Origin of the sequence: Starkeya nomas (assembly GCF_902703545.1) — a bacterium.
GTDB classification, from domain to species: domain Bacteria; phylum Pseudomonadota; class Alphaproteobacteria; order Rhizobiales; family Xanthobacteraceae; genus Ancylobacter; species Ancylobacter moscoviensis.
Window position 1 is genome coordinate 166,504 of the sequence record NZ_CACSAS010000001.1, and the last position, 204,562, is coordinate 371,065.

A 204,562-nucleotide genomic window follows, 5' to 3' on the forward strand; every position below is an offset into this window, starting at 1 on the left:
CGGCACGAGATCGGCCAGCAGCGCCGCGGTGCGGGGCGTGGTGTTGGCGGGCTTGAGGACCACCGTGTTGCCGGCGGCGAGCGCGGCGATGGCCGGATCGAGCAGCAGGAGGATCGGCGCGTTGAAGGGGCCGATCACCAGCGTGACGCCGTAGGGTTCCTTGTAGATGACGCCGCGATTGCCGGTCGCTTCGAGGCCGTCCGGAATCTTCACCGTCTCCGGCGCCATCAGCGCCTTCAGGTTCTCGCGGTAATAGCGGATCACGCCCGTCGGCACGGTGATCTCGAACAGCTGCTCGAAGGGAGGCTTTCCGAAATCCTCATGAAGCGCCGCGCAGAGCGCCTCCCTGTTGTCGGCAAGCATCCGCTCCATGCGGTCGAGCTGATCGATGCGCCAGTCGTAGCCCTTGGTGGCGTCGGTCAGGAAATGTTCGCGCTGAGCGTCGAGAATGGACTGGAACGGATTGGTCACGCCGACCTCCCTTCATGCTGACGCGAAGAGAAACGCCCCGGCAGTCTCGCGATTGCCGGGGCGCAGGCCCTCACTTCGTGGTGTAGCCGCCGTTCACGAGGATGGTCTGGCCGGTCATCCACCAGCCCTCGGAGGCCAGCATGCGGATCCACGGCACGATGTCCTCGATGTCGGTGAGGCCGGTCTTGGAGTACTTGGACAGCGCCGCGGCGGTCTTGTGATAGGCGACCGCATCCGCGCCTTCGGCCGGGTAGAAGAAGCCGGTGTCCATCGGGCCGGGGCCGATCGCCGTCACCGAGATGCCGCGGTCGCCGAACTCCTTGGAAGCGGCGCGGGTGAAGTGCTCCACCGGCGCCTTGGTGCCGGCATAGGCGGCGTAGAAAGGCGTGTAGGCACCGAGCAGCGAGGTGACGACCGTCACGATCTTGCCGTTGTCGTTCAGGTGCTTGCCAGCTTCCTTGAGGAAGAAGAACGCCACCTTCGAGTTGACCGCGGTCATCTCGTCATATTCGGCCTCGGAAATCTCGACCATCGGCTTCTTCAGCACCTTGCCGACGGTGTTGATGGCGATGTCCGGGCGCCCCACGGCGGCGACGGTATCGGCGAAGAGCTTCTCCACCGCGCCGGCGGCGATCAGGTTCGCCTGCAGCGCCACGGCCTCGGCTCCCGCGGCCTTGACGGCGGCGACGGTGGCGTCGGCTTCCGCCTTGGTGGCCGCGGTGTTGTAGTGGATCACGATGGCCTTGGCGCCCTGCGCGGCGAAATCGCGGGCGACAAGCCCGCCGAGATTCTTGGCGCCGCCGGCGATGAGAACGGTTTTTCCCTTGATGGAATGATCGGTCATTTCGTCAGCCTCCTTGGAGTGCGGCCGCTCGATGCCGCCGCTCCTTTCGCGATGGCAATTTATCTCTTAGTGTTGCGCGAAAAATACGTTGCCTCTGGCTTCATTTGTCAGAATACGCGCACAATCGGAGTTGAAAGCGCCGTGGACCGGATCGACCTGTTCCGCATCTTCGCGCGCGTGGTCGAATGCTCCAGCTTCACGCGCGCCGCCGACACGCTCGGCCTGCCGCGCTCCTCGGTATCGGCGGCGGTGCTGGAGCTGGAGACACGGGTCGGCGCCCGCCTTCTCCACCGCACCACCCGCAAGGTCTCCCCGACGCAGGACGGCGTCTCGTTCTATGAGCGCTGCCTGCCGCTGGTCGCCGACGTCGAGGAGGTCGAGGGGCTGTTCCGCCAGTCGGCCACGCAGCTGACCGGCCGGCTGAGAGTGGACGTGCCCGGGCGGATCGGCCGCCTCGTCATCGCGCCGGCGCTGCCGGATTTCCTCGACCGCTATCCGCAGATCGACATCGAACTGGGCGTCACCGACCGTGCCGTCAATCTCGTCGAGGACGGCATCGACTGCGTGCTGCGGGTCGGGCCGCTGAGCGATTCCGGGCTGATCGCCCGCTCGATCGGCAGCCTGCCGCTGATCAACGTGGCGAGCCCGGCCTATCTTGCCCGCCACGGCATCCCCCGCGCGCCGGACGAGCTGACCGGACATTGGGCGGTGAATTACGCCTCTCCCTCGACCGGGCGCGTCGAGAACTGGGAGTGGGTCGAGAACGGCGCCACGCGGGAGACGCCGGTGCGCGGCCGCGTGACCGTGAACGGGGCGGAGGCCTACATCGCCTGCTGCCTCGCGGGGCTCGGGCTGATCCAGATCCCCGCCTACGACGTGCGCGCCCATCTGGCCTCCGGCGAGCTCGTCGAGGTGATGCCCGACTGCCGCGCGGCGCCCATGCCGATGACCCTGCTCTATTCGCACCGGCAGCATCTCTCGCGCCGGCTGCAGGCCTTCGCCGACTGGCTGGAGGCGCTGCTGAAGCGGACCATCTGCGGCGATCCCGGCCAGGTCTGAGCGCACGGACGGCCCGAGCCGGCGGACCCTCGCGAACGGCGTGGGAGCCGAAAGCTTCCCTATGGTGCGCAGATGCTGCATCGCACCTAAACGAAGGTTCGAGTCTTTCGAATTTATCGCCGTTGCGGCCAATATGAGTTTCGTATAGCGTCCATATGAAGATAAAAACGAAAGCGCTCCGATGTAACGGAAGCGCATCGTGGGAGACGCCAATTGGACGCTCGTACGCTGGACGAGACCTACGACCTCGCGATCATCGGCGGGGGCGTGAACGGCTGCGGCATCGCACGTGACGCGGCGGGGCGGGGCGTCTCGGTCGTCCTGTTCGAGCAGGGCGATTTCGCCGGCGCCACCTCCTCCGCCTCGACCAAGCTGATCCATGGCGGCCTGCGCTATCTCGAGCAGTACGAATTCCGCCTCGTGCACGAGGCGCTCGCCGAGCGCGAGGTGCTGTGGTCGATCGCCCCGCACATCATCCGCCCGCTGCGCTTCGTCCTGCCCCACCATGCCGGGCTGCGGCCGGCCTGGCTGCTGCGCCTCGGCCTGTTCCTCTACGACCATCTGGGCGGGCGCAAGCTGCTGCCGGCGACGCGCACGCTCGATCTCGCGCGCGATCCCGCCGGACGGCCGCTGCGCGACGATTTCCGCCGCGCCTTCGAATATTCCGACTGCTGGGTCGAGGACAGCCGCCTCGTCGTGCTGAACGCCCTCGACGCCGCCGAGCGCGGCGCCGACATCCGGCGCGGCGCGCGCGTCGTCTCGGCCCGGCGCGAGCCGGAATTCTGGCGCCTCGAGGTCGAGGAGGACGGCGTCCGCCACGCCGTGCACGCCCGCGCGCTGGTCAACGCCGCCGGCCCGTGGGTGCACGAGGTGCTGGCGCATGTGGTGAGCGCCAACTCGCCCGCCAATGTCCGCCTCGTGCAGGGTAGCCACATCGTGGTGCCCCGGCTCTACGAGCACGACCGCGCCTACATCTTCCAGAACGCCGATGGGCGCATCATCTTCGCCATCCCCTACGAGCACGACTTCACGCTGATCGGCACCACCGACCGCGACTTCGGCAGCACGCCCTCGAAGCCGGTCGCGAGCGCGGAGGAGATCGCCTATCTCTGCGCGGCGGCCAGCGAGTACTTCAAGGCGCCGGTGACGCCGGAGCAGGTGGTGTGGACCTATTCCGGCGTGCGCCCGCTCTATGACGACGGGGCCTCCAAAGCGCAGGAAGCCACGCGCGACTACGTGCTGGAACTCGACGACGCCGACGGGCGCGTGCCGGCGCTGTCGGTCTTCGGCGGCAAGATCACCACCTATCGGCGCCTCGCCGAACACGCGATGCAGAAGCTCGCGCCCTATCTGCCGGCCGCCGCCAAGGCCTCCTGGACCGGCACCGCGCCGCTGCCGGGCGGCGACTTCGGCGTGGCCGACCAGCCGCGCGTCGTCGCGCAGCTGCTGCGCGCCCATCCCTGGCTCGACGAGCGGCTCGCCCGCCGCCTCGTGGTCGCCTACGGCACGCGGGCGATGCGCATTCTCGACGGCGCGCGCGCCGCCGCCGATCTCGGCCGGGTGTTCGGCGCCGACCTCACCGAGGCGGAAGTGGGCTACCTCATGCGCGAGGAATGGGCGCGCACCGCCGAGGACGTGCTCTGGCGCCGCTCCAAGCTCGGCCTGCGCTTCACGCCCGAGCAGACCGCCGCGCTCGACGCCTTCATGCGCGAGGCGAGCCGCCTGCCCTCCCCGCCCGCCGCCGCGCAGGGAGGCGCCCGATGAGCCTCGAACTCGACCATGTCAGCCGCTCCGTCGCCGGCGTGCCCTACATCCGCGATGTCTCGCTGCGGCTGGAGCGCGGCAGCCTGAACGTGCTGCTCGGCGCCACGCTGGCCGGCAAGACCAGCCTGATGCGGCTGATGGCGGGCCTCGACGCGCCGACCTCCGGCCGCATCCTCGTCGATGGGCGCGACGTCACCGGCGTGACGGTGAAGAAGCGCAGCGTCGCCATGGTCTACCAGCAGTTCATCAACTACCCCGCGCTGACGGTCTACGAGAACATCGCTTCTCCCCTGCGCGTGCAGGGCCTGTCGCGGACGGAGATCGAGGCGCGCGTGACCGAGGCCGCCAGGCTGCTGAAGCTCGACCCCTATCTCCAGCGCACGCCGCTGGCGCTTTCCGGCGGCCAGCAGCAGCGCACCGCCATCGCCCGCGCGCTGGTGAAGCGCGCCGACCTCGTGCTGCTCGACGAGCCGCTGGCCAATCTCGACTACAAGCTGCGCGAGGAACTGCGCGAGGAGCTGCCGCGCATCTTCGCCTCCACCGGCGCCGTCTTCGTCTACGCCACGACCGAGCCGACCGAGGCGCTGCTGCTCGGCGGCAATACCGCGACGCTGATGGAAGGCGCGCTGACGCAGTTCGGCCCGACGGCGCAGGTCTATCGCCGCCCGGCCGATCTCGCCACGGCGAAGGTCTTCTCCGACCCGCCGCTCAACGCGCTGCGCATCACCAAGTCGAGCCACACGGTTCTGCTGAAGGGCGGCACGGTGCTGCCGGCCACCGGCATCTTCGCCAGCGTGCCGGACGGCGCCTACACCATGGGCGTGCGGGCTCATCATCTCGGGGTGGGCGAGATACCGCTCGCCGAGGAGGTTCCGGCGCATGACGGGCTCATCCGCCTCGGCGCGTCCGTCGCGGTGACGGAGGTCACGGGTTCGGAGAGCTTCCTGCACATGGACATGGGCGAGGAGCGCCTCACCGCGCTGGTCTCCGGCGTGCGACGGCTGGAGCCGGGCGCCGCGGTCGAGGTGATGATCGATCCCCGCCACATCCTGTTGTTCGACGCCGACGGCCAGCGGGCCGGGCGCGCGTTCGACGCGGCGGCCTGAGGAGGAGCGGACAATGGCCAGCATCACCCTCGACGGCCTCGCCCACGCCTACCGGCCCGACCCGCGCGGCCCGCAGGACTACGCGCTGAAGGAGATCAACCACGTCTGGCGGCAGGGTGGCGCCTACGCGCTGCTCGGCCCCTCCGGCTGCGGCAAGACCACCCTGCTCAACATCATCTCCGGCCTCGTCATCCCGACCAAGGGCCGCATCCTGTTCAACGACCGCGACGTGACCCACCTGCCGACCGAGGCCCGCAACATCGCGCAGGTGTTCCAGTTCCCGGTCGTCTACAACACGATGAGCGTGCGCGAGAACCTCGCCTTCCCGCTGAAGAACCGGCACCTGCCGCGCGAGGCCATCGCCCGGCGCGTCGAGGAGATCGCCCATCGGCTCGACCTGTCGGCGGTGCTCGACCGCAAGGCCTCGAACCTCACCGCCGACGCCAAGCAGAAGATCTCGCTCGGGCGCGGCCTCGTGCGCTCGGACGTCAACGCCATCCTGTTCGACGAGCCGCTGACCGTCATCGACCCGCACCTGAAATGGCAGCTGCGCTCCACGCTGAAGGAGCTGCACCGGGCGCTCGACCTCACCATGATCTACGTGACCCACGACCAGACCGAGGCGCTGACCTTCGCCGACACGGTCGTCGTCATGCATGACGGCGCGGTGGTGCAGACGGGCACGCCGGAGGAGCTGTTCGAGCGCCCGGCGCACACCTTCGTCGGCCATTTCATCGGCTCGCCGGGCATGAACGTGCTGCCGGCGAGGGTCGAGGGCCGCACGGCGCATATCGGCGACGTCGCCATCGAGCTGGTGCGCGCCTACCCCTCCCTGCCGGCGGGCGAGCGGATCGAACTCGGCGTGCGGCCGGAATTCGCCACGCTGGCGGGCGCCGGCACCGGACTGCCGGTGAAGGTGCGGCGCATCGACGACATCGGCCGCGCCCGCATCGCCCGCATCGAGATCGCCGGCCACCCGGCCGCCGCCATGGTGCCGGACGCGCTGGCGCTCGACGGCGACACCGCCGGGCTGCGGCTCGATCCCCGGCAGGTCCACATCTATGCCGGCGGCGTCCTCGTCGAAGGGGAAACGGCAAACCGCGAGGGAGGGGCGTGATGGAAAAGCCGCTCAACAACCGCGCCTGGCTGCTGGTCGCGCCGGTTTTCCTCATCGTCGCCTTCTCGGCCATCCTGCCGATCATGACGGTGGTGAACTATTCGGTGCAGGACACCTTCGGCAACAACCAGTTCTTCTGGAACGGGCTGGGCTGGTTCCAGGAACTGCTCGATCCCTCGACCGAGCTCGGCGGGCGCTTCTTCGACGCGCTGTGGCGCAACCTGCTGTTCTCCGCGATCATCCTCGCCATCGAGGTGCCGCTCGGCATCCTCGTCGCGCTGTCCATGCCGCGCGAGGGCTGGAAGGTCGCCGCCACGCTGGTGATCATGGCGCTGCCGCTGCTGATCCCGTGGAACGTCGTCGGCACCATCTGGCAGGTCTTCGCGCGCGCCGATATCGGCCTCGTCGGCTGGGGGCTGAACGCGCTCGGCATTCCCTACAACTACACGGGCGATCCCATCGCCGCCTGGATCACCATCGTGGTGATGGACGTGTGGCACTGGACCAGCCTGGTGGCGCTGCTGTGCTATGCCGGCCTCAAGTCGATCCCCGACGCCTATTATCAGGCGGCGCGCATCGACGGCGCCTCGCGCTGGGCGATCTTCACCACCATCCAGCTGCCGAAGATGAAGCGCGTGCTGCTGATCGCGGTGCTGCTGCGCTTCATGGACAGCTTCATGATCTACACCGAGCCCTTCGTGCTGACCGGCGGCGGCCCCGGCAACGCCACGACCTTCCTTTCCATCGACCTCGTGAAGCTCGCCCTCGGCCAGTTCGATCTCGGCAAGGCGGCGGCGATGTCTCTGGTCTATAATCTCATCGTGCTCGCCCTGTGCTGGGTCTTCTACACGGTGATGACCAATACCGGCACCGAGCGGCCCGACCAGGGGGGCGCGGCATGAGCATCTCCTCGTCGCCGCGATTCCATCGACCGTCATCCCCGGGCTTGACCCGGGGATCCATGACCGGGTTCGCCGCCTGCCAGGAAGGCGTGGATGGCCGGGACAAGCCCGGCCATGACGGCGGACTGAATTTCAGGCTCGACGCAATCGGCATCGGAGATCGGCGATGAACCCGAACACGCGCGGCGGCGCCTTCATCATGGCGCTGTACCTGCTCTTCCTGATCATGCCGATCTACTGGCTCGTGAACATGAGCCTGAAGACCAATTTCGAGATCAATTCCGGCGTCACGCTGTGGCCGCGGGATCTGACCTTCGAGCACTACATCAAGATCTTCACCGACTCGAGCTGGTATTCGGGCTACATCAACTCGCTCACCTATGTAGTGCTGAACACCATCATCTCGATCGCGCTGGCGCTGCCGGCGGCCTACGCCTTCTCGCGCTATCGCTTCGTCGGCGAGAAGCACCTGTTCTTCTGGCTGCTGTCGAACCGCATGGCGCCGCCGGCGGTGTTCGCCCTGCCCTTCTTCAACCTCTACTCAGCCATCGGCCTGTTCGACACGCCCTGGGCCGTGGCGCTGGCGCACTGCCTGTTCAACGTGCCGCTGGCGGTGTGGATCCTGGAAGGCTTCATGTCCGGCGTGCCGCGCGAGATCGACGAGACGGCGGCGATCGACGGCTATTCCTTCCCGCGCTTCTTCGTGAAGATCTTCATGCCGCTGATCGCCTCCGGCATCGGCGTCGCCGCCTTCTTCTGCTTCATGTTCTCCTGGGTCGAGCTCTTGCTGGCGCGCACGCTGACAGCCACCAACGCCAAGCCGATCGCGGTGACGATGACCCGCACCGTCTCGGCGGCCGGCATGGACTGGGGCCTGCTGGCGGCGGCGGGGGTGCTGACCATCATCCCCGGCGCGCTGGTGATCTGGTTCGTGCGCAACTACATCGCCAAGGGCTTCGCCCTCGGGCGGGTGTGAGGAGGAGGCCGCGATGGACGACGTCACCACCCGCCTCGCCGAGAACACCGCCTGGATGGCCTGGACCTGGCAGACCGGGCTGTTCTTCGCCGTCATCATCGGGCTGCTGCTCACCTTCACGCTGCTCGCGGTGTGGCGGCCGGAGCGCGCCCGCGTCGGCGTGCTCGGCATCCCGACCACGCGCGGCGACCGGCTGTTCATCACGCTGCTGGGCAGCGCCTTCATCAATCTCGCCTGGCTCGGCCTGGTGGGACCCGAACTCGGCTGGGCGCTCGCGCTCTGCCTTGTCTACGCACTGGCGGTGTTCCGCCTCGTGTGAACTTGCCTAAGCGGCAGCAAGCCGCGGGACTCTGGGAAGAAACGGGAGGAAAGACCCATGTTGCAGTCACCGAGCCGTGGCCGGCTTCTGCTGGCCGCCAGCGCCGCGGCGCTGATCGCCTTCGCCGCGCCGGCGCGCGCGGACGAGGCCGCCGCCAAGAAGTGGATCGACAGCGAGTTCCAGCCCTCGACGCTCTCCAAGGACGAGCAGCTGAAGGAGATGGAGTGGTTCATCAAGGCTGCCGAACCCTTCAAGGGCATGGAGATCAACGTCGTCTCCGAGACCATCACCACGCATGAATACGAGGCCAAGGTCCTCGCCAAGGCGTTCTCGGAGATCACCGGGATCAAGCTCACCCACGACCTCATCCAGGAGGGCGACGTGGTGGAGAAGATCCAGACGCAGATGCAGTCGGGCAAGAACATCTACGATGCGTGGGTGAACGATTCCGACCTCATCGGCACGCATTTCCGCTACAAGCAGGTGGTGCCGCTCACCGACTGGATGGCGGCCGAGGGCAAGGACGTCACGTCGCCGACGCTCGACCTCGCCGACTTCATCGGCATCTCCTTCACCACCGCGCCGGACGGGAAGGTCTACCAGCTTCCCGACCAGCAGTTCGCGAACCTCTACTGGTTCCGCTACGACTGGTTCACCAACCCGGACATCAAGGCCAAGTTCAAGGCCAAGTACGGCTACGAGCTGGGCGTGCCGGTGAACTGGTCCGCCTATGAGGACATTGCCGAGTTCTTCACCAACGACGTGAAGGAGGTCAACGGCGTCAAGGTCTATGGCAACATGGACTACGGCAAGAAGGACCCCTCGCTCGGCTGGCGCTTCACCGATGCGTGGCTCTCCATGGCCGGCAACGGCGACCGCGGCCTGCCGAACGGCAAGCCGGTCGACGAATGGGGCATCCGCATGGAAGGCTGCCGCCCGGTCGGCTCCTCGGTCGAGCGCGGCGGCGACACCAACGGCCCGGCGGCGGTCTATTCGATCACCAAGTACATCGAGTGGCTGAAGAAATACACGCCGCAGCAGGCGCTCGGCATGACCTTCTCGGAGGCCGGCCCGGTTCCCGCGCTGGGCAACATCGCCCAGCAGATGTTCTGGTACACCGCCTTCACCGCCGACATGGTGAAGCCCGGCCTGCCGGTGATGAACGCCGACGGCACGCCGAAGTGGCGCATGGCGCCTTCGCCGAAGGGCGCCTACTGGAAGGACGGCATGAAGCTCGGCTACCAGGACGTGGGTTCCTGGACGCTGCTGAAATCGACCCCGGTCGACCGCCGCAAGGCGGCCTGGCTCTACGCCCAGTTCGTCACCTCCAAGACCGTCTCGCTGAAGAAGAGCCATGTCGGCCTCACCTTCATCCGCGAGAGCGACATCTGGGACAAGAGCTTCACCGAGCGCGCGCCCCAGCTCGGCGGCCTGATCGAGTTCTACCGCTCGCCGGCCCGCGTGCAGTGGTCGCCGACCGGCGTGAACGTGCCGGACTACCCCAAGCTCGCCCAGCTCTGGTGGCAGAACATCGGTGACGCCTCCTCCGGCGCGAAGACGCCGCAGGCCGCCATGGATGCGCTCGCCGCCGCGCAGGACTCCGTCATGGAGCGCCTGGAACGCTCGGGCGTGCAGGGCGAATGCGGCCCGAAGCTGAACGCCAAGCACCCGATGGAGTACTGGGTCGACCTCGCCAAGAAGGAGGGCAACCTCGCGCCGCAGCCCAAGCTCGCCAACGAGAAGCCGCAGGGCGAGACGGTCGATTACGACGCCCTGATCAAGAGCTGGCCCGCGACCCCGCCGAAGAAGGCGTCCAACTGACGCCCTCTTCCAGGGCACATCGCTGAGGCGGCCGGCGGGCCCACCCGCCCGCCGGCCGCCGACACCTCGCTTCCCCACTCCGGGGTTTGGGGACTCCGCCCCGGCACCTCGTCCCGGGCGCGCACGCGCCGTCCGGGACGATCTTCTTCCGCCCGTCATCGGCCCGGCCGGCATGGGCCCGGCCGGCAGGGGCCCGGCCGGCAGGGGCCGCTTGCCACGGACGACCATTGCGGACAGGTATCCGGTACCTTTCCGGGATGACGCCTTTTGCGGAGTGCAACGTGACGACCTACCTCCTCGCGATCGATCAGGGCACGACGTCCTCCCGCGCGATCCTGTTCCGTCCGGACACCTCCGTCGCCGCGCAGGCGCAGCAGGAGTTTCCGCAGCATTTCCCCGCCTCCGGCTGGGTCGAGCACGAAGCCGAGGACCTCTGGCGGTCCACGCTCGTCACCTGCCACGCGGTGCTCGACCAGGCCGGCGCGCAGGCTTCCGACATCGCCGCCATCGGCATCACCAACCAGCGCGAGACCACCGTCGTCTGGGACCGCAAGACGGGCGCCGCCATCCATCGCGCCATCGTCTGGCAGGACCGGCGCACCGCCGACCTGTGCGCCCGCCTGCGCGCCGAGGGCCATGAGCCGCTGGTCACCGAGCGCACCGGGCTGATCCTCGACCCGTATTTCTCCGGCACCAAGATCGGCTGGATCCTCGACGAGGTGCCGGGCGCGCGGGCCCGCGCCGAGCGCGGCGAGCTCGCCTTCGGCACGGTCGACAGCTGGCTGCTGTGGAAGCTCACCGGCGGCAAGGTGCACGCCACCGACGCCACCAACGCCGCGCGCACCCTGCTGTTCAACATCCACACCGGCACCTGGGACGACGACCTGCTGGCGCTGCTGCGCGTGCCGCGCTCGCTGCTGCCGGAGGTGCGCGACTGCGCCGCCGATTTCGGCGCGACGCGGCCGGAGCTGTTCGGCGGCACCATTTCCATCGGCGGCATCGCCGGCGACCAGCAGGCCGCCACGGTCGGCCAGGCCTGCTTCCAGCCCGGCATGATCAAGTCGACCTACGGCACGGGCTGCTTCGCCCTGCTCAACACCGGGACCACCGCCGTCCGCTCGCGGAACCGGCTGCTGACCACCATCGCCTACCAGCTCGGCGGCAAGCGCACCTATGCGCTGGAAGGCTCGATCTTCGTCGCTGGGGCGGCGGTGCAGTGGCTGCGCGACGGGCTCGGCATCATCGCCAATTCCGCGCAGACCGAGCCGCTGGCCGAGGCCGCCGATCCGGCCCAGCAGGTCTATCTCGTGCCCGCCTTCGTCGGCCTCGGCGCGCCGCACTGGAACCCAGATGTGCGCGGGGCGATGTTCGGCCTGACCCGCAGCACCGGGCCGGCCGAGTTCGCCCTCGCCGCGCTGGAGAGCGTCTGCTACCAGACCGCCGATCTGATCGATGCGATGAACACCGACTGGGCGAGCTCCGGCATCGCGCACGGCGCCCCCGTGCTGCGCGTGGACGGCGGCATGGCCGCCTCGAACTTCGCCATGCAGCGTCTGGCAGACCTGATCGCCGCGCCGGTCGACCGGCCGGTGATCCGCGAGACGACCGCGCTCGGCGCCGCCTATCTCGCCGGCTACCATGCCGGCATCATGCCGGCGCCCGGCCGCTTCGCCGATTCCTGGCGTCTCGACCGCCGCTTCGATCCCTCGATGCCGGCGGAGACCCGCAACGCCAAGCTGGCCGGCTGGCGCGACGCGGTGCGGCGGCTGACAGCGCCCTAGACCGGCACGCTCAGAGAGCCCCGGCGTCCGGCTCGTCGCGCATATCGGCGGGTTCCGCCGGGAATTCCAGCACCTGCCGCAGGCCGAGAACCGCGTCGCCCCGCTCCATGTTCTGCAGGCTGAGCGTGCCGCCGTTGCGGGTGATGATCTGCTCCGCGATGGCGAGGCCCAGCCCCGCGCCCGGCGTCGGCGCGCCGCGGGCGGGATCGACCCGGAAGAACGGCTCGAACACGCGCGGCAGCAGGTTCTCGGGGATGCCGGGCCCGCTGTCCTCGATTTCCACGCGCGCCCGGCCCTCCCCGCCGGCAACCTGGACCGTACCCTGGCGGCCATGCGTCGCCGCGTTGATCAGGAGGTTGCGCAGCGCGCGGCGCAGCGCCTGCGGACGGCCGCGTATCGTCACCGGCGCCACATCCTCCAGCTCCACCGCGTAGCCGATGGCCTGCAGCTCGACGACGGTGTCGGCGACCAGCCGGTCGAGCCGGATGGGCTCGCCCTCGCCGTCCTCCACCTCCTCCCGCACCAGCCGGATGGCGCTGTCGGCGATGCGGTCGAGCTCGTCCAGATCCTCGATGAAGGCGCTGCGCTCCTCCTCCGGCAGGAATTCGGCGCGCAGGCGCATCCGCGTCATCGGCGTGCGCAGGTCGTGTCCCGCCGCCGCGACGAGGCGCATGCGACTCTCCATCGCCTGGCCGAGGCGGGTGGAGAGCAGGTTGATGGCCCGCGCCGCCGCCCGCACCTCGCGCGGCCCCTTCTCGGGAAGAAGCCGCAGCGCGCCGTTGGGGTCGATGGCGGCGGCGGTGCGCTGGAGCAGCGCTAGCGGCTCGGTGAGGCGCCGCACGGCGAACACCATGACGAGGGTGACGCCGAGCGCCACCAGCACCAGCCAGCCCACGAGCGCCCATTCGCCGCCCGGACCGGGCCTCGGCAGCGCCAGCGGCATGATGAGCCAGTGCCCGTCGGAAAGCCGTGCGGAGACGACCGGCCACGGCGCGTCCGGTCCGTCGGTCACGACCACGCGCTGGGTGCGCCCGCGGCGCTCCAGGGCGGCGTTGATGCCGTCGGTGGCGGGCCCGAAGAGCTGCCCGCCCGCCGGCGCATCGGCGATCCGGCCGTTCGGGTTGCCCACCAGCGCCTCGTGGTTGCGCTCGGCGAGATCGATGAGCAGTTCGAGCTGCACCGCCGTCGCGTCCTCCGCCTTGGCGAAGTCGGGCGGCGAGAGCATCAGGAAGGAGAGGCCCGTGGCGATGACCAGCACGCCCAGGACGGAAGCGACCAGCAGCGCGGTGAGCTTGGTGCGGATCGTGTTCACGGTGCCGGCGTCTCCGGGCCGGAGACCGGCTCCACCCGCGCCGCCATCTGGTAGCCGCCATTGCGCAGGGTCTTGATGATCTGGAACGTTCCGGCGTCGCCCAGCTTGCGGCGCAGGCGGCTGATCAGCACGTCGATGGAGCGGTCGAAGCCGCCCGTCGCCCGCCCATGCGTGATGTCGAGCAACTGCTCGCGCGACAGCATGCGGCCCGGCCTTTCCAGCAGCGCCAGCAGCAGGTCGAACTCCGCGCCGGTCAGCACGATCTCCTCCCCGTCATGATCCCAGAGCTGGCGGCTCGCGGGATCGGCGAGGAAACCGGCGAAGCGCATCTGCGCGGCCGGCTGGGCGACGGGAGCGTCGCGCGGCGCCAGCCGGCGCAGCACGGCACGGATGCGCGCCACCAGCTCGCGCGGGTTGAACGGCTTGCCGAGATAGTCGTCGGCGCCGATCTCCAGCCCGATGATGCGGTCGACATCCTCCTTGAGCGCGGTGAGCACGATGATCGGCACGCTGGAGCGCGTGCGGATCGCCCGGCACAGATCGAGGCCGGAAACGTCCGGCAGCATCAGGTCGAGCACGACCAGCTCGATGTCGCCCTCCGCCAGTCGCCGCTCCGCCTCGCGGCCGGTGGCGGCGAGGGAGACGCGGAAGTTCTGCTCGGCGAGATAGCGGCCGAGGAGCTTGCGGATCTGCTGATCGTCGTCGACGACAAGTATGTGGGTGCCGCTCGCGGCATCGGGGCTGCGCATGTCGTTCATGAGGCTCCTATAGCCACGACGCGCACCCCCTGCCGGGGAATTTTGCGAACGAGGGTTTCCACCGGCGCCCTGGCAATGTTGCGCAACAAATCTCCCGCTTTTTCAGCATAGCGCGAAACATACGAGCAATCCCAGCCGACTAGTTCTGCCCCCACGTCGAACCGGCCACCCGCGAACGGGACCGGGTGAAAACGGGACCGGGTGAAACGAGTGTGAGCATGATCAAGGGCAGGCTGTTCAGGTGGCTGCTGCCGGCAGTGGCCCTCCTGCTGCTGGCCGGCATCTATGGCGCGCGCAGCCAGTGGACGAAGGACGCGACCTCCACGCTGGTGACGGCGCCGGTGGCGCGCGGCGACGTGGAGGAGGCGGTGCTCGCCAGCGGGACGCTGAAACCGGCGAAGCTCGTCGCCGTCGGCGCGCAGGCGTCGGGGCGCATCACCCGCGTCGCCGTCTCCCTCGGCCAGACGGTCGCGGCGGGGGACCTGCTCGCCGAGATCGATTCCGTGCCGCAGGAGAACGCGCTGCGCACCGCCCGCGCCGCGCTCGACAATGTGCGCGCGCAGCTCGCGGAGAAGCAGGCCCTGCTCCATCGCGACAGGCTCATCCTCGAACGGCGCACCTCGATGGTGTCCCAGAAGGTCGTCTCGCAGGCCGATTTCGAGGCCGCCGAGGCGGATGTGAAGGTGACGCAGGCGCAGATCGAGCAGCTCAAGGCGCAGATCGTCGAGGCGGAGGTCGCGGTGGAGAACGCGACATCGAATCTCGGCTACACCCGCATCACCGCCCCGAGCGAGGGAACGGTGCTCGCCATCGTCAGCCAGGAAGGCCAGACGGTGAACGCCACGCAGTCCGCGCCGACCATCGTGGTGCTCGGCCAGCTCGACACGATGACGGTGCGGGCGGAGATCTCCGAGGCCGACGTGGTGCGCACCTCGCCCGGCCAGCGCGCCTATTTCACCATCCTCGGCGACGGCACACGCCGCTACGAGACCACGCTGGCGGCGATCGAGCCGGCGCCGGAATCGGTCAAGAGCGACGACAGCTTCTCGTCCTCCACGACGAGCGCGAGCAGCGCGTCGAGCACGACCAGCAGCAGTTCCGCCATCTACTACAACGGCATCCTCAACGTGCCGAACCCGGAGGGCCGGCTGCGCACCTACATGACCGCCGAGGTGCACATCCTCGTCGGCGAGGCGAATGACGTGCTGACCATTCCCGCCATGGCCCTCGGGGCGCGCGACGCCGCCGGCCGCTACGAGGTGCAGGTGCTGGACGCGAACGGAAGGCTCGAGAGCCGTGTGGTGGAGATCGGCCTCAACGACAAGACCGTCGCCGAAGTGCGCTCCGGCCTGCGGGAAGGAGAACGGGTGGTGACGGGCGACACGGCGAGCGTCTCGCCGTCCCGCTCCGGCATGCCCGGCCCGCCGCCGATGGGGCTGTGACCGTGGCCCGCGAGGACGCCCGCAAAGACACCCGTGAGGACAGGGCCGGCACGCCGCTCATCGCGCTGGAAGGCGTGACGCGGAACTACCTCTCCGGCGAGGAGACGGTGAGCGTGCTCAGGGGCATCGACCTCACCATCGAGGCCGGCGAGATGGTGGCCATCGTCGGCGCGTCCGGCTCCGGCAAGTCGACCCTGATGAACATCCTCGGCTGCCTCGACCGGCCGAGCGGCGGTTCCTACCGCATCGCCGGGCGCGACACCTCCCGCCTCGCGGCGGACGAGCTGGCGGCGCTGCGGCGGGAGCATTTCGGCTTCGTCTTCCAGCGCTACAACCTGCTGGCGGAGCTGACCGCGCTCGGCAATGTCGAGATGCCCGCCATCTATGCCGGCCACCCCGCCGCCGAGCGGCAGGCCCGCGCCGCCGCGCTGCTCGGCCGGCTCGGCATGGCGCCGCGCCTCGGCCACCTGCCGGGGCAGCTTTCCGGCGGCCAGCAGCAGCGCGTCTCCATCGCGCGCGCACTGATGAACGACGCCGACGTGATCCTCGCCGACGAGCCGACCGGCGCGCTCGACCGGCAGAGCGGCGAGGAGGTGCTGCGCATTCTCGGCGAGCTGCATGCCGAGGGGCGGACGGTGATCATCGTCACCCACGACATGAACGTCGCGGCGCGCGCCGAACGCATCATCGAGATCAGCGACGGCGCCATCGTCGCCGACCGCCGGGCCGAGCCCCCGGCGACGGGCGGCACGCCAAGGGCCGCTGCCGGCCGGAGCGTCTCTTCCAGCAATGGCGCCTCGTGGCGCGGCGCGTTCGGCCAGTTCCAAGAAGCCTTCCGCATGGCGCTGCGCTCGATGAACGCGCATCGCCTGCGCACGGCGCTCACCATGCTCGGCATCGTCATCGGCATCGCCTCCGTGGTCTGCGTGGTGGCGCTCGGGGAAGGCTCGCGGCAGAAGGTGCTCGCCAATATCAGCGGGCTCGGCACCAACACGCTGGAGATCTTCGCCGGCAAGGATTTCGGCGATACGCGCTCGGGCCGCATCACCACGCTGGTGGCGGCGGACGCCGACGAGCTCGCCCGCCAGCCCTATGTCGAGGCCGCGACCCCCACCGTCTCCACCCAGAGCACGGTGCGCTTCGGCGCCAAGGAGGCCAGCGCGCTGGTGAACGGGGTGAGCGACCGCTACTTCGCCGCCAAGGGCACGAAGCTCTCCGCCGGACGCCTGTTCGACGCGGAGAGCGTGGAAACGCGCGCGCTCGACGTCGTGATCGACGAGAACACCCGCAAGGCGCTGTTCGACGAACAGGGCGCCGATCCGCTCGGCGCGGTGATCTTCGTCGGCGCGGTGCCCGCGCGGGTGGTCGGCGTCGCCGGCACCCAGCAGGGCGGCTTCGGGTCCAGCCAGAATCTCTCGCTCTATCTGCCCTACACGACGGTGCAGACGCGGATTCTCGGCTCGACCTCGCTGCGTTCGATCACGCTGAAGATCCGCGACGGCATCGACAGCGCCTATGCCGAGCAGGCGGTGACGCGCTTCCTGACGCAGCGCCACGGCACCAAGGACTTCTTCATCATCAACACCGACGACATCCGCCGCACCATCACCAGCACCACGCAGACCATGACGGCGCTGATCGCCGCGATCGCCGTCATCTCGCTGGTGGTCGGCGGCATCGGGGTGATGAACATCATGCTGGTGTCGGTGTCCGAGCGCATCGGCGAGATCGGCGTGCGCATGGCGGTCGGCGCGCGCCGGAACAACATCCTCCAGCAATTCCTCACCGAGGCGGTGATGGTGTGCCTGTTCGGCGGCGCGATCGGCATCGCGCTGGCACTCGCCTTCGGGGTCGTCTTCGACTGGCTGGGCTCGAACTTCGCGCTGGTCTACTCGACGAACTCGATCATCCTCGCCTTCGTCTGTTCCAGCCTCATCGGCATCGCCTTCGGCTTCCTGCCGGCCCGCCGGGCCTCCCTGCTGGACCCGGTGGCCGCCCTCGCCAACGCGCGCCAGTAATATTCGGAAATACGATTACAAAACCGGGAAACGATATCACCATAGTCTAATCAATATATCCGCTCATGGTCGAACAATAGATTATTACCATGACAAAGTACGCTGATGCTGAAGATCATCCGGCATATATGGCACTGGCTGGCGGACCCGTATGTCTATACGTGCCCACACGGCGAGAACGGCGAGATGTGCGAGGAATGCCTGCACCATTGGGCGATCAAGTAACACCCCGCGCCGGAAGGCGACGGACAGCGGCGATGCGCCGCCCGCCCCTTTCCTGCGATCAGTCGGCGGCCGTGGCGGCGGGTTCGGCCAGCCGGTAGCGGAAGTCGCAATGGCCCGCGCCTTCCATGATCGTCTGCGTACGCTCCAGCTCGATGCGCGGATCGATGCCCTTGCAGAACACGGCGTCGCGCTGGCACGAGAGCAGATGGCCGATCTCGGCCAGCCCCATCTCCCGGTACATTTCGGCGTAGCGGCAGCGGTGGACCTTGTAGTCGAGCGCCGTGGCGGACTGCTCGGTCACCTCGATCTCCAGCGCCCCGTTCATGGTCCACAGGTGCAGGGTCGAATAGAACCCCTCGAGGCCGGAGTGCTCGCCCAGCTCGGCGCGAAACGAGGCCGCCTGCCGGATGGAGTTCTCCCGCACCGCCTTGCCGATCACCGCCTTGGCCTCGTCGGCGCCGAAGCGGGCGACGAGTTCCTCGTAGATCGGCTTGACGATCTCCGCCTCGATCCGGCGCCGCTCAAGAATGGAAAGGGTGGTCATCTCAACCTCACGCCGCCGTTGCCTGCCGGCGACCGGCGCGGGCGGCAGCCTCCGCCTTCAGCCGCGAACGGTCAACCTTGTTGGTCTGGGCGAGCGGGATCTCCGGCACGACGAAGATGTGGCGCGGGTGGAGATAGGGATCGGCCTGCGCGATGAACCACGCCTTCACCGCCGCCTCGTCGACCGGCGCGCCCCCGCGGGCGACGACGAAGGCCGCCGGCACCTCGTGCTTCAGCTCGTCGGGCACCGGCACGACGATGGCCTGCTCGATGGAGGGATGCTGCTCCAGCACCCGCTCGACCTCGGCGGGATAGATGTTGTGCCCGCCGGAGATGAACATGTCGTCGGCGCGGCCGATGAAATAATGGAACCCGTCGGCATCCTGCCGGATGATGTCGCGGCTGTCGTACCAGCCCTCCTTGAGAACAGCGGCGCTCGTCTCCGGGCGGTTGAGATAGCCCGTCATGGTGGCAGGGGTGCGCATGTGGAGCGTGCCCTCGCCCTCCCCGGTCACGAGCGAGCCGTCGGCCGCGACGAGGCGCACATTCTCCGCGATGAGCGGATAACCGCAGGACAGGGCCGGCGTCGGCCGGCCGTCGGGATGGCGGCCATAGACCGTCGGCCCGGCCTCGGTGGTGCCGTAGAAATTGGCGATCTCGGCATTGGGAAACAGGCGCCGGGCGCTGGCGACCAGATTGTCGCCATAGGGCGCCGAGCCGATGAAGAGGAAGCGCACGCGGGCGAAGGCGCGCGGCACCTCGTCGCCGAGATGGCGGGCGAGCATGGCGATCATGGTCGGCACGCCGGAGACCCAGTCGCAGCGGAACGTGTCCACCGCGCGGGCGAACCCCGCCGGCGTGAAGCCGGGCAGCACGACCACGCTGCCGCCGGTGTGGAAGGTGCGCTTGATGTTGAAGAGCGCGTTCATGTGGAACAGCGGGGCCGCGACAAGCACGCGGTAGGATGCGGGATCGGCGACCAGCTTCGCCCCCTCCTCCACCGCCCAGTACTGCCCCGCATGCGAAAGCGGGACGCCCTTGGGCGTGCCGGTCGAGCCCGAGGTGTAGAGGATCTGCGCGATGTCGTCCTCGCCGACCGGCGCCGGATCGAGCGGCCCCGCATCGTGCAGCGCCTCCCAGGCGGCGCTGCCGATCCGGACGGCGTTCGGCCGCCGTCCGTGGCGCGCCTCGTCGTCGGTGAGGATCAGGTCGATGGCCGCGTCGCTCAGCAGGAAGTCGATCGCCTCGTCGCGGGCCCGCCAGTTGAACGGCACCACGACGCCGCCGGCGCGCATGGCGGCGAAATAGATCACCACATAGTCGGCGCTGTTGCGCGCGAGCACGGCCACCCGGAAGGGCTTTCCGCCGAACCGTGAGCGAAAGCCGCGGCCGAGCGCGTTCACGCGGTCGTTGAGCTCGCCATAGGTGAAGCTGCGCACCCCGGCCTGCGTCGATTCGACGAGTGCCAGATCGCCCTCCCTGCCGCCGAAGAGCACATCGGAGAGGTTGTTCGCCATCGCTGTCTTATCCCGATTTCTTACGTTTCTGGGCCGTGGAGCCGGTGCGAGCGGAAATGATGCTGCGATGCACCACGGCGTCGATTGACAGAATAATGCGCTGTAAAATAATGTCTACAGACTTAGTAGACTACGGAGTTTGAAATGACATTCCGCCGCGCGACCGCCGGCATCGCCCTTGTCCTCGGCCTCGCCACCACTGGCGTGCCGGCGCAGGCGGCCGACCCGATCAAGATCGGCTTCTTCGCCCCGCTGACCGGCAATCTGGCCAATTTCGGCGAGCGTTTCCGCGAATCGGTGCAGCTCTTCGAGGAGCAGGTGAACACTGCCGGAGGCATCGAGGGCCGCAAGATCGAGGTCATCTACGAGGACGACCGCAACTCCCCCAAGGAGGCCGCGAGCATCGCCCAGAAGTTCGCCAACACGCCGGGCCTCGTCTTCGCCGTCGGCTCCTTCTCGACCACCGCCTCGCTCGCGGCGGCGCCGATCCTGACGGAAGCGAAGATCCCGCAGGTCAGCCCGTCCTCCTCGCACCCGGACTTCCCGAAGTTCAGCCCCTACCAGTTCCGCCAGAACACCCGGCAGGACAAGCTCGCCCCGCTCCACGCCGAGCTGGTGGTGGACAAGCTGAAGGGCAAGAAGATCGCCATCCCGTTCTTCCAGGACGACTGGGGCCAGACCACCGCCAACCTCACCAAGGCCGCCATCGAGCAGCGCGGCGGCGAGGTCGTGCTGATCGAGCCGATCGCACCGAACGCGCGCGACTTCCGCCCGCTGGTCAGCAAGATCAAGGCGCTGAACCCCGACGTGATCTTCCTGCCCGTGCACTATCAGGAAGCCTCCGCCTTCGTGCAGCAGCTGCGCCAGGCGGGCGTGACCACGCCCATCGGCTCGCCCGACCCGCTGAGCAACCCGAAGTTCCTCGAGCTCGCCGGCAAGGACGCCGAGGGCATCCTGCTCTACACCTCGTTCTTCGCCGACGACCCCAGGGTGAAGGCCTATGTCGACGCCTACAAGGCGAAGTACAACCGCCTTCCCGACCAGTACTCGGCCCTCGCCTACGACTCGATCGCGGTCGGCGTGAACGCCATCCGTACGGTGCTGCAGTCCGGGAAGCCGCTGACCGGCGAGAACGTGCGCGACGCCATCGCCTCGGCGCCCGCCTATGAGGGCCTGACCGGGACCACCAAGTACGATGACGAGCGCGAGGTGAACAAGAAGAGCACCTTCATCATCATCAAGAACGGCGCCTACGTCCTCTACTGACGGCCATTCCGACGCGGACGCCGCCCTCCGGAAGATGGAGGGCGGCGTTCTTTCCTTTCGCGCCCTTCAATTCGTGCCCACTCAAGGCTATCCCTCCCATGGAGCTGTTTCTCAGCCAGATCCTCAACGGTCTGGCCATCGGCCAGGTCTATGCGCTGATCGCCCTCGGCTTCAGCCTGGTCTTCGGCGTCGCCAACATCATCAACTTCGCGCAGGGCGCGCTGTTCATGCTGGGCGCCTTCATCGCCTATTCCGCCATCGCGTGGTTCGGGCTGCCCCTGGTGCCGGCGGCCGCCGTCTCCGTCGTCATCGTCGCGATCCTCGGCCTGCTGCTGGAGCGCATCGCCCTGCGGCCGCTGATCGGCGCGCCCTATGTGGCGCCGTTCCTCTCGACGCTGGCGATCAGCACCATCATCGACCAGTCGGCGGAGATCGTCTGGTCGCCGGAGAGCCAGCCCTTCCCGGCCTCGATCTCCAGCACGACCTTCTTCATCGGCAACGCCTACATCACCGTCACCGACCTCGTGATCTTCGGCTTCGGCGCGGCAGCCACGGTGGCGCTGACGCTGTTCGTCTCCTTCACCTGGACGGGCCGGGCCCTGCGCGCCACGGCACAGGACGCCTCGGCCGCCGCGCAGCTCGGCATCTGCACCGACGTGATGCGCCAGATCGCCTTCGGCCTCGCCGGCGCGCTCGGGGCGCTGAGCGGCATCCTGGTCGCGCTGTATTTCCAGAGCGTCTTCCCGCAGATGGGCATCCCCTTCGGGCTGAAGGGCTTCGCCGCCGCGCTGCTCGGCGGCCTCGCCAGCATCCCCGGCGCGGTGGTCGGCGGCCTGCTGCTCGGCATCGGCGAGACGCTGGCGAGCGCCTATGTCGGGGACAGCTATCGCGACGCCATCGCCTTCACCCTGCTCCTGCTGATGCTGCTGGTGCGCCCGAACGGCCTGCTCGGCGGCGGGCGGCTGGATGCGCTGGGCGGCGCAGGCGCGGCGGCCGGCGCGATGCCGACGACGAGCCTGCTCGCCTCCTCCTCCAGCCAGCAATCGGCGCTGCGGGCCTATTACCTGCCGCCCTGGGGTTTTCTCGCGGTCGGCGCGGCCTTCGCGCTGGTCCCGCTCGTCGTCTCCAGCACCTATGTGCTGCAGGCGCTGATCTACGGCTTCATCTTCGCCCTGCTCTCCGCGAGCACCAGCCTCGTGTCCGGCTCGGTCGGCATCCTGTCCATCGGGCAGGCGGCCTTCTTCGGCGTCGGCGCCTATGCGGTCGGCGTGTTCGCCCGACCCTACGGGCTGCCGGCGGATGCGACGCTCGCCATCGCCATCGGCCTCACCGCCCTCGTCGCGGTCGTCGCCGCCATACCGCTGCTCAAGCTCACCGGCCACACGGCGGCGCTGGGCACGCTCGCCATCGGCCAGATCGGCTTCCTCGTCTTCCTCAACTGGGTGTCGGTGACGCGCGGCCCGATGGGCATCCTCAACATCCCGCACCCCGTGCTGGAACTGCTCGGCGGCCTGCGCTTCGCCACGACGGAGCAGAAATACTGGCTGGTGCTCGGCTTCGCCGCCGTCGCCCTGGTGATCGCCGAGCGCTACGTCTCCTCGCCCATCGGGCGGGTCTGGCGGGCGATCCGCGAGGACCGGCTCGCCGCGCTGGCGGCCGGCCTGCCGGTGCGGCGCTACATCCTGCTGGCCTTCGCCGTCTCCGGCGCCCTGGCGGGCCTCGCCGGCGGGCTGTTCGCCTATGTCCAGCAGGTCGTCAGCCCGGAGAGCTTCACGGTCGAGACCTCGATCCTCGTCCTCACCATGGCGGTGCTGGGCGGGCTCGGCAATCTCACCGGCGCCGCCCTGGCCGGCTTCGCCCTCGCCATCCTGCCGGAGTTCCTGCGCGGCTTCGCGGAGTGGCGGATGATCGTCTACGGCCTGCTGCTGCTCGTCGCGCTGCGCGTGCGGCCGCAGGGCCTGCTGGGAGCACGCTGATGACCGGCGAAGCCATCGTCGTCGATAACGTCTCGCGTGTGTTCGGCGGCCTCAAGGCCGTCGACGGCGCGAGCCTGAAGCTGGCCCGCGGCGAGACCGTCGCCATCGTCGGCCCCAACGGCGCCGGCAAGTCGACGCTGATCCAGCTCATCAGCGGCGTGGACCGGGCCGACAGCGGCACGATCCATGTCGACGGGGTACGCACCGACCACCTGCCGCCGGACCGCATCGCGCGGCTCGGCGTCGGACGCAGCTTCCAGACCTCGCGCGTCTTCCCGGCGCTCACGGTCTGGGACAGCGTGCTCGTCGGGGTGCAGGCGGGGCTCATCGAGACCCGCTCCGGCCGGCTGATCGATCCGGTGACGGAAAGCGCCGGCGCCCTGCTCGGCCTGCCCTTCTGGCGGCGGCGCGTGGCGGCGCAGGAGGCGGCGGCGGAGGCCGCGCTGAAGCTGTTCGGCGACCGGCTCTGGCCGCGCCGGGACCAGCCCGCCCTCGGCCTCTCCTACGCCAATCGCCGCCGGCTCGAGATCGCCCGCCTGCTGGCGGCCGAGCCGCGCTACCTGCTGCTCGACGAGCCGAGCGCGGGCATGAACCCGACCGAGACCGAGGAACTCACCCACCTCATCCTCGACCTGCGCCGGACCCACCCGGACATGGGCATCCTGGTGATCGAGCACAAACTCTCCATGGTCCGGCGGATCGCCGACCGGGTGGTGGTGCTCAATCAGGGCCGCGTGCTGATCGAGGACAAGCCCGACCACGCCCTCGACCACCCGGAAGTCGTCGAGGCCTATCTCGGCCGCGCCCGGTCGGGCGCCAATTTCCAGGACGCGCACCATGGCTGAAACCGATCCCCGCATCGTCGTCGACGCCATCGACGTCCATTACGGCGCGGTGCAGGCCCTGTTCGGCGTCAGCCTGACGGTCGGTGCGCGGGAAGTGGTGGCGGTGCTCGGCGGCAACGCCTCGGGCAAGTCCACCACGATCAAGTCGGTGCTCGGGCTGGTCCGCCCCTCCAGGGGCACGATCACGCTCGACGGCGTTCCCGTGAACGGGCAGCGCCCCGACGCCATCATCGCCCGCGGCGTCGCCAGCGTCCCGGAAGGCCGGCGCGTCTTCCCGGAAATGTCGGTCTACGAGAACCTGCTGCTCGGCGCCTATCCGCGCCGGCACGAGGCACGCGAGATCGCCGGCGACCTCGAACGGGTCTACGAGGCGTTTCCGCGCCTGAAGGAGCGCCGCTCGCAGCTCGCCGGCACCATGTCCGGCGGCGAGCAGCAGATGCTGGCGCTGGCCCGCGCCTGGCTGCGCCGTCCGACCCTCGTGTGCATCGACGAGCCCTCCATGGGCCTGTCGCCGCGCTTCGTCGACCAGGTCTACGAGGTGCTTCAGGGCTGGAAGGCGCAGGGCATCACCATCCTGCTGGTGGAGCAGAACGCGCGCATGGCGCTGGAGCTGGCCGACCGCGCCTATGTGCTCCAGCACGGGCGGGTGGCGGTTTCCGGCACCGCCTCCGACCTCGCCTCCGACCCGCAGGTCCGCAAGGCCTATCTCGGCGCCGCCTGAGCGCCGCTCCACGACCGCCGGCCGGCGCCCTCGCGCGCTCCGGCCGGTCCTCCTGCCATCGAAGGGCCGATGAACAGAGCCCGAGCTTGGGAAACACGACGCATGAAAGCCGTCATCTTCGAAGAACACGGTCCCGTCTCGAACCTGAAGGTCGCGGACCTGCCGCGCCCCGAGCCCGCCCAGGGGCAGGCGCTGGTGCGCGTGCGCGCCGTGGCGCTCAACGGCTTCGACCCGATGATCCTCGCCCGGATTCCGGGCATCAACACCCCGCTGCCGATGATCCCGGGCGGCGACATCGCCGGCGAGGTCGTCGCCTACGGGCCGGACAGCGCCATCGCGGGTATTCCGATCGGCACCCGCGTGCTGGTCGATCCGCTGGTCGGCAATACCGGCGTCTTCGGCGAGACGGTGCGGGGCGGCGCCTGCGAATTCGTCGCCGTGCCGGCGATCAATCTGGTGCCGCTGCCGGACGTGGTGTCCTTCGAGGACGCCGCCGCCCTGCCCATCGCCTACGGCACCGCCTACCGGATGATCCGCGAGCGCGGGAAGATCGCGGCGGGCGAGAAGGTGCTGGTGCTCGGCGCCACCGGCGGCGTCGGCGTGTGCAGCGTGCAGCTCGCCAAGCTGGCGGGAGCGGAGGTCGCCGCCGCCACCTCATCCGCCGCCAAGGCCGAGCAGCTGCGCGCCATCGGCGTCGATCACGTCATCAACACCTCGGAAGCCGACTTCGTGAAGGCGACGCAGGCGCTCTGGGGCAAGCCGCGCGTCTTCGACGAGGGCGGCGGCGCGGATGTGGTGGTGAACTTCGTCGGCGGCGACGACTGGCCGCGCGCCCTGCGCTGCGTCCGCCGCGGCGGGCGCGTGCTCACCTGCGGCGCCACCAACGGCTATGACCCCAAGACCGACATCCGCTTCATCTGGTCGTTCGAGATCAGCATCGTCGGCTCCAACTGCTGGTCCCGCGGCGATCTCGTCGATCTGCTGGACCTGGTGGCGCAGGGGCGGCTGAAGCCGCAGATCTCCTCCGTGCGTCCGCTGGAGGAACTGCCGGTCTCGCTGCAGGAGCTGATCGACCGCAAGGTCTTCGGCAAGGTGGTCCTGCGCGTCGCGTGACGCACCTTCACATCCCATTCGACGGAAAATCCCCGATGAGCTCTGCTCCCTCTCCCGAAAAGCTGCTGAACGACGCGATCGACAGCTCCCCCTTCATCAAATTCTCCGGCCTCAAGGTCGTCTCCATCGACGTGGAGGCCGGCGAGGTCGTCGTCACCATGCCCTCCCGCCCGGAATTCCTCCGGGCGGGCGACGACGACATGTTCCATGGCGGCCCCATCGCCTCGCTGATCGACACGGCCGGCGACTTCGCCATCGCGATCGGCGTCGGCGGCGTGGTGCCGACCATCAACTTCCGCGTCGACTATCTGCGTCCCGCGCGCGGCGCCGAGCTGAAGGCGGTGGCGAAGGTGCGCAAGGCGGGCCGCACGGTCGGCCTCGCCGATGTCGACGTCTACGATGCGGCCGGCAGGCTCTGCGCGGTGGGACGCGGCTGCTACAGCGGCGTGAAGGGCTGACGCCCGCCGCCATGCACGGGGCGCATCGCTTCCGGGGAAGGAGGCGCCGCCGGGGTTGGATCGGCCGTCGGGCGCTGGTAACTGTGGCTTCCGGGGACAGGTGGGGGACATCGAAATGCGACGGCGACGCCCGCGAGGAGGCAATCCGGCCCGCCTTCGCGCAACCGGATGGATCGGTCTCGCCGCGTTCTCCCTTGGCGGCTGCGCGGAGCCGGCCAGCCCGTCCCTGCCGTTGTTCGGCGCCTATTTTCCCTCCTGGCTGATCTGCACGAGCATCGGCGTGGTCGGGGCCGTCGCCGTACGCGGCCTGTTCGTCCGGCTCGGCATCGACGACGTGCTGCCCTGGCGCCTGCTGGTCTATACCTGCCTCGCCGCGGCCATCGGCTTCATCGTCGCGCTCACTGCCTACGGGCGCTGATACATGGCGCCCTCCGCCTATTCCCATCGCCGGAGCCTCGCGGGCTCCACCGTCGCGGCGCTGATCATCGTCGGCGCCATCGCCGCCGGCTGGTTCTACTTCACCCGCGCTGAAAACAATCCGCTATCCGAGGACGCGGTCCTCACGGCCAGCATCGTCAACATCGCCTCGACCGTGCCCGGGCGGATCGTCACCCTCACGGTTTCGGAGAACCAGAAGGTGGCCAAGGGCGACCTGCTCTTCGCCATCGATGCGGAGCCCTATCGCCTCGCCGCCGACCAGGCCCGCGCCGATCTCCGCATCGCCGAGGCGACCCGCGACGCGCAGAAGCGCACCATCGCCGCCGAGCAGTCCAACGCCGCCATCGCCGGCCAGCAGATCACCCGCGCGCGCACCAATCTCGCTCTGGCCGAGCAGACGCTCGCCCGCCTCACGCCGCTGCTGCCCAAGGGCTACGTGACCGCGCAGCAGGTGGACGACGCCCGTACCGCCCGCGACGATGCCCGCACCAGTCTCGCCCAGGCGCTGAAGCAGGCCGAGGCGGCGGACAGCCTCGTCAGCACCATCGACGCGTCCGAAGCGCTGGTGGAGGCGCGGCGCGCGGCCCTCGCCATCGCCGAGCGCAGCCTCGCCAACACGGAAGTCCGTGCCCCCCATGACGGGCGAGTGGTCGGCCTTTCCATCACGACCGGCGAGATCGTGGCGCCGGGACAATCGATCTTCACCCTCATCGACACGAGCCACTGGTACGCCAGTGCCTCCTTCCGCGAGACCGAGCTGCCGGCGATCGCGGTGGGGGACTGCGCCCGCGTCTTTGCCCTTGCCAATCGGTCCGTGGCCATCGCCGGCACCGTCGAGGGCATCGGCTGGGGTGTCATCTCCACCGACATGCTGAGCGTGCCGCGCGGCCTGCCCTATGTGCCGAAGTCGCTCAACTGGGTGCGGATCGAGCAGCGCTTCCCGGTGCGCATCCGCCTGATCGATCCGCCGGAGGACCTGATGCGCATGGGCGGCTCGGCGGTGGCGATCGTCCACCACGGCGAGCGCTGCTGATGGCCGAGGTCATCGCGCCGGACGTCGCGGGGCACAAGAAGCCGCCGCTATTGGCCCAGCTCCGCGTCGACCTCGCGCCCTTTCCGTTCCGGGCGGCGCTGACCTGGCGCATCGCCCTGCTCTGCGCGCTCGTCGTCGGCACGGCGATGATGTACGGCACCTTCGAGGCGGCGATCAGCTGCTACCTGGTCATCTTCCTGTCCAAGCCCGACGCCGTGGTCAATATCGGCACCGGCATCGGGCTGATCGTGGTCGTGACCATCGTCGTGGCGCTGATGATCTGGGTGATCAACCTGGTGATCGTCTCGCCGCTGGTGCTGATGCTCGCCATGGCGCTGGCCTCCTTCGTCTTTCTCTATATCGGCGCGGCGAGCCAGCTCGGCGAGATGGGCGGGATCGTCGGCCTCGTCATCGCCTTCGTGCTCTCGCTGGTCTACATGGCCCCGCTCGGCGATGCGGTCAGCATCGCGCTGCGCTACGCCTGGTACATGGTCGCGATGCCGATGGCCTGGATGGTGGTGTTCAACCTCGCCGTCGGCCTGTCGCCCGTGCGGCTGCTGAAGGGCACGCTGCTGCGGCGGCTCGCCACCGCCGCCGACGCCATCTCCTCCGGCGCACCGGCCCGCCACGCCGAGCTCGCCGAGCTGATGCGCGCGGACAACGGCGCCCTGCTGCAGCAGGCGGCCTCGGTGAGGGTCCTCAATCTGGTGCCGCGCAACCCGGCCCAGCAGGTCGCCAGCGACGTCCGTGCCGGCTACCGTCTGATGCTCGCCGCCTCGGCGCTGCCGGAAGATACCCCACCGGCCCGACGCACGGCTTTGGCCGACGCCATCCGCGCCGCCGCCGCGGCGCTGGAAGCAGGGCATATGCCTGCCATGCCCACCATGGAGCCGGCGAACCCGGCCGAGCGTGAACTCATCGCGGCGCTCGCCGTGCTGGCCGGCGCGCCGGAGCCGGAGGTGGTGGCCGCGCCCAAGCCCCCCTTCTTCTTTCCCGACGCCCTTACCAACCCGGACTATCAGCGCTTCGCCCTGAAGACCACGGCGGCGGCGATGATCTGCTACCTGATCTATACCGGCCTCGACTGGCAAGGCATCCACACCGCGATGATCACCTGTTACGTCGCGGCGCTGGGCACGACCGGCGAGACCGTACACAAGCTCGGCCTGCGCATCGTCGGCTGCCTGATCGGCGCGACCCTCGGCATGGGATCGGTGCTGTTCGTCATACCGCAGCTCGAAAGCGTCGGCGGGCTGATGGCGCTGGTCTTCGTCTGCATGCTGATCGCCGCCTGGGTGTCCACCGGACCCGAACGCATCGCCTATGGCGGGGTCCAGATCGGCCTCGCCTTCCTGCTGACGGTGATCCAGGGCTTCAGCCCCGGCACAAGTCTCGATTCCGGATGGGATCGCATCGTCGGCATCCTGCTCGGCAACGTCGTGGTCTACCTCATCTTCACCCACCTCTGGCCGATGCCGATCGAGAAGGCAGCCCGCGCGCATCTGAAGGCGGCGCTCGACGGGCTCTCCCGCCTCGCCGCCCTGGCGCCGGAACGCCGGGCCGGCGCCGTTCCCGACGCGGCGCTGGTCGAGAACGAGGTCGGCAAGGCCGAGGAGGCGCTCGCGCTGCTGCCCTTCGAGCCGCGCACCATCCGCCCGACGCCGGAGACCACCGCCAAGCTGCGGGCGGCGGGCGAAGAGATCGCCGCGCTCGGCCGCGACATCTATCTCAGCCGCGAGGCGCTGCCCGGTGCCGCCGCGCGCCTTGCCTCCCTCGCTGCCCGGATCGACGGCGGCACCGGCGATGCCGGCGTCCCGCAGACGGACGCCCCCGGCACGATCGGCCGCCGCCTCGACCGGCTGCAACGGGCGGTGATGAGCTGATGCGGCCGCTCCTGCCCGTCCTTCTCCTCGGCCTGTCGCTCGCGCTCGGGGCCTGCGCCCCCAACGCCGTGCACATGGCCTCGCCGAGCGCCGACACGCCCTGGGCGCCGAACGGCAAGGAGAACGGCATCTGGAGCGCGCAGGGGGAGCCGTCCCCGGCGGCCGCGCCCACGACGCCCGGCGGCGCGCCCGACTTCCGGGTGCCGGCCAATCCCGAGCTGGCGATGATGCCGCAGACGCCGGACATCGATGCCGACCGCCCCTATCGCCTGCCCGAACTGATCGACATCGCCCAGCGCAACAACCCGGTCACCCGTGCCTCCTGGCAGCGGGCGCGGGAGGCGGCGCTGGCGGTCGGCATGGTGGAGGCGACCTATCTGCCGTTGATCACCGCCAATGTCATCGGCGGCCGCCAGACCACCGAGACTCCGGTGCGGGTGTCGGTCGGCGCGCAGCGCTACTTCGACACGACCGCCGAAGGCGTCTCACCCTCCATCGCCCTGCAATGGCTGGTGTTCGACTTCGGCCAGCGCGCGGCGGTGGCCGACGCGGCGAAGCAGGGCGCCATCGCCGCCAACGTGCTGTTCAACGGCGAGCATCAACGGCTGATCTTCGATGTCACGCGCTCCTACTACACCTATGGCGCCGCGGTAACGCGCACGCGCATCGCCCGGCAGACGCTGCGCAACAGCACGGCGATCCGCGCCGCCGCCGAGGACCGGCTCTCGAAGGGCCTCGCCACCACGGTGGAGGTGGCGCAGGCCCGCCAGCAGGTCGCGCAGTCCGAGCTGCGGCGCGTGCAGGCCGAAGGGCAGGAGCGCGACGCCTATCAGGCGCTGATCGCCGCCATGGGCGTCAACGCCACGCTGCGCCTCCATGTCGAGGATGCGGGCAACCGGCGCCTGCCCGCCGCCACCAACGTGCCGATCGATTCCATGATCAAGCTCGCCCTCGCCCAGCGGCCGGACGTGGCGGCCAGCTATTCGGCGCTGCTGGCGAGCCAAGCCGGCATCAAGGCGGCGGAAGCCGAGTTCATGCCCAAGGTCTTCGTCGCCGGCGGGGTGGCCACCGGCCAGGGCAGCTTCAACGCCAACGGCCTGCCCAATATCGGTCAGCAGGCGACGGGCTCGGGCGTGCTGATCGGCGCGACGGTGCCGCTCTACGATGCCGGCCTGCGCGCCGCCCAGCTCAAGCAGGCCCAGGCCCGCACGGACGCCGCGCAAAGCACCTTCCAGCGCACGCAGACGCTGGCGGTCACGGAGATCGTCGCCGCGAGCAACGCGCTGCGCACCGCGCTCGAATCCTACAAGGCGGCAAGCGCCCTGACCGCCGCCGCCTCGACCACCTACGACGCCGCGCTCGAAGCCTACCGGAACGGCGTCGGCACGGTGACCGCCGCGACGGCGGCCGACAGCGGGCTGCTCGACGCCCGGCAGGCGCAGGCGGATGCCCATGCCGCCGCGCTCATCGGCGCGGCCAACCTCGCCTTCGTCGTCGGCGCCATGACCTCGCGCGACGCGGTTCCCTGACGAGATCCGGCGACCGGCCTTCCGGCCGCCCCGGCGCGGCTTCCACCCCTGATAGGGCAGTGCTTCCGGCATCGCCCCCACCGCAATCGCCCCACCTTAATATAATACCTCGAAAAAGAGAGGCGATTCAGGGGACGATGGAGGTATCGGCAGAAATAACCCCAGTAGTACAATTTCGAAATTAATTCGAAGTCAGAACATATAAGACGGCAAATAAAACAATGAGGCAATTTTTAGCAAAAATCTTGACGCAGCGACTTGGCGGCCGCTACGAATATTGAAGCAGTCTGTCAAAAGCTTCCAATCTCGTTCCTCAGGGGGATGGCATGGGCACGATTACCATTATGCAGGACGGAGTGGAACGTAAGACCAGCGGGTCTTTTTTCCGCGGCTCGACGACGAACTTTTACCCCAACGACGGATCTCTTGAGAAAAACTATGTCATCGACCAGTATCTGGTTCATGGCTGGATGCCCAAGACCGGATTTGTGACGAAATCGACGCCGATCGTCGCCTTCGGTTCCTGCTTCGCCGCCAATATCAGCAATCATCTTCATGACCGCGGCTTCAATGTCCTGACCAAGAAGGACAACAAGGCTTACGTGACGAAGATGGGCGACGGCATGGTCCATACCTACGCCATCCGCCAGCAGTTCGAATGGGCGTGGCTCAACAAGACGCCGGCGCTCGACCTGTGGCACGGCTACAGCGCCGAGGAGTTCGGCTACAGCGAGGCGGCGCGGGCCGACACCCGGGAATTGTTCGACACCGCCGAGGTGTTCGTCATCACCCTGGGCCTCAGCGAGATCTGGTACGACGAGCCGACCGGCGAGGTGTTCTGGCGCGCCATTCCGAAGGACCGCTACGATCCCTCGCGCCACAAGTTCCGCGTGGCGACGCACGCCGAGACCCTGACCAACATCAGGGCCATCCATGAGCTGATCCGGCGCTTCCGGCCGGAAGCGACGATCGTCTTCACCGTCTCGCCGATCCCGCTCACCGCCACCTTCCGCCCGGTCAACTGCCTTTCGGCCAACGCCGTCTCCAAGGCGACGATCCGCTCGGCCATCGACGAGTTCATCCAGGAAGCGGGAGCGTCCGACGAGCGGCTGTTCTACTTCCCGAGCTACGACATCGTCATGTACGCCTTCAGCCATCAGTGGACGGAAGACCGGCGCCACGTCTATCGCCACGTGCTCGACTTCAACATGAAGATCTTCGAGCATTATTTCTGCGATCCTTCGCTGCCCAAGGCGGACCTCCAGTCCTCGCTGCGCAAGGCCCAGCGCCTCGACAAGCTCATCGGCACGCTCGGCCATTCCGCCGTGGCGACGCGGAAGAAGGGCGAGGCCGGCGACGAGGTGAGCGCGGCGTCGATCGCCGAGGCCAAGCGCGAAGAGCGCCGCCTGCAGCGCAAGCAGGCGCGCATTCGCGAGCGCGTCGCCCAGCGCCGCGCCGCCCAGGGCCTGGCCCCCGCGCACGCGGCCGCCTCGCACTGATCCGCGCCCGGGCCGTGCCCGCGACGAGGCGCCGGGCCGGGTGGCTGCCGGCGGCGGCGCTCGTCCTCTTCTGGGTCGCCGCGTTCGGCCGGAGCGCCCTCGCGGGCGACACGCGGCCGATCTGGCAGATCATGGGCTATGGCCAGAGCCTGTCGGTCGGCGTGCTCGGCACCCCGGCCGTGACGACCCGGCCGAGCTTCGGCAGCCTCATGTTCGCCGAGGGCATCCGGCGGCCGCTCCAGGGGCCCGCGCGTCTCGACGCGCTGGTCCCGCTGGTCGAGACGGACGACCGCAGCCGCGGCGAGACCGGCATCGCCGCCGCCGCCGACATGTTCGTGCGCACCTTGGCCGCGCTGCGCGGCCTTGAGCCCGACCGCCTCGACGTCGCCCTGCTCGGATCGAGCGCCGGCCGGGCCGGGGCCCGCCTCGCCGCGCTGCTGCCCGGAAAGGCCAATTATGACGGGCTGCTCCAGTTCATCAGCGCGGGAGACACGCTCGCCCGCGCCGAGGGCCGCGGCTATCGCTATCTCGCCACCCTCTGGTCGCACGGCGAGACCGACCAGCTCTACGGCACGCCGCGCGAGACCTATGTCGCCCGGCTGAAGCAGCTCGCGGCGGCGATCGCCGCCGACGCGGCGCGCCTCTCGGGCCAGGACTGGCAGCCCCCGCTGCTGACCTACCAGCCGGCCAGCCACCTCGCCTATCTCGCCCGCGGCCGCCCGGAGACGCCCCGGCGGCCGGAGATCGCCCTCGCCCTGCGCGAGGCCGCGCGGAAAAACCCGTCCATTTTCTGCGTGCTGCCGCTCTACATCGGCGATTTCCGCGACGATGTGCACGCGACCAACCTCACCTATCAGGAGATCGGCAAATATTACGGCCGCGCCCTCGCCCGGCTGGTCCATGCACGCGAGACCGGCGCGCCCGTGCCCCCGCTCGCCCTCGATCTCGCCGCGGCGGACTGGAACGGCCGCGAGGTTCGCCTGCGCTTCGCCGTACCGCGCGGCTCGCTCGCCTTCGACACCCACCGCGTCGCGGCGGCGCCCCATATGGGTTTCGACCTGTGGGACCCGAATGGCGAACTGCGTCCCGACGCCATCACCGGCGTGAGGATCACGGCGCCCGACGGCGTCGTCATCTCCTTCGCCGAGCCGCCGCCGAGCGGCAGCCACCTGACCTACGCCTTCGGCCGCCCCGGCGATCCCGAGAGGACCGGACGCCTGGAAGGCCCGCGCGGCAATCTGCGCGACAGCGACGGCGAGCAAGGTTCCTATGTCGACGCGATGGGCTGGACCCGGCGCCTCGACAACTGGGCGCTGATCTTCGAGACGGTCGCGCCCTGAATGCCGTCGGCTATCAGCATGGCGCCGTTCAGGCAGTTCATGCCCTCGAAAGCACCAGAGGCGCGGAAAGACAAAAGATCAGGGAAATGGTGCCCAGGGACGGAGTCGAACCGCCGACACTGCGATTTTCAGTCGCATGCTCTACCAACTGAGCTACCTGGGCGTAGCCGGCAGCGGCCTCAAGGCCGTGCGGAGCGGGCGGGTTATAGAGTCTCGACCGCGCCCTGTCCATATCCCGCCCTCGGGAAAATCCGTCTTTCCCCAATACCCGCCATTCCGCCGCCGGGGCCGGATCTCAGCGCCCTTCCGGCGGCTTCGGGGCGAGCGAGGGCTCCTCGCCATCCTCGTCGTCGTCTTCCGTCACCGGGATCGCATAGGCGCCGGTGAGCCAGCGATGCAGATCGACATCGGCGCAGCGGCTGGAGCAGAAGGGCTTGTACTGCTCCACCGCCGGCTTGCCGCAGATCGGGCACGGCGGGACGGTCTTGTTGCGGGTCGGCTTGTCGGCGCTCATGCCTGCCCTCCCCTCACTCGGGATTGCCCCAGCGCTGATGGACCGGGAAGCGCTCGCCGGCGAGCAGCGCCACGGTCTCGGCCAGAGGCAGGCCCACCACATTGGTGTAGGAGCCGACCAGCTTCACCACGAATACTCCGGCCAGCCCCTGAATGGCATAGCCGCCTGCCTTGCCCTGCCACTCGCGCGCGGCGACATAGGCGTCCATCTCCTCGCGCGACAGGCGCTTGAAGCGCACCCGCGTCTCCACGAGGCGCGTGCGCACGCCGCCCTTCGGCGTCATCAGCGCGAGACCGGTATAGACGCGGTGCGCGCGGCCCGAGAGCAGGCGCAGGCAGTCCGCCGCCTCCTCGGCCAGATCCGGCTTGGGCAGGATGCGCCGGCCGACCGCCACCACCGTGTCGGCGGCCAGCAGATAGGCGCCCTCATGCTCACCGCCGGCCTTGCGCCGGCCATCGGCCGCGGTCAGCTTCTCCTGCGCGAGGCGCAACGCGAGGCGGCGCGGCAATTCACCGCGCTCGGGGGTCTCGTCGATATCGGCCGGCAACAGGGCGTCGGGTTCGATTCCGGCCTGGGCGAGCAGCGCCAGCCGGCGCGGTGAACCCGAGGCCAGCACCAGTTTCGGGCGGGCGCTCACGCATCAACTCCTCTTCCGCCGGCAACTCCGACGGTTCAATCGGCCGGCAAGCTAGTCCATGTCCGGTAAAAAAAGAACGCCCTTGCTGCGCACACCGTCCTCAGGGTTGCCGGAAGCGCAGGCGGATGCGGTTCTCCAGCTCGTCGCGCACGGCGCGGTAGGCGTCGAGGCGCTGCTCGCGATTGCCGCTCGCCAGGGTCGGATCGGGGGTCGGCCAGTATTCGACATCAATGGCGTTGGTGCGGGTAAGCTCCAGCGCCCGGTGATGGGCGTCGGGGGACAGGGTGATGACGAGATCGAAGGCGAGCCCCTCGTTCTCCTCCAGCTCCTCCAGCGTCTGCGGCCGGTGGCGGGTGAGGTCGAGGCCGATCTCGTCGATGGCCGCGGTGACGAAAGGATCGATCTCCCCCTTCATGACACCGGCCGAGCCGACATAGAGCGAGCGGCCGAACAGATGCCGCGCCAGCACCGCCGCCATGGGCGAGCGCACGCTGTTCTGCCCGCACATGAACAGCACGGATTGCGGCCTCTCCCTGCGCCGGACCGGTGCCGGACCGGCCGCTACCCCGTCGACGCCGGCCGCCGACACGCTCAGCCTTTCCAGTGCAGAGCGCAGACCAGCGTGAACAGGCGCCGGGCCGTGCCGAAATCGAGGGTGATCTTGTCCTTCAGCCGCTCGCGCAGCAGCTCCGAGCCCTCGTTGTGCAGGCCCCGCCGGCCCATGTCGATCGCCTCGATCTGCGACGGCGTCGCGGTGCGGATCGCGGAGTAATAGCTCTCGCAGACCAGGAAATAGTCGCGCACCACCCGGCGCAGCGGGCTCAGCGAGAGATGGTGCTGCACCACGGGGACGCCGTCCCCGCGGGTAATGTCGAGCACCAGCCGGCCGTCGACCAGCGAGATGGCGAGGCAGTAGGGGCCGGGCTCGCCGTCGCCCAGCGGCGTGAAGCTGTTCTCTTCCAGCAGGTCGTAGATGGCGACGGCGCGCTCATGCTCCACATCGCTGCTGGAGCGGCCGATGGAATGGTTGTCCAGCGTCACCGCCACCAGGCGGCGGGAATCGGCGTGCGGATCGACGTGCGGATCGGCCTGCCCCATCGCGCGCCCGTCAGAGATTGAGCCGGATCGCCACCGAGCGGGCATGGGCGCCGAGCCCTTCCGCCTCGCCCAGCGCGATGGCCGCCGGCCCGAGCGCACGCAGCTGCTCCGGCCCGCATTTGAGGATCGAGGTGCGCTTCAGGAAGTCGAGCACGCCCAGGCCCGAGGAGAAGCGCGCCGAACGCGCCGTCGGCAGCACGTGGTTGGAGCCGCCGACATAATCGCCGATAGCCTCCGGCGTATGGGCGCCGATGAAGATCGCCCCGGCATGGTGGATACGCTCCACCAGCGCCTCGGCGTCCGCCGCCATGATCTCCAGATGCTCGGGCGCGATGCGGTCGGAGAGCGCCGGCGCCTCGTCGAGGCTGGCGAGCGTGATGACGGCGCCGAATTCCTCCCAACTCTTCGCCGCGATGTCGCGGCGCGGCAGGGTGGCGAGCTGCCGCTCCACCGCGGCGATCACCGCCTCGGCCAGCGCGGCATCGTCGGTCATCAGGATCGACTGGGCGGCCGTGTCGTGCTCGGCCTGCGCGAGCAGGTCGGCGGCGATCCAGTCCGGGTTCTGCTCGCCATCGGCGATCACCAGCACCTCGGAGGGCCCCGCCACCATGTCGATGCCGACCGTGCCGAAGACGTGCCGCTTGGCGGCCGCCACATAGGCGTTGCCGGGGCCGACGATCTTGGCCACCGGCGCGATGGTCTGCGTGCCGTAGGCGAGCGCGGCCACGGCCTGCGCCCCGCCGACGCGGTACACCTCGTCGACGCCGGCGAGATCGGCGGCGGCGAGCACCAGCGGGTTGAGCTTGCCGTCGGGCGCCGGCACCACCATGGCGAGGCGCTTCACCCCCGCCACCTTGGCCGGCACCGCGTTCATCAGCACGGAGGACGGATAGGCCGCCGTGCCGCCGGGCACGTAGAGCCCCACGGCGTCCACCGGCGTCCAGCGGTGCCCGAGCTCGACGCCGGCGGCATCGACATAGCGCCCGCTCGCGGGAAGCTGACGCTCGTGATGGGCGCGGATGCGCTGGTGCGCGAAGCGCAGAGCTTCCAGCGTCGCCGGATCGGCGGCCTTTACCGCCGCGCCGATCTCCTCCTGCGAGACCCGGATGCCCAGCGCGCCGAGATCGACACGGTCGAACTGGCGGGACAGCTCGACCAGCGCCGCGTCGCCGCGCGTGCGCACATCCTCGACGATGCGGGCCACCGCCTGCGCCACATCCTGCGAGACCTCCCGCTTGGTGCCGAGAAAGGCGCGGAAGCGCTCGGAGAAATCAGGGGAGCGTGTATCGAGGCGGAGCGGCATGTCGGGTCCTGCGGGTCGGGAAGCCTGCGGAACGGTTCGCGCGCAGGCTTGCGGGCGCGGATTCACGTCACGCCCGGCCATGCGGGCGATCGGTCGCCTGTCCTATCGCAACCGGGCTCGCGGAACACAAGAGGGCATGCGGGCGGGCGCGCCGTTCTCAGTCGTGGCAGGGCGTGCCCTTGGCGTCCCAGGCGGGCCCCAAATCCTCGAGCCCGGCTTCCATGCACTCGACGTCGAGCTGGACCTCGGCGCCGCCCGAAAACAGGAAGGTGACAGTGCCGGAAGGGGCGTCCGTCTCCTCGAAGGTCAGCGCCAGCAGGTTCAGCACTCCCTGCTTCTTCGTGAGGTCGATGCCGCGCACGCGCGCCCCGAGCACCCGCTCGAAACGCAGCCCGGCACGGCGCCGCACGCAGGGCGCGGCATTCGGCGCGGTATGCGTGGCCGCCAAGGCCACCGGCACTCCGCCAGCCGGCTCCTCGATATCCGCCATCGCCTCGGCCTGGATCGCCTTCTCCCAGTCGAAGCGGTTGGCGAGCAGCACGAAACGCCGCTCCCTCGGCAGGTAGGTCATGTCCGCGATCCCGACGATCGCATCCTGGAGGTGCACCGAAAGCACCGCCAAATCCTCACCGTCCAGCGCAATCAGCTTCAGCCCGGCCATATCCTCATCTCCGCAAGCATACCCCGCCGGCGCCCAACCTACCGGCGCCGCGCCCTACCCGGCGGAACATCCGTGCAACGCCGTCTGCCGCCCAGATGGCGTCGATGCACGTGCACGGCAAGAGGACCGGGAGCGACCCTCGGCAGAGTGCGTAGACGGCCCTCAGCCGGCGATGCGCTCGATCTCGGCGCCGCAGGCGGAGAGCTTCTCCTCCAGCCGCTCGAAGCCGCGATCGAGGTGATAGACGCGATGGATCATGCTCTCGCCTTCGGCGGCGAGCGCACCGATCACCAGCGACACCGAGGCGCGCAGGTCGGTGGCCATCACCGGCGCGCCCTTCAGCTTCTCCACGCCCTCGATGGTCGCGGTCTCGCCGTCGAGATGGATGTTGGCGCCGAGGCGGGCCAGCTCCTGCACATGCATGAAGCGGTTCTCGAAGATGGTCTCGGTGATCTTCGAGGTGCCGCGCGCCCGCGTGGTGAGTGCCATGAGCTGCGCCTGCAGGTCGGTCGGGAAGCCGGGGAACGGCGCCGTCGTCACCTCGACCGGCGCGATTCCCGCGCCGTTGCGCTTCACGCGCAGGCCCTGATTGGAAACCGTGATCTCCGCGCCGGCCTCGCGCAGCGTGTCGAGGGCCGAATCGAGCAGGTCCGCCCGCGCGCCGGAGAGCAGGACGTCGCCGCCCGTCATCGCCACCGCCATGGCGTAGGTGCCGGTCTCGATGCGGTCCGGCAGCACGCAGTGGCGCGCGCCCTTCAGGCGCGGCACGCCGGTGATGCGCACGGTCGAGGTGCCGTGGCCCTCGATGCGCCCGCCCATGGCGTTGATGCAGTCCGCGAGGTCGACGATCTCCGGCTCGCGCGCCGCGTTCTCGATGATCGTCTCGCCGTCGGCGAGGCTCGCCGCCATGATCGCCGTGTGGGTGGCGCCGACCGAAACCTTCGGGAAGTCGATCCGCGCGCCCTTCAGCCCCTTCGGGGCGCGGGCGAGCACATAGCCGCCGTCGATCTCGATCTCCGCGCCCAGCGCGCGCAGCGCGTCGAGGTGGAAGTCCACCGGGCGCGTGCCGATGGCGCAGCCGCCGGGCAGCGACACCTTGGCCTCGCCCATGCGCGCCAGCAGCGGGGCGATGACCCAGAAGCTCGCGCGCATCTTGGAGACGAGGTCATAGGGCGCGGTGGTGTCGACGATGACGCGCGCGTCGATCTCCAGCGTCTGGCCGGCATAGGCGTCGTCGCCGCGCCGCTTGCCGTTGACGGTGATGTCGATGCCGTGATTGCCGAGGATGCGCTGGAGCTGCGACACGTCGGCGAGGCGCGGCACGTTCTCCAGCACCAGCTTCTCGTCGGTCAGCAGACCCGCGATCATCAGCGGCAGGGCGGCGTTCTTGGCGCCGGAAATCGGGATCGACCCGTTGAGCGGATTGCCGCCGACGATGCGGATACGGTCCAAGGTTCACTTCTCCTTCCAGCCCGGGAGCGGCGCGCACGGCCCGGGTCCGGCCACACACGGGTGCGGAGGGGATCGGGAACGCGGCCGGCGCTCGAAGCGGCGGCAATGACGAAGCGATGGGGCCGATTCGTGGCGCCACCGCCCTTTGTTTGCCTATTGGTCTAGAGCATGTCGCGGGGCGGGACAATTCGCCGTCCTTCAGCGCTCCCCGCCGTCCTTGTCGGCCGCGCCGGGCTCCGGGGCGACGGCGGCGCCCGCTTCGGCCTCCGTCTCGGCCGGACCGGCCTGCCGGCCCCGCGCCTGCTGCTTGCGCCGCTTGAGATTTTCCCGCAGCGCCGCCGCGAGGCGCTCGGCGCGCACGGCATCATCGGGGCCGCTCATCCCGCTCTCCTGTGATCGTCCTCCAAGCCATAATGCGCGCGCGGGACGGACGGAAGAGCCCCGCGCCGACGATGCCCTCGGAACAGCGGCACGCGCCGCGGAAAGCCGGGGCGGAGGGAAAGGCATGCACAGCCTCGCGGGAATTACACGCCCGACGCTTGCGCCGGCCGGCGGGCTGTGGCAAACGTCCCGGCGCCTCGACGGGCCGCCCCGTCGACCGGCCAGCGCTGCGGTAGCTCAGTGGTAGAGCACTCCCTTGGTAAGGGAGAGGTCGAGAGTTCAATCCTCTCTCGCAGCACCAGCTTTCCCCACACTTCCGTCGACCGACGGCTCCCGTTCGCCCCGACACGCCCGGTGCATCGCAATCGCACGGCCTCCTTCCGGTCCGGCACTGGCGACCGCCGATGACCGGGCCCATATCGCTGGTCGGACATACCGCGAGCGGGAGGAATCGAAATGGCTCATGTCACCTACCGGATCGTCGAGCATGACGGCGGCTGGGCGTACAAGGTCGGCGACGTGTTCTCGGAAACCTTCCCGTCGCACGATGCCGCGCGGCAGGCTGCCGAGCGCGCCGCGCGCGAGCAGAAGGCGCCCGGCGACACGACGCCGATCGAATTCGAGGACAAGGCCGGGAAGTGGCACGAGGAAACTGCGCGCGGCACCGACCGTCCGGACACGGACGTGAAGGGCTGAAACGGCTCCGGGCCTGCAGCGCGGGCGCCGCTCTCACGCGACGCGCCCGCCTCCCGCTCAGCGGATCATCTCGATCGTGTCGATCGCGATGATCTGGTTGCCTTCATAATTGTTGTCGTGCAGCCGGCAGAGCATGAAGCGGTCGGCGACCTCGATCGGGCCATAGGCGGTGATCGTGTCGCCGCTGCGCAGCTTGATGGTCAGCGCGTGCTTACGGTCGTCGCGCGCGACTTCCTTGAGAAGGTCGCAGATCGTGCGATCCGTGGTGCTGATGTTCATGGCGTTCTCCCGTGACGTCCCACGCCGCCTCTCGCCGGGCCTGCCGGCACACGACATATTTTGGACATCAACCGGCCATGGGCCATCCGGTTCCCTACCGATACCGTCGCCTTTCCGGCACCCAACAGCTTGGCGTATCGGGACTTTCCGCAACGGAACAGGCGGCGCGCGCCGTTATCCGGCGATGCGGCGGGCGCGTCTCTTGCGCAGCACGGCGATGGTGGCGAGCGCGACCAGGATGACCGCCATGGAGAACACCGTCGTCACCGTGCCGAGCGCATAGAGCACCGGTGTCGTGACGTTGGTCGTCATCCCGTAGATCTCCAGCGGCAGCGTGTTGAAGCTGCCCGAGGTCATCAGCGTGCGGGCGAACTCGTCATAGGACAGCGTGAAGCCGAACAGGCCGACGCCGATCAGGCTCGGCAGGATGATCGGCAGCACCACATGGGCGAAGGTCTGCCACGGACTCGCGCCGAGATCGCGCGCCGCCTCCTCATAGGCCGGGTTGAAGCGGTTGAAGACGGCGAACATGATCAGGAGGCCGAAAGGCAAAGTCCAGGTGAGATGCGCGCCGAAGGCAGAGGAGTACCAGGCCGGCTCCAGCCCGAACACGTTGAAGGCGAGGCCGATGCCGAGCGAGATCAGGATCGAGGGCACGATCAGGCTGGCGATGGTGAGGTAGAAGAGCGGGCCCGAGCCGACGAAGCGGCGGCGGAAGGCGAGGCCGGCCAGCAGCGAGACCACCACCGTGGTCAGCATGGTCATGAGCCCGAGCACCAGCGAGCGCGAGAAGGCGCCGCCGAAATCGCCCACCGCCTGCTGCTCGAACAGCAGGTTCTGGAACCAGCGCAGCGACGTCCCGTTCATCGGGAAGGTGAGCCCGCCATTCGGCCCCTGGAAGGACAGGATGAAGATCGTCGTCAGCGGCCCGTAAAGGAACAGCACGAACAGCACGAAGAAGGCGGTGAGCACGTAGAAGCCGGGGCCGCGTTTTTCGGAGTTCATCGCTCACAGCTCCAGAATACTTAGAGTTCTCTGCGGATGTTGACGATGCGCAGGATGCCGCCGACCAGCAGCAGCACGAGGATCAGCAGGATCACCGCGTTCGCCGCCGCCGCCGGGTACTGCAGCAGCGCGATCTGGTTCGCCATCATCAGCCCGACCGAGGCCGACTGGCCGCCGGACATGAAGCGCACGGTGATGAAGTCCCCCATCACCAGCGTGACGACGAAGATCGAGCCGATGGCGATGCCGGGCTTGGCCAGCGGGATGATGACGTTGGTGAGGATCTGCCAGGCATTCGCCCCGGCGTCGCGCGCGGCCTCGATCAGCGCCCGGTCGATGCGCATCAGCGTGTTGAAGATCGGGGTGACCATGAACAGCGTGTAGAGATGCACCATGGCCAGCACCACCGCGAAATCCGAGAACAGCAGGAACTCCAGCGGCTGGTCGATGACGCCCATGGTCATCAGCGTCTGGTTCAGCAGCCCGTTGCGCCCGAGGAACGGGATCCACGAGATCATGCGGATGATGTTCGAGGTCAGGAACGGGATGGTGCAGACGAGGAACAGCACCATCTGCGCCGTCGCCGAGCGAATGTGGAAGGCGAGGTAGTAGGCGACCCAGAAGCCGATGACGAGCGTCACCGCCCAGACGATGACGGTGTATTTGAGCGTGTTGAGATAGGTGTTCCAGGTCACCGGCGAGCTGATCGTCTCCTCGTAATTGGTGAAGACGAAGGCCGGGAAGATCTGGATGGAATCATAGTCCCAGAAGCTCACCATCACGATGGTGGCGATCGGCAGCACGAGGAACGCCGCGAGGATGGCGGTGAGCGGCGTCGCCTGTAGATAGGGTGCTATGCGCGAGAGGGTCATGGGCCGTGCCGTCACCGGGAATATGTAGCGACTGAATTCCTGCTAGCGTCGTCATCCCCGGGCTTGGCCCGGGGATCCAGGTCTTTCTGCCGTCCGCCCTCTCAACCAAGGCGCGGATGGCCGGGCCAAGCCCGGCCATGACGGCGTTCTTGCCTCACGCGGCGATGAACTCGTTCCAGCGGCGGACCATGTAGCGGTCCTCGTCCATCACCGAGTTCCAGCAGGCGACCGCGCCCATGCGGTCCTGGAAGGACCCGCCGTCGCGCACCGCGCCGGCCGTGTACATCACCTTGCCCTCCGGCGAGAGGATGTCGGCCTTGGCGGGCTGGCCGAGCATCCAGAACGCCCACTCGTCCGGCGTCATGTTCTTCTCGGCGGTGGAGAGCACGGCGGAGTAGTAGCCTTGGCGGTTGAGGTAAGCGCCGACCCAGCCGGAGAGATACCAGTTGATGTACTCATAGGCCGCGTCGAGCTGGGCACCCTTGAGGTGCCTGGCGAGGCCGAGGCCGCCGCCCCAGGCGCGGTAGCCTTCCTCCAGCGGCTGGTAGACGCAGGGAATGCCCTTGGAGCGCACGGCGGCCACGGCGGGCGACCACATGGACTGGATGACGACCTCGCCCGAGGCCATCAGGTTCACGCTCTCGTCGAAGGTCTTCCAGAAGGCGCGGAACTGGCCGTCCTTCTTGGTCTTGATGAGGAAATCGATGGTGGTGTCGATCTCTGCCTTGGTCATGTTACCCTTGTCGCCGTATTTAATGATGCCGGCGCTCTCGCAGATCATCGCCGCGTCCATGATGCCGATGGACGGGATGTTCAGGATCGAGGTCTTGCCCTTGAAGGCGGGATCGAGAATGTCCTTCCAGTTCTTGATCGGGCGGCCGACGAGATCGGGGCGGATGCCCAGCGTGTCGGCGTTGTAGATGGTCGGGATCAGCGTCATCCACTGGGTGGGCGTGGGGGCGAACTTCTTGGAGTCCGGCCCTTCCACGAAGCCGACCGTGTTCGGCGCGGTACCCTGGGCGATCTTCGATTCCGGGGTGAGCTTGCCGGTGGTGAAGATCGGCACGATGTCGTCGTAGTACTTGATCTTCTTCACGTCCATCGGCTGCAGCGTGCCCGCGGCGAACACCTTCTTGCAGATCCAGTATTCGATGTCGGCGATGTCGAAGCTGTTCGCCTGCGTCACCACGCGCTGGGAGACCGCATCGGAATCGAGCGCCGTCATCTGCAGCGTGATGCCGAGATCCGCCTTACACTTCTCGGCGATGGCGTTGAGGTTCGACACGCCGGTGCCGAACTGGCGCAGCGTGATCGGGTTCTGCGCCCAGATGGTGGGAAAGCCGGTGACGGCGCCCGAGCCGGCGGCGAGACCGCCGAGCGCGGCGGCTCCCTTCAGCACGTTGCGGCGGGTCATCCCATCGGCGCCCTTGGCAGCGCGGGTGCCGGTGCGGTCCGTGGTCTTCTGGCTCATGTCTGTCTCCCGAGCGTTGGTCGGCTGTTGTTTGCGGACAGTGGGATCAGGCCGAAGGCGAGGCGTCGAGGATGTGGACGTCCTGCGGCGTCCAGGCGAGCGGGACCGCATCGCCCACCGCGAGCGGCGCCTCGAAGAAGGCGGTTTCCGGCACCTGCACCGAGAACTCGTCCACTCCCGGCGCGGCAAGGGCGACCTGAACCTTCTGGCCGTGATACTCGATGTTCTGCACGAGGCCGGTGAGGCCGCAGCCCGGCGCCGCGCCCTCCGCCAGCCGCACCCGGTCGGTGCGCACCGCGATCTCCACCGGCGCCCCCGGCTCCAGCCCCGGCGCGCCGGGAGCCTTGAACGACGCGCCACCGGGCACCTCGAAGGTCACTTCCTCCGCGCCGACCGCCGTCACCCGGCCGGACAGGACGTTGTGGTCGCCCATGAAGCGGGCGACGAAGGCGGTGGCGGGCCGGTTGAAGACCTCGCGCGGCGTCGCCGCCTGCTCGATCCGCCCGCCATTCATCACCACCACGAGGTCGGAGAGCGCCATCGCCTCCTCCTGGCTGTGGGTGACGTGGATGAAGGAGATGCCGAGCTGGAGCTGCAGGCGCTTCAGCTCCTGCCGCACCTTGATCTTGAGGAAGGGGTCGAGCGCGGAGAGCGGCTCGTCGAGCAGCAGGGCCTGCGGATCGGTGATCAGCGCGCGGGCCAGCGCCACGCGCTGCTGCTGGCCGCCGGAGAGCTGCGCCGGCCGGCGCTCGGCGAGATGATCCATGTGGACCAGCTTCAGCATATCGAGCGCCTTCGCACGGCGCGTCGGCTTGTCCACGCCCTTCATCTTCAGCGAGAAGGCGACGTTGTCGCCGACGTCGAGATGAGGAAACAGCGCGTAGCTCTGGAACATCATCGCCGTGCCGCGCCGGGCCGGCGGCAGGTCCGAGACGACGGTCGGCCCGAGTCGGATGTCGCCCTCGGAGATGCTCTCATGGCCGGCGATCATGCGCAGCGTGGTGGTCTTGCCGCAGCCCGACGGCCCCAGCAGGCAGCAATAGGTTCCGGCCGGTATCTTCAGCGAGACGGCATCGACCGCCAGCGCCGCGCCGTAGCGCTTGGTGACATGGATGAGCTCGATATCGGCGCCCTTTGTCATGTCGTCGGCACGGCTCCCCTGCTGCTCCGCAACGGTAGGGGAAGAACGCAAGCGATATGCCAGTTGGTCCATTCCGGAAAAAGTGCCGTGGCGACCGCCGTGCGCCGCTCGCCACGCCATCCGCCTCCGTCAGCCGCGCGGCGCACCGCCCATCAAATAGGCAACCTGCATCGATCGGATACAATCCATTGCGAAATTACATACAATTTGAGCGACCGCGCCACGGATCCCTCACCCGGCGACCAATGGAGGATTGAGCCTGGCCGCGCGATGCCTCACTTTGCGGTCAAGCGTCAGGGGCCCGCAGAGGCCCCGCGTGCCCGACGGCACGCCATGAAAAGCAAGCGCATCGCCCCGGACGCGCATCACAAGGGAGGTTGCCTGATGTTCCGCACTCTGTTCGCCGCCGCCGTCACATCCGTCCTCGCCCTCGCTCCCGCCGCGGCGCAGGATTTCCCGACCCGGCCGGTCACCCTCGTCATCCCCTTCGCCGCCGGCGGCTCGACCGACCTGGTCGGACGGCTGATCGCCGAGCGCATGACCACCGAGCTCGGCCAGCCGGTCGTCGTCGAGAACAAAGGCGGCGCGGGCGGCAATCTCGGCGCCGCGCAGGTCGCCAAGGCCACGCCGGACGGCTACACCATCCTCATGGGCACGGTCGCCACCCACGCGCTGAACCCGGCGCTCTACAAGAAGATGCCCTACGATCCGGTCACCAGCTTCGCGCCGGTCTCGCTGCTCGCCATCGTGCCCAACGTGCTGGTGGTGCACCCCGACTTCCCCGCCAAGACGACCGAGGAGCTGATCGCCCTCCTCAAGAAGGACCCGGGCAAATACGCCTATGCCTCCTCCGGCAACGGCACGCCGCTGCACCTGTCCGGCGAGCTGTTCAAGAGCATGGCCGGCGTCGACATGCAGCACATTCCCTATCAGGGCGCGGGCCCGGCCCTCATCGACGTGATGTCCGGGCAGGTGCCGATCATGTTCGACAACCTCCCCTCCTCCTCGGGGCATATCAAGAGTGGCAAGCTCCGGGCCCTGGGCGTGACCACCGCCAAGCGCGCGACTTCCTTCCCCGACGTTCCGGCCATCGCCGAGGCCATCCCCGGCTACGAGACCTATACGTGGAACGCCGTCTTCGCCCCCGCCGGCACGCCGCCGGAAGTGGTCGCCAAGCTGAACGCCGCCGCCAACAAGGCGCTGACCGACCCGAAGGTGCAGTCGCGCCTCGCCGACTTCAGCGCCACGCCCGTCGGCTCGACGCCGGAAGAGCTGGCCGAGCATGTGAAGAAGGAACTCGCCAAATGGGCGCCGATCGTGAAGGCCTCCGGCGCGCAGCTCGACTGAGCCGGACCTGAGCCGCCTTCCCCATGGCCGGGCTCGTCGCGAGGCCCGGCCATTTTTATCGTCCAGCCGTCAGAACACCGTCCCATCCGCGTCGATGGCGAGCGGCGGCGGACCGGCCGGCGGGCGACGCTCGGCGGCGATGCGCCGGCCCGCCGTCCAGGTGCCGCCCTGCAGCATCTTGGCGAGCGGGAATTGCGAGGCATCGAGCCCCAGCCGCTCGCGCACCCGGTCGGCGAGCAGATCCATCAGCGCCACGGTAAGCGCGCGCCATTCGACCACCAGCTCGGACGCCACCGGCTGCTTCTGCGCGGGGTCGATGGGCTGGCGCGGCACGATGGCGCCGAGATCGATCAGCAGGCCGCCATTGCGGTATTCCGGCAGCGCCGTCAGCGTGTCGAGCTCGGTCACGGCGAGCCCGGCCGCCTCGAACGGCTCCAGCAGCGAATAGGTAAGCCATTGCGACAGCTTGTGGAACGGCACGAGCTGGTCGGAGAGATCGTCGACCCGCACCGCCGGATGCCGCCCGACATCGCCCAGCGCCACGCCATCCACCTGCAGCCCGGACGGCCAGATCGCGGAGAGCCCGTCGAGCAGCGCGCCGAGGATCAGCGCCGCCGGCAGGCGGCCGACCTTCGCCTGAGGGACCAGCGCGTCATAGAGCCCGCCCGGCCGCAGCGCCGCGTCGCCGAACAGGTCCGGCCGGGCGGCAAGCGCATGGCCCAGCCGGTTGAGGAGCGCCGCCCGCCCCGCCAGTCCGACCAGCGGATTGTCGTCCGAGACCTGGAAATGGCGGCCGAGCGTCCCGGCGTCGAGCGCGATCAGCGCCGGCGCATCGGCCCGCAGCGGGCGCGCCGGATCGGAGGAGAAGCCCCCGGCTTCGAACATGCGCAGGCTCGCCACGGCAAGGCCTTCCGAGCGGCCCAGCGTCAGGCCGGTCTGCGCCTCGTGATAGCGCCAGGCATCGCCGGCGCCGGCATCGAGCAGCACGCTGACCACGGCAAGGTCGATCATGATGCGGGAGCGCTCGGCCCTGTCCACCCCTTCGAGCGTCGTCTCCAGTGCCGCCCAGCGGTCGACGCCGCCGGCATCGAAATGCCGCCAGCGGCTGTGATAGGGGATATCGAGCGTCGGATAGGCCAGCCGCGTGACCTCGGCGACATAGTCGGCGATGCCGTCCAGCGCCGACTCGTCCACGGTGAAGTGCGGCGAGTGCCCGGCCCGCACGTAATCCAGCACCTGATGACTGCGGGCACGGACGGCGGCGGGCGAGCGCAGGGCGGCGAGTTCGGGCGGGGTCATGCGAGGAGCATCCTCTTTGCAGCCGGCTCTTCCTTTTGGAAGAGACCATCCGTCATCCCCCGGCTTTGGCCCGGGGATCCACGCCTTGTTCAGGGAAGACGTGGATGGCCGGGCCAAGCCCGGCCATGACGTGGTGAATACGGGCGGCGCCGGCCGCTACTCCTCCAGCGCCCGTCCCTGCGTGGCGTCGTACTGGCTCTGGAAGCCGGCACCGTAATAGCCGGCGGAGACCTTCGCCTCCATCTCGACCCGGGCATCCGGGGGGATCAGCTCGTCGGGAATCGGCACCCGTTCCACCACCTCGATGCCCGCTCGCGCCAGCGCGTTGAACTTCATGTCGCTCATCGAGGCGAAGCGGTCGATCTTCGAGATGCCGAGCCAGTGGAACACGTCCGGCATCAGCTCCTGGAAGCGCATGTCCTGTACGCCGGCGACGCATTCGGTGCGCTTGAAATAGGCGTCCGGCCGGTCGCCGCCCTCCTGCCGCTTGCGGGCGTTGTAGACGAGGAATTTCGTCACCTCGCCGAGCGCGCGGCCTTCCTTGCGGTTGTAGATCACCAGGCCGACGCCTCCCTTCTGCGCCATCTCCACGCAGATCTCGATGCCGTGGGCGAGATAGGGGCGGCAGGTGCAGATGTCGGAGGAAAACACGTCGGAACCGTTGCACTCGTCATGCACCCGGCAGGCGAGCGGCGTCACGCCGTCGCCGATCTTGGCGGGATCGCCGAACATGTAGAGCGTCATGCCGCCAATGGGCGGCAGGAAGACCTTGAGGTCGCCGCGCGTCACCAGTTCCGGGAACATGCCGCCCGTATGCTCGAACAGGGCGCGGCGCAGCGCGCCTTCCGAGACGCCGAACCGTTCGGCGATGCCCGGCAGGTACCAGACCGGCTCGATCGCCGCCTTGGTGACACGCACGTCCCCCTTGGGTCCGATGATGTCGCCGTCGATCTTCAGGCGCCCGGCTTTGATCGCCTCGCGGATCTCCGGCATGTCGATATGGGCGCGCGTGACGGCGATGGTCGGACGCACGTCGAGCCCGGCCGCGAGCGCCTCCGCGAAGGCCTCGCCGGTGATGTGCCCGTAGGGGTCGAGGGAGACGATCTTGGCCGGGTCGGCCCATTGCGGATGCGGGCCGATGGCGTCGGACGGCGCGGTATTGGTGAGATCGGCCTTGAAGTCGGCCGGCAGCGCGCCCGCGGCGATGGCCAGCGCGCGATAGACCGAATAGCCGCCGGCATGGGCGCCGATGGCGTTGCGGTGCGTGGGATCGGTGAGGGTCGCCACCACCGGGCCGCGCAGCGCCGGGTCCGGCGCGCCCCAGTTCAGCGTCGGGGCGGTGCCGGCGACGCCGGTCGGCGCACCGTGCGAGGTGAGGACGATGTGATTGCGGGAACGACCGCCTGCATTGGCATTGACGGACATGACTGGCTCGCTTCTCCGGCCGGCCCCCTCGCCGGCTTACTGGAAGCAATCAATGTGAGCGCGAATTCCCACGCTCCGCAAGAGGGGCCGGCAGCGGGCCATCAAAAAATCAGACGAACTGGTCCGTTTCTTGTATCGCGTTTCACGCTATCCTCCCGTCGAGGAAGGCGATGGCATCTGCCATAAATGCGTCACCCAGTCCGAGCGAGTTGCCCCGTCATGAACGCTCCCACCCCTGCGTCGAACGTCCTCACCGGGGCGCCCCTGCCGCCGAACGTGACCGTCGTCGATCACCCGATGATCCAGCACAAGCTCACCCTGATGCGCCGCTCGCGCACGCCGGCCAACGAGTTCCGGCTGCTGCTGCGCGAGATCAGCATGCTGCTCGCCTATGAGGTGACGCGCGACATGCCGACCGAGCTGATCGAGATCGAGACGCCGCTGGCGACGATGCAGGCGCCGGTCGTGGCCGGAAAGAAGCTCTGCCTCGTCTCGGTGCTGCGCGCCGGCGGCGGCATATTGGAGGGCATGCTGGAAATCCTGCCGGCGGCGCGCGTCGGCCATGTCGGCCTCTACCGCGATCCGGTCTCGCTGGCGGCGGTGGAGTACTATCTCAAGCTGCCGCGCGATATTTCCAGCCGGACCGCGATCGTGCTCGACCCGATGCTGGCCACCGGCAATTCGGCGGTCGCCGCCGTGTCGGAAATCAAGGCCGCGGGCTGCCAGTCCATCAAGTTCGTCTGTCTCCTCGCCGCGCCGGAAGGCGTGCAGGCGATGTACGAAGCCCATCCCGACGTGCCGATCTTCGCCGCCGCGGTCGACAGTCATCTCAACGACCACGGCTATATCGTTCCCGGCATCGGCGACGCCGGCGACCGCATCTTCGGCACCAAGTAGCCGCCTTGGCATGGCCGCTGCATGGGCTATGACCGGGGCGCGAAGCGGATTCACCGGGTCGCCCCCTCGGCCTATGCTCGCCGTGCCAAATCATCCTACGCAGACGTACGCACCGGGGGCACCCGAAGGCGGCCTGCCTTTTCCACGAGGGATCGTCATGTCCAACTTCGTCCCGTCCAGCGTCCGCCGTCACGCCACCCGCGGCGCCATCGCCGCCTTCCTCGCGCTTAGCCCGAGCCTTGCCTTCGCTCATCCCGGCCACGGCGACAGCTACGGCTTCGCCCAGGGCTTCATGCATCCGGTCGGCGGCCTCGATCACGTCCTGGCCATGGTGGCGGTCGGCATCTTCGCCGCCTCGCTCGGCGGCCGCGCGCTCTGGGCGGTTCCCGCGAGCTTCGTCGGATTGATGGCGGTCGGCGGCGGGCTCGGCATGGCCGGCATCGACGTTCCGTTCGTCGAGTTCGGCATCGTCGGCTCGATCATCGTGCTCGGCCTCGTCGTCGCGCTCGGCTACCGCAACTGGCCGCTCGGCGCGGCGATGGCGCTGGTCGGCTTCTTCGCGCTGTTCCACGGCCATGCCCATGGCGCGGAGATGCCGGAGAGCGCCTCAGGCGCCGCCTATGCCGTCGGCTTCATGCTCGCCACCGCGCTGCTGCACATGGTCGGCATCGGTGCCGGCCTCGCCCTGGGCAAGGCGGGCGAGACCCGGGCACCGCGCCTCGTGCAGGGGCTGGGCGTCGTCGTCGCTGTCGCCGGTCTTGGCCTGCTGGCCGGCGCCATGTGATCAATCCGGCGGCGCCGAAGTTTTCGGCGCCGGGACTAGGCATCTGCCGCTTATCCGGGCTTCCGGCCGGCGGCAGGTGGCTCTACGCTTAGTACAAATGTCCCTAGGGTTCCGGCGCCGATGACCACGTGTCACCGGCGCGGCTGGTCCGAGAGGGGCAGCCCGGCGCTGCCGACAGGCGCCGGGTCCACGGCGGGACAAAAGCCCGGGAGGTTCGCGCGACGGCATTCGCGGCGCAGACCCTCCGGCCATCCGCCCGGGTCTCCCCGCGAAGGCCGCGTTCAGGTCCTTCGGCGGAATGGAGATTCCATGATGCGCCACTCTCCCCAGCGTTCCACTCACATGGCGGGCCTGCGGCCCGTCCCCGCGCGCCTGCGCCGCCACCACCCCAATTTCGAGATCAAGGGGATGCAGGGCTGGAAGGCGCTGGAGGCCGAGGAGGGCCTCTCCGAGGCCGGCTGGCGCAAGGAGCAGCAATGGGCGCTCGACATGGGCCTGCCCGGCGCCGACTCGATCACCGACAAGTCGATCCCGACCTTCGCGCGCGGCGAGCTGCCCCATTTCGCCGGCATCAACACCTTCCTCAAGGCGCCCTATGTCGAGAATGTGCGCGATGTCGGCAAGTACGATGCCGCCGTGCTCGGCATCCCCTTCGACAGCGGTACCACCTACCGCCCCGGCACCCGCTTCGGGCCGCAGGGTATTCGCCGCATCTCGGCGCTCTACACGCCCTATAATTACGAACTCGGCGTCGACCTGCGCGAGCAGATGACGCTGTGCGACGCGGGCGACGTGTTCACCATTCCGGCGAACCTCGAGAAGAGCTTCGACCAGATCTCGAAGGGCGTCAGCCACGTCTTCTCCTCCGGCGCGCTGCCGATCATGCTCGGCGGCGACCATTCCATCGGCTTTCCCTGCGTGCGCGGCATCGCCGAGTGCACCTCCAAGCGCATAGGCATCATCCATTTCGACCGCCACATCGACATCCAGGAAAAGGATCTCGACGAGCGCATGCACACCACGCCCTGGTACTGGGCGACGAACCTGCCGAACGTCTCGCCGAAGAACCTCGTACAGCTCGGCATCGGCGGCTGGCAGGTTCCGCGCTACGGCGTGCAGGAGGCGCGCAAGCGCGGCACCAACGTGCTGACCATCGACGACATCGAGAAGATCGGGCTGGAGAAGACGGCCGAGATCGCCCTCGAACTCGCCTGGAAGGATGCCGACGCGGTCTACATCTCCTTCGACGTCGACAGCATCGACTGCGGCTTCGTCCCCGGTACCGGCTGGCCGGAGCCCGGCGGCTTCCTGCCGCGCGAGGCGCTGAAGATCCTCGGCCTCGTCGCCGCCGAGGGCCTGTGCGGGCTGGAGGTGGTGGAGGTCTCGCCGCCCTACGACACCTCGGACATCACCGCCCTGTTCGGCCTGCGCGTCGTCGTCGAGGCGCTCGGCTCGATGGTGGCGCATGGCAAGCTCGGCAGCCACAAGCACATCATCGACAAGCCGGTGAGCTTCTGAGTCCGCCTCTTGGGAAGGGCGAGCAAGGGGAGAGAACCATGCATCGCGGCCACGATCACCACGACCACGGCGCCGGCGGGCACCTGCATGCGCATTCGCACGGCCATCCCCACGGGGGGCACAATCACCTCGACACCCCACGCCCGACCGCGCAGTGGCAGACCCCGCATCTGCCCGAGCCGCCGGAGGAAAGCGACCATGCGCATGTCGAGCCGGATCTCGATCTGGTGGAGAAGGCCTTCGTCGAAGGCTTCTCCTCGGCCAGCGATCCCACGAGCTTCCTGCGCCTCGCCCATGTGCCCTTCGATGCCGTGACTGTCGAGGGCGTTCGCGTCAGCCTCCTGCGGGTGGAGGCGGACGAGGTGACCGACGTCGGCGCGGTCATGCCGCATCTGGGCGGCGGCGGCTTCCGGCACGACCCGCTCCCCGCCCACATGGTGTCGCGCCGGAGACGGCTGCGCTTCGTCTATTTCGACGGCCGCGCGACGGTGCCGATGACGCTCGCCGAGGTGCGCACGCTCGCGCAGACGTGACGCAGCGCCCTTTTCAATAGGCGCGCCCGATCGCCGCGTCCGGGCTTTGCCGGGTTGATCGGAACCGCTCCAAAGTTCATGTTGCCGATCAAGCGCCCCGCCCCGTCGCGGGCGGCGGCCGAGTTGGGATGCGCCATGGACTACGCACGTTTCTTCCAGGATGCCGTCGACACGCTCAAGCAGGAGCGTCGCTACCGCACCTTCGCCGAGATCGAACGTGACACCGCGCGCTTCCCGCACGCCGTCTGGCACTCGCCGCAGGGCGAGCGCGACATCGTCATCTGGTGCTCCAACGACTATCTCGGCATGGGATGCCACGAGACCGTGGTGGAAGCCATGTGCGCCACTGCCCGGCAGGCCGGCGCGGGCGCCGGCGGCACGCGCAACATTTCGGGCAACAGCCACGCCATCGTCGAGCTGGAGGATGAGCTCGCCGACCTGCACGGCAAGGAAGCGGCGCTCGTCTTCACGTCCGGCTACGTATCGAACCAGACCGGCATCTCGACGCTGGCCAAGCTCATCCCCGACTGCCTGATCCTGTCCGATGCGCTGAACCACAACTCGATGATCGAGGGCGTGCGCCAGGCCGGACGCGACAAGCAGGTCTTCCGCCACAACGACCTCGCTCATCTCGAGGAACTGCTGCGCGCGGCCGGCGACCGGCCGAAGCTGATCGTCTTCGAGAGCATCTATTCGATGGACGGAGACGTCGCCCCCATCGGCGCGATCTGCGACCTCGCCGACAGATACGGCGCGATGACCTATCTCGACGAGGTGCACGCGGTCGGCATGTACGGCCCGCGCGGCGCCGGCGTCGCCGAGCGTGACGGGGTCATGGCCCGGGTCGACGTGATCGAGGGCACCCTCGGCAAGGCGTTCGGCGTGGTCGGCGGCTACATCACCGGCAAGCGGGCGGTCATGGATGCGGTGCGCTCCTACGCACCGGGCTTCATCTTCACCACGGCCCTGCCGCCGGCGATCGCCGCCGCCGCCGCCGCCTCGGTGCGCCATCTCAAGAATTCCGGTGCCGAGCGCGCCCGCCAGCAGGCGCAGGTCGCCGAGGTCAAGCGGGCGCTCGATCTCGCCGGCCTGCCGCAGATCGTCACCGACACCCACATCGTGCCGGTGATGGTGGGCGACGCGGAGGCCTGCAAGGCGGCGAGCGACCTGCTGCTGTCCGAGCACGGCATCTACATCCAGCCGATCAACTACCCCACCGTGCCGCGCGGCACGGAGCGGCTGCGCATCACCCCCGGCCCGTTCCACGACGACGCGCTCGTCGCCCATCTGGCGCGCGCTCTGACGGATGTCTGGACCCGGCTCGGGCTGCCCTTCGCGGAGCGCGCCGAAGCGGCGGAATAATCCGCCGCCGGCCCGGCCGGCTCAGTCCTTCGGCTCGGTCTTGTCCAGCTCGACATTCTCGGACGGAATTTCCGCCCGACCGAAGAAGACGCGCGCCAGCACCGGAATCAGCAGCGCGAGGCCAAGGAAGCGCGTCAGATGGTGCGCGGCCACGAAGGCCGGATCGATACCCAGCACGAAGGCCATGATGGTCATCGCCTCCAGCGCGCCAGGCACATAAGCCAACAGCACCTTCGGCAACGGCTCGTCGGCGAGCCAGGAGCCGAGCACCGCGAAGGCAAGCGCGACTCCTGTCGCGATCAGCAGCGCCACCAGCGAATCGACGAAGAACCGGCGCAGCGTCTCCAGCCGCGTTCCGGCGAAGCGGCTGCCGGTATTGGCGCCCAACACCACGAAGCCGACGATGAGGAAGAGATCGGGCAGCCGTCCCTCGATCAAGCCGGCCCCATGCACGACGCCGCTCGCCAGCATCGATCCGACCATCGCCCCACCGGGGAAGCGCATGCGTTCGGCGAGCAGGCCGCTCACGATGCCGACGCCGAGCGAGAGGAAGAAGCTCGTCAGATCCGGCACCACCGGGTTGATCGGCAACGTGCCCGCCGGCTGGTGGCCGAGCCCGCCCATCGCCGCCGGCAGCAGCGCCACCAGCACGAAGAGCCGCAGCGACTGGCCGAATACCACCCGCCGCGTATCGGCGCCGGAGCTTTCCGCCATGATCAGCACGGTGGAGAGCGCCCCCGGCGCGGCCGCGAAGAAAGCGCTGCGCCGGTCCCAGCCGGCCACCTTCTCGAGATAGGCGATGACCACCACCATCATCACCGGCACGGAGGCGACCAGCACCGACATGGTCACCGGCCAGGTGGTGATGCCCTTCAGCGTGTCCGGCGTGATGGAGGAACCCATCGAGGTGCCGAGAATGATGTAGATGCACAGGCGCGTGGTCTTCTCCACGCCCACCGGCGCGCCGAGCAGCGCCGCGACGGCCGTCGCCACCAGGGCGCCCGACAGCCAGCCGGCGGGCATGCCCAGCCAGGCGAAAACCCCGCCGCCGGCAAAGGCGAGCACCAGCGTCGCGCCGTACCAGGCGAGGCGCCGCGGCGAGAAATCGAGCTTCGTCAGGAAGGGAGGCAGAGGCATCAGGCGGGACCGGCGACGTTCAGCGCTTGAAACGGTGCATCACCGGCACGCGAACGACGCGGCGATGTCCCGAGTTTGCGCCGGATCAATGCGACGAATGCCGCCTTCGGTCAAACAATCTGCATGCATAGTGCAACCCTCATCCACGCAGAGCGGGCCGTCCCGCGCTACACCTCCTATCCGACCGCGCCGCATTTCACGGCGGACATCGGATCGGACCAGCACGCCGCATGGCTTGCCGACCTGCCCGAGGACGCGACGCTCTCGCTCTATCTGCACGTCCCGTTCTGCCCGGCGCTCTGCTTCTATTGCGGCTGCACCACCAAGGCGACACGCCGGGCCGAGCCCGTAGCCGCCTATGCGGCGCGGCTGGAACGCGAGATCGCGGCGGTCGCCGCGCGCGTCGGCCGGCGCGCCGTCACCCATATCGCCTGGGGCGGCGGGACGCCGAGCCTTCTCGGACCCGAGGCGCTGAAGCGCATCGGTGCCTTCATCGCCGAGGCGTTCAACCTCGACCACCTCGCCGAATATGCCTTCGAGCTCGATCCGCGCGAGACCGACGCCGGGGTCGCCGACGCCCTCGCCGCCATGGGCGTCGACCGCGTGAGCCTCGGCGTGCAGGATTTCAGCGCCCATGTGCAGAGCGCCATCGGGCGGGTGCAGCCCTTCGGCACGGTGGAGCGGGCGGTGCGCCTGCTGCGCGAGGCCGGCATCGCCTCGATCAATCTCGACCTGATGTACGGCCTGCCCTACCAGAGCGAGCGCGACGTGCGCCGCACAGCGCGGCTGGCGACGCTGCTGGCGCCGGAACGGCTCGCCCTGTTCGGCTACGCCCATGTGCCGTGGATGCGTCCGAATCAGAAGCGGATCGACGAGAAGGCCCTGCCCGGTCCGGCCGAGCGGCTGGAGCAGTCGGAAGCGGCGCGTGCCGTGCTGCTGGCCAATGGCTACGTCGCCATCGGCCTCGATCATTTCGCGCGCCCCGAAGATCCGCTGGCCCGTGCCGCCGCCGAGCACCAGCTCAAGCGCAACTTCCAGGGCTACACCGCCGATCGCGCCGACGTGCTGATCGGACTTGGCGCCTCGGCCATCAGCCGCTTTCCGCAGGGCTTCACCCAGAACGCGCCGGACGTCGCTTCCTATATGCGCGCCATCGATGCCGGTCGATTCGCTGCCGTGCGCGGCGTCGCCTTCACGGCGGACGACCTCACGCGCGGTGCACTCATCGAGCGGCTGATGTGCGATCTCGAGGTCGACCTCGACGCGCCGACCCTCGCGGAAGCGGCGCCCCGCCTGGCCGATCTGGCCGCGGACGGGCTGCTGACCATCGAGGGGCGCCACATCGCCATGACCTCGGTCGGCCGCCCCTTCGTCCGTCTCGCCGCCGCCGCGCTCGACCATCGGCTGCAAGCCAGCGCCGCGCGTCATTCGGCGGCGGTTTGATCCCCGCTCTGGCGGCGGCAATAAAAAAGGCGCCCCGCAAGAGGCGGAGCGCCGAGGCAAAGCCCTGGAAGGGGCTTGGGGCGTCAAAGACCGACGATGTCGCGTCGGCGAAAAGGCTCAGAGGGCGCCGGCGAGACGGCGCATGCTGCCGCGATCCTGAATCCGCACCTCGTCGGCGCGCTGCAGGGCGACGAGGCCGCGCCGCTTGAGCTCGGAAAAGGCGCGGCTCACCGTCTCCAGCGTCAGGCCGAGGAAATCGGCGATCTCCTGCCGTGTCATGGAGAGATGCAGCGTGCCACCACCCACCATGCCTTCCGGCATGAGGCGGAGCAGGAAGAAGGCGACCCGTTCCAGCGCCGACATGCGGCCAAGCACCAGGGCGTGGGAGTGCATCACGCAGAGCTGCGCCTCGAAGCGGCGCAGCAGCCGGCTGGCCAGCATAGGATCGCGTTCCAGCGCGCTCCGCTCATGGGTCGTGATCGTGGCGGGCGTCAGCGTCTCGGCAGAACAGGCATAGGCATCGTCATGGGCGAGGCCGAACACATCGCCCGGACCGAGAAGCTCGACAACCTGGCGGCGCCCGTCGGGCAGAAGCTTGGTCAGCATCACCGCACCCTCGACAACCTCCATGATGCGCCGGGCCGGATCGCCCTCATGCAGCACGGTGACGTGGGCGGCCACCCGCAGATTCGAGCAGTGCGGCTCCACGAAGGCCGGCTGGCGTGTCGGACTGCCGGTGCGTTCTTCGATGATCTGTCGCATCTGTTCGCTCCACCTGATTACGACATGACGTTAGAGCGGGACGGAAGACGGCACAGTTCGGTGGGCTGCGTAAGTGACTTTCCGGAAGCGGCGCCCGATCGCGCCTGCCGGGAATCGGCAACGATTCCACTCACGACCCTCTCGACCGCCGCTTCCATCGGCCTTCAGTCGAAGAGCGATCCCCGGCTATTCGACCGGCAATGCCTGGGTCAGCGCCTCGACGTCGAGCGGCTTGCGCACCAGCCGGGCCGGGCTGAGGCCGCGCAGCTGATGATCGATGAAGCTCTGCGATTGCCCGGTGATCACCACCACGCGCGGCGGCGCGGCAAGATTCAGCAGCCAGCGCACGAGCTGCGCGCCGGGGATGCCGGGCAGGCTGAGATCGACGATCACCGCATCACGGGCATCCGGCGGCGCCACCTTGAACAGGCTTTCGGCGTCGGGATAGGAGATCACCTTGTGACCGATATTACTGAGGATGAGGGCGAGGGAATCGCTCACCCCGGCATCATCCTCAACGACATGAACCCGCAAAGACTCTCTCCCGCATTTGTCGAAGACAGTGGGAAAGAGCGGTCGGGTCAGCAATTCGTAGGGATGCGTAGGAGAGGTGCGCCGGAGGGGCAGGCGCAAGAGCGCCTTTGCCTTCAGGCGCGCATGTCCTTGAGCACGATCCGCACCAGATCGGCGGCGTTCTTGGCACCGAGCTTTTCCATGATCCGGGCGCGGTGAACCTCGATGGTGCGCGGGCTGATCCCCAGCTTGCGGCCGGCCTCCTTGTTGGAGGCGCCGGAGGCGATCTGCACCAGCACCTCGCGCTCGCGCGGGGTGAGCAGCTCATGGCCCGGGAAATGCGCGGTCAGCAGGTCGTTCGGCTCGGCCATGCCGCGGCGGCCGTGCGCCTCGATGGCTTCGCGCACCCGCTCCACCACCGTGTCGGCATCGAACGGCTTCTCGATAAAGTCGAGCGCCCCATGGCGGATCGCATCCACCGCCATCGGGATATCGCCCTGCCCCGAAATGATGAAGATCGGCGCGGGATAGCGATCGGCTTCCAGCTCTTTCAGGATGTCGAGGCCGGAGCGGCCGGGCATGTGCACGTCGAGCACGACGCAGGATGGCACGTGGCTGCGGGCCACGGAAAGGAACGCCGCCCCGTCGGAGAACCCGCGGACATGATAGCCCTCGAGACTCAGGACCAGTGAAAGCGCGTCACGCACCGCCGCATCGTCGTCGACGATGAAGATCTCTCCCAACTGCGCCATGCCACGCTCCTTCACCCAACCTCGATCGGCTCGGACGACGCCGGCAGGATCAGCGAGAAACACGCGCCCCTGCCATTGCCGCCCGGATCGACCACGAGATCCCCTCCGTGGTTCTGGGCGATCGTCCGTGAAATCGCAAGGCCGAGACCCATGCCGCGACGTTTTGAACTAGCAAAAGCTTCGAACAGCTTCGGCAATGCCTCCGGCATGATGCCCGGACCGTTGTCCTGCACCTCCAGCACGACGCTGTCCTCCGCCATCCGCGTGCGGATATGGATGGCGGGGTCGGTGGCGCCGGCCGCCGCCTCGATGGCGTTGCGCACCAGATTGACGACGATCTGCTGGATCTGCACCGGATCCACCGACACCGGCGGCAGGTCCGACGCCTGCTTGCGCTCGATGCGGATGCGGTGGCGCTGGCCCAGCAGCGTCAGGTCGATCGCTTCGTCGATCAGCGGGTCCAGTTCACGCACGTGCCGTTCCGGCTCGCGCTTTTCGACGAACTGGCGCATGCGCTGGATGATGTGGCCGGCCCGCTCCGCCTCGCCCGCCGCCTTGTCCAGGATTTCGCCGACCACCTTGACGATGTCGACGCCCCGGCTGTGGGCGCGGCGTATGGCCTGGAGGTAGAGCATCAGGGCGGTCAGCGGCTGGTTCAGTTCGTGAGCGATGGCCGCGCCCATCTCGTCGATGGCCGAGACGCGCGCCAAGTGCACGAGTTCGCTCTGGAGATCGGCAAGCCGCTGCTCGCTTTCCTTGCGCGGCCGCAGATCGCGCAGGATGCCGATGAACTGGCGCCCGTCCGGCGTGGCCGCCTCGCCGACAGAAAGTTCGAGCGGAAAGATGGTACCGTCGGCGTGCCGGCCACGTACTTCGCGGCCGATGCCGATGATCTTCTTCACGCCGGTACGAATATAGCTACCGACATACTGGTCGTGCTGGTCGGCATATTCCGTCGGCATGACGATCTTGACGTTCTGCCCGACCGCCTCGGCGGCCTGGATGCCGAACATCTTCTCGCAGGCCTTGTTGAAGATCAGGATGCGCGCATGCTCGTCGATGACGATGATGCCGTCCGCCGCGGTGTCGAGCACCGACAGCAGACGCGCCTCCGACACAGTCGGCGGCGGAAGCGACTCGGAAGGGGCACTGAAATCTTGCATTTTTCCAGTGTGCGCCGTGGACCGTGCGCCCGCAAGTTACCTCCGGGCACATTCCCCTTCGTCACCTCTGCAGCCAACGCACCAGCCGATCCGTCGCCTCGCCGATCTGTCCCTCGCCGCGCGCGAAGCAGAGCCGGATGTAGCTCTCGCCACCCGGACCGAAGGCGGTGCCGGGCGCCAGGCCGATGGCCGCCTCGTCCACCAGCTTGAGGGCGAGGGCGCGGGTATCGCTTTCGCCCTCGACGCCGAAGAACATGTAGAAGGCGCCCGGCGGCGGCGCGAAGTGCACCCGGTTGGAGGTCGCGAGACCGGCGGCCACGATGTCGCGTCCGCGCCGCGCGCGCTCGATCTGATGGGCGACGAAGCTCTCGCCGCGCTCCAGCGCGGCAACGCCGGCCCTCTGGATGAAGGCGGCGACGCCCGAGGTGGAGTACTGGATCAGATTCTCCAGCACCGCCCCAAGCGAAGGATCCGCCTCGATCCAGCCGAGGCGCCAGCCGGTCATCGCCCAGTTCTTGGAGAAGGTCTGGACGAAGAGAATGCGGTCCTCCGGCTCCATCACATCGTGGAAGGACGGTGCGCGCCCCGCTTCGCCGGCCTCATAGTAGAAGCGACCATAGATTTCGTCGGCGACGATCCAGAGGCCATGCCGGCGGGCAATGTCGAGCACGCCGCGCAGGGCTTCGTGCGAGGCGACGAAGCCAGTGGGGTTGGCGGGCGTATTGATGAAGATCACCCGCGTACGCGGCGTGACCGCGCTCTCCAGCCGGTCGAGATCGAGCCAGAAGCCCTGCACCTCGTCGAAGGAGAACGGCACATAGACGGGTCGTGCACCGATCACCTCCGCTGCCGCCGCCGCGTTCGGCCAAGACGGCGAAGGGATCAGGATCTCCTCGCCGGCCGAAAGCGTGAGCGCCAGCGCGATCTGGATCGCCTGCATGCCCGAGCCGGTGACGAAGAACCGTTCAGGATCCTCCGCCTGGCCGTAGAGCCGGCTCATGTAGCGGGCAATGGCGGCGCGCAGCTCGGGAATGCCCCGCTGCCACGTATAGAACGTCTCGCCCGCGGCGAGCGACCGGGTGGCCGCCTCGCTGATGAAGGAAGGGGTGGGCAGGTCGCCCTCGCCCGCCCAAAGCGGAATCATCCCTTCACGCTGGCGGCCATAATTCATCACCTCGACGATGCCGCTTTCCGGCAAAGAGAGGGCCTGCGGCCGGATGTGATCGAGCAGGGACGGCGGCTGGGGCAAGGAGGCGGAAGTACCGGACATGAGCGCGAAGCGGGTTGTTGCTGGGAGGGCAGCATAGCAGGGAGAATCACCCCGAAAGCATCAAAAGGCGTGACGAAACCATGACAGGAGGTCATGGATCGGGCCTGATTCCGACGCTGGCACTCTCGAGCGGAAAATATCCACAAATCTCATGCGTGCGCCCGCGCACCCCATACCGGATCGACCCATGCAGATCTCTCCGGAATTTGCAGGAGTTTCATCGTAAATTATGAGCAGATGCCCCACCGCTCCACGCCACATGCACTATTGATGCCTCCGGCGAACGATAAATCGTTCTATTCGCCACCTGAAACAAAGATATTCCCTATCCATCAGCGTCGAGAAAAGCCGTTCCGAAGTTCAATACGATGGTCGGACATGCCATCAGGCGCCTGGCCGTTCAACGGGCACCGCTCTCGAACTTGAACGGTTCGATAATACGCCTCGGCAGCTTTCGGCCCCGGCTCACCCCCGTTCGTTCTGCCTTCACCATCGGCGCTTGAGCCACCCCATGCCGACATCGTATCAACAAAATGATGGCATTTTGCTCGATTATTAAGTGAGCGCCGAACGCGTCGGGACGGGCGGGAAACGTCCGGAAACCCAGCAGAAACGCTGCGGTGGACGCGTACGGAAATAGAGCGAGTTGCGTAAGCGGACGGGCACATTCGGGGACGTCAGTCTCGAAGAATGGCCGCCCTCCATCGTCGCGGGAAAGCCATGTTGAGCCGGGGGGGCCGACTGATACGTCGAATGACCTTGCGGGTCCTGTTCCACACGAACGGAAGGCCACGTGGCTATGTCCGGCGGATGTTCCCGTCGGCCTTCAGCTCCCGGACGGCCGCTCTCGCGGAGGAGCAGAGGCGGAGCATCGCTCCCTCGTCCCGTTCCTATGGCAAATGGGTGAAGCGGCACGACACGCTGTCGGCGGCGGATCGGGAGGCGATCCGGGCGCATCTCGCGCAGCTGCCCTATAAGCCCCTCATCTCGGTGATCGTGCCGACCTACAACACCCCGGCCACCGTCCTGCGTGAGATGGTCGAATCGGTAAAGGCGCAGCTCTATCCGAACTGGGAACTGTGCATCGCCGACGACGCCTCGCCCGAGCCGCATGTCGCCGCCCTGCTGGCCGAACTCGCGGCCGGCGATCCGCGCGTCAAATGGGTCCAGCGCGAGAGCAACGGCCATATCTCCGCCGCCAGCAACAGCGCCCTGGAACTGGCGAGCGGCGCGTTCGTCGCTCTCCTGGATCATGACGACCTTCTGGCCGAGCACGCCCTCTACGAGGTCGCCGTCGAGCTGAACGCCCATCCCGATGCCGAAATCGTCTACTCCGACGAGGACAAGATCGACGAGAAGGGCGAACGCTACGACCCCTACTTCAAGCCCAACTACAGCTACGAGCAGCTCCTCGGCCAGAACGTCATCAACCACCTCGGCGTCTACCGGCGGGACAGCGTGATCGCGGTCGGCGGCTTCCGGCTCGGCCTGGAGGGTAGCCAGGACTACGACCTGGCCCTGCGCATCGTCCATCGCTGCGCGCCGGAGCAGATCCGCCACATACCCGCCATCCTGTATCACTGGCGCCAGAGTCCGAACGGCAGCTCCTTCTCGCAGGAACAGCTCGAACGCTGCATCGTGGCCGCCCGCGCGGCAATCCAGGAACGGCTCGACGAGACTGGTACCCGCGCCGTCGTCGCGGTCAATCCGGCCGTGCCGGTCTGGCACCGGGTGACGTGGGCGATCCCTACGCCAGCGCCGCTGGTGAGCATCCTCATCCCCACACGGGACCGCGCCGGTCTCGTGCGCCAGTGCGTCGATGGAATCCTCGACCGCACCGACAGCGACAGACCATCGAATATCGGCGCTTGCAGCACCGCAAGCTCGCCGCCTAACATCACCCCCCAGACGAGGCCCGCACTCCGCTAATTTACGCCGCGAGTTGCGCCAAATGTTCTGACGACGGACAATCCTCGTCGGAGAATTTTCGGCCGACATATTTCGACCGGGCATGACCTTCGCTCAGGGCGATGTAGTGCCTGAGGAAGAAATCCTGCGGATACAGGCGCAGCCCGTCGCCGGCCAGCCGATGGCCGCTGGAGCGCGAACTGTCGATGTCGGCCGTGCGCTTCCACGCCCGGTTAAGTCTCGGATAGACCGGCTGGAAGAAGTAGTAGGTCGACATCCGGGAGGCGTAGTCGTCGGCGAGGAAGTCGTCGCCGGGCAGCGGCACGAAGACGATCTCGTGAAAATTGATGCACGTATAGCCGGCCGCGTCCGCCTCGCGGATGCCGTCGAGAAGCGACTGGCCTTCGACAGGTGAGCAAAGCCATTCATCTGCATCGGTGTGCACGATCCAGTCATGATCCGCGTCGGCTATGATGCGCCGTTTGGCGCGAAGCTGGTCAGACAGGGAAAAGGCGCCCGTCCACGGGATTCGTTCGATGCCAAGCAGCCCGTGGCCGAGGAACTCGCTGGCGATTTCTGTTGAACCGTCGGTCGAGTCGTTGTCGATGAGAAAGACGTCGATGCCGTCGCCGATAAGATCGCGGAGGCACCGGCGCATGTGCACGGCCTCGTTGCGGACACAGACGACGGCCAACGCCTTGAGCATGGCTTATCCCTCCAGCCGCGCGGCGGCGGCCAGCAGGGCGGAGCGCAGCTCGTCTCGGTCTATCTCCGACCGTGGCACGCCGGCGCTGTCCACCGCGCGCTCGTAGGGATCGTCGCCCGTGAGGTCGGGAATCCCTTCCGGCCCGATGCCGATCGAGGAATAGTAGTCGCGAAACTTGAAACCGTCGCCGATGACCCGACCGGACAGGCGGATCCACGCGGCGGGAATGCCGTATGCGTGCGCGAAGATGACGCCGTGCAGCGAAGAGGAAAGGATGATTTCGCAGGACGACAAAGCGGCGAGATACCGGTCGAGCGGAGACAGCGGGTCGATCCGCGTGGCGCCGTGTTCCAGCGCCTGCGTGACGAAAGGATGTTCGGCGTCCACGTAGTGCGGGATGATCCCGACGCCCCGTCTGGCGACTTCCGCCGGTTTGAAGAAGTCGGAGATCAGGATACCGGGGTCGCCGAAGCGGGCAGGCGTTTCGACGCCCATTTGGAGCAGGCGCTCCCGGGTCAGATGGCCGCGGACCGCGACGACCTGTGACGGAGCGCTGCGCAGGCCCACGCCCGATGAGATGAAGCCCGATCCCCAGACGACCGAATGGCTGTCGGCCCAGTGCAGAATGGAGCCGATGGCGATCAGGTTGGGGCGGTCAAGGCTGTCCTCTCCGGCCAGGATGGGCGTGGTATTCAGCAGTTGCGAGACGATATGCCCGCTGGCGACGTCGCCGGCATTGGGGAATTTCGTGAATTGCTTGAGATATATCGGCACGGGAGATGTCTCTCCAACGAAATGACGACGTGATGAGATCGGCACGCATCAGCATGCGGTCGAGTTCAGATCGGCGAGATAGCGTTCCTTCCACTCGACATTGATGCCCGAGGACTGGCGCTGCGGTTCGGGGCTGGAAGCGGCCCCCGTCGCGGGGCCGTGATGGCCGACATATGCGAGAACGCCCGTCACGGCTTCTTCCGGGTCGGCCAGGAGGGCTTCATACTCGACGATCATCGGATCGATGCGGCGGGATGAGAAGAACCCCTCCCATTGATCGCTTTGGGCATCGATTTCGGAAAGGGCCGTTTGAATGGCACCGAAATCGTATTCCGGCGTTCGCCGCACGGCATGAAAGCTGATCCAGGAAGCGGTTTGGCGCGCGACCACCAGAGAAATCGCCTGCGCCAGTCGATCCCGGCGTATGATGTGGATGTACCTGCTGAAATTTATCGCCTGGAAGGCTCTTTCGTTCTGGAGGAGGGGCTCGAACTGTGACCAGTGAGCCTTCGCTCCAAACCATCCGTTGGGGGAGGTTCGGCGCCGAAACAGGCAGGCGATGAGGCCTTCCAGAGTGGAGACGCCCAGTTTCTGTTTCCAGGTCTCGACATGACCGGGATGAAAATATTCCAGCGGGCTGCCGAGGGCACCGGTCTTCCTCAGGAGATGGCCGAAATAGTGACTGCCGGATCGGGGCGTCGACGCAATCACATACGTGTTCGGCTGGCCGTCAAAGTCCGGAAAGTCATAATCCGCGCCGAATTGATCCCAGTCGCTCACTTCACGGTCTCCGCCCCGCCTGCGGTCGCTTGTGGCGCACCCCACATTCGCCGCAACCTGCCGGCCGGAAACAGCCTCGTCAACGGGTGCGGTATCCCTGTCCCGGCCGTAAGCGACGAGGCGACGCCCGCCGGCGCGAGCCGGAAGCCCGGTAGGGTCGTGTCTGTCGAGATATCTGTCGGGGTAGATTTCGTAGGGCTCGGGAGGCCCTTGGCTTGAATGGTCGGAGTGGCAGGATTTGAACCTGCGACCCCCTCGTCCCGAACGAGGTGCGCTACCAGGCTGCGCTACACTCCGACGCGGCGCGAGCCTCTAGCATGCCGATGCGCCGGCCTGCAAGGGGAGGGGTGCGCTTGGCGGTGGATGATGTGGATTTCGTCTCTGTTCGCCGGCCTTTCGCCTCTGTCGTCGCACGGCTTTGCGCGTGCCGAGGTTGAAAGCGGCGGCGAGCTGTGGCTATGTCCGCGCCCACGGTTCCGGCCCGGCTTTCCAGCCCGACGGCCCGGTCCGGTGGGGCGTCGCCAAGTGGTAAGGCAGGGGATTTTGATTCCCCCATGCGGAGGTTCGAATCCTCCCGCCCCAGCCAGCTCCGGTCATGCAGGCCGCATCCCTCTCGATGATTGCTTCCTCACCTCCGCGCCGAAGGCACGTGCTCAGGACGGAGGGCTGCGTCCTCTAGCGGCGAGCAGCGCGAGGGCCGCGGCGGAAAGGCCTGCGCCGACAAGGAACGGTGCCTGCGATCCCTGGCTCTGCCAGAGCCAGCCGGCGGCGGTGTTGCCGGCGAGGACCACCACGCCCGTCGCCAGGTTGAAGGCGCCGAAAGCGCTGCCCTTGAGGTCGTCGGGCGTCGCATCGGCGACCATCGCGCCGAGCAGGCCCTGCGAGAAGCCCATATGCAGGCCCCAGAGAACGGTGCCGACGATGTAGACGCTCACGCTGCCGGCGAAGGCCAGCGTCAGATGTGCCGCCATCAGAAACATCAGGCTCCAGATCAGCAGTCCGGTCCGCCCGATGCGGTCCGACCGGCGGCCGACCGGCCAGGCGGTCAGCCCGTAGGCGGCGTGCATGACGACCATCGACAGCGGCACCCAGGACGGCGAGAAGCCGGCCTCGAGCGCTTTCAGGAGCACGAAAGCCTCGCTGAAACGGGCCAGCATCAGCACGGAGGCGATGCCGATCACGCCCCAGACCGCGCGGTTCAGCCGGAACGAGCGGGACAGCCGGAAGGCCGGCCGCTTCGCTGCCGCCCCCGTCTTCGGCTCGTGCACGGCGAAGATCAGTACGGCCATCGCCAGCGCGGCGGGGATGGTGGCGATCCAGAAGACGGAGACGATGTCTCCCGCCATCAAGGTCATGGCCAGGATGGCGATCAGCGGCCCGAGAAAGCCGCCCACCGTGTCGAGCGACTTGCGCAACCCGAAGCTCTCGCCGCGAATCTCGGGCGGGGAGACGGCGGCGATGATGGCGTCGCGCGGCGTGCTGCGGATTCCCTTGCCGATGCGGTCCATCGCTTTCGCCAGGACGATCTGGTCGACGCTGGTCGCCAGCGGGAAGATCAGCCGCGACAGGGCCCCAAGGCCATAGCCGGCGATCGCCAGCGGCTTGTTGCGGCGGCTCCAGTCGGCGAGAAGCCCGGAGAAGAGCCGGGTCGCCGTCGCGATCGCGACCGACAGCCCCTCGATGAAGCCGATGGCGAGAACCGACACGCCCAGCTCGGCGGCGAGGTAGAGCGGCAGCAGCGTCTGGATCAGCTCGGACGAGATGTCCATGAGCAGGCTGACGAGACCGAGCGCCCAGACGGTCGGCGGAATACGCCGCGTGGCGACATCGCGGGGCGAGGCGGCGGACTCCTGCTGGCGGGGCACAGGCGTTCCTTTTGGCAGGCGACGGACAAGACGCGACAGTCGATAGCAGGCATCCGTTCCGGAAGCAGCGCTATCGGCGCTTTCCTCCTTTTTTGACGGGGTACCGCAGGGGAAATTGAGGTTACATGGTGTGGGGACTCGCGAGGCAATGCGCCGGCGCGACCGGGAGGGCAGGGCTATGGACCAGCAGCAGGCCGCCTTCGAGCTTCTGAGGCTCACGCTGGAGCGGCATCCGGAGGCGACGGCCACGCCGGACGCGACCATCGACCTCTACCGCACCTGCCTGGCCGCCGTGGCGGGGGCTCCGCCGCTTTCGGGGAGCCGGAAGCCGGTTCGACTGGAGACGATCTGCCCCAGCTGCGGCGGGCGGGTCGAGATCGAGTTCACGCCGTAGCGGGCCGGGTACGGTTGGGCTGGATGAAAGCGGCGGCCGGGCGCGGAAGCTCTCTTGGGGCCCCGGCACTCCGGTGGTAGCGTCTCCTGCGGATGCTGCAGGGAGGGCACCATGAAGAAGACGCTTCTCGCCATGACGGCGCTGGCACTATGGGCCGCCGCTCCGGCGTTGGCGCAGGACACGAACGCCCCGCCGGCTCCCCAGCCGCCGCTCTCGAACCCGGACAATCTCGACCCGGGTCCCGATGCGCCCCAGCCGCTCACCGGAGAGCTGGTGCCGCGCCCGGGGGCTCCGCCGGTCGATCCCGCGGCCGATCTGAAGCTGCCGAACTGCACGCCGCCCAACTGCGGCACGCCGCAGATCATGAGCGAATAGCTGCGATCGCGGGCGGGAACGGGGTGGCATTGGCGGGTTTTCCCCCGGCCACGCGTGCCGATAAAGCCGCTTTGCCCTTCCAATTTCCGCATATCGCCCCATATTAGGCGAGGCGTCGCCATTCTGCGGCCGCGTAAACCAGCAGCACCGCTGCATGTGATCGGAAAAAATTTGCAGGTTCTCGTTCGCGACAACAACGTCGAACAGGCGCTGCGCGTCTTGAAGAAGAAGATGCAGCGCGAAGGCATATTCAGGGAAATGAAGGCCCGGCGCTCTTACGAGAAGCCGTCCGAGCGGCGCAACCGCGAAGAGGCTGAAGCCGTTCGCCGCGCGCGCAAGGCTGCGCGCAAGCAGGCGGTCCGTGATGGCCTCATCGCCGCCCCGAAGAAGAAGCCCCTCGTCGACCGCCGGGCCCCGCGTCCCGCGCCTCAGGCGGCTGCTCAAAATAAATCCGACCAAGGGTTGTAATAACTCCTGGTTTCGATTATGATCGCGCATCGATCTTGCACGTTGAACTTTGTTTTGCGCAGCTCTGCGCCGCAGCGAAATTCCTCTCAAATCGATGTCAACGTGACGCCCGCGCCGCGCGGGTGATCGAATTTCTATGTCGAACTAAGGAATATCGTTATGGCGACAGGCACCGTGAAGTGGTTCAACAGCCAGAAGGGCTTCGGTTTCATTCAGCCGGACAATGGCGGCCCGGACGTTTTCGTCCATATCTCCGCCGTCGAGCGCGCCGGTATGAGTGACCTGCGCGAGGGTCAGAAGATCTCCTACGAGATCGAGACCGACCGTCGCAGCGGCAAGTCCTCGGCGGGCAGCCTCCAGGCTGCGTAAGGAATGCCTCCGCTCCGTGACCCCGGATGTACGGGCACGGATCGTCGACGCAGGGGAGGCCGGGGCAACCCGGCCTTTTCATTTTGAAAGGAATGAACGATGGCGAAGCTCAACCGCGATACGCTCTTCCAGCCCAAGCTCTCGAAGACGGAAAGCAAGGCAGAGTCGGTCTCGCGCATTGCCATGTCCATGATCGAGCAGGAAGTCGCGCAGCGGGAGGCCAAGACGGCACGCCTGCGCGAGGCGCGGCTGGCCCGCGAGGCCACCGAAAGCCAGGCCGCGGCCCGTTCGGCCGGCGCCGGCGGCAAGCGCGCGAAACGCTGAGATTTCCGGCGGTCGCGAGGAGTGCTCCTCCTGCCGGACCTTCCAAACCCTTCCACCTGAGGCGGAAGAGATCGTCCGCGATCATCCCTCGCCGGTAGCCACGCCCGCCGCCTGTTGCGCGCGCCATTGCGAGGGCGCCACGCCGGCCCACCTCTGGAAGGCGTGATCGAACGAGCTGTTGGCGGAATAGGACAGCGCCTCGGCCACGCGGCCGATCGGCAGGCGCGTCAGGGCCAGTAGTTCCCGGGCGACCGTGAAGCGCACCTCGTCCTTAATCGCCTCGAAGCTGGTGCCGGCCCGGGCAAGGCGCCGGGCCAGGGTGCGGGGCTCGAGGCCGAGTTCGCGCGCGACGGCGTGGCGGTCGGCCTCGTCCAGCATCAGGCGCGGGCGTATGGCATGGCGGACCTGCCCGACGATGTCCGCGAGATCGCCGCGCAGCATCTCCTGCAGGGCGGCGCGAAGCTGCACGTGCCGGGCCGGATCGGCGCCCGGCAGCGGCATGGCCATGTCGTGCCCGGAGATCACCACTCCCGTCTGCTCCTGGTCGAAGACGACACTCGTCTTGAGGACGCTGCGATAGGCGGACAGGTTGTCCGGCGGCCCCACGCATTCGAGCACGCGCAGCGGCTGTGCGCGGCCTGCAGTGAGCGCGCGCACCATGTTGCAGCCGATGGCGACCACCAGATCGTGAATCTGGCGGCCGACGCCGGTGCCGGCATCGTAGAGCCCGTAGCCGATGAGATAGTCGTCGCCGAGCCGCTGGAGATACACCACCGCGCCGCGTGAATAGCCGATCTGCAGCCCGACATAATCGCGGAAGGCGTCGCCGAGCGTGGGCGCGCTCGCCATCATCTCGCCGACGGGACCGAGCGCCCGGTGGTCGCTGCGCGCGCCCAGCAGCAGGCCGAGATGGGGACAGCGAGCCAGCCTGGCGCCGCGCTCGATCAGGCCGACCAGCACAGGGTAGGCGAACCGGGCTTCCGGCAGCAGTTCGTGTGGCGCGATGCCCGAGCCGGCGAACGCCTCATCGAGGCTCACCCCGAGCTCTCCGAGAAGCGCCGGCAACGCTGCGACCGGGCCCACGCGCTGGGACGGAACATTGGTCAAAATCGGCGGCTCCTGTCCTCTAATAGCAAGCGGTGGCCACTTCCATAAGTTATGGCTCTGGCATCCCGCAAGGTATTCGATTTGGAATATCTTGGCTGGCGGTGCCCGCGCGACGTGACATTGCCGTCATGCTATAATTCCATAGAAGTGCTCTTAGTCGGGAAAACGAATTCTTGCGGCGGTTTATGCTTTGCCGACGACGGCGGTGTGGGTCCGTGGCGGGGAAAATCGTCTTCGTCTCCGAAATCTTGTCGAGGAAGCATGTCATGACGTTTTCGCGCCGCGCCCTGATGATGGGTGGAGCTGCTCTGGCCTCGGTCGCCGCCGCTCAGAACGCCTTGGCCTGGGACGGGCCGATCTACGATCTCGTCGAGGGCGCCGACGACTTCATGGTCGCTTCGGACGCCTATGTGTTCGGCTACCCGCTGGTCACCATGGAGATGACCCGCCGGGTGATGACCAATGTGGTGAAGGCGGAAGGCAGCCGCGGGCCGATGGGCACGCTGATCAAGCTGCGGTCCTATCCCGACGCCAGCTTCCGCGATGTCACCGCGCCCAACGCGGACACGCTCTACACCACGGCCTTCCTCGATGTCGGCGACGAGCCCTGGGTGGTGAGCGTGCCGGACATGAAGGGCCGCTATTTCCTGCTGCCCTTCCTCAATGGCTGGACCGAGGTGTTCCAGGTGCCGGGATCGCGCACCACCGGAACCGGCGCCCAGACCTATCTCGTCACCGGCCCCGGCTGGTCCGGCAAGGTGCCCGAGGGCATGGTGCAGCTCAAGTCGACGACCGACATCGTCTGGATGCTCGGTCGCATCTACTGCACCGGCACGCCGGAGGATTACGCCGCCGTCCACGCGCTTCAGGACCAGTTCAAGCTGTTCCCGCTGAGCGCGCTCGGCAAGGACTACACGCCGCCCGCCGGTAAGGTCGACGCGGCCATCGACATGAAGACGTCGGTGCGCGATCAGGTGAACGCGCTGAGCGCGGCCGATTATTTCACGCTGCTCGCCGAGCTCATGAAGCGCAATCCGCCCACCGCCAAGGATGCGCCGGCGCTGGCACGGTTCGCGCAGATCGGCCTCGTCCCCGGCAAGAGCTTCGATCCGAAGGCGATCGACGCCCGCTGGTCGAAGCGCCTGCCGCAGCTTTCCTATGACCGCATCATGCTGCACTTCAAGCTCAGCGGCGGCGACGTCAAGGACATCAACGGCTGGGGCTACACGACCAAGACCGGTCTCTACGGCACCGATTATCTCCAGCGTGCCCTGATCACCGCCATCGGCCTCGGTGCCAACCGGCCGCAGGACGCCGTCTATCCGACCTCGCTGAAGGACAAGGACGGCAGCGAATACAGCGGTGCGAACAAGTACCAGCTCCGCTTCGCGCCGGGCGAGCTGCCGCCGGTGAAGGGGTTCTGGTCGCTGACCATGTACGACGCGGCGATGTTCTTCGTCGCCAACCCCATCAACCGCTATTCCATGAGCATGCGCACCGACCCGAAGCTGGAGTCGGATGGCTCTCTGGTGATCTACGTCCAGAACGAGAGCCCTGGTCCGGACAAGGAAGCCAACTGGCTGCCGGCACCGAAGGACCGGTTCAATCTCATGCTGCGCCTCTACTGGCCGGACGAGAACGATCCGTCGATCCTCAACGGCTCGTGGATCATTCCCGCCGTGGCCAAGGTCGGCTGAGCCGGAAGATGGGGGCATTCGGGCACAGCGCTCGCGCCATCGCCGTGTCGCTCGCCGCCTTTCTCGCGGCGGGCGCGGCGCGTGCGGCCGACCGGCCCCATGGCGGCGCGCCGCAGCCCGACACGGCGCGGCCGGCGTCGGACTGGCGCTTCCAGGCGACGTTCTATGGCTGGCTGACAGCCATCGACGGCGATGTCGGCGTGCGCAACCGGCCGATGACGCCGGTCGATGCATCGCTGTCCGACGTGCTGGAAAATCTCGACGGCGCGGTGATGGGCTCGTTCCTGGCCGAGAACGGACAATGGCTGTTCCTCGGCGATCTCGTGCTGGCGCGGCTGTCGCACGACGGCCAGATCGGCCCCTATGGCGGAGGCTCGCTCGACGCCGAGCTGTCCCAGACCATCGCCACCGGCGCGATCGGTCACTGGCTGCCGCTCGGCGCCTCCGATCTCGATCTCGGCATCACCGCCGGCCTGCGTTACGTGCGGATTTCCGCCGATGTCGCCTTGTCGCCGGCCGGCTCGCTGCTTGTCGGGTCCGCCAGCCAGACCGAGCAATGGGTCGATCCGACCGTCGGGCTGGTGCTGCAATGGGCCATCGACGATCGCTGGTTCCTCAACGCCGTGGCGGATATCGGCGGTTTCGGCGTGGGATCGAAGCTGTCGAGCAACGGCTATGTCGGGCTCGGCTACCGGTGGACGCCCTCGCTCTCGACCGCCATCGGCTACCGCTATCTTTATGAGGACTACGAGGCCGCCGGCATCGGCACGGGCTCCTTCCGTTACGACACGGTCATGCACGGCCCGACCTTCAGCCTGGGCTGGCATTTCTGACCGGGAGCGGGGCCGCTCATCCGCCCGGCCGGTGCCCATCGTGCCCGTCCCCGTGCTAGAAGCGTGAGATCCCAACCGTTCACGCTCCGGGCCTTCCCTTGCGCATCCATCTCGTCAATCCGAACACCACCCGTTCCATGACCGACAAGATCGCCGCGGCGGCGCGGGCGGTTGCGGCGCCGGGTACGCAGATACTGGCCGCCACCTCGGCCATGGGGCCGGCCTCGATCGAGGGGCATTACGACGATGCCCTCGCCCTTCCCGGCCTGCTGGCCGCGATCGCCGAGGCGGAGGCGCAGGGCGTCGACGCCCATATCATCGCCTGTTTCGACGATACCGGGCTCGACGCGGCGCGCACCCTCGCGCGGGCGCCGGTGGTCGGCATCGGCGAGGCCGGCTACCACATGGCGAGCCTCGTCGCCCATCGCTTTTCGGTGGTGACGACGCTGTCGCGCTCCATCCCGGTCATCGAGGCGAACCTGCTGCGCTCTGGCCTCGACCGGCGCTGTTCGGGCGTGCGCGCCTCCGAGGTCGCGGTGCTGGAGCTGGAGGATCCCGCCTCCGACGCGCGCAGCCGCATCTCCGCCGAGATTGGCCGCGCCGTGCGGGAGGACCGGGCCGAGGCGATCGTGCTCGGCTGCGCCGGCATGGCCGATCTCGCCCGTGCGCTCGGCGAGGAACATGGCGTGCCGGTGATCGACGGCGTGGCGAGCGCGGTGGCGCTGGCGGAGGGGCTGGTCAGGATCGGCCTCGCCACCTCGAAGGCGGGCGCCTATGCGCCCCCGCGTCCCAAGGCCTATGCCGGCCGGCTGTCGGACTTCGCGCCGCGCGGATGAACTCTCTCGCCGCTAGCCGAGCTTGCGCAGCAGTTTGACGATCTGCTCGCGCTCCTCGGCGTTCAGCGGTTCCAGCGTCGCCTCGGTGATCTCGCGGGCGATCACCACCGCTGCATCCGCCACCTCACGCCCGCGGTCGGACAGCCCGACCGCGCGGCGGCGCCGGTCCAGCGGGTCATCGGCGGTCAGCACGAAGCCGCGCGCCCGCAGCCGGTCGACGACGCCCTTGATGGTCGCGGCATCGAGATAGACCAGCCGTCCCAGCCGGTTTTGCGAGCAGGGGCCGGCCTCGCGCAGCTTGGCCAGGGTGGCGAACTGCGGCGGGGTGAGACCCTCGATCATGCGCGCGGCGAACAGCGCCGTGTGCCGCTGGCTGGCGACGCGCATGAGAAAGCCCACCTGTTCGTCGAGCCGGTAGGCATCGACCGACACGGCTCTCTCGTCGGCAGGCTCGTCCGGGCCGCCCGCAATCATTGGCCTCTCTTCCCCCCGAAGATAGTCGCCATCGCCGTCATCAGAGCACAGCTGAGCCGGCTCGCAAACGGATGTTTCAAATCTTCGGCCAAACTGGCTAAATTTTTCCGAAGATTCCCGCAGTCTCGGATGCCGCCGCCAGCCCGTCCATGGCTCCCTGCCAGCGCAACTCACCCTGCTCGATGAGATAGGCGCGCTCGCATATCGCCTCGCACAACGCTGAGTTCTGCTCGGAGATCAGCAGCGACAACCCGCTGGCCTTGAGGCGGAGGAGGGCGTCGATCATTTGTTCGACAACAATTGGAGCGACCCCTTCGGAAGGCTCGTCGAGAAGCAGCAGCGCCGGGTCGCCCATCAGCGCGCGGGCGACGGAGAGCATCTGCTGCTCGCCGCCGGACATCTGCCCGCCCGGCCGGTCGAGCATCCCGCCGAGATTGGGAAACAGCGCCACCACGTCCTCCACCGACCAGCGCGGCCCGCGGGACGCGGCGTCGGAGGCGCCGGTGCGACGGCCGAGGTCCAGATTTTCCGCCACCGTCAGCTCGGTGAAGATACGCCGGTCTTCCGGCACGTAGCCGACGCCCAGCCGGGCGATGGCGTGGGTCGGCAGCGCCGCGATGTCCGCGCCGCGCAGCGCGAGGCGCCGCGCCCGCCGGCGCGCCAGCCCGATGATCGCCTTCAGCGTCGTCGACTTGCCCGCGCCGTTGCGCCCCACCAGCGCGACCGCCTCGCCGCGCCCGACCGTCAGCGACAGGCCGAACAGGATCTGCGCCTCGCCATACCAGGCGTCGAGCCCGTCGATCTCCAGCATGGGCGCCATCGCGGTCGGCACGGGGGATGCCGTCATGGCCTCGCCTCCCGTCCCGGCCGCGTACCGCCGAGATAGACCTCGCGCACCAGCGGGTCGCGGCGCACCGCGTCCACCGGCCCGTCGGCGATCAGCCGCCCGCGCGCCAGCACGATGGCGCGGTCGGCATGGCCGAACACCACGTCCATCGAATGCTCGGTGAACAGCACGGCGAGGCCGCGGGCGCGGGTGAGGCGACGCACCAGCGCGATCATCTCCCGCCGCTCTCCCGCCGCCATGCCGGCGGTCGGCTCGTCCATCAGCAGCAGCTTCGGTTCCCCGGCGAGCGCCATGGCGAGTTCGAGCCGCTTCACGTCGCCATAGGCGAGCGCGGCCGCCGGCCGCTGCGCCTGCGCGCCCATGCCGGTCTGCTCCAGCAGCGCCAGCGCCTCCTCGCGGGCGATGCGGCGGGCCGGATGCCAGAAGCCGAACACCCCGCGCCGGACGGCGATGAGCGCCATCTGCACGTTCTCCAGCGCGCTCATGGAGGGGAAGACGGCGGCGACCTGGAAGGTCCGCCCCACGCCCAGCCCGGCGATGCGGCGTGGCGGGAGCCCGGTGACGTCGCGGCCGAGGATATGCACCGTGCCGGCGTCCGGCCGGAGCTGGCCGTTGACGATGTTGAAGCAGGTCGACTTGCCGGCGCCGTTGGGGCCGATCAGCGCCAGCAGCTCCCCGGCGGCGATCTCGAAATTCACCCCGTCCAGCGCCCGCACGCCGCCATAGCTCTTGGCGAGGCCGCGCACCGCCAGCACGGGGGAGGGGGCGGCGCTCATCGGGCGCCTCCCGTCCGGCGCGGCCTCGCCATGTCGCGCAGCCCGGCCACGCGGCGCAGCCCGCCGGCGATGCCGAAGGGGAACAGCAGCACCAGCATGAGGATGACGAGCCCGAGCAGGGCCCGCCAGTAGTCGGTCTCGCGCATCACCGTGTCCTGCAGCAGGGTGAAGGCGCCGGCGCCCAGCAGGGGGCCCATCAGGCTCTGCACGCCGCCGAGCAGCACCATCACCAGCCCGTCGATGGAGCGTCCCACCGAGATCGCCTCGGGCGAGATCGAGCCCTTGGCGAAGGCGAACAGCCCGCCGGCCGCGCCGCACAGCGTGCCGGCGAGCGCGAAGGCGAGCCAGCGCACGCGCGCCACCGCAATGCCGGAGGCCTCCGCCCGCAGGCGCGAATCGCGTCCCGCCCGCAGCGCCAGGCCGAAGGGCGCGAAGACGATCCGCCGGAGCAGCGCCAGCCCGCCGAGCGCTACGGCGAGCGCGGCGAGATAGAGCCCGGCGCGGCTGTCGAACGGCCAGTCCGGCCACACGCCGAACAGGCCGTTGGAGCCGCCCGTCACGTCCTCCCACTGATAGACGATGGACCAGACGATCTGCGCGAAGGCGAGGGTGAGCATGGTGAAATAGACGCCTTCCAGCCGTACGCAGAACCAGCCGAACAGCGCCGCCCCGGCCGCCGCCGTGCCGATGCCGGTGGCGAAGGCGAGCGGGGTGGAAAGGCCGAGCTGCGTCGCGGCGAAGGCGGTGCCGTAGGCGCCGAGGCCGAAATAGGCCGCGTGGCCGAAGGAGGCCATGCCGCCCGGCCCCATGATGAAGTGCAGCGACGCGGCGAACAGCGCGGCGATCACCATGTCGAGCGCCAGCACCGGCGCGTAACGGAAGAGCATGCCGATCAGCGGCATGGCGGCGAACAGCAGGATGGTCGCCAGCACGAGGGCACGTCCGCGCCGGTCGAGCGGCAGGAGCGGAGGCTCGGCCTCTCCCGCCTTCGTGGCCGGCAGGGCCCGGCCGAACAGGCCGTGGGGACGCAGGACGAGGACGACCGCCATGACGAGGAATTCCGCCACCAGCGTCAGCCGCGACATGTTGAAGGTGTAACCGGCGATCTCGATCACGCCGAGCGCGGTGCACAGCGCCTTCACCTCGGCCACTAGCACCGCCGCGAGATAGGCGCCCTTGATCGAGCCCATGCCGCCGACCACCACGACGACGAAGGCCTCGCCCAGCACGGAGAGGTCGAGCGACAGGCTGGCCGGTTCCCGCGCCATCTGCAGCGCCCCGCCGAAGCCGGCGATGCCGGCGCCGAGCGCGAAGACGGCGGTGAACAGCAGCGCCTCGTTGATGCCGAGCGCCGCCACCATCTCCCGGTCCTGCGTGGCGGCGCGGATCAGCCGGCCGAAGCGCGTGCGAGTCAGCAGCAGGTGCAGCCCGACCAGCACTACCGGACCGATCAGCGCGAGGAAGACGTCGTATTGCGGCAGCCGCCGGCCGAGCAGTTCCACCGAGCCGGAAAGGCCCGGCGCGCGCGGCCCGAGAATGTCCTCCGGCCCCCACAGGAACAGTGCGGCATCGTTGATGATGAGGAGCAGCGCGAAGGTCGCGAGCAGCTGGTAGAGCTCCGGCGCATTGTAGAGGCGGCGCAGCAGCACCCGCTCCACCGCCGCTCCCAGCAGCGCCACCGCCAGCGTTGCGCCGGCGATGCCGCCCCAGAAGCCGGCCGCGCCGCCGAAGCGCTCGTCCAGCAACGGCGCCAGCGTGACGGCGATATAGAGCCCCAGCATGTAGAACGAGCCATGGGCCATGTTCACGATGCGGGTGACGCCGAAGATGACCGACAGGCCGGCCGCCACGAGGAACAGGCCGGAGGCCGAGGCGAGGCCGTTGACCGCCTGGAACAGGAGGGAATCGAGCGACATCCGTCTACCCGCCGCCGGGGGTCAGTCGGCCGCCGGCCGCAGCTTCCTCACCTCGGCGTCGGAGGGCAGTACGCTGGCGCCGTCGACATAGACGGGGGCGACCATCACCCCTTGCCTGTCCCGGAGCGCCAGCGTGCCGACGAAGGCGCCGATCGTCGCCTGGTGGTCGCTCGCCCGGTAGGTGAAGGGGCCGAACGGCCCGTCGACCTCCAGCCCGGCAAAGGCATCGACCAGCTTCTCGGTGTCCGTGCCGCCCGCCTTGGCGACGCCGGCGGCGATGGACCTGATGGTGGTGTAGCCGACGATCGAGCCGAGCCGCGGCGGCTCGCCATAGGCGTCGACATAGGCCGCGAGGAACGCCTGATGTTCCGGGGTGGTGATGGCGTACCAGGGATAGCCCGTCACCACCCAGCCGACCGGCGCCTCGTCCTTCAGCGGATCGAGATATTCCGGCTCGCCGGAGAGCAGGCTGACCACGAAGGTGCCTTCCAGCGTGCCGCGCGTGTTGGCCTCGCGCACGAACTTGGCGAGGTCGGGGCCGAACAGCACGTTGAACACCGCGTCCGGCTTGGCGTCGGCGATCGCCTGCGCCACCGGGCCGGCATCGACCTTGCCGAGCGGGGTCGCCTGCTCGGCGACGAACTCGACGTCCGGCTGCGCCGCCCGGAGCAGCGTCTTGAAGGTCTCGGCGGCCGACTGGCCGTATTCGTAGTTGGGATAGACGATGGCCCAGCGCTTGCGCTTCGCCCCGATGGCGGCGGGCATCAGCATCGCCACCTGCATGTAGGTCGAGGGGCGCAGGCGGAAGGTGTAGCGGTTGCCGTCCGCCCAGGTCAGCTTGTCGGTCAGCGGCTCGGCGGCGAGGAAGAACACCTTGCGCCGCTTGGCGAAGTCGGCGACCGCCAGCCCGACATGGGAGAGGAACGTGCCGGCGATGATGTCGGCGCCCTCGCGCGTCACCAGTTCCTCCGCCACGCGGATGGCGTCGCCCGGGTTGCCGCCGTCGTCGCGCGAGACCAGTTCGAGGGGGCGCCCATCGACGCCGCCGGCCTCGTTGATCTGCTTCACGGCGAGCTGCATGCCCTTGCGATAGGGATCGAGGAAGGCGGGCTGCGCCTTGTAGCTGTTCAGCTCGCCGATGCGGATCGGCTCCGCGGCGCGGGCCGGCAAAGCGGGGATGGCGAGGAGGGAAGCGGTGAGCGCCGCGCCGAGCAGCGCCCTGCGCAGGACATTCGAAGGACGCATCACGGCACTCCATTCTGGCACGCCGACGGGGGAGGACGGCGTGCCCGATAACCTATCGCCTCCTCACACGGGGTCCAGTCCCGTCGTCGCATGGATGGCGCCTACGGGCCGATCTCGACCTCGGGCTCGCGCGCGGGCCTGGCGCGGCGCGAGGCGATGAGCGCGCCTCCGACGATGAGGGCGGCGCCGACGAGCGTGCTGATCGCCGGAATCTCGCCGAAGGCCAGCAGCCCGATGAACAGCGCCCAGACGAAGGCAGTGTATTCCAGCACGCCGAGCCGGCTGGCGTCGGCGCGGCCATAGGCCCAGGCCATGCACAGGTGCCCGGCGGTGCCGAGCATGCCGATGCCGAGGAAGAGGAAGATCTCGCTGCCCGTCGGTGCCGTCCACTGGGCGATGCCGAGCGGTGCCACCAGCACGCCGGCGAAGCTGTTCTGCAGTAGCACGATGGTGGGCAGCGGGTCGCGCGCCGCCCGGCTCTTCAGCACCACCATGGACAGCGCATAGGTCACGGCGGCGCCGAGCGCGGCGGCGAGGCCGAGGGCGTTGGTCGCCTCCTCGCCGGTGTGGCTCAGTTCGTTCCACAGCACCACCAGCACGCCGGCGAAGCCGAGCACCAGCGCGACGAAGATGGACCTGCCCGGCCGCTCGCCGAGAATCACCGCCGCGAACAGGGCGATGAAGATCGGCGAGGTGAAGGAGAGCGCCAGCGCCACCGCCAGCGGCAGCGAGGCGAGCGAGTAGAAGAAGGTCAGCGAGGTGAGCGCCACCACCACCGAGCGCCAGGCATGCGGGGTCAGCGTGGCGCGATTCGGCCAGGGCGTGCGTGTGGCGCGGAAGACGAGATAGGCCACCAGCGCGCCGAAGGCGTAGCGCATGGTCGCGATCTGTCCCACGGCATGTTCGGTGGCGGCGTGTTTCACCAGCCCGTCCATGACCGACAGAAAGCCGATGCCGGTCACCGCCACGAGAGCGGGGCCGACCTGGAAGCGGAACATGGGATCAGCTTTCGATGGGGACTGGACGGGAAGGATTGGGCGCGCCGGCTGCCGTCAGCGCCAGCCGGTAGGGGTATTCCCAGGTGTCGGAGAGGTCGTGAAGCTCGCGGGCGCCCGGCTGGCGCTGGAAGCCGCAGCGCTCGTAGAAGCGGTGGGCATCGGTGAAGCGCGTGTCGGTCCACAGCCGGATCTCCGGCGCGCCGGCCGCCTCCGCATGGGCGAAGGCGTGCTCGAACAGGACGCGGGCGACGCCGCGCCGGCGGGCGGTACGGGCCACGTAGACCTTGAACAGCTCCATCGTCCCGGCCGGCGCGTCCTCGTTGGCGCTGGGGGCGACGGCGAGCGAGCCGATCACGTCGGGTCCGCTCTGCGCCACCCAGATGATGCCGCCGCGCCCGGCGAAGTGAGTCGCGACGGCGTCGAGCTCGGGAAATTCGGCGGCACGGTCGAAGATGCAGCCGTCATATTCGGAAAAGGCGGCCTCGATCAGCGCCGCAATGGCATCGCCATCGGCATCCGTTGCCGGTCGAATCAGGAAATCGGTCACGTCGGTCACTCCGGCCGGCGCTCACCCCGTTTTTCCCGGTATGCGGGTGGGGAGGGGTTCGACGTCGCGGCGCGGGCGGACTATGTTCGGCTGGCCTTCTGGCGTAAAGCTCAATCATTATGCTGAAGTAGGAATCTGAAGTGACGGCCGGGCGCTTCATCTACGCTCCTCCGTCCCGCAGCCATCCGTCCCGGAGTGCTCAATGAACGCATCCCACCGTGTCGTCCGCCTGGCGCTCGCCGCCGCCGCTGCCGCTGTCGTCGCCGGCTGCGCCACCCAGCAGGCGGCTCCGCCGGCGCCCGCCCGGCCGCAGTTCACCTCGCCGATCTCCGCCCAGCAGGTGGTCGGCAAGTGGGGACTCGCCGCCTATCACCGGCAGGAGGACGCGACGCGTACCGAGGCGCAGGCGCGGCAGGGCTGCCGCCAGCCCTACGTCATCAACGCCGGCCCCTCGGGTGGCTTCATGATGTATCTGGCCGACGACGCCCAGGCGTCGGAAGTGGTTTCCAAGCAGGTCGGCACCGGCCCGACCTTCATCGGCCTGCCGGACGAGCCGGCCGGCGCCAAGTCCGACCGCGAGGTGCTGCGCTTCGACGGCCAGATCATGGTGCTCAAGTGGATGGATCCGGAAGTCGCCGGCCGCTACGGCACCATGGTCTATGTCCGCTGCCCGTAGGCCGGCGCGGGACTGACGCGCCCTCACGGGAAGCGCTTGCGCGCAAACGCTTCCCGGCAAGTGCTTCCCGAGAAATGCTTGCCGGCGCCTCCGGGAAAGGTTTCGTTAACCATACGGCATCAACCTGTGGTTAATTCCCCGGGGGTGCTGCATGCGCGGTGATTCGAGCCTCGTTCCGTTACGTTCTTTCCCGCGTTCGCGAGTTCTTCGCGGCCTGTGCGTGGCGGCCTTCGCCGGGCTCGCGCTGGCGGCCGGCGGCGCGGCACTCTCGCCGGCGGCGGCGCAGAGCGGCGTCTACGGCTACCAGTCCTCCTACCAGCTCTATTCGCGCGCGGCGGCGGCCGGCGGCTCCGCCTGGCGGCCGGGTTCCGCCCCGGTCTATCCCTCCGGCACCGTCCATCCCTCCGGCGGCTATGGCGTCTACGGCAATGGCAACGGGCGCGCCGCTTACGGCGCTGCCCCGCCCGCCGGCCGCACTGGCGCCAATGCCGGCGGCTTCGAGGCCGCGGCTGCGGCGGCGGGCCCGGCCCGGGCGGCCACCGCCGGCGCGGTGCGCGGCGCGACCCGGCCCTCCGCGGCGGTCGGCCGGGCGGTCGCCCCTTCCGCCGATCCCGAGCCGGCCAGCTACGCCGACGAGCCGGACGACGACTATTATGACGACGCCGCACCGCCGCTTCCGGTGCATCGCGCCTCGGTGGGCGCGCGCGGCGTCGACCGCAAGTTCGACCGCCACACGGTGCGCTACACCAGCTCCGATCCGGCTGGCACCGTCATTGTCGATACCGGCGCGCGCTTCCTCTACCTGATCCAGGGCAACGGCACCGCGGTGCGCTACGGCATCGGCGTCGGCAAGGAAGGCTTCCAGTGGTCGGGCAGCGAGCGCATCAGCCGCAAGGCCGAATGGCCGGAATGGCGCCCGCCGTCCGAGATGATCGACCGCCGTCCCGATCTGCCGCGCGTCATGCCTGGCGGCGAGGACAACCCGCTCGGCGCCCGTGCGCTCTATCTCGGCAACACGCTCTACCGAATCCACGGCTCGAACGAGCCGGACACCATCGGGCAGGCCGTCTCCTCGGGTTGCATCCGCATGCGCAACCAGGACGTCATCGACCTCTACAACCGCGTCCGCGTCGGCACGCTGGTGCGGGTGATCTGAGCCGGCCTGGCGCTCCGGCCGAGGCTCCGCTGGTCGGTGCGATACCGCGCCCCGTCCACCGCATGGCTGCCCCGTAACCACGTCCCGGCCCGCCGCTTGGATGCGCGCGGCCTCTCCGCTATGGTCCGCCCCGATTTCGGATCGAACGCGGGAGCCGCGAGCAGATGGCTGCGGACAATTTGGCCGACGGCGGCGCCGCCGACACCCATTTCGGCTTCCGGACCGTGCCGCTGGGCGAGAAGCAGCGCATGGTCGACGAGGTCTTCCACTCGGTCGCGCGCCGCTACGACCTGATGAACGACCTCATGTCGCTCGGCCTGCACCGGGCGTGGAAGGACCTTCTGGTCTCGCGCCTGCGCCCGCCGAAGAACGGCCGCTCCTTCAAGCTGCTGGACGTGGCCGGCGGCACCGGCGACGTCTCCTTCCGCACCGTCGAGGCGGGCGGGGCGGGCACCAGCGCCACCGTGGCGGACATCAATGGCGGCATGCTGGGCGTCGGCCGCGAGCGCGCCGCTGCGCTCGGTCTCGCCGACCGGGTGGAGTTCGTCGAGGCGAACGCCGAATCGCTGCCTTTCGCCGACCGCAGCTTCGACGCCGCCACCATCGCCTTCGGCATCCGCAACGTGCCGCGCATGGACAAGGCGCTTTCCGAGATGCGCCGCGTGCTCAAGCCCGGCGGGCGCTGCTTCGTGCTGGAGTTCTCGCGCGTCGACGTGCCCGGCCTCGACGCCGTCTACGACGCCTATTCCTTCAAGCTGATCCCCGGCATCGGCCGGCTCGTCACCGGCGATGCCGATTCCTACCAGTATCTCGTCGAATCGATCCGCAAGTTCCCGCCGCCGGAAGCCTTTGCCGATCTGATGCGCGGTGCCGGATTCAAGCGTGTCGACTGGACGCCGCTCACCGGCGGCATCGTCGCGTTGCATTCCGGCGTGCGGATCTGACGGCGTGGCCAGCCCCTTCGGTGATTATCTGCGTCTCGCCCGTGCCGCCTTCGTGCTGGCACGCGAAGGTGTGGCCTCGCGCATCGATCCGGCCATGCGCCCGCCCGGTTCCGAGCCGCTCTTCGCCGCCGCGAAGCTCATCGAGCGGCGCGGCCCGGCGTCGAGCGCCGCCCGCATCGGCGCCGCCCTGTCGCGGCTCGGGCCGTCCTATGTGAAGCTCGGCCAATTCCTGGCGACGCGGCCGGATGTGGTCGGCCCGCAGCTTGCCCGCGACCTCGAGCTGCTGCAGGACCGCATGCCGGCCTTCCCGCAGCAGATCGCGGAGGCGACCATCGCCCGCAATTTCGACCGGCCGGCGCTGGAGATCTACGGCACCTTCGGCCCGGCGCTCGCCGCCGCCTCCATCGCACAGGTGCATCAGGGCGAGGTCGTCGATCCCGAGGGAACGACGCGCCGCGTCGCGGTGAAGGTGCTGCGCCCGGATGTGCAGCGCCGCTTCCGCATCGACCTGTCCTCCTTCTACCGCGCCGCCCGGCTCGGCGAGCACAGCTCGCCCGAGGGGCGCCGGCTCCGGCTGGTCGCGGTCGTCGACACGCTTGCCCGCTCGGTGTCGATGGAGATGGACCTGCGTCTGGAGGCCGCCGCGCTTTCCGAGCTCGCCCAGAACACCGGCGAGGACGAGGATTTCCGCGTCCCGGCCGTGGATTGGGACCGCACCGGCCGCGAGGTGCTGACCACCGAGTGGATCGACGGCATCAAGCTCAACGATCTCGACGCGCTGCGTGCCGCCGGCCACGACCTGCCGCGGCTCGGCCGTATCGTGATGCAGTCCTTCCTGCGCCACGCGCTGCGCGACGGCTTCTTCCACGCCGACATGCACCCCGGCAATCTCTTCGTCGACGCCGAGGGCAAGCTGGTGGCGGTGGATTGCGGCATCATGGGCCGCCTCGGCCCCAAGGAGCGCCGCTTCCTCGCCGAGATCCTCTACGGCTTCATCACCCGCAACTGGCTGCGCACCGCGCAGGTGCATTTCGAAGCGGGCTATGTGCCCGAGCACCATTCGGTGGAGGATTTCGCGCAGGCCATCCGCGCCATCGGCGAGCCCATCTATTCGCGCCGCGCCGACCAGATCTCCATGGCCAAGCTGCTCACCCTGCTGTTCGAGGTGACGGCGCTGTTCGACATGAAGACGCGGCCGGAGCTGCTGCTCCTGCAGAAGACCATGGTCGTGGTCGAGGGCGTCGCGCGCAATCTCGATCCGCAGCTCGACATGTGGAAGACCTCCGAGCCGGTGGTCCGCAGCTGGATCGAGCGCAATCTCGGTCCGGTCGGGCGGATGGAGGAGGTGGCCGGCGGGCTCGGCGCGCTCGGCCGCTCGCTCCAGTCGCTGCCGGACCTCGTGGCGCAGGGCCAGCGCATCGCCGCCCAGCTCGACGCCGCCACGCGCGACGGCCTCGCCCTGGCGCCGGAGACCACCGAGGCCATCGGCCGCGCCGAAGGGCGGGGCAATCGCTGGATGACGGTGGCGCTGTGGGTGATCGCCGCGCTGCTGGCCGGGCACCTGCTTTTTTGAGTGCCGGTGTGTCTCGGCCGGACGCGATCCGGCATGTTTGGCTTTTTGCGGAAGTTTGCGGCTAGGCTATAGGGGCAGGCCAACCGGTCGCGGGGACAGTGCATGCTCGCTCAGAAGCGCATTCTGCTGATCATAGGCGGCGGCATCGCCGCCTATAAGAGCCTTGATCTCATCCGCCGGCTGAGCGAGCGCGGGGCCGCGGTGCGCGTCGTCATGACCGAGGCGGCGCAGCACTTCGTCACCCCGCTGGCGGCCGGTGCGCTCAGCCATGACCGGGTGTTCACCGACCTCTTCGACCGCGAGGCCGAGCACGATATCGGCCATATCCGCCTGTCGCGCGAGGCCGACCTCATCATCGTCGCCCCCGCCACCGCCGACCTTCTGGCGAAGATGGCGCACGGCTTCGCGGACGATCTCGCCACCTGCGTACTGCTCGCCAGCGACAAGAAGGTGCTCGTCGCCCCGGCGATGAACCCGCAGATGTGGGCGCATGCCGCCACCCGCCGCAACGCGGCGCGGCTCGCCGCCGACGGCGTCGCCTTCGTCGGTCCCAATGCCGGCGCGATGGCCGAGCGCGGCGAGAACGGGCCGGGACGCATGGCCGAGCCGCTGGAGATCGTCGCCGCCGCCGCGCGCCTGCTGGTGCCCTCGGGTCCGCTGACCGGGCGGCACATCCTCGTCACCTCCGGCCCGACGCACGAGCCCATCGATCCCGTGCGCTACATCGCCAACCGTTCCTCCGGCAAGCAGGGCCACGCCATCGCCGCCGCCGCCGCCCGTGCCGGCGCGCAGGTCACGCTCGTCTCCGGCCCGGTGAACCTGCCGGATCCCATCGGGGTCGAGGTGCGCCATGTCGAGAGCGCCCGCGACATGCTGGCGGCGGTGGAAGCCGCCCTGCCGGCGGATGCCGCCGTCTTCGCCGCCGCCGTGGCCGACTGGCGGGCGGCCAGCGCCGCCGGCGAGAAGATGAAGAAGGACGGCAACGCCATTCCTCCGCTCGCCCTCGCCGAGAACCCGGACATCCTCGCCACCGTCTCGCACCTGTCGAACCGCCGCCCGCGCCTCGTCGTCGGCTTCGCGGCGGAGACCGAGAACGTCATCGCCTATGCGCAGGCCAAGCGCGCCCGCAAGGGCTGCGACTGGATCGTCGCCAACGACGTTTCCCAGCGCAGCGGCATCCCCGGCGGAGTGATGGGCGGCGACAGCAACGCGGTGCATTTCATCACCGCCGAGGCCGTCGAGCACTGGCCGGAGGCCTCCAAGACCGAGGTCGCCGAACGCCTCGTCGCCCGCATCGCGGCCACCTTCGGCCCGCTGGAGACCGTCTCGTGAGTGCAAGCGCCGTGAGCCCCCGCGTCCCCGTCCTCGTCCTCCCGCACGGCGAGGGCCTGCCTCTTCCCGACTACGCGACGGAAGGCTCCGCCGGCCTCGACCTCATCGCCGCGCTGCCCGAGGATGCGCCGCTGACCCTCGCCCCGCTCGCCCGCGCCGCCGTGCCGACCGGCCTGTGCCTCGCCTTGCCGGAAGGCTACGAGGCGCAGGTGCGCCCGCGCTCCGGCCTCGCCCTCAAGCAGGGTCTGACGGTGCTCAACGCGCCCGGCACGGTCGATTCCGACTATCGCGGCGAGGTGAAGGTACTGCTGATCAACCTCAGCGACGCGCCCGTCGTGCTGGAGCGCGGCCAGCGCATCGCCCAGATGGTGGTGGCGCCGGTGACCCGGATTAAGCTGGTCGAAACCGGGAATTTGAACGAAACAACACGCGGTAGCGGTGGATTCGGTTCGACGGGGCTCGACGGACGGCAAATATCGCGGTAGCCAGAGGTCATGCCGCGTCTGTCCGACAAAAGTCTCCTCGCCATCGCCGCCGTCGTCGACGTCGCGCTGCACGCACGCGGCATGCCGGTGGCCGCCAAGGCGCTGGCCGCCCGCCACGAGCTGCCGCCCCGTCATCTCGAGCCCGTCCTCCAGGCGCTGGTCCATGCCGGCGTGCTCAAGGGCGTGCGCGGCCCGCGCGGCGGCTACGAGCTGGCGCGCGAGCGCCGGCGCATCACCGTGGCGGAGGTCGTCCGGGTGGTGGAAGCGGAGAGCGACGAGGCGCTCGACAGCTTCCCGCCCATCGTGCGCGATATCGTCCAGCCCGCCGTCGCGGAGGCGGAGCGGGCCTTCGAGGCGGCGCTCGACGCGGTGACCGTCGAGGACCTCTGTCGCTCGGCGGCACAGAACACGCTGCGCAAGGGTTTGCCGGAAGGTATAGATTTTACGATCTAAAACTGTTCAAATTTTGTTTTCTCGACTTGATGTCGTGAATATGGTAGCCCTGCCGGCGAAAACCGTTCGCCAATAACGGGCTAGGGCGAAGGCCCCGGCCCCCGCTTGCTGGAGGCACCCAATGGCCGAGACCGCCCTGAAGACCCCGCCCGCCGAAAAGGTCGGCCGTGGCCGCGTTTACAACTCCATCACGGAGACCATCGGCAACACGCCGCTGGTGCAGCTCAACCGGCTGCCCGCGGAACGGGGCGTGAAGGCGCGCATCCTCGCCAAGCTCGAATTCTTCAACCCGATCGGCAGCGTGAAGGACCGCATCGGCGTCTCGATGATCCAGTCGCTGGAAGAGGCGGGGGTGATCCGTCCCGGCACGGTGCTGGTCGAGCCCACCTCCGGCAACACCGGCATCGCGCTCGCCTTCGTCGCCGCCGCCCATGGCTACCGCCTCATCCTGGTGATGCCGGAATCGATGTCGGTCGAGCGCCGCAAGATGCTGGCCCTGCTCGGCGCCGAGCTGGTGCTCACCCCGGCGGCGCAGGGCATGCGCGGCGCCGTCGCCCGCGCCGAGGAGCTGGTGAAGGAACTGCCGGACGCCATCATCCCGCAGCAGTTCCGCAATCCCGCCAATCCGGCCGTCCACCGCCGCACCACGGCCGAGGAGATCTGGAACGACACCCAGGGCGAAGTCGACGTGGTCGTCGCCGGCGTCGGCACGGGCGGCACCATCACCGGCCTCGGCCAGGTGCTCAAGCCGCGCAAGCCGGGGCTGCGCATCGTCGCCGTCGAGCCGGAGGACAGCCCGGTGCTGTCCGGCGGCCAGCCCGGCCCGCACAAGATCCAGGGCATCGGCGCCGGCTTCGTGCCGGAAGTGCTCGACCGTTCGGTGATCGACGAGGTGGTGACGGTCGGCAACCAGACCGCCTTCGAGACCGCCCGCGCCATTGCGCGGCTGGAAGGCATCCCGGTCGGCATCTCCTCGGGCGCGGCCATCGCGGCGGCGCTGGAGGTCGGCGCGCGCCCGGAAAACGAAGGCAAGACCATCGTCGTCATCATCCCGTCCTTCGCCGAACGCTACCTTTCTACTCCGCTCTTCGAGGGGCTCTGACACTTCGGGCGGCCGGCGGCGCCGCCGGCCCTTCTAGTGCGACTCCCGCTTCGGTAAAGTCTCGGTGATTCGGTGTCCGTCCGCGAGGCGTGCACCGGCCGAGGGGACGGCAGTCGGCAAGGGGAGGCGGGCGCGGATGGCGCATCCGGCCGGCAAGGGCGGAGCTGGTGATGGAAGCTGGGGCGAAGGGCGCCGCGCGGCGCGCGCCGTCGCCCTGTCCGGTCTCGCGCTCCCGTCCCTGCTCAGTTCCGGCGCCCTCGCGCAGACCGCGCCTCCCGCCTCGTCGGAGGTCTTCGCCGTCCTCGCGGTGCAGGAGCCGAGCACGCTGATCGGCCTTGCTCTGGTCGTCGGCCTCATCGTCTTCGCCACCACCACCGCCATCGTCCATCTGCGTTTCCGCCGCCAGTCGCTGCACCGCGAGGCCGAGGCGTTCGGCGAGATCTCCCGGCTCGAAGCCCAGATCGACGAGGCACGCGCCCTGCTGATGGCCGAGCCGCAGATCGTCGTCGTCTGGCGCGATCCCGCCGCCGATCCCGAGGTCATCGGCAACACGCCCGCCTTCACCGGCGTCGCCGCCCCCGCCCGCATCCTCGCCTTCGGCTCCTGGCTCACGCCGGCCTCGGCGCGCGAGATCGAGGCGGCGGTGGACCGTCTGCGCAGCCGTGGCACGCCGCTCGCCGCCACCCTCGCTACGCAGGATGGCCGTTTCGTCGAGGTGGACGGGCGCCCTGTCGGCTCCGCCGTGGTGCTGCGCCTGCGCGACATCACCGGCGTGCGGCTCGATCAGGCGCGCTTGCAGGAAGCCTATCGCGCCCTCGACGAGGAAAGCTCGGCGATGCGCACCCTGCTCGACGCGCTCCCCGCGCCGGTCTGGATCGGCGGGGAGGGCGGCCGGCTGCGCTGGAGCAACGCCGCCTACGCGCATGCGGTGGAAGCCCGGGACGGGCAGGACGCCGCCCTTCGCGATCTCTCGCTGCTCGACCAGCAGAGCCGCGTGCAGGCGCAGAAGGCGCATGCCGCCTATCTGCCCTTCAAGGCGCGCCTGCCGGTGGTCGTCGCCGGTTCGCGCCACGTGCTCGACGTGCTGGAGGTTCCCGCCGGCGGCGGCGCCGCCGGCATCGCGCTCGATGCGACGGAAGCCGAGACGGTGCGGGCCGAGCTTGCCCATGTCGTCGGTGCGCACCGGCGCACGCTGGACCAGCTTGCCACCGCCGTGGCGATCTTTGGTGCCGACCAGCGCCTCGTCTTCCACAACGCCGCCTATGCCAGCCTGTTCGAGCTCGATCCGGCCTTCCTCGACGACCGCCCCACCGACGGCGCGGTGCTCGACCGGCTGCGTGCCGCCCGCCGCCTGCCCGAACAGGCGGATTTCCGCGTGTGGCGCGAGGATCTGCATTCCGCCTACCGCGCCATCGAGCCGCGCGAGCACTGGTGGCACCTGCCGGGCGGGCGCACGCTGCGCGTCGTCACGGCGCCGAACCCGGAAGGCGGCATCACCTATCTGTTCGACGAGGTGACGGAGCGCCTCGCGCTGGAAAGCCGCTACAATTCGCTCACCCGCATCCAGAGCGAAACGCTGGACGCGCTGGCCGAGGCCGTGGCGGTGTTCGGCAGCGACGGCCGGCTCGGTCTCTCCAATTCCGCTTTCGGCCGGCTCTGGCACCTCGACGCGGCGATGCTCGATTCCCATCCGCACATCGACGCCGTGGCGCAGGCATGCCGGCCGCTCACCACCGATGTTTCCGTGTGGACGCGGCTCGGCGCCGCCGTCACCGGCATCGAGGCGCGCGTGCCGATGGAATTCCGCATGGAGCGCAGCGACGGCACGATCCTCGACGGCTCCACCCAGCCGCTGCCGGACGGCGGCACGCTGGTCACGCTGCGCGACGTCACCGACACCGTGCATGTCGAGCGCGCGCTGGTGGAGCGCAACGAGGCGCTCGTCGCCGCCGACCACCTCAAGAGCACCTTCGTCAGCCACGTCTCCTACGAGCTGCGCTCACCGCTCACCACCATCATCGGCTTCGCTCAGCTTCTCGACGACACCGGCATCGGCCCGCTCAACACTAAGCAGCGCGCCTATGTGAACCACATCACCGAGAGCTCGGCGGCGCTGCTCGCCATCATCAACGACATTCTCGACCTCGCCACCATCGACGCCGGCGCCATGGCGCTGGACCTCGCCGATGTCGACGTGCGGGCGGCCATGGAAGCGGCCGCCGAGGGCGTGCGCGACCGTCTTGCCGAGGGCGGCATCCGCCTGTCCATCGAGTTGCAGAACGCCGCCGGCAGCTTCCGTGCCGATGCCAAGCGGGTGCGGCAGATCCTCTACAATCTGCTGTCGAACGCCGTCGGTTTCGCCCCCGAGGGGTCCGCCGTCACGCTCTCGGCCGAGCGCCGCGACGACAAGGTGATCTTCCGGGTCCGCGACATGGGGCCGGGCATTCCGCCGGAGATCGGCGCCCGCATCTTCGACCGCTTCGAGAGCCACACGGCCGGCTCGCGCCATCGCGGCGTCGGCCTCGGGCTGTCCATCGTCCGGTCGCTGGTGGCGCTGCATGGCGGCACGGTGAGCATCGCCCCGGCGCAGGGTGGCGGCACGCTCGTCACCTGCACCTTCCCGCTGGAAGCCGGCGCGAGCCGGGACGCGGCGGAGTAACCGATGATCGACAGCCGCAACACCGGCGCCGTCCCGACCATGCCCGTGGCCCATTGGGACGTGGTGCTGCCGGACGAATCCGCCACCGGCCGCCTCGCCATGGACCTCGCCGCGACGCTGCGGCCCGGCGATCTCGTCACGCTCGGCGGCGATCTGGGTGCCGGCAAGACGACTCTGGCGCGGGCGCTGATCCGCGAGATGGCCGGCGATCCCGAACTCGAAGTGCCGAGTCCGACCTTCACCCTGATGCAGACCTACGACCTGCCGCGCCACCGGGTCGTCCATGCCGATCTCTACCGGCTGGGCGATGCGTCCGAGCTCGACGAACTCGGCTGGCAGGACCAGACCGACGGCGCGGTGACGCTGGTCGAATGGCCCGAGCGGGCCGAGGGTGCGGTGCTCCAGCCGGACCGGCTGGAAGTGCAGATCACCATTCCGCCGGATGGCGGGGAAACGCGCCGGCGCGTGCGCCTGTTCGGCTATGGCCGCCTCGCCGGCGCGCTCTACCGCATGAAGGCGATCCGCTCGCTCATCGACAAGACCGGCTTCGGCCCGGCCCGCCGCCAGCATCTGCAGGGCGATGCCTCGACCCGCGCCTATGAGCGTCTCATCGGTCCGAAGCGCAACGCGGTGCTGATGAACGCGCCGCGCCGGCCGGATGGCCCGCCGGTGCGCGGCGGCCGTCCCTACAGCGCCATCGCCCATCTCGCCGAGGACGTGAAGCCCTTCGTCGCCATGGCGCTGGCGTTGCGCGCGCGCGGCTTCTCGGCGCCGGCCATCTATGGCGGCGATCTTGATGCCGGCCTGCTGATCATCGAGGATCTCGGCACCGAAGGCGTGCTCGCCGGCAGCCCGCCCGCGCCGGTGACCGAGCGCTACGAGGCGTCGGTGGACGTGCTGGCCGCCCTGCACGGCCTCGACCTTTCGGCGACGCTGCCGGTCACCGCCGGCATCGAGCATCGTCTGCCGGCCTATGACGTCGACGCGCTGCTCATCGAGGCGGAGCTGCTGCTCGACTGGTATCTGCCGCATTGCGGCGCGTCGATCGCCGCCGATGCCCGCCAGTCGTTCCGCCAGCTCTGGGCGGCGGCGCTGGCGCCCTCGCTGGCGCAGAAGCCGGTCTGGGTGATGCGCGACTACCATTCGCCGAACCTGATGTGGCTACCCGAGCGCGAGGGTCTGGAGCGCATCGGCCTGCTCGATTTCCAGGACGCGGTGATGGGCCCGCCGGCCTACGACCTCATCTCGCTGACGCAGGATGCGCGCGTCGACGTGTCCGAGCCGCTCGAGCTGGCGCTGCTCGGCCGCTACGTGAAGGCGCGCCGGCAGGCCGATCCCGATTTCGACATGCGGGCCTTCGCCGCTTCCTACGCGGTGATGGGCGCCCAGCGCGCCACCAAGATCCTCGGCATCTTCGCGCGGCTCAACCACCGCGACCGCAAGCCGGGTTATCTCAGGCACATCCCGCGCATCTGGAACTATCTCCAGCGCTGCCTCGCCTTCACCGATCTGGAGGCGCTGTCGGGCTGGTACAAGGACCACGTGCCCCCGCCTGGCGGCCGCCCGCGCGCGGAGGGCGTGCGCCCGGTTCCCCAGCCTCCCGCCGAGCCGTCGCCGCCGGCCGAGGCCCCGGAGCCCGCCGCGCCGGAGGTGTCCGAGGTTTCGCCCTCCGAAACCCCGCCGCCCGCCGCCGGAACGGCCTCGCCCGAGGCCCCCGCGCCGAGCATGCCGTCCGAAACGCCGAGCGAATCCAACCCGACATGAGCGCGATCAGGACCGCCATGGTGCTCGCTGCCGGCCTCGGCAAGCGCATGCGCCCCCTTACCGACCGCATTCCCAAGCCGATGGTGGCGGTGAACGGCCGCCCGCTGATCGACCATGTGCTCGACCGGCTCGAGGCGGCCGGCGTCGAGAAGGCGGTGGTCAACGTGCACTGGCACGCCGACGTGCTGGAGCGGCATCTGGCCGGGCGCCGCAACCCGCCGCGCATCGTCCTCTCCGACGAGCGCGGCGAACTGCTGGAGACCGGCGGCGGCATCCGCAAGGCGCTCCCCGAGCTCGGCCCCGGCCCGTTCTACGTGATGAACGCCGACACCATCTGGATCGAGGGCATCCGTCCCAACCTCGCGGCTCTGGCGGAGGACTTCGACTCCGCGGCGATGGATTTCCGCCTGCTCGTCGCCTCGACCGCGGCCTCCATCGGCTATGAGGGAAACGGCGATTTCCTCATGGACGGCGAGGGCCGCCTCACGCCGCGTCCCGAGCGCGTCATGGCGCCGTTCGTCTATGCCGGCGCCGCCGTCGTCTCGCCCGTCATCTTCGAGGGCTCGCCGGAAGGATCGTTCTCGCTGAGCCGTCTGTTCGTGCGTGCGGCCGAGGCGGGCCGCCTGTACGGCGAGCGCATGGAAGGGGTGTGGATGCATGTCGGCACGCCGGAAGCCATCGCCGAGGCCGAGGAGGCGATCGAGCGCTCCAAGGATTGAGCGGAGCGCGGCCATGCCCCGCTCCAGTCGATCTCTGTACCGCTGCGCCAGCGCCCCCTTGTGGCGCGCGCCCAACCGGCGCATGACCGCTGCATGAGCCGCCGCGCGCCGAACCTCCTCACCATCCCGTCCTCCGCGCCGTTCCTCGCGACGCTGGCGGACGCGCTGCTGGACGGCCGCCTCGTGGAGGGCTTCGCGCCGCGCGGCGATCCGCTGGCGCTCGCCTCCGCCACCGTCTTCCTGCCGACCCGCCGCGCCGGCCGCCTGCTGGGCGAGGCCCTGCGCGCCCGCATGGCGGGCGGTGTCACCCTGCTGCCGCGCATCGTGCCGCTGGGCGATGTGGACGAGGACGCGCTCGCCTTCGCCGAGAGCTTCACCGATCCGCCGCGCGCCGTGCCGCCGACCACCCGCCGCCTCGCGCTCGCCAGCCTCATCCGCCGCTGGCGGCGCCTGCTCGCCGGGGATGACGGCCGTGTCGCCGTGGCCGCCGGCCCCGGCGCCGAGTTCGCCCTCGCCGACGCGCTGGCCCATCTCATCGACGAGATGGCGGCGCAGGAGGTGCCGTGGGAACGGCTCGACACGCTCGTGCCCGGCCAGCACGACCGCTACTGGGACATGGCGCTCGACTTCCTCAAGATCGCCCGCGATTTCTGGCCGGCGCAGCTCGCCGAGCTCGGCGCGGTCGATGCCAGCGTGCGGCGCGACCGGCTCATCGCGGCGGAGGCGGCGCGACTGGCGGGCCTGCCGGATGCCGGCCCGGTCATCGCGGCCGGCTCCACCGGCTCCATGTCGGCCACCGCGCGCCTGCTGGCCGCCGTGGCCCATCTGCCGCGCGGCGCCGTGGTGCTGCCCGGCCTCGATCTCCATCTCGACGCCCGCTCCTGGGACGTGCTGACCGACGACGAGGCCCCGGCGTTCAGCCATCCCCAATACGGCCTCGCGCTCCTGCTCCGGCGCTACATGCGCGTCGACCGGGAAGCGGTGCGCGAGCTCGCCCCGCCGGCGCCGTATGGGCGCGAGCGGCTGCTCTCCGAGGCGCTGCGTCCCGTCGCCTCCACGGAGGCGTGGGCGAGCCTGCCCGAGCGCCTCGGCGCCGGGGAGATCGACGTCGCCCTCGCGCAGGTCGGCCTCATCGAGGCGGACGATGCGCGGGAGGAAGCCCTCGCCATCGCCGTCGCCCTGCGCGAGGTGCTGGAGGTGCCGGGCCGTACCGCCGCCCTCATTACCCCCGATCGGGACCTCGCCCGCCGCGTCGCCGCCGAGCTGCTGCGCTTCCGGGTGCGCATCGACGATTCCGCCGGCGAGCCGCTGTCGGAGAGCGTGCCCGGCCGGTTCGCCCGGCTCGTGGCCGATGTCTGCCACGAGGAACTGGCGCCGGTCCCGCTTTCCGCGCTGCTGCGTCACGTGCTGGCGCGCTTCGGGCTGGAGCGCGCCGCGCTCGATGCCGGCGCCGACGCGCTGGAGATGATGGTGCTGCGCGGGCCGCGTCCGGCGGCCGGCGCTTCCGGGCTGGTCGAGGCGGTCGCCGCCTTCAGCCCCTCCGCCTACCATCCGAGCGACCCCCGCGCGGGGATGGACGAGGACGCCCGCGCCCGTGCCGCCGCCCTCGCCGGCCGCATCGCGCGGGGCCTCGCGCCGCTGCTGGCGCTGGGGCAGGGCGAGCATGCCTTCGGCGCGCTGCTGGAGGCCCACCGCGCGGCCGTGCAGGCGGCCTGGAGCGGCCCGGACGCCGGCGCGCCCGAGGACGAGACCGCGCTGGCCGAGCTGGCGCGCGCCTTCGATGCCATGGCCGAGGGCGCCGCCCAGGCCCCGGCCATGACGCTCGCCGATTACGCCGCCGCGCTGCCGCTGCTGCTGGCCGACCGCCCGGTACGGCCGCCGCTGCTGGCCGGTGCGCGGCTGCGCATCCTGGGCCCGCTGGAAGCGCGTCTCGTGAGCGTCGATCGCGTGGTGCTGGCGGGCCTCGTGGAGCAGACCTGGCCGGCGGCGGTGCGCACCGATCCCTGGCTCAGTCGGCCGATGCGCGCGGCGCTGGGGCTGGAAGCGCCGGAACGGCGCACCGGCCTCTCCGCCCATGACTTCGTGCAGGGCTGCGGCGCGCCGGAGCTCATCCTCTCCCATCCGCGCAAGCTCGGCGGCGCGCCCACCGTGCCCTCGCGCTTCCTCCAGCGGCTCGAAGCGGTCAGCGGGGAGGGGCGCTGGAAGGCGGCCATTGCCCGCGGTGATCGCTTCCGCCGCCTCGCGGCCCTCATCGAGGAGGAGCCCGCCGCCCCCCGCATTGCCCGTCCCGAGCCCGCGCCGCCGGTCGAGCTGCGCCCCCGGCGCCTGTCCGTGACCGAGATCGAGACCTGGCTGCGCGATCCCTACACCATCTATGCCCGCCACGTGCTGCGCCTGCGCCCGCTCGACAGGCTGGACGAGGCGCCCGGCGCCGCCGAGCGCGGCACCGCCATCCACGAGGCGCTGGGCGCTTTCGCGGAAGCCTTCCCCGAGGCCCTGCCGGCCGACCCCGAGGCGGTGCTGCTGGATTATGGCCGGCAGGCCTTCCGGCCGCTGGAAGCCTTCCCGGCGGAGCACGCCCTCTGGTGGGCGCGCTTCGAGCGCCTGGTCCCCCGCTATATCGGCTGGGAGCGTTCCCGCCGCGCGCTGACCCGGCGCGTCTTCGCCGAGCAGGCCGGGCGCATGTCGCTCGCCGGCGGCCGCTTCACGCTCACCGGCCGCGCCGACCGTATCGAGCAACTGCGCGCCGGCGGTCTCGCCATCGTCGATTTCAAGACCGGCGCGGTGCCCACCGCGAAGCAGACCGCCGCGCATTATTCGCCGCAGCTTCCGCTGGAAGCGGCGATGGCGGCGCGCGGCGGTTTCCCGGACGTGCCGGCGGAGGAGGCGGCCGCGCTCGTCTATGTGCGCCTCGGCACGGCCGAGCTGAAGGAGGTCAGCGCCGTCGACAGGGACGAAACCGCTCTCGGGCTCGGCGCCTCGACGCTGGAGCGGCTGGAGGGGCTCGTGGCCGCCTTCGAGAATCCCTCGCGCGGCTATGCCTCGCTGGCCCGCCCGATGTTCCGTGGCCGCTTCGGGGACTATGACCACCTCGCCCGGGTGAAGGAATGGTCGACCGGTGGGGAGGGCGAGGAATGAACGACCTGACCGAACTCGCCCCTGGCCCGCTGCGCGCGGCCACCGCCTTGCAGACCACGGCTTCCGACCCGCGTCTGTCCGCCTGGGTTTCGGCCAATGCCGGATCGGGAAAGACCCATGTGCTCGCGCGCCGGGTGATCCGCTTGCTGATGCGCGGGGTGCCGCCCGGCCGCATCCTCTGCCTCACCTATACGAAGGCGGCGGCGGCCAACATGGCCAACCGCGTGCTCGGCGAGCTGCGCAAATGGACGACGCTCGACGACGCCACGCTCGACGCCGAGATCGTGAAGACCGATGGCGGGCGTTCCGACGCGCTGCGGCGCGCGCAGGCGCGACGCCTGTTTGCGCAGGCGCTGGAGACGCCGGGAGGGCTGAAGATCCAGACCATCCACGCCTTCTGCGGCGCGCTGCTGCACGCCTTCCCCTTCGAGGCCGGCGTGCCGGCCGGCTTCGGCGAACTGGAGGAGGCGGCGCGCCTCGAACTGCTGGCCCGCGTGCGGGCCGATGTGGTGCTCACGGCGGCCGGGGCTCCGGACAGCGCGCTCGGCCGGGCGCTGGCCCTCATCGTCGGCACCACCTCCGACGACGGCATCGACCGGCTGATCGAGGAGCTGGTGTCCGATCCGGCGGCGCTCGACGCCACCGAGGCGGAGCTCGCCGCCGCCGTGGGCCTCGACGGGCCGGTTGCTTCGGAAGACATCGAGCGCCGCATCATCGCCGGTGCCCTCATCGGACGCGGCACGTGGATGGGGCTTGCCGAGGCGCTGATCGCGGAGGGCGGCAACTGCGCCCGCCGGGGCCGCGCGCTCCTCGAAGCGGCCGGCGCGCCTGATGACGGCGTCGCGGACGCCTATGCCCGCGTCTTCCTCAAGGAGGATGGCGAGCCTTATGGCGACAGCCAGTTCGGCCCCGCGGCGATCCGGGACAAGTACCCTCAGCTCCTTGCCGAGCGCGACCGCATCGCCCCGCTGGCCCGCGAGCTCGCCGCCGCCCGCGCCTTCGAGCGCAGCCGCGCCGTCCTCGCCCTCGGCCGCGACGCGGCGCGCCGCTACGAGCGCGCCAAGGCGGCGCGTGGCGTGCTCGACTTTGCCGACCTCGTGGACGCGGCCCGGCGCCTGCTCGCGTCGGGAGCCTCCGCCTGGGTGCACTACAAGCTCGACCAGGGCATCGACCACGTGCTGCTGGACGAGGCGCAGGACACCAGCCCCGAGCAGTGGGAGGTGATCCGCCCGCTCGTCGCCGAGTTTTTCGCCGGAGAGGGGGCGGGCTACGGGGCGCGCAATCTGCCGCGCACGCTCTTCGTCGTCGGCGACGAGAAGCAGTCGATCTTCTCCTTCCAGGGCGCCGATCCGCGCCGCTTCGACACGGTGCGGCGGGAGCTCGAGGCGGCGGCCGGCGACAGCTTCGCCCATATCGAGCTGCGCCATTCCTTCCGCTCCGCGCCCGGCATTCTGGAGGCGGTGGACACGGTGTTCCACGCCGAGGCCGCCCATCACGGCCTCTCCGCCGAGGGCGTGGCGCCGGTGCACGAGGCCATCCATGCGGCGCTGCCGGCGCTGGTGGAGCTGTGGGAGCCCGAGGCGCCCAGCGAGAAGGTCGACATCGACGCGTGGCAGCGCCCGCTCGACGCTCCTGCTACGGACGACCCGAAGGGGCGCCTCGCCCGCAAGATTGCTACGCATATTGCTACCCGGATTCGCGAGGGTTTTCCGGTCACCGGACGGCACGGCACCCGTCCGGCGCGGCCGGGCGATTTCCTCATCCTGGTGCGTCGCCGCGACTCGCTTTTCGAGGCGATCATTAGGGAATTGAAGGGCGCGCAGGTCCCCGTCGCCGGCGCCGACCGCCTCACCGTCGCCGAGCACATCGCCGTCATGGACCTCATGGCCCTCGGCGACGCGCTACTCGCTCGCGACGACGAATTGGCGCTGGCAGAAACACTGAAGAGTCCGCTCTTCGGTCTCGATGATGCCGATTTGATGAAGCTGGCGCCGGAGCGGGCCGGCCTCCTGGAGGATGCGCTCGTCGCCCGTGCCGGCGAGAATCCGAGATGGCGCGCGGCGGCGGAGCGGCTGGCGCGGCTGCGTTCGGAGGCGCGGCGGCTGCGGCCCTTCGATTTCTATACCCGCGTGCTGGGTCGCGAGCGCGGCCGCGCTGGCATGCTGGCGCGCCTCGGCCCGGAGGCGGCCGACGCGCTCGACGAGATGCTGGCGTTGGCCCGTGCCTATGAGAATGTCGAGGTGCCCTCGCTTGCCGGCTTCCTTGCCTTTTTGAGACGTGGCGGCGCCGAGGCCAAGCGCGACATGGAGGCGGGGCGCGACGAGGTGCGCGTCATGACCGTGCACGGCGCCAAGGGGCTGGAAGCGCCCTACGTCATCCTCGCCGACACGACTTCCGGCCCGATGACCCGCCGCAGTGCGGGCCTGTTGCGTGTCGAGCTGTCGGGCGGCCGGCGGGTCGCGCTGCACGCTCCCGCCAAGAAGGCCGACACGCCCGCCATGGCGGCGGCCCGCCAGCGTGGCGACGACGCCCAGCAGGATGAATATCGTCGTCTGCTCTACGTCGCGCTGACCCGTGCCGAGAGTGCGCTGGTGTTGTGCGGAGCGGAAGGTGGGCGCAAGCGCCCGGCGGACTGCTGGTATGATCTTGTCCACGGCGCCCTGGAGCCCGAAGCGGTCGAGCAGCCGGCCACCGGTTTCGCCGGAACCGTACGCCGGTGGCGCGCTGGCAGGGCGCGGACGGAAAATGAGCCCGCCGCCATTGCCTCCCCGGCTCTAACGGTGGTTGACGAGGTCGAACGCGCGCTTGCACGCTCTCTTGCCCGCCCCGTCGAGGAGGAGGCGCTACGCGTCAGCCTGCGCCCCTCGGCGTCCGGGCTTATCGCTCCGATCCCCGACGAAGCCGCTGCCCGTGCTCTGGAACGTGGTGACCTGCTGCACCGGCTGATGGCCGCACTCGCCAATCTGCCGCCGGAGGCGCGCGTCGAACCGGGGCGCCGGCTGCTCGCCGCCGCCTCCGACTGGCCGCCCGAACCGCGCGAGGAACTGCTCGCGGAGGCGCTGGGCGTGCTCGCCTTGCCGGAGCTCGCCGGACTGTTCGCGCTCGGAAGCCTCGCCGAGGTGCCGCTGGTCGGCACGCTTGACGATGGTACGCCGGTTTCCGGGCGTATCGACCGGCTCGTGGTGCGGCCTGATCATGTCGTCGTCGCCGACTTCAAGACGGATCGCCATGTACCGCGCGCACCCTCGGCCATGCCGCTTGCGCATGTCCGCCAGGTCGCGCTCTACGCCCGGCTGTTGCGCACATTGTTCCCGGGCCGGGAAATCCGTGCCTTGCTCGTCTATACGGCTGGTCCATTCGCGCATGCGCTCGATTCCGACGCGCTGGAACGCCTGGTGGAAAGCGTCACTTCGGTGTGACGTTGCCTTGACGGGGTGGGGGGCGGATACCTACCTTGCGGTCAACTTCCGTTGAATCTCAAGATTCTGAAAGGTGTCCCAATGGGCGTCGAAAAGGTGTCGGATCAGAGCTTCGAATCCGACGTGATCAATTCCTCCGGTCCTGTCCTCGTGGACTTCTGGGCGGAGTGGTGCGGTCCCTGCCGCATGGTGGCCCCGGTCCTCGACGAGGTGGCGGGCGAGCTCGGCGACAAGCTGAAGATCGTCAAGCTGAACGTCGACGAGAATCCGGCCACCGCTTCCAAGTACGGCATCATGTCGATCCCGACGCTGCTGCTGTTCAAGGACGGACAGCTCGCCTCGCGTCAGGTCGGCGCGGCGCCGAAGGCCAAGATGCTGCAGTGGATCAACAGCGCGATCTGATCAGATCTCGTCCGGAAAGAACGAAACCCCGGCGCGGTTCCCGCGCCGGGGTTTTCTTTTGTGGGCGCCGTTGTCGCATATTTTACAGGGGATGGCTGGACGTTGCCGAACTGCTCCTTCATTTGTATGGTATAATTCTAAAATATCGGGATGCAGTCAAAAATGGTCTATCTGTCATGTCCAGCATTTCTCTGACGTTCGAGAGGCCGGCGGATATGTTCCGGCGTCTTGAGTGGCGCCCGCGAGCAACGCAGTGGCGGCCTTGCGGAGCCCTCATCTTCCAGCACTGAAACGACGTGGCGGATGCTATGAGCGCAAGGTTGCCGCGGCACTGATGTTGCGCCTTTTGCTTTTAGGCACGTCGGGAATACGGGTTTTGAGCTCGGGGAAGCTGACTCGTTCCGTCATTTGAATGCTGCTCATCCGGAACGCCGATCGGATCGGTTCTGCGTTCCCCGATCATTTTTCAGACAGTGCGGATCTCACCGTGGATCAGGGCGAAGATCTCTCTTCATCGAACGACACCGACATCACGGAGGCTGCGGCTGTCCCTGTGCCGCCGGCCAAGCAACCCATCGTCATCGTGCTTGGGATGCACCGCAGCGGTACCTCGCTCTGTTCCCATATTCTGAGCGCGCTCGGCGTCGATATGGCCGACGATGTGGGGCATGGCCCGGCGAATGTCGACGGTCACTGGGAACGGTGGGAACTGGTCGACCTGCACGATCGTCTTTTGCTGGCGCTGGAACGACCCTACAACAACCCTCGCGGATATGAGCTGCGTCACGATCTGCCGCTGCCGCGTGGCTGGCGGGCCCTGCCTGTTGCGCATGCCGTTCGGCGGGACATCGAGACGTTCCTCAAGGAGCGCATGTATCCGGGGCAGCTTTTCGGCTTCAAGGATCCTCGCACCTGCCGGCTCCTGCCGCTCTGGATGGAGATCATCGAGCGGCTCGATCTGGAGCCACGGTTCGTTATCTGTGTACGCGACCCCATCGACGTCGCCCTGTCGTTGAAGCGTCGGGATGATCTGCCGGTAGCGGCGGGCCAGTATCGCTGGCTGACCTACAATGCGGACTGCTTCCGGCATGTGCGCGACGGTGCGCTTCTCGTGACGTATGAGAGCTGGTTCAATGAGCCCCAGCGCACGATCGAGCGGTTGCGGGACTTCGTGATGCCGGAGGTGCGCAAACCCATTCCTCCGGACGTCTTCGACCTCATTCAGCCGGAGCTCAACCACGGTGTTTCGAAGACGCGCTCCGGAGCTGGTTCTTCAGTCGTTTCCGATCTGTATGGGGCCCTGAAGGCTCTTGAAGCCGATCCTTCGCGTTGGCCCGCTGTCGACGCGGCCATCGCGTTTTTTGACCTCTGTCAGGCAAACAATCCCTATGGCGAAGCGCTTATGGGTGCGCTCTCGCGTGACGAGGAAAGCCGGTTGCGGATCGAGGAGGAGCGCGATGCGGCGGCTCTTGCCCGAGCCGATGTCGAGCGTCTCACCGCCGATTTGCACTATGCACGTTCCCGGCTCGCCGTGACGGATGACACCGAGCGCATGCTTCGGCTCGCCCTTGAGGAGGCACGCGAGGAAAAGGATGTCCTCAAGAGTCAGCTCGATCGCGCCCTCTCGCTCTCTGGCATGACCGCGGGCGCGACGCCTCTTGTCGCCATGCCGGGAACGGCTGATGCGCTGACGGTACTGCACGATGGGGCGGGCTTGAGCGAGGATGTCGCCCGGTTGCTGCGCTCGGCCGATCTGCGCATCCGCCGCCTGGAGCGTTCCATGGGCGCGCGTCACGACTCCACGCCTCAGGAGGGGGAGGGTATCGATCCCGTCATGCGCGGACTGACATCGGCGCAGATCGACATGATGGCACGGTCCATATTCGACCTGGAGTATTATCAGGCGGGAACAGGAACGCCGGAGACCGATCCGGATAAGCTCTGGATGGAGTTCATCGGTCGTGGCTGGGATGTCGAAATGAGCGGCAACCGCTTCTTCGACGTGCGTTACTACCGCTTCATGTCAGGTTCCATCGATGAAGCCAGCTGCCCGACTCCGCTGCATCATTATGCCGAACTGGGTTTGCCTCGACAGATCTCGCCAAGCTGGATTTTCGACGAGGCCTACTATCTACACCATAACCCCGATGTCGCGGCGGCGATCGAACGGGGCGAACTCGTGTGTGCCTTTGAGCATTTTTCCCGTTCCGGCACGGTCGAAGGACGTAACGGTTGCCCCTTCTTCAACGAGCGCCGGTATCTTGAGCTGAATCCGGACATTGCAGAGGCGGTGGCAGCAGGGGCGCTTCGCTCCGGCGATTCGCACTATCTGCAATATGGTCAGAAGGAAGGTCGCCTCTTCCGCTGATGCCTGCCGTCGGGCGGGATTGGTCGGCCCGGCAGAAGAGGAGAGGCGGTTCGCCTGGGTTCGGCAGTGCGGTCTATCGACCGCCGCAAGGGTCCCGTGCAGGTCGATTAAGTTAGCACGGTGCTGTTGATCTGGCAGCATCAGCGACTGAACGGGATTATCCCGTTCGGAGCACCACATGACAGTGGTGCGATGGTGCCCAGGAGAGGACTCGAACCTCCACGGTGTTACCCACTGGTACCTGAAACCAGCGCGTCTACCAATTCCGCCACCTGGGCACATGCCGCCGGAGCAACATGGCGGCGACACATAGTCGGGCACCCTCCATCTTGTCAACGCGCCTTTCGCGCTTCCGTGGCCGGCGAGGTGGATTTGTCACCAGTTTGCCGCGGAAGAGGCGTCTGAAGCGGGTTGCCGAGCCGATGGAGGTCAGACGTTGCCCAGCAACGCTGGACGCTCGGGCGATGGCGCGCTAATCGTCTGGCATCCCATATGCCGGGTCGGGAGAGAATGATGGTCGATGCCGCCGATTCCAACGAGTTGCCGCTCGAAAGCGAGGCCGAACTGGAACAGCGCGCCGCGCCGATGGAGCGCCTCGTCACCATCTATGGCGGCTCGGGCTTCATTGGTCGCCATGTGGTGCGCGCGCTTGCGCGTCTGGGCTGGCGCGTGCGCGTCGCCGTCCGCCGGCCGGATCTCGCCGGCCATCTCCAGCCGCTCGGCGCGGTCGGGCAGATCACCGCGGTGCAGGCGAATCTGCGTTATCCCGCCTCGGTGCTGCGCGCGGCCGAAGGTGCCGAGGTCGTCATCAATCTTGTCGGTATCCTGCACGAGGGCGGCCGGCAGAGTTTTGAGGCGGTGCATGCTTTTGGTAGCAAGCAGGTAGCGCAGGCGGCGCGGGAGGTCGGTGCGCGGCTGATCCACGGCTCGGCGATCGGCGCGGATGCTGACTCCGAGGCGTTCTACGCCAAGAGCAAGGCCGCCGGCGAGACGGTAGCGCTGGAAGCGGTGCCGGAAGCGGTCATCCTGCGACCCTCCGTCGTGTTCGGCCCCGAGGACAACTTCTTCAACCGGTTCGCCGCGCTGTCGCGGCTCTCGCCGGTGCTGCCGCTGATCGCCGGCGGCCACACGCGCTTCCAGCCGGTCTTCGTCGGCGATGTCGCGGCGGCCTTCGCCAAGGCGGTGGACGGCCTCGCCCGTCCGGGCACGGTCTACGAGCTCGGCGGGCCGGAAGTGCTCACCTTCAAGCAGCTCATGGAGCTGATGCTCGCCGAGATCGACCGCAAGCGGCTGCTGGTGCCGCTGCCGTCCGCCATCGCCGCCTTCAATGCGCGGCTGCTGGAACTGCTGCCCAATCCGCTGCTCACGCGCGATCAGGTGCGCCTGCTGGGCTACGACAACGTGGTCTCGGAAGCGGCCAAGGCGGAAGGGCGCACGCTGGAAGGGCTGGGCATCCAGCCGACCGCGCTCGGGGCCATCCTGCCGGGCTATCTCTGGCGCTACCGCAAGGCCGGCCAGTTCACCCGTCCGGAAGCTGCCTGATCCCGGCGCCGCCCCGCCACAACATTCCGCTTAAGGGAAAAGCCGCCGGAGCGTCCTGCCCGGCGGCTTTTCCGTATCCGGCCGGCGGGACGCGCGGCCCGGCAGCGCGCTCAGCCCACCAGAGCCAGCGCCACGAGGCCGACGCCGCCTACCGCGATGCGCCACCAGCCGAACGGCGTGTAGCCATGGCGCGAGACGAAGGCGATCAGCCCCCGCACCACGGTAATGGCGGCGAGGAAGGCGGCGACGAAGCCCACCGCGATGAGGATCGCGTCGTCGGAGTTCAGCGCGTCGCGGTTCTTGTAGAGATCGTAGGCGAAGGCGCCGGTCATGGTCGGCAGGGCGAGGAAGAAGGAGAACTCGGCCGCCGCCGGCTTGCTGGCGCCCAGCAGCAGCCCGCCCACGATGGTGGAACCCGAGCGCGACACGCCGGGGATCATGGCGAGGCACTGGATGAAGCCGATCTTCAGCGCCAGCAGGGGCGGGAAGGCCATGGCGTCGTCGTGCACCGGGCGCAGCTTCAGCGTGTCGACCCATAGAAGCACGATGCCGCCGAGAATCAGCATGATGCAGATCAGCACCGGCGTTTCGAACAGCACGCTCTTGATGAAGCCATGCGCCAGCGCCCCGATCACCGCCGCCGGCAGGAAGGCGATGAGGATGCCGATGACGAAGTTGCGCGAGCGCGGGCTCGACGGCAGCGTCAGCAGGATCTTCAGGAAGCGCTGGAAGTAGACGACCACGATGGCGAGGATGGCGCCGAGCTGGATCACCACCTCGAACACCTTGCCTTCGCTCTCGAAGCCCAGGAAATGCCCTGCGAGCAGGATGTGGCCGGTCGAGGAGACGGGCAGGAACTCGGTGAAGCCTTCCAGGAGACCAAGAAGGAAGGCTTCGAGCAGGGTGCCGAACGACATGGGGTGTTCCGTGGACAATTCCGTGGAGGAGGGGACGGCCCGCGACGCACGCGGCGCGCGCATCCTGTCCGCTTCGCGACGCGCGATCAACGTGACGCTGTGTCAGGACGCGGGCGCTTTTCCAAGGGATTTTTCCCGGACGACCCCGCGGTATTTCCATTTCCGGACTTTTCCCGTCGTTTTTTCGTCACGGCGCCTTCCCGACACGCCGCCATCATGAATCCGCCTAACATGGCCGCTCCATTCGAAGCGGTCGGCGTTGTTCGGAAACGGCAACGTTTGGGAGTTCTTGATGAGAAGTTTGTTTGCCGGCGCCATGATGCTTCTGGCGCTCGGCGGTTCGGCGTTCGCGCAGGGCCGCGGTTTCGTGACGACGGATGTCAACCTGCGTGCCGGTCCCGGCACCGCCTATCCGGCGGTGGTGGTCCTTGGCGAGGGGACGCCGCTCGAGATCTTCGGGTGCCTCGACGACTATAGCTGGTGCGACGTCGAGTGGGACGATGTGCGCGGCTGGGTTGCCGCCCGCTATATCGAGGCGGATTACCGTGGCCGGCGTGTCGAGTTCTACGACTACGCGCCGACCATCGGCGTGCCGATCATCGCCTTCAGCTTCAATGACTATTGGGGCCGCTACTATCGCGGTCGGTCCTGGTACTCGACCTATGACCGCTGGGGGCCGCCGCGCCGTCCCCCGCCGCCGGGCGGCTGGGGCGGTCCGGGCGGTCCCGGCTGGAACGGCGGTCGCCCGCCCGGCAACTGGGGTGGTCCCGGCTGGAACGACGGACGTCCGCCGCAGGGCGGGTGGAACGGCAATGGCCGCCCGCCCCAGCAGGGCAACTGGGGTGGCAACGGCCGTCCGCCGCAAGGCGGGTGGAACGGCAATGGCCGTCCGCCCCAGCAGGGCAACTGGGGCGGCAATGGTCGTCCCCCCCAAGGCGGATGGAATGGCAACGGGCGTCCGCCGCAGGGCAACTGGGGTGGTGACAATCGTCCGCCGCAACAGGGTCAGCGCCCGCCGCAACAGGGCCAGCGACCGCCGCAACAGGGTCAGCGGCCGCCCCAGCAGGGCCAGCCGGTGCCGCAGAACCTGCAGAACCAGCGTAACCAGTACATGCAGCGCCTCCAGCAGGCGCAGCCGCAGGGGCAGCGTCCGGGCTCCCGCGGCCAGCCCTGCCAGCCGAATACGCCCGGCTGCCCGAACTGAACCGCGCCGTCCGCCGGTATCTCCTGTGGGGAGTGCCGGCGGACGTCCGGTGGGGAATGCTCGGCGGGAAATGCTTGGCGGTCCCCGCCGGCAGGCGCCGCCGGTCTGTCGTGGACTTGAAATATTCGGGCCGCTCCTGTAGAGGGTGCAGCCTTCAAGAACCGCCCGGCTAATAAGGGCTGCCGTGGCGGTTCGATTGCTCACACTAGATTGGGCCGGGCGTCCCCTCCGGGGAAGTTGCCGGCCGTGGAGATCGAGCCAAATGCCCAAGATGAAGACCAAGTCCGGAGCGAAGAAGCGCTTCAAGCTCTCCGGCACCGGCAAGGTGATCATGGCCCAGGCCAATAAGCGCCACGGCATGATCAAGCGCACCAACAAGCAGATCCGCGACCAGCGCGGCACCACGACCATGTCTGAGCGTGATGCCTTCAACGTTCGCAAGTTCTATCTGCCCAACGGCTGACGCCCCCTAGCCAGTACCAGGAGAAACTCCCATGGCACGTGTCAAGCGCGGCGTAACTTCCCACGCCAAGCACAAGAAAGTGCTCAAGGCGGCGAAGGGCTATTTCGGCCGCCGCAAGAATACCATCCGCGTCGCGAAGCAGGCGGTCGAGAAGGCGCAGCAGTACGCCTATCGCGACCGCAAGGCGAAGAAGCGCAATTTCCGCGCTCTCTGGATCCAGCGCATCAACGCCGCGACCCGCGAGCTCGGCTTCACCTATGGTCGATTTATCGACGGTCTCGGCAAGGCCGGGATCGAGGTCGACCGCAAGGTGCTCTCGGATATCGCCATCCACGAGCCCGACGCCTTCAAGGCGCTGGTCGAGCAGGCCAAGGCCGCGCTGGAAAAGCAGGCCGCCTGATCTCCTCCCGCATGCCGGGACCGAAATGCGAGGAGCCCCGCGCGCAAGCGTTGGGGCTTTTTGCGTTGGCGGCTTTGCGCGTCGGTTCCGGGCAGCTATAAGCCCGCGCAAGCTGCCTGCCCGCCCGAACGACGTCATGGCCGGACCTGTTCCGGCCATCCACGACTTCCGCCGCACGGTGAAAGGCGTGGAACCCCGGGCCAAGCCCGGGGATGACGGCAGACCAGATACCTCTGTCCATCCGAGAAGAAACGATCATGTCCGTCGCCGCCCTTCCCGATCTCGACGCGCTGGAGCGCGAACTGACCGCCGGCATCGCCGCCGCCGCCGACGAGGCGGCGCTGGAGGCGATCCGCGTGAGCGCGCTCGGCAAGAAGGGCTCCGTCTCCGAGCTGCTGAAGAGCCTGGGCGGCATGAGCCCGGAGGAGCGCAAGACCGCCGGCCCCGCCATCAACGGCCTGCGCGACCGGGTCAACGCGGCGCTGACCGCCCGCCGGGCCGAGCTGAAGGCCGCGAGCCTCGCCAGGCGGCTCGAAACCGAGCGCGTCGACGTCACCCTGCCGGTGCGGGAGGCGCCGGCGGAAGCCGGCCGCGTGCACCCGATCAGCCAGGTGATCGACGAGCTCACCGCCATCTTCGCCGACATGGGCTTCTCGGTGGCCGAGGGCCCCGATATCGAGGACGACTTCCACAATTTCACGGCGCTGAACTTCCCCGAGGGGCATCCGGCGCGCGAGATGCACGACACCTTCTACCTGCCCACCAAGGAGGACGGCTCGCGCCTCGTGCTGCGCACCCACACCTCGCCGGTGCAGGTGCGCACCATGATGTCGAAGAAGCCTCCGATCCGCGTCATCTGCCCCGGCCGCACCTACCGCTCGGACAGCGACCAGACCCACACCCCGATGTTCCATCAGGTGGAGGGGCTCGTCATCGACAAGGGATCGAATCTCGGCCACCTGAAATGGATCCTCGAGGAGTTCTGCAAGGCCTTCTTCGAGGTCGACAATGTGAAGATGCGGTTCCGCCCCTCCTTCTTCCCCTTCACCGAGCCCTCGATGGAGGTCGACATCCAGTGCGACCGCTCGCGCCCCGGCGAGATCCGCTTCGGCGAGGGCTCGGACTGGCTGGAGATCCTCGGCTGCGGCATGGTGCACCCGAACGTGCTGAAGAATTGCGGGCTGGACCCGGACGAGTACCAGGGCTTCGCCTGGGGCATGGGGATCGACCGCATCGCCATGCTGAAATACGGCATGCCGGACCTGCGCGCCTTCTTCGAGGCGGATGTCCGTTGGCTCTCCCATTACGGCTTCCGCCCGCTCGACTTCCCGACGCTGGCCGGCGGCCTGTCGAACTGATCGCGGAGAGGAGCTAGTCCCATGAAATTCACCCTCTCCTGGCTCAAGGAGCACCTCGACACCGACGCCTCGCTGCAGGACGTCCTCGATGCGCTGAACCGCATCGGGCTGGAGGTCGAGGGCGTCGAGGACAAGGCGGCCAAGCTCAAGGGCTTCACCATCGCCTATGTGATCTCCGCCGTTCAGCACCCCAACGCGGACAAGCTGCGGGTGTGCATGGTCGACACCGGGGCGGGCGAGCCGGTGCAGGTGGTGTGCGGCGCGCCGAACGCCCGCACCGGCATGAAGAGCGTGTTCTCGCCGCCCGGCACCTACATTCCCGGCAAGGACATCACGCTCGGCGTCGGCACCATACGCGGCGTCGAGAGCCGGGGCATGCTGTGCTCGGCGGCCGAGCTGCAGCTCTCCGAGGACCATGACGGCATCATCGATCTGCCGGAGGACGCCCCGGTCGGCGTTCCTTACGTCGACTGGATCGGCCTGAACGACCCGGTGATCGAGATCGCCGTCACCCCGAACCGCGCCGACGCGCTCGGCGTGCACGGCGTGGCGCGCGATCTCGCCGCCGCCGGGCTCGGCCGGCTGGTGGAGGACGAGATCGTGCCGGTGAAGGGCGCCTATCCGTGCCCGGTCTCGGTGACGATCGCGGACGGGGCGCCCTGTCCCGCCTTCGCGCTGCGGCTCGTGCGCGGGGTGAGGAACGGCCCGTCGCCGGACTGGCTGCAGGCCAAGCTGCGGGCCATCGGGCTGCGTCCGATCAACGCATTGGTCGATGTGACCAATTTGCTGACCTTGGACCAGAACCGCCCGCTGCACGTCTTCGACGCGAAGAAGGTGCACGGCAATCTCGTCGTGCGCCGGGCGACGGCGGGCGAGAGCCTGCTGGCGCTCGACGGCAAGACCTATGCGCTGGACGAGGGCATGTGCGTCATCGCCGACGATCGCGCGGTGGAATCGCTCGCCGGCGTGATGGGCGGCGAGGAGAGCGGCTGCGACGAGGCGACGACCGACGTGCTGGTGGAATCGGCGCTGTGGGAGCCGATCAACATCGCCCAGACCGGCCGCAAGCTCGGGCTGAACTCCGACGCCCGCTTCCGCTTCGAGCGCGGCATCGACCCGGCCTTCACCTTGGCCGGACTGGAGCTGGCGACGAAGCTGATCCTCGATCTCTGCGGCGGCGAGCCCTCCGAAGTGGTGTTGGCCGGCGCCATTCCCGACACCGCGCGGGTGATCGAGTTCCCGCTGAGCCTTACCGAGAAGCTGACCGGCCTCGTCGCCACCGATGCCGAGCAGGTCGAGACGCTTGCCACGCTCGGCTTCAGGGTCGAGGGCACGTCTGGCACCGTGCGCGTGACGCCGCCGAGCTGGCGCGGCGACATCGAGGGCAAGGCCGATCTCGTGGAGGAGGTCATCCGCATCGTCGGCCTCGACCGCGTGCCCTCGCTGCCCTTCCCGCGCGACGAGAACGCCCGCAAGCCGGTGCTCACCACGCTGCAACTGCGCACCCGCAAGGCCAAGCGCGCCCTCGCGGCACGCGGCCTCGTCGAAGCCGTCACCTGGTCCTTCGTGGCGAAGGCGGAGGCGGAACTGTTCGGCGGCGGCAGCGCGGCGCTGGCGCTCGCCAACCCCATCGCCTCCGACCTCTCCGACATGCGTCCGAGCCTGCTGCCGGGGCTGGTCCGTTCGGCTCAGACCAATGCGGATCGCGGCTTCGGTGACGCGGCCCTGTTCGAGGTCGGTCAGGTCTTCAAGGGCGACCGGCCGCAGGACCAGTTCATCGCCGCCACGGGCATCCGCCGCGCCACCGCCAAGCCGGCGGGCGCCGGGCGTCACTGGTCCGGCAAGGCCGAGGCGGTCGATGCCTTCGACGCCAAGGCCGACGCGCTGGCCGTGCTGGCGGCGGCGGGCGCGCCGGTGGCGAACCTGCAGATTTCGACCGACGCGCCGGAATGGTTCCATCCCGGCCGCTCCGGCACCTTCCGCCTCGGCGCCAACGTCATCGGCCATTTCGGCGAGCTGCACCCTTCCGTGCTGGAAGCGCTCGACGCGGCGGGAGACGGGAAATCGCCGCTGGTAGGCTTCGAGGTGCTGCTCGACCGCGTGCCCGAGCCCAAGGCCAAGGCGACCCGGGTCAAGCCGCTGCTTGAACTCGCGGCCTTCCAGCCGGTGGAGCGCGATTTCGCCTTCGTGGTGCTGCGCAGCGTCGCGGCCGGTGACATGGTGAAGGCCGCTGCCGGTGTCGACCGCAAGCTCATCACGGCGGTGAACGTGTTCGACCTCTATGAGGGGCCGGGGATCGACGCGGACAAGAAGTCCGTCGCGCTCTCGGTCACGCTCCAGCCGCGCGAGAAGACCCTGACCGACGCCGAGATCGAGGCAGTGGCGGGCAGGATCGTCGCGGAAGTGGCGAAGAAGACTGGCGCCACCCTGCGCGGGTAGCCACCCAATGAACGTGATCCCCGGGCTTGTCCCGGGGATCCACGTCTTACTTCGGTCCGGAACGAGAAGTCGCGGATGGCCGGGCCAAGCCCGGCCATGACGCCGATCATGTCGTAGAGGGGCTCACACCGGCCGTCGCCGACGAGCCGAAACGCCTTGGTGGGTGGCGGGCTTCGGCGAGCCTCTCCTGGATCCCGGATCGGCGCCGTGCTGCGCACGGCTTGTCCGGGACACGGTTACGCTGGCCCGTCGCCGACGAGGCGCAACGCTCTTGTGGCGGCGGCTTCGCCGGCGCTCCAGGCGGCGGTCAGCGTGCCCCAGCCGCTCGTGTCCACATAATCGCCGGCGAGGAAGATGCGGTTCTGCAGCGGATCGGCGAAGACGCGACGTTGCGCGCCCTGTCCCGGCGAGGCCGCCGCCAGCGCCCCCCGGAACAGCGGGTCGCTGGTCCAGCGCGACGCGGAGACCTCCTTCACCGTATCGCCGGCAATGCCGAAGGTCGCGCCGAGATAGGTCCGCACGAGCGCCAGCGCGGCCGTCTCACCCTTCTCGGCGATTTCGCGGGCCTGCGCATCGGCGAAGGTCAGCACATGCACATCGCTGCCATTGATGTGCCCGCGCAGCAGGGCGGGCGGCACCTTGCCGTCAACCCCGACCCTGGCGAGCACCGTCTCGTTCGGCTCCAGCCCGAGCGGATTGCCCGGCAGCAGGAACGCCACCTGCTCCAGCGCGCCGGCCGGAATGGCGCGGAAGGCATTGGCGAAACGGGGCGGCAGCGCCGGGTTGAAGCGTATCGCACCCGCCGCGATCACCGGCGCGGGCACCGCCAGAATGATGGCGCGGGCGCGGATCGGCGTGCGCTGGTTGCGGACGGTGAGCATGTGCAGGCGGCCGGCATTGGTGATCTGCGTCACCGGCGCGTCGGTCTGCACGTTCAGCCAGGCGCCGAGCGCTTCCATCAGCGCGCCCATGCCGGCCGGGCCGGTGGTGTCGTCGGGCGGGGCGTCGCGCAGCGCCAGATCGAGTGCCGACAGGCTTGCCAGAGGGCGCCCGCAGCTCAGCGGCCCGAGGAAGGCGGCGGCCGTCGCGGACCAGCCGCTGACGGTCGCGGGAGCGCCCGATGCCGCGGCGAGAACGGCTGCGGCTGCCGGGTCCTTGCCGGTATCGGCCGCCGCGAGCAGGTCGCGCCGCGCCTTGCCGAGCGCGGCGGTGAAGGCATCATAGCCGCTCTCGTGAGCCTCGCGCCGCCCGTCGAACAGCCGGCGCCCGGAGGGCAGGGCGACGAGGCCTTGTCCGGCCGCCTGCGCGCTTTCCGCCAGCGTGCCGTCGCCGCGCGCAAAGCCGCTCGCGCCGAGGTCGACGTTCTGGCCGAAGACGTTCAGCGTCCGCGCCCGGCCGCCGAGCTTCGGCCCGGCCTCCAGCAGCACATAGGAGCGCTTGGCGTCGGCCACTTTGCGCGCCGCCGCGATGCCGGCCGCGCCGCCGCCGACAATGGCGATGTCGACATTGCCCTCGCCCATCGCCTGCGCGAAGGCGGGCGCCGGCAGCAGGGCGGCGGAGGCGGCGGCCAGAAAGCGGCGGCGGGTAAGGGAGCCGGAGAAGGGCGGCGTTTCGGTCATGCGGCGGACGTCATGCGTCGGATTCGGAAGAAGGTGCGGGCGGCACGCTAGCATGGCGGCCCCCTGCGGCGAAGCCGGCTGGACGCGCAGCGGCCTGCGAAGCCCCGCGAATCATGCTTTGTTCGCGGGGGAACGAATCGGGACTCGCGAACTGATTCGGGAATTGCAAGTCCCCGGCCGGCCCCGACCGGTTCATTTGCCGGAGCGAACGGCTTGAGAGGAACGCCGCCGCGCCTTACCTAGGGACGGTCGCCATCGGGGATCATCATGCTGCGGGACGCATTCAAGGCCTTTCTCCAGACCTTCTCACCGGAATATCGCCGGGTCCTGCTTCGCTCCATCGGTCTCGCCATCGGCCTGCTCGTCGCGCTGGGCATCGGCGCGCATTACGCGCTCACCTATTTCGTGGCGCTGGACGTACGCTGGGCGCAGATCACGCTCGATATCCTCGCCGCCTTCGGCATCATCATCGGCGCGGTCTTCCTCGTGCCGCCGGTCACCTCGCTTATCGCCGGTCTGTTCCTGGACGACGTGGCCGCGCTGGTGGAGCGTACCGATTTTCCCGGTGAGCCGGAGGGCAAGGCGCTGCCGATCGGGCGCTCGCTGGTGCTCACCGTCAGGTTCTTCGGCGTGATGCTGGCGGTGAACCTCGTCGCCCTGCTGCTGCTGCTGGTGCCGGGCGTCAATCTCGTCGTCTTCTACGTCGCCAACGGCTACCTGCTGGGGCGCGAATATTTCCAGCTGGCCGCCATGCGCTTTCGCGACGAGGACCAGGTGGCGCTGCTGCGCCGCCATCATTCCGGCGCGGTGTTCCTCGCCGGCCTCATCATCGCCGCCGTGGTGTCGGTGCCTATCCTCAACCTCATCACCCCGGTCTTCGCCACCATCTTCATGGTGCGCCTGCACAAGCGCCTGACGCGGGCCGACTACTAGGCCGGCGTCTTCTCCGGCCAGCGGCAGAGATCCGCGATCAGGCAGCGCGGGCAATCCGGCCGGATCGCCTTGCAGATGTAGCGCCCGTGCAGGATCAGCCAGTGGTGGGCGTGCAGCTTGAAGCGCTCGGGGATGACGCGCTCCAGCCCCAGTTCGACCTCCAGCGGCGTCTTGCCGGGGGCGAGGCCGGTGCGGTTGGCGACCCGGAAGAGATGGGTGTCGACAGCGATGGTCGGCATGTGGAAGGCGATGTTGAGCACGACATTCGCCGTCTTGCGGCCGACGCCGGGCAGCTTCTCCAGCGCTTCGCGGTCCGCCGGCACCTCGCCGCCGTGCTCGGCGATCAGGCGGCGGGAAAGCTCCACCACGTTCTTCGCCTTGCCACGGTAGAGGCCGAGCGTGCGGATGTGCTGCGCGACGCCCTCCTCGCCCAGCGCCACCATCTTCGCCGGCGTCGGCGCCGCCTTGAACAGGCCGCGCGTGGCCTTGTTCACTCCGGTGTCGGTGGCCTGCGCGGAGAGCACCACGGCGACCAGAAGGGTGTAGGGATCGTGATATTCGAGCTCGCCTTCGGGGTGCGGATTGGCCGCCTCGAAGCGCGAGAAGGCGGTTTCCACTTCCTGCGCCGTCCACGGACGGAAGGCGCCGCCGATCGCCGCCGCGGCGGCATTGGCGACGGCGCGCCGGCGCGGCGGCGGGCTGGCGGCCGGCGCGGCGAGGGCGGCCTTGGCGCCGGCGGCTGTTCTCTTGGCGGCCGTCTTGGCGGCCGCCGTGGGGTCCACCTTGGGGTTCGCCTTGGCTCCGGCCTTGCCGGCCGCGCGCCCGCCGGTGGCGGCGGCTCCGGCGAGCTTGCCCCTGACGCCTGCGCGCGCCGGACGGCGCGCCGAATCCCTGTCCCCATCAGCCATTTTCGACCTATAATGCCGGCCCATGAGCGCTGCCAATACCGCATCCGGTCGCGACGACCGCGATGATGCCGAGCCGACGCTGTTCGAGGCGCGGTACCATCCCTATCGTTCGCTGGACGAGCGCGGCTTCATGATCGTGATGATCATCGTCGCCGGCATCAGCTTCGTCTGCGGCCTCGCCTTTCTGCTGATGGGCGCGTGGCCGGTCTTCGGCCTGTTCGGGCTCGACGTGCTGGCGATCTGGTGGGCGTTCCGGATGAATTTCCGCGCGGCGCGCACCTGCGAGGAGATCATTGTGACGCCGAGCCTCATCCGGCTGCGCCACGTGACGCCGGACGGCACGGAATACCAGGAGGAGCTGAACCCGCTCTGGACCCGGCTGAACCGCGAGCTGCACGAGGATTACGGCCTTCAGCGGCTGACGCTGGAGATGCGCGGCCGGCCCTATGTAATCGGCAGCTTCCTACACACGGCGCAGCGCGAGGAGCTGGCGGACCGGCTGTCGCTGGCGCTGAACGAGGCCAAGCGCGGCGTGGTGCGCTCGGCGTTCTGAGGTCCGCCCTCTGGGGCCGTGTCGAAATCGGGTGGCCCCGGCCTGCGGGGCGTGGTCGGATAGGTCCAGCAGGAGGAGAACGCCCGTGCTAGCGCCCAATCTCGATGCCGCCCATCCGCTGGAGATCGCCGCCGCCGACTACGAGATCGTGCGCCGGGCGGTCGAATATGTGAATCTGCGCTTCCGCGACCAGCCGGAGGTCGAGGAGATCGCCCGCGCCTCCGGGGTCAATCCGCGCGCGCTGACCGACCTGTTCCGCCGCTGGTGCGGGCTCACCCCGAAGGACTTCCTCCAGGCGGTGACGATCGACGCCGCCCGGCGCGTGCTGTCCGAATCCGACAATGTGCTCGACGCAGCCTATGAGCTGGGGCTGTCCGGCCCGGGGCGGCTGCACGACCTGTTCGTGGTGCACGAATCCATGTCGCCGGGCGAATGGAAGACCGGCGGCGCCGGACTGGTGGTGCGCTACGGCTTCCACGCCTCGCAGTTCGGCATGGCGCTGGCCATGGTCACGCCGCGCGGCCTGTGCGGCCTCGCCTTCGCCGATGAGGGCGAGGAGGACAAGGCGCTCGCCGACATGCGCCGGCGCTGGCCGAACGCCATCTATATCGAGGATCCGCTGGCGACCGCGCCCTACGCGGCGCGCATCTTCGACCGCGGCACCTGGAGCCCGGACGATCCGCTGCGCATCGTGTTCATCGGCACAGATTTCGAGGTGAAGGTGTGGGAGACGCTGATGCGCATCCCGTTCGGCAAGGCCACCACCTATTCCAGCATCGCCAATTGCGTGGAGCGGCCGAAGGCGGCGCGCGCCATCGGCGCGGCGGTGGGCAAGAACCCGATGTCCTTCGTCGTGCCGTGCCACCGCGTGCTCGGCAAGAACGGCGATCTCACCGGCTACCACTGGGGCCTGACCCGCAAGCGGGCCATCCTCGGCTGGGAGGCGGGCCAGCTGTGCAGCGAGGGCGGCAGCTGAGCGCCGCCCGCGCTCAGTGCGCGACCGATTTCGAGAACAGGTTGACGACCAGCACGCCGGCGATGATCAGGCCCAGGCCGATGATCGCCGGCGTATCCAGTTTCTGGCCGTAGAACAGCCACGCCACGGCGGTGATCAGGACGATGCCGAAGCCCGACCATACGGCATAGGCGATGCCGGTCGGTATGGTGCGCAGCACGATGGCGAGGCACCAGAAGGCGATGCCGTAGCCTAGCAGGGTGATCAGGCTCGGCACGAGACGTGTGAGCCCGTCCGAGCGCGACAGCGCCGTCGTCGCGATCACCTCGGCGGTGATCGCGACCAGCAGCAGCGCGTAGGTGGCGAAGGAGGCCATCGGGTGTTCCGCCTCAGCCGGCGAGGTCGACGACGCTCTCGACCGTCGAATCCGCCTTCAGCCGGTAGACGACCGGCGCGCCGGTGGCGAGCTCGCGCTTCATGATGCTCTCGGGCGTGTGCTTCTCCAGCACCATGATGAGCGCGCGCAGCGAATTGCCGTGCGCGGCCACCAGAACCCGGTTGCCCTGCAGCACCTTCGGCAGGATCTCGGTTACGTAATAGGGCAGGGCGCGGGCCACCGTGTCCTTCAGGCTCTCGCCGCCGGGCGGGGGAACGTCATAGGAGCGGCGCCAGACATGCACCTGCTCCTCGCCCCATTTGGCGCGCGCGTCGTCCTTGTTGAGGCCCGACAGGTCGCCATAGTCGCGCTCGTTCAGCGCGAGATTCTTTACCACCAGCAGCCCGGTCTGGCCGAGTTCGGCCAGCGCCAGATCGAGCGTCTTCTGGGCGCGGCTGAGGTCGGAGGTGAAGGCGAGGTCGAACTGGTAGCCTTCCTCCTTCAGCCGCTTGCCGGCGCGCTTGGCCTCCTCCACGCCCTGCGGCGTCAGGTCCGGGTCGCGCCAGCCGGTGAAGAGGTTCTTCAGGTTCCACTCGCTCTGGCCGTGGCGGACGAGGACGAGGAGGCGTTCGGACATCGGTGCGTGCTCCGTGCGGTCAGAAGTCGGTGAGGCCGAGAACGTCGGTCATGGAATAGAGGCCCGGCTTGCGCCCGCGGGCCCAGCGCGCCGCGGCCAGCGCGCCGCGCGCGAAGATGCCGCGATCCTCGGCCCGGTGGCCGAGTTCGATCCGCTCGCCGGCGCCGGCGAAGATCACGTTGTGCTCGCCCACCACCGTGCCGCCGCGCAGCGTGGCGAAGCCGATGTCGCCCGCCTTGCGCGGCCCGGTATAGCCGTGCCGGGAGAACACGCCGTTCTCCTCCAGCGTCACGCCGCGCCCCTGCGCGGCGGCCTCGCCGAGCAGCAGCGCCGTGCCGGAGGGCGCGTCGATCTTGCGGTTGTGGTGCATTTCCAGCACCTCGATGTCGAAGCCTTCGTCGAGCGTGCGGGCCACGCGCCGCACCAGCGCCGCCAGAAGGTTCACGCCGAGGCTCATATTGCCGGACTTGACGATGGTCGCGTGGCGCGCGGCCGCGGCGATCTTCGCGTCGTCCTCCGGGGAAAGGCCGGTCGTGCCGATGACGTGCACGATGCGGGCCTGCGCGGCGAAGGCGGCGTAGCCCACGCTCGCGGCCGGAACGGTGAAGTCGATCACGCCGTCGGCGGCGGCGAAGAGGGTGAGCGCGTCGTCGGAGATCTTGAGCCCGTTCGCCGGCAGTCCGGCGAGCTCCCCGGCGTCCCGGCCGACGAACTCGCTACCGGGCTGGTCGACGGCGCCGACGAGAAGGAGATCGGGTGCCTCGCTGATGGTGCGCATCAGCACGCGGCCCATGCGTCCTGATGCCCCGACGACGACGAGCCGCATCTGCGTCATGTACTCAAGCTCCCTCGGTCCCCGGCGGGGTATAGCGGCCTTCGACTGCCACGAAAAGTGCGCGATCGTCGTACAATCTTCGCATCGCGGCGGCCTTCGGCTTGACGCGCGTGACGTGCGCCTGTACAGGTCGCGCAACTTTACGAAGGAGTGGCGCCGAGATGCGCAAGAAAATTATCCTTATCGTAGGACGGCGCGTCGCCGCGGAGCTTGCCTGACGGCTGCTCCGCTCACCGGTGACGCGCGGAAAATGGCCCCTGACGGGGCCTTTTGATTTTCTGGACCGCCCTTCGACATTCCCAGCTTGAGACCGACGAGTTCAAAAGGAACAAGACCATGATGCGCGAGATGACCGGCGCCGAAATGGTGATGCAGGCCCTGATCGATCAGGGCGTCGAGCACATGTTCGGCTATCCCGGTGGCGCCGTGCTGCCGATCTACGACGCCATGTTCCACCAGAACCAGGTGAAGCACATTCTCGTGCGCCACGAGCAGGGCGCCGTGCACATGGCGGAAGGCTATGCCCGCTCCTCCGGCAAGGTCGGCGTCGTGCTCGTCACCTCCGGTCCCGGCGCCACCAACGCGGTGACCGGCCTGACCGACGCGCTGCTGGATTCCATCCCGCTCGTCTGCATCACCGGCCAGGTGCCGACGCACCTCATCGGTACCGACGCGTTCCAGGAATGCGACACGGTCGGCATCACCCGGCCCTGCACCAAGCACAACTACCTGGTCCGCGACGTCAACGACCTCGCGCGCATTATGCACGAGGCGTTCTACGTGGCGCAGAACGGGCGTCCCGGCCCGGTCGTCGTCGACATCCCGAAGGACGTGCAGTTCGCCAAGGGGATGTACATCGGCCCCGAGAACATCCAGCACAAGACCTACCAGCCGCGCCTGAAGGGCGACCCGGAGAAGATCCGCACCGCCGTCGAGCTGCTGGCCAAGGCCAAGCGCCCGATCCTCTACACCGGCGGCGGCGTCATCAATTCCGGCCCCGAGGCGAGCCGCCTGCTGCGCGAGTTCGCCCGGCTGTCCGGCTATCCCGTCACCTCGACGCTGATGGGGCTGGGCGCCTTCCCGGCCTCCGACAAGCAGTGGCTGGGCATGCTGGGCATGCACGGCACCTACGAGGCCAACATGGCGATGCATGACTGCGACGTCATGCTGTGCATCGGCGCGCGCTTCGACGACCGCATCACCGGCCGCGTCGACGCCTTCTCGCCGAACTCGAAGAAGATCCACATCGACATCGACCCGTCCTCGATCAACAAGAATGTCAAGGTCGACCTGCCGATCATCGGCGACGTCCGGCATGTGCTGGACGACATCCTGACCGTCTGGCGCTCCATGAAGGTGGAGCCGGACCGGCAGGCGATCGCCGGCTGGTGGGGCCAGATCGACCGCTGGCGCGCCCGCAAGTCGCTGTCGTTCCAGCCGGGCGACCGCATCATCAAGCCGCAGCAGGCGGTCAAGGCGCTCTACAACGCGGTGAAGGACAAGGACGTCTACATCACCACCGAGGTCGGCCAGCACCAGATGTGGGCGGCCCAGCACTTCCACTTCGAGGAGCCGAACCGCTGGATGACCTCGGGCGGCCTCGGCACCATGGGCTACGGCCTGCCGGCGGCCATCGGCGTGCAGGTGGCGCACCCGAACAGCCTCGTCGTCGACATCGCCGGCGAGGCCTCGATCCAGATGTGCCTGCAGGAGCTTTCGACGGCCTTGCAGTTCAACCTGCCGGTCAAGATCTTCGTGCTGAACAACGAGTACATGGGCATGGTGCGCCAGTGGCAGGACCTGCTGCATGGCGGGCGCTATTCGCACTCCTACTCGGAATCGCTGCCGGACTTCGTGAAGCTCGCCGAAGCCTATGGCGGCGTCGGCATCCGCTGCTCGAACCCCGCCGATCTCGACGGCGCCATCCAGGAGATGATCAGCGTCGACCGGCCGGTGCTGTTCGATTGCCTCGTCGACAAGATGGAGAACTGCCTGCCGATGATCCCGTCGGGCAAGCCGCACAACGAGATGATCCTGCCCGACAACGCCGCGGCGCTCGACGAGGCCATCGACGAGGAAGGCAAGATGCTGGTGTGATCCGGCTTTCCCCGTAACCACGTCATGGCCGGGCTTGGCCCGGCCATCCAGGCCTTGCCGTGCCAAATTCGTGGATCCCCGGGCCAAGCCCGGGGATGACGGCCAGAAAGCCTTCTTGCTCGTTACAATCCGTCAGAGTTCCCCATGCCCCCGGTCCAAGAACCCGCCGAACGCCACACCCTCTCCCTGCTGGTCGACAACGAGCCGGGCGTGCTCGCCCGCATCGTCGGCCTGTTCTCGGGACGCGGCTACAACATCGACAGCCTGACCGTCTCCGAGGTCAGCCACGACACCAAGCTCTCGCGCATCACGGTGGTGACCACCGGCGCGCCGCCGATCATCGAGCAGATCAAGAGCCAGCTCGACCGGCTGGTGCCGGTGCACCGCGTCGTCGATCTTACCGTGGTCGGCAAGGCGGTGGAGCGCGAGCTTGCGCTCATCAAGGTGCGCGGCAAGGGCGAGATCCGGCAGGAAGCGCTGCTGATCGCCGACAGTTTCCGCGCCCGCACCGTCGACACGACGCTGGAGAGCTTCGTGTTCGAGATCACCGGCAAGCCGGACAAGATCGACCAGTTCGTCTCGCTGCTGGAGCCGCTGGGCCTCGTCGAGGTCTCGCGCACCGGCGTCGCCGCCATCGGCCGCGGGCCGGACGGGATGTGATGCGACGGACCGGCGTGGTGACGAGCGCGCTGGTCCGTCCGTCTGCCCGATACCCTTTCCGCCCGATACCCTCGCCGAGATGCGGTGGCTCATCTTCGTGCCTGGCGCGTCTTGCGGAGGGGCGGTGTCTCGGCTACGACGGAACCGTAACGTACGGTACGGACTTCAGAAGCGGCATTCACGCGCATGGCGACGCATCCCGACCCGAGCGGCGAGACGCTGACGGAACGGCAGCAGGCCGTTCTCGACGCCGTGCTCGCCCTCATGGTGGAGCAGGGCGGCGACCTCACCATGACGGCGGTGGCCCGGCGCGCCAGCTGCTCCAAGGAAACGCTCTACAAGTGGTTCGGCGACCGCGAGGGGCTGCTGACGGCGACCGTGCGCTGGCAGGCCTCCAAGGTGCGGGCCGGCAATTACGACCGCCAGAGGCTCGACGCCTTCGCCTTGCGCGACAGCCTGATTCGCTTCGCCGCCAACTGGCTGGGCGTGATCTCCAGCCCGACCTCCATCGCGCTGAACCGCTTCGCCATCGCCCAGGCGGGCGCGCGGGGTTCCAATCTCGGCGCCATCATGCTGGCCAATGGTCGCTTCGCCATCGGCGAGCGGCTGAAGCCGGTGCTCGATGCGGGCCGGGAGGCCGGGCTGATCGCCTTCGACGATACCGAGACCGCCTTCCGCACCTTCATCGGCCTCGTCGGCCGCGACGTGCAGATCCGCCTGCTGCTCGGCGACCGGCTGAACCTCGCCGCCACCGAGATCGAGCGCGACGCGGCCCGCGCCACCGACCAGTTTCTCACCCTCTACGGCACGGAGAAGACCGCTCCCGGCCGGAACCCGACTAACGCGTGACACAAGGAGACACCCATGCGCGTTTACTATGATCGCGATGCCGACCTGAACCTGATCAAGGGCAAGAAGGTCGCCATCATCGGCTACGGCTCGCAGGGCCGCGCCCATGCGCTCAACCTCAAGGATTCCGGCGCCAAGGAGATCGCCATCGGCCTGAAGCCGGGTTCGGCGACCGCCAAGAAGGTGGAGGCCGATGGCCTCAAGGTGCTGACCGTCGCCGAGGCCGCCAAGTGGGCGGACCTGATGATGATGGCCACCCCGGACGAGCTGCAGGCCGACATCTACCGCGACGAGATCGCCCCGAACATCCGCGACGGCGCCGCGATCGCCTTCGCCCATGGCCTCAACGTGCATTTCGGCCTGATCGAGCCGAAGTCGACCGTCGACGTGCTGATGGTCGCCCCCAAGGGCCCCGGCCACACCGTGCGCGGCGAGTACCAGAAGGGCGGCGGCGTGCCGTGCCTCGTGGCCGTGCACCAGGATGCCTCGGGCAACGCGCTCGACCTCGGCCTGTCCTATGCCTGCGGCGTCGGCGGCGGCCGCTCGGGCATCATCGAGACGACCTTCAAGGAAGAATGCGAGACCGACCTGTTCGGCGAGCAGGTCGTGCTCTGCGGCGGCCTCGTGGAGCTGATCCGCGCCGGCTTCGAGACGCTGGTGGAAGCCGGCTACGCCCCGGAGATGGCCTATTTCGAGTGCCTGCATGAAGTGAAGCTGATCGTCGACCTCATCTATGAGGGCGGCATCGCCAACATGAACTACTCGATCTCCAACACCGCCGAGTGGGGCGAGTACGTCTCCGGCCCGCGCATCATCACCGCCGAGACCAAGGAAGAGATGAAGCGCGTCCTCAAGGACATCCAGACCGGCAAGTTCACCTCGGAGTGGATGCAGGAGTATCGCGCCGGCGCCGCCCGCTTCAAGGGCATCCGCCGCCTGAACGACTCCCACCAGATCGAGCAGGTCGGCGAGAAGCTGCGCGGCATGATGCCGTGGATCTCGGCCAACAAGCTGGTCGACAAGGCGAAGAACTGATCGCGACCATCCGGTCGACGACCGAAAAAGAAGGGCGGCCCTCGGGCCGCCCTTTCCGTATCCGCTTCGGCGTGGAGCCGGTCAGACGGCGGCCGTCAGGCCCGGCTCCTTCGCCTTCTCGCCCTTGTGGTAGACGACGTAGACGTAGACCGGGATGTTCAGCTCCGCGAGGTGGCGCTCGATCAGCGGCTTCACGTCCGCCCATTCGAGGCCACCGACGCCGGTGGCGAGGCGCGGCAGGGCGAGGCTGGTGACGCCTTCCTCCCTCGCGTGGCGCGCAAGGGCGCGCAGCGCGTGGCCGACATGTTCGAGGCTCGCCTTGCCCGGGCGGCCGATGGCGTTCTCGGCCGGCTCCTGCGTCAGCAGGTTGACGATGCGTACCGGCCCGCCTTCCGCCGACACGCCGCCCCACGTCCAGATCTCCCCCGCCTTGGGGTGGTCGATGCGGCAATAGTGGCGGAAATCCTTGGCGAGCGAGGGCCAGCGCTCGCGCAGCGCCAAAGCGAGGCCGGTGTCGAAATGGTCGCCGGGAGCCACGCCATGGGCGATCGCCTGCGCGCCGCTCAGCAGGATGTCGCCTTCGACTTCGTGGATGTTCGCCATGGGTCTTCCTTCCTTACCTCACTGTCGTTCGATCCTGTTTCGGCGAACGGACGAGGCAGGTCTTTGAGGAAACGCAACGTCTCCTCACCACCCCATGAGCTTCATCGCCGCCGCGCCGGGGCCGAGCAGCAGCAGTGCCCATGCCATGGCGGAGGCGATGTTGGCCATCTGGAAGATGAAATGCGGCATGGCGAACATGCCGGCGATGAGCGGGATCACCGCGCGCAGCGGGCCGAAGAAGCGCCCGATGAACACGCTCCACGAACCGAAGCGGTGGAAGAAGCGCTCGCCGCGCTCCATCATCTCCGGATAGTTGCGCAGCGGCCAGATGCGCCGCACGCTGTCCTTGAAATAGTGGCCGATCCAGTAGGAGATGGCGTCGCCCAGCGCCGCGCCCGTGGCCGCGCCGAACCAGACCGGCAGGAAGGCGACGCCGCCGGCCTCGATGATCGGCCCGAGTCCGATCAGCACGAAGGTGGCGGGGAAGAACAGCGACAGCACGGCGAAGGATTCGCCGAAGGCGAGGATGAAAGCGACATAGGGCGCCCAGTGCGCATGCGCCTCGACGAAGGCGAGTGCCTCGCGCGCATAGGCTTCCAGCTCGATCACGCCGGTGCCCTCACAGCCGGTCGCGCAGCGCGTAATAGCTCAGGCCGGCGACCAGCAGCGGCCAGCGCATCAGCGGCCCGCCGGGGAAGGCCGGCACCGGCAGCCGCTCCAGCAGATCGAACTCGCCGAGCTGGCCCTTCACCGCCTCTCCCAGCAGCTTGCCGAAATAGGGTGCCAGCATCACGCCCTGGCCGGAATAGCCCGCCGCCGTGAGCACGCGGGGAGAAAGCCGGCGCACGAAAGGCATGCGCGTCATGGTGATGCCAAGAATGCCCCCCCAACCATAATCGATGCGCACATCGGCCAGTTGGGGAAAGATGCGCAGCATGTAGGGGCGCACGAAGGCGCCGGGGTTCGGCCGCAGCCGGCGCGTGTAGCTCTCTCCGCCGCCGAAGAGCAGGCGCCCGTCGCCGGAGAGGCGGTAGTAGTTGACGACGAAGCGGCTGTCGGCGACCGCCGCGTCGTTGGCGATGATGTCGCGCGCGCGCGCGCCCAGCGGCTCGGTGGCGGCGATGTAGTTGGCGATGGGCATGACGTAATTGTCGACGCGCCGGTCGAGCCCGTCCTGCAGCCCGTCGCCGCATTCCAGAACCCAGTCCGCCTCGACCGCGCCCTGCGCCGTGACGACGCGCACCTTCGCGCCTTCCTCGATGCGCAGCGCCCGCGACTGCTCGAACAGTCGCGCCCCGGCGCCCTGCGCCGCCCGCGCCAGCCCCAGTGCCAGGTTGAGCGGGTGCAGGTGGCCGGCGCCATGGTCGATCATGCCGCCGTGATAGACATCCGTCCCGACGAGTTCGCGGAGTTCCTCGCGGGAGAGGGGGGTAGCATGCGGGTAGCCGTAGACCTCGCGCAGCCTGCGCGCATAGGCGTGGCTGTGGGCGACGTAGGCCGGCTTGTGATCGGCGACGATGAGGCCGGGGCGCACGTCGCAATCGATGCGATGGCGGGTGATGAGGGCGTGGAGGAAGGCCTTGGCGTCCTCCGCCAGCCGCCACAGCGCCTTGGCGTCGTCAAGGCCGACATGGCTTTCCAGCCAGTCCTGATCGCGGCGCTGGCCGCTGTGGATCTGGCCGCCATTGCGGCCCGAGGCGCCGGAGCCGAGGCGGGCGGCTTCCAGCAGCACCACGTCGAGCCCGGCCTCGGCCATGTGCAGCGCGGCGGAGAGGCCGGTATAGCCGCCGCCGATGACGCAGACATCCGCCTTCACCGTGCCGGCGAGCGCGGGGCAGGGGGGAAGGTGATGCGCCGTGGCGGCGTACCAGCTTTGGGGATGGTCGATTTCGGACGCCATTACAGAACCTTACGCCAATGCTCAGCGACGCGCGAAGAGCCGTTCGATGTCGGCCAGCGCCAGGGTGACGAAGGTCGGCCGCCCATGATTGCACTGCGCGGCGTTGGGCGTCTCCTCCATCTCGCGCAGCAGGGCGTTCATCTCCTCGACCTTGAGGCGGCGGCCGGCGCGGACGGAGCCGTGGCAGGCCATGGTGGCGGCGATGTGGAGCAGGCGCCGCTCCAGCGGCAGCGCGTCGTCCCATTCCGCCGCGTGCTCGGCCAGCTCGCGCACCAGCGCGGTGACATCGGCACCGCCGAGCAGCGCCGGCACCTCGCGCACCAGAACCGCGCCGGGACCGAAGGGCTCGACGACGAGGCCCAGCGTCTCCAGCGCCGCGGAGCGCTCGTAAAGCCTTGCGGCGTCGGAAGGATCCAGCTCGACGACGAGCGGCACCAGCAGCATCTGGCGGGCGAGGCCGTCGCGCTCCATGGCCGCCTTCAGCCGCTCATAGACGATGCGCTCATGGGCGGCGTGCTGGTCGATGACGACGACGCCGTCCTTCGTCTGGGCGATGATGTAGGTTTCGTGCAACTGCGCGCGGGCGGCGCCGAGCGGGCGCTCCATGAGGTCGGGTGCCGCCGGCGCGGCGTTCGCGCGGGCATCGGCGGAGGGCGCGAAATCAAGGCCCAGCGCACTTTCGCGGCCGCCGGAGGTCAGGCCGGGCGGGCCGAAATCGAAGCGCGCCGGCGCCTCGCGGAACCCATCCGCCGGCAGGGTAGCAGAATCCGTAGCATTCGCGCCCCGGAAGGTAGCGTCAGGTAGCGTTTCGCCCCCCGGTGTCGCAGGGAGTAGCGCGTCGCCGTCCGGCGTCGCCGGCATGGCCCAGGAGCGCGTCCAGTCGTAATTGCCCGGCCGGGCCGCGCCGTGCCCCTCCGGGCCGAAATCCCGGCGGGCGAACTGGGCGAGGCGGTCCGCCGCCGTCGAGGCGGTGCGCGGCACGCCGGCGGTCAGCGCGTCGGTGAGGGTGCGCACGATGAGGGCGCGGACATTGCCGGCATCGCGGAAGCGCACCTCGGTCTTGGCGGGATGGACGTTGACGTCGACCTCGCGCGGGTCGAGGTCGAGGAAGAGCGCCGTCACCGGATGCCGGTCGGACGGCAGCAGGTCGGCATAGGCGGCGCGGATGGCGCCGATCAGCACCTTGTCGCGCACGGGCCGGCCGTTGACGAACAGGTACTGCGACAGCGAATTGGCCTTGGAATAGGTCGGCAGGCCGGCGAGGCCGGTGAGCCGGGCGCCTTCGCGCAGGCCGTCCACGTCGAGCGCGTTGGTGCCGACCTCCTGGCCGAGCACGTCGGCGATGCGGGCCCGCTGGCCGCTAGCATCCGGCGTGCGCGCCGGCCAGGTGACGGGCGGGCGCTCGTCGGTAACGAGGGTGAAGCCGACCTCGGGGCGGGCCAGCGCCAGGCGCTTCACCGCATCCACCGCCGCCGCCGTCTCGGCGCGCTCGGATTTCAGGAATTTCAGCCGCGCCGGGGTGGCGAAGAACAGGTCGCGCACCTCCACCCGCGTGCCGAAGCCGAGCGCGGCGGGCTTCACCGGCGACTTCACGCCGCCCTCGACGCGGATCTCGTGCGCGGTGTCGGCGCCGCGCGGGCGGCTGGTGATGGACAGCCGCGCCACCGAGCCGATGGAGGGCAGGGCCTCGCCGCGGAAGCCGAGCGTGGCGATGGAAAGCAGGTCCTCGCTGTCGAGCTTGGAGGTGGCGTGGCGCTCGACGGCGAGGACAAGCTCCTCCGCGCTCATGCCGCTTCCGTCGTCGGTCACGCGCATCAGCCGGCGGCCGCCGCCGTCGATGACGATCTCGATGCGGGTGGCGCCGGCGTCGAGGGCGTTCTCGACGATCTCCTTCAGCGCCGCCGCCGGGCGCTCGACCACCTCGCCCGCGGCGATGCGGTCGACGAGGGTGGAGGGGAGCAGGCGCAGCGGCATGGGAAGGCTCGATTCGAAACGGCGTCAGGACCGACTATAGCAGGGCGCCCCGCACGGGTCGTCGTCCCCGGCACGTTGTCCCGGGATGGACGTGGATGGCCGGGACACGAGGGCACGCGGGGCTGGGCCGGGCCGCCGGTGGAAGGCGTGGATGGCCGGAACGAGCCCGGCCATGACGGCCATCCGCCGCGCGTTCCTTCGCGCGTTGTTTCCGTCCGTCTATCCGGCGTGGAGCGGGCACGTCGGGGCGGTGTTCGGGAGCAAGCCGTCATCCCCGGGCTTGACCCGGGGATCCACGCCCTTCCACCGTTCGGCCGAAGGCGTGGATGGCCGGAACGAGCCCGACCATTCTATGACGGTGTCTTGCCTGCGCGCGCCTGGTGCCGGCTGCACCGAGACCGCGGAAATCGCTAGCCCGCCGCCGCCAGCCGCTCCGCCTTCTGCCGTTCCATTTCCTGCCGCTTGGTCATCACCGAGGCGATGATGACGACGACCGTGACGATGGCGATCAGGATGGTGCAGGCGGCGTTGATCTCCGGCGTCACGCCGAGGCGCACCTGCGAGTAGATGCGCATGGGCAGCGTGGTGGCGCCCGGCCCGGTGGTGAAGCTGGCGATGACGAGATCGTCCAGCGACAGGGTGAAGGCCAGCATCCAGCCGGAGATCACCGCCGGCAGGATGATCGGCAGGGTGACGACGAAGAAGGTCTTGAACGGCGTGCAGCCGAGATCGAGCGCGGCTTCCTCGAGGCTCCGGTCGAAGGTGACGAGGCGCGACTGCACCACCACCGAGACGAAGCACATGGTGAAGGTGATGTGCGCCAGCGTGATGGTCCAGAAGCCGCGGTCGAGGCCGATGGCGACGAACAGCAGCAGCAGCGACAGGCCGGTGATCACCTCCGGCATGACGAGCGGCGCGTAGACCATGCCGGAGAACAGCGTGCGGCCGATGAAGCGCCCGTAGCGGGTGAGGGTGATCGCCGCCAGCGTGCCGAGCACGGTGGCGATGGTCGCGGTGAGGAAGGCGACGCGCAGCGTCACCCACGCGGCGTCGAGCAGCTGCTGGTTCTGGAACAGCTGCCAGTACCAGTGAGTGGAGAAGCCCGCCCACACCGTCACCAGCCGCGAGGCGTTGAAGGAATAGATCACCAGCAGGATGATCGGGATGTAGAGGAACGCGAAGCCGAGCGCGATCGAGGTGACGTTGAACCAGGAGAGACCCTTGCGCATCAGCGTCCCTCCACTTCGCGGGCCTGGAGGTTCTGGTAGAAGACGATGGGTATCACCAGCACCATGAGGAGAAGCACCGCCACCGCCGAGGACACGGTCCAGGAGCGGTTCACCGAGAACTCGGTCCACAGCACCTTGCCGATCATCAGCGTGTCCGAGCCGCCGAGCAGGTCGGGGATGACGAATTCGCCCACCGCCGGGATGAAGCACAGCAGGCTGCCGGCGAAGACGCCCGGCAGCGAGAGCGGCCAGGTGATCTTCCAGAAGGCGGCGAAGGGCGGGCATCCGAGGTCGGCGGCGGCCTCCAGGAGCGTGTCGTCCATCTTCTCCAGCGCCGAATAGAGCGGCAGGATCATGAAGGGCAGGTAGGAATAGACGATGCCGATATAGACCGCCGTGTTGGTGGCGAGGATCTGCAGCGGCGCGTCCGGCGAGATGATGCCGAGCGCCATCAACAGCTGGTTGAGCAGCCCTTCCGGCGACAGGATGCCGATCCACGCATAGACGCGGATCAGGAACGAGGTCCAGAACGGCAGGATGACCAGCATCAAGAGCGTCGGGCGGATCGACTTCGGCGCCCGCGCCATGCCGTAGGCGATGGGATAGCCGACGATGAGCAGCAGCAGGGTCGAGATGCCGGCGATCCAGAGGCTGGAGCCGTAGGCCTCGATGAACTCGTTGTCCCAGCTCAGGACGTAGGAATAATTCTCGAAGGAGAGCTGGGAGAACGCATCCTTGAAGGCCTCCCAGCCGGCCGACAGGTCGAAGATCGGCTCATAGGGAGGCTGGGCGATGGCGTCCTGGGAGAGGCTGATCTTGAAGACGATCAGGAACGGCACCAGGAACAGCGCCACGAGCCACAGATAGGGGATGGCGAGGACCAGCCAGCGCCCGCGCGACTTCACCGCCATGGACGCCTCCTCAGCTCGTCAGCACCACGCCCGCATCGGGCGTGAAGGAGACATAGACCTTGTCGTCCCAGGTGATCGGCCGCTCGACCATGCGGGTGAGGTTGGGCTTGGCCGCCTTCACGCGCGTGCCGTTGGGCAGCTCCACATGGTAGATCGAGAGGTCGCCGAGATAGCCGATGTCCCAGATCGTGCCGGAGAGGCAGTTGACGCTCGGATCGGCCGGCGGGTCGAGCTCGACCCGCAGCTTCTCCGGGCGCAGGGCGACGGCGACGGTGTCGCCGACCTTGGCGGGGCATTCCTGCGAGACGCGGATCGACATGTCGGGCGCGGCTTCGGCGCGCAGCGTGACGGCGCCGGGGGCGATCGACTCGACCCTGGCGTCGAGGATGTTCACGTCACCCACGAAATCGGCGACGTAGCGGGAATTGGGCTGCTCGTAGATGATGGCCGGCGGGGCGACCTGCACCAGCTTGCCGTGGTTCATCACCGCGATGCGGTCGGCCACGGTCATCGCCTCCTCCTGATCGTGGGTGACGATCAGGAAGGTCATGCCGAGCTCCATCTGGATGTCCATGAGCTCGAACTGGGTCTCCTCGCGCAGCTTCTTGTCGAGCGCGCCGAGCGGCTCGTCGAGCAGCAGCACCTTGGGGCGCTTGGCGAGCGAGCGGGCGAGGGCGACGCGCTGGCGCTGGCCGCCGGAGAGCTGGTGCGGCTTGCGCTTGGCGAACTTCTCCAGCTTGACGAGCTTGAGCATCTCCTCGACGCGGGCGGCGACGGCGCCCTTCTCCATGCGGTCCTGCCGGAGGCCGAAGGCGATGTTGTCCCATACGCTCATATGCGGGAACAGCGCGTAGGACTGGAACATCATGTTGGTCTGCCGCTTGTAGGGCGGCGTGCCGACGAGATCCTCGCCGGCGAGGGTGATCTTGCCCTCGGTCGGCTCCTCGAAGCCGGCCAGCATGCGCATGAGCGTGGTCTTGCCGCAGCCCGACGGGCCGAGCAGGGCGAAGAATTCGCGCTCATAGATATCGAGGGAGAGGTTGTCGACGGCCGTGAACTCGCCGAAACGCTTGGTCACGTTCTGGTAGCGGATCAGCGGGACGGCCTGCGGGTCGTTCCAGGGAGCGAATTTGCGGCGGATGCCACCGATGGTCTTCTGCGTCTTCTCGGCGACGCCGGTGCTCATGCTGACTGGTCCCGTTGTACCGCTCGATGCGTCGGCTCCCGAACGCTAACCGGCTTCGCGCGGCGGCTCAACGGGGACCGTGCAAACTATTTTATCATGCACGGAAACGGGCACGGGCGCCCCGCCTTGACGGCCGCAAGGGGGCCGTGATTGCCTCAAGGCGGCGCAAATCGCGCATCAGGAAGGCAATCATGGCCAAGAAGAAGCGTTCTGAGAAGGACGTGGTTGAAGCGCCCCGCGGCGTCACCTCGCTCGCCGAGGCGAAGGCGTGGATGGCGGCACGGGGCATCACCGAGATCGAATGCGCGGTGCCCGATCTCGCGGGGGTCGGGCGCGGCAAGATCATGCCGGTGTCCAAATTCCTTTCCGGTCCCACGATGAACCTGCCGCTCAGCGTGTTCTTCCAGACCATCTCGGGCGACTACCCGCCCTATGACGACCTCGTCGACTCCGTGGTCGCCGACAGCGACCTCGTGATGGAGCCCGACTTCTCCACCCTCGCCGTCGTGCCCTGGGCGCAGGACCCGACCGCGCAGCTCATCCACGACGCCTATCACCGCGACGGGCGCCCGGTGGACCTCGCCCCGCGGCAGGTGCTGCGGAACGTCGTCGACCTCTACGCGAAGAAGGGGTGGAAGGCGGTCGTGGCGCCGGAGATCGAGTTCTATCTCGTCGAGCCGAACACCGATGCCGACTACCCGCTCAAGCCCCCGATCGGTCGCTCCGGGCGGCCGGAGATCGGCCGGCAGTCCTATTCGATCCAGGCGGTGAACGAGTTCGACGCGCTGTTCGAGGACATGTACGACTACTCCGAGGCGCAGGGGCTGGAGATCGACACGCTGATCCACGAGGACGGCGCGGCGCAGATGGAGATCAACCTGCTGCACGGCGACCCGGTGACGCTCGCCGACCAGGTGTACCTGTTCAAGCGCACGATCCGCGAGGCGGCGCTGCAGCACAAGATCTACGCCACCTTCATGGCCAAGCCGATCGCCGACGAGCCCGGCTCGGCCATGCACCTGCATCAGTCGATCGTCGACGGCGAGACGGGCAAGAACATCTTCTCCGACGCGGACGGCGACCCGACGCCGGAGTTCTTCTCCTTCATCGCCGGCCAGCAGCGCTACCTGCCGGCGGTGATGTCGATCCTCGCGCCCTATGTGAATTCCTACCGCCGGCTGACGCGCGACTCCATGGCGCCGATCAACGTGCAGTGGGGTTACGACAACCGCACGGCCGGGCTGCGCGTGCCGCCCTCCTCGCCGGCGGCGCGGCGCGTCGAGAACCGGGTGCCGTCCTCGGACGCCAACCCCTATCTCGTCATCGCCGCCTCGCTGGCCTGCGGCTATCTCGGCCTCGTCGAGGGCCTGCGCCCGACCGAGCCGCTGGAATCCGACGCCAAGGGCCTCGACTTCGAGCTGCCGCGCGGCCTGCTCGAGGCGGTGGCGGCGATGCAGTATTCCGAGGAGATCACCAACGTGCTGGGTCCGTCCTTCGTGAAGACCTACACGGCGGTGAAGCAGCAGGAGTTCGACACCTTCATGCGGGTGATCTCGCCCTGGGAGCGGGAATATCTGCTGCTGAACGTGTGAGGGCGTTGGGCGCGTCCCGCGTGAACATCGTCATGGCCGGGCTTGTCCCGGCCATCCACGTCTTGGCCGCATGACGAAGGCGTGAATCCCCGGGCCGAGCCCGGGGATGACGTTGTTGGTGTGAAAAGGCGGCCCTTATGCCTCGACCTTTTCCTCCGCGAGGATTTCCCGCACGCGCGGGATCACCCGCGTGCCGTAGAGCTCGATGCAGCGCATCATCTTCTCGTGCGGCAGCGGGCCGGCGCTGTACTTCATGTCGAAGCGCGCGGCGCCGAGGGTTTTGACCGTGTTCGCGATCTTGCGGGCCACCGTCTCGGGCGAGCCGAGATAGAGCGAGCCGTGCTCGATCTCGCGCTCGAAGGCGTCGCGGCCATAGGCCGGCCAGCCGCGCTCGGCGCCGATGCGGTCGTGCATGCGCTTGTAGTCGTCGTAGAACTCCGCGCGCGCCGCCTCGTCGGTCTCCGCGACATAGCCGTGCGAGTGCACGCCGACCGGCAGGCTCTCGCCGCCGAGCTGCTCGATGGCCTTGTGATAGAGGTCGACATAAGGCGCGAAGCGGCCGGGATTGCCGCCGATGATGGCAAGCATCAGCGGCAGGCCGTAGCGCGCGGCGCGCACCACCGATTCCGGGCTGCCGCCGACGCCGATCCAGGTTTTCAACGTGCCGTTGGCGATCGGCGGGAAGACGTGCTGCTTCACCAGCGGCGGGCGCTTGCTGCCCTGCCACGTCACGCCCTCGGGCGTCCCGTTGTCGCGCAGCAGCGCGGCGAACAGGTCGAGCTTCTCGGTGAACAGCGTCTCGTAGTCCTTCAGGTCGAAGCCGAACAGCGGGAAGGATTCGGTGAAGGAGCCGCGCCCGAGGATCACCTCCGCGCGCCCGTTCGACAGCGCGTCGACGGTGGAGAAGCGCTGGAAGACGCGGATCGGATCGTCCGAGGAGAGCACGGTGACGGCCGAGCCGAGACGGATGCGCCTGGTGCGCGTGGCCATGCCCGCCAGCACCACTTCCGGGGCCGAGACCGCGAAATCGTCGCGGTGATGCTCGCCGACGCCGATGAAGTCGATGCCGACCTCGTCCGCCAGCACCGCCTCGTCGACGAGGTTGCGGATGACCTGCGCGTGCGGCAGCGCCTTGCCGTCCGCCCCGCTGGTGACGTCGCCGAAGGTGTCGAGCCCGAGTTCGAGATGCTGTGCCATGACCATCCGCCTTTCCGCCGGCTCCGGGCCGGCGATCCCCATATGGATCGGCACGGCGGCGCGCGCATCACCTCGGCTGCAAGGACGGTCTTTCGCTTCTGCAAGGTCCGGCCGCTCACCTCCCGCCGGCGGCGAGGACATAAAAGTGCCGGGACATGAAAAAAGCCCGCTGGACGAACCAGCGGGCTTCAAGTCGGCGACACGAGGGGGTCGATGTCGCCGTAAGTTCGGGCGGGACGCGGCGTGCGCATCGCGTCATCCGCAGGAAACAAGGTCGTCGTTGCGCGGTTTCATGCCGGCGCGGGCGAGGTCCTGCTGCGAGGCTTCGCGCACCATTTCGCGCGTGGCGAGGCGGCGGGCCGCGCGGCGCTCCACCGAGCGGACCACGAGGACGGCCGTCGGATCCTGCCAGAGCGGGCCGGCCGAGGCATCGCGCAGATCGCCGCGCGTGAGGCCGATGTCGCGCAGCATGCGGTCGTCGAACCCGCCGAGCTGGGCGAGATGACGGCGGCGGCCAACGGCCCGAATGAACTGAAGGCTACCCGTGAACACGGCGATCAGCACTCCGCTCGCCGCGGTACCGAATGAGGAGAACGCGGTTCTCCGGACTTCGCCAAGATACGACATCGATTCCTCCATCTGTCGGCCGCGCGGCGATGACGCTGGGTTTTCTGATCTCGCGGCGGCCCTGGAGCCACCCGATATCGACGTCATCCGTTCGCGGCGGGATCGTTATGCCGTACCGGGATTGATCACGCTAGCGAATGTTTATGATCCGAGATATCATTCCGATTGATGATACGCCGCCGGGAGCGCCGCCGATGACCGTGTTGCTGGACATTGATCAATTAAGAACATTCATCGCCATCGCCGAAACGGGCAGTTTCACCAAGGCGGCTGATGTGGTCCACAAGACCCAGTCGGCGGTCTCGATGCAGATGAAGCGGCTGGAGGAGAGGGTCGGCAAGCCGATCTTCGCGCGCGACGGGCGCTCCTCGCGCCTCACCGACGAGGGCGAGCGGCTGCTCGATTACGCCCGGCGCATCGTCAAGCTGAACATGGAGGCGGTGGCCAGCCTCGCCAGCGCCGAACTCTCCGGCCGCGTGCGCCTCGGCGTGCCCGACGACTACGCCGACCGCTACCTCCCGGAGATCATGGCGCGCTTCTCCGCGACCCATCCCAATGTCGAGCTGACCGTCGTCTGCGATCCCTCGACCGATCTCATCGACCGCATCGACACCGGCGACCTCGACCTCGCCATCATCACCGACTGCGAGATGATCAACCGCGAGACGGAGATCATCCGCCGCGAGCAGCTGCTGTGGATCGGCTCCACCCGCCATTCCGTGCATCTGGAGGACCCGGTGCCGCTGGCGCTGGGCCGGCAGAGCTGCAACTGGCGGCAGGAGGCGATCTCCATGCTGCAGGCGGTGGGGCGGCCGTTCCGCATTCTCTATACCAGCTCGAACAGCACGGCGGTGTCGGCGGCGGTGCTCTCGGGTCTCGCCATCTCGGTGCTGCCGGAATCGGGGCTGCGGCCGGGGATGCGGGTGCTCGGCCCCTCCGACGGCTTCCCGGCGCTGGCGCCGTGCCGCATCGGCCTGCTGCGCAACCGGCATGAAGCCTCGGCGCTGGCCGACGCGCTGGCGAACCATATCGTGCAGGGCCTCGACAACATCTCCGAGGCGGCCATCGCGGCGGAGTGATCGCCGCCGCCTCTCATGCCGGGGGCGGGCGGAACCACCTCTCCGCCGCGGTGCGGGCGCGGGAAACCGGCGGGGCGAGGCCGCCGCTCAGTAGGCGCACTCGTCGAAGATCGGCTCGACCGAGCGGTTCCATTCGGTCTCGTAGCGCCGCAGCAGCACCTCGGCCGGGGTGAGGCCGGTCTCGAGGCTTTCTTCCAGCGGCTTGAGGAAGCGCGTCTCGTCGCGGCCCTGGCTGTCGCGATAGTCGCGGCGGGCGAGGCCGGCGCGGGCGATGGCGACCACCTCGCGGGCGAGCTCGCGCATGGAGCGGCCGGCGATCTCCGCCTTGAGGCCGAGCCGGGGCACGTCGTCGCGCAGCTTCTGGCGCTCCTGCGCGCTCCAGCCCCTGGCGAGATCCCAGGCGGCGTCGAGGCTCGTCGTGTCGTAGAGCAGGCCGGTCCACAGCGCGGGCAGGGCGCACAGATTGCGCCACGGGCCGCCGTCGGCGCCGCGCATTTCGAGGTAACGCTTCAGCCGCACCTCGGGGAAGATGGTGGAGAGGTGGTTGGCCCAGTCCGAGACCGTCGCGGTCTCGCCCGGCACCGCCGGGTGCCTTCCCGCCAGAAGGTCGCGGAAGGAGGAGCCGGCGACGTCGATATAGGTGTCGCCGCGCTTGATGAAGTACATCGGCACGTCGAGGGCGTAGTCGACATAACGCTCGAAGCCCATGCCGTCCTCGAAGGCGAAGGGCAGCATGCCGGAGCGGTTGTTGTCGGTGTCGCGCCAGATCTCCGAGCGGAAGGAGAGGAAGCCGTTGGGCCGCCCTTCCGTGAAGGGCGAGTTGGCGAACAGGGCGGTGGCGACCGGCTGCAAAGCGAGGCCGACGCGCAGCTTCTTCACCATGTCGGCTTCCGAGGCGAAGTCGAGATTCACCTGCACGGTGCAGGTCCGGTACATCATGTCGAGGCCGTGCGTGCCGACCTTCGGCATGTAGCCGGTCATGATCTTGTAGCGGCCCTTGGGCATCACCGGCGTCTGCGCCAGCGTCCATTTCGGGCTCATGCCGAGGCCGAGGAAGCCGAAGCCGAGCGGGGTCGCCACCTCGCGCACATGGGTGAGGTGGGTGTTCACCTCGGCGCAGGTCTCGTGGATGGTGACGAGCGGCGCGCCGGAAAGCTCGAACTGCCCGCCGGGCTCCAGCGAGATCGCCCCGCCGCCGACATTGTCGGCGAGGCCGATGATGGTGGAGCCCTCCATGATCGGCTCCCAGCAGCTCAGCGCCTGCATGCCTTCGAGCAGGGCGCGGATGCCGTTCTCGCCTTCATAGGGCACGGGATCGTGGCCCTCCAGGGTGAAGGGGAACTTCTCGTGCTCGGTGCCGATGCGGAACTTCTGCGGCGCCTTGCTGCCCGCTTCCAGCCAGGCGACGAGCTCGTCGCGGCTTTCGATGGGCTGCGTGTCGATCTGGTCTCGCGCCATAAAGGACTCCGGCGGCAGGCTGGCAGGGCGCGAGACCATACACAGGCCGGCGTTGGACGCAAATCGCCGTAACTACCGATGAAAATCGGGGAATATGGCGGGCCGGCGCCGGGCCGTTTCAGCCGGTGGCGGCGGACGAGGCGAGGACTACGGCGCGGGTGCCGGCCGGCACCCGCCGGTAGAGGTCGATGATGTCCTGGTTCAGCAGCCGGATGCAGCCGGAGGAGACCATGGTACCGATGGTCCACGGCTCGACGGTGCCGTGCAGCCGGTACAGCGTGTCGCGCCCGCCGCGGTAGAGATAGAGCGCGCGCGGGCCGAGCGGGTTGCCCGGGCCGCCCGGCAGGCCGCCGGCATATTTGCCGTAGCGCTCGGGCTCGCGGCGAATCATGTCCGGGGTCGGCGTCCAGCGCGGCCACTCGGCCTTGCGGGCGATGGTGGCGGCGCCGCGGAAGTTGAAGCCTTCCTCCCGGCCGACGCCGACGCCGTAGCGCAGCGCCCGGCCGCCCTCGCGGACCAGATAGGCGTAGCGGGCCTCGACGTCGACGACGATGGTGCCGGGCTCCTCGCGGGTGGCATAGGCGACCTCGCGCCTCAGGAAGCGCGGATCGATCCGCGACAGATCGACGGCCGGGACCGGATGGGGCTCGCCGTCGAGCGCGGCGTAGATGGCCTCATAGGAGGCCGCATGCGCGGGCGCGGAAGCAAGGGGAAGGGCGGCCTCCGCCGGCGCCGGCCGGCGCGCCGTGGCGCAGCCGGCGAGAAGGAAGGGCGCGCCGAAAAGGAAACCGCGTCGGTCGATGGCCATGGACGTCTGTGCCTCCGGAAGGAATGCGATGGGGATCGCGGCCTAGGTGCGCGATGGCGCCGGAAGCGTCCATATGTTATGGGGTAATCACTTCCATAACCAAGAGGCATGGATGGATCTCGCCGCCGCCCTGCGCGCCTTCGTGCGCACCGTCGAGCGCGGCTCGGTGACGGCGGCGGCACGGGACCTCGCCGTGACGCAGCCGGCCGTCACCAAGCATCTGCGCAATCTGGAGCGCCATGTCGGGGCGCGGCTGCTGGAGCGTTCGGCGCGCCTCGTGCGCCCGACGCCGCAGGGCGCGGCGCTCTACGAGACGAGCCGCTCGGCGCTCGCCTCCATCGATTCGGCGCTGGAAGGCGTGCGGCGCGACATGGGCGCCATCGAGGGGACGCTGCGCATCCACGCGCCCGCCTGCCTCGGCGCGCGGCGGCTGCACGGTATCGTCCTGGAGTTCCAGGCGGCGCATCCGGGCGTGAATGTCGATCTCATCCTGGAGAACCGCAGCGTCGATCTCGTCTACGAGAACCTGGACCTCGCGGTGAAATATGGCCGGCCGGAAGGGCAGGACCTGATCATCCGGCGGCTGGGGCTGGTGCGGCGGGTGCTGGTGGCGGCGCCGAGCTTCCTCGCCCGCTGCGGCCCCGTCGACACGCTGGAGCGCCTGTCGCAGATCGACCTCGTCACCACGCCCGCCGTGGTATCGCCGCGCGACATGCTGATCCTGCAGCGGGCCGGAATTCCTCTTGGCGAATCCATCGAGGTGCCGGTGCGCCCGATCCTGCGCACCAATGCCGCCGAAGTGATCGAGCAGACGCTGCTGGGCGGTCACGCGGCCGGGCCGGTGCAGGTGCTGTTCGCCGCCCGCGACCTGGCGGCGGGGCGCCTCGTGCGGCTGCTGCCGGAATACGAGGTGCGCCCGTCGGAGGTGTTCCTCGCCTATCCCTCGGTGCGCTTCATGCGCCCGGTGGTGCGGGCCTTCACCGATTTCGCGGTGCCGGCGCTGCGGGCGACGGAAGGGATCACCTGATCCGGCGCCGCCCGGTTCCGTGGGCGACCTCTCCCCGGCGGGGAGAGGTAATAAAAGGACGCCGGCTACTGCGCGGAGGCGTGGGCCAGCCAGGTCTTGACCGCGTTGAGCGCCTCGTTGCGGTTGCCGGTGCGGTGGGCGGCCTCCTGATAGACGGCGATCTGCACGTCGGCGCTGGTGCCGCCGCCGAGGATGGTGCGCAGGTGCTCCAGTTCCTCGCCGCCGCCCAGCGCCTGCGCGTCGTCGCGCAGCTGGTCGATCAGCGTCTCCACCGCCTGCGCCACCGGGACGGCCTCGCGGGCGCCACGATCGACGAAGCTGCCATGGATGCCGTAGCGCTGCGCCCGCCACTTGTTCTCCGAGGCGATGGCGCGGTCCACCGCGTCGATGCCGGCGTTGAGCCCGGGGTTGCGCACGAGATGGCGCACCAGCGCGCGGTAGAGCGCGGCGATGGCGACGGAATCCTCCACCCGCGTGCAGCTGTCGGGCGCCCGCAGCTCGAGCGTCGGGTGCTTCACCGAGGGGCGGATGGTCCACCACACATAACTCGAATCGCGGATCGCCCGCGCCGCCACCAGGGCGTCGATGTAGTCCTGATAGTCCTTGGCGGTCTCGAACAGCTCGGGCAGGCCGGTGCGGGGCAGCTCGTCATAGGCGGCGAGCCGGTAGCCCATCAGCCCGGTGCGCTTGGATTCCCAGAAGGGCGAGGAGGTCGACAGCGCCACGAAGATCGGCAGATAGGGCAGGATGCGGCGCATGACGTCGATGCGCTGGTCGGCGTCGGGCAGCTCCACATGCACATGCATGCCGCAGAGCATGTTGCGCTCGCCGAGCATCTGGAGATCGTGCATCAGCCCGTCATAGCGGCGGGTCTGCGTGCCCTTGCCGGTCTGCCAGCTCGCCGTGGGGTGCGTGCCGGAAGCGAGGAAGGCGAGGTCGAAGCCGGCGGCCACCTCGCCGAGCGAACGGCGCAGGCCGCGAAGCTGGCGGCGCGCCTCGGCGGCGCTCTCGTGCGGGCGGGTCATCACCTCGATCTGCGACTGCAGGAGCTCGCCGGAGACCGCGCCCCCCAGCTCCGCATGCACCTTGTCCATGAAGGCGCCCGGCATGCGGCGCAGCGCGCTGCGCGTTTCCCCGTCGACGATGAAATATTCTTCCTCGATTCCGATGCGGTATTCTTCTGTCGTCATGGCGTCATTCTCCGCACTCATCGATAAGGATGCAGGCAGGCATAGCTTAGCCGACGCAGAATCAATCCGCGTCGATTTCGGTGGCTTGATGATTGAAAAGTAAGACCGGAATGTGACCCCGAATTGGAGGGGTATCGAGGTCAATTTATTATAATTGTCAAAATTATATTGATGCTACTACCAGTAGTGGGCATCTCGTTTCTTGGGCATGCAGCCGCCTTTCCGCGGCCGGGGAGCGGCGCGGCACAAGGGCAGTCTTCCGATAGCCGGTGCCCCCGCGGCGGGGTGCCCGGTGACGCCCGCTAACGCGCGGGGTCGAATCCGGTTCCCGCCGGGCGCGTGCTTCGCCGCTCTTTCAGCGGGCGGCGTGCCGCGCCGCTTCCACCAGGGCGAGGGCCGCCACGGCGGCGGTGTCGGCGCGCAGGATGCGCGGGCCGAGCGAGAGCACGACGGTGCCGGGGCGGGCGGCCAGCCGGCGCCGCTCCTCGTCGTCGAAGCCGCCTTCCGGCCCGATGAGCACGGCGAGCGGGCCGTCGATCGCCGGGCGCAGCGCCGCCATCGGGTCGGCCTCGGGCGCGGCCTCGTCGCAGAACACCAGCCGGCGTTCCGGCGCCAGCCCGGCCAGCCAGCGGGCCAGCGGCTCCGGCTCCAGCACGGCGGGCGGGTTGAGGATGCCGCACTGCTCGGCGGCCTCGATCACATTGGCGCGCATGCGCTCGGTGTTCACCCGCGTCGCCTGGGTGCGGCGGGTCATCACCGGCACCAGCCGGCCGGCGCCCATCTCCACCGCCTTCTGCACCATGTAGTCGAGGCGGGCATGCTTGAGCGGGGCGAAGGCATAGTCGAGATCGGGCGGCGGCGTCTGCCGGCGCAGCCGCGCCTCGCAGCGCAGGAGCGCCTCGCGCCTGCCGCCGGCCTCGCGCACGGCGCGCCATTCCCCGTCGCGCCCGTTGAAGAGATGGATGTGCCCGCCGACCTCCAGCCGGATCACGTCGGAGACGTAATGGGCCCGGTCGCGGTCGAGGCTGACCAGCGCGCCTTCCGCCAGCGCGTCCTCGACGAAGAGGCGCTGGGCGCGGAAATCATAGGGCCGGTCGAGGGAATCATCTTGAGTTCGGGCCATGATGCGGGCCATTTTCTCGCTTATAAGCCGGCACGGTGAGATATGCCGTGATGTTGCCCAATCTTTAAGGCCCCTGTATCACGCTGGGTCAATAATACGGCACCGCCCGGCGGTTCTGATGAGAGGTTGAATATTGGAAGCTCGCCTGAAGCACCCGCGCGCCGGCATGCCGGCGCTGGCTGGCGCGCTCATCGTCGGGATGCTGCATGCGACGCCGGCCGGCGCGCAATGGATCGGCACGCCCGGCGGTTCCGGTGACGGGGCCTCCGGCTCCGGCAATGTGACCATCACCGCGCCGGCCCCGGCCCCCGGCATGCAGGGCGGCCTGGGCTCCGGTTTCGAACCGGCGCCGCAACCCGTTCCGCAGCAGGCCAACCCCAACATGGCCGAGTGCCAGACGAGCGTGCAGAAGCTGCGCACCGACCTCGAGGCGCGCGGCGGCGCCGTGCAGAAGGCGGCGAAGGCCAAGCGCCCGCCGTCCGAGCTGTGCCCGCTGTTCCGCAACCTCGCCACCGCCCAGCAGGCCTTCTATGCCTACCTCAACGGCAACAAGGCCAAATGCGGCGTGCCCGACGACGTGCTGCAGAAGCTGAAGGCCAACAACTCCCAGGTCGCCACGACGCGCAACCGCGTCTGCGAGGTGGCGAAGATGCAGGAGAACGGCGGCGGCGGTGGCGGCGGTGGCCCCAGCGGTCCGCCGGCCCAGGGTTCCGTCTCCGCCGGCCTCGGCCTGCCGAGCGGCCTTCCCAGCGTCGGCACCGAGCCGGGCGGCGTGTTCGACACGCTCGGCGGCGACGCGCTGCGCTGACCGGCCATGATGCTTCCCGCCGGCCCGGCTCCGGCCGACACCACCGGAAACTGGGTCGACCGGCGCGCGCCCTCCTTCCTGCGCCCTTTCCTGCGGCTGGCGCGTGCCGATCGCCCGATCGGCAGCTGGCTGCTGCTCATTCCCTGCCTGTGGTCGGTGGCGCTCGCCCTCCGCCTGCAGGCGGATGCGGGCGCGCCCGATTACGGGCACGCGGCGGTGCTGGTCGCCCTCTTCGCCATCGGCGCGGTCGCCATGCGCGGGGCGGGCTGCACCTGGAACGACATTCTCGACCGCGACATTGACGGGCGGGTGGAGCGCACGCGCTCGCGCCCGCTGCCGGCCGGGCAGGTGACGCTGGCCGGCGCCTTCGTCTTCCTCGGCCTGCAGGGCCTCGCCGGCCTCGCCGTGCTGCTCTGCCTGCCTCCCTTCGCCATCGCCACGGCGCTCGCCTCGCTGGGCGTGGTGGTGATCTATCCGTTGATGAAGCGGGTGATCTGGGTGCCGCAGGCGGTGCTCGGGCTCGCCTTCTCCTGGGGCGCGCTGATGGGCTTCGCCGCGCTCATCGAGGCGCTGCCGCCCTCCGCCTTCCTGCTCTATGCGGGCTCGGTGCTTTGGGTGATCGGCTACGACACCATCTACGCGCATCAGGACCGCGAGGACGACGAGACGGTCGGGGTGAAGTCCTCGGCGCGGTTCTTCGCCGGCGCGACCAAGCGGTGGCTGGTCGGCCTGTATGGCGGCACGGTGGTGCTGTTCGCGCTGGCGATCGGCGCGGCGGGCGGCGGCGTCTTCGCCTGGCTGGGGCTCGCCCTGTTCGCGGCGCATCTCGCCTGGCAGATCCGGCGGGTCGACATCGACGACGGCAGGAACTGCCTGCGGGTGTTCCTCTCCAACCGCGACGCCGGCCTGATCCTGTTCGCGGGGCTGGCCGTCCAGGCGCTGGCGGCCTGAGCGGCGGGCCGGAGCGCCCGAACGCGGGTGCCCACGAGGCTGCGCGGTTGCGGGGGCGGCCCCGGCGGTGCTAAGGAGCCGCAAACCCTTGAAAGCACGGTTCCCATGAGCATCCGCCTGCACCGCGGCGACCTGGTCGATCTCGCCCGCTACACGCCCGAGAACGCGCCCTTCGTCGCCATCGACACCGAGACGCTGGGCCTCAACCCGCATCGCGACCGGCTGTGCGTGGTGCAGCTCTCGCCGGGCGACGGCACCGCCGACATCGTGCAGATCCCGGCCGGCGCCGGCCCCGGCAGCGCGCCGAACCTCGAAAAGCTGCTCACCGATCCGCGCAGCACCAAGCTGTTCCACTTCGCCCGCTTCGACGTCGCCGTGCTCGGCAAGACGTTCGGGCTGACGGTGGAGCCGGTGTGGTGCACCAAGATCGCTTCGCGCCTGACGCGCACCTACACCGACCGGCACGGGCTGAAGGAGCTGGTGCGCGAGCTGCTCGGCGTCGACCTGTCCAAGCAGCAGCAGAGCTCGGACTGGGCGGCGGAGGAGCTGAGCGAGGCGCAGCTCCAGTACGCCGCCTCGGACGTGCTGCACCTGCATGCCCTGCAGGCGAAGCTCGCCGCGATGCTGGCCCGCGACGGGCGCACCGAGCTGGCCGAGGCGTGCTTCGGCTTCCTGCCGACCCGCGCCAAGCTGGACCTCGCCGGCTGGCCGGAAGAGGACATCTTCGCGCATTCTTGAACGGCGGCTCCCGGCGCCGTCCGGGGTCTGCCCGAGATTCGCCGACTTCTCAGGGCTTGTTGAGTTGCAGCGCCCCGTGCTTGCGCGTCAGGGCGGAAGCCGCCATCTTACGCGATGGTGGGGGTCCATCGCAGCCGGGGATACACCGTCACGCATGAACAAATACGTCGAACCTCCCGCGCGCCGCGGCGCGAGAGCGACGGAGCCGTTGGCTCGTCGGGCGACGGCGCTCGCCTCGAAGGGGGGCGATCGCTACAAGGACGCCCAGCGCCACAGCCGGCGCGTGCGCTTTTTTCGCTGGGCCCTGCCGGTCGGCGTGGTGACGGTGCTCGGGCTCACCGTGGCGGTGAACTATCTCGATCCGTTCAGCATCGCCGTCGACCTGCCCTTCGAACTGGGGCGGGTGTCGCTGTCGGGCACGCAGGTGAAGATGGAATTCCCCCGCCTGCACGGCTTCACGGCCGATAACCGCAGCTACAACGTCTCGGCGATCTCGGCCTCGCAGGACCTGACGAAGCCGGACAGCATCAACCTCGACAAGATCGACGCCAAGATGGAGCTGGCCAATAATGGCTGGGCCAACCTGACGGCGAATGCCGGCCACTATAACACCAAGACCGAGCAGCTGGAGCTGACCGAGGGGGTCCGCTTCGACACCTCCTCGGGCTATGGCGGCACGCTCAAGGACGCCGCCATCGACATCAAGGGCGGCAAGCTGGTGTCGAATCATCCGGTGGAGCTGACCTATCAGGACGGCAAGCTGACGGCCGACAGCATCGAGGTCACCCAGAAGGATTCGCGCGCCCTGCTGACCGGCAACGTGCAGCTCGACTTCAAGATGCCGCCGGCCGACGGCGACACGCGCAAGAGCACCGAGGCGCCGAAGCTTCGGGGTGCGACAACGGTGGGCGTCACCCCGTGAGCTGCGTCATTGAACGGCCACCGCGGCGCGGCTAGACAGGCAAGCATGAACATGTTGAACCGCTTCGCCGGCACCGGCCTCGCCCTTCTCGTGATCTCCGCCGCGGGCCTCGGCCCGCTGGCGACGCACGCGCTGGCGCAGCAGGGCCGCAACGTGCCGAACGCCCTGCAGGGCTTCGCCGCCAACCGCGACCAGCCGATCCGGATCAACGCCAACAGCCTGGAAGTGCGCGACCAGGAGAAGCAGGCGATCTTCACCGGCAATGTCGTCGTCCAGCAGGGCGACACGACGCTGCGCTGCAAGAAGCTGGTGGTGTTCTACGACGGCAAGGAAGCGGGCGGCGCGGCCAAGAGCGGCGAGGCGCTGGCCGCCGGCAGCCCGATCAACTCCTCCGCCATCCGCCGGCTGGAGATCATCGACTCGGTGGTCGTGACCACCAAGGAGCAGACGGCGACCGGCGAGAAGGGCGTGTTCGAGACCGCCTCGAACACCATCACGCTCACCGGGAGCCCGGTGGTGCTGACCTCGGGGCCGAACGTGATCCGCGGCAAGAAGCTGACCGTCGACCTGACCAGCGGCCTGTCGCGCTTCGACGGCGGGCGCATCGAGAGCCTGATCGTGCCCAACAGCATGAAGCAGATGGAAGGCGCCGCGCCGGGTGCGGCGCCCAAGCCTGGCGCGCCACCCAAGCCGGGGGCGAAGCCCGCCAAGCCGACGCCCTGAGGCGTTTCTGCGCCCGGCGCCCTCGACGGCGTGCGGGTGCTGGGGAGCGTTTCCGGGGCGCGGCGTCGTTCGCCTGCGCATCGTGAACCGGCGTGGATCCGCGACATGCGGGCGCTTGCGGCCCGGTTTTTGCATCTGCCATTTGCCAGCCGCGTTTAGAGCGTTTATCACCTTCCGGGTGGTGACTTCACCACGGAGGTGCGCGTGGGATTTTTCTCGACCATCGTCGGACGCGGCAAATCGGTGCCGCCGGGTTCCCAGGCCGATGGAGCGCGCGCGCGCGGCTTCGGCAGCGGCGGTCGCGCCGGCCCGCGCCCGGACGCCCTCGAGGCCCGGTTCGAGGCGGAATTCGAGGCGGCGCTGACGACCGGCCTGCGGCCCGCGCCGCCGGCGACGGCCGCAGCGTCCTCCTCAGTCTCGCCGGCCACCGACCAGGGCATGCTGCGCGCGGTGGGGCTCGCCAAGAGCTATGGCGGGCGGCAGGTGGTGCGCGGCGCCAGCCTGAACGTGCGGCGCGGCGAGGCGGTCGGCCTGCTCGGCCCCAACGGCGCCGGCAAGACCACGATCTTCTACATGATCACCGGGCTGGTGAAGGCCGATGCCGGGCGGATCGAGCTCGACGGCCACGACGTCACCCATCTGCCGATGTACCGCCGCGCGCGCCTCGGCGTCGGCTACCTGCCGCAGGAAGCCTCGATCTTCCGCGGGCTCTCGGTGGAGAACAACATCCGCGCCGTGCTGGAGGTGGTGGAGCCCAGCCGCAAGCAGCGCGAGCGCCAGCTCGACGCGCTGCTGGAGGAATTCCGCGTCACCCATGTGCGCAAGTCGCCCTCCATCGCGCTGTCCGGCGGCGAGCGGCGGCGCGTCGAGATCGCCCGCGCGCTCGCCTCGCGCCCGACCTTCATGCTGCTCGACGAGCCCTTCGCCGGCATCGACCCGATCGCGGTCGGCGACATCCAGGCGCTGGTGCGCCAGCTCACCGAGCGCGGCATCGGCGTGCTGATCACCGACCACAATGTGCGCGAGACGCTGGGCCTGATCGACCGCGCCTACATCATCCATTCCGGCACCGTGCTGATGGAGGGCTCGCCCGAGGAAATCGTGGCGAGCGAGGAGGTGCGGCGGCTCTATCTGGGCGAGGAGTTCCGTCTCTAGCATGGACAAGCCGCCGCCCGCCCCGCTCGATGCCGTCCGTGGAGAGTGCGCGCCATGTCGCTGAGCCCGCGTCTCGAATTCCGCCAGACCCAGTCGCTGGTGATGACGCCGCAGCTCATGCAGGCGATCAAGCTGCTGCAGCTCTCCAATCTCGATCTGGTGGCCTATGTCGAGGCGGAGCTGGAGCGCAACCCGCTGCTGGAGCGGCAGGTGGAGCCGGAGGGCGAGCGGCCGGGCGAGGCGGAAGGCGAGGGGCGGGAAGGCGGCGAGCGCGTCACCGATGCCGATCTCGACCCGCGCGCCGGCCATGGCTTCGAGGCCGAGGGCACCGGCGGCGAGCGTGAGGAGCGGGTTTCCGACTGGCTGGAGGAGCGGCTCGACGCCAGCCGCAGCGCCATCGAGGACCGGCTCGACACCACGCTGGAGAACGTCTACCCGGACGATTCCGGGCGCGAGCCGGCGGGCCTCGCCCCGTCCGGCGAGGCGCCGGCCTATTCGGAATGGGCAGGCGTCGGCACCGGCGGGCGCGACGATGACGGCTACAACCTCGAAGCCTTCGTTTCCGCCGAGACGACGCTGGCGGACCATCTGGAAGGGCAGCTCGCCCTGGCGGTGAGCGATCCCGTGGAGCGGCTGATCGGCCAGAACCTCATCGATCTCATCGACGAGGCGGGCTACCTCTCCGCCGACCTCGCGGGCGTCGCCGAACGGCTGGGCGCCCCGCCGGAGACGGTGGAGAAGGTGCTCGGCGTGGTGCAGAGCTTCGATCCGCCGGGCATCGGCGCGCGCTCGCTGGCCGAATGCCTCGCCATCCAGCTCAAGGAGCGCAACCGCTACGACCCCTGCATGGCGGCGCTGCTCGGCCATCTCGAACTGCTCGCCCGGCGCGAATTCACCACGCTGAAGCGGGTATGCGGCGTCGACGACGAGGACCTTGCCGAGATGGTCGGCGAGATTCGCCGGCTCAACCCCAAGCCGGGCCTCGCCTTCGGCTCGGGAATCATCCAGCCGATCGTGCCGGACGTGTTCGTGCGCGGCACGCCGGACAACTGGCTGGTGGAGCTGAACGCCGACACGCTGCCGCGCGTGCTGGTGAACCAAGCCTATTATTCCCGCGTGCAGAAGACGACGCGCAACGAGCGCGAGAAGGCGTTCCTCTCCGACTGCATGCAGACCGCCACCTGGCTCACGCGCTCGCTCGACCAGCGGGCCCGCACCATCCTCAAGGTGGCGACCGAGATCGTGCGCCAGCAGGACGCCTTCCTCACGCTCGGCGTGCAGCACCTGCGGCCGCTGAACCTGCGCATGGTGGCGGACGCCATCGGCATGCACGAATCGACGGTCTCGCGCGTGACGTCCAACAAATACATGGCGACGCCGCGCGGGATCTTCGAGATGAAGTACTTCTTCTCGTCTTCTATTTCGGCTTCCGACGGCGGCGAGGCGCATTCGGCGGAGTCGGTGCGCTTCCGCATCAAGCAGATGATCGACGCGGAGAGCCCCGACGACGTGCTTTCCGACGACACGCTGGTGCAGCGCCTGCGCGAGGCCGGCATCGACATCGCCCGCCGCACCGTCGCCAAATATCGCGAGGCGATGCGGATTCCCTCGTCCGTGCAGCGCCGCCGCGAGAAGCAGGCCGCCCTCTCGGCCGGCTGAAAAGGCCCGCCGCCGCGTGGCTTGCCGAGCTATCCACTGCCCCTCGTTGACACATTCCCTCGCGGCTCCTACCTCTTAAGGGCACCGGCCGGGCATGTAGGGGGTTCGGGCAGGGAGGGGGCGGACAGAATCGACCGCCATGCGCCTTGCCCCAGCAGAGGGACGAGTCACGATGCCGCTGCGGGTTTCTGGAAAAAACATCGACGTGGGCGAGGCGCTGAGGCAGCGGGTTTCCGACCGCGTGGCCGGCGCCATGGGCAAGTATTTCGACGGCGGCTGGTCCGGCCATGTCACCGTGGCCCGCGAGGGCTCCGGCTACCGCTCGGACTGCGCGCTGCATCTCGACAGCGGGACGGTGCTGCAGGCCCATGCGGACGCACAGGATCCCTATGCCAGCGCCGACGCCGCCATGGAGCGGATCGAGCGGCGGCTGCGCCGCTACAAGAGCCGCATCAAGCGCCGCGCCCTGAACGGGGAGGGCGGCGCGCTCGCCGAGACGGTGCCGCTGACCGTGTTCACCGCCCCCGACCACGAGGACGCCGAGCTGATCGAGGGCTGGAGCCCGACCGTGGTGGCCGAGGCGACCGCCAACCTGCCGCGCCTGTCGGTCAGCGACGCGGTGCTGGAGCTCGACTTCACCGGCGCCTCCGCGCTGGTGTTCCGCCACGCCGGCCATGGCCGCATCAACGTCGTCTACCGGCGTGGGGACGGCCATGTCGGCTGGGTCGATCCGCCCACCAGCGCCATGGCGGAAGAAGTCCATTGATCGCCCCTGTCTCCGGGAAGCGCGCGGCCGTGAGAGCGGCCCGCGCGCTTCGTCTCGCCGCGACGCGGATCACCATGTCCCGGATCGTTATGTCCCACACCGTCATGCCCCGGATTGTCAGCCACGGATCGAGTCATGGCTTTGAATGACATTTTGGCGATGGCCGCCGTGTTCCCGACCCTGCGGGTCGGCAGCAAGAAGCAGGCCCTGCAGGAGCTGTCGGCCCATGCGGCGGAGCTGCTGAAGCGGGACGAGCGGGAGATCTTCGAGACGCTGAACCAGCGCGAGCGGCTCGGCTCCACCGGCGTCGGCAACGGCATCGCCATTCCGCACGGCAAGCTGGCCAAGATGGACAAGCTGTTCGGCATGTTCGCGCGGCTGGAGAAGCCGATCGACTTCGAGGCGCTGGACGGCGAGCCGGTCGATCTGGTGTTCCTGCTGCTGGCGCCGGAGGCGGCGGGCGCGGACCATCTGAAGGCGCTGGCGCGTGTCGCCCGCCTGCTGCGCGACCCGGAGGTGGCCAAGAAGCTGCGCAATTCGCGCGACGCGGCCTCGATCCACGCCATCCTGACCGGCGCGCCGGCGACCGACGCGGCCTGAGGCGGCGGCCGGGCGATTTCGCACCGGCCGGTCGGCTTTCCCGTCGCGGTGGCTTTCCCGCTGCGACGGCTGTCATTGCGGCGGCGAGCGCCTATGTCAGAAGGCGGATAGCGTTCCTCAGGAGAGACCTCCATGGCCGAAACGTCGGTTCCCGCCAATCTTGCCCTCGCGCCGGAGCAGTGCCGCGCGGCGCGCGCGCTGCTCGACTGGAGCGCGCAGCAGCTCGCCGAGCGCGCGCGCGTGACGCTGGACTGGCTGCACGCCTTCGAGGAGGGCCGCGAGCCGGGCGAGGATGTCGACCCCGGCGAGGCGGAGCGGCTGCGCCGCGTGCTGGAGGAGGCCGGCATCGACTTCCTCGACGCCGGCGAGGCGAGCACCGGCGGCGGGCCGGGCCTGCGCATCAAGCAGAAGGCCGGCTATATCCCGTCCGAGCGGCTGAGCTCGGCCAACGACGTGTGAGGTGGTGGCGATCCTGCCCTGGTGATCGTTTCCCGGCCCGGCCCGGCGCTTCGCCTGCGGCTCCGCGGGGCCGGGAAACCATGACAGCATCGAAAAGCCCGCCGTCATGCCCGGCCTTGGGCCGGGCATCCACGCCTTCCTCGGAGCTGAGAGCCGTGGATGGCCGGGTCGAGCCCGGCCATGACGTCCCGCTATCGGGAGCCTACGGCGTGATCGCCACCTTGAGCACGCCGTCGCGCTGGTGCGAGAAGAGGTCGTAGGCGGCCTCGATGTCGTCCAGCTTGAAGCGATGGGTGACCAGCGGCTTGAGGTCGACGCGGCCGGAGGCGATGACGTCGATCAGCCGGCGCATGCGCTCCTTGCCGCCGGGGCAGAGCGTGGTGACGATCTTGTTGTCGCCGAGGCCGGCCGAGAAGGCGCCGAGCGGGATCTTCAGGTCGGTGGAATAGACGCCGAGGCTGGAGAGCGTGCCACCCGGGCGCAGCACGCGCAGCGCGGTCTCGAAGGTGTTCTGGGTGCCCAGCGCCTCGATGGCGACGTCCACGCCGCGGCCGTCGGTGAGCGCCATGATCTGCTCGTAGACGTCGCCCTGCTTGAAGTCGACCACGTCGGAGCAGCCGAGCTTGCGGGCGATCTCCAGCCGCGCCGGCACGGTGTCGACGCCGATGATGCGGGTGGCGCCCTTCAGCTTGGCGCCGGCCACGGCGCACAGGCCGATCGGGCCGAGCGCGAAGACCACGACATGGTCGCCGATCTTCACCGCGCCGCTCTCGGCGCCGGAGAAGCCCGTGGACATGATGTCCGGGCACATCAGCACTTCCTCGTCGGTGAGTTCGTCCGGCACCGGGGCGAGGTTGGCGATGGCGTCGGGCACCAGGACATATTCGGCCTGGGCGCCGTCGATGGTGTTGCCGAACTTCCAGCCGCCCATCGGCTTGAAGCCGTGCTTGGTGCCGGGGCCGTCCTGCGAGGAGCAGCCGCACAGGCAGGCATAGGAATGGCCGCTCGGCGTGATGGCGCCGGCGATGACGCGCTGGCCTTCCCGATAGCCGGTCACCTGCGAGCCGAGCTTCTCGATCACGCCGACCGGCTCATGGCCGATGGTGAGGCCCTTGGCGACCGGATACTCGCCCTTGAGGATGTGGACGTCGGTGCCGCAGATCGTGGTGGTGGTGATGCGGATCAGCGCGTCGAGCGGGCCGACTTCCGGGATCGGCTTCTCGTCGAGCACGATGCGGCCGGGTTCGACGAAGATGGCGGCTTTCATCTTGGGCATTGGGCGTCTCCTGCGTTTAGCGTCGCGGGAGAATGCCGACCCGAGATCATCGTACCATGACAAGCGTCAAAAGCCGGCCAAGGACTTGCTCGTTCGACGGTATTCGGATCAGCCGACCCCGCGCTCTGCCATCAGCCGTATCACCGCGGCGCGCAGTTCGGGAATGCCACTTCCGTCGCGGGAGGATGTGGGAAACACGATCGGGAAGGCCGCCGGCCGGCGGGCGAGCGCGGCCTCGGTGGCGGCGACGCGCTGCGCCAGCTCGGCGGGCTTGAGCTGGTCGGCCTTGGTCAGGACGATGGCGTAGGAGACCGCCGCCTTGTCGAGGCCGTCGAGGACCTCGAGGTCGATGGGCTTCAGCCCGTGGCGGGAATCGATCAGCACGAAGACGCGGGCGAGATTGGCGCGCCCGCGCAGATAGGCGTGGATGGTCGCGGTCCAAGCGTCGACCTTGTCCTTCGGCGCCTTGGCGAAGCCGTAGCCCGGCATGTCGACCAGGGTCAGTTCCGGTCCGAGGCCGAAGAAGATCAGTTCCTGCGTGCGGCCGGGCGTCACCGAGGTGCGCGCGAGCGCCTTGCGGCCGGTCAGCCCGTTGACGAGGCTCGACTTGCCCACATTCGAGCGGCCGGCAAACGCGATCTCGATGCCGCGCATCGGCGGCAGCGTGGGAATGGTCGGCGCGGCCGAGAGGAAATTCCACTCGCCCGCGAAGAGCCGGCGCCCGGCTTCGAGCTCGTCGGGCGTGAAGGCCGACGCGGCGGCGTTATCGTCGGCCTGATCCACGATCTCAGCCGGCCTTCGGCTTCTTCTTGCGGGAGAAGGTGTCCCGCAGATTGTCCCACAGTTCGATCTTCACGCCGTTGCGGCGCATGATGATCGACTGCTGGAGCACCGAGAGGGTGTTGTTCCACGCCCAGTAGATGACGAGGCCGGACGCGAAGGAGCCGAGCATGAAGGTGAAGATCAGCGGCATCCAGTCGAAGATCGCCTTCTGGGTCGGATCCGGCGGGGCCGGGTTCAGCTTCATCTGCACCCACATGGTGATGCCCATGATGATCGGCCACACGCCGAGCAGCAGGAAGTGGCCGATGACCGGCACCGTGCCGGGATCCCACGGGATGAGGCCGAACAGGTTGAAGACCGTCGTCGGATCGGGCGCGGAAAGGTCCTTGATCCAGCCGAAGAACGGCGCGTGCCGCATTTCGATGGTGACGAACAGCACCTTGTAGAGCGCGAAGAAGACCGGGATCTGGATCAGGATCGGCAGGCAGCCGGCGACCGGATTGATCTTCTCCTTCTTGTAGATCTCCATCATCTCCTGCTGGAGCTTCACACGGTCGTCGCCGTAGCGCTCGCGCAGGGCCTGGATCTCCGGCTGCACCGCCTTCATCTTCGCCATCGAGGCGTAGCTCTTGTTGGCGAGCGGGAAGAAGACGCCCTTGATCAGCACGGTGACGATCAGGATGGCGACGCCGAAGTTGCCGACGCCCTTGTAGATCCAGTCGATCAGCAGGAAGAGCGGCTTGGTGATGAAATAGAACCAGCCCCAGTCGATCAGCAGGTCGAAGCGGTCGATGTTGTAGGTCTTCTGGTAGCCGTCGACGACGCGCACTTCCTTGGCGCCGGCGAAGAGGCGCCCGTCGGTGGTGGCCTTGGCGCCCGGCGCCACGGTGACGGCATCGCCCAGGAAGTCGGTCTGGTAGGTCAGGTCGTTGCCGGCCTGCGCGGCGGAGAAGCGCGCCTGCACCTTCTCTTCCGCACCGGGGATGACGGTGGCGGCCCAGTACTTGTCGGTGATGCCGAGCCAGCCGCCGACCGAGGGGAAGGTCTCGGACTTGCGCTCGGCGATGTCCTTGTACTTGATCTCGTGGAGGCCGCCCTCCGAGGTCACGCCGATCAGGCCTTCATGCAGGATGTAGTAGCCGAGCGTGTGGGGCGTGCCGTGGCGCGAGACCAGCGCGTAGGGGTGCAGCGCCACCGGGGCGGCGGTCGTGTTCTCCACCTCGTCGACCACATGGAACATGTAGTTGGTGTCGATGGTGAGGGTGCGGCGGAAGGTGAGGCCGGCGCCGTTGTCCCAGGTCAGGACGAGCGGCTTGTCCGGCGTGAGGGTGGCGCCTTCCGGGGCGGTCCAGAGCGTGTCGGCGGCGGGCACCGCGACATTCGCGCCGGCGCCGGGCACCCAGCCGAATTCGGCGTAGAACGGGTTCGGGCCGCCCGAGGGCGAGAGCAGCACGATGATCGGGCTGTCGGGGCTGACGGTCTCGCGGTAGTCCTTGAGCGACAGGTCGTCGATGCGGCCACCCTTGAGGGCGAGGGAGCCGACGACGCGGGGCGTGTCGATGGCGATGCGCGGCGAGCGGGCGAGGGCCTCGGCGCGGGTCAGCGCGGTGGCGGGCGTCGCCGACGGGGCGGGCACCGCGGTGCCCGGGGCGGGCGTTCCGGCCTGGCCCTGCGGCTGGGCGCCCTGTTGCGCCGCCTGCTGCTGCGCCGCCTGCTGGCGCTGCTGATCCATCTGCGGGATGCCGGAGAAGTACTGCCAGGCGATCAGCACCGCCATCGACAGCACGATGGCGAGGATCATATTGCGGTTTTCACTGGTCATGGCAGCGTCTCTCCGTCGGCGTTCGCCGGGCGCTGCGGCGCGTTCTCGCGCGCAGGCTTCGACGGACGCCGGCTTCCTGAATGAAGGCGGGCGATGCCCCGCTCGATGTCTTTTACGAGATCGGCAAAGGGAGTGCCGAGCGCGGCGCGCCGGGCAACGATCACATAATCGAAACCGGACTTGCCGGCGCGCGGCAGGGCGTCGCGGACAGCCGCGCGCAGCCGGCGGCGGATGCGGTTCCGCTCGACGGCATTGCCGTGTTTCTTGGTGACGGTGAGCCCGATACGGGGCGAGGTGTCGTCGGCGCGGTCACGGCCCTGCAGCAGCAGCGGGCCGGAATTGGCGCGCAGCCCGGAGGCTGCGGCCAGAAAGTCCTTGCGCTTGACGATCCGGTGCATGGCGGGGCGCCGATCCTCAGGCGGCAGGGCGGCGCGCCCCAGCCATACGGGGCCGAAAGGCGAGGTCAGGCCGACAGGCGCTTGCGGCCATGAGCCCGGCGGGCATTGATGATCTTGCGGCCGTTGCGGGTCGCCATGCGCGCACGGAAGCCGTGCCGGCGGGCGCGCACGAGCTTGCTCGGTTGATAAGTGCGCTTCACGGGTCTTTCTCCGCTTGTTCGATGTGCCGCCCCGGACCGGAATGCTCCCTTGCTCTCCGGCACCGCGAACCTGTCGCGGCGATGAACGAACATGCAGGGGGCAACCCGACCGCGCAGGCAGCCGTGATTGGAGGCGGCTTATAGGGGGGGCGCCTGCCCAAGTCAACTTGAGAAGTCGATCCGGGCCGCCCGACATGTGCATGCCGCGCGGCGCGTGTCCACGGTCGGGACCCCGACCGCCGGCCGACGGATCGTGACGGCCCCCTCTGGCACTCGCGCCGGGGCGCCATACATCATGCAATGGGGTAATCCGTCCGACGGCAACAAGCGCGCAGCGGTGACGCTGCGTCGTTTCCATGCCGCATTCGTTGGGTCGGATAGGAAACGGTCCTGAATCCGGCGCTCGTCCGGGCAGGGATTGCACGGTCAAGGGGTGCGATGAAGAAGCGTTCGGAAGCCGGAACGGAAGCCGTTGCCCTCGCCGCCGTCGCGGCGGCGGGTGTCGACGCGCGCCCGGCCGCCGACGTGGTGCCCGCCGCGACCCGGCCCTCCGAGGCCGAGGCGCCCCGGCAGCCGCGCCATCTCGGCCTTTCCGGCAAGCTGCTCGCCTTCACCCTGGCCTTCGTGCTGCTGGCCGAGGTGCTGATTCTCGTGCCGGCGGTCGCCGCCTTCCGGCTCAACTGGCTGTCCGACCGGCTGGCCGGGGCGCGGACGGCGGCGCTGGTGCTCGACGCCGCGCCGGACGGCATGATCTCGCCGCAGCTGACGCAGGAGCTGCTGCGCAGCGTCGGCGCCATCACCGTGGCCCTGAAGCGCGACGACACGCGCCGCCTGCTCGCCTCCACCGACATGCCCCCGGAGGTCGACCACCACGCCGACGTGCGCGACGTCGGCCCGTGGCAGGCGGTGTCGGAAGCCTTCGAGACGCTGCTGGCCCGCGACGGGCGGGTCATCCGCGCCGTCGGCACGCCGCCGCGCGGCGACGGCTTCGTCGAGATCGTCATCGACGAGACGCCGCTGCGCAAGGCGATGCTGCGCTTCACCGGCAACCTGCTGCTGGTCTCGCTGGTGATCGCCGCGCTCACCGGCGCGCTGGTCTATCTCGGGCTGGCCTGGATGTTCGTCCAGCCGATGCGCCAGCTGACCCAGCGCATGATCGCCTTCCGGGCGAATCCCTCGCTGCCGGTCCCCGAATATGACGCCACCGCCCGTCTCGACGAGATCGGCCAGGCGCAGCGCGAGCTGACCGCCATGCAGCGGCAGATCGCCGAGACGCTGCAGCAGAAGAACCGCCTCGCCGCGCTCGGCCTCGCCGTGTCGAAGATCAACCACGACCTGCGCAACCTGCTGGCCTCGGTGCAGCTCATCTCCGACCGCCTCGCCGCCATCCGCGACCCGGCGGTGCAGCGCTTCACCCCGAAGCTGGAAGCGGCGCTCGACCGGGCCATCGCCTATTGCGAGCACACGCTGGCCTATGGCCGGGCGCAGGAGCCGGCGCCGGAGCGGCGCATGGTGGCGCTGGCGCCGATGGTCGCCGAGGTGCGCGACACGCTCGGCCTCGGCGCCGTGACGGAGGAGGGGCCGGGCATCGGCTTCGTCGAATCGGTCGACCGCGACCTGAAGGTCGACGCCGACCCCGACCAGCTCTTCCGCGTGCTGCTCAATCTCTGCCGCAACGCCATGGAGGCGCTGTCCGCCCGGGCGCCGAACGACCCGGCCCGCGACCAGATCCGCGTCACCGGCCGGCGCGAGGGTGCCATCGTCTTCATCGAGGTGGCCGATACCGGCCCCGGCGTACCGGAGCGCGCCCGCGCGCATCTCTTCGAGGCCTTCCAGGGCTCGGCGCGGCGCGGCGGCACGGGACTCGGCCTCGCCATCGCCGCCGAGCTGATGCAGGCGCATGGCGGCGACATCCAGCTCGTGCCCGGCACCATCGGCGCCACCTTCCAGCTCCGCGTGCCGGACCGTCCGGTCGATCTCGACGCCCACCGGGCGCTGCGCTCGCATGGCTGAGCGCGGCGCGCAGGGCCGACGGGCGACGCGGCGGACCGCCGCGACCCTCGCGGCCGGGCTGCTGCTCGCCGCGCCGGGCGTCGTCGCGCACGGCACCGCCGTGCTCGCCGCCGACGTCACCGTCTCCGGCCGGCAGATCCTCGTCGACGGCCAGCCCTTTCCGGTGCGGGGCGCCGCCGTGGAAGCGCCCCTGGCGCCGCTCGCCGGCCTCGGCGCCACCACGGTGCGCAGCTATGGCGGCGATCCCGGACCGCTGCTCGACGAGGCGCAGAAGGCGGGGCTGAAGGTGATCGCCGGCCTGTGGGTCGGCCATCCGCGGCTGGGGGCGGACTATGGCGACCGGGCCTTCGTCGAGCGCCAGCTCGCCGAGCTGGAGGCCATCGTCGCGAAGTACAAGGACCACCCCGCGCTGCTGATGTGGGGCGTCGGCAACGAGGTGGAGGTCGACCTCGCCGACGATTCGCCGGTCTGGCCCGCCATCGAGGAGGTCGCGCGGATGGTGCGGCGGGTGGACCCCGCGCATCCCACGCTCGCCGTGCTGGCCGAGACCGGCGACGCCAAGGTGAAGAAGCTGATCGCGCAGGCCCCGAGCGTGCAGGTGCTCGGGCTCAATTCCTATGGCGACGGGCTCTATTCGGTTGCCGGCCGCGCCCGCGCGCAGGGCTGGACGGGTCCCATCGTGGTGACCGAGCTCGGCGCGCTCGGCCAGTGGCAGGCGGCGCAGGCCCCCTGGGGCGCGCCCTTCGAGCCCTCGTCGACGCAGAAGGCGATCCAGCTGCGCCGCTACCTCAAGGCGCTGGACGAGGCGGAGGCCGGCGCCATCGTCTTCCTGTGGGGCCAGAAGCAGGAGGTGACACCGACCTGGCACGGGCTGCTGCTGCCGGACGGCACCGGACTGGAAGCGGCGGAGGCGATGGCCGAGGCCTGGGGCGGGCAGGTGCCGGGAAGCAACCACGCGCCGCGCATCGCCTATCTGCGGGTGGCGGACGACCCGAGCGCGCCCTTCGCCTCGTGGAGCGCCGGCGACGAGGGCTCGTTCACCCTCGACGCGGTCGATCCGGACGAGGACCTGATGGAGGTGCGCTGGTTCGTGATGGGCGAGAGCACGGCGCGGGGCGTCGGCGGCGACCGCGAGGAGGAGCCGCCCTTCTTCCCCGAGGCGGTGCGCCAGGGTGGGCCGACGGGCGCGCGGGTTTCCGGGCTCAAGCCCGGCCGCTACCGCATCTTCGCGGAGGTGCGGGACGGCCGCGGCGCGGCGGCCACGGTGAACATGCCGTTCGAGGTGAAATAGCCGGCCGGGAGGGGAGGGGCGTGGCCGGGCGAACCGACACTGGCCTGTGGAAACCTCCGCTCGTCATCGGAACGTCTTGCAATGTGCGCGGAAACGGGGTAGCTGACGGGCCCTCGCAACGGCCATGTCCGTCGCGACCAAGGCTTCCTCCGCCACGCGGAAAGAAGCCGGGCGCCCGTAGCTCAGCTGGATAGAGCACCAGACTACGAATCTGGGGGTCAGAGGTTCGAATCCTTTCGGGCGCGCCACCTTTTCTTCCGTGAAATCAGAGCGTTGTAGCAGTTGGTCATTGTCGCAAATGGCCTGCTGACCTCTTCTTCCGCCGCGTCGTCGGCTGGTCCATGCAGTTCCGGCAGACGACCAACGTCGTGCTTCAGGCGTTGCTGGTATAGCGCGCCGGCGCCTTTTGCAGTGATCGCCGACACCTTTTGCAGTGGGGCGCCCCTCAATCTGACACATCGGCTATCGATCTCGTGAGCGGCGCAATGGCGTCCGGCGCGGTGGCTTTCTCGCGCACGGGCGATCCGAGCCTCGGGGAATTTGAGCCGGCGATTGTCCTACGCCGTTATGGCCTCACGCCGGATGATCTAGATTGAAGCTCATCGAAGGCGCTGAGCGGCATAAGTAGCGAACCGGCCTCCGTCCGCGGATCGTTGGAAACCCAACCCTGTTTGTGGACATCCTCGATGAGGAGGCGCATCTGCTGTTTCTGCTCCCGGCGTGAGGCAATTTTCAAGCCTGGGAAAAGATGATCGCAGATTGCTCGCTCGCGGCCATCAAGCCCCCCGCTGAGAGCCATGATCCACATAGTGAAGACCTGTGCCTCCACGGGCATCTGGGTGGCAACTTGACCGTAATTGAACCATGCCTCGAAAAGCACGCCATCGTTGGCTTCGTCGGAGAAGCTCTCCAATAACCGTTCATCATCTCGAGGCTGCCCTCGCTTATCATTGTGATGCTTCATCGCATTGTAAAAGACAACCCGGCTGCGAACGAGCTCCGCCTCCGAGAGCTGTTGCTGACCATCAAGCAACACATTGAGCAGGCTTGGTACGCAATCGGTTTTCGCTAGACCGCCCAGAATTTCGCACCCTGCACATGCGAGCACGTGGACAGAGACAGGGTTCATGTCATTCAGGAACAGATGCAATGCCGTTCCGATCTGCATCCGTGCTACCAAACGCTTGCGATCTGTTCCCTTCATTGGCCGGCCTCCGTCGTTAGAGGGCAACGGATACGCCGTTGCGCTATTTCGAAGTATGCCGCCTCCACCTCGATACCGACATAGGGGAGACCACGCGCCGCGCAGGCGAGGCCGACCGTGCCGGACCCCATGAACGGATCGAGCACCGGCCCGTCCACCACCGACATGAGCCCCCCCATCAGCTCCACAGGCTTCCCGGCGATGTGGTGCTTTCGATGCGGCTTCGGCATGCGGAAGACGCCCGGCGCCGTGCTGCCCGCGAGCGACCGAGGCCCGTTGGTCCCCCACACGACATACTCGGCCTGGATGCGATACCGGCCCTGCTGCGGCCGGCTCGCTTCGGTCTTGTCCCAGGGGACGATGCCGCGCCAGATCCAACCCGCCGCCTGCAGGGCGTCGCTGGTGACGGGGAGCTGACGCCAGTCTGAGAACACGGCACAGATCGCACCGGGAAGCGCGACGGCGCGAGCCCGCCCGAGCCATAGCGTCGACCAGGCGAGGAAGGAGCGCTGATCGCGGGTGTCGCCGGCGAATTCGGGGTAGAGCCCACGGTGCTCCTGCGACTGGTACTTGGCACTGGTGGCTTTAGTCCGCTCGGACGCTGTGGTCCCGCCGGAGCAGTAGGGCGGATCCGCGAGCACCATGGCGAACCGGCGATCGAGCGTCGGGAGGATCTCCAGCGCATCGCCGAGGTAGAGGGTGGCGTCGCCTATCGTTTCGGCCTGAAACCGCATGCGTCTTCTCCTGAAAGACGCTCGCGGCGTTCGTGTTGGCGGGCCTCGATGGGCCTGATGGAATTCACCGTGCCGCACCGGCGGCACTTGATATCAACTTGGCCGGCGATGGCGCCGGCGGCGGAGCGGAACAGCAGTGCCCCGCATCCGCAACGATTTTCCTGCATAGCCTTCCCTGATCGAATCAGGCACCCCGGCCTTGCTCGCCAGAGCACGGGGCGGGGTGGCGGTTATGCTTTTGGGCCGCTCGCGGGCTGTGTCGCCAAACTCGACCCGCGCCGGGTAACCCCCGGACCCCGTCACCCGACTGTTGGCCAGCCAGCGCTGATGTCGATCGCGTCGAGCGCGGCCTCGTCCGGCGCCGCCAGCACCGCGTCCTTGAGCGTGCGGGCATGCTGCACGGTGCGGGCATAGTAGTCGCCGACCAGCCCTGCCAGGGTCAGTCCCTCGACCGGTGTCGCCAGCGCCAGCCGCTCGTTTTCCATGGCGATCCACCCGAGGGCGTAGGAATCCGGCCACGGGATGGCGCCGCCGATGGCGGCCAGAGCTGTCGCCGCCATAGCGGTCATGTCGGCGCGACTGGCATTGCTGAGCGAGATGTGCAGGCCGGCTGTCGGGTAGCCGCCCGCGAGGATCCCGTCACGTCGTGCATCGACGGCCGCGATCATGGCACGCTGATGCTCTGCATGGTCGGTGGTCGGCGGCGAGAGCGCCTCACCATCCCAGAGCCATCCAACTGTCACGGCCGGGTCAGGCGCCTCGATCATGGTCGAGGCGACGTCCGGGTGAAAGGCGTCCGCGATGGCGAGGCCGGCGGGCAGATCGATGATCTCGGCGACGGCGTTGTCTTGCAGACGAGCATAGCGCATCAGGCGTACTCCTCGATAACGATGACCCCGCCGCCGCCAGCGCCGCCGGTGCGCGTGAGTGCCGTACCATTTGCCGCAGCGGCGCCGCCGCCACCAGCGCCGTACACCTGGGCGGCAAAGCCGTGACCAGATGTGGTCACAAGGTTGTTTCCGCCCGCTCCGTAGTACGATCGCCCGCCCGCGCCGGAGACAAAATTGCTGTTAAACATATTGATGGCCGGATCCCCGGCACCACCGGGGATGCCGACACCGCCGCTGCCTCCAACGCCGCCCCGCGCGCCATGCTGGGTGTGCGCGGACGAGGCCTGTGCGCCGATCGAGCCCCCAAACCCTCCAATCGCCGTACAGATCGAGCCGAACGACGATGTGCCGCCGGTTAGCCCGTTATCACCGTCGACACCGGGCGCGCCGGCCCCGACGATTAGGGGGATCGGCGTCGCCGGCAGATTGGCGACACTGACATCGATCGTCCGTGTCTCACCAGCGCCGCCGCCGCCGGCCCCGCCGAAGTTGCTGGTGCCGGCGGTCAACGGACAACCGCCACCGCTACCGCCGCCGGCGGTGCAGTAGACCCTGACGCGCTGCGTCCCAGCAGTTGGGATGTAACTGGCCGCGCCAGGGGTCGCAAACGTCCGGGTGTTGATCAGCGCACCCGTGGTCGGCGCGCCAGCGATAGAATACCCCGTCGCATCCCGTACGAGCATCGCGGGGACACCGACAAGCAGCGCGCCGGCTGGCGGTTTAGCGCCCGCGACCGTCACCGGCACGGCGCCGAGGCCGTTGATGTTGATCGTCATAGCTCCGCCGCCGTTGTTGGCCGACGGGATGATCCACAGCACCTTGAGATCGTCGTAGCTCGTCGGAGCCGGATCGAGCGCGACCGCGAGCGCGTTTGCCGTGCCACCCGCCGGCGCGGCGTTGAGCCGGAGGGAGCGGATGGCTTTCAGAAGCGGCAGGTTGGCACCGGGTGGAACTATGAAACCCGCCTTCGACAAGACGGCGCGAACTTCGGATTCAACCCACAGTGCTTCCCAGCCGCCGGCCAGGCGGCGGTAGAGTTTGCCGGTATCGCTGGCGGCAACGTGCTTGGCGACAGGTGCAGCATAGTAGTGCCACCCGCCGAGGTAATAGGCGAGCTTGTGCTCCTGGCTGGCCCAGGCGCCGGTCGCGCCGGCCGGCACGAGATACAACGCATGCGCCGCCGGATTGGCGGGAGGTGCCGTTACCGTGGCGCTGTCGACGGTGATGAAGGGCCGCGTCAACACGCGGTCGAGCACCCAGCCCTGCGTTGCCAGCAGCACGGTGGGATCGACGAGGATCTGTACGGACGAGGCCGAGTCGAACACGATCGGCAGGCGCACGACGCCCTCGGTGGATGCCCCCTCGCTGATCAGCGCCACATTGATCGTCGGCGTCTTGGCGATGACGATCAGGTCGCCAGCCGCGTCATAAATGCCGGCCTCGCGCATGGTCCAGCCGCCGACGCCGGGCGGAATGATGCCCTCAACATAGAGGATACTCGGGTTCGTCGGGTGCGGGTATTTTTCGACCAGCATGGCGCGGTAGCGCTCATTGACCAACCCGGTGGCGGCCGAGGTCGGCGCGGTCTCCGCGCCGCCGCCATCGCCAAAGGCCATGGTAGAAAGGGTGAGCGACGGCCCGCCAGCAGCGCTGGCAGCGAGCTTGGCGAGGCCGATCGCCGTGACCAGGCCGTAATAGAGCTGGCTCATGCGTAGCCCTCCGGTTCGATTTGCAGCAGGGATCCGATGACGAGGCCGACACCGGCAAAGACGGGTGCCGGAATCTCCGGCACGGTCTCGGCATAGGGTTCGATCTGGATGTGAGCGGCAGTGAGCACGCCGATGCCGATCGGGCGGGCGACCTCTGCCTCCGATACGATCCGCAGGCCGTGGTCCTGGCTCCAGCGCTGCATCGCGTGGATCATCCGCCAGATGGCCCGCACCTCCTCGACGCCGTCGAGCGGGCGATCCGGCCAGATGGGCTCATCCACCGGCACCTCGATCTCGTGGGTGCCGCGAATCCCTTGCGGGCTGGTCTGCCACCACTGGATCAGCTCGGCGCGATAGCCGAGCATCTCGATGCCGCCGACGATGCCGACGCCGTAACCCTTCGGCTCGTGGAGATCCCAGGCGCGCTCGATCATCGTGCGGACGACCGGCGGCGGGAGGCCCGGCCCGACGAACTCGTCCAGGCTGTGCTCGTAGGAGAGGCTCGGCAGCGCCTCCTCCCGCACAGTCGCCGGATCGAGGAGCATCAGGTCCGGTGCGTCCATCTCGTCGAGCGCCGCCTCGAAGGCGAGCAGCAGCGCGCGCACACGAGCATCCCGCGCCATGGGCGGCGGGATGAGTTGGAGGATCGAGGTGCGCTCCGTCATCACGCCACCTCGGCCACGACGGCGAGGGAGGTCAGAACGGCAAACTCATCCTCGGCGAGTGCGCTGTAGCTGTAACCCTCGATCTCGGCCTCGACGATGCCGGGGATCTGCTTGACGGGCGAGGTGATCGCGGCGGTCGAGACACGCGGCGCCAGCGTGCGGCGCCAGACGGAGAACACGCCGCGCGCGACGCCCTCAGCCTGTGCCGACCGCGCCGCCGTATCGCCGTCGATCCACAGCCGGAGGGTCGGTGCAAACAGTACGGCCGTCGCGGGATAGACCGTCACCTCGTCGCCTTCGGGGCGTCCTTCCATCGGGTCACACGCGGCCAGCACAGCAGCGGCGACGGCGGACGGCAGGGGCAGCGCCTCGGTCAGCACGTAGATGTCGATGTCGCAGGGCTGCGGCCGGATCACCGCGACATCGAGAATGTCGGGATGGGCGCCGAGCGCCAATTGACGATAGCCGGCGCGCGGCCCGCCTCGCGAAATCCGCTCCCAGGCCCCGGCGATGCGGGCGCGCAAGGGATCATCCTTTTCCTCGTCAGCGCCACCATCGGAGAGGGTCAGCGCTGTCGCCGCCTCAACACCGGCAACCGGGTCGAGCATCGCGAGCGCTACTGACGCCTGCACGCCATTGCCCGCGACGCCCGCAACCGAGGCGGTCGCGCTGACATCGCCATAAAGCGTGCCAGGGGAGATCAGGAGGTCGGCATCCGTCAGAAACAACCCGCCGATGCCGTCGCTTCTGACACGGCTACCGGCGGGAATGATGGTGGTCGACGGGCGCGGAGCGGTGAGGCTGAAGCGGACGGAAATCCGCGCCTTGGAGGCTGCCAGCCGATAGGTCTTGAGCCGTGCGCCGAGCAGGTCGAGAAAGCGACCGCGTGCGAAGGGCAGCAGGCGCTGGATGACCGCCATCTGCTGCTCGGCCCCGCGTACCTGGAGCGCGTAGGCCATCACCTCGATCATGTACATCTCGACCTGCCCCTCGTAGAGGGTCCGGCCCATGAGCGCTTCGGCCTTCGAGACCAGAAGGCGCTTGTAGTGGAGCGGGTCGGCCGAAAAGAACTGCGGCTCACCGGCGGCGATGAGCGCGTCCAGGTCGTAGACAAAGCCGGGGTCGAGACTCATAGCAGCGCCCCGGTCAGTCGCCCGTTCAACTGGGAGAGGCTCAGCTCAGTACGCCGGATCTCGGCGGCGACATCGCCTTTCACGCGCCACGGCACGGTGATGCCGAAATGTTCGAAGGCGATGGCCCGCGTCTCGACGGGCTGCACCTCGATCCGCGTCACCCAGGTGGCGATGGCCAGCCAGATATTGCGGGAAATCAGGGGCAGCGCCTCCGCCGGCGGCCGGTCGATATAGGGCAGCAGGTCGCAGCCTTTGAGCGGGTTACATGGCACGCTCCCAATAGGTGTCAGGATGATGGTGATCATCTCCTGTTCGATGTCGTCGTAGCCCGTGACGATGCCACCCCCCGCAGGCTCGGCCTGATCGAGCGCGAGCTGCCAATGCACATGGCGGATGGTGGAGCGGTCCAGCATGGCGCGACGCTATCCGTGCGCGCGCGATCATCTGATGGGACAATGTCCCAGCTTACTCGTCGATCAGGAACCAGCCCCTGCCGGTAGAAGCATGCCCGCAGGTGGCGCGATGGCCGGCTCGGCACACGGGCGTGCCGTCGATCGAGAACCAGTCGGAGCCCTCAGCCATGGTCGGCGTCGGGGCGTGCGGCGGGAACCCATGCGGCTCCACCGGGTCGCCCAGCACGACAACAAGCTGCCCCTCGACGGTGACCCAGTCCTGCCCGCCAGCCAATTGCAGGCCGCCGGCGCTGTCGAGGCCCTTGACCGCAATCCCTGGCATCAGGCCTTCACTCCCTTGAGCTGGCCTGCCGCGATGACGACCTCGCCCGGCTTCAGCTCGATGGTCGACGATCCCGTATTCAGTATGATCCCGCCTGGGGCGCTGATGCTGAGCTTGCCGCTCCCCCGGTCATAGTCGAAAACTAGGCCACCCTCTAGGGCCGCATGCATGTGCTTCGCATCCTCGATCGGCGGTCGATCGACGTCGGAATAGCATGCGCCAAGGATGGTTCCGTCTTCACCCTTCTCATCGACAAGGCAGTTCACCTGTGCGTCGAGATCCGGCATTGCATAAACCCGGTTTTTACCTCCCGTGGCCGCCGGCTGGTTCACATTGAGCCACCAGCTCACGACCTCGTCCCGGTCGGAAAACTCCACCCGCGCCCTGGCATTCTTCTCGTCTAGCTCTACGATCTTGCCCCGCCGGTACATTGTCTACTCCGGCCGGATGACGCCATCGGCGCCCATGACACCGAGGCTGGCTGGGTTTCCCGTACCGCTGCCGGCCGCGCCGGACGCCGAAGCCCCGCTCTTCTTCGTCTTGGAGGAGGAGCTTGCAGCCTTGCCGTCCGACGCCTGCTTGTCGGTCAGGCCCTCGATATCGATCGATGTCGTGTAGCCGGATCGGCGCATGGCATGGGTCGACTTGGTGACGAGGTACGTGCCGGACTTGGCGCCGAAGGAGGTCAGGCCAATGACTACTCCGGCGACGATGGTCGGATCTCCGACCATGTCGAGTGTGCCGGAATATTTCGGGCTGTTCTTCTGGTCGAGCTTGGATTTGGCCAGCCGCTCGGCCTGCTCCTCGGACTCGACACGCACGTCCAGCTTCACGACGTCGCCGGAGTTGGTCGCCAACCCCAGGTCCTCGGCCGAGGAGGCGTCACCCTTGATCACCTTCTTGCGGCGTGGGTGCAGGTAGCGCACTTCTGCCTTGGTCGCCGCGACGTGGTCCGCGTTGCGCAGGGTGTAGCGCGTCAATGTCTGGCGAAAATCGGCCACTCGATCGAAGGTGCGCACCGGCTCGGCCGAGCGAAGGGCATTGCGGGAGGTGAAGACGAGCTTCTGCCCTTTCACCGTGAAGAAATGGCCCGTCTCCTCCGCCAACCGCTTCAGGAAGGCGAGGTCGCGCTCGCCGTTCTGGGTGATGCGCTCATAGTCGAGATCCTCGATCTCGCCTTCGAGCTGGAATCCGTGCTCGTCCGCGATCTTGCCGACGATTTCCGAGAGTGACTGCTTCTCATAAGCCTTGTGCTTCTCGGTGCGCAGTTCCTTGGTTTTGGGCGCCGACAGCCCCTTGAAGTCGACCGTGTCGCCATTGGCGTCACCATCGGCGCCACTCTCGTCGACCGTGAACTCGCCGGCCGGCTCCAGCGGCGCGTCCTCATAGCCATAGTCGAGCGTAAAGACGTCGCCATCCTGCGGCTCCCAGATATCGAGCCATGCGCCGTTGGAATTATGCACCGTGACAGACACCTCGTCAGCCTGGCCGTGATGGTGGTCGGTGTAGGTGATATCGGTCGGCCACTGAGAGAACTCGGCGGTGATATCCCGGCCCTCGTAGGTCAGCTTGAAGGAAGGTGCGCGCGGTGCCATGGCTCACCTTTTCCAGGGTGGACGCGTGGTGACGGTCGTGCTGGTCTGCTCGCGAATGGGGATCTGCAGAACGAGCCCGGCCGGCAGGATGGCCGGGATGCGCAAATCCTGTAGGAACAGATCGCGATTGGCTGCAATCAGCTCGCCCTGGCGCGCGACATCGCCATAGTAGCGAAAGGCCAGGAGGTCCCATCGCTCGCCGGCCGTCGTGCGATGAAGAAGATGCTCGCTCATCGCCGCGCCAATGCCTTGCCCGCCACGGAGCCAAGCGCCGAGGCGGTGCGTACCGCGCTGGACAGGCCGGCGGAGAGCAGATCCGGGATCGGCGCCTCCAGCAGCGACATGGTCGAGTCCAGCCGCACGACGCGCCCGCCCGATCGCGAGGTTTTCAACACCGTGCGGCCGAGCTTCTCGACGACGAAGTGGCGGCCGTTGAAAGGTCCGCCCGCGATCAGCGGCAGGGCCGTCTGCGCGGAATAGGCCGCGAACAACAGCGCCCATTGCGCCTCCGGCGAGCAGAAGCCCTCGTCGAAGAAGAAGGTGAACTCGCGCGTGTCCAGCTCCTGGCCGATATACTGGAGCACGGGCTTGCCGCGCAGCACGTCGTGGCGAGCGTAGGAATTGGCATATTCTTCGGAAAGTGCGGTCGGGCCGGTGAGCGCGCCACGCCCCGTCCCCACGCCGATTTCGATATCGCCGAGCCAGATCCGCATGTCAGTACTCCTTGCGCTGGCGGCGGCGCAGCGCTTCGTCCACCAGGCGCGCCAGCTCGTCGGCATGGTCCCGAAGCTGCTGGGCAAAGGACTGCGACTGCTGCGCGGGCGTGCCGGCCGGAATGGCGATCGACGGCGCGTAGCTCACCTGTACGGTTGCCGCGCCGCCCGAGCCGCCCGCGCCGGCACCCGCCATGCCGATCGGTAGGCCGGCCGAGCGGGGCGCCATATCGGAAAGCGCGCCGCGCATGCCGGCGGCGACCGATCGCGCCGCCGTTACCGCCGGTCCCGGCCGGATTGCCGAGGCCAGTGTCTCGGAAAACCGCACGCGGTCCAGATCCGACAGCGGGCCGACCTTGGCTGGCGAGTGCGGGAGATAGTCACGCATCTGCTGCGTGACGCCCTGGACGGCGCTCACAGCAGCGCCGGCACCGGCGCGGATGCCGGCCGCCAGCGTCGCCATCAGAGCGACGCCGTGACTGTGGAAGCTCGCGCCGGAGAGCACGGACGAGGCGGCCTGCACCGCCGCCTGCGCCGCCGGGGCTATGCCCGCGATCAGCCGCTGAGCGGCCTCGGCCTGGGCCGCCAGCTGCTGCATATCCTGAGCGCCGCCCACGGCGCCGGCGGCAACTGGAGCGCTGGCGCCGCCCCCGAACCACGAGGAAAAGTCCGGAAGGGACGGAATGATGCTCGACCAGTTCCAGTCCGGCAGCAGGCTCGACCAATCGAAGGACGGCAAGGTGATCGCCGGAATGATGCTCGACCAGCTCCAGTCCGGCAGCCACGAGGACCAATCGGGCAAGAGCGAGGACCAATCGAAGCCGGCCAGCGCATTCCATGCGTCGGCGAAAACTTGTTTGACCTGCGCCCACTTCTCCGCGAGCCAGGGCCCGATGCTGTCCCAGTTCTGGTAGATGAGATAGGCGGCCGCCGCTATGGCGGCGACGCCGGCGACGATCCAGCCGACGGGCGTCGCCATCATCGACGCACCGAACACCGCCATGCCCCGCGCTGCCGCCAGCAACAGCCCCGGCAGTGCCCTGAGCCCGGCGCCGGCCAGAACCAGCACGCCGCGCGCCATGCCCGCCAGCAAAGCCGGCAGGCTGCGCAGCCCTGCCATCGCCATGGCTGCGATACCGCGCGCCGCGCCGAGCAACAGGCTCGGCAGGCGTAGCGAGGCGAGTGCCAGTGCCTTGGTGGCAAGGGCGGCGCGGATCAGCAGCCCCGGCAGGCCGACCAGGCCGCGCGCGAGAAGGGCGATGCCGAGGATGGCGCCGCGAATGGAGCCGACGCCGAGGAAAATCAGCGAGCGGCCGAGCAGCATGACAGCGCCGGCGGCGGCGCGTGTCGCGGCTGAGAACGCCCACATGGTCGTGGAAACGGAGAGGATCGCGAGCACCCGGAGAAGTGCGAAGCTCGCCACCCATGCGCCACGCGCCATGAGGAACAGGCCGCTGGCCAGGTAGTAAATCGGCTGGGCAAAGGCCGCGGCGATCAGCAGGTAGGAGAAGTTCTCCCAGCCGCCGATGGCGGACGCCACCCGCTCCGCGCCCTGGGCAACCGTTCCAACGGCAGCAGCCAACCCTTTGGCCACTTCCCACCCCTTGGAAAGCGTGGCGATGAGCGTAGTGGAGATGTCCTTCGCCCACGCCTGGAGCGAACCATCGGCCGCCATCCGGTCGACCGCGCCAAGAACATCGCCCAGCCGTCCCTTCATCCAGTCGAACAGACCGGCGTCCATGATCATGAGGGAGACGCGCTGCCAAACATCGCCGAGATTTGAGGTCATGCCGCCCCATGTCTGGGACAGTCGGTCCATGGCCCCGGCGTATTTGTTGTCAAAGATCCAGAGCAGCGCCTTCTCGATGGCTGCCCGGTCGCTGGCCAGCGCCTTGACTACGCGCTGCTGACGGTTCTTGTCGGTGAATGCATACTCGAAGTACTTGCCTTTGGCGCTCGCCTTGACGCCGAACTCCTTCAGGCGCTCGTTCTCCCCGGTCACCGCATCCGCAATGGCCTCGACCGCCTGGATCAGCGGCTTATCCATCGCTGCCGCCGTATCGCCGAGCGTCCTGAGCGAACCGTTCATGGGCTGCAGCCCATAGGCTCGCATCTTCACGAAGGCTTCGGTGACGCCGCTCAGATCGTAGGGCGTCTTTGTCGCGAAGGCGCTGATCCAGTCCATCGACTTGGACGCGCCGGCGGCCGACCCCTCGATCGTTTCCAGAACGGCGCTGTATCGCTCGAATTCGGCCGCCGGTGTGACGAGCTGGTTCATCAGCAACCCGCCCGCGACGCCGAGCACTCCTGCCCCGGTGGCGACGCCGGCGGCAACGCGGCCGGCGCCTTTCGCTCCCTCCCACGCCTTGGCAGCGCCGGCACCCATCATGCCGCCACCCTTGACGATCAGCTCGCCCTGGCGCCGTGCGTAATTGGTGATTGCTGTGAGCGCCCTCTGCCACCCCCGCTCCGCCAGAGCGGCCGCAGATCGCGACATTTCGCCCGCACGCCGCGCGCCGCGTGCCATCAACTCCTGCGCGCGACCGACGCGGGCGAGAATGCGCTCCTGGCGGGATTGTGCTGCGAGCCCCGCCGACGCGCCCGCAGCAGCGGCCTTGCCGGCCGCTCGCGCCGCCCTTTCGACCTTTTCCTGAGCTGCGGCGGCTTTCGCTGTTGCCTTCGCCGCCTTCTCCGCGCCAGCAACCGCCGCCTGGTTAAACCCTGCAACGGACTTCTGTGCCGCGCGGATGGCGCGGCTGGCCTTGTCCTGCGCTTCGAGGAGCAGTGAGACGCGCATGGGTCAGCTCCTCCTTGTCAGGCTACCGCCGGGTTTTGCTGGCGCGGGCCGCATCCTTCGCGGCCTTCCCCTCGTCCTTGACGATCGCGATCGCCGTCTGGAGCGTCGCGTCGAATTCGCCCGGCGTCATCGCCATGAGGTCAGCCGGAGGCCAGCCCCGCCCAACCAGGAAGTGGATGTCCCGCTCGTGCGGGATCAGCCGTTTCCCTCGGCGCCCTCGGCTTCCTCATCGCTGTACAGTTCGCCGAGCAGTTCGGTGTAGTCCTTGCCGGTGATCTTCGTCTGGATGTCGTCGATCGGCCATTTCTCGCCGTTGAACAGGCATACGCGCTGAAGCAGCGCCGCCTGGGTCTTCACGACATCGCCCTTGCCGTAGCGCTGGCTGGCCTGCGTATCGGAGACATGCCAGTCGGCCGGGATGGTGACGACGACCTTGGAGCGGGAAAGGGTGTGCAAACGGGTAGGGAAGGACATGGGCGGCTCCTTATTGGCCGGGCTCAGCGCCAGCCAGTGTTGAAGTCGATCCGCGCGATGCGGTCGACGGGATAGAATGTGCAGGCGCCGCGTCCGTCCTCCCTATCGTTGATCCACACGCCGCGCTCGTCGTGGCGGTCGATGTACCCACGATGCTCGCGCTGGCCATTCGGCTGCGCGATCGGCACATTCAGATGAACGGTGGCGACTTCGCGCATGGTCAGCCCACCATCCCCAGCGCCTGGAGATAGAGATCGACGATGGCCTCGTGCTCGGCGCGCTGGTCGGCGTCCTGCTTGCGGATGCGCAGGATCTCGCGCAGGGCGGTGACGTCGAAGCCGGTGCCCTTGGCCTCGGCGAAGACGCCCTTGATGTCCTCGGCGATGGTTGCCTTCTCCTCCTCCAGGCGTTCGACGCGCTCGATGAAGGATTTGAGCTGCTCCTTGGCGAAGCCGGCAGCAGCGTCAGAGAGGGACTGGTCGTTGGGGATGTCCATGGCGATCAATCCGGCCAGACGTTTTCGCCGTTGATGCGGTAGACGCCGGCGAATGGGTCGTACTCGATGATCGGCACGTCGGAGGTGCTGACCTTCTGCGTGATCGTCTGGGTCCGGCACTCCAGCTCGTGATTGAGCATCTCACCCAGCGTGTGGCCGAAGGACGAGCGGCCGACGAACTGCACGCCGACGGTGGTGATGAGCCGGTGACTGGATTCCCGCACCAGGCCGTTGGCGTCGAACACGTCGATATAGGAGTGCATGGCCCAGCGATGCACCACCGTGGGGTTGATCACCAGTCGCTCGACGTCCTGGTCGAGGAAGTCGAAGGTGATCGAGCTTTCGATGGCCTCGATGCCGCGCGCGGGGATCTCAATCACGCCGATCATGCCCAGCGCTTCGTGCGAGATGACCTTGGTCGTGAAATCGCCCGGATCGAACTCCTTCACCCGGCCGATCAGCCGGTTGTTGTTGAGGTACAGGTCGGCATTGCTGATATGGCCGATCTTGATCGGGTCCATGAGTCACTCCATCTGGCGGCCGCTCCGGCCCGCCGCGTCAGAGGGTCACGAGGTCAGGCCGAGGGCGGTCTGCGCGAAGGAGATGTCGAGATAGCTGTCGACCGTCAGGCGCTCGGTCACGCCGACCGGCATGCAGTCGAGCCGGTAGTAGAAGCGGCCGTCCGTCGCGTCCCGCGAGGTGGTCTTCGTGCGGTCGAAGCGGAATCGGCCGCCATAGAGCGCGCCTTCGCCCTCCTTCTTGCGCAGGAAGGCGTCGACATCCTCCTCGACGTCGTCGAGGAAGTTCTTCGTCGCCGGCCGGTCGATCTTGTCCATGAGGTAGTAGAGGGCCGCCTCGTGGATCATATCGAGCACGCGGCGTACATGGATGAACTGGTGCGCCGTCGTCATGGTCGGGAAGCCGGCGGTGCGGTTTCCCCAGGTGCGATAGCCGGAGCCGAAATAGTTCATCGCGGTAAAAATGCCGGCCTCGTTCAGCGCATTCTGGTCACTGTCATAGCGGCCAGGGATGAACTCCAGGTCGCGCTCCAAGCCGAGCACGTCGCCCATCTGACGGTTGGACGGCGAGTAGTGGTAGCCGTAGGAGAGATCGCTGGCGATCATCATGCCGGCGAGGTGTTGCGAATAGGGCTGCACCGCCACGTCATCGATGACCGGGTCGTACGCCTTGAGGTGCGGATAGGTCAGGATCGCCCGCATCGACGAGGTGTTATGCGAGCCAGTTGCGCCACGCGCCTCAACCGCCTGCTGTACCGTGAGGCCGGCCGGAAGATCGGCGATATAGACGGCCGAGAGGTCGTTGGCCTGGACCTCCATTTCGGCGCGCACGCCGGCGAGCGTCGTGAAGCGCGGCGCTGCCAGGATCTTCGGAAAATAGCCGAGGGTGTTGAACATGCCGCGCGCGAGCTTGAAGCCCGAGGCGACGCCACCGGCACTGTACGTGCCGACTACATCCGCCGCCGTCACCTTCGTCGGATCCGGCATCGTGCCTTCTTTGTGCGTGTCCGGATCGAAGACGTTCACCGCCACGATGGTGCCGCCGCCCTTGCCAGACTGCACCTTGTTGAACATCGACTCGATGGCCTCGGGCAGCGAATAGCCGGCCTTGCGCGGGCCGAGCAACTCGGCGATCTGCTCGCGACGGCGGATGACGATGCGCTTGTTGATCGCCTGCGCGCGGTCTCCCGCCGTGGCATAGATGTCCTGGATGGGCGCCGTGCCGACGACGAAGGTAACGGCCGACTTGACCTCGCGGACAACGCTATTGCCCTCCAGGTGTTCGACGATCTCGGGACCGTGGTGGTAGTTGTCGGCCATGATCAGCTCTCCTGCTGGCCGCGCTTGCGGCGTTGGCCGGTCTCACCGGCGGCTTCAATATCGGCGGCGACGAGCAGCTTCTGGTCGATCCAGCCGACGACGAACGGGTGATCGGGTGGCAGACCCGTAGCCTCGCGACCCGGCACGAGCGAGCCCTCCCAGGCGACGGCGCCGGCGGCGTCGTGGAGCGTCACGGCCTGGGCCGGCCCGCGCCAAATGAAACTCTGCTGGCTCATGACGCCTCCGCTCGGGTGAACATGTTGGGACGGTCGCCGTCATCGGCGACGGAACGGGCAACTGCTGGCATGCGACAGGTGAAGCGCATGGCCCAGCGCCAGACGCTGCCCTTCTGCTGCTGCAACTCGTCGCCGGCCGGCACCATCGCGGTGCCGCCGGCGAAGGACCTGCCCTGGAACGCCAGGCGCACGGCCTCCAGCGCGTCATGGGCGCCGATCCGCCCGCCATCGGCGCCGCGCAGTGAGCGCACCAGGACGACGACCTCGTAGGTGAGCGCGCGTGTGGGCGCATAGGCCCGGCGCGGCTCGCTGTCGGAGCCGGCATAGGTCGAGCGGTCGTAGCGCAGGAAGCAGGCGGCGGTGTCGGCCTCGGGGAAGTCGAACGCCTCGGGATCGTCCGGAAATACATCGATGCGCGTGATGGTGCGCGGCAGCTGGTCTTTCAGTGCCGCGAGCATCGCGTCCTCGATGGCGGTGATCATGTTCATCGCCAGCCCTCCAACACGCCGCTCATGCGGTCGGGAGGCATCGAGCCGCCCATGGCCTCGGCGACGGTGCCGACCTCCGGCTGGGAGCCGTCGCCGTCGACATCGAGGGTGAGCTTGCCCGAAGCGATGTCGCGCAGCTGGCGCATCGCCTCGTCATATTGCTCCTTGATGGCGTCCGTCATCGCGGTCTGCTGGCCGCCCTTCGCCCGCAGGCGGTAGCGGGCGATGTCATGCGCGATGCCCTTGAGCACCTCGGGCACCACGAAGGCGCGGGGGTAGCGGGCGCGGACATAACCGTCGATCACCCCGTCCGCGTGCACGAGCGGGTCGGCGAGGCGCGCCTCGTCGATCACCCGCGCATCGCGCAGGCCGGTGCCGGCGAGCTGCTCGGCCTCATCGCCCAGGCGGGCGACGAACTCCGGCACCGTCAGATATTTCGGGGTGGCAGTCATGTTCTGACGCTCAACTGATGGTCTCGCCGAGTACGCCGATGGCGATCAGCGTTTCCGCCTCGGCCTCGGTCAGCTCGATCGTGTTGGTGTCGGGATCGTCCGGGCTGTAGCGCTGGCCGTCACGGCGCAGCGGAGACAGGACCGGATACGTCAGCCGGATCGGCTCGTCGGGCGCTCGGATCTTGGGCGCGTCATCGGTCGGGCCGCGTGCGACGCGGGCCTCATCGATGAGCGCGCCGGCGGGATGGGAGGCGGTGACGGAGGCGGCTGCAGCCGAGCCAACCTCCGTCACCTGACCGGCTTCCGGCGCGTCGCGCACCGGACCGTCACCATCAGCATGACTGCCGTCCGGATTGACCGACGCCGGGGCTCCCTCGACGGGTGCCGGCTGCGCCTGCTGCCCCGGCGCATCCTGCGCCTGCTGCGGGGCCAAGGTTTCCCCGACCAGGGCCTCGCCCCGGCCGGTGGACGACAAAGTCTCGTCCACCGGCCCGGACTTTTCGCTCGGGGGGGTATTGGTGGCGGCCGGCTTCGCCTTTCCGGCCGCCTTCACGGGCGTCGCGCGCTTCGCCATCACGCAGCGCCCTTGAACAGGAAACCACCTTCGGACCCGGTGAGCTGGGGCTGGAACTCCTCCGTGATCGGATAGATCCAGCTCTTGCGGCTCCGTTCGTAGTAGGGCTGCTCGACCAGCGGATAGCCCGACAGCCGATAGGTGTAGCCGAAGGCAGGGATCATGAAATTGGAACCAGCCGGCGCGCGATAGAACAGGAGCGCGTCGTGACCCCAGACATCGTCGGCGAGGTCGGTGTCGGCAGCGGTGTCGGACAGCACCACCGCTTTGCCGACGATGACCTCTTCCAGGTCGAAATAGCGGGCCAACATGGCAGCAGTGACGGACTCCGAGCTGGTGTACTTGAACTGCTCCTTGACTTTGGGATGGGCCGTCAGCCCGCCGAACACATCGGCGCCGATGGAAAGAACGGTCGGATATCGGCCGATCGAACGGCGAATATTCTCACGGGCCGCGCGGATCGCAGCGCCGGGATCGCTGTCCGGGTCCGTCCACTTGTCGGTGCCGGCCAGCGCGAGCTTGTGGTTGTTGTCGTAGTTCGCGGCGTTCAGCACGAGAGCCGCCGTATCGGCCTCTCGGCCGAGCCCGATGATGTCCTGGACCGCATTGATGGAAATGCTGGCCAGATCGATACCCGGCACACCACTGGCGTCGGCGCGGATCTCGTCCGGCACGAGCGCCTCAAGCGCCTCCTGCTTCATGGACACCGGATCGGCCGCGTAGCCGAACTGCACGCGCTGAGTTTCGGCGCCCGGCGCGCGGCGGGTGTTATAGCGGCGGAAGCTCTCCTTCCCGAACTTGATCGCCCTCATCGACCGGTTCGGGATGTCGGAGAAAGGCAGGACGCGATGAGCGATAAACTCGGCATTGGTGTAGCCGCGCGCTTGCGTCGTCAGGATAGGGTCGATCACCTGCGCCTGACGGCTATTCATGGCGGACATGGGAAGTCTCCGGGAGAGCGCGGCGTCGGGCCGGCGATGTGGATCAGCGGATGAGGATGCGGACGCGACCCCCGATGGGGGCGGCGTTCAGCGCGAGGCCAGCAACATTGACGTTGGCCGCCTTGGCGATCGGCTGGCCATTGGCGTCCGACACCACGAGGCCGGGGGCGGCGATCTCGGCGCCAGCGATCATGTCGACGATTCCGACAGCGACGTACGGGATGGCGTCGCCGGCAACGCCGGCCATGGCGGAGATACCTTTGACGACACCATCGAGCCCGGCCTGGGCGTTGGCGAGCGTGATGAAGCGGCGCTCGGCTACCGTGCCGGTGAGGACGGCAGTATCCTTGAGCGTCTCGATGCTTCCCATGTGCGGCGGCATGTGAGGATCTCCGGTCAGATGTTGGGATCGACGGCGCGCACCGCGTCGAGATAGCCGGTGCCGGGATGGGCGCGCTGATAGGCGAGGGCCTTTGCGTGCGCACCGAGACGGTCGGCATCGACGGACAGGCGGCCGTCGGATGGCGCCGCGAAGGAGGGAACATCCTGGGGAGCGTCGCTGGGAAGCATGCCGCCGAGGGGCACGACCTTCGGCAGCTCGCGCAGGAGCACCTTCAGCGCATCTACCGGAGCGATTGCAGCCTCACCGGCCGCGAAGGCCACGGGTGCGTTGCTGCCGCCGGCCAGCGTATCCAGCACGACGACAAGCCGATCCTGGTGGGCCGGCAGCACGCGGCCGGCCTGCGCCAGCTCGGCGGCAAAGGCGACGTTGGCGCCGTGGGTGGCCTGTCGCTCTGCGTCGGCAAGCGCCTTCTCGCGGGCGGAAAGCTCGGCCTCGCGCGCGGCGAAATCGACCGGCGCGGGCGCCGGGGCGGGGTTGGTCATGGTCGGATCCTCGGGATTGGGGGCGGCATAGGTCGGGGCCGGGACCCGTTCCGGCTCGCGGGCGGCCTCGTCGAGCCAGCGGATTTCGTAATCCGGCAGCACGCGGTCAGCGTCTTCCAGGCTGAACTTCTCGATCAGGAATTCCCGCATCCGCCGGAACAGACCGGCGGCCTCGCGCGTGCCCGCCGCGAATTCGACGGTAACGACGTCACCCGCAGCGAACGAGACGGTCTTGAGCCCCGTGACGGCCGGGGCCGCCGCGCCGAGGAACCCCACGTGGCGCGGATACCAGGTGCCGGGCTGCGGATTCGCCGGCTCGGCAGGGCGGAAGAAGGCGAGCGAGACCTTGCGGTAACGCTTGGCCTGCACCGCGTCGGCGAAGGCGGGCACGATGTCACCAATCTCGGCAGTGAGACGCTGCGCGTGGTCATCGAACGAAAAGGAGCGGGCCCAACCATAGGCCGGCGCATCGGCGGCGGGGTGGCCGATCACCACGGGCGCCGGCGCGGCGTCCGCGTCATAGTTCGCGGCGAGCCGACGCAGATCCTCGGCCGAAAAGGTGATCGCCTCGCCGCCCATGGTGACATGGGTGCCGGGTCGAAAAACCTCGATGGTGCGGGTGGCAGGCGGTGTCGCTGTCGTCATGCTGGCGACGCTAGCCGCGACAGCAAACGGATATGATGGGACAATGTCCCTGGGACTGCCGCCAGAGCATGGCGCACCGGGCGACTGCCGCCGATGGCGGCGGGCGGAGATCCTCCCCGATGGCAATGGCCGTTTGCGGCGTTTCTGACGCCTATCTGACGGCCCTTGCGCCGCGTCAGGCTATCTCGCTAGCCTCGGGAGCGTCCAGAGCCTTCCTGCGCGATCGTCGCAAAGGTCTCACTCATCGCTCATCCCCTCGACCTCCAGCCACTCCTCGACCGCATCGCGGGCGGCCTCCTCGTCCTTCGGACCGAAGCCGACGATGGGTCGGGCGGGGATCGTCACGATGACCGCCTTCAGGAAGGCGAACCCCGCGCCGCCGGCGCCGACCACCGGCACACGCAGCGCCTGGGCGTTCTTGGCGCGGATCTCATGCGTTGAGCCGAACTGATGCACCACGTCGTAGGGCGGCGCATTGATGCCGACGCGCAGACTGTTGCCGGATATCTGATAGGCGCCGGAGCTGCGCAGACGGCGCGTCACCTGAAGGATGTGCCCGCTGCCGCCGCGCTGGACGACGGTCGAGAGCGACAGCGGCGCCCAGGTGCGCCCCTGCGGATCGGATTCAGTATCGAACCGCTCGTCCTGGGTGCGCAGTAGCGCCTCGCCGACATTGCGCAGGCCGCCCTCGATGTTCTCGGTGCGATCCGCGAGCTGGCCGAGGACGCTGGCCGCGCGTTTGGCGGACTCATCGTCGAGCGCTATTTTGATTTCGCCGAGCATGGCCTATATTCCCCTGGATTGGTTCATGGCTGCAGCGGGCCGCTATCCTGCTCAGTGGGTCATGGATCCGAGCGGGCCGGAGCGGCGGCCCCGCTCTCGCTGCGGCGCCACAGCAGCGCGCCGCGTCTCTGATTGTCGAGATAAGACGCACGCGCCGGCGGAAAGACTGTGGCGCCCTGCCAGCCTGACAACGTCCAGTGAAACGCGCTGAAACCACCACCGCCTGCGGCGCGGCGGAGATAGGAGCGCACGAGCTGCACGCCGCCATCGAGGCGGCGCGCCCAGGACACCCAGATCTCGTCGGGATCGGTCAGCGTTTCGGCGAGTTGCGCGAGGTGCGTTTCGCGGCCGGCCTTCTTGACCTTCCACTCACCCGCCGCGTCCCGGAACAAGCTCTCGGATATTGCAACCACATGGCCGGCCGGATCGCGCCATGCCACCGGGGCGCCGATGTCCGCGCCGAAGGCCGAAAGAAACTCGCGCACATAGTCCTGATCTCGCAGACCAGTCGGCAACTCCGGCACAACGAAGGGACGGGGAGGTGGCAGCGGAGGAAGGTCGAGCGGCGTCATACGCTCCGCACCGGCCGGCAATATGTCGAGCGGTTGCTGCAGCTCGCGCGGCACAAGTCCCTCGGACCAGTCGCGGCCGGGCGCGTGATCCCAGCCAAAGCCGACGCCTTCCGGGACATCGACCATGTCGCCGGTCGCGGGATCGCGCACCTTGCGCGTGGGTAGAGGCGGCGCCGCCTCCGGCTCGGCGATGTCCATGCGCGTCAGATCGCGGCGGGAGAGTGGCCGGACACCGCAGGAGCAGAACCAGCCATTCGGAGGGTAGATGCGCTGCCAGATCGGATCGTCGGCACGCCAAACCTTGCCGTGCCAGGCGAGGTGCTGCTGACGCGGGCTGCGCGGCGTACGGGTCTCGCCATGGCGATACTGCCAATACGGCCGGACCTTCAGCAGGTCGGGGTGCGTCATCTGCGCATAGCGGCCGGCAGCATAGGCGGTGCGTAGATTGGTCTCGTAGATCACACGGGCGCGCCATGCCCGGCCGGCCGCGGTGTCCTCGCCGGTCCAGCCCGTCCAGCCATGTTTGGCGACGATCGCTTCAAAACGATCGCGGAATTCCGCCGGCGTGATGCCCTCGGCGATCGCCGCGTCGACCGCCCCGTGCAGGTCCGCCAGAAGCGCATCCTTCGTCGCGCCGGCAACCACGAAGGCGCGATCATGCGCGCGGCCGTCGAGATCGCGCCAGGTGCGCGTCGGCAGGCGCACCTTTTGCCGATGGAAGTCGATCGACTCCTGCATCCGCACGCGAAAATCGTCGCCCGAGGCAAAGGCGGTGCGGGGCGGCAGACGCCGGCGCTGGAATGAGAGCGGGCGAGCGGCCGGCCGGATTGACGCGAGGATGCGCGCGGCAACGCTCATCTCATTTGGTCTCGTCGATCACGTCGGCCCGGCCTGTCAGGTCGGCCAGGGTGAGAGCCGGCGTCAGGATCTCGCCCAGCGGGGTGATGTCCAGATCCTGATAGATCGCAAGGAAGCGTGCCTTTATGGCGTCGAGATCCTCGCCGGCGGCGATCGCGGCCTCGACCACGTCGCCGGCTGACGTCAGCCAGGCGTCGATCGCCGGCTGCGCGGCATCGCCGAGTAGGTTGGCGATATCGCCGACACCGTGATCGCCATGCGCGGCGAAAGCCGCGTCCAATGCTGTGCCGCCGAGCATTGCGCGTGCAGGATCGGGCGGTGGGGCGAACTGCTGTTTCAGCGCGTCGTCCGCGATCACCGACGTGCCGGTGATCTCGCCCAGGGTGGCCTCGATACCGGCCGCCGGCCGATAGCCCTTGCGCGCCAGCTCGAAGAGGTTGTCCATCTCGCTTTTCTGGCGAGCTGCCTTCTTGGTGCGGTGTTCCTCCTCGGCCGTCTCGTTCTTCGGCCGGGGACGCCAAACCTCCGGCGGCTCGGCGCCGGGCACATTAAATTCTGTGATCCAGCGAGACAGGTCGGCGATGGTGGCCGACAAAAGGTCGGCGTCCGCATCGGCAAGCCCGGACGATTCCTCGCTATGGGTTTCGCTCGCGGCGCGGGCGCCCTGGCCCTGTTGGTTGGTCGACAGGGTTTCGCCGAGCACGGCGACGCTGGTCTGCTCGTCCCAGAAACGGCACCACTCCTCATAGGTCGCCGCGCCCGAGCGCGCCGCCTCCAGAAATTCGACATCCGTGCCGATCGGCACGACCAGGGCGCCCTTCTGCACCAGGTCGAGCAGATGGTTGAGCAGCTTGTCCTGCTGGTCGGGTGGGGTGCCGAACGGATACTTGGCGACGGGCGTGGGTGAGGCGTACTTCTCCAGGAAGTGCGACCAGAAGCCGACGCCTTCGCGCTTGAACAGCACATGCCAGAACAGCACCCGGCCGAGGCCCCGGCCATAGGGGTCGGAGCCGTCCGCATCATGTCGGTGCACGATGAACTTGCGCTCCGGCAGTTCCTCCCCCTCGAAACTGTTCTCGCGGGTGAGCAGGCGCGGACGCCAATCGCGATCGAAGACGAAGCGGGCGCGCTGGTGCGGCACGACGCGCGCGGGGAAGACCTCGCCGCCGCCCACGGCCCACTCGATCTCGGCGACGGAATAGCCATAAAGCGTGGCCCCGAGCAGGTCGCGGCACAGCCGGTCAAAGCCGATCCGTTTGAGCTGGCGTTCGACGACGTCGGCCGCCTTGCGATCGACCGCACGCTTTGAGGCCGGTAGAACCTCCCATGGGCGCGAGATCACTTTCATGGTGCGCTTGTTGAGGACGGCGAGAGCATGACCGTCGCGGCGCACCTCGTCATAGAGCCGGATGCCTCGCGCGCCGCCCTTGGCCAGCAGCGTCTCGTCCTCGGAGCGCAGCACCGAGGAATAATTCGGGATGGTGATGTCATTGCCGGGCGTTGCCAGCATGCGACGCATGTCGGCCGAGAGGACCGCCTGCGGCGCGGCGGCGGCGAAGGCGGCCGGAGCGCTGGTGGCGCGGCGGCGGGATCGCTTGCTCATGACAGCCGATAGCCTCCCATGGTGTTGTGGTTGCCGACCGAGCCGCCCCGCATCGAGCCGACCGAGCCGGCGGCGCCGGCGCCGTAGCGGATGGCGAGGCTCCACAGCATTTCCAGCGCGTCAGGGCCGTCGTCATGGTCGGCGAATGGAAATTGCTGGAGCTGCTGGAGCAGCGTGGAATGAGCCGCGTTGAAGCGGATCGAGCCGACCGAGGTGTGTGGCTGCAGCCGCTCGATGCGCAGGGTCTTGTCGGCGATCTGATCTACCGGTAGGGCCGGCAGCATGACGCCCTGCCGCAGTGCCTCCGCCATCAGCGTGGTGCGCAGGAATTCCTGAAACTGCACCGTCTCTACCGCCCAGAGCTGGCACTGATATTCGCGCTGCAGGGCGATGGTGTCGGCGATGATGACGTCGGGCAGGCGCTTGCGGATCGAGGCCTCGACCACACACAGCACGGGCGAGGATCCCGTGCGATCGAGCGCGCCGACCAGTATAGCGGATGGATCTCGGCCCTTGCCGGACTTGCCGAGGGACGGATCCACCGCGCCGAAATGCAGCCACTGCCGGCTCGCCATGACGAAATAGTGCAGCTTCTGAAACGGCGCGTTCTCCGGCGTAGGCACACCCTGCTGCTCGCTGGCGAAGGCGCTGGGACTTTCGACCCGCTCTTTCATGAGCTGGAGCAGTGTCTGCATGGCCGGCCAGTTCAGCACCGCGCCCTCGTCCATCCAGACCCGGTTCTGCTCATAGAACTCGCGCGCCTGATCCTCGCCGTCGTTGCGGAGGATTTCCTCGAAGCGGTCCCACAGCTTCATGTCGCTGGGCATCGTCATCAGCGCCTTGAAGTGGTGCTTGCGCCAGCCTGGCCGCGCCGCGTTGCGCAGGATCACCGCGTCCCAGTGCACCACGGTGCCGATGTGCAGGAGATCGAGCGAGCCATCCGCCGGGCCGAGCTTGAGCACGGCTTTCAGCACCCAGCTCTCCAGCTTGTCGCGCTGCTCGGGCGAGCGGACATTCTCGTCATTCTCGATGTCGTCGAGCACGACCAGGTCGGGGCGATGAGGACCATGGCGGCGGCCGCGCAGCTTCATGCCGCCGCCCACGCCCTGGATCATGACGTTGTTCTTGAGGACGATCTCACCTTCGCGCCAGACGCGCCCCTGGCCGGCGATCTCGGGGAAATCCATGATAAGGCGCGGATTTTCCTCCAGCTCAGTCTTGATCGCCTCGATCAGCAGCGCGGCCTGGGCGTAGCTGTCCATCGCGATGATGGCGTAGCGCGAACGCCCGATGAGTGCTCGCCAGATCGGATAGATGAGCGAGATCAGCGTGGATTTCGCCGCGCCGCGCGGCGCGATCGTGACCTCACGCGCGCCGCCGCCGGCGGATGCGATGCGGGGAAGATCCGCGAACAGATGCAGATGGAGGAGTGACGGTGCCTTGGTCAGGTAGTGCGGGAAATAGGTCTCTGCGAAGTACCGGAAGCCGGTGACAGGATCGAGCACATTCGCCCGGCGGGCCTTCCGCGCCGCCGGGTCGACCGGAAATGCCTCGCATTCCAGCTCGACGCGAGCCCGGTACGCCGCAGTGAACTTCGCCAACTCGTCGCGAAACTGACGAGGCGAGAGGTCCGCCTCGATCTTCGGGACGCTGATCACTTGAGCGTATCCTGTAACGTCTCACCAAACGGCTCGATAATCTCGACGAAGGCCATGACATGCTCGGGATGCTGCTGCGCGATGTAGTCGCCAAGCAGCTCCAGCACCTTCATGGCGACGCCGAGCTGCGAAATCTGCGGCGACAGCCGGCCTGCGGCGGAAATCGTCTTGTTGAAGCTGTCGGCGAGGCTGGCGAGGATCTTGGCCTTTTCGCCCGGCGCGATATCGCTCTTGACTTTCAGATCGTCGATGGTCGCCTGATGCTGGATGACATAGTCGTCGATGACACCGGCGATCAGCGCATCGCGGCCCTCACCGGCGAGCGTCGTCGCGGCGCGCGCCGCGTCCCAATCGTCACCGGCGTCGCGGGCGTCGCGCTTCCAGCGACGCAGCGTGGATTCCGGTACGCCGACGAGCAAGGCGAGCGTGCCGAGCGACTGGCGCTCCACCACGTATTTGCGGCGGACGTCCCGTTTCTTGCCGTCATCATGCGCCATGGCGGGATCACGCCTTACCCGTCAGCTTCGCGACGATCAGGCTGGTGCCGACCGACACGGCAGCGGCCGCCACGGTGGCAAAGGTGGCGGAGCGCGTCTCGATGTTGCGCAGGCGCTCGTCCTGCTTGTCGAGCTTGCTGTCGATTTTTTCCAGCATGACATTCTGGTGCCCTTGCGTCGTGACGACACTGGCCAAGGTCGTTTCAACGCGGGCAAGCCGCTCGTGGATATCGTCGCTCATGCTGTTACCCCTTCACGGCTTCCAGCCGCAGTGCTGCTCGCCGAACTCGTTATGCGCCACCATGTTGCGAACGCTCTCGTCCGACATGGCCATCATCTCAGCCATGGTTTGTGGTCGCCAGGGTCGGTTCGTCTGGCACCAGGCGTCAGGGCTTGTTTGACGGACCGTCACGCACCCAGCGAGCGCCACGCTCGCGCAGAGCGCCATCGGAAAGACCACCGATCTCATTTTCTTTGTCCCTGTAGCTGGCGGCGGCCACCGCATTGTCTTGGTCGAGTTTGGCCTGGTGTTCCCGCCACCCCTGCTGGCGGGAACGGCGGAGCATGATGGCCGCGCCAAGGGCAGCACCGAGCCCGACACCGATCTGGAGTGCGCGGGAGAGGCCGACGACACGGATGAGCAGGAGGGTCGCGACGACGACGGTGGGCAGCGCCAACGCCGCCCACCACTGCCAGCCGATGCCGTAGACCATCAGCCAGTCGATCATGCTGGCACCGGCGCTGTGGCCGGCCAGAGGGCCGGGATGACATAGGTGCGGATGACGCCGACCGCGACGATGGTGACGCCAATCGCGGTCAAGAACATGGCGCCATAGCCGACCCAGTCGGAGAGGCTGGAGTATTCCTTCAGCAGGCCGGCCTGGTCGACGAGCTTCTGTCCGCCCTCGGCTACAGCGACGACGGAGAGGCCCGTCGCGGCGGGCTTCGCGGCGCTGGGCGGCTCGGGCACGGCAGGCGAACCAATCGCCGGTGCCGTCTCATTGATACGCGCCTCGATCGCGGCGAGGGTGACGTCGCCGGCGATGCCGTCCGCCTTGACCCCGTTTGCCTTCTGGAATGCGACGATGGCCGCCGTCGTCTTCGGGCCGTAGCGGCCATCGATCTTGATGTCATAGCCGAGCTGCACGAGCCTCTCCTGGAGAAGGCGCGTGTGCGGGCTGGCCTGCGCGGCCGCCCAGGACTCGGGCGCATCTTCATCCGCGCGAAGCAGTTCCCAGAGGCGATTGAACCAGGAGACACGCCGGTCATAAGCATTGTAGCCGCCATTGATCCGCTTGGTGAGGCTGCGAGCATCGTTGATGTCGGCAAGGTGGTTGCAGCCGTTTTCCGCCCAATAAGCCAACGCGGCGCGCAAGCAGTGCTCGGCCGTGACGATCAAATCCGGGTTGGCCTCAAGGCCGATCGCTGCATACGCTCGGCGGCCGGTCGTATGCATCGCGCCGCCGCCGCGAAACTTGTAGCCGTCGCCCGGATACACGTTGCCGAGGGTCTTGGCCTTTTTGGCATTTCCAACGCCATACACGCGCTCGAAGAGGGCGTATTCGTTCCCCGCGAGCTTGGCTGCTTCAGCCTGAGGGATTGCTGCGGAGTGCTTGCCGACGCCGAACACCTCGACGATGCGCTTGGCGGTGTACCTCCCGCTCTCCCGCAACTGAGAGAAATTCTGGGTCTCGACCGCAATTTGCGCGAGAAAATGCGCCAGCCGCAGCGGCGTGGTGAGACCGGCCGCCTTAAGCTCCGAAGCGCGGGATAGTGCAGTAACGAGGGCGGGCGCCGCACCCGGCGCGACTTCACGGACGATGGAAACGGCGGTGCGCATTTGGTTCGGCTCCGAAATGGGTCGGGGCCGACCTTGCCTCTGGCTCTCCAGCGATCTGATGGGACAATGTCCCAGTCGGGCTATTTCAGCAGGTCTTCGATATCAATCTGGCGAGGGTCCACCTTGCCGCGATTGTGCTTGCCCTTGCCTAGCGGTCGAGGCGCGCATTGCAGCCGGCTCACCGTGCGCTGCGAGCAGCCGACCAGCCGCGCGATCACGCTCTGTTCATAACCCTCGGCGGTGAGCTGGTCGATCACAGTCGCAAGCCCGTCCGTCGTCAAGAGGCGGCGAGGCACGTCCAGCGACGAATTACCGAACACGTCGATGAGCCGACGCGCATGTTTCTCGCCGATCCGATTGAGCGCATGCTCCGGCGTCCAGCGCAGCGGGATCCAGAGACGCGTGCCGCCAAAGACCCGCACAAGCTCGGTGGCCGCGTCCATGCCGCAATATTCCGTGACCTCGCGCAGCGTCTTGTACATGCCGGATTTCACGAGGGTGTAGCGGCCGTCGCTCATTCGCGATCCCTCGACCATTCGGCTTCCATCGCCGCCCAGCACGCCTTCTGTTCGCGGTCGGCGCGCTTGCTCGCGCGCTCCGCCTTCTGCGCTTCGTCCTTCAGGTTGAGGTAAATGAGCTCCAGCCGATTTCTCTCGCGGGGCTCGCCGTGCGCAAGCCACGCCTGAAACGCCCGCGTCTCGGCGCTACACGCATCGAGCCATTTTCTTAATGCGGCCTCCGACTTCGCACAAAGCGTGGTGTGCCGGACGGACAGCAGATCCACCTGACGGATACGCCACGGACGGCTCGCCTTGATCCAGGCGAGCAGCTCCTCGCGAGAGAGATCCTCAAGAGTGAGCGCCTTCATGCTGCGGCCCTCGCCTTGACGGCGCCGCGCAGCCAGATGCCGAGCTTCTGGATCAGCCGATCCCAGTGCGCCTCGCTGTAATGCTCGAAGGCATTCGGGCCGATGCGGCGGGCATATGCATAGGCGGCGAGATCGAGGTGATCGGGCCGGTGCGCGGCGAATTGCTTCCACGCGCCGATAGCGACAAGCCGCTCGAACTGCGCCAGGGCCACGGCGCGCTTGGCGCCGATCACGTCGCCCTTGCCGGCCGGCCATTCGACGCCGGCCTCGCGGGCGATCCACTTCTTCAACCCCTCGATGGCCGGCCGGGCCTGTTCCGGCTCCGTCAGAAACCGCGTATGGCTCACCCGCGTCTGACGCTGTACCCAGCCGATCATCGCCGTGTCGGCGGACGAGCGGACGATCGCGAGCTGGTAGGCGTCGAACCAGAGCGCGCGCAGAATACCGGCATAGGGGCCATCTGCCCGGCCCGCCGAACTGGTTGTCACGGGAGCAACGCCGAGATGGCGCAGCACGGCGTCGGCCTCGGCCGGCGACAGGTCCTTGGCTGAGCCCTTGCCGGTGACGCGCCGAAGCAACGCCCGGTAGTCGCCATCGTCGAGGCCAGCCTGACGGCGCAGCATGTGGATGCGCTTGAGCTGGGAAGGCAGGATGGCGGTGCTCATGACTTCCGGTCCTTCTTGACGGCCGGGCCGAGCGAGATCTCGGCGGCGAGGATTTGTCGGGTGAGGGCCGCGACGGCGCGCTCGGCATCGAGGCGGCGCCGGCAACGGGGTGCCATGCGGGACATCTGCTTGAGGAGGTCGTGACGCTCACGGATCAACCCACCGATGCGCCCGTGCAGCTCAAGTGCGAGCAGCGGCGGCATATCGGGGTGCTGGTCGCGAGCGCGGGGCATCATGCATTGCCCCCGAACAGCGGCAGGTCAGCCGGCTTGGCAAAGCGCGCGGCGTCGTCTCGGCGGGTCAGCAGCTTCCGCTGGCCGGGCGGGATCCACATGGGCGCTCGCGGCTCGGCGTCATGGACCCAGCAGACCCAGCAATAGTCTGTGGCGGTCGAGCCTTCCGGCTCCCAGCGCCCGCGGTGCATCGGCACGCGCTCGGCGTAGTAGGCGATGACGAAGGGCGGATGCTCGACGAAGAGCTTGTACCGCTCGTCGGTATGGAGCCAAGCGGTGCGAACGAGCAGCCCGACACCGCTAGCCGTGGTGGTGATTGCGCGGCGCGCGAACTCGACACCGAGGTTGAAGGGCGGATTGGTGAACACCCAATCCAGCCCATCGGCTCCAGTTTCGAGGAAGTCGGCGACATCCCCATAGCCATACGGGTGAATATCGCTGGCATCGACGAAGGTGAAGGTCTCGCGCAGCGGCTCGGCCATGTGGCCCTCGCCGCAGGCCGGCTCACATACGACGTCAGTTTCGGGAAGGACGCCGAGCACAGGCAGGGCGACGTGCTGCACGAAGGCTCGCGTCGCCCAGGGCGGCGTCGGAAAGAAGTCGAGACTGTCGGCGGGTTCATGCCGGGACGACATGACCGAGCTGCCGCCAAAAGGAAGGAGCGGCGGCCTCATGGGTCGATCTCCCCAACTGCCACCGCCAGGCCAATCACGACCTCGCTGAGACCGCGACTGTCTGCAATCGCATGAGCCTCACTCTCGCTCGCCGCGAGCACCGTCCCGCCATAGCGGCGGCCGTTCGCGGAGAATTCCGTAAGCCACAGGAGGCGGCGGGCTGTGATGACCGAAGCGGCGCCGGTGGCGAGCAGCGTCATGTCGTCGAACGCAATGCCGTCCGCCAGCGGCAGCGTCGGATGCACCACGATCATGATGCGCCCTCCGCGTCGGCGTTCTCCGGCGCCGCGAAGTACTGGGCCGCGGATCGGGAGAACTCCTCATACGTCCAGGACTCGGCGGCGGCGAGGCGGGCAAGGGCGGCCAGAAGCTCCGCCTTTTCCTCGGTCACAAGCTCCCACATCCAATACTGGGTGACCATGTCAGCCTCCCGCCATGCGGAAGGCCGCGCGCAGCCGGGCGGTCAGCGCGACATGGATCGGCGTGCCGGGCTGGCGTGCCATGCTGGCTTTGTCCATCTCACGGATGAGCAGCACGTCGTCGAACAGCGCGAGGATCTCCGCATCACTCCGTTTGGCGGCGCGCAACTCCCACACCACCTGGCCGGTAGCCGTCACGATCGAGGCGAGCACGCCGCCGCGAACGTTGTTGCGCGGCGTCTCGACGATGCAGCGCAGAGCCAGCACCGCGACATCGACCCCATGCCGGGCAATGACGCCGGCAATGGCGCCGACCGCCATGGTCTGCCCCGGCTCCTGGTCTAGCGTGGCGACGGGATAGCCCAGGATCTTCACGCCCGCCCTGGCGGCGACGTGCGAGACCGCGACGGCCGACGGCTCGCCCGCCGCCACCGCCGCCCGGTGCAGGGCGAGCGCGGTCACCCGCGTGGTCGCCCCGTTGATCGCCGTGAACGCCTCGGCCTGTTCGCCCTGTGTCGCGAGCACGACCTGACACGGGACACTCTCGATGCCGATCGAGGCCGCCGCCGTGACGCGGTGCTGGCCGTCGATGATGGCGTAGCGCCCGCCCTCGACTGGCGAGACGATCACCGGCGAGAACCGGGCCCAGCGGAACTCGGCGACGATCTTGCCGATATTGGCCCGGCCGGCGCGGGTGATGGGGCGCTGATAGGTTGGGTCAACGACGAGGCTGGTAATCTCCAGCCACGCCAGTTGCGGTGCCGGGCCGACCGTTTGGCGCCGATCGGCGCCGGCGACTTCCTCGTATCGCTCGATGGTGCGGAGCACGCTCATGTCAGCGTCCTCCGGTCGAGTTCGCGATAGGCGGCAGCAATCCAGTTGCTGAGGAGGCCGCTTTCCCCGCTGGTGCACGATGCAGTGACGCCGGCCATGGAAAGCCGGAAGCCGCTAAGAGGCTTAGTCAGCCGGTGGCGCGGATCTTTCACCAGCTCGGCGACAAGGTCGGCCGCAGCCTTGTGAAAGGCATCGCGGCTATCCCAATAGATGTCGCGGGGCGCGTCGGGTCCCGCCATGGCCGGTAGCCCGGCAACCTTCGCTTTGACGAAGTGGATGAGCTGCAGCAGTTCGTCGTCGGTGGCGCGCTTGCTCATGAACCCGGCCTCAGCGCGGCGGCGGCGCGGCCGGCCTCGTCAGCCTCCGCATAGGTTGCAAAGCGAAGCTCGGGCGGCGGCTCGTCGACGCGGTCCACATCGACGACACAGCTACTCGGGCGCTTGGTTACTTGCGCAATCACTGGGAGCGGTCCTTCTCGATGAGGTGGAGGGCGATCTCGTCCATGGAGCGATGGCGCCAGCGCGCGGTTCGGCTGAGCGCGATGGCGCGGGCACGCAGCGCGCGGGCGGTTCCCTCAGCCTCGAAGACGAGATCCGGATGGATGATGGTGGGGCGGGGCGCGCCGAACAGGCGCACCTGGGCGCGGATACCGCGCCGAGAGCGGCCGCAGGCATGCGCCGCATCGATGAGGCCTGCCTGGTGAACGCCCGTCTGGGTCAGGACATACACCAGGGCGACAGCGCGGCGCGGGTCGGTCATGGCCAGCACCTCACGCCTGCGCGCCGGGAGCGTCGACCTCGAACGGTTCGACGATAAACTCCTCGCCGGCCGAACCGATGGTCACGCCCGCCACGGTGCGCGCCCTGTCGGCCTCCTTGAGCATTGCCTCCTTGTCGACCTCCTCCTTGGTGCGGAGGAACTTCTTGCCGAGGCCCATCTGCTTGATGGCGGTGATGACATCATCGACCTTGCGCAGCGAAACCTTGGGCGGCAGGTTGCGCCACGAGATCGTGCCGGTGACGAGGTTGGCGAACTTCACCTTGCCGCCGTTGGTGAGGCTCGCGCGGTGAGCCTCCGCCCATACCTTCAGCCCCTCGGTCAGAGCGGTCACGCGCTCCTGGAGTGGCAGCACCTTGTCGGCGAGCACCTTGTTGATTTCGGCAATGCGGTCATTCGCGTCCGCGTTGAAGCGGCCGATCTCGCGGTTCAGCGCGCCGATGTCCGCGATGGCGGTGGTGGCCTCCTCGGTGGACTGAGGTACGGGGAGATTGACGCCGAGCGTCTTAGCCTTCTTGGCCATCGTGGGTCTCCATGATGTGAACGAAGCCGAGAACGAGCAGCACGCTCGCCAGACCCTGCTGCGCGGAGAGCAGCTTTTCGTCATGCGCCGCGCCCTCCGCGTCGTTGCCGATGCAGGCGTCTTCCTCCAACACCTGGAGCAGCGTGGCGGCATGCTCGGCGACGGTCGCCAGCGCGAGAGCAACCCGTGCCAGGTTGATCGCGTCGTGCACGCTCAACGTCGTGAGGCTGCGGCGATTGCTGGTGGCGAGCCGGGCGATATTCAGCGCGCGCTGAACCGTTGCCGGGTCGATCGCGGAACGCTCGTCGCTCATGACGCACCTGCCGAGCCAAAGAGCGGGCGGGGCGGGAGCCGGAGCGGGACGACATTGTCGCGCGAGATGGCGGGCTCGATAATACGATCCGTTACCGGGTCATGAAAATCGCGCGCCAACTCGGCGGCGCGGCGCGCCGCATTGTCGCGCGCAATCCGTTCGAGCGTCCTGGCGTCCTGCTCGGCACGCGAGAGGGCTGCAAACAGCTCTTTGGTGGTTTCCGGCGGCATGTAGCAGCCGCGCGCGCAATGCGGAGCGACATGGTCAGCAAGCGCATGCAGGCGGTCTGAGAGGAGTTTCGGATGACTGGTCACGCTGCGTCTCCCTGCTTGACGGGGTTGAGGGGGCAGGCGCGGCACGCCTGCCAATGCTTGATGGCTTCGCGGTTGGCGGTGGAGAGGGGGCGTTCGCGGTGCTCGCGGCAGTCGCCGGCGCGGATCTCGCGCAGGAGATGCGGGCAGGCGACATGGTCGGCGAAGATCTCGACGATGCGTGCGGCGAGCTTGCCGGTATCCGCTGGGTAGCAACCGTTCAGCGCCTGCGAGACAGCGGTGCGCGCATAGCCGAGCTTTTCGGCCACAGCGCCGCGACTGCCGAGCCGGAGCACGGCCTCGCGGAGCAGGGCGAGGCTCCGCTCGTCGAGCTGGGGATAGGTCTTCACCGGCATGGGAAGTCCTCCCCAGTATTGAGGTCGGACAGGATGCGGGCCTTCTCGCGGTACATCGGCGCGCGTTCGCCCGTGTCGCGCACGACGCGGTAGACACGGTGCCCGTTCGACGTTTCAGCCGAGCCGGGGACACGGGCCGGCAGCACGGCGAGGTAGCCGGCGCGCACGAGCAGATGGACATAGCGCTGGAGGTTCCCGGCTGCGTTGCCATCGTCCAGGGTCGCAGCGAGTAACAGGATGTCCGACTGGGTGAACCGGTGGGACAGCCGCATGGCCGACCACGCCCGCTGGCGGAACGTGTCCCGGTTCGGGCCACGCTTGCCCGTGTGCGGGCCTCGGGGGCCGGACTTCATCGGCAACCCGGCCTCAAGATGTGCCGTGCCCTCGGCCGTCAGGCTGTAGGTCCCGGCCTCCTCGCGCTCGACATAGCGGCGCTCGACGAGCCGGCCGGACGCCTTGACGATAGCGCGCCGGCTCATCGGGAGATGGGCTTCCAGTTCGTCGAGGGTGCGCAGCCCGCGCCCGAGCGCGCCCATGACGGCGATCTGGTGAGTGGCGTTGCCTTCCAAGAGACCGGGCGCCATCACACCGTCTCCGGAACCATGACCGGCTGGCCGGTAGTGCGGTTGGTGCCGATGACCTGTCCGCGCATCGCGGCGAGCGGCAGCGGATTGTCCGGCCCGTAGCCGTTGCGCCGACCGAAGCGCTCGACGATGGCGATCGTTTCCTTGATTTCGCGCGTGAACCCGCCCGAAACCTGATGGATCAGCCCGGCGAAGGCGTCATCGACCGGCACTTCGCTCAGTTCCGCCAGCAGCTTCACGACATCGGCGCGGGACGCCGGCGTGAACTCGACACGCTGGCCGACGCGGGACGAAATCTGCGGAAACGCCGTAAGGTTGTGGCGGATGCGCCCCATGCCGACGAGGATGGTGACGAGGTCCATGCTGTCGGAGAGGTCGCGGATCGTCTCCATCACGCGCTGGGAGCGCGAGAAGTGGTCGGCCTCGTCGATCACCAGCGCGAAGGTACGCTTCTGGATGGTGTAATCGCTCTGGCGGATGGCCAGCGCCTCGGTCGCCTGCCGAAAGCGATCCTTGAAGCTGTGACGCTTGGCGACGCGCATCTCGACCAGCAGATCGTCGATGAACCAGCCCGAGTCCCAGTCGCGCTTGGCACGCAGAAAGATGGCGTGATTGGTCGCGGACCAGCGGTGCATGGTCGTGGTCTTGCCGAGGCCGGGCAGGCCATCGACCACCATGAGGCAGCTTTCCGAGGCGCCGCGACGCTCCAGCGCCTTAAGGGCGCCGTTGAAACGGCCGACATTCTCGGTTTCGACGAAGACGTTGCGCATGGCGAATGCGTTTCCTTTCTGGTCAGGCGGCGGCGTGCGCGAGGGATCGCAACGCCTCGATGTCGATGCCCGCGATGCGCAGTTCCTCGCGCGCCGGGGCGGAGGCGAGCAGCTCGTCGCGGATGAATTGGATATCGGCGGGGGTGATCGCGGCGGGATGGGCGATCAGCCAACGGGCGAACTGGACGTCGTCGGTGAATGTGGGCCGGCCATTCGCGGCGGGACCGGCGATCACCGGGACAATGTCGCGGTCATCGTCGAGGGCGAGCGGGTGCAACACGGCGAGATGGTCGATCGGGTCGTGCCCTTCGAGCAGCAGCGTCGGGCGCAGCTCCTGCTCGACGATGTCCATGTGACCCTGGAGCCGACGCTTGCGGGCAGCGGCGCGCTTTTCCATGGCCGCCTGCTCGGCCGAGACCGGGACGTAGCGCGTCTTGTGCCCTTCGAAGGCCGCGACCGCGATCAGCTTGCCGGGCTGGCGCTCGCCGGCGGCGTCAAGATCGATCGCCCGGACCCAGACACGCGTGGCGTCCTGGATGTCATAGGCGACGATGACATCCTCGCCGTGGAAGGCCTCCAACTCCGGCGCGAAGTAGGAGTTGTTCAGCCACTTAACCAGCGCGCGACGGGTCGGGCGCACGACCCACGGCCGGAACAGATCCTCGGCCTCGGATTTCGTGACGAGGATCGCCTCGAAGTCCCGCGCGAACGCAGCTTCCCACGCCTCATCCGGCGTCATATGGCGGCGCTTGCCGGTGATGGCGTCGACGATGCGCGGCAGGCCACGATGCGGCCGGCTGTTGTATTCGCCAATGGTGTGGGCGGCGGCGCGGAGAAAATCCTCCCAGCGCGGCAGCAGTCGGGAGGTTCCGCTGGTCTTCAGCTCGCGGCGGGTTTCCTGATGCGCGGCCTTCTTGGCCTCCCGGTCCATGTCGCGGGAGATATAGGTCGCGTAATCCCGCGCGAGGTGGCTCCATTCGTGGTTGAGCCGCTCGACGATGCCCTTGGCTTGCGAATTGTAGGGGAGGGCACGCATCGGCGTGATGCCGAGCCGGCCGAGCAGGCCGGTCAGCGAGGCATCCATGGCGTCGTTCACATAGCCGGGACCGCGATCGGTATAGAAAATCGCCGGAATGCCCGAATGGACGCAGGCAAGGCGTAGCGCGTCGCTCACCGCAACGGCGGACTCGTCGAGCGCCGCCGACCAGCCGACGATGCGCCGCGTATGTGCATCGATGATCGTCGTCAGTTCCGGCCGAAACGGCTGGCCGTGGATGGGATGCGCGATTTCGGCGTCGAAGGTCTTGCCATCCGCCAGATAAACCGACGTGGGCAGGAGGTCGGAGGCGTCGCGGGCCGTATAGGCCTGCCGCGCTTTGAGCGCCTGCGCGCCCTCGCGGCCCCGCATCCGGTCCACCGAGCCGAGCTTGTCGAGCGTGCGGCGCACCTGCTGGTATGACGGCAACGGCCGGTCTGGTTCGTCGTTTTTCCACTTGGCAAGCACGCGGGCGAGCGTGGGCTTGCCGGGCTTGGCATACCGCGCCATGAAATCGCGGAACCACTTCGGCAGGTCCTGCGCCGTTTTGGTGAGCAGGGGCGCGAGTGCGGCAACCCCGCCCGAGGCCTTTGCCGAGCGCCAGGTGTACAGGATGCGCTCCCGGACGATGGCCTTGCCGCCGGAGCGGTCGTTGGCGACGGCGCAGGCCGCCGCCAGCGTGGCATCGAGCCGGCCGGTCTCGCTGTCGTGCGCCAGCGAGCGCACGGCCGCCGTCACCGACATGCAGCCAATCATCACGCGGCGGTCGATCTCCAGCAACAGGGCGGCGCGCGCCTCCATGACCTGCCGCTGGCGCGCCGTCAGATTTGTGGTCTCCGTGGTCGCGATCTGACGCTGCTGATCAACAGCACTCGCGGCGACCACGGCCCGTGCCTCGATGCGCGAGCGGACATCGTCCGGTAGAGCTTCGGCTTGGTACAGACGAGGGCGGCCAGTGCCGGCCCCTACTCGGAAGGGCCAGTTTTCACGGGCCGCGCGCAGCTCTGCGGCCCGCTTAGACACGCCAAGCCCCGATGCGATAATAGCGATCCCGATCTCGCTCATGCGCGCCCCCGCCACTGGCGCCGGCCGGCGCGGGCGATGCGCTCCAGGCGCTCCATCTGCTCGCGGGCCATGGCTTCCTGGATCGCGCCGACATAGCGGGCGTCGATGCTCACCCTGTCGAGCGGGTCGAGTGCAAGCTGCAGCGGGCGGTGATCGCCTGTGACGGCGCAGAGCGCGACCATGCGAGCGAACGAGATTGTGTGCTCGTCCTTGGCCTGCGACGCGTAATTGTCGAGCATCGCCTTGGAGACGCTCTCGCCGCCGAGATAAGCGGACATCTCGTCGGCGATCTGCTCGCGTGGTTTGTCGCTGGCATCCAGCACCTGGGCCACCGCAAGCGCGATACGCTCGCGCATGGTGCGGGCGCGCAGCACGCGCTCATCGGGGTGCTCGACAACCGCCGGGGGTGTCCAGTCGAACAGGTCGAGGGTGGACGGATCGCGGCGGCTCATGCGCGCTCTCCGAACATCTCGGGGCAGCGCTGACGCAGCATATCCTCGTGCCGCTGGAGCCAGAGCAGTGTGCGTTTCACGGCTTCTAGGCGGCGGGTCCGATACTCCGCGAGCGACGGCCCCATCTTCCTGCGGGCGATGATGCCGACTTCTTCAATCTGCTGGCCAAGGGCGACGCGCATGTCAGCGCCCCTCCCGAAAGAGGGCCGGGCGGACACGGCGCGCGGCAGCGCCCGCCCGGCTGACAAGTCGAGGGAGGATGCGGGTAGCCCCGCCGCCCCACCACTGGCGCAGGTGGCGCGCTTCCCCGACACTCTCGGTTGCGAACAATGAGTCGTCGAAGGAATGGGAAATGGTCAAGACACCGGCAGAGCGGGCAGCCGCGTTGAAAGAGCGGCAACGCAAAGCTTTTGACGACATGGGACGGATGCCCGCGAGCTGGAAGATTGTGCTCGCGCGGGCCGTCGTTTCCATCCTGGAGGTGCGGGAGACGATAACCGCCGATGACCTTCGCTCCGAGCTGGAGCGCTTGCAGGCCGAGCGCGCGCCATTGGCGCCGGAGGTGGAGTTTTCGGCCGAGGCGACCCGGATTGCGACAGAAATAGCCATTTCGCGTCTCGTCGAGGCGGAAACGAAGCGCAAGCAACCGACTGGCGCATGAGCGGGCCTATTCACGACCGGCCCTCCGCCTTGGCGATGGTCGCCAGCAGAACCGTCTCGCGCATCTCGGCGCTCTGAAACTGCACCGTTCCGCGCTGTTTCGTGGCGATGAGAAGCCGCTTGATCTCGCGGACGAACACCAGATCGCGCCGAAGTTCGGCGAGCATGTCGGGTGCCGCGTGGAACAGGACGGCGTTCGGGCGGTAGGTGACAGTGGCCACCGTAGCCAGGACATCGGGAATGCCGCCGACTTGGCACTTGATGAACCACGGGTGGGCGCCCTCGATGGTGTAGGGGCCACGCGTGTAGGCGGGGATCTGCTTGCTCATGCGGCGCCCCCAAAATCCTCGGGCAGCGGCATCGCCCGCCAGAGTGGTGCGGCGGGCGGGCGCTTCAGCGCCGGCGACGTGTTCAGCCACATGGCGAGGCCGTGCGCGATATCCGCGCCGGTCACTACGAGCACGCTATGCCGGTTCACGGCCTCGCCGATCAGCATGGTGGCGCCGACCGCCGGCGAGGGATCGATGGTAAGGGAGCCACTCCAGTAGATGCAGCCGGAGCGGTGGTCAGGCTCAAGGCGACCGATGACGTACATCATGGTGCTCACCACCGGGCGAGCCCGGCGAGCACATTCGCCGAGCCGATGAGAAGGGTTGCGATCACCAGCGCCTGGATCAGTGCAGCGTCGTGGCGGCGGTAACGCGGGATGGGGCGGCGACGGGACAGCGACATGTCAGGCGGCCTCATGGTTTTTGCCATGGCGCGCCTTCGCGATATCGCTATGTTGCGCCTTGTGTAGCGACGCTCGCTCAACCGGGATTCGGACCCCTGCGGAGGTCCAGTGCTCGGGGAAGAGCTGCTGGGGACTCAGGCCGAGGCGCGCCGCCAAGGCGCGTTCGATCGGGACCGATGGGCGACCTGCGGCGGTCTGCTGGATCGCCTGCGGTGATACGCTCAGGTCACGAGCGAGCCCTCGCCAAGAAAGCCCGGCAAGGCGCAGTTGCATGCGGATCCACTCCCGCCTCACAGCGGGATTTTTTGGGATGTCAGTGGTTGCGGGTGCGATTGGCATGGGAAGGGACACTAAGCGTCCATTTGGACGTGTCAACTCCGTTTGGCGCTTCGCGAACGTGCTATTTGGCCCTTCTACATGACGTTCGGACTAGTTTATTGATTTCATTTGGCTTTCTGCCTCCGCGAACGGATGCCGTGATGAGCACGTTTCTTTCGCAAAAGCGCCATTTGGTTCGCGAAGCGAGGTGGCCATGAACGTTGGTGAGCGAATCAGGCAGTTTCGCGAGAGCCGTGGCTGGACGCTTGCAGAGATGGCGAACCATTTGGACGTCGACATCACCGCTCAGTCCCTCGGACGGTATGAGCTGGGCAGACGCAGTCCAGATGCTGAGTTGCTGGAAGCCATGGTCAGGCTCGGCTGTGATCCAGCGTGGCTACTAGGTGGCTCACCTGCACCCGCCATAGAGATGCGCCCGACGGGGACATCTGATGCGGTTCTCATCGAGCGCCTCGCCTTTCGGGCATCCGCCGGCAGTGGCGCTCTTGTCATAGAGCCAACCGGTGGCACTGGTAGCGTGCGCAGCGAGCTATTGAAACGCTTGGGTTTGCGGGCAGAATATGCCCGGCTGATGGAAGCCGATGGCGACAGCATGCTGCCCACCATTCACCACGGCGACCCCTTACTTATTGACGTGTCCCCTGAAGCAAGGGCGCGGGTCGTCGACAACAAGATTTACGCCTTTACCATCGAGAATGAGGCTTACGTTAAGCGCTTGCGTAGAGAGCCGGGGCGCATTGTGATGGTGTCAGACAACCGCGACTATCCCGAGCGCGCTATTCCAGAGGGCGACTCCTTCAGGATCATCGGGCGCGTGAAATGGGTAGAGAGAGAACTTTGAGAGCAGTCGTATTGGCCATTTCTGTTGGTCTGATCGCGAGCGTGGCGCCTGCCACCGCCACAGAACCCTCAATCCTTCCGCGCATTATTCTGAAATCAAAGGCGGCTGTGACAGCGGTTCTTGGTGCGCCGGATCGTTGCGAAACCTCGACCTACGGCGACAAATGCACCTATCGGAATGGTCAGGTCGAAATCGTCTACATCAATGGTAAGGCCGACTGGATCACTTACAACAATCCGCCCGGCGTCGGTTTCTATCCGGCGGCGCTGACGCGACTCGGTGTCAACTGTCCAGTCGACATCAGCAAAATCGGCTTTGCCGGCGATACCTTTGCCTGGCGCGGCACTTGCCCAGGGCTTCATTCGGCAGCCGTGTTCGCTGGTGAGGGGGACGCACCTACCGAACCTCACAACCGCAGGGTCAGCTACATCTACATCAAGGCGAAAACGCCCTAAGCCGCAACTTTCAGCCATTCCTCGGTTGATTTGAGCGCATATTGATCGGGGCGGTCGGTGTTTTGGTCGCCGCTGCAAAAGATTGCGACGATTTCGGCCGCGAATGGCGCCCCGCTGCAAAAGGTGCGCCCCCTGTGGATTGGCCCGCCGGCCCTTGCGCTCCAAAGGCTTCCGCCCCCTAGGCCCACCTGCCTCCTACTGCAGAATGAACAGGCCCCCTACAGCTGGCCGCCGTCTGGCGAGGCAAGCCGAGGGGCCGTGTGCTGGTGCATTCGGACCAGGGGAGCCAGTTCACCAGCATCGAGTGGGCTTCGTTCCTGAAACACCACGATCTGCAGCCCTCGATGAGCCGTCGCGGCAACTGTCATGACAACGCCGTCGCCGAGAGCTTCTTCAGCCTGCTCAAGCGCGAACGCATCCGCCGCAACGTCTACCGCACGCGCGACGAGGCACGCCGGGATAGCCCTCCTAAATCGCGACTTGGCCGAATCTGCATAGCGACAGCCACGTCTTCATGCGTTTGTGAAGCAAAGAGCGTAATCGCCTAAATGATGGGAAATTGAGCGAGCGGTTCGATGTCCGTGCTCGGGGCTGCATGGCTCGTGATCCATCATTCCGGCGCTTTCCGTGATCCGGCGGGGGGCAGGTCTGCCGTCCGCTTCTAGGCAGGAGACGTGGGATGATGCTTGGAATTGCATGTTCGCGAAACGCTTCGAGGAGGCGTCGAAGAGGCTGGTCCAGGTCGAGCGCCGCGGCGCTCGGCATCGCGCTTGGGATAACGGCGCCGGGCCTTGCGCAGGCACAAACCCAGCCCGCCCGACCCAACATTCTCTTCATCATGGGCGATGACATCGGCTACATGCAGCCGAGCATCTATCATCGCGGTCTGATGGTCGGTGAGACGCCCAATATCGACCGGATCGGCCAGGAAGGCGCGCTGTTCACGGACTACTACGCGGAACAGAGCTGCACCGCCGGACGCAACGCCTTCTTCACCGGAATGCATCCGCTGCGCACCGGCATGATCATGCCGCAGCTTCCCGGAAGCCCGACCTACCTGAAGCCGGGCACGCCGGCGATTGCCAAGTTCCTGTTCGATCTTGGCTACTCTACCGGACAGTTCGGCAAGAACCACCTTGGCGATCATACCGACGCCCTGCCGACGGCGCATGGTTTCCAGGAGTTCTGGGGCTATCTCTACCACCTCGACGCCATGCAGGGCGTCAGCTTCCCGGACATCAACAAGACGCCGACCGAGCAGACCGTCGCGCCGCCTTGTCAGAACACGCCGGTTCCGGGCCTGAGCCCGACCCCCGGCGGCGTCGATCCGGCTACCACCACCTGCCTGATGCCCCCGCGTCCGGTGATTGCCTGCAAGTCCAGCGACGGTTCCGCGGCGAAACAGACCTGCAAGGACGAAGGCCCGCTGACGCTGAAGCGTTCGGAGACCGTCGACGAGGAGATTTCGAGCCACATCATCGACTTCCTCGACCGCAACAATCCCAAGGAGACCGGCAAGCCGTTCTTCGTCTGGTACAATCCGGCCCGCATGCACATCACCACCATGCTGTCGGAAAAGTATCTCGGCATGGTTGGCCAGCCCGGCGGCAAGGACTGGGGTGTCAACGAAGCCGGCATGAAGCAGATGGACGACAACATCGGCTACGTCATGAAGAAGCTCGAGGAGATGGGCGAGCTCGACAACACGATCATCGTCTTCACGACGGACAATGGCGCCGAGACCATCACTTTCCCCGACGGCGGCACCACTCCCTTCAAGGGGGGCAAGCTTTCGACGTGGGAAGGCGGCATGCGCGCGCCGATGGTCGTCCGCTGGCCTGGCCATATCAAGCCCGGCACCGTCAAGACGGACATCTTCGCCTCGCTGGACTGGCTGCCCACCCTGGTTGAGATCGCGGGCGGCCCGAAGGGCAACGAGCTGAAGGCGCAGATCGAGAAGGGCGCCTATCCCGGCATCGTCAAGACCACGCTGGATGGCACCAACCAACGCGCTTATCTCGAAGGCAAGTCGGAAAAGTCGGCCCGCGATACGTTCTTCTACTATTCCGGCAAGGATCCTTCGGCGGTTCGCTACAAGAACTGGAAGATGTACTTCTCGATGGTCTCGGATGATCCCTCAGGATTTACCCGGGGTCCGGTCCCTTACCACTGGACCCAGGTCGTCAACATCAAGCGCGATCCCTTCGAAACCTCAATCGGTTCCCAGGTGAAGACGCTCACCGGCGTAGGCGGTGCGCTTGCCGCCCCAGTCACCGCCTATGTCTATGACTGGAACATGTTGCCGATCGGTCAGGCGCTGTGGCTGAAGGAACTTGAAACCTACAATCAGTTCCCTCCGATGCAGTCTCCGGCCAGCTATAATCTTTCGCAGGTCATCGAGCAGGTGAAGGCGGCCGGGACGACGCGGGACTGACGGCCTCCAACCTTACAAGCCATGATATCCGACCGACCCGCTCTGGAGAGTGGGCCGGTCGGATCAGCCCCATCCGGTAGAGTTCGATGCTCCGCTTGATTGAGAATCTCTTTACTCGACGGTCGTTTCTGGCGACCGCAATTATCATTTCCGGCCTCGCCGCCGCGCCCCTTTCGGCGTTCGCTCAGCAGGACCCTCTTCCGTCCTGGAACGAGGGCGCCGCGAAGAAGGCGATCATTGAGTTGGTCGGGCAGACGACGACGCAGGGCGGTTCCGGTTTCGTGGTGCCGGCGGACCGCATTGCGGTCTTCGACCAGGATGGTACGACGTGGGCCGAACATCCTCTCTATAGTCAGGCGCTCTTCGCTCTCGACCGGGTGGCCACGCTGGCGCCCCAGCATCCCGAGTGGAAGAATGCCGAGCCGTTCAAGTCGGTCCTTGCCGGCGACTACGCCGCCATCTCGAAGTTCAGCGAGAAGGAATGGCTTGAAATCGTCGCCGTCACCCATGCCGGCATGAGCACGGCTGATTTCGAGCAGATCGTCCGTGACTGGCTGCCCAAATCGAAGAACCCGATCCTGAAGCGACCGGTGACGGAGCTCGTCTATCAGCCCATGCTCGAAGTCATGGCCTATCTGCGTGCCAATGGCTTCAGCACCTATATCGTGACCGGCGGCGGACAGGAATTCGTGCGGCCCTATTCCGATGGGGTGTATGGTATTCCCGCCGAACAGGTCATCGGTTCCAGCATCGTGACCAAGTACGAGTTCAAAGACGGTAAGCCCGTCCTGATGCGCGAGCCGAAGCTGTTCTTCAACGACAATTTCGACGGCAAGGCTATCGGCATCAACCTGTTCATCGGCAAGCGTCCGATCATCGCCTTTGGCAATTCCGATGGCGACCGTCAGATGCTGGAATGGACGACCGCCGGTGACGGCCCCCGGCTGGGTCTTCTGGTGCTCCACGACGATGCCGCGCGCGAATTTGCCTACGGCCCGGCCAATGGCCTGCCCGACACCGAGGTGGGCACATTTAGCCAGTCGCTCATGGAAGAGGCAAAGGCGCGCACATGGGAGGTGATCAGCATGAAGAATGACTGGGCGACCATATTTCCGAAGCCGAAGCCGTAAGCACGGTCGTCAGCCATAACTTGAGGAGTGGTCCGGTGCCGGAGGGCATGGGCAGCCCCCATGCGTATGGGAGCCGGGTTTCCATCCACATTGTCTCGGGCGTCGAACGCGATCGCTTCCGATCGCGATTGGTCCTTCGAATGGCGCGATGGGCCTTGGACATGACGACGGCCTGGAGCCGGATCCTCATCGACATGAAGAACGACGGGAAGCGGCTTTCGAGACGTGCAGTGAGGTCGGTACGAACCGGCCAAGGCCTTATTGAAATGAAGGAGGGGCCGATGGGTCTACCTGTTCAAAAGTCACTCGGGGCGCTCGTCGCGACCGCGTTGCTGGCATTCACCGGCGCCGCGCACGCGCAGGGCACGGCACCGGCGAAGAAGCCCAACATCCTGCTGATCGTCTCCGACGACACGGGGTGGGGCGATCTCGGCACCTATCTCGGCGGCGAGCGTCGCGGCATGCCGACGCCCAATCTCGACGAGCTGGCTGCCGAAGGCATGACCTTCACCAATTTCTACGGCCAGCCAAGCTGCACGCCCGGCCGCGCCGCGATCCAGACCGGTCGCATCCCCAACCGTTCCGGCATGACGACGGTCGCGTTCCAGGGGCAAGGCGGCGGCCTGCCGGCCGCCGAATGGACACTGGCCTCGGTGTTGAAGCAGGGCGGCTACAAGACCTACTTCACCGGCAAGTGGCACCTTGGCGAGGCGGACTACGCCCTGCCGAACGCCCAAGGCTACGACGTGATGAAGTACGCCTTCCTGTACCACCTCAACGCCTATACCTATGGCGATCCGAAGTGGTTCCCGGCCATGAGCCCCGAACTTCGCGAGATGTTCGACAAAGTCACGAAGGGCTCGCTGTCGGGCAATGCCGGCGGCCCCGTCACGCAGGACTTCAAGGTCAACGGCGAGTATGTGAACACGCCGGAACAGGGGGTGGTCGGCATTCCGTTCCTCGACGAATATGTCGAGAAGGCCGCGTTCGAATTTCTCGACGATGCGGCCAAGAACAAGGGAACCCCGTTCTTCATCAACGTCAACTTCATGAAGAACCATCAGCCGAACCTGCCGGCACCGGAATTCATCGGCAAGTCGATCTCGAAGTCCAAATATGCGGATTCAGTGGTCGAGCTCGATACGCGCATCGGTAATGTGCTGAAGAAGCTCAAAGAGCTTGGCCTCGCCGACAACACGCTGGTGTTCTATACCGTAGACAACGGCGCGTGGCAGGACGTGTACCCCGATGCCGGCTACACACCGTTCCGCGGCACCAAAGGCACGGTGCGCGAGGGCGGCAACCTCGTTCCTTCCATGGTCCGCTTCCCCGGCAAGGTGCCGGCCGGCACCAAGAGCGACGATATCCTCGGCGGTCTCGACCTGATGGCCTCGTTCGCCTCGCTCGCGGGGCTGCCGCTGCCGACCAAGGATCGCGCCGGCGAACCGATCATGTTCGACAGCTACGATGTGACCCCGGTCTGGTTCCGCACGGGCAAGAATCCGCGCCAGGAGTGGTTCTACTTCACCGAGAACGAGCTTTCGCCCGGTGCCGCCCGCGTCGGCAATTTCAAGTATGTCTTCAACCTGCGCGGTGACGACGGAGCCCATACGGGCGGCCTTGCCGTCGATACCAATCTGGGCTGGAAGGGTGCCGAGAAGTATGTCGCCACGGTTCCGCAGGTTTTCGACCTGCCGGCGGATCCGCAGGAGCGTTACGACATCTTCATGACGACCTTCACCGAGAGCACCTGGGCGCTGGTGCCGGCCAATGAGGCCGTCAACAAGCTCATGAAGACCTATGTCCAATATCCGCCCCGCTGTCCGTCGTCAGAACATTTGGCGCAACTCGCGGCGTAAATTAGCGGAGTGCGGGCCTCGTCTGGGGGGTGATGTTAGGCGGCGAGCTTGCGGTGCTGCAAGCGCCGATATTCGATGGTCTGTCGCTTGATCCTTTCACGCTGTTTGATGATCGCTGGAGCCCTGCCGAAGTAGGCGTCGGAGGGCGTCACGTTGNGGGCGCTGGTGCCGGCCAATGAGGCCGTCAACAAGCTCATGAAGACCTATGTCCAATATCCGCCCCGCTGTCCGTCGTCAGAACATTTGGCGCAACTCGCGGCGTAAATTAGCGGAGTGCGGGCCTCGTCTGGGGGGTGATGTTAGGCGGCGAGCTTGCGGTGCTGCAAGCGCCGATATTCGATGGTCTGTCGCTTGATCCTTTCACGCTGTTTGATGATCGCTGGAGCCCTGCCGAAGTAGGCGTCGGAGGGCGTCACGTTGTCCAGGCTCTCGTGGTAACGCTGGTGGTTGTAGTGCTCGACGAAGGCCTCGATCTGGGCCTCGAGGTCACCGGGCAGGAAGTAGTTCTCCAGCAGGATGCGGTTCTTAAGGGTCTGGTGCCAGCGCTCGATCTTGCCCTGGGTCTGGGGATGCATTGGGGCGCCGCGGACGTGGCTCATCTTGTTGATCTCGATATATTCTGCCAGCTCGCCGGCGATGTAGCTCGGGCCATTGTCGCTAAGCAGCCTGGGCTTGTGCAGCACCGTAGCGCTGTCGCAGCCTGAAGCCTTGAGGGCGAGGTCCAGCGTGTCGGTCACATCCTCGGCCCGCATGTTGGTGCACAGCTTCCAGGCGATGATATAGCGCGAGAAGTCGTCGAGCACGGTCGACAGGTACATCCAGCCCCAGCCGATGATCTTGAAGTAGGTGAAGTCGGTCTGCCACATCTCGTTCGGGCGGGTGGTCTTGGTGTGGAACGCATCGGCAGCCTTGATCACGACGTAGGCCGGGCTGGTGATCAGATCATGGGCCTTGAGCAGCCTGTAAACCGTGGCTTCCGATACGAAGTAGCGCTTTTCGTCGGTGAAGCGCACGGCCAGTTCCCGGGGGCTCAGCTCGGACTGTTCCAGCGCCAGCTCGATGATCTGGTTGTGGATCTCGGCCGGGATGCGGTTCCACACCCGGCTCGGCGCCGACGGCCGATCTGCCAACGCTTCCGGCCCGCCCTCGATGTAGCGATCGTACCAGCGGTAGAACGTCCGGCGGGGGATGCCCAGTTGCTCCAGGGTCCTGCGCGCCGACAGGTGGGACTGCTCGACGATCCTGATGATCTCGAGCTTTTCGGATGCGGGGTACCTCATTCGCCGTCGCCCCCATCCGCGATCATGCTTTTTTTGAGCAGGCGGTTTTCGAGCGTCAGGTCGGCAACGCATTCCTTCAAGGCACGGGCTTCACGCCGCAGATCCTGCACTTCGCCGGTGGTCGCGGCACGCGCGGTATCACCGGCCAAGCGGCGCTTGCCGGCTTCCATGAACTCCTTCGACCAGGTGTAATACAGACTCTGCGCGATGCCCTCCTTGCGGCACAGCTCGGCAATGCTGTCTTCGCCGCGCAGGCCATCCAGCACGATACGGATCTTGTCCTCGGCCGAAAAATGCCGCCGGGTCTGCCGCCGGATATCCTTCACCACCCGCTCAGCTGGGGCCTTTACCGGCGATTTTTTCAAGGAGGGTTGGGTCTTCATCTTCGTTCCTTCGTCACTACGACGAAGCCCCAACCCTCCTTAATTCACAACCTCAAATCTGTGCCATTGGTGCTGACGGCGGACA

At 68.3% G+C, this 204,562-nt stretch carries 209 protein-coding genes, 6 tRNA genes, 2 pseudogenes and 1 riboswitch (1 of these 218 cut by a window edge); of the genes and pseudogenes, 93 read left to right on the plus strand and 124 right to left on the minus strand.

The annotated features are described in order from the left end of the window. Together STARVERO_RS00790 and STARVERO_RS00795 are read right to left on the minus strand one after the other, a co-directional pair. Window positions 1–471: the beginning of an aldehyde dehydrogenase family protein gene (locus STARVERO_RS00790; protein WP_159597574.1), read on the minus strand. 906 nt of this gene lie to the left of the window's left edge; the window shows 471 of its 1,377 coding nt (coding positions 1–471); its start codon is at window positions 469–471; its stop codon lies off the left edge, out of view. A 70-nt stretch (window positions 472–541) separates the two neighbouring features. Then, a complete protein-coding gene (locus STARVERO_RS00795; protein WP_144341899.1) occupies window positions 542–1,315 on the minus strand; it encodes an SDR family oxidoreductase in 774 nt (257 codons plus the stop codon). A gap of 141 nt (window positions 1,316–1,456) precedes the next feature. On the opposite strand from STARVERO_RS00795, the gene STARVERO_RS00800 reads away from it, so the two are divergent. The 9 genes from STARVERO_RS00800 to glpK all read left to right on the plus strand — a co-directional run bounded on the left by STARVERO_RS00800 (window position 1,457) and on the right by glpK (window position 12,160). Continuing rightward, window positions 1,457–2,374 (plus strand): LysR family transcriptional regulator, encoded by a 918-nt coding sequence (locus STARVERO_RS00800; protein WP_159597575.1) that lies wholly within the window; start codon window positions 1,457–1,459, stop codon window positions 2,372–2,374. A gap of 228 nt (window positions 2,375–2,602) precedes the next feature. Further along, window positions 2,603–4,138: a glycerol-3-phosphate dehydrogenase gene (glpD, locus tag STARVERO_RS00805; protein ID WP_159601494.1), complete on the plus strand. Its 1,536-nt coding sequence runs from the start codon at window positions 2,603–2,605 to the stop codon at window positions 4,136–4,138. After that, complete coding sequence (locus STARVERO_RS00810) at window positions 4,135–5,244, plus strand: ABC transporter ATP-binding protein (RefSeq protein WP_144341897.1); 1,110 nt, start codon at window positions 4,135–4,137, stop codon at window positions 5,242–5,244. Before glpD ends, STARVERO_RS00810 begins: the two co-directional genes overlap by 4 nt. A gap of 13 nt (window positions 5,245–5,257) precedes the next feature. Next, window positions 5,258–6,361 carry an ABC transporter ATP-binding protein gene (locus STARVERO_RS00815; RefSeq protein WP_159597576.1) on the plus strand — a complete coding sequence of 368 codons (1,104 nt, stop codon included), beginning with the start codon at window positions 5,258–5,260 and terminating at the stop codon, window positions 6,359–6,361. Further along, on the plus strand, window positions 6,361–7,263 hold the full coding sequence (locus STARVERO_RS00820) for a carbohydrate ABC transporter permease (protein ID WP_144341895.1): 903 nt from the start codon (window positions 6,361–6,363) through the stop codon (window positions 7,261–7,263). The genes STARVERO_RS00815 and STARVERO_RS00820 overlap by 1 nt, the downstream gene beginning before the upstream one ends. Before the next feature lie 166 nt (window positions 7,264–7,429). Beyond that, the gene (locus STARVERO_RS00825; RefSeq protein ID WP_144341894.1) at window positions 7,430–8,239 is read left to right on the plus strand and encodes a carbohydrate ABC transporter permease; all 810 of its coding nucleotides are present in this window, start codon (window positions 7,430–7,432) and stop codon (window positions 8,237–8,239) included. 13 nt (window positions 8,240–8,252) lie between these two features. After that, window positions 8,253–8,558 (plus strand): DUF2160 domain-containing protein, encoded by a 306-nt coding sequence (locus STARVERO_RS00830; RefSeq protein ID WP_144341893.1) that lies wholly within the window; start codon window positions 8,253–8,255, stop codon window positions 8,556–8,558. A gap of 57 nt (window positions 8,559–8,615) precedes the next feature. Then, the gene (locus STARVERO_RS00835) at window positions 8,616–10,379 is read left to right on the plus strand and encodes an ABC transporter substrate-binding protein (RefSeq protein ID WP_159597577.1); all 1,764 of its coding nucleotides are present in this window, start codon (window positions 8,616–8,618) and stop codon (window positions 10,377–10,379) included. Window positions 10,380–10,636: 257 nt separating this feature from the next. After that, window positions 10,637–12,160, plus strand: a complete 1,524-nt coding sequence (glpK, locus tag STARVERO_RS00840; RefSeq protein ID WP_159597578.1) for a glycerol kinase GlpK — start codon at window positions 10,637–10,639, stop codon at window positions 12,158–12,160. A 10-nt stretch (window positions 12,161–12,170) separates the two neighbouring features. On the opposite strand, the gene STARVERO_RS00845 is transcribed toward glpK, so the two are convergent. Beyond that, entirely contained in the window at window positions 12,171–13,472 is a 1,302-nt protein-coding gene (locus tag STARVERO_RS00845) for an ATP-binding protein (RefSeq protein WP_159597579.1), read from the minus strand. Further along, entirely contained in the window at window positions 13,469–14,230 is a 762-nt protein-coding gene (locus STARVERO_RS00850; protein ID WP_244616467.1) for a response regulator, read from the minus strand. The genes STARVERO_RS00845 and STARVERO_RS00850 overlap by 4 nt, the downstream gene beginning before the upstream one ends. A 218-nt stretch (window positions 14,231–14,448) precedes the next feature. On the opposite strand from STARVERO_RS00850, the gene STARVERO_RS00855 reads away from it, so the two are divergent. Next, window positions 14,449–15,672, plus strand: a complete 1,224-nt coding sequence (locus tag STARVERO_RS00855) for an efflux RND transporter periplasmic adaptor subunit (protein WP_200837617.1) — start codon at window positions 14,449–14,451, stop codon at window positions 15,670–15,672. Continuing rightward, window positions 15,669–17,690: a MacB family efflux pump subunit gene (locus STARVERO_RS00860; RefSeq protein WP_244616469.1), complete on the plus strand. Its 2,022-nt coding sequence runs from the start codon at window positions 15,669–15,671 to the stop codon at window positions 17,688–17,690. Before STARVERO_RS00855 ends, STARVERO_RS00860 begins: the two co-directional genes overlap by 4 nt. A 283-nt stretch (window positions 17,691–17,973) precedes the next feature. On the opposite strand, the gene STARVERO_RS00865 is transcribed toward STARVERO_RS00860, so the two are convergent. Together STARVERO_RS00865 and STARVERO_RS00870 are read right to left on the minus strand one after the other, a co-directional pair. Then, window positions 17,974–18,459, minus strand: a complete 486-nt coding sequence (locus tag STARVERO_RS00865) for an L-2-amino-thiazoline-4-carboxylic acid hydrolase (protein WP_159597580.1) — start codon at window positions 18,457–18,459, stop codon at window positions 17,974–17,976. 7 nt (window positions 18,460–18,466) lie between these two features. Beyond that, entirely contained in the window at window positions 18,467–19,975 is a 1,509-nt protein-coding gene (locus tag STARVERO_RS00870) for a class I adenylate-forming enzyme family protein (RefSeq protein ID WP_159597581.1), read from the minus strand. Between the two features lie 144 nt (window positions 19,976–20,119). On the opposite strand from STARVERO_RS00870, the gene STARVERO_RS00875 reads away from it, so the two are divergent. The 12 genes from STARVERO_RS00875 to STARVERO_RS00930 all read left to right on the plus strand — a co-directional run bounded on the left by STARVERO_RS00875 (window position 20,120) and on the right by STARVERO_RS00930 (window position 34,076). Next, a complete protein-coding gene (locus STARVERO_RS00875; RefSeq protein WP_159597582.1) occupies window positions 20,120–21,241 on the plus strand; it encodes an ABC transporter substrate-binding protein in 1,122 nt (373 codons plus the stop codon). Between the two features lie 98 nt (window positions 21,242–21,339). After that, window positions 21,340–23,217, plus strand: coding sequence for an ABC transporter permease (locus tag STARVERO_RS00880; RefSeq protein ID WP_159597583.1), 1,878 nt, complete (start codon window positions 21,340–21,342; stop codon window positions 23,215–23,217). Then, complete coding sequence (locus STARVERO_RS00885) at window positions 23,217–24,062, plus strand: ABC transporter ATP-binding protein (RefSeq protein WP_144341884.1); 846 nt, start codon at window positions 23,217–23,219, stop codon at window positions 24,060–24,062. The genes STARVERO_RS00880 and STARVERO_RS00885 overlap by 1 nt, the downstream gene beginning before the upstream one ends. After that, window positions 24,055–24,783, plus strand: a complete 729-nt coding sequence (locus STARVERO_RS00890; protein WP_159597584.1) for an ABC transporter ATP-binding protein — start codon at window positions 24,055–24,057, stop codon at window positions 24,781–24,783. Before STARVERO_RS00885 ends, STARVERO_RS00890 begins: the two co-directional genes overlap by 8 nt. A gap of 102 nt (window positions 24,784–24,885) precedes the next feature. Then, complete coding sequence (locus STARVERO_RS00895) at window positions 24,886–25,896, plus strand: zinc-binding dehydrogenase (RefSeq protein WP_159597585.1); 1,011 nt, start codon at window positions 24,886–24,888, stop codon at window positions 25,894–25,896. 35 nt (window positions 25,897–25,931) lie between these two features. After that, window positions 25,932–26,354 carry a PaaI family thioesterase gene (locus STARVERO_RS00900; protein ID WP_144341881.1) on the plus strand — a complete coding sequence of 141 codons (423 nt, stop codon included), beginning with the start codon at window positions 25,932–25,934 and terminating at the stop codon, window positions 26,352–26,354. 115 nt (window positions 26,355–26,469) lie between these two features. Beyond that, entirely contained in the window at window positions 26,470–26,772 is a 303-nt protein-coding gene (locus STARVERO_RS00905) for a YtcA family lipoprotein (protein ID WP_159597586.1), read from the plus strand. A gap of 3 nt (window positions 26,773–26,775) precedes the next feature. Continuing rightward, a complete protein-coding gene (gene mdtN, locus STARVERO_RS00910) occupies window positions 26,776–27,825 on the plus strand; it encodes a multidrug transporter subunit MdtN (RefSeq protein WP_159597587.1) in 1,050 nt (349 codons plus the stop codon). Then, window positions 27,825–29,708 carry an FUSC family protein gene (locus tag STARVERO_RS00915; RefSeq protein WP_159597588.1) on the plus strand — a complete coding sequence of 628 codons (1,884 nt, stop codon included), beginning with the start codon at window positions 27,825–27,827 and terminating at the stop codon, window positions 29,706–29,708. The genes mdtN and STARVERO_RS00915 overlap by 1 nt, the downstream gene beginning before the upstream one ends. Further along, window positions 29,708–31,237, plus strand: coding sequence for a TolC family protein (locus tag STARVERO_RS00920; RefSeq protein WP_159597589.1), 1,530 nt, complete (start codon window positions 29,708–29,710; stop codon window positions 31,235–31,237). Before STARVERO_RS00915 ends, STARVERO_RS00920 begins: the two co-directional genes overlap by 1 nt. Window positions 31,238–31,725: 488 nt before the next feature. Further along, window positions 31,726–32,736 (plus strand): GSCFA domain-containing protein, encoded by a 1,011-nt coding sequence (locus STARVERO_RS00925; RefSeq protein WP_244616471.1) that lies wholly within the window; start codon window positions 31,726–31,728, stop codon window positions 32,734–32,736. Window positions 32,737–32,750: 14 nt separating this feature from the next. Continuing rightward, window positions 32,751–34,076, plus strand: a complete 1,326-nt coding sequence (locus STARVERO_RS00930; protein WP_159597590.1) for a hypothetical protein — start codon at window positions 32,751–32,753, stop codon at window positions 34,074–34,076. Window positions 34,077–34,163: 87 nt separating this feature from the next. On the opposite strand, the gene STARVERO_RS00935 is transcribed toward STARVERO_RS00930, so the two are convergent. The 9 genes from STARVERO_RS00935 to STARVERO_RS00975 form a co-directional block, all read right to left on the minus strand. Beyond that, window positions 34,164–34,239: transfer RNA gene (locus STARVERO_RS00935), tRNA-Phe, on the minus strand. Between the two features lie 132 nt (window positions 34,240–34,371). Continuing rightward, window positions 34,372–34,590: a DNA gyrase inhibitor YacG gene (gene yacG, locus STARVERO_RS00940; protein WP_159597591.1), complete on the minus strand. Its 219-nt coding sequence runs from the start codon at window positions 34,588–34,590 to the stop codon at window positions 34,372–34,374. A 13-nt stretch (window positions 34,591–34,603) separates the two neighbouring features. Continuing rightward, window positions 34,604–35,227: a Maf-like protein gene (locus STARVERO_RS00945; protein WP_144341873.1), complete on the minus strand. Its 624-nt coding sequence runs from the start codon at window positions 35,225–35,227 to the stop codon at window positions 34,604–34,606. A gap of 100 nt (window positions 35,228–35,327) precedes the next feature. Beyond that, complete coding sequence (locus STARVERO_RS00950) at window positions 35,328–35,735, minus strand: arsenate-mycothiol transferase ArsC (protein ID WP_186291865.1); 408 nt, start codon at window positions 35,733–35,735, stop codon at window positions 35,328–35,330. Window positions 35,736–35,818: 83 nt separating this feature from the next. Next, entirely contained in the window at window positions 35,819–36,325 is a 507-nt protein-coding gene (locus tag STARVERO_RS00955) for a UPF0262 family protein (RefSeq protein ID WP_159597592.1), read from the minus strand. Between the two features lie 10 nt (window positions 36,326–36,335). After that, window positions 36,336–37,628: a histidinol dehydrogenase gene (gene hisD, locus STARVERO_RS00960; protein WP_159597593.1), complete on the minus strand. Its 1,293-nt coding sequence runs from the start codon at window positions 37,626–37,628 to the stop codon at window positions 36,336–36,338. A gap of 157 nt (window positions 37,629–37,785) precedes the next feature. Continuing rightward, window positions 37,786–38,289: a DUF2948 family protein gene (locus STARVERO_RS00965; RefSeq protein ID WP_159597594.1), complete on the minus strand. Its 504-nt coding sequence runs from the start codon at window positions 38,287–38,289 to the stop codon at window positions 37,786–37,788. A gap of 162 nt (window positions 38,290–38,451) precedes the next feature. Next, complete coding sequence (murA, locus tag STARVERO_RS00970; RefSeq protein WP_144341868.1) at window positions 38,452–39,741, minus strand: UDP-N-acetylglucosamine 1-carboxyvinyltransferase; 1,290 nt, start codon at window positions 39,739–39,741, stop codon at window positions 38,452–38,454. A 198-nt stretch (window positions 39,742–39,939) separates the two neighbouring features. Then, window positions 39,940–40,122 carry a hypothetical protein gene (locus STARVERO_RS00975; RefSeq protein ID WP_159597595.1) on the minus strand — a complete coding sequence of 61 codons (183 nt, stop codon included), beginning with the start codon at window positions 40,120–40,122 and terminating at the stop codon, window positions 39,940–39,942. 226 nt (window positions 40,123–40,348) lie between these two features. Between STARVERO_RS00975 and STARVERO_RS00980 the strand changes: the two genes are divergently transcribed. Beyond that, window positions 40,349–40,423 (plus strand) — tRNA-Thr (locus STARVERO_RS00980). 155 nt (window positions 40,424–40,578) lie between these two features. Next, window positions 40,579–40,818: a DUF2188 domain-containing protein gene (locus tag STARVERO_RS00985; protein WP_144341866.1), complete on the plus strand. Its 240-nt coding sequence runs from the start codon at window positions 40,579–40,581 to the stop codon at window positions 40,816–40,818. A gap of 57 nt (window positions 40,819–40,875) precedes the next feature. On the opposite strand, the gene STARVERO_RS00990 is transcribed toward STARVERO_RS00985, so the two are convergent. The 5 genes from STARVERO_RS00990 to STARVERO_RS01010 all read right to left on the minus strand — a co-directional run bounded on the left by STARVERO_RS00990 (window position 40,876) and on the right by STARVERO_RS01010 (window position 45,586). Beyond that, window positions 40,876–41,097 carry a hypothetical protein gene (locus STARVERO_RS00990; protein WP_144341865.1) on the minus strand — a complete coding sequence of 74 codons (222 nt, stop codon included), beginning with the start codon at window positions 41,095–41,097 and terminating at the stop codon, window positions 40,876–40,878. 174 nt (window positions 41,098–41,271) lie between these two features. Further along, entirely contained in the window at window positions 41,272–42,102 is an 831-nt protein-coding gene (locus STARVERO_RS00995; RefSeq protein WP_144341864.1) for an ABC transporter permease, read from the minus strand. Window positions 42,103–42,122: 20 nt separating this feature from the next. Further along, window positions 42,123–42,974 (minus strand): ABC transporter permease, encoded by an 852-nt coding sequence (locus STARVERO_RS01000; RefSeq protein ID WP_144341863.1) that lies wholly within the window; start codon window positions 42,972–42,974, stop codon window positions 42,123–42,125. Window positions 42,975–43,128: 154 nt separating this feature from the next. Continuing rightward, window positions 43,129–44,445, minus strand: coding sequence for an ABC transporter substrate-binding protein (locus STARVERO_RS01005; protein WP_159597596.1), 1,317 nt, complete (start codon window positions 44,443–44,445; stop codon window positions 43,129–43,131). Window positions 44,446–44,491: 46 nt separating this feature from the next. Further along, the gene (locus tag STARVERO_RS01010) at window positions 44,492–45,586 is read right to left on the minus strand and encodes an ABC transporter ATP-binding protein (RefSeq protein WP_159597597.1); all 1,095 of its coding nucleotides are present in this window, start codon (window positions 45,584–45,586) and stop codon (window positions 44,492–44,494) included. Between the two features lie 384 nt (window positions 45,587–45,970). On the opposite strand from STARVERO_RS01010, the gene STARVERO_RS01015 reads away from it, so the two are divergent. Then, window positions 45,971–46,933: a Bug family tripartite tricarboxylate transporter substrate binding protein gene (locus STARVERO_RS01015; RefSeq protein WP_159597598.1), complete on the plus strand. Its 963-nt coding sequence runs from the start codon at window positions 45,971–45,973 to the stop codon at window positions 46,931–46,933. 69 nt (window positions 46,934–47,002) lie between these two features. Here STARVERO_RS01015 and STARVERO_RS01020 read toward each other — a convergent pair whose 3' ends face one another. After that, window positions 47,003–48,232 (minus strand): URC4/urg3 family protein, encoded by a 1,230-nt coding sequence (locus STARVERO_RS01020; protein WP_159597599.1) that lies wholly within the window; start codon window positions 48,230–48,232, stop codon window positions 47,003–47,005. Between the two features lie 156 nt (window positions 48,233–48,388). Continuing rightward, window positions 48,389–49,657 (minus strand): GTP cyclohydrolase II, encoded by a 1,269-nt coding sequence (locus STARVERO_RS01025; protein ID WP_159597600.1) that lies wholly within the window; start codon window positions 49,655–49,657, stop codon window positions 48,389–48,391. 219 nt (window positions 49,658–49,876) lie between these two features. Between STARVERO_RS01025 and upp the strand changes: the two genes are divergently transcribed. The 5 genes from upp (at window position 49,877) to hemA (ending at window position 54,751) form a co-directional block, all read left to right on the plus strand. Continuing rightward, window positions 49,877–50,554 carry a uracil phosphoribosyltransferase gene (gene upp / locus STARVERO_RS01030; RefSeq protein ID WP_144341857.1) on the plus strand — a complete coding sequence of 226 codons (678 nt, stop codon included), beginning with the start codon at window positions 49,877–49,879 and terminating at the stop codon, window positions 50,552–50,554. A gap of 157 nt (window positions 50,555–50,711) precedes the next feature. Then, the gene (locus STARVERO_RS01035; protein ID WP_159597601.1) at window positions 50,712–51,338 is read left to right on the plus strand and encodes a HupE/UreJ family protein; all 627 of its coding nucleotides are present in this window, start codon (window positions 50,712–50,714) and stop codon (window positions 51,336–51,338) included. 92 nt (window positions 51,339–51,430) lie between these two features. Further along, window positions 51,431–51,552: riboswitch (guanidine-I (ykkC/yxkD leader) on the plus strand. A gap of 98 nt (window positions 51,553–51,650) precedes the next feature. Next, on the plus strand, window positions 51,651–52,856 hold the full coding sequence (locus tag STARVERO_RS01040) for an agmatinase family protein (protein WP_144342078.1): 1,206 nt from the start codon (window positions 51,651–51,653) through the stop codon (window positions 52,854–52,856). Window positions 52,857–52,894: 38 nt separating this feature from the next. After that, on the plus strand, window positions 52,895–53,389 hold the full coding sequence (locus STARVERO_RS01045) for a hypothetical protein (protein WP_159597602.1): 495 nt from the start codon (window positions 52,895–52,897) through the stop codon (window positions 53,387–53,389). 135 nt (window positions 53,390–53,524) lie between these two features. Beyond that, on the plus strand, window positions 53,525–54,751 hold the full coding sequence (hemA, locus tag STARVERO_RS01050) for a 5-aminolevulinate synthase (protein ID WP_159597603.1): 1,227 nt from the start codon (window positions 53,525–53,527) through the stop codon (window positions 54,749–54,751). A 21-nt stretch (window positions 54,752–54,772) separates the two neighbouring features. On the opposite strand, the gene STARVERO_RS01055 is transcribed toward hemA, so the two are convergent. Then, window positions 54,773–55,888, minus strand: coding sequence for an AbrB family transcriptional regulator (locus tag STARVERO_RS01055; protein WP_159597604.1), 1,116 nt, complete (start codon window positions 55,886–55,888; stop codon window positions 54,773–54,775). Window positions 55,889–56,011: 123 nt separating this feature from the next. Here STARVERO_RS01055 and hemN point away from each other — a divergent pair, with 123 nt between their 5' ends. Continuing rightward, a complete protein-coding gene (gene hemN / locus STARVERO_RS01060; RefSeq protein ID WP_159597605.1) occupies window positions 56,012–57,331 on the plus strand; it encodes an oxygen-independent coproporphyrinogen III oxidase in 1,320 nt (439 codons plus the stop codon). Between the two features lie 117 nt (window positions 57,332–57,448). Here hemN and STARVERO_RS01065 read toward each other — a convergent pair whose 3' ends face one another. The 5 genes from STARVERO_RS01065 to STARVERO_RS01085 form a co-directional block, all read right to left on the minus strand. Continuing rightward, window positions 57,449–58,093 (minus strand): helix-turn-helix domain-containing protein, encoded by a 645-nt coding sequence (locus STARVERO_RS01065; RefSeq protein ID WP_159597606.1) that lies wholly within the window; start codon window positions 58,091–58,093, stop codon window positions 57,449–57,451. Between the two features lie 186 nt (window positions 58,094–58,279). Beyond that, window positions 58,280–58,681 carry a response regulator gene (locus tag STARVERO_RS01070; RefSeq protein ID WP_308678405.1) on the minus strand — a complete coding sequence of 134 codons (402 nt, stop codon included), beginning with the start codon at window positions 58,679–58,681 and terminating at the stop codon, window positions 58,280–58,282. A 59-nt stretch (window positions 58,682–58,740) separates the two neighbouring features. Next, the gene (locus STARVERO_RS01075) at window positions 58,741–59,358 is read right to left on the minus strand and encodes a response regulator transcription factor (RefSeq protein ID WP_144341849.1); all 618 of its coding nucleotides are present in this window, start codon (window positions 59,356–59,358) and stop codon (window positions 58,741–58,743) included. An 11-nt stretch (window positions 59,359–59,369) separates the two neighbouring features. Beyond that, a complete protein-coding gene (locus STARVERO_RS01080; RefSeq protein ID WP_144341848.1) occupies window positions 59,370–60,521 on the minus strand; it encodes a two-component system sensor histidine kinase NtrB in 1,152 nt (383 codons plus the stop codon). 61 nt (window positions 60,522–60,582) lie between these two features. After that, the gene (locus tag STARVERO_RS01085) at window positions 60,583–61,791 is read right to left on the minus strand and encodes a pyridoxal phosphate-dependent aminotransferase (protein ID WP_159597607.1); all 1,209 of its coding nucleotides are present in this window, start codon (window positions 61,789–61,791) and stop codon (window positions 60,583–60,585) included. Between the two features lie 753 nt (window positions 61,792–62,544). On the opposite strand from STARVERO_RS01085, the gene STARVERO_RS01090 reads away from it, so the two are divergent. After that, entirely contained in the window at window positions 62,545–63,720 is a 1,176-nt protein-coding gene (locus STARVERO_RS01090; protein ID WP_159597608.1) for a glycosyltransferase family 2 protein, read from the plus strand. A 1-nt stretch (window position 63,721) separates the two neighbouring features. Here the strand turns inward: STARVERO_RS01090 and STARVERO_RS01095 are convergent, their stop codons facing one another. The 4 genes from STARVERO_RS01095 to STARVERO_RS01110 form a co-directional block, all read right to left on the minus strand. Further along, on the minus strand, window positions 63,722–64,405 hold the full coding sequence (locus tag STARVERO_RS01095; RefSeq protein WP_159597609.1) for a glycosyltransferase: 684 nt from the start codon (window positions 64,403–64,405) through the stop codon (window positions 63,722–63,724). A gap of 3 nt (window positions 64,406–64,408) precedes the next feature. Further along, on the minus strand, window positions 64,409–65,179 hold the full coding sequence (locus STARVERO_RS01100; RefSeq protein ID WP_159597610.1) for a polysaccharide pyruvyl transferase family protein: 771 nt from the start codon (window positions 65,177–65,179) through the stop codon (window positions 64,409–64,411). Window positions 65,180–65,227: 48 nt separating this feature from the next. Further along, window positions 65,228–65,959, minus strand: a complete 732-nt coding sequence (locus STARVERO_RS01105) for a Stf0 family sulfotransferase (RefSeq protein WP_159597611.1) — start codon at window positions 65,957–65,959, stop codon at window positions 65,228–65,230. Between the two features lie 220 nt (window positions 65,960–66,179). After that, a tRNA-Pro gene (locus STARVERO_RS01110) sits at window positions 66,180–66,256 on the minus strand. A 214-nt stretch (window positions 66,257–66,470) separates the two neighbouring features. On the opposite strand from STARVERO_RS01110, the gene STARVERO_RS01115 reads away from it, so the two are divergent. Beyond that, window positions 66,471–66,545: transfer RNA gene (locus STARVERO_RS01115), tRNA-Gln, on the plus strand. A gap of 67 nt (window positions 66,546–66,612) precedes the next feature. Here the strand turns inward: STARVERO_RS01115 and STARVERO_RS01120 are convergent. After that, complete coding sequence (locus tag STARVERO_RS01120; RefSeq protein ID WP_244616477.1) at window positions 66,613–67,824, minus strand: MFS transporter; 1,212 nt, start codon at window positions 67,822–67,824, stop codon at window positions 66,613–66,615. A 178-nt stretch (window positions 67,825–68,002) separates the two neighbouring features. On the opposite strand from STARVERO_RS01120, the gene STARVERO_RS01125 reads away from it, so the two are divergent. The 5 genes from STARVERO_RS01125 (at window position 68,003) to STARVERO_RS01145 (ending at window position 69,754) form a co-directional block, all read left to right on the plus strand. Continuing rightward, complete coding sequence (locus tag STARVERO_RS01125; RefSeq protein ID WP_144343814.1) at window positions 68,003–68,218, plus strand: hypothetical protein; 216 nt, start codon at window positions 68,003–68,005, stop codon at window positions 68,216–68,218. Window positions 68,219–68,329: 111 nt separating this feature from the next. After that, window positions 68,330–68,593 carry a hypothetical protein gene (locus STARVERO_RS01130; protein ID WP_144343815.1) on the plus strand — a complete coding sequence of 88 codons (264 nt, stop codon included), beginning with the start codon at window positions 68,330–68,332 and terminating at the stop codon, window positions 68,591–68,593. A 171-nt stretch (window positions 68,594–68,764) separates the two neighbouring features. Further along, window positions 68,765–69,061: a 30S ribosomal protein S21 gene (rpsU, locus tag STARVERO_RS01135; RefSeq protein WP_144343816.1), complete on the plus strand. Its 297-nt coding sequence runs from the start codon at window positions 68,765–68,767 to the stop codon at window positions 69,059–69,061. 159 nt (window positions 69,062–69,220) lie between these two features. Next, window positions 69,221–69,430 carry a cold-shock protein gene (locus STARVERO_RS01140; protein WP_144343817.1) on the plus strand — a complete coding sequence of 70 codons (210 nt, stop codon included), beginning with the start codon at window positions 69,221–69,223 and terminating at the stop codon, window positions 69,428–69,430. Window positions 69,431–69,529: 99 nt separating this feature from the next. Next, window positions 69,530–69,754: a hypothetical protein gene (locus STARVERO_RS01145; RefSeq protein WP_144343818.1), complete on the plus strand. Its 225-nt coding sequence runs from the start codon at window positions 69,530–69,532 to the stop codon at window positions 69,752–69,754. A gap of 81 nt (window positions 69,755–69,835) precedes the next feature. Here the strand turns inward: STARVERO_RS01145 and STARVERO_RS01150 are convergent, their stop codons facing one another. Next, the gene (locus STARVERO_RS01150) at window positions 69,836–70,792 is read right to left on the minus strand and encodes an AraC family transcriptional regulator (protein ID WP_159597612.1); all 957 of its coding nucleotides are present in this window, start codon (window positions 70,790–70,792) and stop codon (window positions 69,836–69,838) included. A 335-nt stretch (window positions 70,793–71,127) separates the two neighbouring features. Here STARVERO_RS01150 and STARVERO_RS01155 point away from each other — a divergent pair, with 335 nt between their 5' ends. From STARVERO_RS01155 to STARVERO_RS01165, 3 genes are all read left to right on the plus strand, one after another. Beyond that, on the plus strand, window positions 71,128–72,558 hold the full coding sequence (locus tag STARVERO_RS01155) for a DUF1254 domain-containing protein (protein WP_159597613.1): 1,431 nt from the start codon (window positions 71,128–71,130) through the stop codon (window positions 72,556–72,558). An 8-nt stretch (window positions 72,559–72,566) separates the two neighbouring features. Continuing rightward, entirely contained in the window at window positions 72,567–73,391 is an 825-nt protein-coding gene (locus tag STARVERO_RS01160; protein WP_159597614.1) for a hypothetical protein, read from the plus strand. Window positions 73,392–73,489: 98 nt separating this feature from the next. Further along, window positions 73,490–74,227, plus strand: a complete 738-nt coding sequence (locus STARVERO_RS01165; RefSeq protein WP_159597615.1) for an aspartate/glutamate racemase family protein — start codon at window positions 73,490–73,492, stop codon at window positions 74,225–74,227. A gap of 12 nt (window positions 74,228–74,239) precedes the next feature. Here STARVERO_RS01165 and STARVERO_RS01170 read toward each other — a convergent pair whose 3' ends face one another. The 7 genes from STARVERO_RS01170 to STARVERO_RS01200 all read right to left on the minus strand — a co-directional run bounded on the left by STARVERO_RS01170 (window position 74,240) and on the right by STARVERO_RS01200 (window position 81,030). Continuing rightward, window positions 74,240–74,701, minus strand: coding sequence for a MarR family winged helix-turn-helix transcriptional regulator (locus STARVERO_RS01170; protein ID WP_144343823.1), 462 nt, complete (start codon window positions 74,699–74,701; stop codon window positions 74,240–74,242). A 97-nt stretch (window positions 74,702–74,798) separates the two neighbouring features. Next, the gene (locus STARVERO_RS01175; protein WP_244616478.1) at window positions 74,799–75,548 is read right to left on the minus strand and encodes an ABC transporter ATP-binding protein; all 750 of its coding nucleotides are present in this window, start codon (window positions 75,546–75,548) and stop codon (window positions 74,799–74,801) included. Then, window positions 75,545–76,324, minus strand: a complete 780-nt coding sequence (locus tag STARVERO_RS01180; protein ID WP_159597616.1) for an ABC transporter ATP-binding protein — start codon at window positions 76,322–76,324, stop codon at window positions 75,545–75,547. Before STARVERO_RS01180 ends, STARVERO_RS01175 begins: the two co-directional genes overlap by 4 nt. Beyond that, the gene (locus tag STARVERO_RS01185; protein WP_159597617.1) at window positions 76,321–78,240 is read right to left on the minus strand and encodes an ABC transporter permease; all 1,920 of its coding nucleotides are present in this window, start codon (window positions 78,238–78,240) and stop codon (window positions 76,321–76,323) included. Before STARVERO_RS01185 ends, STARVERO_RS01180 begins: the two co-directional genes overlap by 4 nt. 21 nt (window positions 78,241–78,261) lie before the next feature. Next, window positions 78,262–79,485 carry an ABC transporter substrate-binding protein gene (locus tag STARVERO_RS01190; RefSeq protein ID WP_159597618.1) on the minus strand — a complete coding sequence of 408 codons (1,224 nt, stop codon included), beginning with the start codon at window positions 79,483–79,485 and terminating at the stop codon, window positions 78,262–78,264. 101 nt (window positions 79,486–79,586) lie between these two features. Continuing rightward, complete coding sequence (locus tag STARVERO_RS01195; protein WP_159597619.1) at window positions 79,587–80,483, minus strand: DMT family transporter; 897 nt, start codon at window positions 80,481–80,483, stop codon at window positions 79,587–79,589. 4 nt (window positions 80,484–80,487) lie between these two features. Beyond that, entirely contained in the window at window positions 80,488–81,030 is a 543-nt protein-coding gene (locus STARVERO_RS01200; RefSeq protein WP_159597620.1) for a GNAT family N-acetyltransferase, read from the minus strand. A 202-nt stretch (window positions 81,031–81,232) separates the two neighbouring features. On the opposite strand from STARVERO_RS01200, the gene STARVERO_RS01205 reads away from it, so the two are divergent. The 15 genes from STARVERO_RS01205 to STARVERO_RS01275 all read left to right on the plus strand — a co-directional run bounded on the left by STARVERO_RS01205 (window position 81,233) and on the right by STARVERO_RS01275 (window position 103,220). Continuing rightward, window positions 81,233–81,706, plus strand: coding sequence for a hypothetical protein (locus STARVERO_RS01205; protein WP_144343829.1), 474 nt, complete (start codon window positions 81,233–81,235; stop codon window positions 81,704–81,706). 220 nt (window positions 81,707–81,926) lie between these two features. Further along, complete coding sequence (locus STARVERO_RS01210) at window positions 81,927–82,862, plus strand: L,D-transpeptidase (protein ID WP_244616485.1); 936 nt, start codon at window positions 81,927–81,929, stop codon at window positions 82,860–82,862. 164 nt (window positions 82,863–83,026) lie between these two features. After that, the gene (ubiE, locus tag STARVERO_RS01215) at window positions 83,027–83,806 is read left to right on the plus strand and encodes a bifunctional demethylmenaquinone methyltransferase/2-methoxy-6-polyprenyl-1,4-benzoquinol methylase UbiE (RefSeq protein ID WP_159597622.1); all 780 of its coding nucleotides are present in this window, start codon (window positions 83,027–83,029) and stop codon (window positions 83,804–83,806) included. Between the two features lie 4 nt (window positions 83,807–83,810). After that, a complete protein-coding gene (gene ubiB, locus STARVERO_RS01220) occupies window positions 83,811–85,379 on the plus strand; it encodes a 2-polyprenylphenol 6-hydroxylase (RefSeq protein ID WP_159597623.1) in 1,569 nt (522 codons plus the stop codon). Between the two features lie 102 nt (window positions 85,380–85,481). Next, window positions 85,482–86,711, plus strand: a complete 1,230-nt coding sequence (coaBC, locus tag STARVERO_RS01225; RefSeq protein ID WP_159597624.1) for a bifunctional phosphopantothenoylcysteine decarboxylase/phosphopantothenate--cysteine ligase CoaBC — start codon at window positions 85,482–85,484, stop codon at window positions 86,709–86,711. 11 nt (window positions 86,712–86,722) lie between these two features. Continuing rightward, window positions 86,723–87,196, plus strand: a complete 474-nt coding sequence (dut, locus tag STARVERO_RS01230; protein ID WP_144344066.1) for a dUTP diphosphatase — start codon at window positions 86,723–86,725, stop codon at window positions 87,194–87,196. Window positions 87,197–87,205: 9 nt separating this feature from the next. Then, a complete protein-coding gene (locus tag STARVERO_RS01235; RefSeq protein WP_144343834.1) occupies window positions 87,206–87,649 on the plus strand; it encodes an RrF2 family transcriptional regulator in 444 nt (147 codons plus the stop codon). A gap of 121 nt (window positions 87,650–87,770) precedes the next feature. Next, the gene (gene cysK / locus STARVERO_RS01240; protein WP_144343835.1) at window positions 87,771–88,751 is read left to right on the plus strand and encodes a cysteine synthase A; all 981 of its coding nucleotides are present in this window, start codon (window positions 87,771–87,773) and stop codon (window positions 88,749–88,751) included. 136 nt (window positions 88,752–88,887) lie between these two features. Then, on the plus strand, window positions 88,888–91,410 hold the full coding sequence (locus STARVERO_RS01245; RefSeq protein WP_159597625.1) for a sensor histidine kinase: 2,523 nt from the start codon (window positions 88,888–88,890) through the stop codon (window positions 91,408–91,410). A 3-nt stretch (window positions 91,411–91,413) separates the two neighbouring features. After that, entirely contained in the window at window positions 91,414–93,174 is a 1,761-nt protein-coding gene (gene tsaE, locus STARVERO_RS01250) for a tRNA (adenosine(37)-N6)-threonylcarbamoyltransferase complex ATPase subunit type 1 TsaE (protein WP_159597626.1), read from the plus strand. Further along, window positions 93,171–93,893 carry a nucleotidyltransferase family protein gene (locus tag STARVERO_RS01255; RefSeq protein ID WP_159597627.1) on the plus strand — a complete coding sequence of 241 codons (723 nt, stop codon included), beginning with the start codon at window positions 93,171–93,173 and terminating at the stop codon, window positions 93,891–93,893. Before tsaE ends, STARVERO_RS01255 begins: the two co-directional genes overlap by 4 nt. A gap of 93 nt (window positions 93,894–93,986) precedes the next feature. Further along, window positions 93,987–97,031, plus strand: coding sequence for a double-strand break repair protein AddB (addB, locus tag STARVERO_RS01260; RefSeq protein WP_159597628.1), 3,045 nt, complete (start codon window positions 93,987–93,989; stop codon window positions 97,029–97,031). Then, window positions 97,028–100,450 carry a double-strand break repair helicase AddA gene (addA, locus tag STARVERO_RS01265; RefSeq protein WP_159597629.1) on the plus strand — a complete coding sequence of 1,141 codons (3,423 nt, stop codon included), beginning with the start codon at window positions 97,028–97,030 and terminating at the stop codon, window positions 100,448–100,450. The genes addB and addA overlap by 4 nt, the downstream gene beginning before the upstream one ends. A gap of 81 nt (window positions 100,451–100,531) precedes the next feature. Then, a complete protein-coding gene (trxA, locus tag STARVERO_RS01270; RefSeq protein WP_144343841.1) occupies window positions 100,532–100,852 on the plus strand; it encodes a thioredoxin in 321 nt (106 codons plus the stop codon). A 412-nt stretch (window positions 100,853–101,264) separates the two neighbouring features. Beyond that, window positions 101,265–103,220, plus strand: a complete 1,956-nt coding sequence (locus tag STARVERO_RS01275; RefSeq protein WP_159597630.1) for a sulfotransferase family protein — start codon at window positions 101,265–101,267, stop codon at window positions 103,218–103,220. Window positions 103,221–103,413: 193 nt separating this feature from the next. Here the strand turns inward: STARVERO_RS01275 and STARVERO_RS01280 are convergent. Beyond that, a tRNA-Leu gene (locus STARVERO_RS01280) sits at window positions 103,414–103,498 on the minus strand. 307 nt (window positions 103,499–103,805) lie between these two features. Here STARVERO_RS01280 and STARVERO_RS01285 point away from each other — a divergent pair. Next, on the plus strand, window positions 103,806–104,762 hold the full coding sequence (locus tag STARVERO_RS01285; RefSeq protein WP_422802168.1) for a complex I NDUFA9 subunit family protein: 957 nt from the start codon (window positions 103,806–103,808) through the stop codon (window positions 104,760–104,762). Between the two features lie 110 nt (window positions 104,763–104,872). Here STARVERO_RS01285 and STARVERO_RS01290 read toward each other — a convergent pair whose 3' ends face one another. Then, complete coding sequence (locus STARVERO_RS01290; protein ID WP_159597632.1) at window positions 104,873–105,679, minus strand: undecaprenyl-diphosphate phosphatase; 807 nt, start codon at window positions 105,677–105,679, stop codon at window positions 104,873–104,875. A 292-nt stretch (window positions 105,680–105,971) separates the two neighbouring features. Here STARVERO_RS01290 and STARVERO_RS01295 point away from each other — a divergent pair, with 292 nt between their 5' ends. The 5 genes from STARVERO_RS01295 (at window position 105,972) to pheT (ending at window position 111,543) form a co-directional block, all read left to right on the plus strand. Beyond that, complete coding sequence (locus tag STARVERO_RS01295; RefSeq protein ID WP_200837622.1) at window positions 105,972–106,883, plus strand: SH3 domain-containing protein; 912 nt, start codon at window positions 105,972–105,974, stop codon at window positions 106,881–106,883. Between the two features lie 262 nt (window positions 106,884–107,145). After that, window positions 107,146–107,346 (plus strand): 50S ribosomal protein L35, encoded by a 201-nt coding sequence (gene rpmI / locus STARVERO_RS01300; protein ID WP_144343845.1) that lies wholly within the window; start codon window positions 107,146–107,148, stop codon window positions 107,344–107,346. 31 nt (window positions 107,347–107,377) lie between these two features. After that, window positions 107,378–107,746, plus strand: coding sequence for a 50S ribosomal protein L20 (gene rplT / locus STARVERO_RS01305; RefSeq protein ID WP_144343846.1), 369 nt, complete (start codon window positions 107,378–107,380; stop codon window positions 107,744–107,746). A gap of 257 nt (window positions 107,747–108,003) precedes the next feature. Further along, the gene (gene pheS / locus STARVERO_RS01310; protein ID WP_159597633.1) at window positions 108,004–109,104 is read left to right on the plus strand and encodes a phenylalanine--tRNA ligase subunit alpha; all 1,101 of its coding nucleotides are present in this window, start codon (window positions 108,004–108,006) and stop codon (window positions 109,102–109,104) included. Between the two features lie 21 nt (window positions 109,105–109,125). After that, on the plus strand, window positions 109,126–111,543 hold the full coding sequence (gene pheT / locus STARVERO_RS01315) for a phenylalanine--tRNA ligase subunit beta (protein ID WP_159597634.1): 2,418 nt from the start codon (window positions 109,126–109,128) through the stop codon (window positions 111,541–111,543). A 236-nt stretch (window positions 111,544–111,779) separates the two neighbouring features. On the opposite strand, the gene STARVERO_RS01320 is transcribed toward pheT, so the two are convergent. Then, window positions 111,780–113,162 carry a flavin monoamine oxidase family protein gene (locus STARVERO_RS01320; protein WP_159597635.1) on the minus strand — a complete coding sequence of 461 codons (1,383 nt, stop codon included), beginning with the start codon at window positions 113,160–113,162 and terminating at the stop codon, window positions 111,780–111,782. A 267-nt stretch (window positions 113,163–113,429) separates the two neighbouring features. On the opposite strand from STARVERO_RS01320, the gene STARVERO_RS01325 reads away from it, so the two are divergent. Next, a complete protein-coding gene (locus STARVERO_RS01325) occupies window positions 113,430–114,095 on the plus strand; it encodes a sulfate transporter family protein (RefSeq protein ID WP_159597636.1) in 666 nt (221 codons plus the stop codon). Here STARVERO_RS01325 and nth read toward each other — a convergent pair. Beyond that, window positions 114,092–115,003 (minus strand): endonuclease III, encoded by a 912-nt coding sequence (nth, locus tag STARVERO_RS01330; RefSeq protein ID WP_200837624.1) that lies wholly within the window; start codon window positions 115,001–115,003, stop codon window positions 114,092–114,094. The genes STARVERO_RS01325 and nth overlap by 4 nt on opposite strands. 22 nt (window positions 115,004–115,025) lie before the next feature. Here nth and STARVERO_RS01335 point away from each other — a divergent pair, with 22 nt between their 5' ends. Together STARVERO_RS01335 and STARVERO_RS01340 are read left to right on the plus strand one after the other, a co-directional pair. Then, on the plus strand, window positions 115,026–115,556 hold the full coding sequence (locus STARVERO_RS01335; RefSeq protein WP_159597637.1) for a DUF2244 domain-containing protein: 531 nt from the start codon (window positions 115,026–115,028) through the stop codon (window positions 115,554–115,556). Between the two features lie 85 nt (window positions 115,557–115,641). Further along, a complete protein-coding gene (locus STARVERO_RS01340; protein WP_144343854.1) occupies window positions 115,642–116,532 on the plus strand; it encodes a methylated-DNA--[protein]-cysteine S-methyltransferase in 891 nt (296 codons plus the stop codon). A 13-nt stretch (window positions 116,533–116,545) separates the two neighbouring features. On the opposite strand, the gene STARVERO_RS01345 is transcribed toward STARVERO_RS01340, so the two are convergent. The 3 genes from STARVERO_RS01345 to dapB are packed head-to-tail and all read right to left on the minus strand — an operon-like array spanning window position 116,546 to window position 118,359. Next, window positions 116,546–116,887: an SMR family transporter gene (locus STARVERO_RS01345; RefSeq protein ID WP_144343855.1), complete on the minus strand. Its 342-nt coding sequence runs from the start codon at window positions 116,885–116,887 to the stop codon at window positions 116,546–116,548. 13 nt (window positions 116,888–116,900) lie between these two features. Beyond that, window positions 116,901–117,524 carry a 2,3-bisphosphoglycerate-dependent phosphoglycerate mutase gene (locus STARVERO_RS01350; RefSeq protein WP_159597638.1) on the minus strand — a complete coding sequence of 208 codons (624 nt, stop codon included), beginning with the start codon at window positions 117,522–117,524 and terminating at the stop codon, window positions 116,901–116,903. Window positions 117,525–117,543: 19 nt separating this feature from the next. Then, a complete protein-coding gene (dapB, locus tag STARVERO_RS01355) occupies window positions 117,544–118,359 on the minus strand; it encodes a 4-hydroxy-tetrahydrodipicolinate reductase (RefSeq protein ID WP_186291988.1) in 816 nt (271 codons plus the stop codon). Window positions 118,360–118,695: 336 nt separating this feature from the next. Between dapB and STARVERO_RS01360 the strand changes: the two genes are divergently transcribed. The 4 genes from STARVERO_RS01360 to ilvC all read left to right on the plus strand — a co-directional run bounded on the left by STARVERO_RS01360 (window position 118,696) and on the right by ilvC (window position 123,000). Further along, window positions 118,696–120,456, plus strand: a complete 1,761-nt coding sequence (locus tag STARVERO_RS01360) for an acetolactate synthase 3 large subunit (protein ID WP_144343857.1) — start codon at window positions 118,696–118,698, stop codon at window positions 120,454–120,456. Window positions 120,457–120,600: 144 nt separating this feature from the next. Beyond that, the gene (gene ilvN, locus STARVERO_RS01365; protein ID WP_159597639.1) at window positions 120,601–121,116 is read left to right on the plus strand and encodes an acetolactate synthase small subunit; all 516 of its coding nucleotides are present in this window, start codon (window positions 120,601–120,603) and stop codon (window positions 121,114–121,116) included. Window positions 121,117–121,302: 186 nt separating this feature from the next. Further along, window positions 121,303–121,965 carry a TetR/AcrR family transcriptional regulator C-terminal domain-containing protein gene (locus STARVERO_RS01370; RefSeq protein ID WP_159597640.1) on the plus strand — a complete coding sequence of 221 codons (663 nt, stop codon included), beginning with the start codon at window positions 121,303–121,305 and terminating at the stop codon, window positions 121,963–121,965. A 15-nt stretch (window positions 121,966–121,980) separates the two neighbouring features. After that, window positions 121,981–123,000, plus strand: coding sequence for a ketol-acid reductoisomerase (ilvC, locus tag STARVERO_RS01375; protein WP_159597641.1), 1,020 nt, complete (start codon window positions 121,981–121,983; stop codon window positions 122,998–123,000). 81 nt (window positions 123,001–123,081) lie between these two features. On the opposite strand, the gene STARVERO_RS01380 is transcribed toward ilvC, so the two are convergent. The 7 genes from STARVERO_RS01380 to STARVERO_RS01410 form a co-directional block, all read right to left on the minus strand. Further along, window positions 123,082–123,603 (minus strand): macro domain-containing protein, encoded by a 522-nt coding sequence (locus tag STARVERO_RS01380; protein WP_144343861.1) that lies wholly within the window; start codon window positions 123,601–123,603, stop codon window positions 123,082–123,084. A gap of 84 nt (window positions 123,604–123,687) precedes the next feature. After that, entirely contained in the window at window positions 123,688–124,209 is a 522-nt protein-coding gene (locus STARVERO_RS01385) for a DedA family protein (RefSeq protein ID WP_422802170.1), read from the minus strand. Window positions 124,210–124,222: 13 nt separating this feature from the next. Next, window positions 124,223–125,503 (minus strand): NAD(P)/FAD-dependent oxidoreductase, encoded by a 1,281-nt coding sequence (locus tag STARVERO_RS01390; RefSeq protein WP_159597643.1) that lies wholly within the window; start codon window positions 125,501–125,503, stop codon window positions 124,223–124,225. A 21-nt stretch (window positions 125,504–125,524) separates the two neighbouring features. Next, window positions 125,525–127,477 carry a DNA mismatch repair endonuclease MutL gene (gene mutL / locus STARVERO_RS01395; protein ID WP_159597644.1) on the minus strand — a complete coding sequence of 651 codons (1,953 nt, stop codon included), beginning with the start codon at window positions 127,475–127,477 and terminating at the stop codon, window positions 125,525–125,527. Between the two features lie 410 nt (window positions 127,478–127,887). Then, window positions 127,888–128,706, minus strand: coding sequence for an ABC transporter permease subunit (locus STARVERO_RS01400; protein WP_159597645.1), 819 nt, complete (start codon window positions 128,704–128,706; stop codon window positions 127,888–127,890). Then, window positions 128,706–129,617: an ABC transporter permease subunit gene (locus STARVERO_RS01405; protein WP_144343867.1), complete on the minus strand. Its 912-nt coding sequence runs from the start codon at window positions 129,615–129,617 to the stop codon at window positions 128,706–128,708. Before STARVERO_RS01405 ends, STARVERO_RS01400 begins: the two co-directional genes overlap by 1 nt. Window positions 129,618–129,627: 10 nt before the next feature. Beyond that, window positions 129,628–130,803, minus strand: coding sequence for an ABC transporter ATP-binding protein (locus STARVERO_RS01410; RefSeq protein WP_144343868.1), 1,176 nt, complete (start codon window positions 130,801–130,803; stop codon window positions 129,628–129,630). 191 nt (window positions 130,804–130,994) lie between these two features. Between STARVERO_RS01410 and STARVERO_RS01415 the strand changes: the two genes are divergently transcribed. After that, window positions 130,995–132,395 (plus strand): glutamine synthetase family protein, encoded by a 1,401-nt coding sequence (locus tag STARVERO_RS01415; protein WP_144343869.1) that lies wholly within the window; start codon window positions 130,995–130,997, stop codon window positions 132,393–132,395. Window positions 132,396–132,530: 135 nt separating this feature from the next. On the opposite strand, the gene STARVERO_RS01420 is transcribed toward STARVERO_RS01415, so the two are convergent. Both STARVERO_RS01420 and STARVERO_RS01425 read right to left on the minus strand, forming a co-directional pair. Continuing rightward, the gene (locus STARVERO_RS01420) at window positions 132,531–133,592 is read right to left on the minus strand and encodes an LLM class flavin-dependent oxidoreductase (protein ID WP_159597646.1); all 1,062 of its coding nucleotides are present in this window, start codon (window positions 133,590–133,592) and stop codon (window positions 132,531–132,533) included. 255 nt (window positions 133,593–133,847) lie between these two features. Further along, the gene (locus tag STARVERO_RS01425) at window positions 133,848–134,231 is read right to left on the minus strand and encodes a DUF1127 domain-containing protein (protein WP_244616487.1); all 384 of its coding nucleotides are present in this window, start codon (window positions 134,229–134,231) and stop codon (window positions 133,848–133,850) included. 182 nt (window positions 134,232–134,413) lie between these two features. On the opposite strand from STARVERO_RS01425, the gene STARVERO_RS01430 reads away from it, so the two are divergent. After that, on the plus strand, window positions 134,414–135,298 hold the full coding sequence (locus STARVERO_RS01430) for a LysR substrate-binding domain-containing protein (RefSeq protein WP_144343871.1): 885 nt from the start codon (window positions 134,414–134,416) through the stop codon (window positions 135,296–135,298). Between the two features lie 87 nt (window positions 135,299–135,385). On the opposite strand, the gene STARVERO_RS01435 is transcribed toward STARVERO_RS01430, so the two are convergent. Then, complete coding sequence (locus tag STARVERO_RS01435; RefSeq protein WP_159597647.1) at window positions 135,386–136,756, minus strand: glutamate--cysteine ligase; 1,371 nt, start codon at window positions 136,754–136,756, stop codon at window positions 135,386–135,388. Window positions 136,757–136,874: 118 nt separating this feature from the next. Further along, window positions 136,875–137,564 carry a L,D-transpeptidase gene (locus tag STARVERO_RS01440; RefSeq protein ID WP_159597648.1) on the minus strand — a complete coding sequence of 230 codons (690 nt, stop codon included), beginning with the start codon at window positions 137,562–137,564 and terminating at the stop codon, window positions 136,875–136,877. A 112-nt stretch (window positions 137,565–137,676) separates the two neighbouring features. Here STARVERO_RS01440 and STARVERO_RS01445 point away from each other — a divergent pair, with 112 nt between their 5' ends. Continuing rightward, window positions 137,677–138,591, plus strand: a complete 915-nt coding sequence (locus STARVERO_RS01445) for a LysR family transcriptional regulator (protein ID WP_159597649.1) — start codon at window positions 137,677–137,679, stop codon at window positions 138,589–138,591. A 65-nt stretch (window positions 138,592–138,656) separates the two neighbouring features. Here STARVERO_RS01445 and STARVERO_RS01450 read toward each other — a convergent pair whose 3' ends face one another. Then, entirely contained in the window at window positions 138,657–139,781 is a 1,125-nt protein-coding gene (locus tag STARVERO_RS01450) for a carboxylate-amine ligase (protein ID WP_144343875.1), read from the minus strand. 355 nt (window positions 139,782–140,136) lie between these two features. After that, complete coding sequence (locus tag STARVERO_RS01455; RefSeq protein ID WP_159597650.1) at window positions 140,137–140,904, minus strand: 16S rRNA (uracil(1498)-N(3))-methyltransferase; 768 nt, start codon at window positions 140,902–140,904, stop codon at window positions 140,137–140,139. A gap of 133 nt (window positions 140,905–141,037) precedes the next feature. On the opposite strand from STARVERO_RS01455, the gene STARVERO_RS01460 reads away from it, so the two are divergent. The 10 genes from STARVERO_RS01460 (at window position 141,038) to STARVERO_RS01505 (ending at window position 149,685) form a co-directional block, all read left to right on the plus strand. Continuing rightward, window positions 141,038–141,712 (plus strand): hypothetical protein, encoded by a 675-nt coding sequence (locus STARVERO_RS01460; protein ID WP_244616489.1) that lies wholly within the window; start codon window positions 141,038–141,040, stop codon window positions 141,710–141,712. A 9-nt stretch (window positions 141,713–141,721) separates the two neighbouring features. After that, the gene (gene ubiA, locus STARVERO_RS01465; protein WP_159601508.1) at window positions 141,722–142,663 is read left to right on the plus strand and encodes a 4-hydroxybenzoate octaprenyltransferase; all 942 of its coding nucleotides are present in this window, start codon (window positions 141,722–141,724) and stop codon (window positions 142,661–142,663) included. A gap of 105 nt (window positions 142,664–142,768) precedes the next feature. Beyond that, window positions 142,769–143,401 (plus strand): ribonuclease D, encoded by a 633-nt coding sequence (locus tag STARVERO_RS01470; protein WP_144343877.1) that lies wholly within the window; start codon window positions 142,769–142,771, stop codon window positions 143,399–143,401. A 154-nt stretch (window positions 143,402–143,555) separates the two neighbouring features. Then, window positions 143,556–144,323, plus strand: coding sequence for an LPS export ABC transporter periplasmic protein LptC (gene lptC / locus STARVERO_RS01475; RefSeq protein WP_244616491.1), 768 nt, complete (start codon window positions 143,556–143,558; stop codon window positions 144,321–144,323). Between the two features lie 45 nt (window positions 144,324–144,368). Continuing rightward, window positions 144,369–145,046 carry an LptA/OstA family protein gene (locus STARVERO_RS01480; RefSeq protein WP_159597651.1) on the plus strand — a complete coding sequence of 226 codons (678 nt, stop codon included), beginning with the start codon at window positions 144,369–144,371 and terminating at the stop codon, window positions 145,044–145,046. Window positions 145,047–145,250: 204 nt separating this feature from the next. Then, window positions 145,251–146,201: an LPS export ABC transporter ATP-binding protein gene (gene lptB, locus STARVERO_RS01485; RefSeq protein ID WP_159597652.1), complete on the plus strand. Its 951-nt coding sequence runs from the start codon at window positions 145,251–145,253 to the stop codon at window positions 146,199–146,201. Window positions 146,202–146,255: 54 nt separating this feature from the next. Then, window positions 146,256–147,860 (plus strand): RNA polymerase factor sigma-54, encoded by a 1,605-nt coding sequence (gene rpoN, locus STARVERO_RS01490; RefSeq protein WP_144343880.1) that lies wholly within the window; start codon window positions 146,256–146,258, stop codon window positions 147,858–147,860. 172 nt (window positions 147,861–148,032) lie between these two features. After that, complete coding sequence (hpf, locus tag STARVERO_RS01495) at window positions 148,033–148,626, plus strand: ribosome hibernation-promoting factor, HPF/YfiA family (protein ID WP_159597653.1); 594 nt, start codon at window positions 148,033–148,035, stop codon at window positions 148,624–148,626. A 135-nt stretch (window positions 148,627–148,761) separates the two neighbouring features. Continuing rightward, window positions 148,762–149,226 (plus strand): PTS IIA-like nitrogen regulatory protein PtsN, encoded by a 465-nt coding sequence (ptsN, locus tag STARVERO_RS01500; RefSeq protein WP_144343882.1) that lies wholly within the window; start codon window positions 148,762–148,764, stop codon window positions 149,224–149,226. A 132-nt stretch (window positions 149,227–149,358) separates the two neighbouring features. Beyond that, window positions 149,359–149,685 (plus strand): helix-turn-helix domain-containing protein, encoded by a 327-nt coding sequence (locus STARVERO_RS01505; RefSeq protein ID WP_159597654.1) that lies wholly within the window; start codon window positions 149,359–149,361, stop codon window positions 149,683–149,685. Window positions 149,686–149,887: 202 nt separating this feature from the next. Here the strand turns inward: STARVERO_RS01505 and STARVERO_RS01510 are convergent, their stop codons facing one another. The 5 genes from STARVERO_RS01510 to rpmH form a co-directional block, all read right to left on the minus strand. Next, the gene (locus tag STARVERO_RS01510; RefSeq protein ID WP_144343884.1) at window positions 149,888–150,961 is read right to left on the minus strand and encodes an NAD(P)-dependent alcohol dehydrogenase; all 1,074 of its coding nucleotides are present in this window, start codon (window positions 150,959–150,961) and stop codon (window positions 149,888–149,890) included. 108 nt (window positions 150,962–151,069) lie between these two features. Then, the gene (yihA, locus tag STARVERO_RS01515) at window positions 151,070–151,744 is read right to left on the minus strand and encodes a ribosome biogenesis GTP-binding protein YihA/YsxC (protein WP_144343885.1); all 675 of its coding nucleotides are present in this window, start codon (window positions 151,742–151,744) and stop codon (window positions 151,070–151,072) included. A gap of 4 nt (window positions 151,745–151,748) precedes the next feature. After that, window positions 151,749–153,566, minus strand: coding sequence for a membrane protein insertase YidC (gene yidC / locus STARVERO_RS01520; RefSeq protein ID WP_144343886.1), 1,818 nt, complete (start codon window positions 153,564–153,566; stop codon window positions 151,749–151,751). After that, window positions 153,563–153,964: a ribonuclease P protein component gene (rnpA, locus tag STARVERO_RS01525; protein ID WP_144343887.1), complete on the minus strand. Its 402-nt coding sequence runs from the start codon at window positions 153,962–153,964 to the stop codon at window positions 153,563–153,565. Before rnpA ends, yidC begins: the two co-directional genes overlap by 4 nt. A 65-nt stretch (window positions 153,965–154,029) precedes the next feature. After that, window positions 154,030–154,164 carry a 50S ribosomal protein L34 gene (gene rpmH, locus STARVERO_RS01530; protein WP_013165198.1) on the minus strand — a complete coding sequence of 45 codons (135 nt, stop codon included), beginning with the start codon at window positions 154,162–154,164 and terminating at the stop codon, window positions 154,030–154,032. Window positions 154,165–154,602: 438 nt separating this feature from the next. On the opposite strand from rpmH, the gene STARVERO_RS01535 reads away from it, so the two are divergent. From STARVERO_RS01535 to STARVERO_RS01545, 3 genes are all read left to right on the plus strand, one after another. Continuing rightward, the gene (locus tag STARVERO_RS01535; protein WP_159597655.1) at window positions 154,603–156,177 is read left to right on the plus strand and encodes a sensor histidine kinase; all 1,575 of its coding nucleotides are present in this window, start codon (window positions 154,603–154,605) and stop codon (window positions 156,175–156,177) included. Further along, a complete protein-coding gene (locus STARVERO_RS01540) occupies window positions 156,170–157,468 on the plus strand; it encodes a glycoside hydrolase 5 family protein (RefSeq protein WP_159597656.1) in 1,299 nt (432 codons plus the stop codon). The genes STARVERO_RS01535 and STARVERO_RS01540 overlap by 8 nt, the downstream gene beginning before the upstream one ends. A gap of 171 nt (window positions 157,469–157,639) precedes the next feature. Then, a tRNA-Arg gene (locus STARVERO_RS01545) sits at window positions 157,640–157,716 on the plus strand. A gap of 317 nt (window positions 157,717–158,033) precedes the next feature. Here the strand turns inward: STARVERO_RS01545 and STARVERO_RS01550 are convergent. The 53 genes from STARVERO_RS01550 to STARVERO_RS01810 all read right to left on the minus strand — a co-directional run bounded on the left by STARVERO_RS01550 (window position 158,034) and on the right by STARVERO_RS01810 (window position 194,545). Further along, entirely contained in the window at window positions 158,034–158,672 is a 639-nt protein-coding gene (locus STARVERO_RS01550) for a hypothetical protein (RefSeq protein ID WP_159597657.1), read from the minus strand. Next, window positions 158,669–159,406, minus strand: a complete 738-nt coding sequence (locus tag STARVERO_RS01555; RefSeq protein WP_200837626.1) for a DNA-methyltransferase — start codon at window positions 159,404–159,406, stop codon at window positions 158,669–158,671. The genes STARVERO_RS01550 and STARVERO_RS01555 overlap by 4 nt, the downstream gene beginning before the upstream one ends. Continuing rightward, a complete protein-coding gene (locus tag STARVERO_RS23805) occupies window positions 159,382–159,573 on the minus strand; it encodes a Com family DNA-binding transcriptional regulator (protein WP_159597658.1) in 192 nt (63 codons plus the stop codon). Before STARVERO_RS23805 ends, STARVERO_RS01555 begins: the two co-directional genes overlap by 25 nt. A 132-nt stretch (window positions 159,574–159,705) precedes the next feature. Continuing rightward, entirely contained in the window at window positions 159,706–160,275 is a 570-nt protein-coding gene (locus tag STARVERO_RS01565) for a DUF4376 domain-containing protein (RefSeq protein WP_159597659.1), read from the minus strand. Beyond that, a complete protein-coding gene (locus tag STARVERO_RS01570) occupies window positions 160,275–162,005 on the minus strand; it encodes a phage tail-collar fiber domain-containing protein (RefSeq protein WP_159597660.1) in 1,731 nt (576 codons plus the stop codon). The genes STARVERO_RS01565 and STARVERO_RS01570 overlap by 1 nt, the downstream gene beginning before the upstream one ends. Continuing rightward, window positions 162,002–162,670 carry a phage tail protein I gene (locus STARVERO_RS01575; protein WP_159597661.1) on the minus strand — a complete coding sequence of 223 codons (669 nt, stop codon included), beginning with the start codon at window positions 162,668–162,670 and terminating at the stop codon, window positions 162,002–162,004. The genes STARVERO_RS01570 and STARVERO_RS01575 overlap by 4 nt, the downstream gene beginning before the upstream one ends. Continuing rightward, complete coding sequence (locus tag STARVERO_RS01580) at window positions 162,670–163,803, minus strand: baseplate J/gp47 family protein (protein ID WP_159597662.1); 1,134 nt, start codon at window positions 163,801–163,803, stop codon at window positions 162,670–162,672. The genes STARVERO_RS01575 and STARVERO_RS01580 overlap by 1 nt, the downstream gene beginning before the upstream one ends. Further along, window positions 163,800–164,216, minus strand: coding sequence for a GPW/gp25 family protein (locus tag STARVERO_RS01585; RefSeq protein ID WP_159597663.1), 417 nt, complete (start codon window positions 164,214–164,216; stop codon window positions 163,800–163,802). The genes STARVERO_RS01580 and STARVERO_RS01585 overlap by 4 nt, the downstream gene beginning before the upstream one ends. A 52-nt stretch (window positions 164,217–164,268) precedes the next feature. Then, the gene (locus STARVERO_RS01590) at window positions 164,269–164,538 is read right to left on the minus strand and encodes a PAAR domain-containing protein (protein WP_159597664.1); all 270 of its coding nucleotides are present in this window, start codon (window positions 164,536–164,538) and stop codon (window positions 164,269–164,271) included. Then, window positions 164,538–164,969, minus strand: coding sequence for a phage baseplate assembly protein V (locus STARVERO_RS01595; protein WP_159597665.1), 432 nt, complete (start codon window positions 164,967–164,969; stop codon window positions 164,538–164,540). Before STARVERO_RS01595 ends, STARVERO_RS01590 begins: the two co-directional genes overlap by 1 nt. Before the next feature lie 3 nt (window positions 164,970–164,972). Then, a complete protein-coding gene (locus STARVERO_RS01600; protein ID WP_159597666.1) occupies window positions 164,973–166,133 on the minus strand; it encodes a phage late control D family protein in 1,161 nt (386 codons plus the stop codon). A gap of 3 nt (window positions 166,134–166,136) precedes the next feature. Next, entirely contained in the window at window positions 166,137–166,367 is a 231-nt protein-coding gene (locus STARVERO_RS01605; protein ID WP_159597667.1) for a tail protein X, read from the minus strand. Next, a complete protein-coding gene (locus STARVERO_RS01610; protein WP_159597668.1) occupies window positions 166,364–166,846 on the minus strand; it encodes a phage tail protein in 483 nt (160 codons plus the stop codon). Before STARVERO_RS01610 ends, STARVERO_RS01605 begins: the two co-directional genes overlap by 4 nt. Before the next feature lies 1 nt (window position 166,847). Then, window positions 166,848–169,643, minus strand: coding sequence for a tape measure protein (locus tag STARVERO_RS01615; RefSeq protein ID WP_159597669.1), 2,796 nt, complete (start codon window positions 169,641–169,643; stop codon window positions 166,848–166,850). A gap of 195 nt (window positions 169,644–169,838) precedes the next feature. Further along, window positions 169,839–170,117: a hypothetical protein gene (locus STARVERO_RS01620; protein ID WP_159597670.1), complete on the minus strand. Its 279-nt coding sequence runs from the start codon at window positions 170,115–170,117 to the stop codon at window positions 169,839–169,841. A 23-nt stretch (window positions 170,118–170,140) separates the two neighbouring features. After that, a complete protein-coding gene (locus STARVERO_RS01625; RefSeq protein ID WP_159597671.1) occupies window positions 170,141–170,335 on the minus strand; it encodes a hypothetical protein in 195 nt (64 codons plus the stop codon). A 2-nt stretch (window positions 170,336–170,337) separates the two neighbouring features. Continuing rightward, window positions 170,338–170,613, minus strand: coding sequence for a DUF2312 domain-containing protein (locus STARVERO_RS01630; protein WP_159597672.1), 276 nt, complete (start codon window positions 170,611–170,613; stop codon window positions 170,338–170,340). Between the two features lie 5 nt (window positions 170,614–170,618). Continuing rightward, window positions 170,619–171,134 carry a phage major tail tube protein gene (locus STARVERO_RS01635; protein WP_159597673.1) on the minus strand — a complete coding sequence of 172 codons (516 nt, stop codon included), beginning with the start codon at window positions 171,132–171,134 and terminating at the stop codon, window positions 170,619–170,621. Window positions 171,135–171,179: 45 nt separating this feature from the next. After that, complete coding sequence (locus tag STARVERO_RS01640) at window positions 171,180–172,451, minus strand: phage tail sheath family protein (RefSeq protein ID WP_159597674.1); 1,272 nt, start codon at window positions 172,449–172,451, stop codon at window positions 171,180–171,182. 2 nt (window positions 172,452–172,453) lie between these two features. Further along, the gene (locus tag STARVERO_RS01645) at window positions 172,454–172,687 is read right to left on the minus strand and encodes a hypothetical protein (protein ID WP_159597675.1); all 234 of its coding nucleotides are present in this window, start codon (window positions 172,685–172,687) and stop codon (window positions 172,454–172,456) included. Further along, the gene (locus STARVERO_RS01650; RefSeq protein WP_159597676.1) at window positions 172,684–173,175 is read right to left on the minus strand and encodes a Gp37 family protein; all 492 of its coding nucleotides are present in this window, start codon (window positions 173,173–173,175) and stop codon (window positions 172,684–172,686) included. The genes STARVERO_RS01645 and STARVERO_RS01650 overlap by 4 nt, the downstream gene beginning before the upstream one ends. Next, the gene (locus STARVERO_RS01655; RefSeq protein ID WP_159597677.1) at window positions 173,172–173,627 is read right to left on the minus strand and encodes a DUF1320 domain-containing protein; all 456 of its coding nucleotides are present in this window, start codon (window positions 173,625–173,627) and stop codon (window positions 173,172–173,174) included. Before STARVERO_RS01655 ends, STARVERO_RS01650 begins: the two co-directional genes overlap by 4 nt. Before the next feature lie 10 nt (window positions 173,628–173,637). Further along, window positions 173,638–174,201 carry a hypothetical protein gene (locus tag STARVERO_RS01660; protein ID WP_159597678.1) on the minus strand — a complete coding sequence of 188 codons (564 nt, stop codon included), beginning with the start codon at window positions 174,199–174,201 and terminating at the stop codon, window positions 173,638–173,640. After that, window positions 174,201–175,142, minus strand: coding sequence for a major capsid protein (locus tag STARVERO_RS01665; RefSeq protein WP_159597679.1), 942 nt, complete (start codon window positions 175,140–175,142; stop codon window positions 174,201–174,203). Before STARVERO_RS01665 ends, STARVERO_RS01660 begins: the two co-directional genes overlap by 1 nt. Before the next feature lie 43 nt (window positions 175,143–175,185). Next, entirely contained in the window at window positions 175,186–175,524 is a 339-nt protein-coding gene (locus tag STARVERO_RS01670) for a DUF2190 family protein (RefSeq protein ID WP_159597680.1), read from the minus strand. 14 nt (window positions 175,525–175,538) lie between these two features. Beyond that, window positions 175,539–176,672 (minus strand): hypothetical protein, encoded by a 1,134-nt coding sequence (locus tag STARVERO_RS01675; RefSeq protein WP_159597681.1) that lies wholly within the window; start codon window positions 176,670–176,672, stop codon window positions 175,539–175,541. Window positions 176,673–176,909: 237 nt separating this feature from the next. After that, window positions 176,910–177,455, minus strand: coding sequence for a phage virion morphogenesis protein (locus STARVERO_RS01680; protein ID WP_159597682.1), 546 nt, complete (start codon window positions 177,453–177,455; stop codon window positions 176,910–176,912). Window positions 177,456–177,514: 59 nt separating this feature from the next. After that, window positions 177,515–178,885, minus strand: a complete 1,371-nt coding sequence (locus STARVERO_RS01685; protein WP_159597683.1) for a PBECR2 nuclease fold domain-containing protein — start codon at window positions 178,883–178,885, stop codon at window positions 177,515–177,517. A 1-nt stretch (window position 178,886) separates the two neighbouring features. Beyond that, window positions 178,887–180,395 (minus strand): DUF935 domain-containing protein, encoded by a 1,509-nt coding sequence (locus STARVERO_RS01690; RefSeq protein WP_159597684.1) that lies wholly within the window; start codon window positions 180,393–180,395, stop codon window positions 178,887–178,889. A gap of 89 nt (window positions 180,396–180,484) precedes the next feature. Further along, entirely contained in the window at window positions 180,485–182,146 is a 1,662-nt protein-coding gene (gene terL, locus STARVERO_RS01695; protein ID WP_159597685.1) for a phage terminase large subunit, read from the minus strand. Beyond that, a complete protein-coding gene (locus tag STARVERO_RS01700) occupies window positions 182,143–182,643 on the minus strand; it encodes a DUF1804 family protein (RefSeq protein WP_159597686.1) in 501 nt (166 codons plus the stop codon). Before STARVERO_RS01700 ends, terL begins: the two co-directional genes overlap by 4 nt. A 7-nt stretch (window positions 182,644–182,650) precedes the next feature. After that, on the minus strand, window positions 182,651–182,884 hold the full coding sequence (locus STARVERO_RS01705; protein ID WP_159597687.1) for a hypothetical protein: 234 nt from the start codon (window positions 182,882–182,884) through the stop codon (window positions 182,651–182,653). A gap of 145 nt (window positions 182,885–183,029) precedes the next feature. Beyond that, window positions 183,030–183,371 carry a hypothetical protein gene (locus STARVERO_RS01710; RefSeq protein ID WP_159597688.1) on the minus strand — a complete coding sequence of 114 codons (342 nt, stop codon included), beginning with the start codon at window positions 183,369–183,371 and terminating at the stop codon, window positions 183,030–183,032. Continuing rightward, window positions 183,368–184,483 carry a peptidoglycan-binding protein gene (locus STARVERO_RS01715; RefSeq protein WP_159597689.1) on the minus strand — a complete coding sequence of 372 codons (1,116 nt, stop codon included), beginning with the start codon at window positions 184,481–184,483 and terminating at the stop codon, window positions 183,368–183,370. Before STARVERO_RS01715 ends, STARVERO_RS01710 begins: the two co-directional genes overlap by 4 nt. An 80-nt stretch (window positions 184,484–184,563) precedes the next feature. Then, a complete protein-coding gene (locus tag STARVERO_RS01720) occupies window positions 184,564–185,001 on the minus strand; it encodes a hypothetical protein (protein WP_159597690.1) in 438 nt (145 codons plus the stop codon). Then, window positions 184,998–185,351, minus strand: a complete 354-nt coding sequence (locus STARVERO_RS01725; protein ID WP_159597691.1) for a hypothetical protein — start codon at window positions 185,349–185,351, stop codon at window positions 184,998–185,000. Before STARVERO_RS01725 ends, STARVERO_RS01720 begins: the two co-directional genes overlap by 4 nt. Continuing rightward, entirely contained in the window at window positions 185,348–186,016 is a 669-nt protein-coding gene (locus STARVERO_RS01730; RefSeq protein ID WP_159597692.1) for a regulatory protein GemA, read from the minus strand. The genes STARVERO_RS01725 and STARVERO_RS01730 overlap by 4 nt, the downstream gene beginning before the upstream one ends. Next, window positions 186,013–186,219, minus strand: coding sequence for a hypothetical protein (locus STARVERO_RS01735; RefSeq protein ID WP_159597693.1), 207 nt, complete (start codon window positions 186,217–186,219; stop codon window positions 186,013–186,015). The genes STARVERO_RS01730 and STARVERO_RS01735 overlap by 4 nt, the downstream gene beginning before the upstream one ends. Window positions 186,220–186,248: 29 nt before the next feature. Further along, complete coding sequence (locus STARVERO_RS01740) at window positions 186,249–186,923, minus strand: hypothetical protein (RefSeq protein ID WP_159597694.1); 675 nt, start codon at window positions 186,921–186,923, stop codon at window positions 186,249–186,251. Beyond that, window positions 186,920–187,177 (minus strand): hypothetical protein, encoded by a 258-nt coding sequence (locus STARVERO_RS01745; protein ID WP_159597695.1) that lies wholly within the window; start codon window positions 187,175–187,177, stop codon window positions 186,920–186,922. The genes STARVERO_RS01740 and STARVERO_RS01745 overlap by 4 nt, the downstream gene beginning before the upstream one ends. Continuing rightward, a complete protein-coding gene (locus STARVERO_RS01750) occupies window positions 187,174–187,344 on the minus strand; it encodes a hypothetical protein (protein WP_159597696.1) in 171 nt (56 codons plus the stop codon). The genes STARVERO_RS01745 and STARVERO_RS01750 overlap by 4 nt, the downstream gene beginning before the upstream one ends. A 1-nt stretch (window position 187,345) precedes the next feature. Beyond that, window positions 187,346–188,176 (minus strand): DUF6551 family protein, encoded by an 831-nt coding sequence (locus STARVERO_RS01755; protein WP_159597697.1) that lies wholly within the window; start codon window positions 188,174–188,176, stop codon window positions 187,346–187,348. Continuing rightward, complete coding sequence (locus STARVERO_RS01760) at window positions 188,173–188,493, minus strand: hypothetical protein (protein WP_159597698.1); 321 nt, start codon at window positions 188,491–188,493, stop codon at window positions 188,173–188,175. Before STARVERO_RS01760 ends, STARVERO_RS01755 begins: the two co-directional genes overlap by 4 nt. Before the next feature lie 139 nt (window positions 188,494–188,632). Then, window positions 188,633–188,935, minus strand: a complete 303-nt coding sequence (locus STARVERO_RS01765) for a hypothetical protein (protein ID WP_159597699.1) — start codon at window positions 188,933–188,935, stop codon at window positions 188,633–188,635. Window positions 188,936–188,945: 10 nt separating this feature from the next. Beyond that, window positions 188,946–189,476, minus strand: a complete 531-nt coding sequence (locus STARVERO_RS01770; RefSeq protein WP_159597700.1) for a host-nuclease inhibitor Gam family protein — start codon at window positions 189,474–189,476, stop codon at window positions 188,946–188,948. Then, window positions 189,460–189,789 carry a hypothetical protein gene (locus STARVERO_RS01775; RefSeq protein WP_159597701.1) on the minus strand — a complete coding sequence of 110 codons (330 nt, stop codon included), beginning with the start codon at window positions 189,787–189,789 and terminating at the stop codon, window positions 189,460–189,462. The genes STARVERO_RS01770 and STARVERO_RS01775 overlap by 17 nt, the downstream gene beginning before the upstream one ends. Continuing rightward, the gene (locus tag STARVERO_RS01780) at window positions 189,786–190,103 is read right to left on the minus strand and encodes a hypothetical protein (RefSeq protein WP_159597702.1); all 318 of its coding nucleotides are present in this window, start codon (window positions 190,101–190,103) and stop codon (window positions 189,786–189,788) included. Before STARVERO_RS01780 ends, STARVERO_RS01775 begins: the two co-directional genes overlap by 4 nt. Beyond that, on the minus strand, window positions 190,100–190,456 hold the full coding sequence (locus STARVERO_RS01785; RefSeq protein WP_159597703.1) for a hypothetical protein: 357 nt from the start codon (window positions 190,454–190,456) through the stop codon (window positions 190,100–190,102). Before STARVERO_RS01785 ends, STARVERO_RS01780 begins: the two co-directional genes overlap by 4 nt. Further along, window positions 190,447–191,040 (minus strand): hypothetical protein, encoded by a 594-nt coding sequence (locus STARVERO_RS01790; protein ID WP_159597704.1) that lies wholly within the window; start codon window positions 191,038–191,040, stop codon window positions 190,447–190,449. The genes STARVERO_RS01785 and STARVERO_RS01790 overlap by 10 nt, the downstream gene beginning before the upstream one ends. Then, a complete protein-coding gene (locus tag STARVERO_RS01795; RefSeq protein ID WP_159597705.1) occupies window positions 191,040–191,810 on the minus strand; it encodes an AAA family ATPase in 771 nt (256 codons plus the stop codon). Before STARVERO_RS01795 ends, STARVERO_RS01790 begins: the two co-directional genes overlap by 1 nt. Before the next feature lie 22 nt (window positions 191,811–191,832). Continuing rightward, on the minus strand, window positions 191,833–193,926 hold the full coding sequence (locus STARVERO_RS01800) for a Mu transposase C-terminal domain-containing protein (protein WP_159597706.1): 2,094 nt from the start codon (window positions 193,924–193,926) through the stop codon (window positions 191,833–191,835). Next, window positions 193,908–194,363 carry a DNA transposition protein gene (locus tag STARVERO_RS01805; RefSeq protein WP_159597707.1) on the minus strand — a complete coding sequence of 152 codons (456 nt, stop codon included), beginning with the start codon at window positions 194,361–194,363 and terminating at the stop codon, window positions 193,908–193,910. Before STARVERO_RS01805 ends, STARVERO_RS01800 begins: the two co-directional genes overlap by 19 nt. Further along, window positions 194,360–194,545: a hypothetical protein gene (locus tag STARVERO_RS01810; RefSeq protein WP_159597708.1), complete on the minus strand. Its 186-nt coding sequence runs from the start codon at window positions 194,543–194,545 to the stop codon at window positions 194,360–194,362. The genes STARVERO_RS01805 and STARVERO_RS01810 overlap by 4 nt, the downstream gene beginning before the upstream one ends. Window positions 194,546–194,715: 170 nt before the next feature. Between STARVERO_RS01810 and STARVERO_RS01815 the strand changes: the two genes are divergently transcribed. Then, window positions 194,716–195,024: a hypothetical protein gene (locus STARVERO_RS01815; RefSeq protein ID WP_159597709.1), complete on the plus strand. Its 309-nt coding sequence runs from the start codon at window positions 194,716–194,718 to the stop codon at window positions 195,022–195,024. A 10-nt stretch (window positions 195,025–195,034) separates the two neighbouring features. Here STARVERO_RS01815 and STARVERO_RS01820 read toward each other — a convergent pair whose 3' ends face one another. Genes STARVERO_RS01820 through STARVERO_RS01830 form a run of 4 tightly spaced genes read right to left on the minus strand, consistent with a single transcriptional unit; the run spans window position 195,035 to window position 196,029 of the window. Continuing rightward, on the minus strand, window positions 195,035–195,352 hold the full coding sequence (locus tag STARVERO_RS01820; RefSeq protein WP_159597710.1) for a hypothetical protein: 318 nt from the start codon (window positions 195,350–195,352) through the stop codon (window positions 195,035–195,037). After that, window positions 195,349–195,621 (minus strand): hypothetical protein, encoded by a 273-nt coding sequence (locus STARVERO_RS01825; RefSeq protein ID WP_159597711.1) that lies wholly within the window; start codon window positions 195,619–195,621, stop codon window positions 195,349–195,351. The genes STARVERO_RS01820 and STARVERO_RS01825 overlap by 4 nt, the downstream gene beginning before the upstream one ends. Before the next feature lie 5 nt (window positions 195,622–195,626). Continuing rightward, a complete protein-coding gene (locus STARVERO_RS23645) occupies window positions 195,627–195,755 on the minus strand; it encodes a hypothetical protein (RefSeq protein WP_280178109.1) in 129 nt (42 codons plus the stop codon). 1 nt (window position 195,756) lies between these two features. Continuing rightward, entirely contained in the window at window positions 195,757–196,029 is a 273-nt protein-coding gene (locus STARVERO_RS01830) for a helix-turn-helix domain-containing protein (RefSeq protein ID WP_159597712.1), read from the minus strand. A gap of 259 nt (window positions 196,030–196,288) precedes the next feature. On the opposite strand from STARVERO_RS01830, the gene STARVERO_RS01835 reads away from it, so the two are divergent. The 6 genes and pseudogenes from STARVERO_RS01835 to STARVERO_RS01860 all read left to right on the plus strand — a co-directional run. After that, window positions 196,289–196,936 carry an XRE family transcriptional regulator gene (locus STARVERO_RS01835; RefSeq protein WP_159597713.1) on the plus strand — a complete coding sequence of 216 codons (648 nt, stop codon included), beginning with the start codon at window positions 196,289–196,291 and terminating at the stop codon, window positions 196,934–196,936. A gap of 11 nt (window positions 196,937–196,947) precedes the next feature. Next, a complete protein-coding gene (locus tag STARVERO_RS01840; protein WP_159597714.1) occupies window positions 196,948–197,391 on the plus strand; it encodes a hypothetical protein in 444 nt (147 codons plus the stop codon). A 224-nt stretch (window positions 197,392–197,615) separates the two neighbouring features. Then, window positions 197,616–197,852: pseudogene (locus STARVERO_RS01845) on the plus strand (DDE-type integrase/transposase/recombinase); the annotation flags it as partial. Between the two features lie 377 nt (window positions 197,853–198,229). After that, the gene (locus tag STARVERO_RS01850) at window positions 198,230–199,825 is read left to right on the plus strand and encodes an arylsulfatase (RefSeq protein WP_244616492.1); all 1,596 of its coding nucleotides are present in this window, start codon (window positions 198,230–198,232) and stop codon (window positions 199,823–199,825) included. An 86-nt stretch (window positions 199,826–199,911) separates the two neighbouring features. Beyond that, on the plus strand, window positions 199,912–200,955 hold the full coding sequence (locus tag STARVERO_RS01855; RefSeq protein ID WP_159597715.1) for an HAD family hydrolase: 1,044 nt from the start codon (window positions 199,912–199,914) through the stop codon (window positions 200,953–200,955). A gap of 281 nt (window positions 200,956–201,236) precedes the next feature. Continuing rightward, window positions 201,237–202,787 (plus strand): annotated as a pseudogene (locus tag STARVERO_RS01860) (arylsulfatase); the annotation flags it as partial. A 326-nt stretch (window positions 202,788–203,113) separates the two neighbouring features. On the opposite strand, the gene STARVERO_RS01865 reads toward STARVERO_RS01860, so the two are convergent. Next, window positions 203,114–204,477, minus strand: a protein-coding gene (locus tag STARVERO_RS01865) for an IS3 family transposase (RefSeq protein WP_159597716.1) whose coding sequence is annotated in 2 segments (ribosomal slippage) — window positions 203,114–204,127 and window positions 204,130–204,477 — 1,362 coding nt in all. Because the reading frame shifts where the segments join, the coding sequence is not laid out codon by codon here. Between the last annotated feature and the right edge of the window lie 85 nt (window positions 204,478–204,562).

Bases quoted from the DNA above. Each gene is read 5' to 3' on its own strand.
- STARVERO_RS01570 (WP_159597660.1), bottom strand. From the start codon at position 162,005: ATGAGCCAGCTCTATTACGGCCTGGTCACGGCGATCGGCCTCGCCAAG.
- pheS (WP_159597633.1), top strand. From the start codon at position 108,004: ATGTCCGTCGCCGCCCTTCCCGATCTCGACGCGCTGGAGCGCGAACTG.
- upp (WP_144341857.1), top strand. From the start codon at position 49,877: ATGAACGCTCCCACCCCTGCGTCGAACGTCCTCACCGGGGCGCCCCTG.
- STARVERO_RS01790 (WP_159597704.1), bottom strand. From the start codon at position 191,040: ATGGCGCCCGGTCTCTTGGAAGGCAACGCCACTCACCAGATCGCCGTC.
- STARVERO_RS01575 (WP_159597661.1), bottom strand. From the start codon at position 162,670: ATGACGGAGCGCACCTCGATCCTCCAACTCATCCCGCCGCCCATGGCG.
- rnpA (WP_144343887.1), bottom strand. From the start codon at position 153,964: ATGCACCGGATCGTCAAGCGCAAGGACTTTCTGGCCGCAGCCTCCGGG.
- STARVERO_RS01125 (WP_144343814.1), top strand. From the start codon at position 68,003: ATGGACCAGCAGCAGGCCGCCTTCGAGCTTCTGAGGCTCACGCTGGAG.
- hisD (WP_159597593.1), bottom strand. From the start codon at position 37,628: ATGCCGCTCCGCCTCGATACACGCTCCCCTGATTTCTCCGAGCGCTTC.
- STARVERO_RS01255 (WP_159597627.1), top strand. From the start codon at position 93,171: ATGAGCGCGATCAGGACCGCCATGGTGCTCGCTGCCGGCCTCGGCAAG.
- STARVERO_RS23645 (WP_280178109.1), bottom strand. From the start codon at position 195,755: ATGTCGCTGTCCCGTCGCCGCCCCATCCCGCGTTACCGCCGCCACGAC.
- cysK (WP_144343835.1), top strand. From the start codon at position 87,771: ATGGCCGAGACCGCCCTGAAGACCCCGCCCGCCGAAAAGGTCGGCCGT.
- STARVERO_RS01435 (WP_159597647.1), bottom strand. From the start codon at position 136,756: ATGGCGCGAGACCAGATCGACACGCAGCCCATCGAAAGCCGCGACGAG.
- STARVERO_RS00905 (WP_159597586.1), top strand. From the start codon at position 26,470: ATGCGACGGCGACGCCCGCGAGGAGGCAATCCGGCCCGCCTTCGCGCA.
- STARVERO_RS00900 (WP_144341881.1), top strand. From the start codon at position 25,932: ATGAGCTCTGCTCCCTCTCCCGAAAAGCTGCTGAACGACGCGATCGAC.
- STARVERO_RS01835 (WP_159597713.1), top strand. From the start codon at position 196,289: ATGAACGTTGGTGAGCGAATCAGGCAGTTTCGCGAGAGCCGTGGCTGG.
- STARVERO_RS00950 (WP_186291865.1), bottom strand. From the start codon at position 35,735: ATGTGCGGGCAGAACAGCGTGCGCTCGCCCATGGCGGCGGTGCTGGCG.
- STARVERO_RS01550 (WP_159597657.1), bottom strand. From the start codon at position 158,672: ATGAAGGGAACAGATCGCAAGCGTTTGGTAGCACGGATGCAGATCGGA.
- STARVERO_RS00835 (WP_159597577.1), top strand. From the start codon at position 8,616: ATGTTGCAGTCACCGAGCCGTGGCCGGCTTCTGCTGGCCGCCAGCGCC.
- STARVERO_RS01090 (WP_159597608.1), top strand. From the start codon at position 62,545: ATGACCTTGCGGGTCCTGTTCCACACGAACGGAAGGCCACGTGGCTAT.
- STARVERO_RS01680 (WP_159597682.1), bottom strand. From the start codon at position 177,455: ATGCTCGGCGAAATCAAAATAGCGCTCGACGATGAGTCCGCCAAACGC.
- STARVERO_RS01020 (WP_159597599.1), bottom strand. From the start codon at position 48,232: ATGACCCCGCCCGAACTCGCCGCCCTGCGCTCGCCCGCCGCCGTCCGT.
- STARVERO_RS01705 (WP_159597687.1), bottom strand. From the start codon at position 182,884: ATGAGCGACGATATCCACGAGCGGCTTGCCCGCGTTGAAACGACCTTG.
- STARVERO_RS01630 (WP_159597672.1), bottom strand. From the start codon at position 170,613: ATGGACATCCCCAACGACCAGTCCCTCTCTGACGCTGCTGCCGGCTTC.
- STARVERO_RS01815 (WP_159597709.1), top strand. From the start codon at position 194,716: ATGGTCAAGACACCGGCAGAGCGGGCAGCCGCGTTGAAAGAGCGGCAA.
- STARVERO_RS01295 (WP_200837622.1), top strand. From the start codon at position 105,972: ATGAGAAGTTTGTTTGCCGGCGCCATGATGCTTCTGGCGCTCGGCGGT.
- STARVERO_RS00890 (WP_159597584.1), top strand. From the start codon at position 24,055: ATGGCTGAAACCGATCCCCGCATCGTCGTCGACGCCATCGACGTCCAT.
- STARVERO_RS01025 (WP_159597600.1), bottom strand. From the start codon at position 49,657: ATGTCCGTCAATGCCAATGCAGGCGGTCGTTCCCGCAATCACATCGTC.
- STARVERO_RS01770 (WP_159597700.1), bottom strand. From the start codon at position 189,476: ATGGCCAAGAAGGCTAAGACGCTCGGCGTCAATCTCCCCGTACCTCAG.
- STARVERO_RS00995 (WP_144341864.1), bottom strand. From the start codon at position 42,102: ATGAACTCCGAAAAACGCGGCCCCGGCTTCTACGTGCTCACCGCCTTC.
- STARVERO_RS01655 (WP_159597677.1), bottom strand. From the start codon at position 173,627: ATGACTGCCACCCCGAAATATCTGACGGTGCCGGAGTTCGTCGCCCGC.
- STARVERO_RS00965 (WP_159597594.1), bottom strand. From the start codon at position 38,289: ATGGCCGGGCTGAAGCTGATTGCGCTGGACGGTGAGGATTTGGCGGTG.
- STARVERO_RS01140 (WP_144343817.1), top strand. From the start codon at position 69,221: ATGGCGACAGGCACCGTGAAGTGGTTCAACAGCCAGAAGGGCTTCGGT.
- yidC (WP_144343886.1), bottom strand. From the start codon at position 153,566: ATGACCAGTGAAAACCGCAATATGATCCTCGCCATCGTGCTGTCGATG.
- STARVERO_RS01470 (WP_144343877.1), top strand. From the start codon at position 142,769: ATGAGCATCCGCCTGCACCGCGGCGACCTGGTCGATCTCGCCCGCTAC.
- STARVERO_RS01185 (WP_159597617.1), bottom strand. From the start codon at position 78,240: ATGTCGCTCGATTCCCTCCTGTTCCAGGCGGTCAACGGCCTCGCCTCG.
- STARVERO_RS01805 (WP_159597707.1), bottom strand. From the start codon at position 194,363: ATGAGCCGCCGCGATCCGTCCACCCTCGACCTGTTCGACTGGACACCC.
- STARVERO_RS01535 (WP_159597655.1), top strand. From the start codon at position 154,603: ATGAAGAAGCGTTCGGAAGCCGGAACGGAAGCCGTTGCCCTCGCCGCC.
- STARVERO_RS01095 (WP_159597609.1), bottom strand. From the start codon at position 64,405: ATGCTCAAGGCGTTGGCCGTCGTCTGTGTCCGCAACGAGGCCGTGCAC.
- STARVERO_RS00870 (WP_159597581.1), bottom strand. From the start codon at position 19,975: ATGGCGAACAACCTCTCCGATGTGCTCTTCGGCGGCAGGGAGGGCGAT.
- STARVERO_RS00975 (WP_159597595.1), bottom strand. From the start codon at position 40,122: ATGAGCGGCCCCGATGATGCCGTGCGCGCCGAGCGCCTCGCGGCGGCG.
- STARVERO_RS01715 (WP_159597689.1), bottom strand. From the start codon at position 184,483: ATGCGCACCGCCGTTTCCATCGTCCGTGAAGTCGCGCCGGGTGCGGCG.
- STARVERO_RS01345 (WP_144343855.1), bottom strand. From the start codon at position 116,887: ATGGCCTCCTTCGCCACCTACGCGCTGCTGCTGGTCGCGATCACCGCC.
- STARVERO_RS01415 (WP_144343869.1), top strand. From the start codon at position 130,995: ATGGCCAAGAAGAAGCGTTCTGAGAAGGACGTGGTTGAAGCGCCCCGC.
- STARVERO_RS01325 (WP_159597636.1), top strand. From the start codon at position 113,430: ATGCTGCGGGACGCATTCAAGGCCTTTCTCCAGACCTTCTCACCGGAA.
- addA (WP_159597629.1), top strand. From the start codon at position 97,028: ATGAACGACCTGACCGAACTCGCCCCTGGCCCGCTGCGCGCGGCCACC.
- STARVERO_RS01455 (WP_159597650.1), bottom strand. From the start codon at position 140,904: ATGGCCCGAACTCAAGATGATTCCCTCGACCGGCCCTATGATTTCCGC.
- STARVERO_RS01765 (WP_159597699.1), bottom strand. From the start codon at position 188,935: ATGACCGACCCGCGCCGCGCTGTCGCCCTGGTGTATGTCCTGACCCAG.
- STARVERO_RS01720 (WP_159597690.1), bottom strand. From the start codon at position 185,001: ATGAGCGACGGCCGCTACACCCTCGTGAAATCCGGCATGTACAAGACG.
- STARVERO_RS01000 (WP_144341863.1), bottom strand. From the start codon at position 42,974: ATGACCCTCTCGCGCATAGCACCCTATCTACAGGCGACGCCGCTCACC.
- STARVERO_RS01675 (WP_159597681.1), bottom strand. From the start codon at position 176,672: ATGACGACAGCGACACCGCCTGCCACCCGCACCATCGAGGTTTTTCGA.
- hemA (WP_159597603.1), top strand. From the start codon at position 53,525: ATGGACTACGCACGTTTCTTCCAGGATGCCGTCGACACGCTCAAGCAG.
- STARVERO_RS00955 (WP_159597592.1), bottom strand. From the start codon at position 36,325: ATGGGGCAGGCCGATCCGCACGTCGATCCGCACGCCGATTCCCGCCGC.
- STARVERO_RS01005 (WP_159597596.1), bottom strand. From the start codon at position 44,445: ATGAGCCAGAAGACCACGGACCGCACCGGCACCCGCGCTGCCAAGGGC.
- STARVERO_RS01725 (WP_159597691.1), bottom strand. From the start codon at position 185,351: ATGAAGGCGCTCACTCTTGAGGATCTCTCTCGCGAGGAGCTGCTCGCC.
- STARVERO_RS01145 (WP_144343818.1), top strand. From the start codon at position 69,530: ATGGCGAAGCTCAACCGCGATACGCTCTTCCAGCCCAAGCTCTCGAAG.
- STARVERO_RS01045 (WP_159597602.1), top strand. From the start codon at position 52,895: ATGCATCGCGGCCACGATCACCACGACCACGGCGCCGGCGGGCACCTG.
- mdtN (WP_159597587.1), top strand. From the start codon at position 26,776: ATGGCGCCCTCCGCCTATTCCCATCGCCGGAGCCTCGCGGGCTCCACC.
- STARVERO_RS01820 (WP_159597710.1), bottom strand. From the start codon at position 195,352: ATGAGCAAGCAGATCCCCGCCTACACGCGTGGCCCCTACACCATCGAG.
- STARVERO_RS01010 (WP_159597597.1), bottom strand. From the start codon at position 45,586: ATGACAAAGGGCGCCGATATCGAGCTCATCCATGTCACCAAGCGCTAC.
- STARVERO_RS01595 (WP_159597665.1), bottom strand. From the start codon at position 164,969: ATGTACCGGCGGGGCAAGATCGTAGAGCTAGACGAGAAGAATGCCAGG.
- STARVERO_RS01190 (WP_159597618.1), bottom strand. From the start codon at position 79,485: ATGCGTCCTTCGAATGTCCTGCGCAGGGCGCTGCTCGGCGCGGCGCTC.
- STARVERO_RS01170 (WP_144343823.1), bottom strand. From the start codon at position 74,701: ATGATTGCGGGCGGCCCGGACGAGCCTGCCGACGAGAGAGCCGTGTCG.
- STARVERO_RS01290 (WP_159597632.1), bottom strand. From the start codon at position 105,679: ATGTCGTTCGGCACCCTGCTCGAAGCCTTCCTTCTTGGTCTCCTGGAA.
- STARVERO_RS01245 (WP_159597625.1), top strand. From the start codon at position 88,888: ATGGCGCATCCGGCCGGCAAGGGCGGAGCTGGTGATGGAAGCTGGGGC.
- STARVERO_RS01075 (WP_144341849.1), bottom strand. From the start codon at position 59,358: ATGGCGCAGTTGGGAGAGATCTTCATCGTCGACGACGATGCGGCGGTG.
- STARVERO_RS01480 (WP_159597651.1), top strand. From the start codon at position 144,369: ATGAACATGTTGAACCGCTTCGCCGGCACCGGCCTCGCCCTTCTCGTG.
- STARVERO_RS01175 (WP_244616478.1), bottom strand. From the start codon at position 75,548: ATGACGGCATCCCCCGTGCCGACCGCGATGGCGCCCATGCTGGAGATC.
- STARVERO_RS01425 (WP_244616487.1), bottom strand. From the start codon at position 134,231: ATGGAGGAATCGATGTCGTATCTTGGCGAAGTCCGGAGAACCGCGTTC.
- ilvC (WP_159597641.1), top strand. From the start codon at position 121,981: ATGCGCGTTTACTATGATCGCGATGCCGACCTGAACCTGATCAAGGGC.
- STARVERO_RS01540 (WP_159597656.1), top strand. From the start codon at position 156,170: ATGGCTGAGCGCGGCGCGCAGGGCCGACGGGCGACGCGGCGGACCGCC.
- lptC (WP_244616491.1), top strand. From the start codon at position 143,556: ATGAACAAATACGTCGAACCTCCCGCGCGCCGCGGCGCGAGAGCGACG.
- glpK (WP_159597578.1), top strand. From the start codon at position 10,637: ATGACGCCTTTTGCGGAGTGCAACGTGACGACCTACCTCCTCGCGATC.
- STARVERO_RS01810 (WP_159597708.1), bottom strand. From the start codon at position 194,545: ATGCGCGTCGCCCTTGGCCAGCAGATTGAAGAAGTCGGCATCATCGCC.
- STARVERO_RS01620 (WP_159597670.1), bottom strand. From the start codon at position 170,117: ATGTCCTTCCCTACCCGTTTGCACACCCTTTCCCGCTCCAAGGTCGTC.
- dapB (WP_186291988.1), bottom strand. From the start codon at position 118,359: ATGACGCAGATGCGGCTCGTCGTCGTCGGGGCATCAGGACGCATGGGC.
- STARVERO_RS01350 (WP_159597638.1), bottom strand. From the start codon at position 117,524: ATGTCCGAACGCCTCCTCGTCCTCGTCCGCCACGGCCAGAGCGAGTGG.
- STARVERO_RS01180 (WP_159597616.1), bottom strand. From the start codon at position 76,324: ATGAGCGCCGCCCCCTCCCCCGTGCTGGCGGTGCGCGGCCTCGCCAAG.
- STARVERO_RS00810 (WP_144341897.1), top strand. From the start codon at position 4,135: ATGAGCCTCGAACTCGACCATGTCAGCCGCTCCGTCGCCGGCGTGCCC.
- STARVERO_RS01635 (WP_159597673.1), bottom strand. From the start codon at position 171,134: ATGGACCCGATCAAGATCGGCCATATCAGCAATGCCGACCTGTACCTC.
- STARVERO_RS01505 (WP_159597654.1), top strand. From the start codon at position 149,359: ATGGCCGAAACGTCGGTTCCCGCCAATCTTGCCCTCGCGCCGGAGCAG.
- STARVERO_RS01615 (WP_159597669.1), bottom strand. From the start codon at position 169,643: ATGCGCGTCTCACTGCTCCTCGAAGCGCAGGACAAGGCCAGCCGCGCC.
- STARVERO_RS01275 (WP_159597630.1), top strand. From the start codon at position 101,265: ATGCTGCTCATCCGGAACGCCGATCGGATCGGTTCTGCGTTCCCCGAT.
- nth (WP_200837624.1), bottom strand. From the start codon at position 115,003: ATGGCTGATGGGGACAGGGATTCGGCGCGCCGTCCGGCGCGCGCAGGC.
- STARVERO_RS01795 (WP_159597705.1), bottom strand. From the start codon at position 191,810: ATGCGCAACGTCTTCGTCGAAACCGAGAATGTCGGCCGTTTCAACGGC.
- STARVERO_RS01405 (WP_144343867.1), bottom strand. From the start codon at position 129,617: ATGGCGGTGAAGTCGCGCGGGCGCTGGCTGGTCCTCGCCATCCCCTAT.
- STARVERO_RS01830 (WP_159597712.1), bottom strand. From the start codon at position 196,029: ATGCAACTGCGCCTTGCCGGGCTTTCTTGGCGAGGGCTCGCTCGTGAC.
- STARVERO_RS00915 (WP_159597588.1), top strand. From the start codon at position 27,825: ATGGCCGAGGTCATCGCGCCGGACGTCGCGGGGCACAAGAAGCCGCCG.
- STARVERO_RS00865 (WP_159597580.1), bottom strand. From the start codon at position 18,459: ATGACCACCCTTTCCATTCTTGAGCGGCGCCGGATCGAGGCGGAGATC.
- STARVERO_RS00795 (WP_144341899.1), bottom strand. From the start codon at position 1,315: ATGACCGATCATTCCATCAAGGGAAAAACCGTTCTCATCGCCGGCGGC.
- ilvN (WP_159597639.1), top strand. From the start codon at position 120,601: ATGCCCCCGGTCCAAGAACCCGCCGAACGCCACACCCTCTCCCTGCTG.
- ptsN (WP_144343882.1), top strand. From the start codon at position 148,762: ATGGCTTTGAATGACATTTTGGCGATGGCCGCCGTGTTCCCGACCCTG.
- STARVERO_RS01650 (WP_159597676.1), bottom strand. From the start codon at position 173,175: ATGAACATGATCACCGCCATCGAGGACGCGATGCTCGCGGCACTGAAA.
- ubiE (WP_159597622.1), top strand. From the start codon at position 83,027: ATGGCTGCGGACAATTTGGCCGACGGCGGCGCCGCCGACACCCATTTC.
- STARVERO_RS01825 (WP_159597711.1), bottom strand. From the start codon at position 195,621: ATGATGTACGTCATCGGTCGCCTTGAGCCTGACCACCGCTCCGGCTGC.
- STARVERO_RS01420 (WP_159597646.1), bottom strand. From the start codon at position 133,592: ATGGCACAGCATCTCGAACTCGGGCTCGACACCTTCGGCGACGTCACC.
- STARVERO_RS01410 (WP_144343868.1), bottom strand. From the start codon at position 130,803: ATGAGCACCGGCGTCGCCGAGAAGACGCAGAAGACCATCGGTGGCATC.
- STARVERO_RS00880 (WP_159597583.1), top strand. From the start codon at position 21,340: ATGGAGCTGTTTCTCAGCCAGATCCTCAACGGTCTGGCCATCGGCCAG.
- STARVERO_RS01400 (WP_159597645.1), bottom strand. From the start codon at position 128,706: ATGCGCAAGGGTCTCTCCTGGTTCAACGTCACCTCGATCGCGCTCGGC.
- STARVERO_RS00825 (WP_144341894.1), top strand. From the start codon at position 7,430: ATGAACCCGAACACGCGCGGCGGCGCCTTCATCATGGCGCTGTACCTG.
- STARVERO_RS01645 (WP_159597675.1), bottom strand. From the start codon at position 172,687: ATGAGCCAGCAGAGTTTCATTTGGCGCGGGCCGGCCCAGGCCGTGACG.
- STARVERO_RS01155 (WP_159597613.1), top strand. From the start codon at position 71,128: ATGACGTTTTCGCGCCGCGCCCTGATGATGGGTGGAGCTGCTCTGGCC.
- STARVERO_RS01785 (WP_159597703.1), bottom strand. From the start codon at position 190,456: ATGCCGGTGAAGACCTATCCCCAGCTCGACGAGCGGAGCCTCGCCCTG.
- tsaE (WP_159597626.1), top strand. From the start codon at position 91,414: ATGATCGACAGCCGCAACACCGGCGCCGTCCCGACCATGCCCGTGGCC.
- STARVERO_RS00885 (WP_144341884.1), top strand. From the start codon at position 23,217: ATGACCGGCGAAGCCATCGTCGTCGATAACGTCTCGCGTGTGTTCGGC.
- STARVERO_RS01740 (WP_159597694.1), bottom strand. From the start codon at position 186,923: ATGAGGCCGCCGCTCCTTCCTTTTGGCGGCAGCTCGGTCATGTCGTCC.
- hpf (WP_159597653.1), top strand. From the start codon at position 148,033: ATGCCGCTGCGGGTTTCTGGAAAAAACATCGACGTGGGCGAGGCGCTG.
- STARVERO_RS01450 (WP_144343875.1), bottom strand. From the start codon at position 139,781: ATGACGACAGAAGAATACCGCATCGGAATCGAGGAAGAATATTTCATC.
- yacG (WP_159597591.1), bottom strand. From the start codon at position 34,590: ATGAGCGCCGACAAGCCGACCCGCAACAAGACCGTCCCGCCGTGCCCG.
- STARVERO_RS01610 (WP_159597668.1), bottom strand. From the start codon at position 166,846: ATGCGGATCTGGCTCGGCGATATCGAAATCGGCGTGGGGACGGGGCGT.
- STARVERO_RS01605 (WP_159597667.1), bottom strand. From the start codon at position 166,367: ATGAGCGAGCATCTTCTTCATCGCACGACGGCCGGCGAGCGATGGGAC.
- ubiA (WP_159601508.1), top strand. From the start codon at position 141,722: ATGCTTCCCGCCGGCCCGGCTCCGGCCGACACCACCGGAAACTGGGTC.
- STARVERO_RS01380 (WP_144343861.1), bottom strand. From the start codon at position 123,603: ATGGCGAACATCCACGAAGTCGAAGGCGACATCCTGCTGAGCGGCGCG.
- STARVERO_RS01710 (WP_159597688.1), bottom strand. From the start codon at position 183,371: ATGATCGACTGGCTGATGGTCTACGGCATCGGCTGGCAGTGGTGGGCG.
- STARVERO_RS01130 (WP_144343815.1), top strand. From the start codon at position 68,330: ATGAAGAAGACGCTTCTCGCCATGACGGCGCTGGCACTATGGGCCGCC.
- STARVERO_RS01065 (WP_159597606.1), bottom strand. From the start codon at position 58,093: ATGCGACAGATCATCGAAGAACGCACCGGCAGTCCGACACGCCAGCCG.
- STARVERO_RS00855 (WP_200837617.1), top strand. From the start codon at position 14,449: ATGATCAAGGGCAGGCTGTTCAGGTGGCTGCTGCCGGCAGTGGCCCTC.
- STARVERO_RS01040 (WP_144342078.1), top strand. From the start codon at position 51,651: ATGCGCCACTCTCCCCAGCGTTCCACTCACATGGCGGGCCTGCGGCCC.
- STARVERO_RS01670 (WP_159597680.1), bottom strand. From the start codon at position 175,524: ATGCCGCCGCACATGGGAAGCATCGAGACGCTCAAGGATACTGCCGTC.
- STARVERO_RS01510 (WP_144343884.1), bottom strand. From the start codon at position 150,961: ATGCCCAAGATGAAAGCCGCCATCTTCGTCGAACCCGGCCGCATCGTG.
- STARVERO_RS00985 (WP_144341866.1), top strand. From the start codon at position 40,579: ATGGCTCATGTCACCTACCGGATCGTCGAGCATGACGGCGGCTGGGCG.
- STARVERO_RS01640 (WP_159597674.1), bottom strand. From the start codon at position 172,451: ATGGCCGACAACTACCACCACGGTCCCGAGATCGTCGAACACCTGGAG.
- STARVERO_RS01665 (WP_159597679.1), bottom strand. From the start codon at position 175,142: ATGTCCGCCATGAATAGCCGTCAGGCGCAGGTGATCGACCCTATCCTG.
- rpmI (WP_144343845.1), top strand. From the start codon at position 107,146: ATGCCCAAGATGAAGACCAAGTCCGGAGCGAAGAAGCGCTTCAAGCTC.
- STARVERO_RS01690 (WP_159597684.1), bottom strand. From the start codon at position 180,395: ATGCTGGCAACGCCCGGCAATGACATCACCATCCCGAATTATTCCTCG.
- coaBC (WP_159597624.1), top strand. From the start codon at position 85,482: ATGCTCGCTCAGAAGCGCATTCTGCTGATCATAGGCGGCGGCATCGCC.
- STARVERO_RS01555 (WP_200837626.1), bottom strand. From the start codon at position 159,406: ATGCGGTTTCAGGCCGAAACGATAGGCGACGCCACCCTCTACCTCGGC.
- hemN (WP_159597605.1), top strand. From the start codon at position 56,012: ATGCATAGTGCAACCCTCATCCACGCAGAGCGGGCCGTCCCGCGCTAC.
- STARVERO_RS01195 (WP_159597619.1), bottom strand. From the start codon at position 80,483: ATGTTCCGCTTCCAGGTCGGCCCCGCTCTCGTGGCGGTGACCGGCATC.
- STARVERO_RS01850 (WP_244616492.1), top strand. From the start codon at position 198,230: ATGGGCGATGACATCGGCTACATGCAGCCGAGCATCTATCATCGCGGT.
- STARVERO_RS23805 (WP_159597658.1), bottom strand. From the start codon at position 159,573: ATGCAGGAAAATCGTTGCGGATGCGGGGCACTGCTGTTCCGCTCCGCC.
- STARVERO_RS01755 (WP_159597697.1), bottom strand. From the start codon at position 188,176: ATGAGCGTGCTCCGCACCATCGAGCGATACGAGGAAGTCGCCGGCGCC.
- STARVERO_RS01625 (WP_159597671.1), bottom strand. From the start codon at position 170,335: ATGCGCGAAGTCGCCACCGTTCATCTGAATGTGCCGATCGCGCAGCCG.
- STARVERO_RS01320 (WP_159597635.1), bottom strand. From the start codon at position 113,162: ATGACCGAAACGCCGCCCTTCTCCGGCTCCCTTACCCGCCGCCGCTTT.
- STARVERO_RS01370 (WP_159597640.1), top strand. From the start codon at position 121,303: ATGGCGACGCATCCCGACCCGAGCGGCGAGACGCTGACGGAACGGCAG.
- STARVERO_RS01035 (WP_159597601.1), top strand. From the start codon at position 50,712: ATGTCCAACTTCGTCCCGTCCAGCGTCCGCCGTCACGCCACCCGCGGC.
- STARVERO_RS00830 (WP_144341893.1), top strand. From the start codon at position 8,253: ATGGACGACGTCACCACCCGCCTCGCCGAGAACACCGCCTGGATGGCC.
- STARVERO_RS01600 (WP_159597666.1), bottom strand. From the start codon at position 166,133: ATGGCACCGCGCGCACCTTCCTTCAAGCTGACCTACGAGGGCCGGGAT.
- STARVERO_RS01745 (WP_159597695.1), bottom strand. From the start codon at position 187,177: ATGATCGTGGTGCATCCGACGCTGCCGCTGGCGGACGGCATTGCGTTC.
- rpoN (WP_144343880.1), top strand. From the start codon at position 146,256: ATGTCGCTGAGCCCGCGTCTCGAATTCCGCCAGACCCAGTCGCTGGTG.
- STARVERO_RS01440 (WP_159597648.1), bottom strand. From the start codon at position 137,564: ATGGCCATCGACCGACGCGGTTTCCTTTTCGGCGCGCCCTTCCTTCTC.
- STARVERO_RS01360 (WP_144343857.1), top strand. From the start codon at position 118,696: ATGATGCGCGAGATGACCGGCGCCGAAATGGTGATGCAGGCCCTGATC.
- STARVERO_RS01205 (WP_144343829.1), top strand. From the start codon at position 81,233: ATGAACGCATCCCACCGTGTCGTCCGCCTGGCGCTCGCCGCCGCCGCT.
- STARVERO_RS01565 (WP_159597659.1), bottom strand. From the start codon at position 160,275: ATGCGCTATGCTCGTCTGCAAGACAACGCCGTCGCCGAGATCATCGAT.
- STARVERO_RS01590 (WP_159597664.1), bottom strand. From the start codon at position 164,538: ATGCCAGGGATTGCGGTCAAGGGCCTCGACAGCGCCGGCGGCCTGCAA.
- STARVERO_RS00895 (WP_159597585.1), top strand. From the start codon at position 24,886: ATGAAAGCCGTCATCTTCGAAGAACACGGTCCCGTCTCGAACCTGAAG.
- STARVERO_RS00850 (WP_244616467.1), bottom strand. From the start codon at position 14,230: ATGAACGACATGCGCAGCCCCGATGCCGCGAGCGGCACCCACATACTT.
- STARVERO_RS00990 (WP_144341865.1), bottom strand. From the start codon at position 41,097: ATGAACATCAGCACCACGGATCGCACGATCTGCGACCTTCTCAAGGAA.
- STARVERO_RS01085 (WP_159597607.1), bottom strand. From the start codon at position 61,791: ATGTCCGGTACTTCCGCCTCCTTGCCCCAGCCGCCGTCCCTGCTCGAT.
- addB (WP_159597628.1), top strand. From the start codon at position 93,987: ATGAGCCGCCGCGCGCCGAACCTCCTCACCATCCCGTCCTCCGCGCCG.
- STARVERO_RS01750 (WP_159597696.1), bottom strand. From the start codon at position 187,344: ATGGTCACCCAGTATTGGATGTGGGAGCTTGTGACCGAGGAAAAGGCG.
- pheT (WP_159597634.1), top strand. From the start codon at position 109,126: ATGAAATTCACCCTCTCCTGGCTCAAGGAGCACCTCGACACCGACGCC.
- trxA (WP_144343841.1), top strand. From the start codon at position 100,532: ATGGGCGTCGAAAAGGTGTCGGATCAGAGCTTCGAATCCGACGTGATC.
- STARVERO_RS00820 (WP_144341895.1), top strand. From the start codon at position 6,361: ATGGAAAAGCCGCTCAACAACCGCGCCTGGCTGCTGGTCGCGCCGGTT.
- STARVERO_RS01585 (WP_159597663.1), bottom strand. From the start codon at position 164,216: ATGCTGGACCGCTCCACCATCCGCCATGTGCATTGGCAGCTCGCGCTC.
- STARVERO_RS01430 (WP_144343871.1), top strand. From the start codon at position 134,414: ATGACCGTGTTGCTGGACATTGATCAATTAAGAACATTCATCGCCATC.
- STARVERO_RS01580 (WP_159597662.1), bottom strand. From the start codon at position 163,803: ATGAGTCTCGACCCCGGCTTTGTCTACGACCTGGACGCGCTCATCGCC.
- STARVERO_RS01760 (WP_159597698.1), bottom strand. From the start codon at position 188,493: ATGAGCAAGCGCGCCACCGACGACGAACTGCTGCAGCTCATCCACTTC.
- STARVERO_RS01855 (WP_159597715.1), top strand. From the start codon at position 199,912: ATGCTCCGCTTGATTGAGAATCTCTTTACTCGACGGTCGTTTCTGGCG.
- STARVERO_RS01160 (WP_159597614.1), top strand. From the start codon at position 72,567: ATGGGGGCATTCGGGCACAGCGCTCGCGCCATCGCCGTGTCGCTCGCC.
- STARVERO_RS01235 (WP_144343834.1), top strand. From the start codon at position 87,206: ATGCCGCGTCTGTCCGACAAAAGTCTCCTCGCCATCGCCGCCGTCGTC.
- STARVERO_RS01285 (WP_422802168.1), top strand. From the start codon at position 103,806: ATGGAGCGCCTCGTCACCATCTATGGCGGCTCGGGCTTCATTGGTCGC.
- rplT (WP_144343846.1), top strand. From the start codon at position 107,378: ATGGCACGTGTCAAGCGCGGCGTAACTTCCCACGCCAAGCACAAGAAA.
- STARVERO_RS00920 (WP_159597589.1), top strand. From the start codon at position 29,708: ATGCGGCCGCTCCTGCCCGTCCTTCTCCTCGGCCTGTCGCTCGCGCTC.
- mutL (WP_159597644.1), bottom strand. From the start codon at position 127,477: ATGCCGCTGCGCCTGCTCCCCTCCACCCTCGTCGACCGCATCGCCGCG.
- STARVERO_RS01335 (WP_159597637.1), top strand. From the start codon at position 115,026: ATGAGCGCTGCCAATACCGCATCCGGTCGCGACGACCGCGATGATGCC.
- STARVERO_RS01445 (WP_159597649.1), top strand. From the start codon at position 137,677: ATGGATCTCGCCGCCGCCCTGCGCGCCTTCGTGCGCACCGTCGAGCGC.
- STARVERO_RS01660 (WP_159597678.1), bottom strand. From the start codon at position 174,201: ATGGCGAAGCGCGCGACGCCCGTGAAGGCGGCCGGAAAGGCGAAGCCG.
- STARVERO_RS01735 (WP_159597693.1), bottom strand. From the start codon at position 186,219: ATGCCGCCGCTGCTCGCACTTGAGCTGCACGGGCGCATCGGTGGGTTG.
- STARVERO_RS01390 (WP_159597643.1), bottom strand. From the start codon at position 125,503: ATGGCGTCCGAAATCGACCATCCCCAAAGCTGGTACGCCGCCACGGCG.
- STARVERO_RS01775 (WP_159597701.1), bottom strand. From the start codon at position 189,789: ATGAGCGACGAGCGTTCCGCGATCGACCCGGCAACGGTTCAGCGCGCG.
- STARVERO_RS00815 (WP_159597576.1), top strand. From the start codon at position 5,258: ATGGCCAGCATCACCCTCGACGGCCTCGCCCACGCCTACCGGCCCGAC.
- STARVERO_RS01730 (WP_159597692.1), bottom strand. From the start codon at position 186,016: ATGAGCACCGCCATCCTGCCTTCCCAGCTCAAGCGCATCCACATGCTG.
- STARVERO_RS00875 (WP_159597582.1), top strand. From the start codon at position 20,120: ATGACATTCCGCCGCGCGACCGCCGGCATCGCCCTTGTCCTCGGCCTC.
- STARVERO_RS01055 (WP_159597604.1), bottom strand. From the start codon at position 55,888: ATGCCTCTGCCTCCCTTCCTGACGAAGCTCGATTTCTCGCCGCGGCGC.
- STARVERO_RS01685 (WP_159597683.1), bottom strand. From the start codon at position 178,885: ATGAGCGTTGCCGCGCGCATCCTCGCGTCAATCCGGCCGGCCGCTCGC.
- STARVERO_RS01080 (WP_144341848.1), bottom strand. From the start codon at position 60,521: ATGCAAGATTTCAGTGCCCCTTCCGAGTCGCTTCCGCCGCCGACTGTG.
- STARVERO_RS01015 (WP_159597598.1), top strand. From the start codon at position 45,971: ATGTTCCGCACTCTGTTCGCCGCCGCCGTCACATCCGTCCTCGCCCTC.
- STARVERO_RS01700 (WP_159597686.1), bottom strand. From the start codon at position 182,643: ATGGCGCATGATGACGGCAAGAAACGGGACGTCCGCCGCAAATACGTG.